The sequence below is a fragment of the Agrobacterium sp. MCAB5 genome, assembly GCF_052114365.1.
Lineage (GTDB): Bacteria > Pseudomonadota > Alphaproteobacteria > Rhizobiales > Rhizobiaceae > Agrobacterium > Agrobacterium tumefaciens.
The window spans coordinates 170894-393902 of record NZ_JBFREP010000003.1; the positions used below are offsets into that span (position 1 = coordinate 170894).

A 223009-nucleotide genomic window follows, 5' to 3' on the forward strand; every position below is an offset into this window, starting at 1 on the left:
TTACGGTTCCGGTTATTCCGGCGGCGGGCGCATGCTGTCGCAATTCATCTGCAATGGCAGCGCGGATTTCACCGCTGCCGGCTTCGTTGCATCGTTGCGCGCGGGTTATCCGTTGGAGACAGAGGGCAAATGGGGACCGGATGCGGCAAGCTGCAAGCCGGCGCGGCCAATGTCGATCATCGCCTTTGCGGGTCTGAAGGATCCGGCCAATCCCTATCAGGGTGGTGGCAAGTCCTACTGGCAATATGGCGGCGAGACGGCGCTGAAACGCTGGGCGGAAATGGACGGCTGCAAGGGCGGCGCGAAAACCAGACCGGGCGAGAGCTTCACCGTCAATTCCTATGACGTTTGCAAGGGCGGGGCACGTATCCAGTCCTACGTCATTGACAATTGGGACCATGCCTGGCCGCGCGCCACCATGAAGGCGGAAGTGCTGGCAGCGTCGGCGGTCCTTACCCGCAAGCCGGGTGGCGAGCAGACGCCGAAGGCGGAACCCGCCGTGGAGCGCAAGATGCCCACAGGCGAAGTGACGCGCACGGTTGATGCGGCGGAAAGAATGTGGGATTTCTTCCGCAACACGGAAGGACAGATGGTGGTGGATGCCGTCGTCAAAAAAGATTGCGGCGCCAAGGCCGGGTCCGCTTCCGCAACCGTTTCGGAGACCGCGTGCAGTCAGAACAGCAAGCCATCCGCCCTTCCGGTCTCGAAGACGGCGAACCTGCCCGGCAGCAGCGCGCCCGTGGCAGAGGACGCATTGTAACCAAGGCAGTCGAAGGGCGCAGCCGGCTGGACCAATTGTTCCAGGAAGGTTGCGCCAAGATCCGCCTGCCGGATACGTTTTCCAACGAGATCGAGGCCATCCTCATCAACTCCTCCGGCGGATTGACCGGCGGAGATGAAATGGAATGGCAGGCTGTTGCCGGGGCCGGCACCTCGCTGGTGGTGACGACGCAGGCCTGCGAGAAGGTCTACAAGGCATCCTCCGGAACCGCCACCGTCACCGCCCGCGTTTCCGCAGGGCCGGGCGCCCGGTTGCACTGGCTGCCGCAGGAAACCATTCTTTTCGACCGCGCGTCGCTGACCCGCAGGCTGGAAGCCGATCTCGACGCAACCTCCGAATTCATCGCCGTCGAAGCCGTGCTGCTCGGGCGTCAGGCCATGGGCGAAGCGATGCAGCATGGCCTGTTCCGGGATCGATGGCGCATTCGCCATGGCGGCCGGCTGGTACATGCCGAAGAGCTGTTGCTTGCGGGAGAAGTGGCGGAGCTGACTGCAAAACCGGCGGTGCTTGCCGGGCAGGTGGCCTTTGCCACGCTTCTTTATATCGGGCCTCTGGCCGAGGCGCTTTTGCCTAAAATCCGGGCTATTGCCGGTGAAAGCGGCGGCGCCAGCGAATGGCAGGGCAAGCTTGTCGTGCGCGTGTCCGCCGCCGACGGCTTCTCCCTTAGAAAAATACTTTTTCCGATCATTTCGCTCTTGCGAAACGGCGCGCCAGTGCCGAAAGTCTGGAATCTGTAAAGCTCCGGATCGCCCGCGACAGGCGACCTTCCGGGGTCTGTCAAACAAGTCGGATCAGCCCCCGAAACACTGTGTTTTGCGGGGCAGGTGCGAAAGCTGCGGGACGACGATGAACCTTACTCCGAGAGAAAAAGACAAGCTGCTGATTTCCATGGCCGCCATGGTGGCGCGCCGCCGGCTGGAGCGTGGCGTGAAGCTGAATTACCCGGAAGCGATTGCGCTGATTACCGATTTCGTTGTCGAGGGCGCCCGCGATGGTCGCGCGGTGGCCGACCTGATGGAAGCCGGCGCGCATGTCATTTCCCGCGATCAGGTTATGGAAGGCATCGCCGACATGATCCATGATGTGCAGGTGGAAGCAACATTTCCCGACGGCACCAAGCTTGTGACCGTTCACGAACCGATACGCTGAGGGGGACGATATGGCGCTGGAGCTTCGGCCCAATTGCGAATGCTGCGACCGTGATCTTGCCCCCGACAGTCGAGATGCGATGATCTGCTCGTTCGAATGCACCTTTTGCGCCGATTGCGCGACGGATGTGCTCAAAGGCGCCTGCCCGAATTGCGGCGGCGAGCTGGTTCGCAGGCCCATCCGCCCGGCGGCCAAACTCGTCAACAATCCGGCATCGACGACACGGGTGCTGAAGGCTGAAGGCTGCGCGGCAGCCACCGCTGCTTGAGAGAGACAAAGGGGAGCACCATGAAACCAGGCGAAATCATTGCCGCAGAGGGCACCATCGAACTCAATGCCGGCCAGCCGACGGTGACGATCGAGGTGGCCAATACCGGTGACCGGCCGGTTCAGGTGGGCAGCCATTACCATTTCTTCGAGACCAATGCGGGTCTTGTCTTCGACCGCGACAAGGTGCGCGGCATGCGTCTCGACATTCCGGCTGGTACTGCGGTTCGTTTTGAACCCGGCCAGAAACGGGAAGTGACGCTGGTGCCGCTTTCCGGCAAGCGTGAGGTTTACGGGTTTCGTCAACAGATCATGGGGAGGTTATGAGATGGCGACGGCGCATTATCACGGAAGTTGCCGATGCGGCGACGTGAGCTTCGAGGTCGATGCCGATCTCGACCACACGGTCGTGTGCAATTGCTCGCGCTGCAAGCGCTTGGGTTCGACGCTTGCCTTTGCGCCGCGCGAAAAATTCACCCTGCTTTCCGGCGACGACAAGCTGACGGAATATCTCTTCAACAAGCACAAGATCCATCATCTGTTCTGCTCCACCTGCGGCATTGAGAGTTTTGCCTATGCCGATGGGCCGGATGGGACGCCGATGGTGGCGGTGAATACCAATTGCCTTGATGGTGTCGATCCGCGTGCGCTGAAGCCGCAGGCTTTCGATGGCGCGGCTGCCTGAGTGATGGCCATGACTTTGAAAAAATTCTGTTTCGGTGCGGCTGTCCTGCTGTCTCTTGCGGCGTCTTCCGCATTTGCCGATGACGCGCCCGATTGCACCTCGCCGCAAACGCAGGCCGATATGACCATCTGCGCCGGCAAGGATTACGAAAAGGCCGACAAGCAGTTGAACGCCGCCTACCAGAAGGTTCGCAAGCAGCTTGCCGAGCGTGACAAGACGGCAGACGAAAGCGGCAAGGGTGCCGTTGATGCATTGGTTGCCGCCCAGCGTGCGTGGGTGGCGTTTCGCGATGCCAATTGTGATGCCTTCGGGTTTCAGGCGCGTGGCGGCACGATGGAGCCGATGCTGGTTTCCTCATGCCTGGCCGATATGAGCAACAAGCGCGCTGACGAACTGCGCCAGTTGTCCGAAGGTTTCTGAACGGTATGGGGCGGCGGATCATGATTGTCGGAAACGGAGAAATGCCGCAGGGCGTGGCTGATCTCATCGACCTTTCCGACATTGTCATCCGCTTCAACGATTGCCGTTCGCTGGGCGCTGGCGGCAGCCGCACGGATGTGGTGGCCGTTTGCAACACCGGCCGGCCCGGCCGCGAGATGAGCGAAGGGGCCGCGTGGCGCGACAATGAGGGGGTGCAGCAGGCTTCCGCCATCTGGTCGGTGCGCGATCCCGCGAAATTTTCGCAGATGGAGCCGGATATCCGCGCTCGCTGGCCCGAACTGACCGATTTTTGTGCCGATTATACCGCCGGTTTCGCAGCATTAGCCGAAGAGACCGGCAAGAGCCACCTCGTCATTCCGCGCGGGGTGCATGAGCGGCTTGATCACGCATTGCAGGTCTATGCGCCCGCCCCTTACGTCTGCCCGAGCACCGGGCTTCTTGCCATCGCCCATGTTCTGGAGACCGTGAGCGGCGGTGATGACGAGGTGGCGATTGCGGGCTTTGGTCATCACGGCTGGAACGGGCATCCGTTTGCCGCCGAAAAACAGCTTGTAGAGGCCCTCACACACGAGGGCCGGCTGACACGAATTTCTCCCATATCGATTTTCTCCGCGTCCGAAGGAGCCTGAACCCATGCCTTACAAGATTTCCCGCGCCGCCTATGCCGGCATGTTCGGCCCGACCGTCGGCGACAAGGTGCGTCTTGCCGATACCGAACTCTTCATCGAGATCGAGAAGGACTACACGACCTATGGCGAGGAAGTGAAATTCGGCGGTGGCAAGGTCATTCGCGACGGCATGGGCCAGAGCCAGGCGACGCGGGCCGAGGGCGCTGTCGATACCGTCATCACCAACGTCGTCATCGTCGACCATAGCGGCATCTACAAAGCGGATGTGGGCCTGAAGAACGGGCGCATCCACGCCATCGGCAAGGCGGGCAACCCCGATACGCAGCCGGGCGTGACAATCATTGTCGGCCCTTCGACAGAGGCGATTGCCGGCGAAGGCAAGATTCTGACTGCCGGCGGCATGGATGCACATATCCACTTCATCTGCCCGCAGCAGATCGAAGAAGCGCTGATGAGCGGCGTTACCTGCATGCTGGGCGGCGGTTCCGGCCCCGCGCATGGCACGCTTGCCACCACCTGCACCGGCGCGTGGCACATCGAGCGGATGATCGAGAGCTTCGATGCTTTCCCGATGAACCTCGCATTGGCGGGCAAGGGCAATGCTTCGTTGCCCGCGCCGCTGGAAGAGATGATCCTTGCCGGTGCCTCATCGCTGAAGTTGCACGAGGACTGGGGCACGACGCCCGCCGCCATCGACAATTGCCTGACGGTGGCTGACGAATATGACGTGCAGGTGATGATCCACACCGATACGCTGAACGAGAGCGGTTTCGTGGAAGACACGGTTGCCGCCATCAAGGGCCGCACCATCCATGCCTTCCACACCGAAGGGGCAGGCGGCGGCCATGCGCCTGATATCATCAAGGTCTGCGGCAATCCGAACGTCATCCCGTCTTCCACCAACCCGACGCGGCCCTACACCATCAATACACTGGCCGAACATCTGGATATGCTGATGGTGTGCCACCACCTGTCGTCGTCCATCCCTGAGGATATCGCCTTTGCCGAAAGCCGCATCCGCAAGGAAACCATCGCGGCGGAGGATATTCTCCACGATATCGGCGCGTTCTCGATCATTTCCTCCGACAGCCAGGCCATGGGCCGTGTCGGTGAAGTGGCGATCCGCACCTGGCAGACAGCTGACAAGATGAAGCGCCAGCGCGGCCGCCTGAAGGAAGAGACCGGCGAAAACGACAATTTCCGCGTCCGCCGTTACATCGCCAAATACACCATCAACCCGGCCATCGCGCAGGGCGTCAGCCATGAGATCGGCTCCATCGAAGTCGGCAAGCGTGCCGATCTGGTGTTGTGGAACCCGGCATTCTTCGGCGTGAAGCCTGAGATGGTGTTGCTCGGCGGTTCCATCGCCGCGGCACCGATGGGCGATCCGAATGCCTCCATTCCCACGCCGCAGCCGATGCATTACCGCCCCATGTTTGCCGCCTATGGCAAGCTGCGCACCAATTCCTCGGTTACATTTGTCAGTCAGGCGTCGTTGGATGCCGGCCTTGCAGGGCGTCTTGGTGTTGCCAAGAAGCTGATGGCGGTGAAGAACGTGCGCGGCGGCATTTCCAAGGCCTCGATGATCCACAATTCGCTGACCCCGCATATTGAGGTTGACCCGGAAACGTATGAGGTGCGCGCCGATGGCGAGCTTCTGACCTGTGAACCGGCGACGGTGCTGCCGATGGCGCAGCGTTATTTCCTGTTCTGACGGCGTTTCGTGGTGAGATTTATCACAAGGTGGATCGGCGGTGGCCTGCTGCTGATCATCCTGCTTCTTGTGCTCGGCACCGTCGTGCCGCGACCCTTTTTTGCCGATGAAACAAGCGGCGTGAGGGATCGCGAGATATTGCTGTTATCCAATCCGATCCATACCGATATCGCCCTGCCTGTTGATGACGATCTGCGGCGGGTCTTTTCCGAATTGCAGGAGGGCGGTATCGCGGTCAACCATCCGGCTGCTGCCTATCTGGTGTTCGGCTGGGGTGGCCGGTCGTTTTACATACAGACGCCGACATGGGCCGACCTGAAGCCGATGCCGGTCTTGCGCTCTCTGACACTCGACCAGTCGGTGATGCATGTGGATGTGACGGGGGATTTTCCCGCCGACCTTGCCGGGGTGAAGCGCCTTCGCATTTCCGAAGCGGGATATCAGCGACTTGTGGCGGGCATTCGTGCGAGCTTCCTGCGGGACAATGGCAAAGTTAAGCTTATACCCGGTGCTTCCTACAGCCTGACGGATGGATTTTTCGAGGCGAATGGCTGGTTCAATGCGCTGGCCGGCTGCAACACGTGGTCTGCCGCCATGCTGGGGCAAGCCGGCATTCGCACCGGCTGGTGGACACCGTTGCCGCCACTGTTGCGCTGGTCGGTAGCGCTGCACAATTGATCTTCCCGCGGTGCGACGTTTCGTTGATTTGACGTCTGGTAATCCGATTTTTATGCTGCACCGCAGCGCATCTTGCGCTAAAGAAACGGCAAAAGAATTCCGTGCGGATCGGTCCCAAGCGATCCGTGCGAAACGCCAGAAAATTGAAGACAGATCAGGAGACAAGACATGCTCGGCAAAAAAGTGCCCGCCGTTACCTTCCGCACGCGTGTTCGCGACGAGGCCGTTGGTGGCCCCAACCCTTTCCGTTGGCAGGACATGACCTCCGACGATTACTTCAAGGGCAAAAAGGTCGTTCTTTTCTCGTTGCCCGGCGCTTTCACGCCGACTTGCTCGACCTACCAGCTTCCCGATTTCGAAAAGCTCGCGGGCGAATTCCGCGCGCTCGGCGTCGATGAAATCTATTGCCTGTCGGTCAACGATGCCTTCGTGATGAACGCCTGGGCAAAAGGCCAGAACCTCGAAAACGTCAAGGTCATTCCTGACGGTTCGGGCGAGTTCACCCGCAAGATGGGCATGCTGGTCGCCAAGGACAATCTCGGTTTCGGCATGCGCTCCTGGCGTTACGCCGCCGTCATCAACGACGGTCTGGTGGAGCAGTGGTTCGAGGAAGAGGGCTATTGCGACAATAGCGATACCGACCCTTACGGCGTTTCCTCGCCGCAGAACATTCTGGAAAACCTGAAGAGCCGCGCTGCGGCCTGATTGCGGTTTGCTTTTTTTGACAAGGCCCGGCAGCGATGCCGGGCTTTTTCGTTTCCCGAGACGCGTTCGACCTGAAAACACGCCTTGAAATCGGCCGGGCTATCCGTCAACAATCGGAACCCCAAGACTGTTTCTGAAATGGATCATCCCATGCTGCGCGTCACGTCCTATCACCCCGCCGGAACTCCAGCCGACGAACCTTCAGGTTATGTCACTCTCGCGCATGACCAGCGACATCTGCGCCGCAAACTTCTGCATTTGCAGAATGACGAGATGGTGATGTTGGATTTGAAGGAAGCTGTACTGTTTGCCCATGGCGACCTGCTGGTGGTGGAGAACGGTGATCTGGTGGAGGTTCGCGCTGCGGACGAAAAGCTGTTCGAAATCAAGGCGAAGGACCGTCTTCACCTGATCGAGCTTGCCTGGCATCTGGGCAACCGGCACCTTTCGGCGCAGATCGAGGAGGAGCGTATTCTCATCCTGCGTGACCACGTGATCCGCGCCATGCTGGAAGGTCTTGGCGCAACAGTGCGTGATGTGGAAGAACCTTTCCAGCCGGCGCGCGGTGCTTACCACGCCCATGGCGGCCATTCCCACGGGCACGGGCACGGGCATGACCATGGTCACCATCACGACCATGGCTGAGGCATGAGCGAAGATCGCGGCGTTGCCGCGCTGCTGCGGCTCATGGCCTGGATGTCGCCGGCCTTTCCTGTCGGCGGCTTTTCCTATTCTGGCGGCCTTGAAAAGGCGGTGGAGGACCGGCGCGTCAGTGATGCCGCCGGCCTTTACGGCTGGGTGGAGGTGCTTCTGCGTTCCGGCAGTCTGTGGAACGATGCGGTATTTCTGGCTGATGCCTGGCGTAATCGAAAGGACGCCGTCGCCCTGAGCGAAGCGGCGGATCTGGCTCGCGCGCTCGCCGGTTCTGCGGAGCGCTACCGCGAGACGGTGCTCCTCGGCGATGCATTCGTTGCCGCCGCCGGCGCCTGGCCGCACGCGGTTCTTGAGCTGTTGCCGAAAGAGGTTCCTTATCCTGTTGCCATAGGTGCGGTGGCGGCAGGGCATGGCGTGCCGCTTCGGGAAACGGTTGCCGCATTCCTGCATGCCGGTGTCTCGCAGATCGTCTCCGCCGGTATCCGCCTCGGCGTCGCGGGGCAGAAGGACGGCGTTGCCATTCTCGCCGCAAGCGAGGCGACGATCGGCGAAATGGCGGCACGGGCCGTGCAATCCACGCTCAACGATCTCGGCAGCGCCACTGTTATCGCCGACACCGCGACCATGCGGCACGAGATGCAGGGAACGCGGCTTTTCCGCTCCTGAATATCTCGCCGCAATGCAGCATTGCCGCCCTTGAAGCGGTCGTGCGAAGCGTTATGGTGGGACAACATCAAAGCATATTGAAGGGAACATGGTTGTGACATCGGGCATGAAATCGGGCAACGGTCCGCTGCGCGTCGGCATTGGCGGGCCGGTCGGTTCCGGCAAGACCGCGCTGACGGAAAAGCTTTGCAAGGCGATGAGCGCCGATTACTCCGTCGCCGTCGTTACCAACGATATCTACACCAAGGAGGATGCGGAAGCGCTGGTGCGCATGCAGGCGCTGCCGTCCGAGCGTATCGTTGGAGTGGAGACGGGCGGATGTCCGCATACCGCCATCCGTGAGGATGCGACGATCAATCTGCAGGCGATTGCCGGTCTCAATGCGCGCTTTCCCGATCTCGATGTTGTCTTCATCGAATCCGGTGGCGACAATCTTGCGGCGACTTTCTCGCCCGATCTTGCCGATATCACCATCTATGTGATCTCCGTCTGTCAGGGCGAGGAAATTCCGCGCAAGGGCGGGCCGGGCATCACCCGCTCGGACCTGCTGGTCATCAACAAGAAAGACCTTGCCCCTTACGTCGGCGCTGATCTGACGGTGATGGACAGTGATGCCACCCGCATGCGCAATGCCATGCCTTTCGTCTTTACCGACATGAAGCGCGGCGAGGGTGTTGATCGCATCGTCGGTTTCCTGAAAGAGCAGGGCGGTCTCTGAGACATGACCACGCCCCTCCGTTTTGGTCCCTATGACGTTTCCCGTTTTGTCGATGGTGTCTACAAGGCGCCTCTCGGCCACCTCATCCACCGGCAGGGCGCGGATGCGCTGGCGGCGGCGCTTGCCGGGCATGAGGGCGAAACGGTGGATATGGACGTCAACTGTTTTGTGCTGTCAGGGCCTGATGGTATTTCGCTGATAGACACCGGTTGCGGCACGGCCTGGGGGCCGACCTACGGCCATGCCCGTGCGGGGATGATTGCCGCTGGGATTCAGCCTGATGATGTCAGCCGAGTTATCCTCACCCATATTCACGGCGACCATGCGCTGGGACTTATCGACGGCGACCGGCCTTATTTTCCCAATGCGGACATATGGGTGCCCGAGGCCGATCTTGCCTTTTTCACCAGCGAGGATGCACGCAAGACATTGCCGCCTGCGAGGCAGGGCGCCTTCGATATTGCCGCCCGGCTGCTCGACATTTGTGGTGCCATGCTGCGGCCAATCCCAACTGGCAGGATTGCCGAGGGTATGGAAGCCATCGCCATGCCCGGCCATACGCCTGGCCATACCGGCTATCTCATCGGTAATGGCGATGACCGGCTGTTATTGTGGGGCGATGTGCTGCATGTGAGCGCGTTGCAGGCGGACGATCCGGGTATCGGTTTTGTCTATGATATCGATTCCGAAACTGCCTATTCGACACGTCTCGATGCGCTGACCCAGGTTGCCGATCACGGCTGGCTGGTTTCCGGCGGCCATCTTGGCGGATTTTTCCGCGTCGAGCGAGAGGGCGATCGCTTCCGCTTCATGCCGCAGCCGGTCTGATATCCTGCTCGACAAAAAATTAGAGGACGGGATACCCGTAGGCGTCCCGTCCTCTTCCTCTCCCCGGTACTTCTTCAAATCTGCTTCAGCGCCGCGACATCATTGACTTGCACGATGCGGCCGCGAACGGTGACGCCCGCCTTTTTCAATGCGGAGAAAGCGCGCGACAGCGCTTCCGGCGCAAGGCCGAGCTTGCCGGCGAGCAGGCTTTTCTGGAACGGCAGACGCAGCGAAAAGGACGTAGCGTCGCGCGGTCCCTGATTGATCAGGTAATGGGCAACGCGTTGCGGCGCGGTTTGCAGCCGGTCGTTGGCAATGCAATCCATGGTGCCGAGCAGGCTGTTGGAGAGGCAGCGCATCACGGCCTTGGCGATTGCCGGTTCCTGATCCACAAGGCTGCGGATTCTTGCCAGTTCGAAACGCGCCACGGTGCAGCTTTCTGCCGCCTGCGCGCTGTAACGATAGCTGTCGCTGCCGAAGATCAGGCATTCGTTGAAGGTATCGCCCGGACCGCTGACACGCACATCCGCCTCGCGCCCGTGCCTGTCCAGCCGGTAAAGGCGGACATAGCCCGACAGCACACAGTAGAAATATTGCGCTGCCTCGCCTTCCTTGAAGAGTACATGGCGGGCATTGAGATTGGTGACGGTTGCCGCCTCCATCAATTTCAACGCCGCCGCTTCATCCGCAATCCCTATCAGGGGCACGCGCAGCAGAATGTTCCTGTCCCTGTTGCTCAGCTTTACGGTCTTGTTCACGTCCATCCGGCTCCCGCTCAAACCTTTTGCCGGGTTGTCCGAAGCGATACGAAACCGGGGATGTTCCTTTTCCCTCACGCCTATCTGAAAAGAGCTCATCGCATTATCCTTCGACCGGCAATTCCCGATGCGAGGGAGATTAGCAGTTCACCTGAAAAGCGAATTGATTTCGATCAAATGGGTTTGGCGTTGTTGTGCGGGGAACAGGGAAATGTGGAGCGAGCGGGTGCGGCCTATCTCTTCTCCCCGGCGTCGAGAAGAAGCCAGCCGCAACGCAGTCGCGACCAAGCAAACTCACCACAAAAGGAAACGCCGGGCACTGGACCCGGCGTCTCAACTTTCACTCGGCAGCGAGCGGCGGCAACCGCAATATATTGCTGCCCTTGTCACCGGATTTTTCACCGGAGCCTTTTTCCATGCCGGCAACGCGCGCTTCCAGCGAGGAGAGCGCCAGGCTGTTTTCGCGGGCGATCTCCGAGAGTTTTTCGTTGGAGAGCGACTCTTCCTCCTCTTCCTTCTTGCCGACAAAGCGGCCGAAGAGGTGGGCGAGCAGGCGCGACAGGTCATCCATGATCAGGAAGAAGGCGGGGACCACGATCAGGGACAGCACCGTGGAGACGATGATGCCACCGATCACCGCAATCGCCATCGGCGCGCGGAAGGAGCCGCCTTCGCCGACGCCAAGTGCCGAGGGCAACATGCCCGCCGACATGGCGATGGAGGTCATGATGATCGGGCGGGCGCGCTTGCGGCCGGCCTCGACCATGGCATGCACCCGTTCCATGCCGTGCCGGCGCATTTCAATGGCGAAGTCCACCAGAAGGATGGCGTTTTTCGTCACGATACCCATCAGCATCAGAATGCCGATGAGAACGGGCATGGAAAGCGCGTTCTGCGTGATGATGAGCGCCACGGCCACGCCGCCAATGGCGAGTGGCAGTGAGAACAGGATGGTGAAGGGCTGGATGATATCCTTGAACAGAAGGATAAGTACCACCAGCACCAGCAGCAGGCCGAGCAGCATGGCGTTGACGAAGCCCTGCTGCATTTCGCCCTGCACCTTGGCATCGCCGCTTTCGGCAAGGCGAACGCTTGCCGGCAGTTCGGTTTCCGAAACGATCCGCTTGAACTCCGCCGTCGATGTATCGAGCGCTGTGCCGAACGGTACATCGGAGCCGATGGAGACGACGCGGTTGCGGTCGTTGCGCTTGATCGAGCTTGGACCTTCCGAATAGTCGATATCGGCAACACTGTAGAGCGGCACCAGCGAACCGGATGCGGTCTTGACCTTCAGCGCGCGGATGGTGGCGAGGTCACGGCGGGTATCGATGGATGCCTGCACGCGGATCGGGATCTGCCGGTCGTCCAGCGAGATTTTCGTCAACTGTGCGTCGATGTCACCGATGGTGGCGACACGCACCGTCTGCGAAATCTGCTGCGGCGTGATTCCGAGGCGGGCGATCTCGTCCTTGCGCGGGCGGATCTGCAGTTCAGGACGGGGAAGCGCTCCCTCCGAGCTGACATTGGCAAGGATGGGCGAGGCGCGCAGGCGGCTTTCGAGAATGCCGACGGCGTCGTTCAGATCCTTCTCGTTGGACGAGAGGAAGTTGAAGCTCAGTTCGCGTTCCGCGCGGTCGTTCAGCTTGATGATGCGCACATCCGGAATGCTGTGGACCTTGGCGAAGATATCCCGCTCCACATCCCACTGCGGACGGACACGGCCCTTTTCCTCGATCTTCGGAAGATATTGGCCGACAAGCGGAAGCGAGCCGAGACCCTTGTTGACAAGGGTTTTCAGCAGCGAATGGTCGATATGCTGGAGAATGACGTTGACGGTGGCGCGGCGAAGCTCCAGATCGCCCTTGGGCGAGGCGCCGCCGAGGATGAAGACGCTTTCCACACCGTTGATATCGCGGATGGCGTGGAAGATTTCGGTCGTCGTCCGGTCTGTCTCGTCCAGCGTCGCATTGGGCGGCAGTTCCACCGAAAGCGTTACGCGCGAGGCGTCGTCCGGCGGCAGGAAGCTGCCCGGCACCTGGCTTAGAAGCATGACGGAAGCAATGAGGAAGCCGATGGCGCCGACCAGCGTCAGGTAACGCGCCCACCATTTGGAGGTGGTGGCGGAAACCATGCGCGTATAGGCTTTCATCAGCCAGCCGTCATTGTCGGCATGGTCATCCATCGCGTCTTCGGCGCGCATGAGATAGGCGGCCATCAAGGGCGTGATGAGACGGGCGACCGCCAGCGAGAAGAACACCGAGAAGGCGACCGTCAGACCGAACTGGATGAAGTACTGGCCGGGAATGCCGGGCATGAACGACACGGGCACGAAGACGGCGATGATGGTGAAGCTGGTGGCGATGACGGCAAGGCCGATTTCGTCTGCGGCTTCCAGCGAGGCGCGATACGGCGTCTTGCCCATCTTGATGTGGCGGGCGATGTTCTCGATTTCCACGATGGCGTCGTCCACGAGAATACCCGTGGCGAGCGTCAATGCGAGGAAGCTGACGAGGTTGAGCGAGAAGCCCATGATGTCCATGATCCAGAATGTCGGGATCGCGGAGAGCGGCAGGGCCACGGCGGCAATCAGGGTAGCGCGCCAGTTCCTGAGGAACAGCAGAACCACGATGACGGCGAGGACCGCGCCTTCGATCAGCGTATCGAGCGCTGCCGTATAGTTGCCGTAGGTGAAGTAGACGGCGTCATCGACCATCTGGATCGCGACGTCGGGATGGTCCTTGCGGACCTGATCGAGGCTTTCGGCCACGGTTTTTGCGACCGAAACCTCGCTGGCGCCCTTGGAGCGGAACACCGCAAAGGTAACGGCGGGGTTGCCGTTGAAGCGCGAGAAGGACTTCTGCTCCTCATAGGTGTCCGTGACGGTGCCAAGTTCGGCGAGCTTTACGAAACGGCCATTGGAGAGCGCGATGGTGGTGTTGGCAAGCTGGGTGACATCGCGGGTGTCGCCGAGCGTGCGGATCGTCTGTTCGTTGCCGCCAACCTGGCCGCGGCCGGAGCCAAGGTCGATATTGGTGCCGCGCAGCTGGCCGTTCACTTCGCTTGCGGTGATGCCGTAGGCGTCGAGCTTTTCGGGGCTGAGCGAAACGCGCACTTCGCGGTCGGCGCCGCCGTAACGGTCGACCTTGCCGATGCCGGACTTGCCCTGCAGCGAACGCTTGATGGTGTCATCCACGAACCAGGACAGTTCTTCCAGCGTCATGTTCGGCGAGGAGACGGCAAAGGTCTGGATTGCCTGGCCTTCCACGTCGATCTTGCTGACAACAGGCACTTCGATGTCGGATGGCAGATCGCTGCGGATCTTGTCGATAGCGTCCTTGACGTCCTGAACCGCCTCTTCCGTCGGCTTTTCGATGCGGAAGACGACGGTTGTCAGGGATTGTCCGTCGGTGACGGTCGACTGGATTTCGTCGACGCCGCTAATGGCGGCGACAGCGTCTTCGATCTCCTTCGTCACCTGCATTTCCAGCTCGGACGGCGAAGCGCCGCTCTGGGTCACGGTGACGGCAACGACGGGAACGTCGATATTCGGAAAACGGGTGATCGGCAGGGCGTTGAAGGCCTGGATGCCGAGGAACATCAAAAGCGCGAAGCCGAGAAGCGGCGCAATCGGGTTACGGATTGACCATGCGGAGAAGTTCATTTCATTCCCTCAGTCAGTTGGACGCAGCCGTCTGGGCTTCCACCGGTCTTATCCGGTCACCATCACGCACGAATGCTCCAGCTTTCTCGACAACCTTGTCACCAGCGGCAAGTCCGCTGACAATCTCGATGAAACCGCTGTCTTCAATGCCGGTCTCGATCTTCACCTGCTTGACGATGTCGCCTTCCACCTTGCGGGTGGTCGAGCCTTCACGCCCGGAGGTGACGGCCGAAAGCGGCAGGGCAAGCGCGTTCGTCTCTTTTACGATGATCTCCGCGCTGGCATACATGCCCGACCGTGCCGGGCTGTCCGTCGGCAGCACAACATGCACGGAACCAAGGCGCGTGGCCGGATCGACGGTCGGCGAAACGAGACGCACCTTGCCCTCAATTTTTTTGGCTCCGCCGGCAACCGTCAAGAAAGCTTTCTGGCCGGCCTTCACCCGCTGGATGTCAGTCTCGGAAAGATCGGCGACAAGCTCGATCGCGCCGTCCTTGATGATCGTGAAAAGCGGGTTTCCCGTGCCGCTGGCGATGGCGCCGACCTTGGCATTCTTGGCGGAAACGATGCCGGTGACGGGGGTTTTCACACCCGTGCGCGTCAGTTTCAGATTGATATCGTCAATCTGCGCGTCCACGACCTTGATGTCTGCCTCTCCGGCGGAAACGGTCTGCTTGGCTGCATCAAGGCGTGCCTGCGCAACCTGGGCAGCGGCCTCGGTTTTTTCCGTCTCGGAGACGGAACCGGAACCGCTCTGGCCGAGCTTGGCGGCGCGGTCGCGCTGGCGAAGGGCATCGGCCTTGTTGGCCTCAGCCTCCAGAACCTGCGCCTTGGATTGCGCAACGGCGGCCTGCGCCTTGGCCCTGTTGGCCTCAAGCTGGCTTTTTTGCAGGAGAAGACTGTCCGAGGAAAGCACGGCCAGAACCGCATTCGCTTCGACCCTGTCGCCGATATCGACGTTCAGTTCGTCGATCGACAGGCCGTCGACTAGCGGCTGTACATAAATTTCGTCCACGGGCCTGATGGTGCCGGTGGCGATGATGCGGTCCACGAGATCGCGTGTTGCGGCGTGTGCGACGATGATGGAAGGCAGGTTCTGCTGTTTGACCGGTTCCGGCACTTCTCCCTCGGCCACGGCCGAAAATGGCAGGGCCGTTGCGGAAAGAAGAAGGAAAACAAAGCGGTTAAACGTGACTTTATGCTGCATGTGTCTTGGCTCGCGCAATATTCGATCGCATGTCCTTCAGCCTGAAGGCGTGTTTTAAAAGGTCATGCGGCAACGAATGTGAAACAAGGGATCACAATACTTCCTTCTCGATCCTCCCGATTCAAACGCCCCTCAACGCGAATCTTAAGCACCTTTGCCTCGTGCTTTTTTACAAGATCAAATTCGGCAGTCTTGTTGGCGGGGACTCTAATTGTTGTTGCTATACAAATCAATCCGCATAGCCTCGAGGGTTGATATACATTTTTGTATATGGCCGAGTGTTGTAATTCATCAAACGGGTCACCAGCGCGCAAAAAAACGCGCGGTGATGGCCGCGCGTTTCCATGTTTTCGGCTTCGACGTGACTATTTCAGCGCCGCATCAGTGATTTCAGTGGTGTAGGCGCCTGTCGGCTCCTTGGTGATGACGGGATCGGAACCGCCGCCGAGCAGCGTCTTGACGGTGCGCTCGTAATCCGCCTTGTCCAGCGCGCCCTTCGAGCCTGCGGTCAGCTTGGCGACTTCGCCCATCATGCGCTTCTGGTGCTTTTCGGTCTGGGCGCCGGAGGCGTCATTTTCAAGAACGATACCTGCTGCATCGTCAGGGTGTTCTTCCGCCCACTTCCAGCCCTTCATGGAAGCGCGGACGAATTTCACCATGTCTTGCTTGAACTTGGCGTCCTTCAGCTTGTCTTCGAGAACGTAGAGCCCGTCCTCCAGCGTTGCGACGCCTTCGTCCTCATATTTGAAGGTGACGAGTTCCTCCGGCTTGATGCCGGCATCAATGACCTGCCAGTATTCATTATAGGTCATGGTGGAAATGCATGCGGCCTGCTTTTGCAGCAGCGGATCGACGTTGAAACCCTGCTTGAGGACGGTGACGCCATCCGCGCCGCCGGTGGTCGGGATTTTCAGGTGCGCCATCCACGACAGGAACGGATATTCATTGCCGAAGAACCAGACGCCGAGCGTCTTGCCCTTGAAATCTTCCGGCTTGGTAATGCCGGTTTCCTTGAGGCAGGTCAGCATCATGCCTGACGTTTTGAACGGCTGGGCGATGTTGACGAGCGGCACGCCCTTTTCGCGGGTGGCGAGTGCCGATGGCATCCAGTCGACGATCACATCCGCGCCACCGCCGGCCAGAACCTGCGCAGGCGCAATATCCGGTCCGCCCGGCTTGATATCGACATCGAGGCCTTCGGCTTCATAAAAGCCCTTGTCCTTGGCGACGTAATAACCGGCGAACTGCGCCTGGGTGACCCATTTCAGCTGCAGGGTGATCTTGTCGGCGGCCTGAGCCTCAAATGCGCTCAGAAGTGACGCGCTGGCAAGAAGAATGGAGGCAAGTTTCATTTTCATCGCTGTTCCCTTTTTCGTTATTTACGTTCGTCCCCCACGGACGGACGGATGCCAGAAGGTGACGGCGCGCTCGATGAGCGCCACCAGACCGTAAAATCCTGAGCCTGCGAGCGCCGCCACGGCAATTTCTGCCCAGACCATATCGACATTGCTGCGGCCCATTTCCGCCGAGATGCGGAAACCCATGCCGACGATGGGCGTGCCGAAGAATTCCGCGACGATGGCGCCGATCAGCGCTAGCGTGGAATTGATCTTCAGGGCGTTGAAGATGAAGGGCCAGGCGGCGGGCAGGCGCAGCTTCAGCAATGTCTGCCCCCAGCCTGCAGCATAGGTGCGCATCAGGTCGCGTTCCATGTGGCTGGAGGCGGCAAGCCCTTGAACCGTATTCACCAGCATCGGGAAAAACGTCATGATGACGACGACAGCCACTTTCGACTGCCAGTCGAAACCGAACCACATGACCATGATGGGAGCGATGCCGACGACCGGCAGGGCGGAGACGAAATTGCCGATGGGCAGAAGCCCGCGTTGCAGAAAAGGCGAGCGGTCGATGAGGATGGCGACGAGGAAACCTAGGCCGCAGCCGAGCACATAACCCGTCAGCACCGATTTGAGGAAGGTCTGGCGGAAATCCGCCCAGAGGATGGGTAGCGAGCCGAGAAGCCGGGCGAGGATGGCGCTCGGGGCAGGCAGCAGGATGGGCGGGACGGAGAATCCCCGCACCACACCTTCCCAAAGCGCGAGAATGGCCAGCCCGAAGAGAAGCGGTACGGCCATGCGGCTCATTCGCTTTGCCGACTGTGATGCGAAGGTGTGGCGCACCAGCCATTCGTTGCAGGCCCAGGCGGCAAGCCAGAACAGGATTGCGCCAATAAACCAGACGGGATTTGTCATGGCCGCGCTCCCATTCTCTTGAGGACGGCTGCGTGAGCGATGCCGATGATCGAGACCAGAATGGCGGCCACACCGGCGGCCATGAACAGCGCTGCCCATATCTGCACCGTCTGGCCGTAATAGGAGCCGGAGAGCAGACGCGCACCGAGGCCTGCGACAGCGCCCGTCGGCAATTCGCCGACGATGGCCCCGACCAGCGCAATCGCGATGGCGATCTTCAGCGAGGTGAAGAGATAGGGCAGGGCAGACGGCCAGCGCAGCTTCCAGAAGATTTGTGCGGGCGAGGCATTATAGGTGTGCATCAGGTCCAGCTGGATGGTTTCGGGGCTTCTGAGGCCCTTCACCATGCCGACGACAATCGGGAAGAACGAGAGATAGGTGGAAATCAGCGCCTTGGGCAACAGCCCGGAAATGCCGATGGAATTCAGGACGACGATGATCATCGGCGCGACGGCAAGGATGGGGATGGTCTGGCTGGCGATGATCCACGGCATGACCGAGCGGTCCATGGCCCGATTGTGGATGATGGCGACGGCAAGCAGGATGCCGAGCACCGCGCCGATGGCGAAACCGAGGAGCGTGGCCGAAAGCGTGACGCCCGCGTGATAAACGAGGCTGCGCTTGGAGGTGATCGCCTTGTTGACGGTGGTGTCCCACAGTTCCGCGATGATCTGGTGCGGGGCGGGGAGAACCGGGCGCTCCTGTGCGAAGGTTTGCGGCAGAAGCTCCATGAAGCTCGGCGTCTGGCCGGCGCGGTTTGCCTGATCGCGGACGAAGGGCATGTTGAGGTAGATGACGGAAAGGTGCCAGACGATGAGGATGGCGAGGAGGACGGTGAGGATGGGGAGGACGCGGTGGCGGAGGAGGGTCATTGCGGCGCCCTCGGTGGGTGGAGGGTATTGCTGGCGATGACGTCACCCCTCATAGCTATGCCCCGCCTTCAGCCCCTCACGCACGCGATGCGCAATTGCCAGAAATTCCGGAGTCTCCCTGATCTCGAGCGGCCTTTCCCTTGGCAGCGTGGATTCGATGATATCCGTTACCCGGCCGGGCCGTGGTGACATCACGACGATCTTGGTCGAGAGATAAACGGCTTCCGGGATGGAGTGGGTGACGAAGCAGATGGTCTTGCCGGTCGTATCCCACAGTTTCAGCAACTGTTCGTTCAGATGGTCGCGGACGATCTCGTCCAGCGCGCCGAAGGGTTCGTCCATCAACAGCAGGTCGGCATCGAAGGCGAGCGCGCGGGCGATGGAGGCGCGCTGCTGCATGCCGCCGGAAAGCTGCCATGGGTATTTCTTGCTGAAACCGCTGAGATTGACGAGATCGAGCGTGCGGTCGATGCGCTCCCTCTGTTCGGCCTTCGTATAGCCCATGATTTCGAGCGGCAGCGCAATGTTGTTTTCGATCGTCCGCCACGGATAGAGTGCGGCGGCCTGAAAGACATAGCCGTAGGACCGGTCCTTGCGGGCGTTTTCCGGCGTGGTGCCATTGACGGTGATATCGCCGGATGTGTGCTTTTCGAGATCGGCAATCACCCGCAGGAACGTGGTCTTACCGCAGCCGGAAGGGCCGATGAAGGAGACGAACTCGCCCTTGCCCACTTCCAGATCGACATTGGAAAGCGCGTGCACCGGGCCATCGCCTGTTTCGAAGGTGAGGCCAAGATTTCTGGCGGAAACGACGGAATAGGACGAGGCTTGGTTCATCGTGGCTTGTTTCCACTTTCCGTCAGGGCTGCGCGTGCCAGCGGCAGCATACGTGTTTCCGTGAGTTTGGCGATCGGCAGATTGGAGGCCGCATCCAGATCGAGCCAGCGCACCTCCTCTATCTCGGCCTGTGGGGTAACTTCGATATTCAGTTGGGCGACGAAGGCGTGGGCCACGACCTCCGCCCCTGTCTCATTGGCGGCCTCCTCCCGAAAGATGCCCTCATATCGCGCGGCATTTTCAGGAAGCGTGAGGCCGATTTCCTCGGCAAGTTCACGGTGAAGCGCCTGCTCAGGCGTTTCACCCGGATCGATCTTGCCGCCCGGCTGCATGAATTGCGTGGTGCCGCGCTTGCGCACGACAAGCATTTGCCGCCGCGCATTCAGGAGAACGGCGGCAGCGATGACGATTTCGCGTTTCGGATCGGTGCTCAAGGTCATACACCCGATGCCGGTATACCGCTGCGTTCCACCTTGCGTGGCGCGACGAGCTCTTTCCATGTGGACAGCGCCTTGCTGACGGCGGGATAGGGATCACGGGCGACGAACGTGCCGTGACCTTCCTGCGTCTTCACCGTGCTTTCCTCGATGCTGACGATGCCGCGCGACAGGGTGAAGCGCGGTAGGCCCTTCACCTTCTGTCCTTCGAATACGTTGTAATCTATGGCCGATTGCTGGTTTTCCGCGCGGATGGTCTTTTCCCGCGCCGGGTCCCAGACGACGAGATCGGCATCGCTGCCGACGAGGATCGCGCCCTTTTTCGGATAGATGTTGAGGATTTTCGCAATGTTGGTGGAGGTGACGGCGACGAATTCGTTCATCGTCAGCCGGCCGGTCGCCACGCCATGGGTCCAGAGCAGCGGCATGCGATCTTCCAGCCCGCCGGTGCCATTGGGGATCTTGCGGAAATCACCGAGGCCGAAGCGTTTCTGGTCGGTGGTGAAGGCGCAATGGTCGGTCGCCACGCATTGCAGCGAGCCGGAGGCGAGACCCGCCCAGAGGCTATCCTGATGCTGGCGGTTGCGGAAGGGTGGCGACATGACCCGGCGGGCAGCATGGTCCCAGTCGGCATTGGCATATTCGCTTTCGTCGAGGATGAGGTGCTGGATCAGCGGTTCGCCATAAACGCGCATGCCGTTCTGACGCGCACGGCGGATGGCTTCATGTGCCTGCTCGCAGGATGTATGAACGACATAAAGCGGCGCACCGGCCATATCGGCAATGATGATGGCGCGGTTGGTGGCCTCACCTTCGACGGAGGGCGGCCGGGAATAGGCATGCGCTTCCGGGCCGACATTGCCTTCCGCCATCAGCTTTTCCTGCATCTGCGCAACGATATCGCCGTTTTCCGCATGCACGAAGGGAATGGCGCCAAGCTCGGCGCAGCGCGAGAAGGAGGCGAACATCTCGTCGTCATTCACCATCAACGCGCCCTTGTAGGCCATGAAGTGCTTGAACGAATTGATGCCCTTTTCCTGAACCACAGTCTTCATCTCGTTGAAGACCTGCTCGCCCCACCAAGTAACGGCCATGTGGAAGGAATAATCGCAGTTGGCGCGCGTTGCCTTGTTGTCCCATCTTTGCAGGGCATCGAGCAGCGACTGGCCGGGATCGGGCAGACAAAAATCCACCACCATGGTCGTGCCGCCGGCAAGGGCGGCACGCGTGCCACTCTCGAAATCATCGGCGGAATATGTGCCCATGAAGGGCATTTCCAGATGCACATGCGGATCGATGCCGCCAGGCATGACGTAACATCCCGTGGCATCGAGCACTGTGCCGCCGGTCAGATCGGGTCCGATCCCTGTGATCTTGCCGCCTTCGATTTTAACATCGGCCTTGTAGGTCAGGTCGGCGGTGACGATGGTGCCGTTCTTGATGACTGTGCTCTTCATAGGGCTGTTCCCTGCTAGAATTCCGAGATCTGACAAGCGTTTATTGTAAAATTGCTATCGTGAACCATCCGGAAGCATGTTCCCGATCCTGCGCACTCCGCATCTATATCCTGTTTGGTTTTTTCGATTTTCTCGATTCGAATAGGAAGCGTGGCTGTTCTCTTGCAGTCGGCAAGAGAAGAGTTTTTGGCGTTGGACTGGGTGAGATAGATTTTCCCATTTATATTATCTGAATAATATTTCTCAAATTTTTCAACGTTCATTTTATACTGTACGTTTGTCTTGAAATAACCGATCACCGGGTTTTGCAGAATTTTTGAAACCGACATTAGGGCAGGTTGCTCGACGAAGTCCGGAATGTCCAATCCGATATGAAAATCACCGTCGATCCCGGCCAGTTCCTGTGTAAAGAAGAGATAATCGTCCCGCCCGAACTGTTTCGGGCATTCTCCGGCCATCGCGCAGTGGTTTCCTTCTTCGAGGTCGTAGGCGAATGTTCCTCGCTTTGAGCCTTCCTGCGTGACTTTTATTCTGCCTTTCTCCTTTACCAGTTCCGCGCTCGTAAACCCCATGTCTGCCGCGTCCAACCATAGTTTGCCGATTGGTCCATCATTCGCCGGGTTACGGAATATGATCAGGTTTTGCTCTCCGAGTGGGTGCGCTTGCCTGTCAGGAAAGTCTTCGCTTTTCTCGAAGACCGAGAAGGAGATATGTCCGCCGTCAAAAGGCTTTTCTATATCCAGATACTGTAGCTGAATGGTGGTTTGCGCTCGTCGGTTTTCAGTTTTGAGCGTTTCCGTCTCCCTCTTCGCCTGATCTGCCTGATAGGCCGATTCCCGGCTGATGAAGATGTTGACGCTACCGGTTACTATAATGAGCATAATCAGTAGAACGCCCACGCCACCAACTTTGTCTACCGCGCCATCCTTCTTGTAGAAGAACGCCAGAACGCCTGACAGAAGAGTCATTCCTGCGATTATGGTGCCCAGGTCCATCGTTATCCCACGATCTCCGCAGTTTCCAGCACCGCATGCAGCAGCACGTCGCAGCCCGCGGCGGCCCATTCGGAGGAGATGTCTTCGGCTTCATTGTGGGAAAGACCGTCCACGCAGGGGCAGAAGATCATGGTGGAGGGGGCAACCCTTGCCGTCCAGCAAGCATCATGGCCAGCGCCGGAAATGATGTCCATATGGCTGTAGCCCAGCTTTTCGGCAGCAGCGCGCACGCGGCCCACCAGCACCGGATCGAACGTGACGGGATCGAAATGGCCGATGGCCTCGATTGAGCAGCCGACGCCGAGTTCTTCGGCGATAACGGGCACCTCGCGTTCGAAAATGGCGCGCATGTTGTCGAGTTTTGCCTGCGAGGGGGTTCTGAGGTCGATGGTGAAAACCACCTTGCCGGGCAGCACATTGCGGGAATTGGGCGTGAAGATCATCTGGCCGACGCCGGCGACGGCGCCCGGCTGGTGGGCCATCGCCACTTCCTGCACCTTTTCGAGGATGCGGGCGGCGGCGAGGCCGGCATTGACGCGCATGGCCATCGGCGTCGAGCCGGTATGCGCTTCCTTGCCTGTCAGCGTCACTTCCAGCCACCACAGGCCCTGACCATGGGTAACGACGCCGATCTGCTTGCCTTCCGCCTCGAGGATAGGCCCCTGTTCGATATGATATTCGAAATAGGCGTGCATCTTGCGGGCGCCCACCTCTTCCTCACCCAGCCAGCCGATGCGCTTCAGCTCGTCGCCATAGGTCTTGCCGTCGGTATCGGTGCGGCTATAGGCGTAATCGAGATCGTGAATGCCGGCGAAGACGCCGGAAGCCAGCATGGCCGGAGCAAAGCGCGCGCCTTCCTCGTTGGACCAGTTGGTGACGACAACAGGGTGTTTCGTCTTTATGTTGAGATCGTTCAGGCTTCGCACGACTTCCAGTCCAGCCAGCACGCCGAGAACGCCATCGAACTTGCCGCCGGTCGGCTGGGTGTCGAGATGGCTGCCGATATAGACCGGCAGTGCATCCGGGTCCTCGCCGGGGCGGGTGGCGAACATCGTGCCCATCTTGTCGACGCCCATCGTGAGGCCGGCCGCTTCGCACCAGCTCTTGAACAGGCTGCGGCCTTCAGCATCTTCATCCGTCAGCGTGCGGCGATTATTGCCGCCGGCAATGCCGGGGCCGATTTTCGCCATGTCCATCAGACTGTCCCACAGACGGTCGCCATTGACCGTCAAGTTCTTACCCGCTGCCATGAAGTGTCGTCCTCACCTGTTTTGTTTTTATCGAAGCAAAGCTTGTGCCGTTCCCGTTTTTGCCGGTTAAGATAACAGCCATTGCCTTGTGATGGTGATGGTGGATAAATTGACCGGCTGGTAAACATTGCAAATTCGCCATGACGTCAGCAAGGGATTTTCGTGACGAATCGCACTAATTTTGCCTAAACTGTACGCGGCGATTATTTTTTAAGCATACTGTAGCGGCAATTGCATCGAAAAGAAACACAGAGAGCAGAGTATGGCCATACCGCGCGCAGCGAAAACACAGAAGCGGACCCGCATTCAGGAAGAAAAGCAGGAAGCGATTCTTGAGGCCGCGCTGAGTGTGTTTTCCACCAACGGCTTTCGCGGTTCCACCATCGACCAGATTGCCGAGGCCGCCGGCATGTCGAAACCGAACGTACTTTATTATTTCCGCACCAAGGAGGCGATGCATCGCGCGTTGATCGAGCGGGTGCTGGATACCTGGCTGGATCCGCTCAGGGCTTTTGATGCCGAGGGCAATCCTGAAAGCGAAATCCGCTCCTATATTCGCCGCAAGCTGGAAATGTCGCGCGATTTTCCGCGCGAGAGCCGCCTGTTTGCCAATGAAATCCTGCAGGGCGCGCCACATATCGAGGATGAGCTGAAGGGTCCGCTGAAGCAACTGGTGGATGAAAAGGCGGAGGTAATCCGCGTCTGGATCAAGGCCGGGCGGATGGCGAAATGCGATCCCTATCACCTGATTTTCTCTATCTGGTCGACCACGCAGCACTATGCGGATTTCGACGTGCAGGTGCGGGCAGTGCTGGGCGACAAGAACGGTGGTGAAGGCCGGTTTGAGGATGCAGCCCGGCACCTGGAGCAGCTTTTCATGGGTGGATTGAAGATCAACAACTGATCTGGTGAGGTTATCGCGAATATGTGATCGATTCTTTATGTCAAAACATGAGGAAAATTATCACCTTTATACTTTACTCCAAAACTCATCTTTATTATGGTGCCGGCATCCCGAACGTCGGGGCATGAAAAAATCAACCGGCAGGTGAGGGAATGGCACGCAAGGAAAAGAAGAAAGCCGAACGCGGCGGCAAGCAGGGCAAGGGCGCGCCTCAACCTGAAAAGGATGTGGCCGAACAGCAGCTTTCCGGTCCGAAGAGCTTTCTTTATGTTGGCGGCCGTGACTGTCAGGTTGCCCATCTTCGCCAGATCGCCAGCAATTTCGGCGCCGAGCTTATCCATCACGATGGCGGATTGCGTGAGGCGGTCTCGCGTATCGACACTGTTCTTCCGTCCGTCGACTGCGTTTTCTGCCCGATCGACTGTATCAGCCACGATGCGTGTCTGCGGGTGAAGTCCGGTTGCAAGAAATTCGGCAAGACGTTCATTCCGCTGCGCAATGGCAGCAAATCCAGTCTGGAGCGAGCGCTGCAGACGATGAATGAACGGACCTTAAACGATGAGCGACGAGCGCAATAATTTCAGGGATGCAGAGCAGGCGGTGGCTGAGGCCTGCCGCGTGGAGCTGCACAAGATGGCCGAGCAGGGCGCCGATCCGGCCCTGACGGAGATGTATGAAGTCGTCGGCGAACGCGAGCGGCGCAACCGCGCTGCAGCTGACGGCGGCAATGTGCTGGCTTTTCCCTATCTGCGCACCCGCCAGCCGGGCGAAAAACCGTTCTTCGAGATTGGTGACGCGGCTCAACGTGGCGGCAACATCCTGTCGTTTCGCTGGAAACGGCGTTGATGCCGATTTAGCCCCTCGGCTTCAAAAATGCACCGGCGCAAAGCACCAGCCATCCCGCGATCATGCCGAGGCCACCCAAGGGGGCCGCGTAGGGAAACAGGCTGTGACCGGAAAAATGTCTGGTGACGAGATCACCAACAAAAACCGCCGTGCCGAAGCCAAGAATCAGCCCTGCCGGAATGGCGGTTCTGATGCGGTCCGCGCCGATATGCAGTGCAACAAGCACTGGCGCATGGGCGAGCGCCATGGTCGAGGCGTTGCCAAGCATATAGGTTTCGCCGGTATGGGTGGCGGCGGCGGCAAGCATGACGCCGGCAGCACCCAAAAGGCTGCCCAGCAGCAAAATCAAGGCGCGCAATCTTTCCGTCGTCATGAGTTATTCGCTTCCTGATTTTGCATGTGAAAGGCCAGCCGTTCCACCGGTCCCCAGATGATGTCCCGGAGCTTTGCGTTCTCGATGGTCTCGTCCATCGCGCGGCGAAAGCAGAGCAGCCATTCGTCCCGCTCGGCGGGTCCGATAGGGGCCACGAAATGACGCCTGCGCAACATCGGGTGGCCGTGTTTTTCGACATAGACCGGCGGTCCGCCAAGATATCCGGTCAGATAATCGTAGAACTTGCTTTCGCTGCCGGAAAGATCGGCTGGATGGATGGCGCGGCAATGCGCCGCCTCTGGCAGGGTGTCCATCAATTCGTAGAAGCGCCGGGTCAGTGCTCTGACTGTGGCATCGCCGCCGATCGCTTCATAAAGGGTAATGGTCTCGCCGCTCACATCCCGCCTCCTTGAACCCTGCGGCCCTTATCGCTTTCCGGAGCGGGAAGAGCAACAGGCAAAGACGGGATGCGACATTTGCGACACTGGGACATTCATGGTAGCCGTCCGCTTCAAGCGTTCAGCGCCATCCACTCATCCAAAGTTGCGGATGAGATCGAGGCCCTTGCTTAGCAGCGTTTCGGCTTCGTCCTGATTGGCGGCCTCGACGTAGCAGCGCATTTCCGGAGCATTGCCGGAAGGGCGGAAATGGATGGTGCTGCCGTCTGTGAGCGCCACGCGCAGGCCGTCAATGTCGCTCAGCGCCTTGACCGTGCCCACGGGGGCGAGGAAGGTTTCGAGATTATCCCGCGAGGCGCGCAGATGCGTCATCAGGGCAGCGCTCTTTTCCTGTGCGAAGTTTTCCAGACGATCCGCAGCCGCGACCGGCAGGTTATAGGCGGCGGCAATCTGCGATAGCGGCTTTTTCTGCTCGGCGGAGAGAAGCAATACGGCGAGTATGGGCAGAAAGCTGTCCCGCGTCGGCAGGGGCGATAGCGGTTTGCCGTTCAATGTGAAGGTGGAGGCTGTCAGAAGGCCGCCATTGGCCTCGAAACCCATGACGCCGTTGTTTCCTTCGGCAAGGGCCTGTGCCATGCCGGCGATCACGAAAGGCGAACCGACCCTGGTGCGGATGACCTTGAACGAACCGCTCGCCTCAATGCCGGAATTGGAGGTGACGGGGGTGACGACCACGCCGGCATCGAGAAAATTCGCCGTGATCAATCCGATCAGGTCGCCGCGCAGCGGCACGCCGTTTTCATCGGCAAGCAGGGGCCGGTCGCCGTCACCATCGGCGGAAACGATGGCATCGAGGCCGTGTTCCGGCGCCCATTTTTTGAGAAGCTCCAGCGTTTCAGGGGAGACCGCCTCGGTATCGACCGGAATGAAGGTCTCGGAACGGCCGAGCGACACGACTTCGGCGCCATAGTGGGCGAGAACGTCGACGAAGAGATCGCGCGCCACCGTGCTGTGCTGGTAAACGCCGATTTTCAGGCCCAAAAGCGCCTTTTCCGGCAGGAGTGCGGCATTGCGCTCATAAAAGAGCTCGGCTGCAATTGCGGAATGGTCGTCCGCCGTTGCGGCCTCGTCGTTAATCCCTTCAGCCTCGACTTCGGCTGCGAGTGCGGCGATCGCCGTTTCGTCCTGTTTGTCGATTTCGCCGTCCGGGCGGTAGAATTTGATGCCGTTGCGGTCGGCCGGAATATGCGAACCGGTTATCATCAGCGCGCCGGCCTTGAGGGAAAGTCCGTAAAGCGCCAGTGCCGGTGTCGGCACGGTGCCGCAATCGAGCGGTGTGAGGCCGGCTTTTTTCAGCGCGGCGATACAGGTTGCGGAAACATTCGGGCTCGAATCGCGGAAATCGCGGGCCACGAGAATGGGGTCGCCCGCCTTTGCCTGACCCGATGTGAGAAGGTGCCTTGCAAATGCCGTTGCGTAGACGGCCGAGGCCTTTCCTTTCAGATCGACAGACAGGCCGCGAAGGCCGCTCGTTCCAAATTTCAGGCTCATGCCAAACTCCGTTTCGATAAAATCTTTGAGGTTCAAATGGATAATACAAAAATATAACGCCAGAAAGAACCGTATCGATCCATTCAAGTCAATCATCTCTTTCATGGACGCGGCGAATAGGTGATGATGGCGGGGATGATGCGGGTAACCTAAAATTCACCCGTTATATCTAGACTTGCCGGTTAATAGTGGTTCTGGCGACGATGAAAACCATCTGTTGCAGGCCTTTTTTGTGGTTCGTTCAAGTTGGATTGGCTGATGTACAGGCTTCAAAAGGCGGGACATAAGCAGGCACGTCCGCTGGATGAAAAAGCGGCGCCCGCCGCCAGACCCCACGGTTCCCTGCTGGACGATCTGGTGGATGAGGATGAGGTTTTCGAGCGCACGGTGCTGAAAGAGCATCTTGAGCCGAAGCCGGCGGCTGCCGTTGCCGAACCCGCTCCGGCTGAAAAGCCCACAAGGCCGGCCTCGCCAAGCAACAGTTTCGCGGCCACGCTGCCGGGCCTGAAATATATCGACCGGATCGGTGTGGACGAGGTACTCGGCTGGCTGCGTGCCGGGATCGTCTGGATTGTGCTTGCGATCATTCTCTGCGTCGCCGCTGCACTCGCCTATGCCTATATGACGCCGCCGCGTTACACCGCCTATACGGATATCGTCGTCAATCCCTCCAACCTGAATGTCGTCAATGACGGGGTGTTTTCGCCCAACCAGCAGCGCGACACCCAGATTCTCGAAGTGGAGAGCAAGCTGCGCACCGTCACGTCGCGCAACGTGCTGGCGCGGGTGGTGGACGAGCTGAAACTGGATGAGGACCCGGAATTCATATCCCCACCGCCTCTTGCGCGGCTGAAAGCATTTTTTTCACCCAAGCCGGAAGATGGTGACAACAAGGTCGGCGCGCTTCGTTCGCTGGGCGAACGGGTTGCGGCGGAACGGGATCCGCGTTCCTTCGTGGTGACGCTTGCGGTCTGGACCAATGATCCGGACAAATCCGTGACAGTCTCGAAGGCGATGGTGAAGGCTTTCGAAAGCGAGTTGTTCCAGACGACCTCCGACAGCAGCCTGCGTATTGTCGATGATCTCAAGAAGCGGCTTGAGGAAATGCGCCAGAACGTGACGGTTGCCGAAAAGCGCGTCGCCGACTTCCGCCGCGAAAACGGCCTGCAGGAGAATAACGGCCAGCTGGTCAGCAATCTGGCGTCCGGCGAGCTGAATGCGCAGGTTCTTGCCGCGCAGCAGCGCGTCATTCAGGAGGAGTCGCGCCTCAAGCAGATGCAGGCGGCGATTGCCCAGAACCGCACCCAGAGCGACGCGATCTTCGACAGCCAGACCATGAACACCATTCGTGCGCAATACAGCACCTTGCAGCAGCAGATTGGGGCGATGACGCTGACCTATGGCGCCCGCCATCCGCGTCTGGCGACTGCCGGGGCGGAACGCGACATGCTGGAACGCGGCATTGCGGATGAGGCGCAGCGGATTTTGCTGGCGGCCAAGACCAATGTCGCCGAGGCCCGCTCCTCGCTTGATGCCCTGCGGCTGAAGGCGGTTGCGGAACGCGCCAACGTCTTCACCGACAATGAGGCGCAGGTGCGGCTGCGCGATCTGGAGCGAGACGCCAACTCAGCTGCCGCGATCTACGAGACCTATCTCAACCGATCACGCCAGATCGCCGAGCAACAGACAATCGATTCCACCAATGTGCGGGTGATTTCGCAGCCAGTAGCGCCCAATTCCAGAAGCTGGCCGCCCGGCAAGCTGATCTTCCTGATCGCCGGTGGCGTGGGCGGTCTGTTCCTTGGTCTCGGAATTGCCATCGCACTGGGGCTTTTGGGTTTTCTGCGCCGGACAGACCACGCGGAACGCTACGCCTGAGGGCTGCGACCGCCGATTACTCCTCGGACATCAGGCCGTCATAGACCTCGAGCAGGGCGGCGGCGATGGCGGCACCAAGCGCATTACCCGCATCGCGAATGCCTGTCTCGTCGCCGTCACGGACCGAAACGGCAAGATCGGACGCCTCGTTGGCGACGATTTCTTTTGCCCGTTCGATGGCCCAAAGGCCGAAATCGCCGCGGTTGTCGATCGATATGGTTTCCATGGCCGGGACCTTTTCTATGGTGTGGTTTCGTCGTCCCTTAACCCATCAACCGCAAAACCGGAATAGGGGGAGGAGAGGTTTGGGTGGTCACTCAACCCCCGGGCGTATAATTGTTTGATTCAAGCGTCAGATTTATAAGAATATTAATGATAGTTATTCGTAGTGTTTGAAGCCTTATACCTTAATCCTATGCGTGAATATAACAGTGAAACGATGCCTATCTTGGACACCGGACAGAATATGACAGGGAGAGATGTCCCGCATGCGGAAGGGCCTGGCACACACTGGCCGGTTGTTCCGCTTGCGGCTTTGCCCATCACCGATGCGACCATCGAAGAGACGGCGGAGGATTTTATCCTGCGGGCGGAACGTGAACGCGCGGCCGGCGCAAAGCCGTTCTATTCGACATCGGCGAACGGTCAGGTCATCGCACTCTGTCACCAAGACAAGGAATTCGAAGCCCTGCTGCGGCAGGCGGACCAGATTCATGCCGACGGCATGTCGCTGGTGATCTTTTCCCGCCAGTTCTGCGTAAGAGCGCTGCGGGAACGTGTGGCGACGACGGATCTCGTTCATGCGGTGGCCCGGAGGGCTGAGGCGACCGGCACGCGGTTCTATTTTCTCGGCGGTTCCGAAGAGGTGAACCGCGCGGCAGTCGAGGAAATGCAAAAGCTCTATCCACGGCTTGTTTTTGCCGGTCGGCGCAATGGTTATTTCAGACCCGGAGACGAGGAGGCGATCCTTGCCGATATCGTCGCATCGCAGACCGATATTCTCTGGGTGGGCTTCGGCATACCGCTGGAGCAACGTTTCGTCGCGCGCAATCTCGACAGGCTTTCCGACATTGCGGTGATCAAGACCTGCGGCGGTCTGTTCGATTTTCTCGCGGGCAAGAACAGCAGGGCGCCACAATGGATGCAGGATATGGGGCTCGAATGGCTCTACAGGGCCATGCTTGAGCCGAGGCGTCTCGGCAAGCGCTACCTGCTGACCAATCCCATCGCCATATATTCGCTGCTGAAGCACCGCTACGGGTTCGGGGCCGGCAAGGTCTGAAATCTGCGCATTCTCATTGATTCTTTACGGAATAGCCCCTGACCGTCCGGCCGGTTCAGGATCGATATCATGTGAGCGGCATCTGCCGGCGCATGCAATCATCATATGGAGTCGCGCTATATGAGGTCGCTCTAACGTATCGGGGTGGAGGTGTCTTTCCGCCGAAAATCGTTGCAAGTGGGCGTAACGGCGGTACACTGAGCGGATATTACATATTTATTCGAATCAGAAATATATTGAGGACAGCGATGGTAATTACGTCCATTTCTCTTTTCGTATATGGGATTGGCACCGTTACTTCTCTTGCCATGACCTATATAGAAGGCGCCCGCCGCGACAAGGATTGGGACTTTTACCGGGTGACCGGTATCATCCTTTGTTTCTTCTGGCCGGTTCTTGTGCCGCTTCTCATTCTTGCAGCCGTTTTTTCGTCATTCGCTTCCCAGAAACGGCATGTGAATGGGATCTCTTTGCGCAGGGAAAAAACCCTGAGCTGAAAAGCTGAGATTAACTGCCGGACGAGCCCGTGTTCAGGCCTTTTTCGCCGGTGCCTTATAGGGCGTGAGCGTAATACCGAGGCTCGCCATGACGCGGCCGATGGACATCAGCGGTGGATGCGTGGCGGGCAGCAGCGCACCGGTTTTCAGGAATGCGGAAACGGCGCGGACCAGTGACAGGCACAGGCTGATGACGTTTTTGGCGGCAAGCAGCAGCCCGCCCTTCAGGCCGGGGCGTCGGGCGCGGTCGATGCTGTAATTGATGATCCCGGTTCGGAGCGAGCGCTCCATGATCCAGCGCGGCGCCATGCGGTTTTCCGGCACATATTCGATGATGAGAGCTTGAGCGTTCCAGGCGAATTTGAAACCCGCCTTTCGGCAACGGGTGAAGAAATCCATGTCGCCGCCGCCGAGGAAGTTGAACCGTACATCGAATTCCGGCTTTTCCAGCGTTTCGAAAACCCGCCTCGAGATCAGGCAATTGCCAGACCCATGGATTTGTTCGACTACGCCGGTGGGTGCCTCGATGGAACCGAACAGCGGGTGTGCCAGAACCGCCTTGGGTGCGGGCGCATCGAATTCGCGATCGACCGGCCCGCCGACGATATCGACGCCGAAGGATTTTGCGGCAGAGACCATTTCAGCGAGCCAGACGGGCGAGGCCGCTTCGTCGTCATCGATCATCAGAAACCACTGCGCGGATGGATAGCTCTGCCGCGCCGTGCGGAATGCCGTGTTGATGGCGTAACAATTGCCCTGCGTCGGCTCGACCAGCGTCTGGCCCATCATTCCGCTCTCGGCAAGAAAAGCGCGCGCGACGGCCAGCCCCGCCTGGCCCACCCCGTCATTATCAACGACGACGATGGCGAAGGGGAAATCGACCTTCTGGGCTGCCAGCGAGTTCAGCGTCTTCTGCAAACCTGCAGGCCTGCGGAAACTCGGAATGCACACCACCGCTTCCGGCATGATTTCGGACATGGACACTCCTAAATTCCGGCAAGGGCTGCGGCGGAAAACACGACGGCGCGCAGGCTTTGGCGCGGGCGATTGACAAATGTATCGGCAAGCGCCGAAAAGGCCTCGCGATAGCGCCGGGCGCGAAAGGCCTGCGCCACGGTATAGGCATTCATGTGATTTTCGGATTTGCGGCGAAGCCGGCGCAATTCCTGCGGCGCAATGGCGGCGACGATGGCGGGATCGGAAAACACCGCTTCGATCGCCGGTTCGCAATCCCGGAAGGTCAGAAGGCGGTTCATCATCACGCTTGTCCGGTGCACCCGGTAATCCAGCACGTGGCGGCCGGGCAGATAGGCGAAACGGCCGGAGGCAGCCAGCCGGCACCAGCCATACCAGTCTTCCGCATAACGCAATGTCTCGTCGAAACCGCCAAAATCCTGAAAGATGCGGGTTTTAACCAGCATGATGCCGCCATTGACGATGAAGTTTCCGCCCAAAAGCGGCTGGAGGATGAAACCATCAGGTTTTTCCCGCCGTCTGATGAGGTTGCGCCGTCCGATCTTGGCGCCATTCTCATCAATGCGCTCATAATCGCCGTAGACGGCAACGACATCCGGTCCGGAGATGCCGGCGCATAGGGCGGCGATCGCGCCTGGCTTCACGCGGTCGTCGGCATCGAGAAACATCGTCCATTCACCGCGCGCCTGCGACAGGCCGAAATTACGTACGGCGGAAACGCCCTGCCGTCCCTGCGGCCGGGCCAGCAGTTTTACGCGGGGATCGGCGAAACTTTGCACCTTTTGCGCCGTTGTGTCGGTGGAGCCGTCATCGACGACGAGCACTTCGCAAACGGTTTTCCCCTGAGACAACACGCTTTCGATCGCTTCCACGATGTAACGCTCGCCGTTGCGAACGGGAATGACAATCGAGACGGAAACCAATATTTTTACTCCATCAGGGGCGGGTCAACAATTCTCACACTGAAGTTACTACCGGATTAAGCCGGCTTGCGCCAATTGTGACGTGGTATAGCGTCAGTTAACCTTGCAAATCTTTAATATCCTTTTGGCATGATCAAGATGTTATGTTTTGAGAATTAGAGCGTCGTGCGGCCATTGGGACGCATCAATGACGTTCTGACAGTTGTGATATGCGCATCGTCCCTTTCGAAAATCGCTTTCGATTTTCAGGCCGATGCGCCGGGGTTGTGGAGGCGGGCGAATGCGGATCGGGCGGCGGAATTTTCTGGGTGGTGCTGCAAGCGCGGGCCTGTTGCATGCCATGGCCGGGCAAGGCGTTGCCGCGACCAGGAAAACGTCGACAAAGATTGCCCCTTACGGTGCGGCCATCTATCTGCCGGACCTTACCGCCGATAGCCGCATCGGCGAAGCGGTGGTCAAATATTGCTCGCGCATCACCCCAGTCACAGAGATGAAATGGGAGGTTATGCGGCCTTCGGCAGAGGTGTTCGATTTTGCCGCTGCCGATGCGCTTGCGAACTTCGCGCGCCAGAACAAACTCACCATGCATGGTCATCCGCTTATCTGGTACGCTTCCAACGCGCCCTGGCTTGCCAGCATCGGTAGCGGCGCGAAGGTCGAGAAGTTGATGGAAACCCACATCGTCAAGGTGATGGAACGGTACAAGGACGTGATACACAGCTGGGATGTGGTCAATGAGCCTATCCCCGACGTGCCCGGCAATGTGCGCTCGCGCCGCGACGCCTGGTATTATGGCGCAGGCCCGGACGCCATCAAAAAGGCCTTTGACATCGCCCATTCCGTCGATCCGAAGGCCCAGCTCGTCCTCAACGAATATGATGTGGAATTTGCGGTCGAGAAATCGCCGGCCAAGCGCGCGGCCTTCCGCAATCTCATTCTCGAGTTGCTCGAGAAAGGCGCTCCGATCAACGCTATCGGCCTGCAGGGGCATCTGCGGGGTGGCTGGCCCATTGCGAAAGACGAGCTTGCCGCCTTTACCAAGGAAATGCGCAGTTATGGTCTCGCCGTTCTAGTGACCGAACTGGATGCGATGGACCAGACGCTTCCCGCCCCGGAAGCCGAGCGCGACATGCTGATAAACGGTCAGGTCCGCGATTTTCTCGAAGCGGCGTGCGAAGGCGGCCCGCTTTCCTCCATCACCACATGGGGCATTTCGGACCAATATACCTGGATCCGCTGGGCCTATCCCCGCCGGGATGGCACCGCGAACCGGCCGCTGCCGCTCGACTGGAGCTTCAACGAAAAACCCATGATGGCCGTCATCAATGAATTCCGGAACCGTGGTGCATAATTATGACTGCTGAAATGCCGCTTCCTCCCGTACAAAAGGCGCTGCAAATCAATCTGCATCCCTTCGACGCACCGCATGCGGCCCTGACCGTTCCGCATCAGCTGCGGGTCTGGGGCGGGCAGGTGGACCGCATTCTCCTGACGGTGGATACCGGCCAGGTTGGAGCCGGCCGCTACAAAGGCAACGGTTTCGAGGCCGCCAGCAAACGCCTGTTTGACATGCTGGAGGAAATGCAGGCCAACTATCCGCATCTGCATGTGGATATTGCCGACTATAGCGATGCGGCGCGCAGTGCGGTGGCGGAGACGTTCTTTTCGCGCTCGCCGGTTCCTTATCCCGCCAAGGCTTTCGACGGCGGGCCTTTCCATGTTTATTTCCACGGGTTGAAACGTGCCAACGCCCGTTATGTGCTGCATATGGACAGCGACATGATGTTTGGCGGCGGCAGCCAGAGCTGGTTCAACGAAGCCATTGCGCTGCAGAAGGCCAACCCGGACGCGCTCTGCATCACGCCGTTTTCCGGGCCGCCCACCGTGCGCGGCGATCTCGATATCTCCCGCCATGTCGGCATGCCGGGGGTGAAGAACATTCCCGAACCGCGCAAGCTGCCGAGCCGCGTTCCCACATGGCGGTTCGCCACCGTTTCCACCCGCCTGTTCATGATCGACATGGACCGTTTCGCCAAGCGTATCGGCTCGCTCGAACTGCTGAGACCCGACGTCAAACGGCGCATCCGCTCCTATGCCTATAATCAGCAACCGGTCTCAATGCCTGCCGAAGAGGTGCTGAGCGACAATATGATGCGCATCGGCGTATACCGGCTTGATTTTCTCGGCACGGGCAAGGGCATGTATTCGCTGCATCCGCCCTATCGCTCGCCCGAGTTTTACGCGGCGCTGGGCTCCATCGTCGAGCGCATCGAAAAGGGTGACGTTCCCGAAGGCCAGCTCGGAGATTTCGATATCAACGGATCGATGGTGGACTGGTCGAGCGCCCTTGCGGCCAAGACGCGCTCCAAACGTTACGCGAAGGCGCTGCGTCACCTGATTTCAGCGAATGTCCAGCGCTTCACTGGGGCATAGAAGGCTCGGCATTTTCTTCACAACCGGCGCAAGTGCCTTAGAAATCTGTGATGAGCTTGCTCCAGCTTTCCGAGCTTAGCCCGCCAATATAGATATCGCCGGCAAGCGCCCGATCCCGGAGGGCTTCATCCCGGGTGGCCATGCAGAAATAACCGCGATGATGGAAGGTCACGTGGTTCTGACGGTAGAGCGCGTTCATGAGAAATGGTTGCGACATGCCGGTGACATGGGCATAGTTCTCATCATCGAAATGGCGGAACAGCGCACCGAGCACGTCGTTTTCGCGACCGGCATCGCAGACGAGGTTCAGCACATAGGCGGTCCGTCCCGCCTGTCCGAAAAACAGGGCAGCGCCGATGATGCGGCCTTCGGCATTTTCGATCGCCAGGCTGCTCAATTCACCAAGGGTGCCGTTGGTTTTACTCATTTCGATCAGCCAGTGGAATTCCTCGTGGGACCATTCCGGGCGGACGGAAAAACGCTCGATCATTGTCAGCGCGTTGCGTCGGAACGTCTCGAAATCCACCGGTCTGACCGTGGTGCCGGCAACTTCATTGGGCCTTATGCCCTTTTTCCACGATCGCAGGATACGGTCCACAAATCCAAGCGCCATAAGTCCGGGCCTGGATTTGACTACTTGCGAACGGCGCGGCATGCGCAGGGCAATCGCGCTGAAAGGCTTGAGCGCCTTGTGCCATTGCAGGCTTTCCATCGGCAACATGCTGCCGCCGATCGCAAGCCAATGATCGGCGCTGACGGGGGAGGCCGTGTCCGAAAACAGCATATCGTGTTTCGTCGCGCGCATGCCGCGGGACAGGCGCGCGGCGCCGAGTGCGCCGAGTTTTCCTTTCGACGCGAAAGCACATAACAACCTTGCGGTAATGGGTTTTCCGTTCGCAACAAACCGCATGGGGACGGCAAGGATAACGCTGGTAACCCCGCTCTCCCCAGCATCGTAGACAACGCTGCCATATTCGGGATCAAACACAGGACTGCTGAAAAACAATGTTTCGACGTAAGCGCCGAAGTCGAAGTTTCTATCAAGCCCGGTCTTTTTGAACGCGCTGTTGAGCACAACCTCGACAGCCGGAAGATCGTCCCTGCGCATGGGTCGAACGCCGGGCGCAGCTGGCTGAACCGGGCGTTGTGTCGCCCCTTCGTTGTTGCTATCGTCCATATTGGTGTGTATCGGAACGTCCACCGTCGGTTTCCAGCTATTTACGCGTTTATGAAATCAACAAGCCAAAGATATATCCAGAGTTGTTAATATACGTTAAACAGAATTTCGGATCATCACCCCAGTATATTCTTAACGTAGCGAAATATCTCTGTCTTAAAATAGATATAAGCAACCTTAACAAGGGCGTATGTCTAGCCAATAATAGGGAAATCAGCAACTTAAATTTGACAGATGAAGTTTGATATGGTCAAGATTCTACCCTTATCCATATGTTGACTTCGAAAATCAGGTTCCGTTTCATTTTTCCGGGTTTCATTCCTATATGATGGAATTACTATTCCTCCGTGTATTATGGATAACTAAAAAATAGGGTTTTGACGGGATATTCATTTTACCGAGACGAAGCATCGGGTACGATGTGAGAACGTATGGAAAAAGGTAGAGAAAATTACCTGATGGATGCAGCGCATGATGAGCAGGCGAGTGTCGCCTGGCGGAATGCACTGTTTTATGTGACGTTCTTTTATTTCACGGTCGGCTTCTCGCCCTATATCTCGCTTTCCTCGACCTATCTGGGGTCCGCCATGGCGGCCGGGTCCAACCTCCTCAACCAGCTCACCGCGATCATCCTGCTCATCAGTTTCGTGGCGTTCATGGCAAAGGAGCGGTCGTCTTCGATCGTCTTTACGCCGCGTTTGCTGATGCTCGCGATCTTCGGCTGGTATATCTTCACCTCGGTGGTGGGCGGCGCGCCGGTGTTTTCGCTGCGGCGGCTTGCCATGTGCGCCATCATCTGCGTGCTCGCCAGCTGCTTCCTGCAATTGCCGCGCACCGAGCGGCATTTCACCACGCTGCTTGCCACATGCGTGCTGATCATCCTGTTCCTCTGTTATTTCGGCGTTGCTGTCCTGCCGTCGCGGTCGATCCATCAGGCAAGCGATGCGCTGGAGCCGCTCCTTGCAGGCAACTGGCGCGGGGTCTTCCGTCACAAGAACGAGGCAGCCTCGATCATGGCGGTGCTGATGATCGTCGGGATTTATCTGTGCAAGCGCTGGTCCCTTATCGGCGGCCTCGCGGTTCTGTTGCTGTCGTTGATCTTTCTCGTCAAGTCGGGTGGCAAGACCGCGCTCGGCCTGATGCCGATTATCATCGCCACGGGCTGGTTCATCGTGGGCTGGCCCAGATGGCGTTACGCTGTTGTGACCGTGCTTCTGGGAACCTTCGCCGTGGTGATCGTCGGCACGACCGTTGATCCGGTCTTTTCACAGATGCTGACGAAACTGGGGATCGACGCCAGTTTCACCGGCAGAACCGATATCTGGACCGTCTCGATAGATTATATCCGCCAAAGCCCGATCGTCGGATACGGCTACCAGGCCTTCTGGCGCAGCGACACCCTGATGACGAGCTTCACCGAGAACAATACCTGGGCAACGACGGCGCCGGATTCCCACAATGGCTATTTCGACCTTGTGCTTGGCGGCGGCGTGCCAGGTCTTATTCTGGTGCTGACGTGGATTTGTCTGATGCCGCTTCGCGATCTCGGCAAGATGGATGAGGCCACGCGCAAAAGCCCGCTGACGAAGCTCTATGTCGGCGTCTGGCTTTATGTCCTGCTCTACGGCTTTCTGGAAACGATGTTCTTCCTCAGTACCGGTTTCGTCTGGTTTTTCCTCGTCGTTGCCGTGATGGGCCTGCGTTTGCAGGCAAATGCCAGCCTTGTCGAGGATGAGGCGCAGGCGGAACCGCAATTGGCCCTGACTGGCAGTAACGCGGCCAGCGTGGCGAGGCGCATCAGGGGCAAATCGCGCAGATCGTTGCTTGCGGATGATATTTTGAAATGATTTTTCGTTTCAAATGTGTAAAAGAGCCTGATATTGCGCGCGTTTGCAGCGGGTTTCGCTAAACATGCGTGGCTTAAGTCTTTGTTGTTATGCATGTCCTGTCGCAAAACCGCTCCGCATTTTGCTCGACACGCAATGAACCGGATCGGCAAGGTCAATAAATGGCAGATACAGGCGCCTGTGCGCTCGAAGCGGATGACATCCACAAGAGCTTCGGCACACACGAAGTTTTGAAGGGCGTTTCGCTGAAGGCCCACAAAGGCGATGTGATATCGATCATCGGCTCGTCCGGTTCCGGCAAGAGTACCTTCCTGCGCTGCATCAACTTTCTCGAAACGCCGGATCGCGGCCGGGTCATCGTCAATGGCGAGGAGATCGCCATGAAGATTGGCGGGGACGGCAAGGCTGTGCCGAAAAGCTGGCGGCAAGTGGAAAAGCTGCGGACAGGGCTTGGCATGGTGTTCCAGAATTTCAATCTCTGGGCCCACCGCACCGTTCTGGAAAATGTCATCGAAGCGCCTGTTCACGTTCTCGGCGTCAAGCGGCAGGAGGCGGTGGAAAAGGCCGAAGCCCTGCTGAACAAGGTTGGCCTTTACGACAAGAAAAATGCCTATCCGGCGTTCCTCTCCGGCGGGCAGCAGCAGCGCGCCGCGATTGCGCGCGCGCTCTGCGTGGAGCCGGCGGTGATGCTGTTCGACGAACCCACCTCGGCGCTCGATCCGGAACTTGTGGGCGAGGTGCTGAAGGTCATCCGCGATCTGGCCGAGGAAGGCCGCACCATGCTGCTCGTTACTCACGAGATGCGCTTTGCGCGCGATGTTTCCAGCGAGGTGATGTTTCTGCATCAGGGCCGTGTGGAAGAAGCGGGGCCACCGGCGCAGGTGTTCGGCAATCCCGTAAGCGCCCGTTGCAGGGAATTTACCGGCGCGCTGGCGTGATGGCCGTTTCGCTTCGCCGTTTGTTTTAACAGGAGAGACTTTAAATGAAATTCTTCGCCACGCTGCTTGCCGGAACGGCATTTGCGGTTTCCGCCTTCACCGCCAGCGCCGATGTCCGCTTCGGCATCATGAACGAATCCTACCCGCCTTTCTTCGCCAAGGATGCCAGCGGCAAGTGGCAGGGCTGGGAAATCGATCTCATGGACGCCGTCTGCGCGGAAATGAAGGAAAAATGCTCGATCGTCGAGCTTTCCTGGGATGGCCTCATCCCGGCGCTGCAGACGAAGAAGTTCGATGTTATCTGGTCGTCCATGTCCAACACGGAAGAGCGCGAGAAGGTCATCGATTTCACCAACAAATATTACAACACGCCGAGCAAGCTGATCGGCGCCAAGGATGGCAAGCCGGGTGCGGCGCCGGAAGACGTCAAGGGCAAGACCATCGGTATTCAGGTCGCGACCATCCAGTCCGAATATTACAAGAAATATTTCGCTGCTGTCGCAGACGAAAAGACCTATCAGACGCTGGACGAGGCGTTTCAGGATCTCGCAGCCGGCCGTATCGACTATGTGTTCGGCGACTCGCTCGTTCTCGATGCCTTCGTGAAGAGCGATGCCGGCAAGGATTGCTGCGCCGACATGGGCAACGTTGCGGATGACAAGGAAATCCTCGGCCTTGGCGTTTCCGGCGGCCTGCGCAAGGACGACACCGAACTCAAGAACAAGCTGAACGCTGCTCTCGCTGCCGTTCGCGCCAGCGGGAAGTATGACGAGATCACCAAGAAATACTTCAGCTTCGATATCTACGGTAAGTAATTTCTCCTGACCGGTCACATAAATGGCAAGCCTTGAAACCACGCTGCAACTGCTGTCACCCTATCCTCCGGGATGGGGCGGCACCCTTTTGAAGGGTGCGGCGTCGACGCTTGCCATTTCCGCCGGTGCCTATCTGATCGGCATCGTCATCGGGCTTGCCGGTGCACTTGGCAAGCTCTCCGGCAACAGGCCGCTTGGCCTTCTGCTCAATCTCTACACGACGGCAATCCGCGCCGTTCCCGAACTGATCCTCATCGTCGGGCTTTATTACGCCGGTACTGATGGCCTGAACCGGCTGCTACAACTGGCAGGCCTGCCGCCTTTGGAAGTCAACGGTTTCGTTGTTGCTGTTGCGGTTCTGGGTTTCGTGCAGGGTGCCTATATGACTGAGGTGCTGCGCGGTGCGATCCTTGCCATTCCGAACGGGCAGATCGAGGCGGCGCGCGCCTTCGGCATGTCGCCGGCCTTGCGTTTCCGCCGTGTGGTCTTGCCGGCACTGTTGCCGAACGCCCTGCCGGGCCTTGCCAATCTCTGGCTTGCGGTAACGAAGGATAGCGCGCTGGTGGCGGTTGTCGGTTATCAGGAACTGGCGCTTGCGACACGGCTGGCGGGGGCCAGCACCAAGCAATATTTCCTGTTCTTTCTTGCCGCAGCCCTCCTTTACCTTGCCATTACGCTGGTTTCCAACCTCGTCTTTTCGCTGCTGGAGCGCCGTGTGCGGCGCGGCCAGCCGGCGTTGGCATAAAGGGGAAGCTGCATGGATTTTTCATGGATCGCCAAATATTGGCCGCTGCTTCTGTCCGGTGCCTGGCAAACGCTTGCGCTGCTCGTCATCTCCGTCAGCATTGGTTTTCTTCTCGCTATCGGGCTTGCCTTCGCGCAGGTTAGCGGCGGGCGGGTGACAAAAATTCTGGCGCGCGCCTATTGCACCTTCTTTCGCGGCACACCGCTTCTGATCCAGCTCTGGCTGCTCTATTATGGCGTCGGCTCGTTTCTGCCGATGATCCCCGGCTTACGTCAGAGTTTCATGTGGCCGGTGCTGCGCGAGGGCTTCTTTTTCGCCGCCGTCAGCTTCACACTGAATTACGCGGCCTATGAGGCCGAGGTTCTGCGCGGCGCGTTGCTGGCTGTGCCAAAGGGTGAGCTGGAGGCGGGCCGGGCTTTCGGCATGGGCCGTTTCACCCTTATTCGCCGCATCTGGCTGCCGCGCGCCATCCGCATCGCGCTGCCGACAATTGCGGGCGAGGTGGTGATGCAGCTCAAAGCCACGCCGCTTGCCTTTACCGTGACGGTGATGGACCTCTATGCCGTGGCCTATAAGGTGCGGCAGGACACGCTGCTCGTCTATGAGCCGCTGATCGTCGTCACCGTCTTCTATCTCATTCTCACCGCCATAATTGCCCGCTGTTTCGGTCTCATCGAACAGCAGGTGCCGGTCCGGCGGTAAACCGTTCAAGGAGCATGAACATGGGCACTATCCGTATTCTCGACGGCGGCATGAGCCGCGAATTGCAGCGGCTCGGCGCCGAGCTGAAACAGCCGGAATGGTCGGCGCTGGCGCTCATCAATTCACCTGATATCGTGCGGCAGGTGCATCAGGAATTCATCGAGGCCGGTGCCGATGTCGTCACCACCAATTCCTATGCGCTGGTGCCGTTCCATATCGGCGAGGAGCGTTTCCAGAAGGATGGCGCATCGCTGATCGCCCTTTCCGGCAGGCTGGCACGCGAGGCTGCGGATGCCTCCGGCCGCGACGTGCTGGTGGCCGGTTCGCTGCCGCCGATCTTCGGCTCCTATGAGCCGCAGAATTTCGATGCCACGAGGGTGCAGGACTATCTGAAGGTGCTGGTCGACAATCTCGCTCCTTCTGTAGATGTCTGGCTGGGTGAGACGCTGAGCCTGATCGCCGAAGGCGAAGCGGTGCGGGAAGCCGTGGCCGCAACCGGCAAACCGTTCTGGATTTCCTTCACGTTGAACGACGATGCGGCTGCGACAGGCGGTGGCGAGCCTGCGCTGCGCTCTGGTGAAACGGTAAAGGCGGCGGCCGAATGGGCGGCGCAATCTGGTGCTGCCGCCCTTCTGTTCAATTGCAGCAAGCCGGAAATCATGAAAGCCGCCGTGGAAACGGCATCCGCTGTCTTTGCGGAAAAGGGCGTTTCGCTTGAGATCGGCGTTTATGCCAATGCCTTCGAAGGTGAACAGGGCGATTCCGCCGCCAATGAAGGTCTGCACGGCACGCGCACCGACCTGACCGACGATGTCTATTCGCGGTTCGCCTGCTCCTGGGCGGATGCCGGCGCAACCATGATCGGCGGCTGCTGCGGCATTGGCGCTGCCCATATCCACACCGTTGCAACGGCATTGCGGCGCGCGGCCGCCTGAAGTCTTCGACAGGCTCCCAGCGACATTGAGTTGAAAGCGGCAGGCTCAACGCCTGCCGCTTTTTTTCGTTGCGGCCATTGACCTCAACTATAGTTGAGGAATTATCAGGGAGTGGAACATTACTGAAGGACGTTCCATGAGCGATAATACACTCTCCATCCGAATCATTTTTGGCAGTGCCCGCAATCCGCGGTTCTGCGATGTCATTGGCAAATGGCTGCAGGAGCAACTCGGCGCATTGCCGGGGATCGAGTTTGCGGTGCTCGACCCGCGCGAACTTGATCTGCCGCAGGGCCACACGCCCGACCGCGCCTCCGTGCGGCAACTTCGTGAAAGCCTTGATGCCGCCGATGCCTTCATCGTCGTCACACCGGAATATAATCGCAGCTACCCCGGCGCGCTGAAGGTCCTGATCGATTCCGCCTATGACGAATGGGGCGCCAAGCCGGTGGCCTTCGTTTCCTATGGCGGGATTTCCGGCGGCCTGCGCGCTGTCGAGCAGCTTCGCCCCGTGTTTGCGGAACTGCATGCCACGACGATCCGCGATGTCGTCAGCTTTGCAAATCCCTGGGACCGTGTCGATGCCGCCGGGCAGTTCGACCCCGGAGCGCCAGCGGCAAGCGCGCTGGAAACGATGATGGGCAAGCTGGGCTGGTGGGCGCATGCGTTGAATAAGGCGCGTTCCGCAACACCCTACAAAGGGGCTTGAGAATGACTGACAATTCCCCGTCGCTGAAACTCACGCTTCTGTTCGTCGCCACACTCACCATCATGGCCGGAACCACGGTTGCGCCCTCGCTGCCCGCCATCGAACAGAGCTTCCTGTCGACGCCGAATGTCGAGATCATGAGCCGCATGGTGCTGACGTTACCATCGGTTTTCGTGGCTCTTTGCGCGCCGGTCGCCGGCGTGCTGGCGGATCGGTTCGGCCGCAAGCGGCTGCTGCTCGGCGCGATCCTGCTTTACAGCCTTTCCGGCATGTCCGGGCTTTTTGCCGATAGTCTTGCGGGCCTGCTCGTTGGCCGGGCCTTTCTGGGGTTTGCGATCGGCGGCATCATGACGATCGGCACGGCGCTGGTGGGCGATTATTTCGAAGGCCCGGCGCGGGAGCGTTATCTCGGCCTGCAACAGGCCTTCACCCAGCTTGGCGGTGTCGTTTTCGTGGTGGCGGGAGGCTTGCTGGCGGATGTTCACTGGCGCGCGCCCTTCGCGGTCTATGCCGTGGCGCTGCTCATTCTGCCGGCGGCACTGTTGTTTTTGCGGGAGCCGGCAAGAAACAATATCCACGTTAAAAACGGCGGCGAACAGGCTTTTGCGGTCAACTGGTTTCTGGTGGCCGTGCTGGCACTGGCGGTATTTCTCGTCAACGCCCTGTTTTACACCATCCCCTCGCAATTGCCGTTTTTCCTGCGGGAGCTTGGGCTGTTTTCCGGCAGCGTTGCCGGATACGCCATCGGCATCTTCAATCTGGCGGGCGCGCTGATGGCGCTCAACTTCGGTCGGTTGGGGGCGCGGATTGGCGTGACCGTTATTCTGGCGGTCGGGCTGGTGTTGATGGCAACGGGTTTTGCGCTGCTTGCCGCGGCATACGGGTTGGTTTCCATGCTTTCGGCGCTTGCGGTGGTGGGCCTTGGCCTCGGTGCTGTGATGCCGGCTATTATGTCCACGACGATCATGCTTGCGCCGCTGCGGTTGCGCGGGCGTATTGCCGGCGTCGTTACGGCATCGATGTTTCTCGGGCATTTCATATCGCCGCTGGCAAGCCAGCCTTGGATCGCCCGGTTCGGTTTTGCCGTGACCTATCGCGATATTTCCACGGCGTTCACCGTCATGGCCGGTCTTGCCGTCATGGCTTCCATAATTCAGCGATGGGCGACGGTGCGAAAGCCACGGTCTTTTGCCCGGGGTGGATGACACGCTCTCTTTGACGTTGTCACTGATCGATGGGGACGGGGGCAACAGCCCTCGTCAATGTTTTGCCGACTGACATTCCCTGTAGCCGGCATGAATATTGTAAGAAAACCAACGAAGCGCGGCTGTGAGACGATCAGCCGTTTTCCGTTCTTTTCCCTCGAAATGTGGCCCGGGGTTTCCGCTTGCTGGCGGACGTGTGCCGCCCGCATAATGGTGACCTGTGTGCATTTGCGCGTTAAATGCGTAAAATGGCGCACCCGACAGGATTCGAACCTGTGACCTTTGGAATCGGAATCCAACACTCTATCCAGCTGAGCTACGGGTGCAGCGGTCACGCTTGAATCGCGTGCAGCGGTTGGTTCATACCCCAGCTTTCTTTCCGCATCAATGTCTAAAAATCAAAGATTTACGAAATGGGGTCTGTTTTCCGGTGAGGGGGAGAGCGTGGGTTGCTGCGAGGGCTGCTGTCTGCATGTTTGCGATAGCAGGGCGGTATGTTGTTAGCGGTATTGCGTTTCTTCCTGATAAGACGTTTCCCTTTTAAGTAGTATTTTACGTCTGCATCCAGCGGCTGTCCTGGCACTTTTGTACACAGGCGGGTTGATTGTCGTATCGCCGTTCAAACAAGGCGGGGGAGATGGTTTTTGACCCTAAAAATCGGTGGGTAAATAATCATACTTTTCTTTTGCGCCCGATGGTGATTACGAGACAGGGGTTGTCGCAATGGGTATTAACTGTCAAATTATTATACAATATTAGTATCATCTACATTTATTTGGGATACAGTTTAGTCCTGTTGTCGGTTATCATTCCGGCAGGGTTAAGGAACGAATCAGGCGGGGGATCGGATGGCTTTGCAATTGGCACATAGCAACGGGCCACGTGCGGAAAAGGCCGAAAGCGGCGGCACGCAGGCGGAACATTTAAACGCTATCGACTATGGATTGTTGACGACCGCGATCGGTTATCATTTGAGGCACTCGCAACTTGCCGTGGCAAACGGCTTTTCCGACGTGCTGGCGGAGATGGGATTGCGGCCGGCCGATTTTTCCGTTCTCGTCATCGTCGGCGGCAATCCGGGCCTCAAGCAGAGCGATGTGGCCGAGGCACTTGGCATACAGCGTGCCAATTTCGTCGCGATCGTCGATAGCATGGAAAGCAAGGGATTGCTTGTCCGCCGCAGGTCGGAAGAGGACAGGCGCGTTCATTTCCTCGACATGACGGATGAGGGCAGCAGCCTTCTTGAGCGCCTTTCCGATGCATGGCGTGACCGCGAGGAAAAGCTGATCGACCGGATCGGCGGCAAAAAAGCCCGTGACCAGCTGCTGGCTCTGCTTGGGCGCCTGCGGGACTGAGCGGTATCGGTCAAGCCGGTCGGCAATCCCTCTGCCCCTGCCTCTCCCTTTCACGAGGGTCTGATTGGTAGCGGGTCGATTTGCGTTGCAATTTTCCTGCGAAACGGCCAAGACGCCTTGGACGTGCCGACGCCTTGGGCGTCGCGTCATGCCGCAACTGCGCAATGTTCTGGAAAGGCCCGAAACGGGAACGCCATGCTGATTATCGATACGAGCCATCCGCTTTATCGCCGCTTGTGGGTCAGATTGCTCATCGTCGGCTTTTGCGCCGCCTGGTCCGTCATCGAATTCGTCAATCGCGAATTTTTCTGGGGCACGGTTGTCGGCGGCGTGGCGGTCTATGCGGCCTATGAGTTGTTGCTGAAGTTCAAGCCCGCCAGCGAGGAGAACGCTGCAGGCAAGGCTGACGCGGCCAGGGACGATTCAGACGAGCCAGTGGAAAGTGCACCCACGGATAGAAACGACGCCGGCTGAGGCGAGCTTTCCGGGTGTAAAACCGCTACCTGCCTCTATTGGAAATGTTCACGAGTTCGCAGCATCCGGATCGCCTGGTCAATCAGGAGATTTGCCGCTGTCATGCGCAGCGTCGCATTGTGCCGGAATTCCGGTCTCACTCCGTCGGGATGATTGAGCCTTGCGAAGGCGCGGCGCTTTTCCGCAAGCGTTGCGGCGGTGTCGGTTTCATGGATGGCCAGTTCTGCTGAAACATCCGCGAGCGAGGTCTTTTCGAGATGGGCCGGCATGGGTTCGGGTTGGGGTTCCGGCTGGGGCTCGGCAAGCGCAACGGGCTCCGGCAGAAAGGCCAGATAGGCGTCGAGACTGGCGTTTCCCGGTTGCGGTGCATCCGGATAGGTATCCACGACGAAGCCAGAGCTAAAACCCACAATACGATGACCGGTGGGCGGCGTCGGCTCCGCGCTCTCGTCTTCTTTTTCCTGTCTCAGTCTTTCAACGACCGACTCGAAGACGGATTGTCCGAAAAGCATGCGGCTATTCCCTGGGCAAGTCCCGATAAATCCGGCCTCTATATACAATGAAGTTGGCGTCTGGCTTGCCTTCCTCAAAAGCCCGTCAGTTTGCGGCTTTCATCCAGAACCAGATCGTAGAGCAGCCGGGCGCTGGGCGGCAAAACGCGGCCTTTGGTGGTGATGATGCTGTAGGGCTTGACGACAAGCTCGAAATCCGTCGGCAGGATGCGGGTGCGGCCGATATCGGCCTGCTGGCCGGCCACGAACTCGGCCATGTCCTGCGCGATTGGCGCAATTGCATCCGTGTTGCAGATAAGGGCAAGCGTCAGCACCACGGATGGCGTGTTGATGACGTTGCGCGGCATGGCGACGCCGTGAGTGAGGAACACGTCTTCCATCGTTCTGCGCAAAAGCGCGCCGGGCGGCTGGAAGACCCAGTCGTAACCGGACAGATCCTGCAATGTCACGGGCTCGCCGTGGAGCAGGGGGTGGCCCTCGCGAACCACCAGACAGGCGCGCTCGATGCCAATTTCATGGATGGAGAACAGGCCGGGGTCGAAATCATCGGGGATGCGGCCGATGATGAAATCGTGACGTGCGGCCAGAAGTTCCCGCGCCAGCACGTTGCTACTTTCCACCTGCACGTTGATCTCGATACCGGGATAGGTGTCCATCGCCCGTCTTATGGCGGGCACGACCAGGCTGATGGCCGGTGCGGTGACGGCGCCGATATAAACCGATCCGCCGCTGCCGGATTTCATCTGGTTGAGTTCGCGGCTCGCCTCACGCAGCTCCAGCAATATGGTGCGGGCGCGCCGCGCCAGCGCCTCGCCGAACTTGGTCAGCACCACACCGCGCGACGCTCTCTGACAGAGCGGGCTTTTGACGATTGCTTCCATTTCCGAGAGCATGCGCGATGCCGCCGGCTGCGTCATGTTCATGGCGGCGGCGGCGGCGCTGACCTGCCCGTGCTCCTCGATCATGACCAGCATGCGCAGGTGGCTCATCTTCAAGCCGGCGCGCAGCAAAGGGTTGTCTTCGAAGACGAACAGCGCATCCGCTGTTTGCGTCTGCTCATACACTTTTTGGTTGCTCATTCGCCGGTTTATACCCCTCAATGGTTATTGTATCGATTTAATATATCATAATTGATATACGTAAACTGATTTATTCTATTTGACAGTTATATGGATTCAGAACAATTTGCGGAATGCCGGGGAGGAGCGGCATCTGTTCCATTTCGCAGTTGCGAGATCGGAACGGGCGCAATGCGGCTTCTTCCTCTGATGGCATGAATTTTATGGTGCAACGCAACAAGCGGGTACCAAAGAGGGTTCAAGGGAGAGAGTTAATGAAGTCCATTATTTCGCTGATGGCGGCTTGTGCCATCGGTGCTGCTTCCTTTGCAGCGCCGGCTTTCGCGCAGGACAAGGGTTCTGTCGGTATCGCCATGCCGACCAAGTCTTCCGCGCGCTGGATCGATGACGGCAACAATATCGTCAAGCAGCTGCAGGAAGCCGGTTACACGACCGATCTGCAATACGCCGACGACGATATTCCGAATCAGCTTTCCCAGATCGAAAACATGGTCACCAAGGGCGTTAAGGTCCTCGTGATTGCTTCGATCGACGGCACGACCCTGTCGGACGTTTTGAAGCAGGCTGGTCAGCAGGGCATCAAGGTCATCGCTTATGACCGTCTCATCCGCAACAGCGGCGACGTCAGCTACTACGCCACTTTCGACAACTTCCAGGTTGGCGTTCTGCAGGCAACTTCGATCGTCGACAAGCTTGGCCTGAAGGACGGCAAGGGTCCGTTCAACATCGAGCTGTTCGGCGGTTCTCCTGACGACAACAACGCCTTCTTCTTCTACGATGGCGCGATGTCGGTTCTGAAGCCTTACATCGACAGCGGCAAGCTGGTCGTAAAGTCGGGCCAGATGGGCATGGACAAGGTCGGTACGCTGCGTTGGGATCCGGCAACGGCCCAGGCTCGCATGGATAACCTCCTGTCGGCTTATTACACGGACGCAAAGGTTGACGCTGTTCTGTCGCCCTATGACGGTCTGTCCATCGGCATCATCTCCTCGCTGAAGGGCGTTGGTTATGGCACGAAGGACCAGCCGCTGCCGGTCGTTTCCGGTCAGGACGCTGAAGTTCCGTCGGTCAAGTCGATCATTGCTGGCGAACAGTATTCGACCATCTTCAAGGACACTCGCGAACTCGCGAAGGTTACTGTTGGCATGGTCAACGCCGTTCTGCAGGGCAAGGAGCCTGAGGTGAACGACACAAAGACCTATGAAAATGGCGTCAAGGTTGTTCCGTCCTACCTGCTCAAGCCGGTTGCCGTGACCAAGGACAACTACAAGCAGGTTCTCGTCGACGGTGGTTACTACACCGCAGACCAGCTGAAATAAGCCTGCAACACATGCGGGGATGGCTTGGCGCCGTCCCCGTTTTTCCATAAAAATAAAAACGCCTGAATTAATCGGGCGCTGGATTGCGATATGGCCAATACCATTCTCGAAATGCGGAACATCACCAAGACGTTTCCGGGCGTAAAAGCGCTTGAGAACGTTAACCTTAAGGTAAAGGAAGGTGAGATCCACGCGCTCGTTGGCGAGAACGGCGCTGGAAAGTCGACCTTGATGAAGGTCCTTTCCGGTGTTTATCCCGCTGGCACCTATGAGGGCGAGATCCACTATGAAGGTGCTGTGCGAAATTTTCGCGCCATCAACGACAGCGAAGATATTGGTATCATCATCATTCACCAGGAGCTTGCGCTTGTGCCGCTCCTGTCGATTGCCGAAAATATTTTCCTTGGCAACGAGGTCGCTTCGGGCGGCGTGATCAACTGGCAGCAGACCTTCAACCGTACCCGCGAACTTCTGAAGAAGGTGGGCCTGAAGGAATCGCCGGAGACGCTGATTACGGATATCGGCGTCGGCAAGCAGCAGCTGGTCGAAATCGCCAAGGCGTTGTCGAAGAGCGTGAAGCTTCTCATCCTTGATGAGCCGACCGCCTCGCTCAACGAGAGCGATTCCGAGGCTCTGCTCAACCTTTTGATCGAGTTCCGCAAGCAGGGCATGACGTCGATCATCATCACCCACAAGCTCAACGAAGTGCGCAAGGTGGCCGACCAGATCACCGTGCTGCGCGACGGCATGACGGTGAAGACGCTCGACTGTCATCAGGAAGAAATCAGCGAGGACGTCATCATTCGCAACATGGTGGGACGCGATCTAGAAGATCGTTATCCGCCGCGCGACGTGCCGATCGGCGAGACCATTCTCGAAGTGAAGAACTGGAACGCCTATCACCAGCAGCACCGCGACCGGAAGGTCCTGCACGACATCAACGTCACCGTGCGCAAGGGCGAAGTCGTCGGCATTGCCGGGCTGATGGGGGCAGGGCGCACGGAATTCGCCATGAGCGTGTTCGGCAAGTCCTACGGTCACAAGATCACCGGCGACGTTCTGATCGACGGCAAGCCCGTGGATGTCAGCACCGTGCGCAAGGCAATCGATGCCGGTCTTGCCTATGTGACCGAAGACCGCAAACATCTCGGTCTGGTGCTCAACGACAACATTCTGCACAACACCACGCTTGCCAATCTGGCCGGCGTGTCGAAGGCCAGCGTCATCGACGACATCAAGGAAATGAAGGTGGCGAGCGATTTCCGCACACGCCTTCGCATCCGCTCTTCGGGCATCTTTCAGGAAACGGTCAATCTTTCGGGCGGCAACCAGCAGAAGGTCGTGCTTTCCAAGTGGCTCTTCTCCAATCCTGATGTCCTGATCCTCGACGAGCCGACACGCGGTATCGACGTTGGCGCGAAATACGAAATCTACACCATCATCAACCAGCTCGCTGCCGACGGCAAAGGCGTTCTGATGATCTCATCGGAAATGCCTGAATTGCTCGGCAATTGCGACCGCATCTACGTCATGAACGAAGGCCGCATCGTCGCTGAATTGCCGAAGGGAGAGGCGAGCCAGGAAAGCATCATGCGCGCTATCATGCGCTCAGGGGAGAAGAACTCATGAGTTCGGCAAACACCACAAACGAAGAAAGCAACGTCATCTCGGTCGGGTCGTATATTCGCTCCAATATCCGCGAATACGGCATGCTGATCGCGCTCGTCGCTATCATGGTTTTCTTCCAGTTCTATACCGGCGGCATTCTGTTCCGGCCCGTGAACCTGACCAACCTCATCCTGCAGAACTCGTTCATCGTCATCATGGCGCTGGGCATGCTGCTGGTCATCGTGGCCGGACATATCGACCTTTCGGTCGGTTCCATCGTCGCCTTCGTCGGCGCGATTGCGGCCATATTGACCGTGCAGTGGGGCATGAACCCGTTTCTCGCGGCGCTGATTTGTCTTGTCATCGGCGGCATCATCGGTGCTGCCCAGGGTTACTGGATCGCCTATCATCGCATCCCGTCGTTCATCGTGACGCTGGCGGGCATGCTTGTGTTCCGCGGCCTCACGCTTTTTGTGCTCGGCGGCAAGAACATCGGCCCGTTCCCGACGGATTTCCAGATCATCAGCACCGGCTTCCTGCCTGATATCGGTGGCATCGAAGGTCTGAACACGACGTCGATGATCCTGACATTGGTGATTACGGTCGTGCTGTTCTATCTGGCGTGGCGCCGTCGCGTGGTGAACGTGAAGCACGGCATTGACGTGGAGCCGTTCGGTTTCTTCATTGTGCAGAACCTGCTCATCTCAGGCGCTATTCTGTTCCTTGGCTACCAGCTGTCCACCTATCGTGGCCTGCCGAACGTCCTGATCGTGATGCTGGTTCTGATTGCGCTTTACAGCTTCGTGACGCGCCGCACGACCATTGGCCGCCGCGTTTACGCCATGGGCGGCAACGAGAAGGCGACCAAGCTTTCCGGTATCAACACCGAACGCCTGAGCTTCCTAACCTTCGTCAACATGGGCGTACTGGCCGGTCTGGCCGGCATGATCATCGCGACACGCCTCAACTCGGCAACGCCGAAGGCAGGCGTTGGCTTCGAGCTTGATGTGATCGCGGCCTGCTTCATCGGCGGTGCTTCGGCCTCCGGCGGCGTTGGCAAGATCACCGGTGCTGTTATCGGTGCCTTCATCATGGGCGTCATGAACAACGGCATGTCGATCGTCGGCCTCGGCATCGACTTCCAGCAGATGGTCAAGGGCCTCGTGCTGCTCGCTGCCGTGTTCTTCGACGTCTACAACAAGAACAAGGGCTGATTGCCCAGCCAATATAGCAAGTCAAAAAAGTGGCCGGTTTCCGGCCACTTTCATAAGGTGAAGGCGCAACGCGCCGAAGAAGATAAGGCGCGTTGCGCCGCAGGAAGGAAATCCCGTGCTCATTTCACAGATCAAGGATGCCAGTGGCAAAATCACCGTCGCCGTTCGCGAAGAAGGCGGACAGGCGCACGCCGTCAACGGCGCTCAATCGGTTTACGCGCTGGCCATGGAAGCTGCCAATGGTGGCAAGAGCCTTGCCGATGTTGTGTCCGCCCATGGTCTCGGCGATGCCGTCGATCTTGAAAAGGCTTACGCTGAAGGTCGCTTTCTGCCGCCGATCACCCATCCCGATCCGGCGCATCTGCATCTGACAGGCACGGGCCTGACCCATCTCGGCTCTGCTGCTACCCGCGACAGCATGCACAAGAAGACCACGGAAGCCGCCGAGGAAAGCCTTACGGATTCCATGAAGATGTTCCGCATGGGTCTGGAAAATGGCAAGCCGAAGGCTGGCGAAAAGGGCGTTCAACCCGAGTGGTTCTACAAGGGCAACGGCTATGTCGCAGCGGCACCCGGTGCTGCTCTCACCTCTCCGTCCTTCGCGCTTGATGGCGGCGAAGAGCCGGAAATGGCCGGCATCTACGTGATCTCCGACAAGGGCGAACCCGTGCGCATCGGCTTTGCCGTGTCGAACGAATTTTCCGATCACGTCACCGAGCGGATCAACTATCTCTACCTCGCCCATTCGAAGTTGCGCCCGGCAAGCTTCGGCCCGGAAATCCGCGTCGGCGTTGCGCCGTCGGATATTCGCGGCACCTCGCGCATCCGTCGTGGCGACAAGGTCATTTTCGAAAAGCCGTTTGTTTCGGGTGAGGACAACATGTCCCACACCTTCGCGAACCTCGAATATCACCACTTCAAATACGGCCTGTTCCGCGCACCTGGTGACGTCCATGTGCACATGTTCGGCACCGCGACGCTCTCTTTTGCGGAGGGCATCAAGCCGGAAGCGGGTGACGTGTTCGAGATCGAGGCCGCCGGTTTCGGCCTGCCGCTGAGGAACCCGCTTGCGGTTAATGCGGAAGAAGAAATCACGGTTCGGCAGATCTGATCTACCGGGGCTGCACGTTAAACGGTTGAGGGAGGGGGTCGCTCAGCGTCCCCCTCTCGACGTCATCCCCGGCTTGTCTTCAGGTGGGACACATCCGCCAAAGCGATAACGCCGCGGTTTTGCCAGTAATCGTCTTGTCTTAGGTGCGTAATGCTGCCGGAAGACGCGGGAAAGCTGACATAACCGACGCTGTCGATCGGCATTTTGATCCATGTTGCGATGACGAAGGTAAGAGCGAAGCCATGGGTAACGATGATCTGCGTGGGGCAAGGACGCGATATAATCGTGTCCACGGCGCGGTACACTCTTTCGGCCAACTCTCGTCTCGTTTCGCCATCAGCAATTCCGCCACGATGATCCATCCGGTCGTGATGGGGGGCCGGTATCTGACGGGCGTCGAGCCATTCCTGCGGCATACCACCCGCCGAACCGTAGCTGATTTCCCGCAGGCCATCCGTGGTTTCAAAAGGGGACTTGAGGTGTTCAGCAATGATTGCCGCAGTCTGGGAGGCCCGCAGAAGATCGGAACTGAAGATTTCAACTGATGCGTTGCCGATCAAGGCCACAAGTTTCTCGGCCGTCGCCTGCGCATCGGCTTTTCCCTTGGGTGTCAGTTCGGTATCATACCAGCCACCAACCTTGTTCTCGACATGATGGACGGACTGGGTGTGCGTGACGACAAAAATGTTCTTCATAGTGTTCTTCCGGGTAGCTGGGGCTTACTCGAACCCCCACAGCCTGCCTTCGCCCACCTCCACGGAATTGCCGGCCGGGTCGCGGATGTAGACGGAATAGCTGTCATTCGGCCAGCGATGATAGTGTTCGATGGGAATTCCAAGCTCCTCGAAGCGGGCTTTCCATTCGTCCACTTCTGACTTGTCTTTCGCATAAAAACAGAAATGGCCTTGTCCGGTGGCGCCGTGGCGCGGAATCGGATTGTCGGGGGTGGCCGTGCGCGACTGTTGCGGATCGAAGACCAGCAGCATCTGCCGGCCACATTTGAAGAACACGAACTGGCCCGGCAGCCTGCGCACCACCTCCAGCCCGAAGACATCGCGATAAAAGGCCTCGGCGGCGTCGAGATCGTTGGCATAGATCGCCGTTTCCATAAGGGCGGCTGGCGGTTTCATGGTTCCTCCCCGATGTCCGGCAACGGATATAGCGGACAGTCTATGTTTTCGTGCTGTAGGTCAGCACTGTCAGGTCGTGCTTGCCAACGCCACGCTCCAGAACGGTCCAGCCGCAGTTCGTATAATAGGTTTCGAGACGGCGCTGGCAGCACAGGTAGCTGGTATCGTGACCAAGTTCGGCGGCCCGTTGTGTTGCGGCCTGCATCAGCGCCCGGGCGACACCTGAGCGTCTGCTGTTTTCCTCCACCCAAAGTGCGGCAACCCATGGCAGATATTGTGGCCGCTCCTCCAGATCGCAATGGATAAGAAAGGCGGAGCCGACGTAACCCTTGTCGTCATGGGCGACGAAGCCGGTCGGCAGGGCATGGGGGTTCACCATATCCTTCAGATGTTCAGCCAAACCGCCGACCTGGAGGCCACTATCCTGCCACCATGCCGTCCAGACCCGTTCCGCAATGATGGGTCCATGGGACTGGCAGTCGCGATAGTCGGAAATACTGTACAAAAAGCCCTCTCCCTGATCGGTTGCTGCGGCGATTTAACCGGTCACGGCGGGCTTTCGCAACCCACAGGTTGTTGAAAGCGGATCAGGGTTTCGTTGCCGTCACATGCAGCCAGTCGGTTGGCAGCTTGTCGTAACCGCTGCCGTGCCGTGCTTCTATCTCCACGCCTGCCCAGGCGAAATGCCCGTACAGGTCCTCAAGCCAGGTTTTCGAAGGATAGTTGTAATAGCGGCCGAACGTGTCGCGGCCTTCCGCTTCCCCGGCCTTGAAGCTGGCGTAAAAAACACCGCCCTGTTTCAGCGCCGTACGGATGCGGCGGATGATACCGGAAAGAGCGGGGCGGGGGACATGCAACAGGCAGGCATTGGCCCACACGCCGTCATAAGTCTCCACGTCGCCGATATCTTCGAACAGCAATGTCGCGACGGGAATGCCGAGCCGCGTTTCGGCCGCCTTGGCGATTTCGGGTGTGCCGTCCGTCGGGCGCACGTCGAAGCCTGCAGCGAGCATGAATTCACTGTCCTGCCCGCCACCGCACCCCAGTTCGAGGATGGTCGCGCCTTTGGGCAGGCGCGACAGGAATTTTTCCAAATGGGGAAGGTCCGCCGTTTGCCCTCTCGACGTATAGGCTCCGGCATTATGCGTATAAAAGCCGATCGTTTCGTCGTCTCTGCCGGCCATTGTCTCAGCTTTGCGATTGGCTCTGCGATTGCTGCACGGTCACCGAAACGTTCAGTGTTTCGCCGGCCGGGCCGATCCGCATGCCCGATATCGGCGCGCAGTCGCGGTAGCAGAGGCCAAGGGCAATGCGCACGTAGCGATCGTCAGGGCAGATATTATTGGCGGCGTCAAAGCCAACCCAGCCGAGCCCCTGCAGATGCACCTCGGCCCAGGCATGGGTTGCCGTCTGCTCCGCCACGTCTTCCATCATCAGATAACCGGAAACATAGCGGGCGGGCAGGCCCATCAGCCGGGCGGCGGAAATGAGGATATGGGCATGGTCCTGGCAGACGCCCTTGCCGGCTTCGAGTGCGAGTTCGGCGGTGGTTTCGGTGTCGGTCGAACCCGGCACATATTCCACCTTGCTGTTGATCTTCTCCATCAGGTCGTGCAGGCGCTCGAGCTCGCTGTTGCCGGTGCTGGCCTTCGCCAGTTCGCGCACGAGTTTGCCAGGCTTCGTCAGCGGCGTCTCGCGCAGGAAGAGCCATAGCGGCGCACTGCCGGTGTGGGGGCCGACCATGCCGGCCCTGTCTTCGGTTATGACGAGGCCACCAGCCACGACCTTGACCCTGCGTTGCGGGCCTTCGGTCTCGACCAGTGCGACACGGTTGCCGAAATGGTCGTCATAGCTTACTTCGACGGTGGCGCCGTCGACCGATACATCCCAGTCCTCCACCGTCTGGCACGGGCCGGTCTGTGGCGTCAGGCGCAGCCGCTGCAATGCATAGGGCATCGGCTCGTCATAGACATATTCGGTCGTATGGGTGATTTTCAGACGCATAAGCTGTCCCCGTCCACGCGCTTATAGATAAAAGCGGTAGCCTTCCATGATTTCCTGCCCCAGCTGCCCGTTCCGGTTGACAAATCTCTCCAGAAACTCGTGCAGGCCTTCATCCATGACGCGATCGATCGTCGTCTTGCGCAGACTGTCGCGAATGCTTTCCGCCGTTTCATGCGCCTTGTGCTTTTCACCGTAATCCTCAGCTATGTAATTGAGGTTGCTGGTGATCTTCTCATAGCAATAGGCGAGCGAGCGCGGCATGCGGCCGTTGAGAATGAGGAAGTCGGCGATGTTGGCCGGCTTGTATTCCGCATCATAGACCCAGCCATAGGAGCGGTGCGCCGAGACCGAGCGCAGGATGGATTCCCATTGGGCATTGTCGAGCGAGGAGCCGACATGCGCCACGGCCGGCAGCAGCACGTAATATTTTACGTCGAGAATGCGGGCGGTGTTGTCGGCGCGCTCGATGAAGGTGCCGATGCGGGAGAAATTATAGAGATCGTTGCGCAGCATCGAGCCGTGGAAGGCGCCGCGCACCAGACCGGCGCGATGCTTGATGACATCGATGGTCTGCGGCAGTTCGGCATGGCTGAGCTTGCGGCCGAGGATGTTCTTCAGCTCGATCCAGAATTCGTTGGTGGCTTCCCATGTCTCGCGCGTCAGCGCGGTGCGCACCATGCGGGCATTGTTGCGGCCTGCCTCGATGCAGGACATGACGCTCGAAGGGTTTGCCTTGTCCCGCAGGAGATAATCGATCGCATTGGCCGCCGTCACCTTCTCGCGCGTTTCGAGAAAGGCTTCGTGCACGCCGGCACTCTGCAACACGCCGTCCCAGTCCTCATCGCCGCTGCCGCTGCGCGTCAGGGAAACGCGCAGGCCCGCATCGATAAGCCGGGCGATGTTTTCAGCGCGCTCAATATACCGGAACATCCAGTAGAGCCCGTTTGCCGTTCTGCCCAGCATGGCTTAGTCCTCCAGTACCCATGTATCCTTGGTGCCGCCGCCCTGGCTGGAATTGACCACCAGCGAGCCCTGCTTGAGGGCAACACGGGTCAGTCCGCCGGGAATGATCTTCACCTTGTCTGAAACCAGCACATAAGGACGCAGATCGACATGGCGCGGCGCTATGCCGTTTTTCACCATGATCGGCACGGTGGAAAGCGACAGCGTGGGCTGCGCGATGTAGTTGGAGGGGCGGGCTTTCAGCTTTTCGGCAAAAAGCGCCCGTTCCTTTTTCGACGCGGTGGGGCCGACCAGCATGCCGTAACCGCCCGAACCGTGAACTTCCTTGACGACCAGTTCGGCAAGGTTGTCGAGAACGTATTTCAGGCTGTCCGGCTCCGAACAGCGCCATGTCGGCACGTTTTCCAGAAGCGGCTTGCGGCCGGTGTAGAACTCGACGATCTCAGGCATGTAGGAATAGATTGCCTTGTCGTCGGAAATGCCGGTGCCCGGCGCATTGGCGATGGTGATGTTGCCGGCGCGGTAGACATCCATGATGCCGGGTACGCCAAGCGCCGAATCCGGCCGGAAGGTGAGCGGATCAAGGAAGTCGTCGTCGACGCGGCGGTAAAGCACGTCGATGGCCTCGTAGCCACGGGTAGTGCGCATCTTGACCTTGCCGTCCATGACGCGCAGGTCGGACCCTTCCACCAGCTCCACACCCATCATGTCGGCCAGGAATGAATGTTCGTAATAGGCGGAATTGTAGATGCCGGGGGTCAGCACCGCGACGCGCGGCTTGCCGGTGCAGCCGGGGGGTGCAAGCGAGGCGAGCGATTGGCGCAGCTGATAGGGGTAATCCTCCACCCGCTGCACCCGGTTTTCATGGAAGAGTTCCGGGAACATCTGCATCATCGTTTCACGGTTTTCCAGCATGTAGCTGACACCTGAAGGCGTGCGGGCGTTGTCTTCCAGAACATAGAACTGGTCTTCGCCGGTGCGGACGATATCCGTGCCGACAATGTGGGTATAAACGCCGCCGGGTGGCGTGAAACCGATCATTTCCGGGAGGAATGCGACGTTCTTCTCAATAATTTCGCGAGGAATGCGCCCGGCGCGAATGATTTCCTGCTTGTGGTAGATATCGTCGAGGAAAGCGTTGAGAGCGAGAACGCGCTGTTCGATACCCTGGGCCAGTTTGCGCCACTCGCGCCCGGAAATGATGCGCGGAATGATATCGAAGGGGATCAGTTTTTCTGAACTGTCGGCGTGGCCGTAGACTGCGAAAGTAATGCCGGTTTTTCGAAAGATGTTTTCCGCGTCTTTAGACTTCTGGATCAGGTGTGCCCTGTCCTGCCGGCTGTACCACTCGTTATAGTTTTCATATGGGCTTCGCGGCGCGTTGTCCGCATTTATCATTTCGTCAAATGCCAACTTCGATGTCCCCTTTTTTGCCATATGAATACAACGACAAATGCAATGCAAGAACTATGCGGAGGCCTCCGTGAAGATTTTTTACCGCCCTAGAGTTTTAAAAAAGAAGCGTTTTTTCGCTTTCAGCCTATAAATGCGGCATTGGCAAATTGGTTGCAGGGCAAGGTGGGGCGGAACGGGGTGGTGGCACTGTGTGCGCCGTGGGCGAATGCACAAATTTTGTTCGTTCGCTTTCGGTTGATGGGTTTTGGGTGTGGCATCAGAAAATCTGAAAGATGCGATCACCAAAACACTTTTGACCTTTTGCGGGGATGGGGATACCGGCTAGCTTGGACGGCTGTGTTTCGCCAAGGGGTGCGCGCCGAGATCCGGCCGGGTAGTTCACCGGTTGCTTCAAGTCGTAAAAATGTCAATTCGCCGCATGCCTTTTGTCCCGGGCCCATGTCCGGTTGCGGGGCATCACGCGGCACAGGGGAAGTTCCCATGTCGCTCGACCGTCTGGCTCCGGCCATCTTCGTCTTCCTCTGGTCGACTGGCTGGGTCACCGCGAAATATGCCGTTTATTATACTGGTCCGCTGACCTTCCTCTGTCTGCGTTACCTGTTGGCGGGTGCCATATTGTGGGCGATCTGCCGGTTTTCCTCCATTCAATGGCCTGAACGGCGCATCGATGTTTTCCGGGCAATCTTGTCCGGCGTGTTCCTGCACGGCCTTTACCTTGGCATGATCTGGTGGGCGATAGGGCAGGGCGTGCCGGCGGCGATCGGCGGCATTATTGCCGGTTTGCAGCCGTTGATGACGGCGGTTGCCGCCCGTTACATGATCGGCGAAAAGATCTCTCCGGTGCAGCGTGCCGGCTTGCTTCTCGGCTTTGTCGGCATTGCCATCGCCGTGCTGCCGAAGGTCATGGCGTCAGGCGCGCTCGGCCTTTCCGTGCCGCTTTATGCCGTGGCGGTGAATGTGCTGGGCATGACGTCCGTGACCTATGGCACCCTCTACCAGAAGAAATACGTCCATGGCGGAAACATTATGGCGGTCGCCACGCTGCAATATGTCGGCGCCCTCATCGTCACCGTTCCCTTCGCGCTGTTGCTGGAGGATGGTCATGTGGACTGGAGCCTCGGGCTTGCCGCCACGCTCGTCTGGTCGGTAGGCGCGATCTCCATCGGTGCGGTGGCCCTGCTGCTCTATCTCATCCGGCGCGGGCAGGTCTCGCGCGCTGCCTCGCTGATCTATCTCGTGCCGCCGCTTGCCGCAGTGGAAGCGGCCCTGCTTTTCGGGGAAACGCTGACGCCGGCCATGATTGCCGGCACGGTCCTGGCGGTAACGGGGGTGTATCTGGCCAACCGCCGGCCCGCAGCGACGGTTGAGGCACGTTAATTCCTACAACCTCATATTAGAGATTTGTTAACCATAAAATTATACCTCTCGTTAATCTAGAGATTTGGCGGGGGTTACATGTCTATTTCACGTCGTGGTGTTCTGTTCGGATTGCCGCTGTTGCTGGCCGGCTGCGCAAGTTCCGGCATCGGGCAGCAAAGGCTTAATTATGCGGCGAAGCCGGACGAGAAGTTTCCGCTTCCGGAAATGCATCTCGACAAGGTGAAGCCCGAGCTGCGCCGGCAGGAAGTGGCATACGATACCGCGCATCCGGCCGGAACGGTGATTGTGGATACGCCCGCGCGGCGTCTTTACTACGTACTGGGCGATGGACGGGCAATGCGTTACGGCGTCGGCGTCGGTCGCCAGGGGCTTGCGCTGAAGGGCGACGCCTATATCGGCCGGAAGTCGGAATGGCCTTCCTGGACGCCGACCGCAAACATGATGCGCCGTGATCCGCGCAATCTGAAATACGCCGGCGGCATGGAGGGGGGGCCGAACAACCCGCTCGGCGCGCGAGCGCTCTACCTCTATCGCGGCGGCAACGACACCATGTTCCGTCTGCACGGCACCAACCAGCCGCAATCCATCGGCCACGCCATGTCAAGCGGCTGTATCCGGATGCTGAACCACGACATCATCGATCTTTACAGCCGCGTGCCGGTTGGCTCCAGGGTCGTGGTGCTGCAGGCCTGACGGAGAGGCGGATTTTTCCGCCTTTGCCACTCGAAAAAATGCCTGTATCCTTGGGTTGATTTTTTCCACATGAGCGCAGTTTTATGGTGGAAAATCAACCATGTGTAGAATGACTCCCTTTATGTATTTAAGGGAGTTCTGCTATATCGGAAATGTGATTTTCGGTGTTCGAGACGTGTATCCATAAAGGCATGATTGCGCTGTATCGAGCGTCGCACCACTTCAACGGGGACACATGAACATGGCAATTTTAGACAATCTCTCCCGCTATCGCCCGCAGGCACTCGGGGCGCTGCGCATCATGACGGCGCTGCTTTTCATTTCGCATGGAACGCAGAAGCTGTTCGGTTTCCCGGCATCGCAGATGGACGGCTCCCTGCCGACGATGCTGCTGGTGGCGGCGCTTCTGGAAGCCGTTGGCGGCATTCTCGTGCTGGTCGGCCTTTTCACGCGTCCGGTTGCCTTCATCCTGTCCGGCCAGATGGCTGTTGCCTATTTCATTGCGCACGGGCCTAAGAGCTTCTTCCCCGCTCTCAATGGGGGCGACGCCGCGATCCTGTTCTGCTTCATCTTCCTTTACCTCGTGTTTGCCGGTCCGGGCGCTTTCTCGGTGGATGAACGCCGGGCCTGATCGGCCGCTGCAATCACCGGTCTGTCATTGAAGCCCCGCATGGCTGGTACCGTGCGGGGCTTCATGCTTTTGAAGCGTTGGAAACTTCGGCCGTCACCGAAGCATAGATGCTTGTTTTTGAGTTAGGAACGGTTCATCCTGAACGCAGTTGGAAAATTGATCCGTGACCAGTCAAAACCCTATCGCCCGCGAATTGCTGCTGCTTGCCCTGTTGTCCACTCTGTGGGCCGCATCCTACACTTTCATCAAGATCGGGGTGGAGACCATACCACCGCTGACCTTCATTGCCGCAAGAACCCTGATTGCCGGTCTGTTGCTGCTGGCGGTCATTCGCCTGCGCGGGCTGCGGTTGCCGCGGGATTTCGCCACATGGCGGCTCTTCTTCGTTCAGGCCTGCATCAACAGCGTATTGCCTTTCACGCTGATCGCGTGGGCGGAGCAGAGCATCGATGCCGGTCTCGCCGTCATCCTCAATGCGACGACGCCGATCTTCACCTTTCTTCTCACCGCGCTGATCATCCGGCATGAACAGGTCAGCGGGCGCAAGCTGTTCGGCACTGTTGCGGGCATGACAGGTGTCTGTCTCATCATCGGTCTGGATGCGTTAAACGGGGCGGGTGAGGCGCTGTGGAGCCAGATTGCCGTGCTGACTGCAGCCTTTTCCTACGCCTGTGCCGCCATCTTCAGCAAAAACTTCAGGGGTCTCGATCCCGTCATGCCTGCCGCCGGCTCGCTGATCTGCGGCGCCGTGCTTCTGCTGCCGGTGAGCGTGATCGTTGACCGGCCCTGGACATTGTCGCCATCTCCGGCGTCGCTCACCGCACTTGTGTGCCTCAGCGTCTTTTCAACCGCGCTCGCCTTCATGGTCTATTTCCGGCTGATGCAGACGCTCGGTTCGGTCGGTACCACGTCGCAGGCGTATCTGCGGGTTCCGATCGGTGTCGCCATTGGCATGGTGTTTCTTGGAGAAGTGCCGACGCCTGCCATGTGGGTGGGTCTTGTCTGCGTGATTGCCGGGGTGCTGGCCATGACCCTGCCGTCGCGGCGCCGGTCGTTGGCGCAGGGCGGTTGAGAGCAAAAAGAAAACCCCGCAAGCCTGCGCTTGCGGGGTTTGAAGGTAGACACGCGATACCGGGGAATCGGCTCGCGCAGAGTTAAGTTACTTAGCGGTTACGGCCGCGATTGCCGTTTCCGTTGCCGGAAGCGCGCTTTTCCTGACCGTTGCCGCCAGCAGGAGCGTGACGGTTTCCACCGCTGCCGCCGGGCTTGCGGGCAGGGCGGCGCTGCTTGCGAGGGCCGGCCGGGCGACCTGCGTCACCTTCCGCCGTCTTCACGCGCTTGAAGTCTGACGTGACTTCCAGATCGTTGTCCGCATCACGCGGGGCGTGGTGACGCGAGGGACGGGGCTCGCCATTGTGGCGTCCGCCTTCGCGGGGTCCACGCGGCTGGCCGCCATTGTTGTTGCGACCACGGTTGTTGTTGTTCGGGCGCGTCGGGCTGGCAAGACCGGCCGGACGTTCACCGGATGCAACCGGGATATCGATCTTCATCAGCTTTTCGATATCGTGCAGCAAACGCGTTTCGTCCGGTGCGCAGAACGCGATGGCAATGCCGTCGCGGCCGGCACGGGCGGTACGGCCGATGCGGTGGACATAGGCGTCGGGCACTTCCGGCAGGTCATAGTTGAAGACGTGCGTCACGGCCGGAATATCGATGCCGCGGGCAGCAACGTCGGTTGCGACCAGGACCTTGATCTCACCGTCCTTGAAGCCCTTCAGTGCCCGCTCGCGCTGGCCCTGGCTCTTGTTGCCGTGGATGGAAGCGACCTTGAAGCCGATATGTTCCAGATGCTTGTAGAGCTTTTCCGCGCCGTGCTTGGTGCGCAGGAAAACGATAGAGCGGCCATCCGGGTTTTCGTTGAGCGACTTCTTCAGAAGGTCGGTCTTGTCGTTCTTGCCGGCGACGAAATGCACGTACTGCTCGACCTTGTCGGCGGCCTTGCCCGGAGGTGTTACCTCGACCTTGATCGGGTCCGTCAGGAAGTTGCTGGCAAGCTCGGAAATCGCCTTCGGCATCGTTGCCGAAAACAGCAGGGTCTGGCGCTTGGCCGGAACCATCTTGGAAATCTTGCGCAGATCGTGAATGAAGCCCAGATCGAGCATCTGGTCGGCTTCATCAAGCACCAGATAGGTGACCTTGGAAAGCGAGATCGCGTTGCGGGCGATGAGGTCCAGCAGGCGGCCGGGTGTCGCCACCAGGACGTCCGTGCCTTTTTCGAGCTGAAGCTGCTGCTTGTTGATCGACGCGCCGCCGACAACCTGGTTGATGCGCAGCGGCGTCTTCTTCACGAAGGAGCGCAGGTTTTCGCCGATCTGGTTCACCAGTTCGCGGGTCGGTGCGAGGATGAGGGTGCGGGTGGTGCGGTTTGCCGGGCGGTCGGCTTGCTTCATCAGCATTTCGATGATGGGCAGGCCGAATGCTGCCGTCTTGCCCGTGCCGGTCTGTGCGAGGCCGATGAGATCACGGCCTTCAAGCAGCAGCGGAATGGCCTTTGCCTGAATGGGGGTGGGGGTTGTGTAGCCGAGCTGGGTAACGCTGGCCACAATCTTTTCAGAGAGGCCGAGTTCGCTAAAACTGGTCAATAGTAATGCCTTTCGGGGCGCCAAAAACCAATCGTCCGGAGCAGTTGCTGCTGTCCGGCGGTTTCGGCGTCAAGAACCCCGCGTGAATTGGGAACTTGTGGGTTGGAATAACTTTCTGCGCATCAGTGCGGCAAAACGCCGTCTTCTGTATTCGTTGCGCTTTTCCTTCATGCGGGCCAAGTCATCTTGGTCATGTGCTGCAGCTCACGCGGCTGCCGAAGGTGAAAGCTTGACCGGCATGTGGGCGTTTTATGGCGTAAAGTCAAGCAATAGTTTTGTAACGCTGCCGTCCCGCGGCGCATGGCTGCCATGCAGAAGGCAGGCTGGCGATTGCCGGCGAGGCGCGGAGGCTTGCGAATAATTATGGTTAAAAAAGGGTAAAGCGACCATTCCGCACATAGCAAATAGCGGTTTTCTCACATAACGTTTTTGCAACGACGTCTGGAAATATTTGATTCGACAAGGATGGAACTGCACGGTGTGGAGTATCGCTTGACCCAAGGATGCGGGTTGCTGGAAAAAGCTTACGGGGCAATCGCCGCCCTGGATTTGCCCGCGTGCATCAAGGACAGCGAGCTTCGCTACCTCATGGTCAATGCAGCCTATGGCCGGGTCATGGGGCGTCCGCCCGCCGCGTTCACGGGCCACACCAGCCTTGCTCTTTCCGCCGATATTCGCGATGCCGAGCGCGAGGACAGGGAGCGCCGCTCGCTGGTCTTTGCCACGGACGAAGTGATTTCATGCCATGGTGCAGCGTCTTCAGGGCCTTACAAGCTGCGTTGCGAACGTTTCACCGGCGATGACGGCAGTCTGTTCCTGTTTGAGGTGTTCGAAGAAGTGCCCTCTGTCGTGAAGGGTGTTTCGGACGGCGGCAGCGCCGACCTGCTGTTCGACAGCGGCGTTATCGACCTCATCGATGCCGGTATCGTAATTTATGACCGTGAAAACCGGCTCGTCTATTGCAATGCGCGTTTCGTGGAATTCTACAGCGATTTCAACCTCCAGCTAAAGCCCGGCACCCGGCTTGAGACGCTGATGGAGGCGGTCTATTTCTCGAGCGGCTACCGCAGCGTGAAATCGGACGATCCGGATTACCAGGCATGGCTGCAGAAGCAGTTGCGGGATTTTTCCCTGCCCTATCTCGAAAGGGTGGAGCAGTTTGCCGATGGCCGGTGGGTGCGTATGGTCAACAAGCGGCTGGAAAACGGCATGCTGGTGGGGCTTCGCGTCGATGTGACGGAGTTCAAGGCGCATGAGACCCTGCTTAGCAAGCAGATCCGCGAGACCTGGCTGCTGCGCGCCGCGCTTGAGCAATTGCCCGTGGGCGTGTTCCTGCGGGATCAGGACAGGCGGCTGACCTTTGCCAATGCGGCCTTTGAGAAATTCCGGGGCGGCAGCCTCGCCGACTATTTGGGCAAGACCGAATGCGAGATGTTTCCGGAGGAGGGCGCAGAGTTCCAGCGGGAAAACGAGCATATCCTGCAAACCGGAGAGGCGATTGAAAAGACGGGAATCATTCCGCTTTCGGATGGCGGCGCCGTTCCGGTCATAACCCGGCTCGGCCGGGTCACGACGCCCGATGACGAATATTATCTGGTGGGTTCAGTCACAGATGTCAGCCTGCTGAAGGAGCGGGAAAATGCGCTGATCGCGGCGCAGGCGCAGGCCGAAGCGCTGCATCGCCAGTTCGAAACGGTTCTTCATGCCCTGCCGGTTGGCGTACTACTCCTCAACGCGGATCTCGTCATCGAATATGTCAATCCGTGCTTCGACACGTTATGGGGCGAAATCGGCGGCGAGAAGTCGCTTGTCGGCAAAAGCTATCGCGAATTCATGGAGGCGAATTTCGAAAGCGGCCTTTATGACTATGGCGATATACCCTTCGAGGAGCTCTACAACCAGCGCGCAGAACGGCTGCTCAACGACAAGGTCTTCACGCCGCGCGAGGTGCGCAGCAAAAGCGGCAAGGTCACCGTCATTTCCAAGACCCGCCTCGACGGCGGAAAAATCCTCAGCACCTATGCCGATGTGACCGACGTGCGCATGCGCGACGCCGAGATCAGTGAGGCAAAGGCCGAACTTGAGCGTGTCGGCGAATATATGCAGGGCGCCACGCGCGCCATGGCGCAGGGGCTGGTGCTGGTCGAGCAGGGAACCATCATCATGTCCAACGAGGCTGTGGCGCGAATGTTCGACGTGCCGCCGCAGCTGTTGGAAAAGGGCTGCAACTGGTCGGGGTTCTTTGCCCATTGTGCCGGGCGCGGAGATTTTGGCACCAAAGAGGAGGCGGCCGCGACGCTGACCGCCTGGAGAGAGCACATAGCCGCCAACAGGCCGTTCTCCTGGCTGATCCATATTGCCGGAAAGACGTGGCTCAATCTGGAAGCGACCAACAGTTCCGGCAATTACTGGCTCATCATCGTCACCGACGTCACCGAGATGAAGATGCGCGAGGAGGAGTTGCAACGGCTGCTTTCCCGCGCGGAAGCGGCAGATCGTGCCAAATCTGAATTCCTTGCCAATATGAGCCATGAAATCCGCACGCCGATGAATGGCGTGCTCGGCATGGCGGAACTTCTGGCCAAATCCAATCTGGATACGCGCCAGAAAACCTTCACCGATATCATCGTCAAATCCGGCAATGCGCTCCTGACGATCATCAACGACATTCTCGACTTCTCCAAGATCGAGGCCGGGCAGATGAAGCTGCGCAGCGTGCCTTTCGATCCGGCGGAAGCGGTGGAGGATGTCGTTTCCCTCCTGTCCTCAGCGGCGCTGGAAAAGAACATAGAACTTGTCGTCCGGATCGATCCATCGGTTTTCGGCAAGGTCATGGGGGACGCCGGGCGGTTCCGCCAGGTCGTCACCAATCTTGTTGGAAACGCCGTCAAGTTCACGGAAATGGGGCATGTGCTGATCGAACTTTCGGCGCAGTCGGCGGAAGCGTCGGAGACCATTCTGTCGCTGCGCGTCGAAGATAGCGGCATCGGCATTCCCGCAGACAAGCTCGAAACCATCTTCGACAAATTCAGCCAGGTCGACGGCTCAGCGACGCGGCGGCACGAGGGAACGGGATTGGGACTGGCGATCACGGTCGGTCTTGTCGGTCTTTTCGACGGTACGATCAATGTGGTGAGCGAAGTCGGCAAGGGATCGACCTTCGAGGTCAATATTCCGTTTCACGTTACGGAAAAACGGCGCGACGCTCCGCTTCTTGCCATGGCGATCGAGGATATACGCGTACTCGTCATCGACGATAACGACGTCAATCGCCGCATATTGGCGGAGCAACTGAAGACATGGGGAATCGACGGCCATGCTGTGCAGGACGGGCCATCAGGCATTGCCGTGCTGCAGGAGGCTGCGTCCCTCGGTTTTGCCATCGACGCCATCATTCTCGATTATCACATGCCTGTTATGAACGGGCTGGATGTGGTCGAGCGGATCAGGGCGGATAGCCGTTTCGACGATATCGCCATCGTGTTCCTGACGTCTATGGATGTCGTAGGTGACGAGAGCCTTTTCACCGATCTCAGCGTGCAGGCGCATCTGATGAAGCCGGCGCGGGCGCGTCTGTTGCGTTCCACCCTGTTCGATGTGGTGCGGGATGTGCGGCAGAAGCGCGCCCGGCAGGATTCGCAGGGGCTGGGGTCAGGCGGCAGCGATGCGCCGGTGCGGCCAGACAATGGCCCCACGGACAAGAAGCGGCGGGTTGTGTCACCTCCGACGATGGTTCCAGACCGACGCCGACCCTGCCTTGTGGATGTGCTGGTGGCCGAGGACAACGACGTCAACCAGATCGTCTTCACCCAGATATTGCAGCAGGCGGGTTTGCGGTTCCTGATCGTCGGCAATGGCAAGAAGGCCGTTCAGGCGTGGGAGGAGCACAATCCCGCCGTCATCCTTATGGATGTGTCGATGCCGGTGATGAACGGGCATCAGGCGACACTGGCAATCCGCGCCGCCGAACAGGCGGCTGCCGACGGCCGGCATGTTCCGATCATCGGCGTTACCGCGCATACACAGGACGCGGACCGCGAGCTCTGCATCGCAGCAGGCATGGATGATTATCTGTCGAAGCCCATCAGCCCCGAAATTCTCGAGGACAAGATCGCGCAATGGCTGGGAGACGCGATGCCACGCCGCGACGTGCCGACCGCCTGACAGTGAAGGCCGGTTGCTGCTGTGGGAGCCGCCTCAGCGGGATGGCTTGGTGCCGCACAGCATCTCACGCTTTCCGGCAAACCCTTTGCGGCGCTCCAGTTCAAAACCGGCGGCGATGAGGTTGCGGCGGACGAAGCCAGCGGCGGCATAGGTGGCGAATGTGCCCCCCGGTACCGTTTTGCCGAACAGCGTCTGCATGATTTCCAGCGACCACATGTCGGGATTGCGGGCAGGGGCGAAACCGTCCAGAAACCAGGCGTCGAAGCCTTCGCTTCTGCCGGAAATGCCGGTGAGCGCTTCGCCGCACACCACTGTCAGGCGCGTCTGGTCGTCCAGTTCGATATCGACCTCGCCTTTCGGGTCCGCCGGCCAGCGGGCGACCAGTGCCTTGCGTTCGGTATCAACTTCCGGCCAGCGGGAAAGCGCCCGGTCGATCTCGTCCGCCTTCATCGGGTAGAGTTCGAAGGACATGAAATGCAGCTTGGAGTGACCGTTGCGCACCTCTTTCCATTGACGCCAGGTCTCGCAGAGATTGAGACCGGTGCCGAAGCCAAGTTCGCCGATGCGGAAGATGCTCTCTCGCTCAAGCCAGCGCTGCGGTAGGCCGTTTCCGGACAGAAAGACATGGCCGCATTCCAGCCTGCCATCCGTCTGGCAATAAAAATGATCGTCAAAGGCCAGCGAATAGGGCATATCCCCCTCACGCCAGTCGAGCGCGGCGGGCGGATTGTCGGCCGCCGAACCGATATCTGCGGTGTTTTCCTTGGAATGTGTCATGACTAATGCCGATAGTCCCGCTTTCGAATCTGGTCAATCACCAAGATTGCGGGCGCCAAGATTGCCTGGCTCGGTGCCGCTCCTCATCGTCGGTGGCGGCATTATGGGGCTGTGGGCTGCCGTCAAGGCAGAGAGGATGGGCATAAACGCCCTGCTGCTGGAAGCGGGCCGTCTTGGAGATGGTGCAAGCGGCGGGCTGTTGGGCGCACTGATGCCGCATATGCCGGACCGCTGGTCGGACAAGAAGCAATTCCAGTTCGACGCTCTCGTTGCGCTGGAAAAACAGATCGCCGAGTTGGAAGCCGAGACCGGGCTTTCCGCCGGTTACCGGCGTTGCGGCCGGATCATTCCCCTGCCGAAACCACATTTGCGCAGCATTGCCGAACGGCACGAGCGGGATGCCGGGGAAAACTGGGTTTCAGACGGGCGCCGGTTCCACTGGCATGTCGGTGACAGCCCTTCCGTTGCCGGATGGGTGGACGATGCGGCGGGACAAGCGGGCTTCGTGCTGGATACGCTGGCTGCACGGGTTTCTCCCCGGGCGATGATCGCCCTTCTGTCGGCTTTCCTCCGCAACGCCCGGCATGTGCGGGTGGCGGAACAGTGCCGCGTCGTCTCGCTCGATCCGGATAAAGGGCGGGCGGTGCTGTCGTCGGGCGACGAGGTCGCCTTCGATCATGTCATCGTCGCCAACGGCCATGGTTCCTTCACGCTGATCCGCGATGCCATCGGTCTGGAACCCGGCATTGTGCTTGGACAGGCGGTGAAGGGGCAGGCCGCCCTTCTGGATGCTGCGGCCGATCCGGCCATGCCGGTCGTGTTTCTGAACGGCCTCTACATCGTGCCGCATGAGGATGGCACCGTCGCCATCGGCAGTACCAGCGAAGATTGTTTTTCCGATCCATTCAGCACCGACGAAAAGCTGGAAAAATTGCTCGCGGATGCATGCGCCGTGGTGCCGTCGCTTGGCCGTGCGCCGGTGCTCGAACGCTGGGCCGGGTTGCGGCCGAAGGCGGTTGGACGGGACCCGATGGTGGGTACACTTTCCGAATATCCGCGGCTCGTGGCGTTATCGGGCGGCTTCAAGGTCAGCTTCGGCCTTGCCCACTATCTTGCAGATGCTGCGTTGCAGGCCGTGTGTGGCCACACGCCGGACGTGCCTTCCGGTTTTCGCCTTCAAGAACACGTGAGTATTGCCGTCCGGACTTTAGAAACTTCTGATTAGTTTGGTCCACGTCGTTAATCTGTCACGCAAATCGCTTACTTGCTGGCCTGCAAAGAGCCCCGTTTGGCCGCATTTGCGGCGAGGTGATAGCGCATGCGATACGCCATCCATTTCACGCCTTCCCCCAACGACCCGTTGACGCAGGCGGCTGCCGCGTGGCTGGGACGCGATGCCTATTCAGGCCATGCGGTGGAGCCGCCGGGCACGATCGATCTCGGCATGCAGGAGATTTCCTACCATACCGCCCTGCCGCGCCGTTATGGTTTCCACGGCACCATAAAAGCCCCGTTCCGTCTTGCCGAAGGTCATTCCGAGGCCGCGTTGTTGCGCGACCTGATGTATTTTTCCGGCAGGCAGGACCCCTTCACGCTGCCGCAACTTATAGTAGCGCGGCATGACAATGTCTTCAGCCTCGTTCCCGAGCGCCCCTGCGAAGTGCTGAATTTTTTCGCAGCCCGTGTGGTGCAGGAATTCGACCGCTACCGCGCGCCGCTCTCCGAGGCGGAAATCGAGCGGGCGGATCCCGACCGGCTTTCGGCTTCGCAGCTGACCAATCTGCATCGCTGGGGCAGTCCGCATGTGATGGACGAGTTCCGTTTTCAGATGTCGCTGACGGGCGGTGTCGAGCCTTCCAGCAGCCAGAGGATCGAGCGTGCCGTGCGCAAGGTTTTCGAGCCGCTGCTCACCCGGCCTCTGTCATTTTCCAGCCTTGCGCTTTTCATCGAGGATGAACCCGGTGCGCCTTTCCGGGTGCACTCGCTGCACCCCATGGGTCGTGTTTCCGCCCGAAAGATCGCCTGAGAAACGCCCCGCAGAAATCGTACACAAAAAAGCATCGGAATGTCGGCAAAATTGCTCTCGACATTCCGAATGCGGATGCTACCGTCCGTGCATCGCATGTCTGAAGCGTGTCGTGTTTACCCGTTCCGGGCAGACACCTTCGGATGGTTGTTTTGCTCATGTCTTCCAGAAGCGGGTTCCGCGTCGGGAGAGGTGTTTTGGGTGGCTGAATGATTTCCGAGAATTACTCCCGCAATCTGGTGGGCTACGGCCGCAATAGTCCCGATCCGAAATGGCCGGGCGGCGCACGCATCGCCGTGCAATTCGTCATCAATTACGAAGAGGGCGGCGAAAGCTGCATTCTCGACAACGACAAGGCGTCGGAATCGCTGCTGTCGGAAATCGTCGGCGCGCAGCCGTGGCCGGGCCAGCGCAACCTGAACATGGAATCGATCTACGAATATGGCTCACGCGCCGGTTTCTGGCGGCTGTGGCGCATGTTCACCGATCTCGGCGTCACCACAACTGTTTATGGTGTGACCGCTGCCATGGCGCGCAACCCGCAAGCCGTTGCGGCAATGAAGGAAGCGGGTTGGGAAATCGCCAGCCACGGTTATCGCTGGCTGGAATACAAGGATTTTTCCGAGGAGGAAGAGCGCAAGCATATTGCCGAAGCCGTGCGCCTGCATACGGAGCTGACGGGCGAGCGCCCCTTTGGCATGTATCAGGGCAAGCCTTCCGACAATACGTTGCGTCTCGTCATGGAAGAGGGCGGTTTTCTGTATTCGTCCGATTCCTATGCCGACGATCTGCCCTATTGGGTGAAGGGATTGCAGGATGAACCGTTCCTGATCATTCCCTACACGCTCGACACCAATGATATGCGTTTCGCCACGCCGCAGGGTTTCAATTCCGGCGACCAGTTCTTCGCCTATCTGAAAGACGCTTTCGACGTTCTTTATCAGGAAGGCCTTGAAGGCGCGCCGAAGATGATGAGCGTCGGCCTGCATTGCCGTCTCGTCGGCCGTCCCGGCCGCGCCGCAGCCCTTCGCCGTTTCATTGAATATGTGCTGGGCCATGAAAAGGTGTGGATCCCGCAGCGTATCGAGATCGCTCGTCACTGGCATGAAAACCACAAGCCGGGAACGCTCTGATGCTGACGCGAGATGAATTTGTCAGCCGTTTCGGCGGTGTGTTCGAACATTCGCCTTTTATCGCCGAACGGGCCTATGATGTCGGAGGCGCAGGTCTGGAGTTAACGGCGAAGGCGGTTCATGGCGGATTATGCGCGCAGTTTCGTGCCGCCTCCGAAGCGGAACGGCTGGGTGTTTTGCGCGCGCATCCTGATCTTGCCGGCAAGCTCGCAATAGCAGGTGAGTTGACCGCCGATAGCCGAAATGAACAGGCAGGCGCAGGGCTTGACCGGCTTTCGCCCGAGGAGCATGCGCGCTTCACCGAGCTGAACTCCGCCTATACACAAAAATTCGGCTTTCCATTCATCATTGCAGTCAAGGGGCTGAACAGGCACGATATTCTCTCCGCCTTCGAGACGCGTATCGGCAGTGATGCGGCGACAGAATTTGCGACGGCGACGGCGCAGGTGGAAAAGATCGCCTGGCTGCGCCTTTCCTCGATGCTGCCCGAGGGTTGAATTGGCGAGCGGCGGTCGTTCCGCTATACTCGTGCTATCTGGAGATTGAGGCCATGAGACCCTCCGAGGTGCTGGAAAAGAACCGGGAAGCGATCCGCGAAGCGACGAAGCGCTTCAACGCGGCAAACCCGCGCGTGTTCGGTTCCGTCGCCCGTGGCGAAGACAGGCCGGACAGCGATCTGGATATTCTGGTGGATGCGTTGCCGGGGACCACTCTGTTCGATCTTGGCGGATTGCTGGAGGAACTGAAGACTATCCTCGGTGTCGAGGTTGACGTCGTCACCTCAGGCGGCCTGCACTCGGATATCCGGGCGCGTGTTCTGATGGAAGCCAAAGCAGTATGAGTACGGATCGGCTTCTGCTCTACCTGAAGGAGATGGACGTTGCCGCCTCCCGAATACGGGATTTCATTCAGGATATGGATGAGGCCACTTTTTCTTCCGATACGCGAACCCAGATGGCGGTGATGATGTGCCTTGCCCTGATTGGCGAGGCGGTCGCAAAACTGGACAAACATTACCCCGCGTTTTTACAGCAGCACCCGGAAATCCCCTGGATAAAGATGAAGGGTATGCGCAATTTGATCGTGCATGATTATTTCCGGGCAGAACTCTCGGTAGTCTGGAAAACGATAACGCAGAGCATTCCGGATTTGCAGGCGCGTCTCTCACTCCTCCGAAACTGGCATGCCCAAGGTGAATGACATTTGACTGATTTTCTCGAGATCAAGCCTCTCACCAAAGAGGCGTTCGCATCCTTCGGTGATGTGATCGAAATTACACCCTCTTCCATGCGCCACATCAATGGCGGCCAGACCGAGCGGCATCATGCGCTTGCGGCACCCGAGGCAGCGGGCGAGGGTGCGCGCATCATCCTCAATATTTTCCGCGGACAGCCGCGTACCTTTCCCCATACTATCGAGATGATGGAGCGGCATCCGCTCGGCAGCCAGAGTTTCTCGCCGCTGTCCGGCAGGCCTTTCCTTGTCGTCGTTGCCGAGGACGAGGGCGGTAAGCCTGGTCGGCCGCAGGCTTTTCTGGCGGGCGGCGATCAGGGCGTGAACTACCGCCGCAACGTCTGGCATTACCCGTTGATGCCGTTGCAGGCGATTTCGGATTTTCTGGTTGCCGATCGCGAGGGGCCGGGCAACAATCTGGAAGAGCATTTTTTCGATGCGCCCTACATGATCGCGGAGCCCAGCCTATGACCGGTTTGACCACTCACGTCCTCGATGCCGCGCATGGCACGCCCGCCGAGGGGCTGACGATCGAGCTTTACCGGCTCTCGGGTGATCGTCGCGAGAAGATTAAGACGGTTAAGACCAATAGCGATGGCCGCGTTGATGGCGGGCCGCTACTTGTGGGCGACAGTTTCAAGGCCGGGGAATACGAGCTGGTTTTCCATGCGGGCGATTATCTGCGTGGCAAGGGCGTCACCCTGGCGGAACCCGCCTTTCTCGACATCATCCCCATCCGTTTCGGCATTGCCGACGAGAGCGGCCATTACCATGTGCCGCTTCTGCTTTCGCCCTATAGTTACTCCACCTATCGAGGAAGCTGACCGCCATGATCTTTGCCGCCATTGCCGATATTCATGGAAACTGCGCCGCACTGGAGGCCGTGCTTGAGGATATCGCGAGGCTGGGCATCAAGGACATCGTCAATCTCGGCGATTGCTTCAGTGGTCCGCTGGAAGCGGGTTTTACCGGCGATGTGCTGGTTGGCAACTGGATACCCAGCGTTCTCGGCAATCATGATCGCGAATTGATCGAGCGCGCCCCGGAAGAGATGGGCAGCTGGGAGAGGCCGGCGCATGCGCAGCTGACCGCCGCGCATCTGGACTGGCTGCACACCCTGCCGTTCAGCATGGTGTTCAAGGACGTCGCCTATTGCTGCCACGGCTCGCCGCGCGGTGATCTGGAGTACTGGCTGGAGACGCTTTCGACGGAAGGGGTGCTGAAATTGCGACCGCTTTCCGAAATCGAGGCCATGGCTGATGGCATCACCCAGCCGCTGATGTTGTGCGGCCACACACATATCGCCCGCACCGTGCAGCTCTCCGATGGCCGCCTGATCGTCAATCCCGGCAGCGTCGGCTGCCCCGGCTGGAAGGATGACACGCCGTTTGACCATCATGTCGAGGTTGGTCATCCGCTTGCCAGCTACGCCGTGCTCGAAGAAACCGCACGCGGCTGGCAGGTCTATTTCCGGCAGATACGCTACGATAATCTTGCCATGGCCGAAATGGCGAAGGTCAACGGCATTCCGTATCTGGCCGATGCGTTGGAAAACGGTTGGCTCAAGCGGTAGAACTCACCCTTCGCTGTTCATGACAACGCAGGCATAAGACTGCGCCTTCAACTCCTTACAGGCGGAAACCGCCGAAGACTGGTCTTCAAAGCCGGTAAAGCGGGCGCGGTAGAGCGTTGCCGATCCGCTTTGCACCGCTTCGGTATAGGGCGCGATGCCGGAGTAGCTGCCGGCGATGTTGGAGCGGGCATTGGCGAGCAGCGAGCGGGCGGCAGCTTCGCTGTCGGTGGCGGCGATCTGCACTTCCCAGCGGCTGCGTTGGCCGGTCATTTGTGCAGCGGGTGCGGGTTTCGGAATGGCAGAGACCTGGATCATATCCGCCATCTGGCTGTTCGCCGTGGCGATCTGCATGGCGATCGGATCGGCGCGACGCTCGGCAAACATCGGCAATGGTACGGTTGCCGGAGGGACGGCTGCGGGCGGCACGTCGAAGGTGCGGCTGACATTGGCGCTTGCCACCAGCTGTTCGGTATTACGGTTTCTCGAGGCCTGCGGCATCGCCTTGTCCAGCAGAGCAGCCATCTGCGCATCGCGGCTGCGCGCGGTCTTGCCGCCCAGCACGACGCCAACGACACGGCGGCCATTGTGATTGATGGCGCTGACGAGGTTGAAGCCCGACGCATTGGTGTAACCGGTCTTGATGCCGTCCATGCCCTGATAGCGATACATCAGATTATTGTGGCCACGGATGCGCTTGCCCCGGAAGCTGAAGGATTCCATGGCAAAGAGGCCGTATTCTTTCGGAAAGTCGCGCTGCAGCGCAAGGCCGAGTTTTGCCATGTCGCGCGCCGTCGTCACCTGCGATTTGCTGGGCAGGCCGGAGGCGTTGCGGAAAACCGTCTTGGTCATGCCAAGCTGGCGGGCCTTACGGGTCATCATCTGCGCAAATTGTGCCTCGGACCCACCGAGATGGTCACCCATGCCTTCCGCCATGTCATTGGCGGATTTGACGATCATACCGTAGACGGCTTCGCGCACCGTAAACGTCTGGCCCTCACGCACATAAAGCTTCGAGGGGATGACGGCTGCGCCGTTCCTGGACATCCTTATCTTCTGGTCCCAGCGAATTCGGCCGGCGTGCAACGCCTCGAAGGTCATGTAGAGCGTCATCATCTTGGTCAGCGATGCCGGGTGGTTCAGCACATCGGCGTTCTGCGCGGCGAGGACCTTGCCGGTATTGGCATCCATGATGAAATGGGCATAACCGGCCTGCGCAGGCGATGCCTGCAATGAGAGGATCGCGCAAAAGAAGGCGAGTGCGAATACCCATGCGCCCGCCATTCCCCGTTTGATCGTTCCCGACATGGTCCACCCCTTTATGTTCGATCGCCGCGATGGGCGAAGTTTTACTGACACTTTCCGGCAACAAAACCGCTAAAACTTTAGAGATCGCTTTCATGCTTAATTAAGTATGAAATTCAAGTCGGCCGTCGCCCTCACAATTTCCTTGCAAAGAAACCAACCATCCGGTATGTTTGCGACCATGACAAATGCACATGAACGCAAAAAGCAGCCTGAGATCGTGCGCCGCAATCTTCTCGATTGCGCGGCGAAACTCGCTGCCGAGCAGGGGGTTGCGGCGCTTTCCGTGCAGGCAGTGGCCGATGCCGCCGGGGTGACGAAGGGTGGGTTGTTTCATCATTTTCCCTCCAAGCAGGTGCTGCTGGAAGCGGTGATGACTGACCTTCTGGCGGCTCTGGACACTGAGATCGACGACCTCATCTCACAGGATTGTGAAGCTTTTGGGAGCTTCACAAGGGCATATGTGAACGCGGTTTTCTCGGATCGGGGCAGGGATTCGGGCAGGCAATGGGCAGCGATCTCGGTTTCCATGGTCGGTGAACCGTCGCTTCGGCGCATGTGGAACAGCTGGATTGAGGGGCGCCTTGCCCGTCATAAAGAAACGGATGACGGGGTGGTCCTGGAGATGGTGCGGCTTGCGGCTGACGGCATCTGGTTTGCCGATCTACTGGCCGACGACGGTAAAGCGGGTGGCGACAGGGCGGCTCTGAGGGCCCGGATGATCGCCCAGACGAAAAAGGAAGTGGAACGATGAACGCGGCTGTTTTGACTTATGGGGCGCTTGTCGCGGCTATCGTCTGCGAGGTCATCGCAACTTCCTTTCTGCAGCAATCGCAGCAATTCACCAAGCTGTTGCCGACGGTGCTGATGGCTCTGTTTTACGGTGCGGCCTTTTATCTCCTGTCGTTCACGCTCCGGGCGCTGCCGGTCGGCGTTGCCTATGCGATCTGGAGCGGGCTTGGCATCGTACTCATTTCCAGCATTGGCTATTTCGTGTTCCGCCAGACGCTCGATATTGCTGCGGTGGTTGGTCTTGGGTTCATCGTGACCGGGGTGGTGATCGTCAATGTGTTTTCGAAGACGATTGGGCATTGAGCGGACTTCTCCACCTCATTCCTGTGCTTGTCACAGGAATCCAGCGGGCGCGCGTCTGCGCGACGAGAATAGTCATTTCAGCCCAAGGGCTTGGGCTCGCTGGATCCCTGTGACAAGCACAGAAATGAGGGAGGCGACGTAAAGGCGATATTCTTACCGAAGCATCGGCTTCGATCTTTACGTTGTATGCCGTGTCGTCACCATCACGCCAGAATGCTGCGGTCGACGTCCGTAATCAGCCGCTTCCCGCAAAGCGCCATGCTGATATCCATTTCCTTGCGGATGATCTCGAGCGCCGTCGTCACGCCCTGCTTGCCATCCGCGCCGAGGCCGTAGAGGAACGGGCGGCCGATGTAGGTTCCCTTGGCGCCGAGTGCTACCGCCTTCAGCACGTCCTGGCCGGAGCGAATGCCGCCGTCCATATGCACCTCCACCCTGTCGCCAACGGCATCGACGATCCTCGGCAGCATGGCGATCGAGGAATGCGCGCCGTCGAGCTGGCGACCGCCATGGTTGGAGACGATGATGGCGTCCGCGCCGGTATCGAGCGAGGCGCGCGCATCTTCCTCGTCAAGGATGCCCTTGAGTATGAGCTTGCCGCCCCAACGCTCCTTGATCCATTCGACATCCTTCCACGACAAGCGCGGATCGAATTGCTCGGCCGTCCAGGAGGAGAGCGACGAGAGGTCGGAGACGTTCTTGGCGTGGCCGACGATATTGCCGAAGCTGCGGCGTTGCGTGCGCAGCATGTCGAGGCACCATCTTGGCCGTGTCGCCATCTGCCAGATGTGTTTCGGGGTGAATTTCGGCGGGGCGGAGAGGCCGTTTCGCAGGTCCTTGTGGCGCTGGCCGAGAATTTGCAGGTCGAGCGTCAGCACCAGCGCCGAGCATCCCGCTGCCTTCGCCCGGTCGATCAGATTATTGACGAAATCCCGGTCCTTCATCACGTAAAGCTGGAACCAGAAAGGTTTGGAGGTGACGGAGGCGACATCCTCGATGGAGCAGATGCTCATGGTGGAAAGCGTGAAAGGGACGCCGAATTCTTCCGCCGCTTTTGCCGCCAGCATCTCGCCATCGGCATGCTGCATGCCGGTTAGTCCAGTGGGGGAGAGCGCCACCGGCATCGAAACCTTCTGGCCGATCATTTCGGTGGCGAGCGACCGGTCGGTCATATCCACCAGCACACGCTGGCGTAGCTTTATCTTGGAAAAATCCTCCTCATTGGCGCGGTAGGTGCCTTCCGTCCAGGCGCCGCTATCGGCATAGTCTAAAAACATCTTCGGCACACGGCGTTGAGCCTGTTTCTTCAGGTCCGCTATGGTGAGGATTTTGCCCATGGATAAAGCCTTCACATTTGAATGATGGCTTCATATATCACAATAGTGGCGCGTGCGACATCAAAATCTACGGGGTTTCAACCCCAGAATGCCCGCAAAAATAGCTCAGCCCCAAGCAATAGCAGGCAGATGAGGAACCAGCGCCTGAATGTCGCGGGAGTGACGATGCGGCGGATATTCTGACCAAGCCACATGCCGAAAAGCGCTGGCAGGACGGCGAGTGCGGAAAGCGACATGTGCTCGACGCGGAAGGCGTCCTGAGAGGCAAGGCCGGCGGCAAGCGCAACGGTGGAAACGGTGAAGGACAGGCCAAGCGCCTGCACGAGATCATCGCGGCTGAAGCCAAGCGACTGGATATAGGGCACGGCGGGGACCACGAAAATTCCGGTGCCGCCGGTCAGAAGGCCGGTCGCCAGCCCGACGGCCGGGGAGAGTTTCGGTTCCAGCCTTGCGGGAACGGCGAAGGGCTTTGCAAGAAGGCTGTAGGCTGCGTAGGCCGCGAGGCACAATCCGAGCGCCGAGGTGGTCCAGACGCCGGTGCCTGATGTCATCAGCCGGATGCCGAGAAGCGTGCCGACGGCAATGGCGATCATCATCGGCCATAGTCGCGAGACGATCGCCTTGAAATCGGGTCCGGCCAGCAATTGCCAGATATTGGTGATGAAGGAGGGCAGAATGAGCAGGCCAGCGGCAACGACCGGCGGCATGAAAAGGCCGAGAACGCCCATGGCAACGGTCGGCAGGCCCATGCCGGTGGCGCCCTTGACGACGCCCGCGACGATGAATGTCGCGACAATCATGAGCGTTGTGGTTGTCTCAAAATCCGGCACGGCACACTCCAGAGGTCATTCGCATTTCGGCTGACTTGGGCTGTCAGGCGATCATATGAAACGAGCGAGTGCGGCCTGTTTCTTTTCCCGGCGGGGAGAGAAAAACAGGCGACGCCCGCTCGTTTCAATATGTACTGATATAGATGAGGCCACGACCTGATGTTTCGGCCTAAACCGAACTATGCAAGCGCGCTTTTCATCGCCTTGCCGGCCACGTAGGTTTCGACGACGGTGCGGTCGTCGCCCATGGTCAGCATCAGGAACAGTTCTTCGGTCAGGCTTTTCACCACTTCCATCTTCAGCGCCATGGCGGGCGTGGAAGAGGCGTTGAGAACCGTGATGTCGGCATCCGTGCCGGCGTCCAGCGTGCCGATGCGGTCGACCATGGAAAGCGCTTCGGCGTTGCCGCGCGTCATCAGATACCAGCTTTCCAGCGGGTTCAGTCGTTCGCCCAGCAATTGCTGGATCTTGTAGCCCTCATCCATGGTGCGCAGCATGGAATAGCTCGATCCGCCGCCGATATCGGTAGCAACCGCAATACGAACAGGCTTTTCGCGCCGTTGCAGCTTTTTCATCGGGAAGAGGCCGGAGCCGATGAAGAGGTTCGATGTGGGGCAATGCACGGCGACTGCACCGGTTTCCGACAGCACGTCCGCCTCACGTTCCGAGAGGTGGATGGCGTGGCCGAGCAGGGTCTTGTTGCCCATCAGGCCGTAACGCACATAGATGTCGGTGTAATCGGTCGCTTCCGGGTAGAGCTCGCAGGTATATTTGATCTCGTCCAGATTTTCGGAAAGATGCGTCTGGATGAAGAGATCGGGAAATTCCTGCGCCAGCGCCTGGGCTGCTTCCATCTGTTTCGGCGTAGAGGTGATGGCGAAGCGAGGCGTGATGGCGACGTGGTTGCGGCCCTTGCCGTGCCAGTCGGCGATGACGGCCCGGGTCTCGTCATAGGAGGTTTCCGGCGTGTCCAGCAGGCCCTGCGGGGCGTTGCGGTCCATCATCACCTTGCCGCCCACCATCAGCATGCCGCGCTTCAGGGCCTCAGTGAAAAACGCATCGGCTGAGGTCTTGTGCACGGAGCAATAGGCGACAGCCGTGGTGGTGCCGTGGCGCAGAAGCTCATCGTAAAAATGTGTGGCGATGCGCTGGGCATGCGCGCTTTCGACGAAACGGCATTCTTCCGGGAAAGTATAGGTATTCAGCCATTCCAGAAGGTTGGCGGCATAGGAGCCGATGACCTGCATCTGCGGGAAATGCAGGTGCATGTCGATCAAGCCCGGCACGATGAGATGAGGGCGGTGGTCCTTCTCCTCAATGTCATCAGGTGCCTGCTTGCGAATATCGGCATAGTCGCCAACGGCGGCGATCTTGCCGTTTTCGATAAGCAGGCCGCCATCCTCGATGTAGAGATAGCTTTGCGTATCGTCGATTGCGAGCGGCGCGCGGCGGAAGCTTAACAGGCGGCCACGCAGCAGAACCATGCTCATTCGGTTTTTTCCTTGGCGTCTTTGCCCGCGGAAACGGCGCTTTCATACCATGCGGTCAGCACTTTGCGCTCCTGCGGGGTGATGGCGGTGATGTTGCCGGGAGGCATGGCATGGCTGCGGCCGGCTTGCAAATAGATTTCGCGGGCGTGTGCGGCGATTTGCGCGTCGGTTTCGAGCTTCACCGATTTCGGCGTGAAGGGCACGCCTTCCCACACCGGCTCGGCGGCGTGGCACATGGAACAGCGGCCCTGAACGACATCACGGGCGCTCGCGAAATGGGCGTCGCTGACGAATTGCTGCTGCATCGGCGAAAGCGTTGCCGCCTTCTGTTCTTCTTCGCCGGTCAGCACCTTCGGCACGGTGGAAAGCCACATGATGACGATGAAGATGAGCGCGGTCAGCAGCCAGGTCCATGTCGGCTTGCCCTTGCGGGCATGGGTGGTGTTGAACCAGTGGCGGATGGTGACGCCCATCAGGAAGACGAGTGCTGCGATGATCCAGTTGAACTCGGTCGCAAAGGCCAGCGGATAGTGGTTCGACAGCATGAAGAAGATGACGGGCAGCGTCAGGTAGTTGTTGTGCAATGAGCGCTGTTTGGCGATGCGGCCATATTTCGGGTCCGGCGTGCGCCCGGCGATCAGGTCGGCAACGACGATCTTCTGATTGGGAATGATGATGAAGAACACATTCGCCGACATGATGGTGGCGGTAAAAGCGCCGAGATGCAGGAAGGCGGCGCGGCCGGTGAAGACCTGCGTATAGCCCCACGCCATCGCCACCAGCGCGACGTAAAGCACCACCATCAGGCCCCAGGTGTTGTTGCCAAGCGGCGATTTGCAGAGGAAATCGTAAAACAGCCAGCCGACAGCAAGCGATGCCAGCGACAGACAGATGGCCTGGAACTGGGTGAGCGCCAGCACCGAATGGTCGATGAGGAAAAGGTCGGCGCCGCCGTAATAAACGATGCACAGCATGGCGAAGCCGGACAGCCAGGTGACGTAGCTTTCCCATTTGAACCATGTCAGGTGTTCGGGCATCTGGGCCGGGGCGACCAGATATTTCTGGATGTGGTAAAAGCCGCCGCCATGCACCTGCCACTCCTCGCCATATGCCCCCGGCGGCAGATGCGGCCGTTTGACCAGCCCAAGATCGAGCGCGATGAAATAGAAGGACGAGCCGATCCAGGCGATGGCGGTGATGACGTGGAGCCAGCGGACGGCAAAGGCCATCCATTCCCACGCAATGGCATATTCGTACATTCGGTTCCCCTGATCCTTGTGCAGCGCACCTTGCGAGAAATTTGACCGTTAGGAAAGGGAAAAGCAAACACCGCACGATGATTGTTCACAATCCCGTACGCTCGTGTCCACAACTTTGGCGCAGGCGCGGCGACGCCCCGCTTCCGGCCCCGCCCAATCGTCAAGGAGCCGTCCTGCCGCTGAGTTTGTGCTTAGCTGGCTAACGCGACTCAGCTATTATCCGTTGAGCAGTCTGCTGATGTGCAAAACGATTGGGCTGCGGGGCCTTGGAGCGACCTGCGTCCGAAAGGACGCTTCGAAGGGCACTCTGACACATTTATGTTGCGCATGTTCTTTCCGGTTTTCGGTCAGAGGCGCAGGGCTTCAATGACATGTTTTCGCTGGCGGTTCATTCCGAAAGCGGGTGCTGCGAACCCTGGGGGCGGGGGGCAGATCAGGGGCAGGTGTTGCAGTTCCCGGTGCCGTTGCGTCCGGGTATGCGTTGATGCTTGGATTTTGAATGAAGTGACGCAATGACCTTCCGGCAGCCGCCGTTGTTTTCAACGGAGACCGTGCCGATGCGCCTTGTTCTGACAGTTCTTTTCCTGCTGATGGCGTTTAACGCCACGGCGATTGCGCATGAATCCCACAAGGGGTTCAAATATGAAAGCTACTGCTGCAATGGCGACGCCGAAACCGGCGATTGCCAGATGATCCCTACGCGAAGTGTTCGTGTCACGCAGGATGGTTACGAGGTCTCGCTTGCGCCCGGCGATCATCGTCTGGTGACGCGGCGCCATGTCTTCAGCTGGTCGCAGCGTGAGGCAAGACGATCCGAGGATGGAGAATATCATCTCTGTCTGTTCCCGGACGAGGACACGCCGCGCTGCTTTTATGCGCCTGATATGGGGTATTGAGATGTTTGCGGCCGGTTTTCGTCGATCCGCTTCAGTATCCAGTCGCGAAACAGCCTTATCTTGCGAATGTTCCTGCGGTTTTCAGGGTAGACGAGCCAGTAGTTCTTACCTTCGTTGCTGAGGTGCTCGAAGGGCTGATAAAGGCGGCCGAGGGCAATCTCGTCCGCATAAAGTTCAGGGGTGAGCATGGCTACCCCCTGGCTGGCAATTGCCGCTGCGGCTTCGAAAGCCTGCACGCTGAGGCGGCTGCGCGGATAACGGTCGAGGCCCGGATTTTCGATGCCGACTTCCCGGAACCATTGGCTCCACCAGATGTCACCCGGATCGATGATGCGCAGGCGCAGAAGATCCTCCGGCTTATTCAATCCGCCGATGCTTTCGGCGAGGTTCGGATGCAGCATCGGCGTGTAAACACCCCGCAGCAACTGATGATAGATCAGTCCTTTGCCATCGTCGCTGCTCCAGCGGATGGCGACATCGCAATCGGACTGCGTAAAATCGATCAATGCGCTTGATGTGTCGAGCCGCACGGCGATCGAGGGATGTTCAAGCTGGAAAGCTCCCAGATGCCGCGAAAGCCAGCGCGATGCGAAAGTCGCGGTGGAGTGAATGGTCAGGGTGGTGTCAGAGGTGTCACGGACATTGTCGACGGCCTCCCGTAAAGTGTTGAAGGCTTCCGCAACTTTCGGCGCCAGTTTCTGCCCGGCCTCGGTCAGCACAACCTGCCGCGCCTTTCTGATGAAGAGCGGCTCGCCAACATTCTCTTCCAGCAGTTTCACCTGATAGCTGACCGCCGTCTGCGTCATGCCCAGTTCCTCACCGGCCTTGGTGAAGCTGAGATGCCGGGCGGCGGCTTCGAACACGCGCAGGGCATTCAGGGGGAACTGGCGGGACATTTTCATGGATAAGTTCTCTTTATGCCAACTGCCAAAGGTTTCATTGGTTTTTATCCTGAAAACAGAGCATTTTTAGCTCAATTCATCAACTGAGCTTCTGACATTTTTTAAATGGAGACGAACATGCGCACAGCACTCTTGCGCGCGTGGTCCCGCCTGCGCGCGGGTCTGCGGACCGCGGAACGGTTTTCCCTTGAAAGCCTTCGACCGGATAATCTGGTAGATGAAAGCCTGCCCGACGGGATCAGGCGTGATCTTGGTCTTGAGGATGGCCGCGCTGATTTTCGGTGCGACGGGTTTCGGCAGCGGAAAATGCTTGCAGCAACTCGGCTGCCACAAGGGCCGCTATGATTGCAGGGCGCTTGTCCCTGACGCTACTTCCACCGATCGGCAGGATGAGTTTTTGAAGGCGGGAAGGGGGTTCTCCCTCCCGCTCCAGCCAATGGGCGAAGGTGGCGCGTTTGGTTTTCGAGCCGATCATGCCAACATAAGCGAGATCGTCGCGGGCAAGCGCTTCCTTTGCAATCAGGAAATCGAGTGCGTGATCGTGGGTAACGATGATCGCAGCGCCGTTTGCGGGAATTTTCGCGATCAGCGCTTCCGGCATGGGGGTCAGCACGGATACGACACCGGCTGAAAGATCGCGCAACTCGTTTTCACGGGTTTCCACCACGGTGAGTGTCAAAGGCAGAAGCGACAGAGCATCTGTCAGCGCCTTGCCGACATGGCCCGCCCCGAAAATGAAGACGGCCTGCTGCTGCTCGGTTTCAGCCTTAAGCCTTGCCTCGAGTGCTGCCGCGATGTCCGGCGTTACCAGCCGGAAGCGGAGCAAGGTGCGGCCGCCGCAGCATTGACCGATTTCGGGGCCGAGCGGAATATCCATGCCGTCTTCGGTCGTACCATTCTTCAACATGGCACGGGCATGGTCTATCGCCATATATTCGAACTGCCCGCCGCCGATGGTCTCCCACAGCGCCTTCCGGCTTACCAGCATGAAGGTTCCCGCCTCGCGCGGCGATGACCCTTTCACGGCCTCGATTTCCACGAGGATTGCAGGTCCGGAGCTGGCGAGGAAGCGGGAGAGGGACGTCATTATGTCTCCCCTCACACCTTCTTCAACCGTTCCACCGCCATCAGCACCCGCTCGGGCGTTGCCGGCGCATCGAGGCGTGGGCAGACCTTGTAGTCGGCGATGGACGCGACGGCCATGGAGAGTGCTTCGAGAACCGAGATCGCCAGCATGAAAGGCGGTTCGCCCACGGCCTTGGAGCGGCCGATGGTGGGCTCGGCGTTTTCCGACCATTCCGCCAGTTGAACGTTGAAAATCTTCGGCCGGTCGGAGGCAAGCGGGATCTTGTAGGTGGAGGGAGCGTGGGTGCGCAGCCGCCCCTTGCCGTCCCACCATAATTCCTCCGTCGTCAGCCAGCCCATGCCCTGCACGAAGGCGCCTTCCACCTGGCCGATATCGATGGCCGGGTTCAGCGACTTGCCGACATCGTGGAGAATATCGGTGCGCTCCATCATGTATTCGCCGGTCAGTGTATCGATCGACACTTCCGAACAGGCCGCGCCATAGGCGAAATAATAAAACGGCGTGCCGCGGCCGGCGGCGCGATCCCAATGGATTTTCGGCGTCTTGTAAAAACCGGCGGCGGAAAGCTGGACGCGGGCGAAATAGGCTCGTTTGATGAAATCGTTGAAGGCGACTTCCTCAAGCCCGATGCGCACCCGGTTTGGCAGGAAGACAACCTCTTCTTCCGGCACGTTCCAGTTCTCGGCGGCGAATTTGATGAGCCTTTCACGGATCTGGCGGGCAGCGTCATAGGCCGCCATGCCATTGAGGTCCGTACCGGACGAGGCGGCCGTGGCCGACGTATTGGGCACCTTGCCCGTGGTCGTGGCGGTGATTTTCACCCGGCCAATATCCACCTGGAAGGCATCGGCCACCACCTGCGCCACCTTGGTGTAGAGGCCTTGGCCCATTTCGGTGCCGCCATGGTTCAGGTGGATCGAACCGTCATTATAGATATGCACCAGCGCGCCCGCCTGATTGAAGGCGGTCATGGTGAAGGAGATGCCGAATTTTACCGGGGTGAGCGCAATGCCCTTGCGGATGATCGGGCTGGTCTTGTTGAACTCGACAATTGCCTGCCTGCGCGCGCGGTATTCACTGGATGCTTCCAGTTCCTCAACGATGCGGGCGATGATGTTGTCCTCGACCTCTTGATGATAGGGGGTCGTGGTGCGGCCCGAACCGGTCTCGCCATAGAAATTGAGCTTGCGGACATCGAGAGGGTCCTTGCCGACGGCATAGGCGATTTCCTCGATGAAACGCTCAGCCCCGAGCATGCCCTGCGGGCCGCCGAAACCGCGAAAGGCGGTGTTGGAGACGGTATGGGTTTTGAGCGGCCGGGAGGTCAGATGCACATGCGGATAGAAATAGCTGGAATCGGCGTGAAACAGCGCGCGGTCGGTTACCGGGCCGGACAGGTCGGAAGAAAAGCCGCAGCGGGCCGCATAGGTGGCGTCGACGGCGTGGATGCGGCCTTCCTCATCGAAGCCTAGTTCGTAATCGACGCGGAAATCGTGGCGTTTGCCGGTGGCGGTCATGTCTTCGTCGCGGTCGGGGCGGATTTTCACGGCCCGGTTCAGCTTCTTGGCGGCAATGGCGCAAAGGGCTGCGAACTGGTTTCCCTGGGTTTCCTTGCCGCCGAAACCGCCGCCCATGCGCCGCACCTGCACCGTGACGGCATTGGACGGCACCTGAAGGATGTGGCTGACAATGTGCTGGATTTCGCTCGGATGCTGGGTGGAGCTCCACAGCGTCACCTCATCGTCCTCGCCCGGCACGGCCATGGCGATGTGGCTTTCAAGATAAAAATGCTCCTGCCCGCCGATCCGCATCGTGCCGGTCAGGCGGCGGGGTGCCACGTCCATTTCGAGCTTCGCATCGCCACGCTTCAGCGTCATCGGATCGATGACGAGCGCGCCGCCATTTTCAATCGCCGTGTCGATGTCGGTGAAATGCGGCAGGTCCTTGTAGACGATTTTCGCCTTGCGGGCGGCTTTGCGGGCAATATCGCGGCTTTCAGCGAAGACCGCGAAGATCGGCTGGCCGTGAAATTCAACCTTCGTTTCGGCCAGCAGCGGCTCGTCATGACGCCCGCCGGAGGAGACGTCGTTTTCGCCGGGCACGTCTTTGCCTGTCATCACCCATAACACGCCCGGCGTAGCTTCCACTTCGGAAAGGTCCATCGAGACGATTTCGGCATGGGCCCGGTCGGAAAGGCCAAGCGCGCCGTGAACGAGGCCGGCGGGTTCGGGAATATCGTCGATATATTCGGCGCTGCCCGTCACATGTTTATGGGCGGAATCGTGCCTGAGCGAGGCGTGTACAGGGCCGTCGATTTCGGTCTTGGTCTTGTCGAAGCTTGTCGTGTCCATGGTTCAAGCCTCCTCCAGCGAGAAGCGGGCAAGTTCCTGCTTTTCCCCTGATGTCTCGAGGAAAAACCGTGTCAGCAAATTCTTGGCCGTCAGTTGCCGATATTCGGCGGTCGCGCGCCAGTCGGTTAGCGGGGTGAAATCATCGTCCAGCGCATCGCGTGCCGCGTCGATCGTTTCCTGAGACCAGGGCTTGCCGAGAAGTGCCGCCTCAAGATGCGCGGCGCGTTTCGGCGTGCCGGCCATGCCGCCGAAGGCGATGCGGATGTTTTCGACTGCGCCATCGGCATCGAGCGTCAGATTGAAGGCGGCGCAGAGAGCGGAGATATCCTCGTCGCGCCGCTTTGAAATCTTGTAGACGGCATAGTGGCTTTCGGGTTTCTGGAATGGAATAAAGAGCTTTTCGACGAATTCGCCGCTCAGCCGGTCCTGTTTGCCATAATCGATGAAATAGCTTTCCAGCGGCAAGGTGCGGCTGCCGGGAGACGAGCGCAAGGTGAGCGTGGCGCCGAGCGCGATCAGGGCCGGGGGCGTGTCGCCGATGGGCGAACCGTTGGCGATGTTGCCGCCGATGGTTCCCATATTGCGCACCTGTTCGCCGCCAAGACGATCGAACAGCCGGGCAAGCGGCGGAAAATGTTCTGCAATGGTCTTGAAGGCTTGGCTGTAGGTGACACCGGCACCGAGCGTCACGCCGTTCTCATCCACGGCAATACCCTGCAGATCGCCGAGGTTGTTGATGAAGATGACAGGGTTAAGCGCCCGCATCTGCTTTGTCACCCACAGGCCGACATCGGTGGAACCGGCAACGATGGTAGCCTTCGGCTCGGCGGCATAGATATCGGTCAATTCAGCAAGCGTTGCCGGGATGATGGTCCGATCCTCGCCGCGGGTGACCGTAATTGTCTCATTGGCGCGGATCGCCCAGAGCCTTGCCATGATATCGGTGCGGTCCCGTTGCAGCGGGTCGAACAGCGCACTCGGGCGGGCGGCTGCAATCTTTTCGGCAGCCCGCACAATCGGCTCGTAACCCGTGCATCGACAGAGATTGCCTTGCAGCGCCTTTTCAATATCGGCGCGGGACGGGTTTTCGCTGGCAAGCCACAGGCCGTAGAGCGACATGATGAAGCCCGGCGTGCAGAAACCGCATTGGGAACCGTGGAAATCTACCATTGCCTGCTGCACGGGGTGAAGCGTGCCATCGCGGCCGGCCAGATGCTCCACCGTCACGATATGGGTTGCATGCAGCGAGCCCAAAAAGCGGATGCAGGCATTGACGCCTTCATAACGCAGCGAGCCATCAACAAGCCGCCCGACCAACACCGTGCAGGCGCCACAGTCACCTTCAGCACAGCCTTCTTTCGTCCCGGTCAGCCGTCTTTGAAGGCGGAGATAATCGAGAAGCGTGTCTGTTGGTCCGAAACCCTTAAGCGAAATGGTTTCGCTGTTGAGGATGAAGCTGATCGCGTCGTTCATGCACTGCCTTGCTTTTTGTCCGGTTGAGCCGGTTCCCAATCTGCTATCTATGCACGCCCGCGCGCGCATATCGATTTCCGTTTTGGCAATTCATTGTTTCCAAAACGGAAAGAGATGTCGTCGATTATTGCGCTGTCCAGCCGCCATCGACGGAAATATGCGTGCCGGTAATGTTGCTGGCGGCATCGCTTGCCAGAAACAGCGCCGCTGCCGCCACGTCATCGATGGTGACGAATTGCTTTGTCGCCTGCAATTCCAGCATCACGTCGTTCTTCACCGCCTCTTCGCTGATGCCGCGCACCTTGGCCATTTCCGGTATCTGCTTTTCGACGAGCGGCGTCAGCACATAACCGGGACAGATGGCGTTGACGGTGACGCCCGTCTGCGCAAGCTCTAGCGCCGCCGTCTTCGTCAGGCCCATGATGCCGTGCTTGGCTGCCACATAGGCCGATTTGAACGGCGAGGCGACGAGACCGTGGGCAGAGGCAACGTTGATGATACGGCCTTTGCCGGCCTTCTTCATCAGCGGTATCGCAACGCGCATCGTATGGAAGGAACTGGTCAGATTGATGGCGATGATCCAGTCCCACTTTTCGGTCGGAAACTCCTCGATCGGAGCGATGTGCTGAATGCCGGCATTGTTGACGAGCACATCGACCGAACCAAGCTTTTCATGCGCGGAATTGATGAGATCGGCAATCTCGTCCGGTTTCGTCATATCTGCCGGGTGGTAGAGCACACGCCCGCCACTTTCGGCTTCCAGCAAGAGGCGGAGTTTTTCAATTTCGTCTTCGTCGCCGAAGCCATTCAGCACGATATTCGCGCCCTCCCTCGCAAATCTCTGTGCGATGCCAAGGCCGATGCCACTTGTGGAGCCTGTCACGATAACTGTCCGATGCATGCTTTCCCCTTTTTGCATTACTTCGCACATATTTAAGCAGGTTATGCCCAAAGGGGGCGGGCTGGCAATCGCGATTTCGGGCGCGATTTCGGGGGAGGCCGGCATGGGGCATAATGCGCCGGCGCCCATCCACTTTTTCGAAGCTAAGCATCCAGATTTTACGCCAGATTTTGCATTTGTCTGAAGGGCCGTCCGTGCCTATCTCTCAGACAATCAAACAGAGGTATCGTCTATGGAACTCGGTCTTTACACTTTTGCGGATGTCAATCCCAACCCCGCCGATGGCCGTGGGCCGGAAGGTGCGCGCCGGCTGCGCGAACTGCTTGAGGAAATCGAGCTTGCCGATCAGGTTGGACTGGATGTGTTTGGGCTGGGTGAACATCACCGCCCGGACTATGTCGCCTCCTCACCCTCCACCGTGCTTGCGGCGGCGGCGGTGAAGACGAAGAATATCCGCCTGACGAGCGCTGTCTCGGTTCTGAGTTCGGATGATCCGGTCCGGGTCTTCCAGCAATTCTCCACCGTCGATCTCCTGTCGAACGGCCGAGCCGAAATCATGGCCGGGCGCGGTTCCTTCATCGAATCCTATCCGCTGTTCGGTTACGACCTCGAAGACTATGACGTGCTGTTTGCGGAAAAGCTCGATCTGCTCTTGGCGCTGCGCGAGAACGAAATCGTCACCTGGTCCGGCACCAAACACCCCGCCATCAATGGGCGCGGGGTCTATCCGCGTCCTCTTCAGGAGCGTCTGCCGGTCTGGATCGCGGTTGGCGGCACGCCGCAATCGGTGGCGCGGGCCGGCGCCATGGGGCTGCCGGTGGCGCTTGCCATCATCGGCGGCGAATATCGCCGCTTCGCGCCGCTGTTCGATCTCTATCACGAAGCTGCACGCCGGGCGGGGCAGGAAAAGACCAGGCTGCGCACCAGCATCAACGTGCACGGCTTCATTGCCGACACCACCGACAAGGCAGCGGACCAGTTTTACGGACCGCAGGCAGAGGTGATGAACCGCATCGGCCGCGAGCGCGGCTGGGGTCCGACAAACCGCGCGCATTTCGATGCGGCGCGTGGGCCGGAGGGCAACCTCTTCCTTGGCGAACCTGAGCTGGTGGCGGAAAAGATCATCAAGGCGCACGGCGTTTTCAAGAACGACCGTTTCCTGTTGCAGATGGCAATCGGCCTGATGCCGCATGACCAGATCATGCGCGGCATCGAGCTTTATGGTACGAAAGTCGCGCCTGTTGTCAGAAAAGAATTGACGGGGAGTGCCGATCCGGTGAAAGCCACGGCCTGATTATTACCAAGGCGGGCGTCTTCAGACTCGCCATTTAGAACGACGGACAGAAACATGGTCATCTCCACCGACGAAGAACTGGTTTTGCTAAAGGATATCGGTCGCATCTGCGCCGTGGCCATGCAGACCATGGCGGATGCGCTGGAACCCGGTATCACCACGGCCGAAATGGATGCGATCGGCCGAAAGGTACTGGAGGATAACGACGCGCAATCGGCGCCGGAGTTCTGCTACCAGTTTCCCGGCGCGACCTGCATCAGCGTCAACGAAGAGGTTGCGCATGGCATTCCCGGCCCGCGCATCATCAAGGCGGGCGATCTCGTCAATATCGATGTTTCGGCGGTGAAGAGCGGTTTCTTCGGCGATACGGGTTCGTCTTTCGCCGTGCCGCCGGTGAAAAAGGAGATCGAGCGGCTGTGCCGCGATGGCAAGCGCGCCATGTGGACGGGCTTGCAGCAGGTTAAAACCGGTCGGCCCTTTGCCGATATCGGCAATGCCATCGGCTCCTTTGCAAAAAAGAACCGCTACACGCTGATCACCAATCTGGCGAGCCACGGCATCGGCCGCTCCCTGCATGAGGAGCCGAAGGAACTGGCGACCTGGCCGGACAAGGGTGAGCGGCGCATCATGCAGGAGGGCATGGTCTTCACCGTTGAGCCCTTCCTGTCGACGGGTGCCTATTGGGCCGAAGATGGCGACGACGATCCGTGGACGCTTTATAGCGATCCGAGCGCGCCGACCGTGCAGTATGAACATACCGTGGTTGCTACGAAGAACGGCCCGCTGGTGCTGACGCTGGTTGAGTGAGGGGTGAAGACCGCCACTTTACGAGACACCAAGTTTCGTAGCTGAGTGCGCCAATTACGACGTTTGCCGCATTCGTTGACCTTTCTCCTCCCTCATCCCTGTGCCTGTCACAGGGATCCAGCCAGCCCAAGTCCTTGGGCTGAAAGGACTTCTCTCGCCGCGCGGACGCGCGTCGGCTGGATTCCTGTGACAAGCACAGGAATGAGGGTGGATAAGGATGCGCAGGCAACAAGGTCCTTGCATCTCGTACCAACAAAGACGGCTTATGCTGCCGATCAAAATAACTCGCTTGTTCCGTGACAGTGCGGTTGCGATAAGCCGTACATGAGCATCGACAAGCCACTTTCCCCCAAACATCTGACTGCACTCGGTTTCGCCGGCGCCTTGATGATGGCGTCCGCCATGGGCTTCGGCCGTTTTTCCTTTACCCCCATTCTTCCCGGCATGATGGCTGATGTTCCGCTATCGGCGGGGGATGCGGGGATTGTTGCGGCTGGAAATTTCGCCGGTTATCTCGCGGGGGCGGTTCTCGCCGCCTATTCATGGGGCTCGGGACGGGAACGGCTGGTCGCCCTTTGCGGCTTGGTTTCCACGGGCGCCTTGCTGCTTGCCATGGCCGCCTTCAACTCCGTTGCGGCCTTCACCCTGATCCGGTTTTTCGCCGGCGTTGCCAGTGCGATGACCATGATCTTCACGTCGCAGATCGTCATCGGCCACGCTATGAAAGCCGGCAAGGACCATATTCAGGCGCTGCATTATGGCGGCGTCGGTGCCGGCATCGCGATTTCCTCGCTTGTGGCCTATCTCATCGGCGTCGTTTTTGATGGCGGCGGTGCCTCCTGGCGGGAGGAGTGGATTGCCGGTGCCGTCTTTTCCTTCGCTACGTTTCTTCTCGTCTGGCGGGTGCTGCCCGCCGGGCCACCCCGGCATGCCTCTGCGCTGTCGGAGCCGCCACTCAAATGGACGAAGCCGCTCTTTCTGACGACGCTCGCCTATGGGCTGTTCGGCTTCGGTTACGTCATCACCGCCACCTTCATTGTTGCGATTGCCCGCATGGCTGCTGCTGGCGCTTTCGTGGAGTTTCTGGCCTGGTTCGTGACGGGATGTGCCGCCGCCATTTCGCTTTTCCTCTGGAAGCCGGTCTTGAAATCGCAGGGTCTGAAGCGCGCTTTCGTGATTGTTCTTGCTGTGGAAGCCGTCGGCGTCTTCGCTTCCGTCATGCTGCCACCCGTTCCGGGCGTGCTTGCCGGCGGTCTGCTTCTGGGGCTGACCTTCATGGTCATCACCGCCTATGGCCTTCAGCTCGGCCGGGAATTTGCAGGCCCAAGCCCACGCCGCGCCTTTGCCCTGATGACGGCAGCCTTCGGTACTGGACAGATCGTCGGACCACTCGCCGCCGGCTGGATTGCCGAGGTGACGGGAAGTTTTACTGCACCAAGTATTCTCGCCTCTGGCGTGCTTGTCGCCAGCATTCTCCTGATGCTACCGGTTCTCGCCACGGAGCAGCGGCGCTAAATCCGCCCGGGCATATTGCGCCTCACAAGGGGCGATTTCAGGGGTTCCTTGCGGGATCGATCCGCCGTTTGCGCCTTACATCTTGTTAAGGTCGTCGCTTCTTCGTTGCTGTGCACAAATTTCTGCCCTAGGTTCGGGCCATCTAGTGCTTCGCCAATAATGGCTGACTTCAAACGCGCGTGAGTTCGAAACGTGTTTCATTCTTTCTTTCCCAAACCTAAATTGTTCTTCACCTCCGCCATCGTCTGGGCTTTTGTCGCCATTCTTGGATGGTACTTCATCGTTGAAGGGCTAGGCAGGTCTTGGGGCTACGTGATGCCCGAGCAAGAACCTTACGATCTCAGCTATTTTCTGGTTCCCGCCAATCTGTTCTTCTACGCCTATCTGGCATTGTGCCTGGTGTTGTTCGGGGCTGTCTGGACCGTTCTCGCCAAGGATCACCCCTGGAAGTTCTGGTCCATATGGGGATCGCTGCTGATTATCGCGGTGACCTATTTCGGCGTTCAGATTTCCGTCGTCATCAACAATTTCCGGCGGCCTTTCGGCGATCTCCTGCAAAATGCGCTGTCAAAACAGCCGGGTATCGAAGTCTGGGATTTTTACAGTCTTCAGATTGTCTTCGCCAAGATCGCCTTTCTCAGCATGGCTGTGTCGATCCTCACGGATTTCTTCACCAGCCATTATATCTTCCGCTGGCGCACCGCGATGAACGACTTCTACATGTCAAAATGGGAAAAGCTGCGCCACATCGAAGGTGCCTCGCAGCGCGTTCAGGAAGATACGATGCGGTTCTCCTCCACGCTGGAGGGATTGGGTATTACCCTGATCAATTCGGTCATGACGCTTGTTGTGTTTCTGCCGATCCTGTTTGCGCTGTCGTCCTACGTCTCCGAATTGCCGATCCTTGGCGAAGTGCCGCACGCGCTGTTCTGGCTGGCGATTGTCTGGTCCGTGTTCGGCACCGTGCTTCTGGCGACGGTCGGCATCAAGCTGCCCGGCCTGAATTTCCGCAACCAGCGTGTCGAAGCGGCCTATCGCAAGGAACTGGTCTACGGTGAGGATCACGCCGACCGCGCCCAGCCGCCGACTGTCAAGGAGCTTTACTCCAATGTGCGGAAAAACTATTTCCGCATGTATTGGCACTACCTCTACTTCAACGTCGCGCGGTATTTCTACATTCAGGCCGATGCCGTGTTCTTGCTCCTGATGCTTGTTCCCACCATCGTGGCGGGCAAGATCACCTATGGTATCTACCAGCAGATCGCCACGGCTTTCGGTCAGGTCAGTAATTCGTTCCAGTATCTGGTCAATTCCTGGACCACGATCATCGAGCTGCTGTCCATCCACAAACGTCTTGTGGCTTTCGAGGCCGCGATCGATGACAAGCCACTGCCTGAAATCGACGAGCGTTATCTTCAGCGGGAAGCGGAAGCCGGAGAGCTGGCGGCCAACAAGCCCTGACGGAAAACAAAAAGGGCGGCCGACTGGCCGCCCTTTTGCATTATACCAGGGGAACCTTAGCCCTCGGTCTTCTGCTTCCTGCGCGCCTTGATGATCGGCATGGCCTCGGCGTAACTCACGCAAGCAACATCGTCGCTGCGGCAAACTTCGCGCAGCAGCCGCTCATAGGCGTTCCAATAGGCGCCGCCATTCATCTTCACGAAATGGAAGCCCATCTGCAGAGGGATGCGTTCGCCACTATACTGCTTGTCGAAAGCGGTGCGGAACGCCGCATAGGCGCGGTCCTCGAATTCCTGCGCGCGGTCCGGCGTCTCGACGCCGATGGAGTGGCGGATGAAGAGGTTGTAGTCCATGGCGATGATCGGGCGATTGCCGGGGCCTTCCGGAACCAGCGGCAGACCGAAATGTTCGATGCCGTCGCGCTCCACCGGCCATTCCGGTCCCTTGGTGATGCTGGTGGCGTCATAAACGAAGCCGTGTTTCTTCTGAGCCGCGGTCAGCGCCGGCCCCTGCGAAAGATAGGGCGCGCGGAAACCGTTGATGTTTTTCACCATGTCGCGCCAGCCTTCGGGTTCTTCACCCTTCTTGCCAATCATCTGCCAGGCATTTTCCAGCGTGCTGGTGAAGGTGGTGAACTCGCCGTCCCATTGCTCGGCCGTCCATTGGCCGCCATCGAAATGCCCGCAGGTGTGATTGCCGATTTCGTGACCTTCGCGATAGGCCGACCAGATGTTGCGCAGCCGCGTCTCCACCTCTTCCGGCGACTGGCCAAATCCGACATTGGAGCGCCCGGCCTTCTGGCCGGGGCCCTGATAGGTCTTGGCACTGGTCTTGCGGTCCATCACCAGCGTGCAGGCAAGGAAATAGGTGAAATGCGCGCCGACCTCCTTCGCCGTCGCACGACTTCTTTCCCACAGCGGATTGTCGCCCGCACCGTCGAAAGAAACGATGACGAGCTGCTTCGGCTTCTCCGCATTTTCGGCAAAAGCGGGAAGGGCAAGGCAGAGCGACAGGGAAAAAGCAGTCAATGGGCGAAACATCAGGCATCCGTCATGTGAAACACCGCTGCCTTTTGCGTGTGGAATAAGGCGAAGCTTTGAATAAACTGGCTTTTTTACGTCTTTCAGCCTAATTCCTTTTCTGCGTCGCGGTAATGAGGCCGCATTCCGTTCCACCGGGGGACCGTGTTCCATGCTTTTTCTCGTACTCTGTCTTGCGTTGTTTTTCCTGACGCATCTTTTGAAGGTGTTTGCGCCGCGATTTCGCGCGCAGATGATCGCGAAGATGGGAGAAGGACCGTTCAAGGGCGTCTATTCTCTCGCAAGCCTCATAACGCTCGGTCTCGTCATCTATGCGTTTGGCGAGGCGCGACAGGAAACCGGCGTTCTGTGGAACCCGCCGGTCTGGACGAGCCACCTCGCCGTGACCCTGATGCTGCCCGCGATGATCTGTCTTATCGCCAGCCTCATCCCGGCTGGCCACATCGCAACCAGAACCAAACATCCGCTCATTCTGGCGGTCAAGATCTGGGCGCTCGCCCATCTTCTGGCGAATGGAGAGACCTCTTCGATTCTTCTCTTTGCATCGTTCCTCGCCTGGGGCGTGGTGATGCGGATTTCGCTGAAGCGCCGGGAAAGAGCGGGTGAAAAAGTGGTCCGTCCCTTCGTCTCGGTCCGTTACGATCTGGTGGCCATCGTCGGCGGCATCGTTCTCTGGGGCGCTTTCATCCTGAAACTGCACGAATGGTTGATCGGCGTTCAGCCCATCGCCATGTAGGAAATCAACGTTTCCCCCTTACATATCAGGCAAAATAGGCTAGAAGGCCGACCATGACCCGTCGGCCGGACTTTTGCTGACCCGGGTAAGCGGCTTGGTATGTCTGCGAACGGATGGATCGGCGACGATCTCCGCGCGGGTAACGGAGAATTTGATGGCAAACGAAAATGATACCTTTATCCGCGAAGTGAACGAGCAGATCCGTTCCGAGCAGCTTTCCCGTTTCTGGGGCCGCTACGGTATCGTGGTCGTTGGCGCCGCCGTTCTCGTGGTTGTTGGCGCCGCCGGTGCCGGCATCTATGAATACTGGAACACCAGCCGCGCTTCCAACTCCGGCGACCAGTTCATTGCGGCGCTGAAGCTTGCTTCCGACAACAAGACGGACGAAGCGCTGAAGGCCTTTGCCGATCTTGAAACCTCCGGTCATGGCAATTATCCGGTACTGGCGAAGTTCCGTTCTGCGACGCTGCTTTCGCAGAAGGGCGATGCGGCCGGCGCCATCGCTGCCTTCACCGCGATCGGCAACGACACGTCTGCCCCGCAGGTCTTCCGCGATACGGCGAAGGTGCGCGCGGCGTGGCTGCTGGTTGACAACGGTACGTATGATCAGGTCGTTGCACTTGCGGAGCCGTTGAGCGGCGAAGGCCAGACCATGCGTGCATCGGCTCGCGAAGCCCTTGGTCTTGCCGCCTACAAGGCTGGCGATTTCACCAAGGCCAAACAATGGTTCGAGCAGATCGTCAGCGACGCGCAGGCGCCACGCAATGTGACGAACCGCGCGCAGATCATGCTCGACAATATCACTGCTTCGGGCAAAGCTGTCTAACACGGCTTTCCCACCTCCAAGGATTAACGATCAATGAGCTTCACCGTCGCCATAGTCGGGCGCCCCAATGTCGGCAAGTCCACGCTTTTCAACCGTCTGGTCGGAAAGAAGCTGGCGCTTGTCGACGATACGCCGGGCGTGACCCGTGACCGCCGCCCGGGCGACGCGAAGCTTGTCGACCTTCGTTTCACCATCATCGATACCGCCGGTCTGGAGCAATCCGGGCCGGAGACGCTTCAGGGCCGCATGTGGGCGCAGACCGAAGCGGCGATCGACGAAGCCGATGTGACGCTTTTTGTCGTTGACGCCAAGGCAGGCCTGACGCCCGCCGATGAAACGCTGGCCGAAATGCTGCGCCGTCGTGGCAAGCCGGTGGTTCTGGTGGCCAACAAGTCCGAGGCGCGCGGTTCCGATGCGGGCTTCTACGATGCCTTTACGCTTGGTCTTGGCGATCCGTGCGCCATCTCGGCCGAACATGGCCAGGGCATGATCGACCTGCGCGACGCCATCGTCGAGGCGATTGGCGAAGACGTCGCCTTCCCGCCTGAAGTGGATGAGGCGGAGACCGATATCGTTCTTCCGCGCACTGAGCCAGGCAGCGAGGAAGAGGAAGAAGAAGAGCCTGTTTATGACGAGACCAAGCCGCTGCGCGTCGCCATCATCGGCCGACCGAATGCGGGCAAGTCCACCCTCATAAACCGTTTCCTTGGTGAAGACCGCCTGCTAACCGGCCCGGAAGCGGGCATTACCCGCGACAGTATTTCCGTCGAGTGGGACTGGCGCGGCCGCACCATCAAGATGTTCGACACGGCCGGCATGCGCCGCAAGGCCAGGGTAACGGAAAAGCTGGAGAAGCTCTCGGTCGCGGATTCCCTGCGCTCCATTCGTTTCGCCGAAACGGTGGTGATCGTGTTCGACAGCACCATTCCGTTCGAAAAGCAGGACCTGCAGCTGGTCGATCTCGTTATCCGCGAAGGCCGCGCCGCCGTGCTTGCCTTCAACAAATGGGATCTGGTTGAAGATCCGCAGGCGTTTCTGGCCGATCTGCGTGAAAAGACCGAGCGGCTTCTGCCGCAGGCCCGCGGCATTCGCGCCGTGCCGATGTCCGGCCAGACGGGCTATGGCCTTGACCGGTTGATGCAGAACATCATCGATACCGACAAGATCTGGAACCGCCGCATCTCGACCGCCAAGCTCAACCGCTGGCTCGATGCGCAGACCACGCAGCATCCGCCGCCGGCCGTTTCCGGCCGCCGCCTCAAGCTGAAATATATGACGCAGGTAAAGGCGCGTCCGCCGGCCTTCATGATTTCCTGCACCCGACCGGAAGCCATTCCGGAGAGCTACACGCGCTACCTCGTGAACGGTCTGCGCAAGGATTTCGACATGCCGGGCGTGCCGATCCGTGTGCATTATCGTGGCTCCGATAATCCGTTCGAGAGCAAGGCGAAGAAGAGGCGGTAATCGGCTGCTGAAAACCTCTCCTCCGTTATTCTCGCGCTTGTCCCGAGAATCTGCAAACTTTCGATTTTGCGACTCGGGAGGTAGATCCTCGGGACAAGCCCGAGGATAACGTCGCGTGGGGCCGAGGTCTCACCAATATCGAGATCGACGGTGAACCGGTCTCTCCCGTTGCCTTCCGATAATCATAAAACCGGCGAGTAAAAAACCATGTTGATCAAGCAGACCGACTATCACCGGATTTACCGTGTCATCAACAGCCTGCTCGTCAACGACAATGCCGACCCGGCTACGGCCTGCATGTATTTCAGCACCTTCGGCGCCTTCATCCTTCAGCAGCATTACAAGGTGAAAGCTGTGCCGAAGGGCGGGCTTGCCGCTTATAATCTGGGCGGAACGGTCATGCTTTTTGCGGACCATCGTGACGATGGTTACGTAACGGGCGCTGGCGATAATTTCCATTGCTGGGTCGAAGCGGACGGATGGGCTATCGATTTCATGGCGCCCGCTTTTTCGCAGAGCGCACGCGAACTTTCCGTGCCCCCGAAGATGTTTCAGCGTCCGCTATCGGCCATGGCGGCTTCTATCAACGATCTCGATCATTCCGGCGATTTCTTCTACCGCTCCGAGCCGGAAGCCACCGCGCGGCGTTTTGCCGACTGGCATAAGCAGGCGATGATTGGCGATCTGGCGAGCGTCGCCGCAAACTGGTTCCGCAAGTCGCCGAAACAGATGTCCCCGTCGCTTTCGGTCACGGAGCGGAACGGCAAGGCGCGGACGGTGCCGCTTTCCGGCCAGGCGCTCGTCGGCGCGTGGTGATCTGAGACGGGATAAGTCTTTGTGAAATTAGGACGGCCAGCGTGATCTCGCGGCAGCCGCCTGACGTCAATCAGCAGCCCGACCCCGTTCTAAAGATAACGGCGGTCGCGTCCAGATCGTCTTGTGACACTCCTGCTTTGTTTCGTCCACCGTTCCCCGATAAAATGTCGGGGATCAATGTGTCTCCACGTCAGGCAAGTCGTGAGCGGGACAAAAGCGGCAGGGATTTTCCGGCGGCGTGAATGACGTTGTCGAGGAATTGCCGCGATGCCTTTTCCCAGCTGTAGCTTTTGGAAAGCGCCAAGGCCTCCTGCGACGAACAATGGAGCGCTGCAAGACACGCGTCGCGAAGATTGTCATTCAGCGCGCCTGCCGCGGGATTGCCGCCGAGAATATCGATCGGCCCGGTAACGGGGAAGGCGGCCACCGGCACACCGCTCGCCAGCGCTTCCAGAATGGTGTTGCCGAATGTGTCGGTCTTGGACGGGAAAACGAAGACATCGGCCTGCGCATAGGCAGCCGCGAGTTCTTCCCCGGTCTTGATGCCGGTAAACAGCACGTGCGGATATTTTTCCTGCAATTCATGGCGGGCCGGGCCGTCGCCGATCACGACCTTCGATCCGGGCAGCTCGAGGTCGAGGAATTCAGGCAGGTTCTTTTCCACCGCCACACGACCGACCGTCATGAAGATCGGTCTCGGCAGATCGAAAGGCAGCGACGTTTTCGGACGTGGATGGAAAAGTTCGGCATCGATGCCGCGGCTCCAGCGCTTCAAGTTGCGAACCCCGCGGGCCTCAAGCTCGGTCTCGAGGCTTGGCGTCGCCACCATGCAGGTGTTGCCGCCATTGTGAAACCAGCGCACGAAAGCGTAAAGCCAGCTTTCCGGGATGGGGAAGCGCGCCGCGACATATTCGGGAAAGCGGGTGTGATAGCTGGTGGAAAAACGCATCCTGTTCTTCACGCACCAGCGCCGCGCCATGAAACCCAGCGGGCCCTCGGTGGCGATGTGGACGAAGGAGGGCTGGCTTTTTTCAATCTCCGCCGCGACACGGCGATAGCCGGCGACTGACAGGCGGATTTCCGGATAGGTCGGGCAGGGGATGCTGTAGAAACTCTGCGGTGTCACCATGTGCACATCCACGCCCAGCCGCGCGAGTTCCGTATTGGTATTTTCGATGGAACGAACCACGCCGTTGACCTGCGGGTGCCAGGCATCTGTGACAATCGTGATTCTCGTCATGAAACACCGATCCTGCTCGACTGCGCGCGGGCGATTCCCCACCACCCGGCTTCCGCCCGTATATGCGGCGTGCGTGTTACAGGATCATGTCAGGGCGGATAAGGGTAGAGAAGTGTCCTTTGCACACACAAGCTTGCTTTGTCCGTAATGCGCTCTCCTGGTCATCCCTGTGACAAGCACAGGTATCAGGAAGCCGGTTCCGTCTGGCATCATCCGACCAGCGGAAGAAGCTCGGGGCTGATCAGCGCGCCGTGATGGCCGATGACGGTTGCCGCTGCCCGTGCGGCAAAGACGGCGGCGTCATGCGGCGAACTGCCGGTTACATATCGGGCGAGAAACGCGCCGTTGAAACTGTCGCCTGCACTTGTCGTATCCACCACATCCACGGCTTCTACCGCCGGAGCGTGGCTGCGTGCGCCGCTGAAATCGAGTGTCGCACCCTTTGCGCCATCCTTGACGACGATGTTGGCGACGCCGAGCGCACGGTAACGCTCGATTGTGGCCTCGACGGATGTGTCACCAAAATGGCTGGCTTCGTCATCGAAACTTGGCATTACCAGCGTTGCGGCGCGTGCGCCGTTGGTAATCGTCTCCAGCATCGTGTCCTTGTCGGACCAGAGGCGCGGGCGGATGTTCGGGTCGAAGACCACGGGCTTGCCCGCTGCCTTGGCGCGGCGCAGTTCCGCAAGGAAAGTATCTACATCGTGCGGCGAGGCGAGAATGGCGAGCGTGATGCCAGAAAAATAGATGACGTCGGCGCTTTCCACCGTCTTGCGCAGGTGGTCCGCATCTGCTGCGAGTTGCCTTGCTGCGGCGGCGTTGCGCCAATAGCTGAAGGTGCGCTCACCATCCTTGAGGTTGATGAGGTAAAGGCCGGGTGTGCCGCCCTTGATGCTGCGGATTTTTTCCGTGCCGATACCGGCATCTGCAATGAAGGCCAGCATGTCCTGCGAAAGAGGATCGTCGCCGAGTGCCGTGAAATAATCGACGGACCAGTCTTCTGGCAGACAGGCACGTGCATACCATGCCGTATTGAAGGTATCACCGGCAAAACCCTTGCGCAGCAGCCCGTTTCCGGCCTGCGACAGTTCCACCATACATTCGCCAATCGACAGAAACCGTCCGCCCACGCCGTCATCCTCCACTTGCTTTACCTTCGGGATTACGACGACAGGAGGTGCCTGACAAGCCCGCTTCGAGGTGATTTTGGGCATTTGCGAAGTTCCGGTTTACGCAGGGACAGCTGCTTTATATTCTCGGACCAACCCTCATTAGGAGATCGCTCATGCCGACAACCCATGCCCCGGTCCACAAATCCCAAGCGCAATCGGACTGGTGGAAGGGGGCGGTGATCTATCAGGTATATCCGCGATCCTTTCAGGATACGACCGGCGACGGTTACGGCGATCTTGCCGGGGTGACGAAGCGGCTGCCCTACATCGCCTCGCTCGGCGTCGATGCCATCTGGCTCTCGCCTTTCTTTACCTCCCCCATGGCCGATATGGGCTATGACGTATCCGATTATTGCAATGTCGATCCGATGTTCGGCACGCTTGCCGATTTCGATGCATTGATGGCCGAGGCGCACCGGCTGGGGCTGAAAGTTATCATCGACCAGGTGATTTCGCATACATCCGATAAGCATCCCTGGTTCGTGGACAGCCGTGCAAGCCGCATCAACAGCAAGGCGGACTGGTATGTTTGGGCCAATCCCAAACCGGATGGCACGGCGCCCACCAACTGGCTTTCGGTGTTCGGCGGGCCGGCATGGGAATGGGATGGCGTGCGCAAGCAATATTACATGCACAGCTTTCTCGCCTCGCAGCCGGATCTCAATTTTCACAATCCGGATGTTCAGGATGCGCTTCTGGAAACCGTACGGTTCTGGCTCGATCGCGGCGTGGACGGTTTTCGTCTCGATACCGTCAATCACTATTTCCACGACAAGCTGTTGCGCGACAACCCGCCGCTTTTGGACGACGAAAGCTTTGGTCTCGATGCGTCCGACGTCAATCCTTATGGCATGCAGGATCATCTCTACGACAAGACGCGGCCGGAAAACGTGGCCTTCCTCCAGCGCTTCCGCGCGCTTCTCGATGAATATGAGGGCCGCGCCACCGTGGGCGAGGTGGGGGACGGCGCACGCTCGCTGAAGACGGTCGCGGCCTACACATCCGGCAATGACAAACTCAACATGTGCTATACCTTCGATCTGCTTGGCCCGGATTTCAGCGCAAAACACCTGCGGGGCTCGGTCGAAACCTTCGGCAAGGTGGTGACGGATGGCTGGGTGTGCTGGGCTTTTTCCAACCACGATGTGGTGCGCCATCTGAGCCGGTTTTCCGAAGGCTCCGAGGAGCAGACGCGGGTTGCGAAGCTCGCCATCTGCGTTCTCGCCAGCCTGCGCGGCTCTATATGTCTGTATCAGGGTGAGGAGCTGGGCCTGACCGAGGCCGAACTGGCCTTCGAGGATTTGCGTGACCCCTACGGCATTCGCTTCTGGCCCGCCTTCAAGGGGCGTGACGGGTGCCGCACGCCGATGGTGTGGGAAACCGGCAAGCCGAATGCGGGTTTTTCAAGCGCGGAAAAGCCGTGGCTGCCGGTGCCCTATGTCCACGCCATGCAGGCGGCGGATGCGCAGGAGCGCAAGCCGGACTCGGTTCTTAACCACTACCGCGCGGTCTTGTCCTTCCGCAAAACCCATGGAGCATTGCGCGACAGCGATATGGACTTCATCAAGACCAATCTCGACGTGCTGGCCTTCACGCGCCACAAGGGTGACGAAAAGCTGCTGTTCGTTTTCAACCTGACCCGTGAGGCGGTGGAATTTCCTGTCCCGAAGGGTATGGAGGTCACGGATATCCTGCCGATGCCAAGTTTTGAGCCGCTGTTCGACGCCGGGATCGTGAAGCTTGAGGGGTTGGACGTGTTTTGCGGGGTCGTCGCTTGAGCCTGCAATTTTCCATCAGGCACGCCGCAGCATCTCTGGACGACTGGTCCCTTTTGCGCCACCGTTTATGGCCCGATGCCTCCGTTGCCGAACACAGGGCGGAATTGCAGAACCTCTCCGACAACGACGCCGGTTTCATTGCCTATGATCTGGTCGGAATGGCCATCGGTTTTGCCGACGTCAGCCTCCGGCGGGATTATGTCAACGGATGCGATACCTCGCCTGTTGCGTTTCTCGAAGGCGTTTATGTGGAAGAAGAATTCCGCGGTCAGGGCGTTGCCGCGGCATTGATCGCCGAGGTCACCCGCTGGGCGATCAGCAGGGGCGTGAGCGAGCTTGCCTCCGATGCCGATATTGCCAATGTCGATTCACACCGCATGCACGCGGCGCTGGGGTTTGAGGAGACCGAACGGGTGGTTTATTTCCGCAAGCTGCTGCCATCGCATTCATGACTTGCCGATGCTGTAAGTCAGCCGATTTAGCAATCCGTCCGTTTCGCCTTGTCTGAACCGGCATTTTCATGCGGACGTCGCTCGGCTCTTTTATGCTTATTCCGGGAACTTGCGCCGCGTTGGACTTGGTGACGCGATGCAAATTGCCCATAGGCGATAGTACTTATTTTCATACTAATTTATGTATTAATTTATTTAAAAATATGAAAATTTGAATTAATTTATGTAATTTATCATTTTTAATCTAAGAAAAACGAAATATTCTGTTCATTTTTATTTATTTCTTATGAATTTGGCGAGCTTTGCGCAAGTTTGGATTATTATTGACTGAATAATTATGTATTTTCGGATAATAACTATAAAGCGAAGTAGGGATTGTCATGTCCGTTTCGATCAAGAATTCGAGTCAACTTACCACCGCTAGTTCCGCATCCTCACGTTCCAAGGTTCAGACTGCCCCCGCGACATCCATCAGAAGCGTTTTCGCTTCCGGACAATCGTCAGTCCGCGCATCCACAACGAATGCAACGCCAAAAATGTCGTCAATCGAATATCTCGCGTCATCAGGCTTTATGCGAAATCTGAAGGTCAAGCTTTCGAAAGCGGGGGACGACCCGGCGCAATACCTGCGTTCCCAATCGATGATGAGTGCTTTTGCGGGCGGGCGCTTGCAGATCTCGGACCCCACGCAGGGCAAATCTATCAGCGCATGGGATCCGAGTCAGAAAAACGCCAGGTCGACAACTGCTACGGATATCGCCAAGACCAACTGGGCGGATTTCCTGAACTCGCAGCTCAAACGTAACGAAAGCGGCGTCCTTTCCAAGGATGCAAGTGGCAGCTATGTCGACAAGACGACGGGCAACCACGCCTATTTTGGCAGGGTCGCGGGCAAATATTATTACGTGACCTGGCCTGCAGAAACGAAAATCTGAGACGGCTCGCGCCGTCTCAGAAACGCGGCATAAGCAGATTACGCTGTTTCCGGCCGATAAACTCCATCGTCAGATCAGTGCAAACCGATCCACATCCACCATGCCCATGTCGGAAATCTTCAGGTGCGGGATGACGGGTAGCGGCAGGAAAGCCACCTGCAGGAAGGGCTCCTCGAGCGTCGTGCCGAGCGCATAGGCTGCCTTTCGCAGGGTGTGGAGCGTGTCTCGTACCGTTTCGTAAGGTTCAAGGCTCATCAACCCGGCAACCGGGAGCGCAATCTCGCCCGTCACCTTGCCGTCTTCGACCACCACGAAACCGCCCTTGATTTCGCCGAGCCGGTTGGCGGCCAGCGCCATGTCGTCCTCGTTAACGCCGACAACGCAGATATTGTGGCTGTCATGACCGACAGTGGAGGCGATGGCGCCCTTCTTCAGCCCGAAGCCCTGCACGAAGCCGTTGGCGTGGTTGCCGTTCTTGCCATGGCGCTCGATGACGGCGACCTTGATGATGTCGTTTGCGAGATCGACAGTCGTCTGGTTGCCGTCCGTCGGCAGCGTGTAGCGGCGATGTTCGGTGATGATCTTGCCGGGGAGAACGCCCATCACCGGGGTCTCGCCTTGCGCGACCGGCACGCCGAAATGGGCGGCGAGCACGGGTCTTGCCTTGACGCTGTCAAGACCGACGGGCGCGACCGGCTTGCGGGTGGCAAACAGCGCGTCATCGACGATACGGCCGCCGGAGAAGACCATGCCGGCCTTGCAGTTCTGCAAGGTGTCGATCACCACGAGGTCGGCGCGCCAGCCCGGTGCGATAAGACCGCGATCGCGCAGGCCGAAGGCCTTTGCGGCGGAAATCGAGGCGGCGCGGTAGATGGCGAGCGGTTCCACGCCGTTGGCGATTGCCGTGCGGATCATATAATCGAGATGACCCTGTTCGGCGATGTCGAGTGGGTTGCGATCATCGGTGCAAAGCGCAAGATAAGGCGACAGACGCTCGGTGATAACAGGCATCAGGGCGTGCAGGTCTTTTGAGACCGAGCCTTCGCGCACGAGAATATGCATGCCCTTGCGGATCTTTTCCAAAGCCTCGGCAGCACTGGTGCACTCATGTTCGGTGCGGATGCCGGCTGCCAGATATCCGTTCAGCGCCGTTCCCGACAGAAGCGGCGCGTGTCCGTCGATATGCTGTCCCTGAAAGGCTTCGAGTTTTGCCATGCATACCGGGTCTTTGTGGATGACACCCGGAAAATTCATGAATTCGGCAAGGCCGATAACCTTCGGATGATCACGGAACGGCAGCAGTTTTTCGATCGGCAGATCGGCGCCCGAGGTTTCCAGATGGGTTGCGGGCACGCAGGACGAGAGCTGCACGCGGATGTCCATGATGGTTTCCATGGAACTGTCCAGGAAGAACCGAAGCCCCTCCGCGCCCAGAACATTGGCGATCTCATGCGGGTCGCAGATGGCGGTGGTAACGCCGTAGGGCAGAACGCAGCGGTCGAATTCGTGCGGCGTGACCAGCGATGATTCGATGTGGAGATGGGTATCGATGAAACCTGGAACGACGATTTTCCCCGAAATGTCGATTTCCCTGCGACCCTTGTAGCTTTCGCAAGTTCCAACGATGGTATCGCCGCATATGGCGATGTCGGAGGCAACAAGTTCTCCAGTTACGAGGTCGAAGAATCGTCCGCCCTTGAGAACTATATCTGCCGGTTCACGGCCCGTACCCTGATCGATGCGCGTTTCAAGTTTCGAATTCATGCGGCTTTTCTTCGGCTCCTGGTTTACGTCGTTCGCGAGAATTTTCAGTATTTACATTCTTAGGTTGTTTCTTGGCTTAATCGAATTGATTCTTTGCGTTTTAAATATATCCAGAGTAAAAAATTTTCATATTCGTGCTATCTTATGTTTAAGTTCCAAAATTGAACAATGTTAGGAATGCGTAACTTACCCTTGGAGGAATACCGGTTGGTCCCGGTCTTTTCAGCAATTGCCAGCGGAGGTTACCATTCCCGGGAAGGAAAATAAAAGCGTCTGATGCTCAAACGAATTTCTACCCAGCAATTGACGGTTGGCATGTTTATCGAAGCGGTCGAGGGAGCGCTTTCGAACAGCGAATTTTTGCAGCGATATCGATTTCTTCTGCGCCATGAAGAGTTGATGCGTCAATTGAAATTGAGCGGCGCTGAAAGCATCATCATCAATACGGCCAGGGGAAACGATGTCGAGGGTAGGCCGTACTCTGGAACTGTCCCGCCGCGATTAAACAATGGCCCCGAAACCATGGCTGCCATCACCCATGCCGTGCGCTCTGCCGCCGATGCCATTGCCGAGACATTTGCCGTTGCCGAAGCCGGTGGCTGCGTGTCCCTCAAGGGCATGACAGCGGCGGCCGGCAAGATTTCCGATGCGGTCCAGTCGAACCCGGCGATTTTCATCGGCGTTACCCGGTTGAAGTCGAAGGACGAGACGACCTTCGTGCATTCGGTTTCCGTCAGCGGGTTGATGATCCATTTTGGCAATTATCTCGGGCTGGACAAGGAAACGGTCGATCTGCTCGGCATCAGCGGCCTGCTGCACGATATCGGCAAGGTGGAAATTCCTTCGTCGATCCTCAACAAGGCGGAAGGGTTAAGCGCCACCGAGCGGGAAATCATCAATCTTCATCCAACGTTTGGCCGGGATATCTTGTCTCGCAACGAGCAGATGCCGGCCATGGTTCTGGATGTCTGCTTCAATCATCACGAGCGCATTGATGGCGGCGGTTATCCCAGCGGCTGCGCCGGAAACGAGATCAGTCTTTACGCGCGCATTGCGGCGATCTGCGATGTCTATGACGCCGTAACCTCGGTTCGGCCCTACAAGAAGCCGTGGACGGCAAACGAAGCGCTGACGTGGATGTTGCGCCGGGAAGGCCACTTCGACATGCAACTTTTGAAGAAATTCGCGCTGTGCATTTCCACATCGCTGCCGCGTAGCTAGGCAGCAGGCGATCTCGAAGTCGCGCTGTTTGAGGCTTGCCCGGCGGCGCCGAAGTGACGCCGCCGATGCAGGATGTTTACGCTGCCTTGGTTTTCGCCTTGCGGGTGAGATGCACCACGACGTTCTCGATCATGCGCATGCCGGCATCCTGGCCGAGAGTCATGATCGATTCCGGGTGGAACTGAACGGCGGCTACCGGTTCCTTGGCGTGTTCGATGCCCATGATCGTGCCGTCTTCACTTTCAGCGGTGATGATGAAATCACGCGGAAGGGTGGAAGGGTCGGCGAAGATCGAATGGTAGCGACCGACGGTCACTTCCTTGCCGAGACCGGAGAAGACCAGGCCTGGCTCCAGCACGCGGATGCGTGAGGGCTTGCCGTGCATTGGTACCGCAAGTTGGCGAAGTTCGCCGCCATAGGCTTCCGCCAGCGCCTGAAGACCGAGGCACACGCCGAAGATCGGCAACTCGCGGGCGCGGGCGGCCTTGATCGTCGCCTTGCAGTCGAAATCCGTCGGGCTGCCCGGTCCGGGCGAAAGCACGACGAGATCGGGCTGGAAGCGGTCGAAGACTTCCGCTGCGACCGGCGTTCTGACGGTGGAAACCGTGGCGCCCGTCTGGCGGAAATAATTCGCCAGCGTGTGCACGAAACTGTCTTCGTGATCGACCAGCAGGATCTTGACGCCGGTGCCCACCTTGGCGGCATCGCGCTTGGTGGCGGCCGAGTTTGTGGCTTTTGCATCGCGAATGGCCGCGATCATGGCGGATGCCTTCAGTTCGGTTTCGGCTTCTTCTTCCTGCGGATTGGAATCATTGAGAAGCGTCGCACCGGCGCGGACTTCCGCGATGCCATCCTTGATACGGATGGTGCGCAGCGTAAGCCCGGTATTCATGTCGCCGTTGAAACCGACCATGCCGATTGCACCGCCATACCAGGCGCGCGGGCTCTTCTCATGGCTTTCAATGAAGCGCATGGCCCAGAGCTTCGGTGCGCCAGTGACGGTGACGGCCCAGGCGTGGCTGAGGAAGCCATCGAAGGCATCCATGTCGTCGCGCAGACGGCCCTCGATGTGGTCGACCGTGTGGATGAGGCGCGAATACATCTCGATCTGGCGGCGGCCGATGACCTTCACCGAACCCGGCTCGCAGACGCGGCTCTTGTCGTTGCGGTCCACATCCGAGCACATGGTCAGTTCGGACTCGTCCTTCTTCGAATTCAGCAGCTTCAGGATCTGCTCGCTGTCGGCAATCGGGTCGTCGCCACGCTTGATGGTGCCTGAAATCGGGCAGGTCTCAATGCGACGGCCGGAGACTCGCACGAACATTTCCGGCGAAGCACCGACCAGATATTCCTGATGACCGAGATTGATGAAGAAGGAATAGGGCGAGGGGTTGATCGCCTTCAGGCGGCGGGAGATCGCCGATGGATTGCTTTCGCAGCGCTCCATGAACTTCTGGCCGGGAACGACCTCGAACAGATCGCCGCGTCGGAAGCTTTCCTTGGCCTTCACCACCAGCTCGGAATATTCGCCGGGACGGTGATCGCCCTTGAGCGGGATCGTGTCGGTGGTCTTGAAGGGATCGGGCGCGATCTCTGAGGACTTGCCGTCCGTCGTTACACCGTCCTTCTCGAAATCGTAACGGTCGATCCAGGCCTTGGCGGAATAATGGTCCACGACGAGAATTTCGTCGGGCAGATACAGCACCATGTCGCGCTGGTCTTCCGGGCGCGCGAGCGAAAGCTTGATCGCGTCGAACTGGAAAGCGAGATCGTAACCGAAGGCGCCGAACAGGCCGATGGCCGAATCCGCATTCGAATAGAACAGGTCGACGATGGCGCGCAGCGCCGTGAAGACGGTCGGGATTTTCGAGCGTTCTTCTTCTGTAAAGACGCGGTCCGGCTCGTTGACCGTGAGGTCGAGACGGCGGACGGAGGATGCGCCAAGCGTCAGATCGGGCGTCGCCTTCAGCTTTTCGGTGATGAAGTCGAGCAGTACTTCGCCGCGACCGTTATATGCTTCGATCCACATCTGGCGACCGAAGCAGGAAATGCCGAGCGGCGGATCGATGATGGCCGTATCCCAGCGCGTGTAGCGGCCCGGATATTCGTAGTTGGACGAGAAAACCGCGCCGCGATGGGCATCGAGCTTTTCGATGTAGTTGTCGATGGCGCTGGCATATTCGGCGGCGCGACGCTTTCGGCTGACCTTTATGCCGCCTTTCGTCTCGTAGGTTTCCGCTCCGTCATCCTGAATGATCGTTACCATTTCTTTCGCACTTCCCGTTTTTCAGGCCCGATGACAGGCGGCAGAATAACAAAAAAGCCGCCTGAAAATTCGGGCGGCTTGGACTTTGTCTGAAGACATGACTGGTCAAGGCCGCGTAAAGCTGCTCCACCACCAGTTAGCAATGTTCATAGACACGATGTTCATGGGAAAATTGTTAGCCTGCACAATTCGCCTTGGCAAGCGGATTCCGGCGACGGAATGAACCTTACCGGCGCGAGTTGCGTTCCTGTCCTGCCGAAACAGTCAGGAGTGCCCCGGAAAATGCTTCATCGCCTGTGTCTTCTGATGACGAGTCTCGCTCTTATTTCCGCTTCCGAACCGCCGCCACAGGTGCCGGTGCCACAGCCGAAGCCTGGCGAACAGCGAGCACCCGCCACAACGGAAAAGCCGGCCGATAAGGGCGCGCAGACGCCCGAAGACACACCGAAGCCGACCCCCAAGCCGCAACCGCCTGAAGAAGGAAAATCCGACGCGGAAGGGAAGGGTGCCGAGGACAAGAAGAAAGACGACAAGGGGCAAAACGGCGGTGAGACGGTAGCTCCGGCTGTCGAAGCAACGAAACCCGAGGAAAAACCGCCGGAGCCTGTGAAGCCGGAAGACCCGGCAGAGCTTCAGGCCTGCCTTGGCGCATTGAAGGAAATCGGCGCGGAATTCAAAGAGCTCGAGCCGATCCGCGACGAAGAGCAGGGGTGCGGTATCGAAGCGCCGATCGAGCTTTCCGTGGTGCTGCCGGGCATCAAGCTTGAACCGTCTGGCACCATGCGCTGCGAAACGGCCCTTGCGCTATCGCGCTGGACAAAGGAGATGATGCTGCCGGCTGCGGCTCTCGCCCTGCCGGACAAAAAGGTAACGGCGATTGCAAATGCCTCGACCTATATTTGCCGCAACCGCAACAGTGCCGAAACCGGCAAGATTTCCGAACATGCCAAGGGCAATGCTGTCGACATTTCCACCATTTCCTTTGACAAGGGCGATCCGCTGGTGATGAAGCCGCGCGGCGAGGATGGAACGATGGAAGGTGCCTTCCAGCGGACGTTCACAGCCGCCGCCTGCCTGTTCTTCCGAACCGTTCTTTCCCCCGGCAGCGACGCGACCCATCAGGATCACCTGCATCTCGACGTGCTGGAGCGAAAGGGAGGTTATCTCTACTGCCGCTGATAAAAAGGGGGCGACCCGAAGGCCGCCCCGACTGGAGATGATGTTCCGACCGGGTTTAGAATTTCTGGGTCAGAGAGATTTTGAAGGTGCGTCCCGCTTCCGTATAGAAGTCGACAGGCTGGTTGACGGTGCTGACGGCATTCGGGTTGACGTCACGAACGCCGACGGCGTTCCAGTATTGCTTGTCGAACAGGTTGTAGACGCCGGCCTGAATACGCAGGCCCTTGGTCTGTTCCGGTTCCCACCAGCCGGTCAGGTTGAAGATGCCGTAACCGGGTGCGTCGTAGGTTGTGGCCACCTTGTCGTCACGCATATGCGAGGAGAAGATGCCGGTGAATTCCGTGCCCCATGTCTCCTGTGCGTAGCCGACGCCGAGGACGGACTTGAACGGCGCCACCGTGCGGATGAATTCGTTGCTGTCTGTGTCTTTGCCATAAGCATAAGCAAGCGACGCATGGGCGAAGAAGCCGTTTGCGAGTTCCTTGCGGACCTTGGCTTCCACGCCGGAGATTTCAACATTGTTGCGGTTGCGATAGGTGAAGAGCGATCCGTTGCCCCTGCCGCCGAAGCCGGGGAACAGCGTCGTCGAGGTCGTGTATTGCTCGATGAAGTTCTTGTACTTGTTGTGGAACAGCGTCAGGCTCCCCGTCAGATCGCCGGATGCGTAATTGGCGCCGATTTCAAAGCCGTTGCTGGTTTCGGGGTTGAGTGCGGAGTTGCCGACCACGGCATAACCGGAGCTGATATTCGAGAAGTTCAGATAAAGCTCGTTGATGGTCGGAGCGCGATAGGCCATCGACCATTGTGCGAAGAGCTGCAATTCCGGCGTCACGTCGTATGTCGCGAGCAGCTTCGGCGAGAAGCGCGAACCGCTATTGCCGCTTGGCAGGCCGAAGGTGTTGTAACCGCTGTTGCTGGATACCGAGCCATCCGGATCGTAATCGTAGGAATCGAAGCGCAGGCCGGGGGTGAGCCGGAAACCGTTTCCAAACGCGATTTCGTCATCGAGATAGAGGCCAAGGCTCTTGCCGCTCACGTCAGGCATGTCCGACTGTGACGATGAGGTCACTCCGCCTGTGTTGGCATAAAGTGCCTGGCTGAAATCGGTTGTCATGGCGTTGCCGCCGAAGCGCACGGTGTGCTGCACGCCGCCGAGTTCGAAGCCGGATTCAAGGCCGCCGACGATGCCGAAAGCGCTGTTGCGCATGCTGTCTTCGCGGATATAGAGCGAGTTGTTGGTCAGCCGGTTGCCAGCGCCGGATTCCTTGGAGAGGCGCGTCCAGTAGAGCGACAGATTGGCTGCATCGATCAGGCTGTCTGTCGACGGCGCTTCATATTCGTAATCGAGCGATACGCGGTCGCGCTCCGTATCCTCGTAGCCGCTGTAGTCGCCAATACGGTAAGTCGATCCCGATACGCTGACGCCTTGCAGGGTTCGCATGTCGCTGCGATCTCTCAATGAATAACGCTCGGCCGTAAGTCCGATGCGGTGGCCGCCTTCCAGATCCTGGCGGATTTTGAACATCAGGTTGCTTTCGTAGGTATCTGCCGGGTTGGGCTTGGTGCGGCGGGTTCCGTAGATATCGGCGAAGCCCTTATTGTCCGTTTCGTTGCCGCGCTTGTAGGAGCCCTGGAACAGAACCGAGGTGTTTTCGATCTTCTTTGCAACGGCGAGCGATCCGCCGACGCTTCTGTCCTCGCTGTCATAGGTGGTCTTGGCAACACCGCCCCAGTCCTTGCCTTCACCGATCAGGTCTTCCGGCTCAAGCGTGCGCAGAACGAGTGCGCCGCCAAGGGGGCCGGAACCGATGCGGCTGGAATCGGCGCCGCGTACAACGTCAACCGTGGAAAGCGATGAAAAATCAAAGCTCGAACTGGTATCACTCAGGGTCGTCGTGGCCTGTCCCTGACGGGCGAAATTGTTGAAGAAGGGAACGGGAATATTGTCGATCAGGGTCACGACACGGGCGCCGCCCAGACCGCGAATGAACAGGCCGCCGGGCCTGCCGGGCTTGGCATCCACATAATCGACGCCCGGCTCGGTGGAGTTTCCGAGGTCCTTGATGCTGCCGATGTCTTTCTTCCTGATGTCTTCCGCCGTCGTCTGGCTTGCAAGCGGTGTGTCGGCGGCTGCATTCGCGCTTTTGACGCGCTTGCCTTTGACCACGATCTTCTCCAGCGTGGTGGTGTCGTTCGTCTGCGACGCGGCATCCTGCGATTGCGCAGGTCCGGCAAAGGGCAGAAGAGACATGGCAGTGCACAAAAACAGCGCCGAATGTGTGCGCGAGATGGACATTAAATACCCCCGGATAGGCGCGCGCAGAAGCTATGGCGCGCAAAAACGCGCCGCGCTTGCTGTCGCGGCTGAAACTGTTTTGATTTGTTACGGGCAAGCCGATTGCTGAGGACTAAAAAACATGATCATAACTGTCAACATATTATATATGACTTTTATCATCATGTTTTAAAGCATAACGGTGCGTGGCAAAAATGTGACGCTCCGTGAGACTGCATTCGGACCGGTGGAGAGGCCCGAAAATGCCGGGTTCCGGCCAAAGTCCCGACATTGACGCTTGCTAGGATATTCGCAGCCAGTTTAGATGGCGGAAGAATGCATGCTCCAACAATATACAAAAAAGTAATCGGATACGGAAATGAAGTCACTTGAACTGCTCGTCGAGCGGATCATTCTCTCCAGCCGCTGGCTGCTCGTCGTGTTTTATCTCGGGCTCGTCGCGGCGCTGGCGGTTTATGCATTTTCCTTCGCGCTGAAGTTCCTGAAGGTCGCCAAAAACGTTTTCACTTACGACGAATCGGACATGATCCTCGCCATGCTCGGGCTGATCGATGCGGCGCTGGTCGCGAGCCTTATCGTCATGGTGATGATCTCCGGCTATGAGAATTTCGTCAGCCGTTTCGATGAGGCGGATGACGAGGTTTCATTTCTGGGCAAGCTTGATGCCGGCAGCCTGAAAATCAAGGTCGCATCGTCGATTGTGGCGATTTCGTCGATCCACCTGCTACAGATATTCCTCAACGCCAGTCAGTATACGGACAGCCAGTTGATGTGGTTCACCATCATCCATCTGGCCTTTGTCGTCTCGGCGGTCATGCTCGGTTTCCTGGAGAAATTGATGGCCAAGCCGAAGGATAAACCCGAAAAACCGGCACTTTAGTCAAGGTGGTCCGCCCGATATGAAGGTTGCAACACTGTTTGCCCATGCCGCCTGGTCGTCGCTTCTGGGTGTCCTGCGCCCACCGCCGGGTGGCGCCTGAATGCCAAAGACGGAGCGCCAGGCCAGACTTTGCCGCGACCTTTCGGCTGCCATTGACAGACCCCAATGGCTGGCGGCGCTGCAGCAGGTGATGCAGGCGTTCAGTTATTCCTACGTGACGTTGCTGAAGCTGCCGAGCATTCGCAATGCCTATGCCCTGCCGATAGTGGTGGAAAGCAGCCTGCCGGTGTGGGTGGTGAATGCGATGACCCGGGACGGTGAACTTGCAGATTGCCCCGTCATAAAGCGCGGCGCTTCATCGATGATGCCGCAATACTGGTCTCTTGACGATAAGGACATCAACTCCGGCTCGCTGTTGGAAGTCTCAACCCTGCTGCGCGGCATGGGCATCACTTCCGGTCTTCTGGTGCCGGTGAACGGCATGGACGGAAACCGGCATCTGATGAATTTCGCGGGCGATTGCGATGTCCTGTCGCAGGGTTCGCTGAACGAGCTGTGCATGATCGCCCTTCACGCCCTGGAGGCCTATGACCGGCTTTGTCGCGCAGGCTCAAAACTCCCCTCACCACTGACGAAGCGGGAACTCGACGTGGTTCGCTGGACTGCGCAGGGCAAGACCTCCGTGGAGATTGCCGAGCTTCTGTCCATCTCGGAGCACACCGTCAATACCTATATGAACAACGCCATTCGCAAGCTGGATTGCGTCAACCGCGCGCAGCTGGTGGCCAAGACGATACGCCTTGGCCTGATAAGCTGATTTTCATGCCGGTCCAAGCTGTTGCCTTACCTGTCGAGAACGGAGCGAAGCTCGACGAGGTTGGAGCGAACGCGCAGAACGTAAAATCCCATGGTGGCAAGGTGCGAGGGCATGATCCAACCGCTTTCGTCGCCGTTGGAAATGATTGCCGGCTGGATGCGTAGCGCCGCACGGGTCTGCCCCAGAGTGTCATTCCACAGATTGGTCAGATTGCGTTCGCGAATAACCTGCGCGAAGTCCGATCCGGCTGCCGACAGCACGCCGTAATAACCATAGAGCTGGCCATAGGCGAACCAGAAACGGTCGTCGGCGCGAGTGTCGAACCAGCCGCCATTATAGTTTTCCGAACGCTCGCGCAGAATGGCCGATGTCGAACCGATATCGCCGGCAATGCGGTCGATGAACTGGATGAGGTTATCGGCGCGGGTATCGAAGACGGCCTTGCAGGCGGTGAGTTCACCGTTAAATGCCTGGAAGCTGCGGATGGCGGCGCGATAGTAGCTCGGTGTCGGTGTTTTGGGGCCAAACGGATCGAGGCCGAAATACCAGGAATATTCGCTGAACTGCATGTTCCCGCGCGCTTCCTGGAGATTGTTGTTGATACCGGAGGTTCCGCGAACGCGACCGAGCGTATCCACCAGTTCCACCGCGGTGCGGCGCACCGCCTGATTCACGCCGCGCTGGAAGGACGCCTTGTTGTCCAGAAATGGCGTGCTGTCCCAGTCCACGCCGAAAAGGCCGAGACGATAGAGCAGCATGGAGGAAATCCATGCATTCTGATTGACGTTGAAATCGGTAAGATCGGCGGCAGCATCGACGATAGCCGAGCGCTGGCATACCGGTGCGGAGGTGTTTGCGGCAGCACCGGTGGCGCCGGCGGTGGCCGTGGGTGTTGCAGCCGGCAATTCCTGCCCGGGCGGCACCGTGCGTTCGGCAAGCTTGTAACGGGAAATATAATCCGGGTCGAAATTCGTCCAGACCTGCGTTTGCCAGAAGAAGTATCCGTAAAAGCCGGCCAGAAGGATGAGCACCAGAGCGATCGGACCCTTGATGATCCAGTTGCGGTCGCGATACCAGCCGTGGGCGGCCATGAAAGGCCACAGAAGCCAGGCGACGACGAGACCGGCGGCCTTGCCGATGGCGTTGAAGGCTGCCTGAATCAAAGCGGTTATCCGGTCGATCATGTCGTCATAGTCTCCTCTGCCCGTGGGGCTGAACGCCGGAAGGAACAACCGCGGTTCGGCCATGCGCCTTTTGGCGCTTCGCAACAACCGCGGTCGTTTACTGTCTTCCAGATATGTCCCTACCCACCGGGATACAACATGATTGCGAAACTTTTCTCAACCTGCGGTCCGCGCGGGTCGTTCCCGTGTTCCGGAACTACGCGTGGAGCATGTATCGCCTTAACAAGGTGACAGGCGGTTACAGACCGAGCTTGGCAATTTCGGCGTCCAGCCGCTCCCGCGCCTTTTTCGGCAGCTTGCCGGTCTTTATGGCATCCAGATTGGCCGGTGCGGCATCGCCGACCACAACGAGGGCGACCATGCCCATGCCGAGATGCGGCGTGCATTTGACGACGTATGCGCCGTCCTTCTCGACGGTCAGTTTCACCGTCTCGTTCATCTTGCCCTTGAAGTCCGCAACGCCCTCGGGAAGCATTTCCTTGACTGCAGCCGCATCATGACCCTTGTCGACGGGCACGAAGGAAATGACGTCGCCGACAGCTGCCTTGACGGTTGCCGGTTCAAAGACCATCGCCTGGCCATCGCTGCCCTTGTTGAGCATCTTCACCTCGATTTCGGCCGACAGGGCGGGAAAGGCAAGGAGGGCAGCAGCGATGGCAAGGCTGGCGACGGTGGCAGTTTTGTTGTGCATATCTTTTGCTCCTGAGAGAAAGCACATCCACGCGAATGTGTCCGCATGGTCTTAGCGCAGGAGCAGGGGAGCCATCCTTGCGAAAAATCAAATGCGGCAACCGGCCGCAGACGGTCAGTCGCCCTTGACCGTTTCGACCCAGTGGCGGCGGCAGAAGGAGACGTATTTTTCGTTGCCGCCGACATCGATCTGCGCGCCTTCCTTGACCACATTTCCTTCATTGTCGAAACGGGCGACCATCGTCGCCTTGCGGCCGCAATGGCAGATGGTGCGGATTTCGCGAAGCTCGTCGGCAATGGCGAGCAGTTCCCTGGAGGCCGGGAAAAGCTTGCCCTGAAAATCCGTGCGCAGGCCGTAGGCCATCACCGGAATGTTCAACCGGTCGGCAATACCGGCAAGCTGCCAGACATGGTGTTCGGACAGGAAGTTGGCTTCATCGATAAAAACGCAGGCAACGGGCGCTTCGGCATGCAGGGCCTCCACTTCGGAGAAGATATCGGTGTTTGCGTCGAAGGTCCGTGCGTCGGACGACAGGCCGATGCGTGACGCGACCCGGCCGAAGCCGGCCCGGTTGTCAAAGGCGGCCGTGAAAATCAACGTGCGCATGCCGCGCTCGTGATAATTATAGGATGCCTGTAACAACATGGTCGACTTGCCGGCGTTCATCGCCGCATAATTGAAATAGAGTTTTGCCATCGTCCACTCCCTGTACACCTTCGCGTCTTTTGACGGCGAAGGGTCGGGTTGAAAAGTGCCGCAACGGGAAAAACACAGATTTCCGCATGCCGCAGCTGTCCGTATCGCGGACTAAATGGCCGGAGATTTTCATCGTCGTGTCGCAAACGGCGGGCCAAAGCACGCAAATGCACGCGAGTTGATTGTATCCGGCAGATATTGATAATGGCAAGGGAACGAAAAAAAGGGAGCAAGCGATGTTTGCAAATAGAAGTCGCTGTCTGGCTTTGGCCGCAGCAATCTCCGTCATGACGTTCAATGCAGCCGGCGCTGCGGAGCCGGCAAGTTGTGGCAAGGTTCGTTTTTCCGATGTGGGCTGGACCGACATCACTGCCACCACAGCGACTGCCACGGTGCTGCTGAAGAGCCTCGGTTATGAAACCGACGTCAAGCTTCTCTCGGTGCCCGTTACCTATACATCCCTGAAAAACAAGGACATCGACGTCTTCCTCGGCAACTGGATGCCGACCATGGAAGGCGATATCGCGCCTTACCGCGACGACAAGTCGGTTGAAACGCTGCGTGAAAACCTGACCGGCGCCAAATACACGCTCGCGACCAATGCCAAGGGTGCTGAACTCGGCATCAAGGATTTCAAGGATATCGCGGCCCATAGCGGCGATCTCGGCGGCAAGATCTACGGCATCGAGCCCGGCAATGACGGCAACCGCCTGATCCTCGACATGGTCGCCAAGGACACCTTCGGGCTGAAGAGTTTCGAGGTGGTCGAATCCTCCGAACAGGGCATGCTGTCGCAGGTTGCCCGCGCGGGGAAATCCGGCGAACCGATCGTGTTCCTCGGCTGGGAACCGCATCCCATGAATACGAATTTCAAGCTGACCTATCTGACCGGCGGTGACGAGGTTTTCGGCCCCAATCTCGGCGGTGCGACGATCTACACCAATGTCCGCAAGGGTTACACCGAGGAATGCCCGAATGTTGGCGTCTTTCTCAAGAACCTGGAATTCTCCCTGCCCATGGAAAACGAGATCATGGGCAAGATCCTGAATGATGGCCTCGAGGGCGAAGCGGCGGCGACTGCCTGGCTGAAGGCCAACCCGGCCGCGATCGAACCCTGGCTTGCCAACGTCAAGACCAAGGATGGCAGCGCTGACGCCTTGCCCGCCGTCAAGAAGGCCTTGGGCCTCTAGGTTGCAGACAACGCATGTATCCGGCCTAACCTTTTAAACAGGCCGGATACTGCAGGAAATTACGATGTCCTTTGCATGATCTCGGTCCGCGAATTTTTCTCGCATCCGGGGTCACGCGCGATCCCGGTGTCCGGCAATGCTGTTGCCGGCCGTCGTTTCTGCATTAGCGGCATTTCCGGTGAAACGGGATCACCTTCAATGCCTGTTCTTCTTATTTTTTTGCAATTCCGGGCCCAAAACCGTTACGCATTTTTACTGGAATTGCTCTGGTTCACGAAAGGTCTTGTCTTACCGTGGAATGGCTCAGCGCTCCTGAAAACCGCCTGCCCGTCGGCCGATATGCCAAGGAGGCCATTGACTGGCTGACCGGCAATCTCGCTTTTTTCTTCGATTGGCTTTCTTTCATTTTCCAAAGCGTCATTAACGCCCTGCTTTACGTTTTGCAGGCGCCGCATCCGCTGGTCATCGTCGCGATTGTGACGGCTCTTTCAGCCTGGACGAGGCGGTCGGTCGGTATGCCGGTCTTTACGGCGCTTGGTCTGCTGTTCATCATCAATCTGGGGTACTGGAAGGCGACGACGGAAACGCTGGCGCTCGTTCTCGCCTCCAGCGCCGTCTGCATGATCATCGGCATACCGCTTGGAATACTGGCGGCGCGGCGCAAGTGGATCTATGCCGGCATGCGCCCGGTGCTGGATTTGATGCAGACCATTCCGACCTTCGTCTATCTCATTCCGGCGCTAGTGCTGTTCGGCCTCGGCATGGTTCCTGGGCTTATCGCCACCGTCATCTTCGCAATTCCCGCGCCCGTGCGACTGACCCGTCTCGGCATCGTTTCGACGCCGCCGGCGCTGGTGGAAGCGGCCATCGCCTTCGGTGCCACGCCATCGCAGGTTCTGCGCAAGGTGGAGCTTCCCTTCGCTGCGCCGCAGATCATGGCGGGTCTTACCCAGACGATCATGCTTTCGCTCTCGATGGTGGTCATTTCCGCCCTCGTCGGAGCCAACGGCCTGGGGGTGCCGGTGGTACGCGCATTGAACACCGTCAACATCGCCATGGGTTTCGAAGCTGGGTTGTGCATCGTCATATTGGCGATCGTTCTCGACCGACTTTTCCGCCTTCCCGGTACGGAGCATGATCTATGAGTGATGCAATCATCTTCGGAAATGTCGATATCGTCTTCGGCGACCGGCCCGAGGCGGCGCTGGCGCTGATCGACAAGGGCAGCACGCGTGACGAGATCAACGAGCAGACCGGACTGGTCCTCGGCGTTGCGAATGCCTCGCTTTCGGTAAATGAGGGCGAGATACTCGTGCTCATGGGGCTTTCGGGCTCCGGTAAATCGACGCTGCTCAGGGCCGTTAACGGCCTGGCGCCTGTGGTGCGCGGCAATGTCAGCGTGAAGACGGCGTCCGGTTTTGTCGATCCCTATCGGGCGACGGCGAAGGCGCTGCGCGATCTGCGCATGCATACGGTTTCGATGGTCTTCCAGCAATTCGGCCTGCTGCCCTGGCGAAACGTTGCCGACAATGTCGGTTTCGGGCTGGAGCTTTCCGGGACGCCGGAAGCCGAGCGCAAGCGCATGGTGGCCGAGCAGCTTGAGCTGGTGAACCTGTCCGCCTGGGCTGACCGCAAGGTGGGGGAGCTTTCCGGCGGCATGCAGCAGCGCGTGGGGCTGGCGCGCGCCTTCGCGACCGGAGCGCCCATTCTCTTGATGGACGAGCCGTTCTCGGCGCTCGACCCGCTCATCAGAAGCCGCCTTCAGGACGAACTTCTGGAGTTCCAGAGCCGGTTGAAGAAAACCATCCTCTTCGTCAGTCACGATCTAGACGAGGCATTCCGCATCGGCAACCGCATCGCCATGATGGAGGGCGGGCGTATCATCCAGTGCGGCACGCCGCAGCAGATCGTCAAGCAACCGGCTACGCAATATGTCGCGGATTTCGTGCAGAACATGAACCCGATCTCCATGCTGACCGCCGCGGACGTGATGAAGCCAGGCGTGGACGAACAAAACGGCCGGTTGAACGTGGCCGCCACCGCCCGTCCGACATCGCCGCTTATCGATATCCTCGATGCGCTCTCGAAACATTCCGGCGCGATCGGTGTTGTCGATAATGGCGCAATTATAGGCACGATTTCCGCAGACGAAATTGTGACAGGCCTCACTCGCCACCGCAAGAAATGAGAAACACTCGCATTGGTCGAGAAAACGAAAGTCCTTCCTCCCCGGAAGGCCTTTTTGTATTACCTAATGCTGGTATAAAGAAAAAGAATACCGAAGACATTATAAGTTATGCATTAAAATAATTACGAATAAAAAGCATATTGCAAACTTTGAGAAAATTGCGCAAAGTAAAACTAGATTCTGTACCTCCTTGCTAAATTTAAGGTGGTGTAAGGTAGTGGTCACGAAGCCAGACATTGGAAGACAAGATTTGTGTGCTCAATTTTTGATTGTTTTTTGCTCCAAATACTACTGAGAATGTAGCAGTTTGTTGCTAAAATGACGAAAAACAGGCGAAAGTCTGAAAATTTGATCAAGATGTCCAGGTAAATGATCAATGAAGAATAGTCTTGGAGGGGGACACGATATAAGCAAGATTTAGGTATATACAACGTATCGACTGAATTATAAAAAACACCTTTTGGACCACCTATAATAGCCACCATGACGGTCTTTCCGACTGTCATCAGGAGACTTGAGCGTATGGATAACCAATCTCTGTCGGAACATAGCATCGCCGCTGCAGACTTGCTCTCAGCGATGGCAAATCCCAAGCGCCTGATGATCTTGTGCACGCTGGTGGATACGGAAGTGCCGGTCGGTGTTCTCGCCTCCCAAGTTGGTCTCAGCCAGTCCGCGCTCTCGCAACATCTTTCGAAATTGCGTGCCCAGCGGCTGGTGAAAACAAGACGGGATGCTCAGACCATCTATTATTCCAGCAATTCCGAATCCGTCAAAAAAATCCTCGCTTCCCTCGAGGAGATTTATTGCCAGGTGCAGAAGAGCAGCAAGACTGCTGCCGCTTGATCTAACGGCCATCCCACGGCCCGGCGGTGCCATTCCGTTGAAACCGGCGCATGACGCCGGTTTTTTCTTTTTTTGGCGTCTGGCTCGCATGTAATGCGGTGAAAAGTCGCCCGCGCCACTCAGGGTGAAGACGCAGCCTGTATCTGTTGCTTTAGGCGGCTTGCCGCAGCCGCATATCCACCGTCGGCACCATCGACGAAATGCATATGGTCCTTCGAAAGCGGGGAGGGCACGATACAGGTCATCAATGCGGCGTCCTGCTCGTGCAGGCCGAAATAGCAGGTGCCGGAGAGGCGCCCCAGCTCCAGCCGCGCACGGATCTTTTCGAGCCTCTCGGCGTCGATATCAACCGTCATTTTCAGGCCATCGTCGAATTTCCTGAAATCGGTGTTGCTGGCAACCGAGCGCCGATAGCGATCCGCATTAAACCGTCCGAGCGACAATCCCGTCATGGCTAGGAAATTCACGAGGAAGCTCTCGCCGAGAATGCGCAGCGAACGGCGCACCTTGCCCCAGCTATCGTGATAGGCCGCACCTGCCCTGGCTTCCAGACCGAGGCCTTCCCGCACGAAGCCCAGTTTCGGCCCATCCTCCGGCACGGGGTGGCCTTGTCTTGCGTCCTGCGTGGCCAGATCGACGAGATCGATGACCAGCTGGCGGAATGCCGGCATATCCAGTGAGGGTCCCGGCATGGCGATGATCGACACCACCTTGCCATGGGTTGCCGGAATGGGGTTCCAGCGGCATGAAAGGCCGGTCAGGTCCGGCCGACCGCCTGTCGCAACCGTAGGCAGGGCATATTGCCCCTCCTTCATCCGCGCCTCGGCCCAGCTGTTGCCGCCGCCCGAAAACATGGCGTAGGAAACATCCTCGCTTGCCTGAAAGCGCGCGACGCGCACATCGAAGCCGTTGTTGCGTATGTCCTCTACCGGAACAAGCGCCACACGCATCGAAAGGTCGAGATCGTCCTTCACCCAGCGCTGCACGTTCGAAAGGGCGGTGCGCGCAAGGGATATCCCGTTCGGTGGCACCGCAACGGCGGCTCCATCGCCACCGAACACGAAGGGCAGGTCGTGACGCCCGAGGCTGTTCGATATGCCTGAGATGACCGCAGCGCCCGCCATGTTGACGGACTTATATCTGCCGGTGCCGATCGCCCCTGTCGAATCGATGATATCGGCAATGGCCAGCGCCCATCCCGGCGGCAGGGCGCGATAAAGCGCCGGGTCGGCCACGTCCTCGAAATGTCGGAAGACGGGCAGACCCGTCAGAAATTCGTCATCTGCTGATATCATGCCGCCATTATCCTCCTGCGGCGACCAAACGCCAAGCGTTTACGCCGTTGCGCTTGCCCGTTTCGATGACACGATCGAGGCTGGCCTGACGATAGATTTACCGCGAATAGACCTTATCCAGCAAAGGTGACTTGCATAAGCCATCAAACCTTCCGTATGAGTTGAAATGAAGGCTCGGAATTCAAAAATGGAACGGGTTTTCGCCGGGAGGCGTCCGCGAAGTTTCATTCGGTCGGCGCCCAAGGCGCTCATCGGGGCTGAGACCCCATTTCCAAGGAGACACCAGGATGAAACTGAAGACATTGACCAGCGTGACGCTTGCAGCGTCCTTCGCATTCGCACCGCTTGCCCATGCCGAAATCGTCATCGGCCTGATTGCGCCGCTTACCGGTCCCGTCGCCGCCTATGGCGACCAGGTCAAGAACGGCGCCCAGACGGCAGTCAATGAAATCAACAAGAAGGGCGGCATTCTCGGAGAGCAGGTCGTTCTGAAGCTCGCAGACGATGGTGGCGAGCCGAAGCAGGGTGTGTCGGCCGCAAACCAGCTGGTTGCCGAGGGCATCCATTTCGTCGTCGGTCCGGTCACGTCAGGCGTTGCCATTCCGGCATCGGACGTGTTTGCTGAAAACGGTGTCCTGATGATTACCCCCACGGCGACCTCGCCGGGCCTGACGAACCGTGGCCTTGCCAATGTTTTCCGCACTTGCGGTCGGGACGACCAGCAGGCAGAAGTTGCGGCGAAATACGTTCTTGCCAAGCTTAAGGACAAGAAGGTCGCCATCATTCACGACAAGGGCGCTTACGGTAAGGGTCTGGCGGATGCCTTCAAGACCACGCTGAATGCCGGTGGCGTTACCGAAGTTCTCTATGACGCGCTGACACCAGGCGAAAAGGATCTCGGCGCGCTGACGGCCCGCCTCAAGTCTGAAAATGTCGATATCGTCTATTTCGGCGGTTACCATCCGGAGGCCGGTCTTCTGGTGCGTCAGTTGAACGATATCGGCGCCAAGGCTGCCGTCATCGGCGGTGACGGCCTGTCTAACAGCGAGTTCTGGAACATCGGTGCCAAGGCTGGTGAAGGCACGATCTTCACCAACGCCTCCGACGCCCTGAAGAACGAAGATTCCAAGGCTGCTGCCGAAGCTCTAAAGGCCGCCAACATTCCTGCGGAAGCCTTTACCCTTAACGCTTACGCTGCCGTCGAAGTGCTGAAGGCCGGCATCGAGAAGGCTGGAAGCGCAAAGGATTCCGAAGCGGTAATCACGGCTCTGAAGAGCGGTGACGCTTTCGCCACGGCGATCGGCAAGGTCACCTATGGCGAGAGTGGCGACCTGTCATCGCAGGCTTTCTCGCTCTACAAGTGGCAGGACGGCAAGATCGTCGCAGCCGAATAAGGATCAGGCGTACCGGCCGCATCCGTTGCGGCCGGTACCATCTCCGTTGCGTGACTAGGGGCAAGCAGAATGGGCAGTGACGTGGACGCCCGGGATGCAAGCGCGGCGGGTGGGGAAAACCTTCCTCACATTGGCTTTGCGCGGATATTCCCGATTCTCAGAATTTTCGATGAGGCCAAGGCGCGGGAATTCTATGTTGATTTTCTCGGTTTCAAGGTCGACTGGGAACACCGCTTCGGCGAAAACTTCCCGCTCTACATGCAGGTTTCGCGGGCTGGAATGGGGCTTCACCTCAGCGGCCATCATGGCGACGCGACGCCGGGCTCCAATATCTTCGCCACCATGCACGGCGTGCATGCCTTCCAAAAAGAGCTGGCGGGCAAAGACTACCGCTTCCTGAAGCCTGGTGTCGAGGAACTGCCCTGGGGCGATGTCATGGAAGTCATCGATCCATTCGGCAACCGTATCCGTTTCTGTGAGCAGAAAAGCGAGGGGTGACGTCTTCGACGTGACCTCATGGGTCTTGACCTCGGCTGCGGTTTGAACGATAGGAAGCGCAAATAACGAACCGCGTGCACGGAGACCCCGTGCGCGCGGTTCGTGCGTTTTGGCGGTCAGTTCTGCAATTCGTTCGCATCCGCACGGGGGCAAAAAATGAACACTGAAGGCAATGCACTGGTAAGGAAGCTCGCATTCTGGGGCATTCCACTTTCTTTCGGCGTGCTTGGCCTCAAGCTCGTGGCTTGGTGGGTCACAGGGTCGGTAGCGCTGCTGTCGGACGGTCTGGAATCGACCGTCAACGTTGTTGCGGCCTTCATTGCCTATTTCGTCATCCGTTATGCGCAGAAGCCCGCAGATGACGATCACCAGTTCGGCCATCACAAGGCGGAATATATCTCGGCTGTCGTCGAGGGCGTGCTGATCGTCGTCGCCGCACTTCTGATCGTGCAGGAAGCCTGGGGTGGTCTCTTCAACCCGAAGCTGCCGGAAGCGCCGGTTCTCGGTCTTGCCATCAACGCGTCAGCGGGCGTCATCAACGCCGTCTGGGCGACAATTCTTATCCGCGTCGGCCGGAAATACGCTTCACCAGCCCTCAAGGCTGATGGTCATCATATCATGTCGGATGTCGTAACGTCGGCAGGCGTGCTGGTCGGCCTGGTTCTGGCGCTTCTGACGGGTTACGCCATTCTCGATCCGTTGCTCGCCATTCTGGTGGCCATCAACATCCTGTTCCAGGGATCGAAGGTCATTTTGCATTCGCTCGGCGGGTTGATGGACCGGGCGGTGGAACCGGAAGAAGACGAGGCGATCAAGAAGGCGATCGCCGAAAATTCCGTCGGCATCATCGGCGTGCATGATCTTAGAACCCGCCGCGCCGGTTCGGCCGCCTTCATCGATTTCCACGTCGTTGTTCCCGCCCCGATGACGGTGCGGGAGGCGCACGATATTTGCGACCGCCTTGAAGATGCCATAAGGGAAGTCATACCGGGTGCCAGCCTTGCCATTCACGTTGAGCCGGAAGGCGAAAAGGCGCATGGCGTCAAAGTGATCGTTTGAATAAGCAGGAGTTTTCCATGTCCGTGACGGATGTTTCCAGCCTGTCGCAGCTGGGCGCGAAGGTCGATACGCCCGAGAGCCCGGAAAAGGCCATTCTCGAAAAGGTGCCGAACGGCAATGCCGGTACCGATTACGTGGTGCGGTTCACAGCACCCGAATTCACCTCGCTTTGCCCGATGACCGGACAGCCGGATTTCGCCCATATCGTCATCGACTATATTGCCGGTGATTTTCTGGTGGAATCGAAGTCGCTGAAGCTGTTCCTGCAATCCTTCCGCAACCACGGCGCATTTCACGAGGATTGCTCGGTCTATATCGCCAGGCGGCTGGTGGAACTGTTGCAGCCGAAATGGCTGCGCATCGGCGCTTACTGGTATCCACGCGGCGGTATTCCGATTGACGTTTTCTGGCAGACCGGACCGGTGCCCGAGGGCGTGTGGTTGCCGGATCAGGGTGTGCCGACCTATCGCGGCCGCGGCTGATCCGGCTTTTCACGGTTGAAAACGTTCAGGCGAACGACCCGTCGTCGCCTTGATCGAAATCGTCATCGGCGCTGTCGTCGTAGTCGGCCTGCTGGACATCGTTACTATTGTCCGGCTGGGAGGAACTGTCGCCGTAGTAGTTGTTGATGACGGTTTCTTCGACCGGTGCATTGTTGCCCAGCGGATTGCCGCCGCCGAATGGCGAGCCAATGCCGAGCGACGATGCGTGGTTGCCGAAAATACCGCTCAGCGAATTGGCGAGCAGCATGCCGCCGGCAACACCTGCAGCAGCGCCGAGCGCACCTTGCAGGAAACCGCCGCCGGACCGTCCGGCTCCTGCGGGTTGCTGGCTCCAGAGGCCACCGGGCTGCTGATCAGGTGCGCGGCCTGCTGGTGAGCCCCAGGGACCGGCTGTCTGGCCTGCGGTATCGTTGCGCCATGATGTCTGGGGCGGTGGCGAGACGGGCGCCGGAGCAGGTGATTGCTGTTGGCCGGTGCCGAAGATCGAACTCAGAAAACCACCCTGTGCGGCTGCTTGCGGGGCCGCATTACCGCTTTCCAGCGCATGGATGCGGTCTTCGAGCTGTTGGATGTGTGCTGCTGCCGCTTCCAGACCCTTTTCCTGAACAATCACCGCCTGGGCGAGATAATAGGGGGCTGCGGGCTGATCGCGCACGGCATCTGCGATCAATATTTCCGCCTCGCGGTCGCGCGGAGTGGCGGATGCGGCTTTTGTCCTGTCGAACAGGGCCTTGAGAAGTTGGCTTTCTTCCGGTGACATATGATGCCTCCTTACCGTGAAGCGGAAATCAACGATAAGGAGGTAGGTCCAAATTCAGGCTTTTCAAAGCGGCCGAAACTTTAAATTTCGGTAATGATCGTCACCCGCCGAAGGCAAGCGAAAGGCCCGCTATTGCCGTCAGCGCGCCGGCGGTACGGCTTGCGGCCGAGCCGAAACGGGCAATTCGCAGGCCAAGCACGATGCCCGCGAGATGCAGGATCGCGGTTGCTATCATGAAACCGATGCCGAATTGCAGGGCGCCGGCGCTGCCGAGTTCACCGCCATGGGCATGGCCGTGGAAAAGGGCAAAAGCGCCGACCACGGCCGCAGCGGCTGCCGTCGGCAGCTTTGCAGCAATCGTGACCAGCAGGCCGAGGCCGATGACGGAGGCCAGGATGGCCGGTTCGACAAACGGAAGGCCGATGCCATAAACGGCCATCAGGAAACCAATGGCCATGGTGCCGACGAAGGCGGCAGGCACGATCCACAGCGCCTTGCGGTCATTCTGCGCCATGGCGATCTGCGATGCCCAGAGACCGACGGCAACCATTGCAAGAATATGATCCGCACCGAAGAAGGGGTGGGAGACGCCAGCCATGAAGGAGCCGTGTTCTTCGGGGTTCAAATGGGCGAAAGCGGGCAGGGCGGTGGCGCCGAGCGCTGCGGCAGCAAGGCTTAGTCTTTTCAGCATGATTCCCTCTTTTGATTATCGCCGCCAGCAAGGGGATCTTGGGATTCCCGCAATCGGCGGCACTGCAATGAGGACCTGACGATACCGCGAACCCGGAGAGGCTGTCCATGCGTCATCTGCCGGGGGCGATGTTTATTGTTGGGGCGCAAACCTTGCCTTTTTTGCTCATTGCCTTACGTAACAAGTCGCACTATGTCCGAAGGGCATGCATGAATTACGCTGGAGAGCCGCTGATGAACGAAGACGAAGACGACAAGAGCAAGGAACTGCCGATCGGCAAGGAAACGGAAGCGAATCTTTTCAAGTCGCGTTCGATCTTCATCTATGGTGGCATCACGCAGGAACTGGCGCAGAAGGTCTGCACGCAGCTCGTGGCACTTGCCGCCGCCAGCGACGACGACATTCGCGTTTACGTCAATTCGCCGGGCGGCCATGTCGAATCGGGTGATTCGATCCATGACATGATCAAGTTCATCAAGCCGAAGGTTTATATCATCGGTACGGGCTGGGTCGCTTCCGCTGGCGCGCTGATCTATGTTTCGGTGCCGAAGGAACGTCGCCTTTGCCTGCCGAACACCCGCTTCCTGCTGCACCAGCCCTCCGGCGGCACGCGCGGCATGGCATCCGACATCGAAATCCAGGCCCGCGAAATCATCAAGATGAACCAGCGCCTGATCAAGATCTTCGCCAAGGCCACCGGCCAGAGCGAAGAAAAGATCGCCAAGGACATCGATCGCGATTACTGGCTCGGCGCTGAAGAAGCCAAGGGCTACGGCCTCGTCGGCAAGATCGTCGAGAGCCAGTCGGAAGTTTAAGGTTTTGATTTTTAGTTGAGAGAGCCCGTGCCGGTGGAAACCGGCACTGGCTTTTTTCATTCAGGCCGGATGATACGTACCGCTCCCGGTCATGTGCATTGAATGTTCGGCCGGCATCACTTCATCGTGTTGCAGGTCTTCATCATGTCGGCTTTTTTCATCTTGTTCATTTCCATGTCAGCCTTGTGCATGCAGTCCTTTTTGGATGCCATGGACATGTCGCCTTTTTTCATCGTCTGCGTCTTCATGGTGTCGTTGTGCATTTTCGTCATATCGGTCTTCATGCCGTCGGCATGGGCGATGCCTGCGAAAGAAAGAACAGACAGCATGGAAGCGGTGGCGATGGCGGTGAAAATGCGGGTCATGAAAGATCTCCTCTGGACGTCATTAAATGTCCGCCGGCGTTGCACCGGGGCTCACGATTGTCCATTCGGTGGGGGCCCGTGTGTCGTTACACGCTCACGCGTTTGTGACATCATATTCGGGCGAGATTCTTTTCACGCCATTATGTAACAATATCCCGCCGATTGCGAATAACCCGATAGTGACGATGACAGGCAGCCTTTCGGAAGAGACATTAAAAATGCTGATGCTGCGTTCCCTCGATGGGGACGAGGGCGCTTACAGGCATTTGCTCCATGCCCTACGCAGGCTGCTGACAGCCTATTTCGACCGGCGCATGAGGGCCGCTTCACGGGGGGATGTGGAAGATCTCGTTCAGGAAACCCTGTTGTCGCTTCACGCCAAACGCGAGACCTATGATCGAGCAAGGCCGTTTACCGCCTGGTTCTTTTCGATAGCGCGCTACAAACTCATCGATCACTACAGGGGCAGGGGTGCGCGCCAGCTTTCGGAAGTGGAACTTGATGAGACGCTGGAAGCGGGATCGTCCGTCGATCAGGTCACGGCACGTATGGATGTGGAACGGTTGCTCGACGAGTTGCCGCAGCGGCAACGCGACCTCATTCGCAGGGTGAAACTCGAGGGTCAGTCAATCGCCGAAGCGGCCCAAAAATCCGGCCAGACCGAGCTTGCGGCGAGGGTCGGCATTCACAGGACGCTTAAAATGCTGGCGGCAAAGTTGCGAGGCGAAACGTGAGGAAGACGGAAGACATCATTGAACAACTGGCAAGCGGCCTCAAGCCCGTGCCTGCCTTGTCACTGGAGCGCCGGCTGGCGCTGGCCGTCCTGCCCGGCCTTGGCGTTTCGCTGTTGCTGATGCTTGCAATTCTCGGGCCGCGGGTCGACATGCACGACGCCTTGACCGAGCTGGGTTTCTGGATCAAGTCCGCCTATAACGCCCTGCTGGCCCTGACTGCGTTTTTCGCCGTCGGCCGCCTTACCCGCCCCGAGGGGAACACCGGCTGCCTTTTCGTTTGGCTTGCGGTGATTTTCGTTGTGATGGCGGCGATAGCGCTCGTACAGCTGGGGTTTGCCTTTCCGGACAATTACAGGACGCTTGTTCTGGGGTCGTCCGCACTGCATTGCCCGTTTTTGATCGTCGCTTTCGCGCTTCCGGTATTCCTGGCGAATTTTTCAGTTCTCAAACGCTCAGCCCCGGCTGATCCAGCCCTGGCAGGTTTTGTGGCTGGCATTGCGGCGGGTGCAGCCGGAGCCTGGGTTTATTCCTGGTTCTGCACCGAAAACGGCATGGCTTTCGTGCTGATCTGGTATTCACTTGGCATTGTCCTCACCGGCCTGATCGGCGCTTTTGCCGGTTCGCGTTTTCTGCGCTGGTAAAAGGCGTACCTGTTCAGCCTGCGGGCATCTTGCCAGCGGTTGGGTTTTTTGATCTTCAAGGGAAAGAGAAGATCCGGGAACCGCCATGTTGATGAAAGATTTTTCCGTACAAAGCCTGTTCATGGGGTGCCTGACCGCCTTTGTCGGCTTTGCCAGTTCTTTCGCCGTGGTGTTGCAGGGCCTGAAGGCTGTCGGTGCGACGGATTTCGAGGCGGCGTCTGGGCTGATGGCGCTTTCGGTGGCGATGGGGGTTTGCGCGATAGCGCTTTCAGTCGCGACGCGGATGCCTGTCAGCATCGCATGGTCGACACCTGGTGCAGCCTTGCTGGCGACCACGGGCGTGATCGAGGGCGGTTTTCCGGCCGCCGTGGGCGGGTTCATCATCTGCGCCATATTGATTATCATTGCCGGCCTGTTCCGGCCGCTCGGAAAGGCGGTGGCCTCCATTCCAGCGCCACTTGCCAACGCCATGCTCTCCGGGGTCATCATCGGCCTGTGTTTTGCGCCGATCAAGGCGATCGGCTTTAACCCGGCGCTCGGATTGCCGATCATTCTTGCCTGGATCGTGGTGGGAGCCTTTAAACGACTTTTCGCCGTGCCTGCGGCACTCGCCGCTTTCGTGCTGGTGATGATCTTCGGTGTCGATATTCCGGCGGGGGCGCTTGACCGTGTGGCGCAATCGCTGACGCCTCCGATGGAGTGGGTAACGCCCGTCTTCAGCCTGCACGCCGTCATTTCCATCGCGCTGCCGCTCTTCATAGTCACCATGGCGTCGCAGAATATTCCCGGTATCGCAGTGTTGAAGGTCAATCACTACGATCCGCAGCCCGGACCGCTTTTCGCGGCGACCGGCTTCTTCTCACTGCTTTCCGCACCCTTTGGCGGTCATGCGGTCAATCTTGCCGCGATTACGGCGGCGATGTGCGCTGGCGAGGACGCCCATCCTGATCCGAAACGGCGCTATTGGGCGGCGATCATCGGCGGTGTGGGCTACATCGTCTTCGGCCTGCTGGCGGGCGCGGTCACGGCTTTCGTGGCACTGGCGCCGCCTGTCCTCATTCAGGCGGTGGCGGGGCTTGCACTGGTGGGCGCCTTTTCCGGCTCTGCAGTTGCGGCTTTCAAGGATCCGGAAACACGCGAGGCAGCGGCGATCACCTTCCTCATCACCGCCTCCGGCCTTTCCTTCGCCGGTGTCTCCGGTGCCTTCTGGGGGCTGATCGGTGGCGGGTTGATGATGGCTTTGACCGGTTTCGTAAAAGGATTGAAGAGACAATAGCCCTTGCATCCAAATATTTCGCCGATTATAAGCTTGCCCATGAGCAACAGCATCGCAACCATTTCCGGCATGAGCGCGCAGATTTCTGCGATTGCCTCTCCGTGCGGTGCACTCTCGCTTCTTAGCCTCGACCTTACACGCGGTTGCCGGGTCCAGTGAGGAGCGCCCGGCGGCCGAAAGCCCGCTGGCGCAAACGCTCCTCATCTCGAAATCTCATTTTATACTGGATTTAGGCCCTTGAGGGCCGCGCATCCGCCGATGGCTCGAGAAGCCCGCGGAATGCGCAAGGAGGAAGCGAAATGGACGGAAAGATCACCAATATTTCCAAAGGCATGTCGGACGCGAACGTCAAGTATCGCCCTTACCCGACCATCAATATTCCTGACCGCACGTGGCCGGGCAAGACCATCACCAAGGCACCGATCTGGTGTTCGGTGGACCTGCGTGACGGCAACCAGTCGCTGGTCAACCCCATGGGCCACGACCGCAAGGCCCGCATGTTCAAGCTGCTGCTCGAAATGGGCTTCAAGGAAATCGAGATCGGTTTCCCTTCCGCTTCGCAGACGGACTTCGATTTTGCCCGCTGGTGCGTGGAGCAGGGCAATGTGCCTGAGGATGTTTCCCTGCAGGTGCTGGTGCAGTGCCGTCCAGAACTGATCACCCGCACCTTCGAAGCGCTGGAAGGCGCCAACAAGCCGATCATCCACTTCTACAACTCCACCTCGGAATTGCAGCGCCGCGTGGTATTCGGCAAGGATGTACACGGCATCAAGCAGATTGCTGTCGATGCCGCCAAGATGATCACCGACATGGCGGCCAAGGCCGGCGGCGGTTTCCGCTTCGAATATTCTCCGGAAAGCTTTACCGGCACCGAGCTGGAAGTGGCGCTGGAAATCTGCAATGCCGTGGTCGAGGTGGTGAAGCCGACGGCGGATAACAAGCTGATCCTGAACCTGCCTTCCACAGTCGAAATGGCCACGCCGAACATCTATGCCGACCAGATCGAATGGATGTGCCGCAATATCGACAATCGCGAAAACGTCATCATTTCGCTGCATCCGCACAATGACCGCGGCACTGGCATCGCTGCGACGGAGCTCGCTCTGATGGCCGGTGCGGACCGCGTCGAGGGCACGCTGTTCGGCAATGGCGAGCGCACCGGCAATGTCGACGTCGTGACGCTGGCGCTGAACATGTATACGCAGGGCGTCGATCCTGAGCTGGATTGCCGCGATATTGAGCGCATCAAGGCGGTCTACGAATATTCGAACGAGATGACGATCCCCGAGCGCCACCCTTATGTCGGCGAACTGGTCTATACGGCGTTTTCCGGCTCGCATCAGGATGCGATCAACAAGGGTATGAAGGCGATCAAGGTTGCCAATCACCCGGTATGGGAAGTGCCCTATCTGCCGATCGATCCGAAGGATGTCGGCCGCTCCTACGAAGCGATCATCCGCATCAATTCGCAGTCCGGCAAGGGCGGAATCGCCTATATTCTCCAGCAGGATTACGGCATCAACCTGCCGCGCAACCTGCAGGTGGAGTTCCGCGAAGATATCCAGCGCATCACCGATGAAGAGGGTGTGGAACTGCCGGCCAAGCGCATCTACGAGCGCTTCATTGAGCGTTACGTGACGCAGCCGAATGCGCGCATCAAGTTCGTCGATCACCACACCTATCCGGCGGGCGATTTCAAGGGCGTACGCATTGTCGCCGCCGAAATCACCGATAACGGTGAGGTGAAGCGCATCGAGGGCAAGGGCACCGGTCCTATCGACGGGTTCATCAATGCGCTGTCGGTCTATCTCGGCATCGATCTGTCGGTGAATGACTATTCCGAGCATTCGCTGCAACATGGGTCCAATGCTTCCGCCATTGCCTATGTTGAGATGGAGCATCCGGGCGGAAAATTGTTCGGCGCCGGGGTGAATACGAATATTGTTGGCGCTTCGCTGGAAGCGATTGTTTCGGCGGCCAATCGGGTGCTGGAAGAGCGGGTTAAGTAAAGTTGGCGTTTGGGGGTGGGGCTACCCCCTCTGCCCTGCCGGGCATCTCCCCCGAAAGGGAGAGATCGACCTGAGGCACGGTCTCGCCCATCTCAACGCTCAGAATGAATTGACGAAAGAGCGTCTTGCGGATCTCCCCCCTTGTGGGGGAGATGCCCGGCAGGGCAGAGGGGTGAGCCACAGACTCTAACCTCAACACTCCGGAGTTTATCCCTCCAGCCGCGAAAACCCCAACGGCCTACCATTCTCATAAAATACCCTGATATCTTCAAGCCCGATACCGGTTCCGGTGTCGTTGAGACTGTGGCGTTCACAGGCGACGTTCCAGGTGCCGGGGCCACCGGAAATATGGAAGAGATTATAGGCCGCGCGCGGTTTTTCGCCGCCCGGTCCCTGGCTGGCGGAGGCGATGCCGACGACCGGGATGTGCTCTTGCCCGTGGTGAGTGTTCAGCCAGTATACGGTGTTCAAATGGGTGTGGCCATGCAGTACGAGCTCGGCGCCGCCGACGCCAAGCGCTGCCGCGAAACGGCGAATGCCGAACATGCGCTTGTGCGCAGCCGCCGCACCGCGGATCGGTGGGTGATGGATCATCACCACGCGGAACAGGCCCTGTTCACCGGCTTTTTTTAAGAGTTCCGCGGTTGCGCGTGCTTGACGGTTGCCGAAATAGCCGGTGGCCGAGAAGGGCGGCGTTGCAATCGAGGTGGAGCAGCCGATCAGTGCGACGGGACCGCGCACGCGCATATAGGGGAAAATCTTGCGGTCATCGTCCCATTCCGCCGGGTCGCCATCGCCCCGCACATAAGGATACCAGGCGCGCATGGCCTTGTCGTGCGCGCCGGAAACATAGGCGTCATGATTGCCGGGAACGACCGAGATCTTTTCAGGGTCGCCGACTTCTTCCAGCCAGTCGGCGGCGGCACGAATTTCAATGCCTGTCGCAAGATTGACGAGATCGCCGGTAATAGCCAGATGATCCGGCGATTTGGCTTCGAGATCATCGAGCAGCTTTTCCAGCGTGTCGGTGAAAAGGTGCTTGCGGCGGTTGCGGTGCCAGTTGACGAAACCGGTGATACGCTTGGATGCAAGTTCCCGGAAAGTGAGTTTTGGCAATGGCCCGAGATGGACGTCTGAAATATGCGCAAGTTTGAACATGGCGGCAGAGATAACCTATGATATGCGGCACGTCCAATAAAAGCCTGCCGGCAAGGAGAAACCAGGGTGAATGACGAGAGAACCGAGCGGCAGGCCCGTCCGTTCCACACGCGTATCCTTATCCGCCTGCTTCATTTCGTTTTTCTGTTCACACGCGGTGCCACCCTCGGTGTACGTGCGCTCTGCTTCGATGATGCGGGACGGATTTTTCTGGTGCGGCATACTTATCTGCCCGGCTGGTATCTGCCCGGCGGCGGGGTGGAACGCGGTGAAACGCTGCTGATGGCGCTCAACAAGGAAATCCGCGAGGAAGGCAATCTCGAGGCTGCGTCGATCCCCGAGCTTGTCCATGTCTACCTCAATCTGGAAGGCAGCAACCGCGATCATGTGGCGCTCTACCGGCTTCAGGTCACCCAGACCACGCCAAAAAAACCGGATCATGAAATCACCGAAAGCGGTTTTTTCGATCTCTCGGACCTGCCGGAAAATGTGACGCCCGCCACCCGCCGCCGCCTTGCCGAACTTTCCGGCAAAGCGGCGATTGCCGATTACTGGTAGCGGCGGCGTCTCTGCCGTCAGGCAAGCGTCTCACGGCCATGGGCCATGGTAAGGTCCAGTTCCGGGCCAACGGGCACGATACCTGTCGGGTTGATGGTGAGGTGGCTGCGGTAATAATGTTCCTTGATGTGGCGGATATCGACTGTGTCCGGCACGCCTGGTGTCTGGTAGAGGTCGCGGAGGTAACCCGTGAGATGCGGGTAATCGTGAATGCGGCGGATGTTGCACTTGAAATGGCCGACATAAACAGGGTCGAATCGCACCAGCGTGGTGAATAGACGCCAGTCTGCTTCCGTCTGTTCAGCACCGAACAGGAAACGGCGGTCCTCCAGCCGGTCTTCCAGCATATCGAGCGTTTCAAACACCTTCACGGCATTTTGCTGATAAGCATCCTGGGTGGTGGCGAAACCGGCCTTGTAGACGCCGTTGTTGACGGTGTCGTAGATAACGTCGTTCAGCGCATCGATGTCGGCGCGCAGTGCTTCGGGATAATAATCCGCCGCCGATCCGGTGAGGTCGTTGAAGGCCACGTTGAACATGCGGATGATTTCGGCCGATTCATTGGAGACGATGGTGCCGCGTTCTTTGTCCCACAGTACCGGCACGGTCACCCGTCCCGAATAGTTGGCATCCGCTTTGGTATAGACCTGCCAAAGTGTGGAGAAGCCGAAGAGGTGGTCCTCGGTTGCACCCGGAGTGCGTTCGCCTTCCGGTTTGAACTCCCAGCCGTTTTCCAGCATCAGCGGATCGACGACAGAGACGGAAATCAGGTCTTCGAGCTTTTTCAGTTTACGGAAAATCAGGGTGCGATGCGCCCAGGGACAGGCGAGCGACACATAGAGGTGGTAGCGATCCTTCTCGGCCTTGAAGCCACCTTCGCCGGAAGGTCCGGGCGCGCCATCCACCGTTACCCAGTTGCGAAATTGCGAGGCGCTGCGCTTGAAGTGCCCCTTGGTTTCCTTGGTGTCGTACCAGACGTCTTTCCATAGGCCTTCCACCAGCATGCCCATGACGATCTCCTTGATTGTTTCCTTAACCGCAATCCTAACCGTTTAGCGCGGTGCCGCGAACCCGTGGCGCATTGAACAATGCGTTTCCGGTCTCGCATGGGCTGAATGGGATAGTGCCGAGATTTGTTCTGGACGGGTGGGAATTTTCCTGATAATTGCGATTTTCACAAATCTGAGGAAATCGTAGATTATGATCGAAACACGGATGCTCCGACGACGCTGACGCTCCTGAACGCCTTTACCGGCGCAGCCGTCATCTATTGTCGCATCCGCATTTTGGAAGTTTCGGTCTCTTCATGTCCAAGCACGATCTTGTCTACCTCACCGAGGACGCGTCGCACGACGCCATCATCGAAATCATCAACGAAGAAGCATTCGGTCCCGGTCGGCACACCCGTGCCGCCGCGCGCATTCGCGAGCAGGGTCCGCATGACCGGTCGCTGTCCTTCGTCTGCGCCGATGATGGCGAGACGATCGCTTCGGTACGCATGACACCGGTTCTGGCCGGTGGGGTGAAAGGCCATATGCTCGGCCCGCTTGCCGTGCGGCCTTCGCACAAGAACATGGGCATCGGTCGTGAACTCGTCCGGATTGCCATCGCTGCCGCCCGGCGGAAGGGTTCGGAGGCCGTCATTCTGATTGGCGATCCGCCCTATTACATGCCGCTCGGTTTCGAAAAGGTCGCCTACGCCGCGCTTGATTTTCCAGGCCCGGTGGATCCGAACCGGGTGCTGGTCGTGCCTGTTGGTGACGACGTGCACCAGCGGCTGAAGGGCAAGATCGGCTGGCGCAAATGCGATGCCGCCATGCCTGCAGCCCAGGCGGAAGACGACGGCTTCGAAGAGCCTCTTCGGGTTTACGGCTGACGGATTTTCGTTACGTCGGATTTCCCGCCCCTCACCAGTGCGTCCTTTTCCCTCATTCCTGTGACAGGCACAGAAATGAGGGACGGGGCGTTGAGTCGCCCATATACTGGCCGGTTATTTCGCTAAAGACGACGGGATGGTGTTCTGCCTTGAAACCATGCATCGTACTTCGCAAAATTCAATTCCGTTTCTTTCCCCTATGCGATAGCACTCGATAGTCGATTTCGGCACGGGGGCGAGCATATGACGGCAATCACCATGAACGATGCGCTGGAACGCGCAGGTGCGGGCGCCTATCAGCGGCGGTTGATGGGTATTTTCGGCCTCGTCTGGGCAGCGGATGCCATGCAGGTGCTTGCGGTCGGCTTCACTGCCGCCTCGATTGCCCTAACGTTTGGCCTGACTGTTCCGCAGGCCCTTCAAACCGGAACGGCCTTCTTCTTTGGCATGCTTTTAGGTGCTGCCGGTTTCGGGCGTCTGGCGGACCGTTACGGTCGCCGCCGTGTGTTGATCGTCACCGTGGCCTGTGATGCCGTGTTCGGTGTGCTTTCCGTCTTTGCGCCGAACTTTGCCATTCTTCTTGTCCTGCGTTTTTTGACGGGTGCGGCTGTCGGCGGCACCCTGCCGGTGGATTATGCGATGATGGCGGAATTCCTGCCCGCAAAAAACCGGGGGCGCTGGCTGGTCATGCTGGAAGGCTTCTGGGCCATCGGAACCCTGATCGTGGCGCTTGCAGCGTGGGGCGCAAGCCTTGCCGGTGTTGTCGATGCCTGGCGTTATATTTTCGCGGTTACGGCTTTCCCAGCCGTTGTGGGTCTGGGTTTACGGTTCATGGTGCCCGAATCGCCGCTTTACCTCGTGCGAAGAGGCCGATCGGACGAAGCCAAGGTCATCGTCAACCGTATGCTGGTGGTAAACGGCCGCGCGCCACTTGATGCCGGGACAGGGCTTTTTCAGCCGGAGGTTTCAAAAGGGCAGGGGATATTTTCGCCGGCGCTCAGACAGCGCAGCATCATGATCCTTGCCATCTGGTTCCTTGTCTCCGTTTCCTATTATGGCGTCTTCACCTGGATGCCGGCAAAACTGGCGGGAGACGGTTTCGGCTTCGTGCGCGGTTATGGTTTCCTCGTGCTGGTGGCACTGGCGCAGATCCCCGGTTATGCGCTTGCCGCCTATGGCGTTGAAAAATGGGGCCGCAAGCCGACGCTGATCGGTTTCTGCCTGCTGTCCGCCCTCGGTTGCCTGCTCTTCACGCTCGCTACAGGCGGCGCAATGATCGCCACGTCGCTTCTGATCATGAGCTTTGCGCTGCTTGGCACCTGGGGTGCGCTTTATGCCTTCACGCCCGAATTGTACCCGACGGAATCGCGTGCGACCGGCATGGGGGCTGCGGGCGCCATGGCAAGGCTGGGCGGCCTTCTGGCGCCGTCGTTGCTGGGTTATGCCATCGCGCAGGGCTTCGGTTTCGCCATCGGCATTTTCGCTGGGCTGCTGGTGCTGGCTGCGATTGCCGCAACGATGATCAACGCGGAAACGCGGCGGGTGGCGCTCTCCTGACACTGCTGCGCCAACCGCTTTCTTTCGAACGGATTAGAACCGCTTTTCAAGCCATGTGATCGCCTGGCCGCTGGAGAGCGGGGCAAGCGAGCCGATCTTGGTGAAACCGCAGCGCTCATAAAGCCTCAGCGCATCCGGGTTCATCGTGTCGATATAAGCGCCCATGCAGCCGCGCTTTTTCGCTTCCTCTTCCGCCATGCCGAGAAGCTTCGCGCCTGTGCCTTGACCGCGTAAGGTCTCGGGGATGAAGAGAAGCTGCACATAAAGCCAGCCGCGGCCGGTATAGCCGACAAGACCGCCGATGACGGTGTCCTCATCGTCGCGGATGGTGATGATGAGTTCGCGTTTGTCGCTTTCGCCAAAACGGGCGAGATTATAGGCCACCAGGGGATCGCGGATGGCCTTTTCAGCTTCTGCATCCGCGATGTCGCTCAAAACGAAATTCATGATTATCTTTCCCAGGTCGCCGAGCGGCGGCCGTTTCTCGTTTGCACTGCGAGACGTGAAAGCGCCTGAGCTTCCACCGGAAAGTTCCTACCGGCCCTCACGCCACCAGAGCGCGGAGAAAGCAAGGAGCAGGGCGGCAAGCCCGGCAAAACCGGCAAACAGCGGTAGGGTGTTGACACCTTTCAGCACCGTCTCGTCGGTCATGCGTATCAGCATGCGATCCTCATCGGCAACCCTGATATCGCCTCTGACAGGCAGGATATCGGGTAGTGCCACGCGGCCCGAATTGTCGGCGACACGGTGCACGCTGCCCTTGGTGGCGTCGGCAAGCGGCTTCAGCGTTTCGGTTGTCGAAATCATTGCCTTGAATTCCGGCGCATCCACCGCGCCGACATGGACGAGCGTAGTGAAATCGCCGTTCTTGATTTCGAACAGGCCGGTCTCGTCCATGCGACGCTCGATCTTGTAAAGACCGGGCTCGGTGTTGTTGAAGGCCATGTTTTCGGTTTTGCCCGAGGGGAAATGCACGCTTGCCTGACCGGGGTCGTCGCCGATGGTCTGGCGGGTAATTTGCAATGTGCGGCCGTTGGCGCGCGCCGTCAGCGCCTCTTCCTCAAGCTCCGGTTCCTTCATCAGCCAGTGGGCGATGCGCCGGTAAAGTGCCACATGCGGGCCGCCGCCTTCGTAGCCACGCGCCCAAAGCCAGCCTTGATCGGAAAGCAGCATGGCGACACGGCCTTCACCCTGGCGGTTCAGCACCAGCAGCGGGTCCTGCCCGTCACCCAGCATCACGGTCTGGCCCTGCGGCGGCTCGACGCTGACGGTGCGGAACCAGCGGCCCCAATGCGGCGGCTCATCGCCCGACCCTTCCAGCCCACGGGTAACGGGGTGTTTCTTGCCCGCTTCCGAGAGGCGGGGATAAAAGGCGGACTGATGCACCTGGCCTGTCGGCTGGGCCGGCAGCACGGATGCAAGCGGCGTCATGGCGATCGAATCCTGACCGGCATGTTCCGGGCCGGCTGCGATCAATAGCGCGCCGCCCTTTTCGACATATTGCGCGATGTAATCGTAATAGAGGATCGGCAGCACGCCGCGATGCTGGTAGCGGTCAAAGATAATGAGGTCGAAATCCTCGATCTTTTCCACGAACAATTCGCGTGTGGGGAAGGCGATCAGCGACAGTTCGTTGATCGGCGTACCGTCCTGTTTTTCCGGCGGCCGCAGAATGGTGAAATGCACCAGATCAACCGAGGCGTCGGATTTCAGGAGGTTGCGCCAGGCGCGCTCGCCCGCATGCGGCTCGCCGGAGACCAGCAGCACGCGCAGGTTCTGGCGGATACCTTCTATCAGGTGAACCGCACGGTTGTTCGCGGCCGTCACTTCGCCGGGAAGCTCGGCGACGGAAAATTCCATGACATTGTTGCCGCCGCGCGGAACCTTGAAAGTGAAGGGTGTCGGCTGGCCGGGTGTGGCCTGCAAGGTGGCGATTTCTTCGCCGTTCATCTTCACGGTTACTTCCGCCGAACCACCGCCTGCGGCTGCACGGCCATCATCGAAGACGCGCAGCGTCAGTTGCTGTTCCTCGTTGACGATGCCAAAGCGCGGCGCGCGGACAATCTCGATACGACGGTCGAATTCATCGGCCTTGCCGGTGATCAGCCCGTGGAGTGGAGCGCGGAAACCAAGCGCCTGTTCGGCATTGGGCAGAGCATTCGGAATATCATGGATCTGGCCATCGCTGAGGAAAATCGCACCGCCGACGCGGGAGGGTGAAACATCCGAGACGGCGGAGGAGAGGGCCGAGAAAAGCTGCGTCGAAGGTGAATCGCTCTCACCATCATCACGCACTTCCACGATGCGCGGTTCGATGCGCGGGAAGCGCGACAGCCGGTCTTTCAGCGCGGCAAGCGCCGTATCCGTCATCTGCGGTCGGTCCTGCACGTCCTGGCTCTGCGATCGATCGACGACTACGGGGACGATTGTGGAGAGAGGCTCGCGTTCCTCCTGCGTCAAAAGCGGATTGGCGATGGCGGCAAGCAGGGCGACAAGCGCCAGCCCGCGCAGCCATGCGCCGCGCACGCCGCGCCACAGGCCGATGAAGGAGAGGAGAAGGGCGGCGACGGCCAGAACGGCAATCACGATCCACGGCAGGAAGGGGGCGAATGTCAATGTCATGTCACTGCCCCAACCGTTCGAGAAGTGCGGGAACGTGTACCTGATCGGCCTTGTAGTTGCCGGTCAGCATATACATCATGATGTTGACGCCAGAGCGAAACGCATGTTCGCGCTGCAACTCGTCCGGCGGCACAGTGGGCAGCACCGGTGCGCCCTGCGCATCGACGGCCCATGCGCCGGCAAAATCATTGCCTGTTATCATGATCGGCGTCACGCCATCGCCGGAGGAGGAGAGGCCGGATGTCGTCTTCGCCGCCCCTTGGCGCGATTCCACCCAGAGCGGCGAGCCGTTGTAACGGCCGGGGAAATTGGTGAGCAGGTAGAAAGACCGCGTCAGGACGTGGTCTTCCGGCACGGGCTCCAGCGGCGGAATATCGATATTGGCGAGGATCGCCTGCAAACGTTCGCCATTGGGGCTGGTCGCGCCAGTGTCGAGCGACGAAAACTGATCGCGCGTGTCGAACAGAACGGTGCCACCGGCGCGCATATAGGCATCGATGCGCGATATGGCAGCGCTCGACGGCATGGGGGCGGAGGCCGACACCGGCCAGTAGATGATCGGGTAAAAGGATAATTCGTCCTTGGATATATCAAGGCCGACCGGCTGGCCGGGCTCCAGCGTCGTGCGCCAGGTCAGGAATTCGCTCAATCCCTGTAAACCCTGCTCGGAAATGCGGTCGACATCGTCCTCGCCGGTGCGGACATAGGCGAGATGCGTCGTGTCCAGCCGCTCGAAAATCTGCTCGTCACCGGGTTTGGGGTCGTCGGCGCGCGCATCGCTCGGGGACATCGCGGCGAAGGCGCCAATGGCCAGCAGCACGGTGGCAGCTGTGGCGCTGCGGGCTTTCGGCAAGCGTGCGAAGGCGCCGTTCATAAAGAGCACGATGAGACTGTCGGCAATCAACATCAGGAAGGCGGCGATGAACAAGGCCGGGCGCAGCGATTTCGCCGTTTCGCCGATCAGTGCTTCGCTGGTGGTGTTGACACCGGCGAGCGAGGTATCGAGCGGGCGAAGCGTGGCGCCAGCCGGTAGAAGATTGAGAGCCACGAAACCATCCTCTGTGCCATAAAGGCCGGGGGGATTGTCGAAACCGGTGCGGGGAGCCTGACCGGGGCGCATTTCCAACGGCCGGGCGGAGCCGACATCGGCTGACAAAGCACCTTCGGCCGTCAGTAGCCGGAAGGGCGGTAATGCTGCGGCCGGGGCATTCGCGGAGGTGGAAGCACCGCCTGCCTTGGACAATTGCACGATACGGCGCAACATATCGACGAAGTGGCCTGATATCGGCAGGTCGGACCAGCTTGCCTCGGCGCTGACATGGAACAGCACGATGCGGCCCGCTTCGACATTGCGGGTGGTGACGAGTGGCGTGCCGTCGGCAAGGCTCGCCCAGGTGCGCTCGGCAAGGTCGGGTGTCGGTTCGGCCAGAACCTGCCGTTTTACGAGCACGCCATCGGCCTTCGGCATTCCGGCAAAGGCGCCGAAATTCGGGAAATCGGCAAGCGGCTGTGGCTCTGCCCATGAGAGCGCGCCGCCAAGTGCGCGTTCACCCTGCCGCAACGTCACCGGCACCAGCGGATCATTGGTGGGGGCTGCGGCAAGGCGCGGTCCGGCAAAACGGATCAGCGTGCCGCCGGCGGCAAGCCAGCGCTGCATCGGCTCATAGGTCTCTTGCGGCAGACGTCCGATATCGGCCATGACGATGACGGAAGGATTGGATTGCAGGATTTCCGGGATTGCCTGCGCAAGATCTGCCTGTCGTTGCGGGATGAGATCGACAAAAGGCTGAAGGGCGCGGCTGATGTAATAAAGCGGCTGCAGAAGCGGCTGGAAATCATTGCCGGTTTCACCGGCCAGCAGCGCCACGCGGCGGCGGCGGAAACCGTCATCCAGAAGATGCACCGCGCCCGCCGTCGAAACTGCCTCGATGGAGAGGCGGGCGAAGTCGTTGCGCAATTCGAAAGGCGCTTCCACCGTCGCCGTCGTTTCCGCTTCGCCGGGGGCGAAACTGGCGGTGCCAGTGGCAAGGATGCGGCCCTGGCTGTCCTGCGCATTGACGGTCAACCGGCTGGGGGAGGCCGTGTCGAGCCGCGATAGCGTGACGCTCATCGCATCGGCATTGTTGGCGGCGCCGGTAATGGCGGCGATGGATTTCCCATCACCCGTGACGATGCGGAACTCGTCAGCTGAGAGGCCGGCCAGCGTTTTGAGTGCGCTTTCATCCTGCGCGGTGGCAACGCCGTCGGCAATATAGGCGAGCGTGCCGGGGGAGGTGCCGTTGAGCGCCTCGGTAATGGCTTCCGCCGTGCGCAAGCGGTCCGGCGCAAGAGGCTTCGGCTTGGCGGCGGCGAGCTTGTCCAGCGCCACCGCCGTGGTGGCCGGCACGGCGTCGTGTTCGGCATCTGCGGTGAAGCTGATGGAAACGGGGCGATCAGCCCTTTCCGCGTCGCCGATCAGGGCCTGAGCGGTTTCGACGCGTCTCTGCCAATCAGTTGCGGAGGCCCAGCTATTATCGACCAAAAGCACCAGGGGACCAGTGCCGGCAATGCTGTTGTTGCGTGGGTTCACCACGGGATCAGCCAGCGCGAAAATCACGGCGGCGGCGAGCGCGATGCGCAGCAATGTCAGCCACCACGGGCTTTTCGAGGGCGTTTCCTCGCGCTTCAGCACGGTGGCCAGAATTTTCAGCGGCGGAAAAACCTCTGCCTTGGGGCGCGGAGGGGTGAGCCGCAACAGCCACCAGATGGCTGGAAGCGCCAGAAGGCCGAAGAGAATATAGGGGCTGGTGAAGACGAAGGGCAATGCGCTCATCGGTTGCCACCGCCTTGCGCGGGCGCACCGGATAAATACATGTGAACAGCCACAAGCGCCTCGGAGGCGAGATGATCGGTGCGGTGAAACACGAAATTCCAGCCTAGACGGCGCAGCGAAGAAGACAGCGCTTCGCGGCGGGCGAGATAGGCGCGGGTATAATCCTCGCGAATGGTTTCCGCGCGGCCGGAGACGAGTTTTTCACCGGTTTCCGGGTCGGTAAATTCGGTGCGGCCCGAATAGGGGAAGGTTTCTTCGGCCGGATCGGCGATTTCCACCACATGGCCGCGCAAGCCGCGCCGCGCGAGTGGCGAAATCCGCTCCATGACGTTTTTCGCATCGTCGAGAAAATCGCCTATGAGGACGATGTCGCTTGCACCGCGGATCATGCCCGTTTCCGGCATGCCTGTGGTGAGCGGCGCGTGCATGATGGCGGCAGCCAGACGTTCGGCGGCGTTTCTGGCCGAGATGGGCTCCATGATACCGGGGCAACCTATGCGCTCGCCCGAGCGGGCGAGGATTTCCGCCAGCGCCAGCATCAGCACCAATGCGCGGCTTTCCTTGGAAACGGAGCCGAGGGTGGATTTGAACATCATCGACGGCGACATGTCGGCCCACAGCCAGATGGTGTGGGCAGCTTCCCATTCCCTATCGCGCACATAGGTGTGGTCGTCGCGGGCCGAGCGTCGCCAGTCGATGCGCGACAGGCTCTCGCCTTCGGCATAGGGGCGGAACTGCCAGAAATTCTCGCCGATGCCACGCTTGCGGCGGCCGTGCCAGCCGGCGGTGACGGTGTTGGCGATGCGCTTGGCTTCGACCATGCAGTCCGGCACCAGTGCGGCACGCTGGCGCGCGCGCGCCAGGACTTCGCTACCCGGTGTCTTATCTACGATCTGGCCGATGGATGCCACAGGCACTCCTTTCGAGAAAGCTTAGGCAGATGTCAGAGCGGCGGGCCGCTCCGAGTTTTTGTCGAGCATCGGATTTTCCGAAAACAGCGTCACACTTTTCGGTCCGATGCCTTAGTTCTTCTCCTGCTCCACAAGGGCTGCGATGACATCGCGCACCGACATGCCTTCGGCGCGGGCGGCGAATGTCAGCGCCATGCGGTGCTCCAGCACCGGTTCGGCCAACGCATAGACATCGTCCAGCGACGGCGCGAGCCTGCCTTCGTAAAGCGCACGGGCGCGTGCCGTCAGCATCAGGGACTGGCCGGCGCGGGGACCCGGGCCCCAGACAACGTGTTTGTCGGTCAATTTGTTGCCGTGGCCGGGGCGGGCGGAGCGGACAAGCGAAAGGATCGCGTCCACCACCTTGTCGCTGACCGGCATCTGGCGGATGAGCGCCTGGATTTCCATCATGCGTTCGGCGTCGATAACCTTGCGTGCCTCGCCCGATGCGGTGCCTGTCGTGTCGAGCAATATCTGGCGTTCGGCGGCAAGCTCGGGATAGCCGACATCCACCTGCAGCAGGAAGCGGTCGAGCTGCGCTTCAGGCAGTGGATAGGTGCCTTCCTGTTCCAGCGGGTTCTGGGTTGCGAGAACGTGGAAGGGTTTCGGCAGGTCGTAACGCTGGCCGGCCATGGTAATGTGATATTCCTGCATGGCCTGCAGCAGTGCGGACTGCGTGCGCGGGCTGGCGCGGTTGATTTCATCCGCCATCAGCAATTGCGCAAACACCGGACCTTTTATGAAGCGGAAGGAGCGCCGCCCGTTTTCATCCTGATCCATGACTTCGGAGCCGAGAATATCCGACGGCATGAGGTCCGGTGTGAACTGGATGCGGTTGGCATCGAGCCCGAGAACCGTTCCGAGCGTGGTGACGAGCTTGGTCTTGGCAAGCCCGGGAACGCCGACGAGCAACGCGTGGCCGCCCGAGAGTATGGCGAGAAGCGTGTTCTGCACCACTTTTTCCTGGCCGAAGATGACCTTGGATACCTCCGCGCGGATCGCGGCAATATCCGAAAGCGCCTTTTCGGCCGAGGCGACGATGGCTTTTTCGTCGAGGGTTTCGCCGGTATTCATCACGCCCATGTCGCTCTCCTCATACCTTTGCCGCCGACCCATTCCTGCCCCGATCTTGATGGCCATTGGCCGGGGCGGATTTCGCGCTGCAACTAGCTTATTGCTCTCTTGGCCGCTGACAAGCGCCATTCGAATGACTATGTCGTGACTTAGTATTTCCTTATCGGCAAAGCGAGACTCGAATATGGCAGCGGAGACGATAAATTCGGCAAGCGATGCAGCAGGGCTGGCGGCGATGATTTCCCGCGCCGCCGAGCAGACCGGCGACGCCAAACGTGGACCTGCCCCGGTGGAGCGCTGGAATCCCCCCTTTTGCGGCGATCTCGACATGGAAATCCGCGCAGACGGCACCTGGTTCTATATGGGTACGCCCATTGGCCGGGCGCCGCTGGTGCGGCTGTTTTCCACGGTCCTGCGCAAGGATGACGACGGCAAGACCTATCTTGTAACTCCTGTGGAAAAAGTCGGCATCCGCGTGGTGGATGCTCCTTTCGTGGCCGTCGAGATGAAGGTGACGGCGGGCGAGAAGGATGGCGGGCCGCTGCTGACCTTCCGCACCAATGTCGGCGATGTGGTGGAGGCCGGGCCGGAGCATCCGCTACGCTTTACGATTTTCGGAGAAAACCGCGAACTGAAACCCTACATTCTGGTGCGCGGCAGGCTGGAGGCGCTCGTCTCGCGGGCGGTGATGTATGATCTCGTGGCGCTCGGCGAGGTGATCGATGTGGACGGTGTCGAGATGTTTGCCGTGCGCTCGGGCGGGGTTGTCTTTCCCGTGATGCCCGCCAAAGAACTGGAACGGCTTTCGCAATGACAATAACGACAACCCGCCTTGAAACTTTTACCGCCGCCGATTTCCGCCGCCGGGTGCTGGAGGAAGGCGAGGGCGTGGCGGAACGCGAGAATGGCGATCATCTGCTCAATCCGGGCGTGGTGCTTTCGGGAAACGGCATAAGGCTGAAGGACGCCGCCGTGCTGGTGCCTGTCATCGACGACGGCAACGAAGCGCGGGTGATCTTCACCCAGCGCACCGCAACCCTGCGCAAACATTCCGGCCAGATTTCCTTTCCGGGCGGTGGCATCGATGCCGGGGACCGCACACCGGAAGAGGCGGCCCTGCGCGAGACGGAAGAGGAGATCGGCCTCTCGCGATCTTTCGTGGAAACGGTCGGGCGTCTGCCGGATTATATTTCCGGTACCGGTTTTCGCATCAAGCCGGTGCTGTCGGTCGTTCGTCCCGGCTTTGACCTGACGCTCAATCCCACGGAAGTGGATGAGGTTTTCGAGGTGCCGCTGTCTTTCCTGATGGACCCAGCCAATCACGGGCGCGGCAGCCGCATCTTTCAGGGGAAGGAGCGGTTTTTCTACGAAATGCCCTATGGCGAGCGCTACATTTGGGGCATTACGGCGGGCATCGTGCGGACGATTTACGAGAGGTTTTATTCATGAGCAGCCTTGCCGGGCGGGACTGGTTTGAAAAGCCGGCGCTGAAGCGCATCTTCGCGCTGTTGAACGCCGATGGCGGCGAGGTGCGGATCGTCGGCGGCGCCGTGCGCAATGCGCTGATGGAACAACCGGTCGTCGATGTCGATATGGCGACGACGCTTACCCCCGATGTGGTGGTTGAGCGCGCCAAGGCGGTGGGCATCAAGACGGTACCGACCGGCATTGAACACGGCACGGTGACGCTGGTGATCGACGGCGAAGGTTTCGAGGTGACGACGCTGCGCCGCGATGTCGAGACCAATGGCCGCCATGCGCAGGTCGCTTTTGGCACAGATTGGCAGATCGATGCCGAGCGGCGCGATCTCACCATCAACGCACTTTACGCTGACGACAAGGGCGAGATCATCGACCTCATCGATGGCCTTCCCGACATTGAAACCGGCACGGTGCGTTTCATCGGCGATGCGGCAATGCGGATTTCGGAAGATTATCTGCGGATTCTTCGGTTCTTCCGCTTTTTTGCCCACTATGGCTCCGGTCGTCCTGATGCCGATGGCTTGCGCGCCAGTGCGCGGGCCAAGGACAAGCTTGGGACACTCTCGGCCGAGCGGGTGTGGAGCGAGCTGAAAAAGCTGCTTTCCGCGCGCGATCCCTCCCGCGCCTTGCTGTGGATGCGGCAATCCGGCGTGTTGGCGGAAATTCTTCCCGAAACGGAAAAATGGGGTATCGACGCCATTCACGGGCTGGTGGCAACCGAACAGGCGCTTGGCTGGACAGTTGACCCGATGCTGCGGCTTGCTGCCATAGTGCCGCCCGACAGGGAGAGGCTAACGGCGCTTGCTGGGCGGCTGCGGCTGTCGAAGGCTGAAGCTGCATATCTCGCCCACTGGGCTTCCGCGCCGGTGATCGATCCGGAGATGAAGGAGACGGCGCTCGACCGGCTGCTTTACCGGCAGGGCGTTGACGGTGTGAAGACGCGGCTGAAACTGGCGCTTGCCTCGGCCCGCGCCGACCTTTCGGGCGGTGAGGCGGCGATGCAGAAAGTCGCGCGGCTTTCGACGCTGCTGACGAGAGCGAACAAGTTCCACAAGCCCGGCTTTCCGTTAAGCGGCGCTGATGTGATGGCCGCGGGCGTGGAATCCGGTCCGAAGGTAGGCGAGGTGCTGAAAAGCCTCGAAGAAAAGTGGATCGACGTCAATTTCTCGCTAGACCGGGCAGCGCTGACCGCCCGGCTGAAGGATATGCTGGAGAATTGAGATCGCAGTGCCGGAGGCGTTGCGGCTCAGGCCGCATTTGCCTCGTCGCGGATGCGGGATTTGATGTTTTCGATCATGTTTTCGCGAATGATGGTTTCGCCGTGGGCCGATCGCATATGTTCCACGGTGCGGCGCACGACTTCCGCGTCGTCATCCGCGCGGGTGTGCCAGGCACAGCCGGGCACGAGCGTTCCACATTCAAACAGTCTCATGGTCTTGCCTCCCTGTTTTAGACAGAGGGACAGCCTGCAAATGCCTGCTGTCCCTCTGACAAGAAACGAACGGTCGCCGCTAATGTTCCAGAGCGGCGTCCGCTGACCCTGTTCAGGCCCTATTCGGGCATCGCCCAGCACTGGAAAACAGAGGATGTGCCGGCTGCCGGGATTTTTGTACGAGGCATTTCGTCATTGTCGGCCCGCGTCACCGCTTTTCCGGCAAGCGTGCGTTTTACCTGTTCGACATAAAAGGAATGCGGCAGTTCGCGATCGCCGGTGGCACGCATTTCCGCTGCCATGCGGTCGATCAAATCAGGGGTATCGATGGAATGCGAGGCTCCCTCAGCGGAAGCGGATATAGGCATGCTGTTCGAAGTAATCATGACGATAGCTCCTCCAGTACGTCTGCACGCAGGAGATTATCATTGCCTTTATTTTTCCATAAGTCCTAATTTGCGCGATTTGCGCCCAAATTCCTGACGGGCGTCAAATTTACGTGAGTATTTCAGGGCCAGCGGACCACGGGCGGCAGGGAAGACAGAATCGATTCGACATTGCCGCCGGTCTTGAGGCCGAAGATCGTGCCGCGGTCGTAAAGCAGGTTGAATTCCACATAGCGGCCACGGCGAATAAGCTGCTCGTCGCGGTCCTCTTCGGTCCAGGACTGGTTGAAATTGGACCGCACGATTTTTGGGTAGACCAGGTTGAAGGCGCGGCCAACATCCTGCACGAAGGCGAAATTGGCGTCCCAGCCGCCCTTTTCCTCTTCCGGGTGCAGCCAGTCGAAAAAGATGCCGCCGGTGCCGCGCGGCTCGTTGCGGTGCTTGAGGAAGAAGTACTCGTCGCACCACGACTTGTAGCGCGGATAGTCGGCCACGGGATGGCGGTTACAGGTGATCTCGAAGCCGCGGTGGAAAAGCTGGGTGTCCGGGTCCTGTTCCGTCCGCCGGCGTCCAAGCACGGGCGTCAGGTCCGCGCCGCCGCCGAACCAGTGGCTGGTGGTGACGACCATGCGGGTATTCATATGAACAGCCGGCACATTGGGATTGACCGGATGGGCGATCAGCGAAATGCCCGAGGCCCAGAAGCTGGGGTCTTCTTCCGCGCCCGGTATCTGCTGGCGGAATTCCGGCGAGAACTCACCATAGACGGTGGAGGTGTGGACGCCGACCTTTTCGAAGACGCGGCCCTCCATCATCGACATCTTGCCGCCGCCGCCCGCGCCATTGTCGCGCAGCCAGTCCTTCTGCACGAAGCGTCCCGGTTCCTGATCGGCGAGCGGGCCGCTCAGCTCGTCTTCAAGGGTTTCGAAGGAGGTAACGATGGTGTCGCGCAGATGCTGGAACCAGGCCTGGGCGGCGGCCTTCTTGTCTTCTATGTCCTCGGGCAAGCCCTTCGGCAAAGATGGCCGTTCCATGCATGTTCTCCTTTGGTGAAGTCGATTCCCTGTCGCATCTAGCAGGTGCTGGCCTTGCGCACAAATTCGACTCGCCAAGTTCACATGCGGGCACTATCTTTAGCGATGTAGGTGCCAGAGGTGAATATCATGACGAAATTTGCCGGACCGCCGCCCCTGGACGGGCTGAAGCGCAGGATCGCCAATCACCGCAAGGCGCGTGAAAGTGACGGCGGCGATCCGATGCGCAACGGTATGTTCGTGCGGCAGACCTTTTGTCTCGACCGTGAAGAAGCCCGTGCCAAGGCGCGCGAGTGGTTCGACAGTTTTCCGAAGGCCGCCTATTGGACCGAAGTGGAAAGCTGGCGGCAGCTGGAAGGCGACCGCATCGAATTCACCATGCGGCGGCTTCCTTCGGCAGACTAAGCTTTAAGCACGCGGTTCGGCGTAACGCAGGCGGCTTTCAATCAGCACGCCGCTTTCATCCAGAATGGGATGCGCCACAGACACGATATGGGCGTTTATGCGCTTCAGGTCGCGCAGCATGTCGAGATGCAGTGAACTCGTCTGCATGCTTTCCGTCAGCCCATCGCGCAGCCGCTCCAGATGGCGGTTGGACGACTGTTTTTCGAGGCGGCGTATATCCACCTTGCTTTCCATCAGCCGGCGAGCGAGATCGAAATCGCCGGTCACCAGAATGCTCTGGGCGGCCCGCAGATTTTCGATTGTCATGTCGAACAGCGTCTTCAGCTCCTCATAACCGTCGTCGGAAAATTTGAAGCTGTTCAGCACCTTCTTACGGATCTGCTCGCAAATGCCTTTTTCGATGATGTCGCCGATATGTTCGAGATTGATCGCGTAATCGATGATGGCGATCGAACGGCGCGCTTCGTCGTCTGCAAGCCCTTTGCGCCCCAGTTGGGAAAGATAGACCTTCACCTCCTGCTGACGGCGATCGACCTTCTTTTCGAGCAGGGACACTTCCTGAAGGGGTGCCAGATCATTATGCTTGAAGGCGTTTTCGGCGCGGATCAGCATGCGCTCGATAGCATCGCCGACGCTCAAGACCTCACGCGTGGCATTGGCGAGCGCCACAACAGGCGTATCCAGCGCCTGCTGATCGAGGAAATTCGGGCCATCTTCGGCTTTCGGATCGCCCGGCACCAGCTTTGCCATCAGGTCGGATATGAGGGCTGAGAACGGCCAGGCAACCGCTGCCAGAATGACATTGAAGATGAGATGCGCATCAACAGGCAATTTGGTGGGCGAAAGCGGCAATTGCTGCAAAAGCGTTGCGCCATAGGATGCGAGTGGCATGGCGATGAGGCAGCCGATGGTGCGCACCACAAGGTTGCCGATGGTGATGCGCCGCGCCGAGGCCGGGCCGGAGAGCGTGGCGATGACCGGCGGAATGGCGCCGCCGAGATTGGCGCCGAGAATGAGAACGATGATGAGACCGGCGGACAGCGTGCCGGTGGCAGCAAGCGACAGGATAAGCACCACGACAGCGAGGCTGGAGGAGGAGACGAAGGCCAGCACGGCGGAGAAGATCAGCGCGACGGGCCATGCGCCATCAAGCAGACCGATGAAGACGCCAAGGGCTGGCGAGGCACGCATCGGTTCGGTCGCGCCGCTCAACAGATGCAATGACAGAAGCATCAGGCCGATGCCGATGACAGCGGTTCCGCCACCTTGTCGGGCGTTTGAGCTACCCTTTTTGAGCACGATACCGGAGAGGATCAGCAGCGGCGACAGCCACTCCACACCGGCCGCGACAATCCAGGCGGTGACGGCGGTGCCGACATTGGCGCCGAGCAGCACGACCTGCGCCATGCGCGGCTTTATGAGATCGCGTTCTGCGAAGGAGGCGACGGTAAGCGCGGTTGCCGTCGAGCTTTGCAGCGCGACAGTGGCGAAAAAGCCGGAAAAGAAGGAGCGCGGGCCGCTCTGGGTGCCGGTCGCCAATACACTTCGCAGTTTCATGCCGAAGGCACGGGTAACCCCATCCTTGACCTGGGCAAGACCAAAGAGCAGCAGCGCGACTGCGCCGAGAAGGTTGACGATGACAATGGTGGATTGCATGCGACGTCTCCTCACACCCGCCGGCGGATGGCTGCGGCGAGGGCGATTTTTGTTGTCCGGCTAATAAGTATAGGAGCCTGAACGCCTTCGGTACAGGCCGGGTTGCGACAGTTTTGAAGCAAAAACGGTCAATTTTTGTATTTGCACGAAAAAATGGCGCTAAAAAAGGCGCTTAAGACCATGCGGTCTGGCGCAAAGCCTCGCCGGTGATCATCGCGGCGGACATTGCGACGTTGATGGAGCGCTGCCCCTCGACCATCGGGATGATGATTCGCTCCTGCGCCTTCTCATGCACGTGGTCTGGCACACCAGCACTTTCACGGCCGAAAAGCAGGATATCGTCGTGGCGATAGGCGATTTTCGTATAGGGCAGGGCGGCCTTGGTGGAGGCGAGAACGAGGCGGCGGCCGGTGGTTGCGCGCCACTCCTCAAACCGGTCCCAGCTGACGTGGCGCGTCAGCGCCGCCGCTGCGATATAATCCATGCCTGCCCTTTTCAGGTTTCGGTCGGAAATATCGAAACCGGCCGGCTCGATGATATCGACGCCGAGGCCGAGACAGGCCGCCAGCCGCAGGATCGTGCCGGTATTGCCGGGAATATCCGGCTGGTAGAGGGCAATCCTGATTTCGGGTCTGATATCGCTCATGGTCTTCTCACCGCGTTTGGAATGCCGGAGCGCTTATCACGGGCGGCGGGTTTGTGACAGATGCAGCCCGAGAAGACCGTTTCGAAGAGTGCCGTATTCATTCGCGTGACACACAGTCGGGCTACCCATTAACCAACGTGTCGTCAGGCCGATCCGGCATATCCGGTTGCGTCGGATCGGCGTTGTTTCGATCCGGGTTCCGCGCAGCAAAAACAGGAAGATATCATGTCCGAACGGGTGAATTTCGTCCATTTGACCGATCTGCATGTGGGCAATCTGCAGGTGCAGGATGATGATCTTTATTCCGACACCTCGGCCACGCTGGCCGATACTCTGGCGCAGATCAAGGCGCTCGGGCAGGCGCAGGACGCCGCCGAGTAAGCTGCGCATCCAGGCCTTACAACGGGCGGAGACCCTCGCGGGTCATCTCCGCCCGTTCGGCAGAATTGGTCGCAATCGAGAGCTTTTCTGACGCGTTCGGCATCTTTGCGGCTGGTCAACGATTAATTTTTGCGCTACAAGGCGACATCTTCAACACCAGCTAGGGAGGTTCTGATGCAAAATGACATTCGTATTCGCCTCCCGGCCCCAGTAGTGCTGCTGCTGGCCTAGGTGTTACCCCCCCGCGGTTCGACCGCGTTTCCCATAGTTTGATTCGTCATGTGGCTGTTGCGGCCATATCCAATACTTTTCTGTTCCGTCGTGAGCCATATTTGCGTTTGCTCACGTTTCACGATGGGGCGATTGCTTGCCGGAGCTTGGCCTATGTTTGGCTGGTTTGAAAAACGCCTTGATCCTTTTCCCTCTTCGGCGCCGTCTGTGCCGCCGAAGAAGCTTTTGCCGTTCGTGTGGCATTATGTGCAGCCCGCATGGCCGTGGCTCCTGCTGCTTGGCCTGATGTCCATGGGCATCGCCGTTGCGGAGGCCATGCTCTACAAATTCCTCGGCAGCATCGTTGACTGGCTTTCCACGGCCAATCGCGAGACGTTTTTTGCCGATGAGGGCTGGCATCTGATGGTCATGGCTGGGCTGGTGCTCTTCCTGCTGCCACTGATGGGCGCGATCCACACCATGACGATGCACCAGACGCTTGCCGGCAATTTCGGCATGATCGCGCGCTGGAAGATGCATCGTTTCCTGCTGCGCCACTCCATGAACTTTTTCGCCAACGAATTTGCAGGCCGGGTTTCGACCAAGGTGATGCAGACTGCACTGGCGATCCGCGAAGTGGCGCTGAAGGTGATCGACGTGTTCGTCTACGCTATCAGCTTCGTCGTCTCGATGCTGTTCATGGTTGCTGCCGCAGACTGGCGGCTGGTCATTCCGTTGCTGGTGTGGCTCGGCATCTACATGGGTATCCTCACCTATTTCGTGCCGAAACTCGGCCGGCTCGCACAGGAGCAGGCTGATGCGCGCTCGATGATGACGGGGCGTATCGTCGACAGCTATACAAACATCTCGACGATCAAGCTGTTTTCGCATGCGGGCCGCGAGGAAAGATATGCGCGTGAGGGCATGAACGTGTTTCTCGGAACCGTTCATCGCCAGATGCGCAAGATTTCCGGCTTCAACATCCTGATCGACCTCAACAATGCGGTCGTGCTGTTTTCCACGGCCTCGCTCGGTCTTTATTTCTGGATGCAGGGTTCGGTCACGGCCGGCTCGGTTGCCATTGCCATAAGCCTTGCCATGCGCGTCAACGGCATGTCGCAATGGATCATGTGGGAAGTCACCTCGCTGTTCGAAAACATCGGCACCGTCTATGACGGCATGTCGATGATGACGAAGCCGCACGATATCGTCGATGCTCCGAAGGCGCCGCAGCTTGCGGCACCGCAGGGCGCGATCCGTTATGATAACGTCCGCTTCCACTACGGCAAGAACAAGGGCGTGATCGACGGGCTGACGCTGGATATCAAGTCGGGCGAGAAGGTCGGTTTGGTCGGGCGTTCCGGTGCGGGCAAGACGACGCTGATGAACCTGCTCCTGCGTTTCTACGATCTGGAAGCGGGCAAGATCACCATCGACGGGCAGGACATCTCCAAGGTGTCGCAGGACAGCCTGCGCGAGCTGATCGGTGTGGTGACGCAGGATACTTCGCTGCTGCACCGTTCGATCCGCGACAACATCGCCTATGGCCATCCCGAGGCCACCGACGAGCAGGTGATCGCGGCGGCAAAGCGGGCGAATGCCTGGGACTTCGTGGAAACGCTTGTCGATATGCATGGCCGTCAGGGTCTCGATGCCCAGGTGGGCGAACGCGGTGTAAAGCTGTCCGGTGGCCAGCGTCAGCGTATCGCCATTGCTCGCGTGTTCCTCAAGAACGCGCCGATCCTGGTGCTTGATGAAGCGACCTCGGCGCTCGACTCGGAAGTCGAGGCGGCGATTCAGGAAAACCTGTTCTCGCTGATGGAAGGCAAGACGGTGATCGCGATCGCGCACCGCCTGTCGACGCTGACCGAAATGGACCGGCTCATCATCCTCGACAAGGGCCAGATCGTGGAATCGGGCAGCCATGCTGAACTGGCGGCGATGGGCGGTATCTACGCCGATCTATGGCGGCGCCAGTCCGGCGGCTTCATCGCCGACCACGAGGCGGAAGTGGCTGCCGAGTAGGGAGAGCTCGAAGGGCGGGAAGCATGGTTTCCCGCCCTTTCGTTGCGGTTCGCGTTTATCTATGTAGGCGAGTTAAACCTCTCCTGTCATGCCGGCCTTGAGCCGGTTTACAGCCACGGCGCGTCTGCGCCGTGAAAGGAGTCTCCCGCGATCAAAGACTTGAATCGCGCCTGACCCCGGATCTAGTCCTTGGTGACGGACTGAGGATGCTGCGAGTGCGCGAAATCCAGGTGGATCTATCCAGAGCCCGGTGGAACATTCTTCGCCCTTTTTCATTTCCCGAACGTTACCGAAATATAATCTCTTCCCGAACGCTCTGCGGCTGTTCCCGCTCCGGGAATCCGCCTATATCCGGATCATGGTCATTACCCGCATCTTCGAGTTTTTCGAGAACTGGATAAAGCCCTTCGCCCGCAAGGACGATTTGCGGCCGCCGGAAAAGACGTCCGGTTTCATCTGGTTCTATGTCTCGCAGGCCAAGGCGCCGTTTCTTGCCATGCTGGTGCTGGGCGGGTTGACGGCTGCCATTGAGGCTGCGCTTTTCTGGTTCGTCGGGCGGCTGGTCGACATTCTCTCGACCGTCAAGCCGGAAGAGGGCTGGTCTGGACTGCTGGCAGCCCATGGCGGCGAACTCGTCGGCATGCTGGTGTTGATCGGCATCGTGCGTTTTATCGTCACCATGGTGACCGCGCTGGTGGACCAACAGATCATCACGCCCGGCTTTTACAATCTGGTGCGCTGGCAATCCTATATGCATGTGGCGCGGCAATCGCTGACCTTTTTCCAGAATGATTTTTCCGGCCGAATCGTCACCAAGGTCTGGTCGGGCGGGCAGGCGGCAGGCGATCTTGTCACGTCGCTGATGGAAAGCGTCTGGTTCGTCGGCATCTACTCCGTCTCGATGCTGCTGCTGATCGGCGGGCTGGACTGGCGGCTTGCCGTCGTCGTCCTCGTCTGGGTGCTGATCTTCTCGCTGCTGGCGCGTTATTTCGTGCCGCGTATCCGCTCCCATTCGAAAGAAACGGCGGAGGCAGCCTCCATGCTTTCCGGCCGGATGGTGGATGCGTACAGCAATATCCAGACGCTCAGGCTGTTCGGGCGCGACGATGCCAATGACCGCTACATGCGGCAGGGCTTCGATATCTTCCAGAACGCCACGATGACGTTCACGCGGTTCATCACCGGTGTGCGCGCCTCCATGGCGCTGCTGTCGGGTGTGATGATCACGTCGATGGCGGCGCTGTGTATCGACCTTTGGCTGTCCGGCAAGATCAGTTCCGGCGCTGTCGCCTTCACGCTGGCACTGGTTCTGCGCCTCAACTTCCTGCTCGGGCGATTGATGACGCAGTTCAACGGCATCATGCGCAATTTCGGCACGGTGCAGAATGCGGCGGAGCTGATTTCGCAGCCGATCGGCCTTGTGGACGCGCCGGATGCGACAGTGCTGGACGTGAAAAGTCCAAGTATCCGCTTCGAAAACGTCAGCTTCCATTATGGGCGGGCGAACGGGGTCATCGACAATCTTAATCTCGATATCAAGGCGGGGGAGAAGGTCGGCATCGTCGGACGCTCCGGCGCGGGCAAATCCACCCTCGTCAATCTGCTGCTGCGGTTTTACGATGTCGAGAAAGGCCGCATCCTCATTGATGGGCAGGATATAGCCAAGGTCACCCAGGAATCACTGCGCGCCCATATCGGCATGGTCACGCAGGATACGTCGCTGCTGCACCGTTCTATCAGAGACAACATCATGTTCGGGCGCACGGATGCCACCGAAGCGCAATTGCTGGAGGCGACGCGCCGGGCCAAGGCGGATGAGTTCATTGCACGGCTGGAAGACCAGCGCGGCCGCACGGGTTTCGACGCGCATGTCGGCGAACGCGGCGTGAAATTGTCGGGCGGCCAGCGCCAGCGCATCGCCATTGCCCGCGTGATGCTGAAGGATGCGCCGATCCTCGTCCTCGACGAGGCGACGTCTGCGCTTGATTCGGAAGTAGAAGCGGCGATCCAGAGCAATCTGGATGAGTTGATGCAGGGCAAGACAGTGCTGGCCATCGCCCACCGTCTTTCAACGATTGCTGCTCTCGACCGGCTGATCGTCATGGATCAGGGCCGTATCGTCGAGCAGGGCAGCCATTCAGATCTCGTCTCGCAGGGCAGACTTTATTCGGAACTTTGGGCGCGACAGTCCGGAGGCTTCCTTGCTGTGGACGAAACGGTCTGAGATCAGACTGTTTTTTATTATTCAATAAATTAAAAAATTAATAGTTGCTAAAATTATTATTACTTGAACTTATGAATTTTTATACAGGTATAAACTTACGATATATCGGTAATCTATTATTTATACATGCGTGTAAAAAAAGCGGCGGGAAATCGCTCTCATTTTTTGAGGATCGTAAACAATGCTTTTTTTCAGAATTCGCGTTCTTTTGCCGGCATTGTTCGGCATGACAGTTCTCTTCTCCATCGTCCAAGGCGTTGCCAGCACGCGCTCTGTTGGGGAAATGGAGCGACATGCCAGCAACATCGTTCGCCGGATGGAGCGATCGATGATGATCGCCGATATGAACGATAAGCTTAATGAAATTCGTCGCAACTATCTGGCAGTCTTGACGGCGGCAACGCCAGAGGCGAGGAACGCCCAGTTCCAGGGCATCCTCAAATCCCAGCAGGAGCGTGCCGAAGCATTCAACGCCTACGCTGCGGATTTGCAGTTGCCTCAGTCGATTGAAAAATTTCAGCGCCTGAATGCAATGGTCGCAAATTTCGAAGCCATGGGTGCAGAGCTTAAAAGAATAGTCATCGCTGGTGAAGCCGATGCCGGGCAGGCGCAGGTCTTCAGCATGACGCCGGTGGGCAACGCCGCTGGCGCGTTGATGAAAGAGATGATCGAGGATAACCGTGAGCGCGGTCTGGCCGACAAGCGGTCGGCGCAGGCCGCTGGTGATTTCGCTTTCAGGATGTCGCTTGGCGGCATGCTTGTCGCCGCCACTGTGGCGCTTGTCGCCGCACTCTTCAGTTTTCTGCGTATTTCGCGACCGATCAACGACATTACCCACGCCATGAACGCGTTGGCGGCAGGCGACAATGCGCGGGCCATTCCGCATTCCGGCCGCAAGGACGAGATCGGCGAAATGGCTGCGGCCGTCGCCGTGTTCCGCGACAACGCCGTCGAGCGCGAACGGCTGGAGCGTGAAACCGAGGTCAATCGCAGCCTCAGCGAACAGGAGCGGATCGAGCACGAGGCATTGAAGGCGCGCGAGGCGGAGGAGGTTCGTTTCGCCGTCGAAAACCTTGGCGCCGGGCTGAAGAGACTGTCGCAGGGCGATATGACCTGCCGTGTGGAAACCGTCTTTGCCGAACGGCTGGATGGCCTGCGCGGCGACTTCAACGAATCCGTCGCCACGCTGGAGGCGGCGCTGCGCTCGGTCGGTGAAAACGCCCGGGTCATTGATGCGGGTGCAAGCGAAATTCTGGCGGCGGCAGGCGATCTTTCCCGTCGCACGGAACAGCAGGCGTCTTCCGTCGAAGAAACTGCTGCGGCTCTCGAAGAGGTGACGACGGCGGTGAAGGATTCGGCCCATCGCGCCGCCGAGGCCGGCCGGCTTGTGGACCAGGCCCGCGAAAGTGCCGAAATGTCCGGCGAGATCGTCACGCGCACGGTGCTTGCGGTGCAGGATATCGAAAAATCCGCCAACGAGATCAGCAGCATCATCAGCGTCATCGATGAGATTGCCTTCCAGACCAATCTTCTTGCCTTGAATGCGGGTGTCGAGGCCGCCCGTGCGGGTGATGCCGGCAAGGGCTTTGCCGTCGTGGCACAGGAGGTGCGTGAACTGGCGCAGCGATCTGCCAGCGCTGCCAAGGAAATCAAGATACTCATCAACCGTTCCGGAGAACAGGTCCGCGAGGGTGTCTCGCTTGTCGGCAAGACCGGCGAGGTGCTTGCGGGGATTGTAGGCGAAGTGCGGGAGATCAACACCCACGTTGCATCCATCGTCGTCTCCACGCGCGAACAATCGACCGGGCTTTCGGAAATCAGCGCCGCTGTGAACCTGATGGATCAGGGGACCCAGAAGAATGCGGCCATGGTGGAGGAGACGACTGCAGCGAGCGACAGCCTTGCTTCACAGGCACGCGCCCTGAACGCGCTGCTTTCGCAATTTAGATTGCAGGAGGCCGGTGCTGTTGCTGCTGTTTTGGCGGGTCCGGCTTCGGTTCCGCAGCCTTCGCCGGCGCGCGCCATGGGGCAAAAAATTGCCGCCGCCTTCGGGGGCCGACGGCAGGCAGCATCGGGCCAGGAGTGGTCGGAGTTTTAAGCCACTTCCTGCCAGAGGCAGGAAACACGGACGGCGGCTTTCGGGTCGCCGTTTTCGCATGGCGGAGCGTGTGGCCTCACCGGCCGATCATGAAATCCGCCATCAGGCCGAAATGATTGGAACCGAGGCTGTCGGGCAGACGGGTGGTTTTCAAGAGCGTGGCCGGTTCGCGGGCGAAGATATGGTCGATGGCGATGCCGAAGCGACCTGCCTTCGTCGGCCATGTGGCGGGTTCCCATGCCGCTTTTTTCAGGTCGTTGGCGGCGAGGAAGTCGCGCATGTCGGGAGCGATGCTGGCCGAATTGAAATCTCCGGCCAGAATGAGCGGCCCGGTGACACGAAAGAGAATTTCGCTGACTTCGTCCAGCTCGTCCCGGTGATAGTCGTCGAAATAGGGTTTGGTGATGTGACCTGCAGCGAGCGTCAGCTTCGTGCCGTCGAAATCGATGCTGGCGATGGCGAAACGGTCGCGGCGCAGATCGCTGAGGCTATGGAAACGGCCCTCCAGCAGCGGCCGCTTCGACAGGATCAAAAGATCACAGGTCGGTGTTCCGGCATAACAACCGAGCCTGTGGGGGTAGGTTTGCTGCAGACGCGGCAGAACCGATTCCAGCGCAGCCGCCTCGAACAGATAGACAGCATCCGCGTCTGATTCGAGAATCCTGTCGGCAATCGCATCCGCATTGGCGGCGTTATCCATCAATACGTTGAAGGACAATAGCCGGAAGGGTCTGGCGCCAGGTGCCGTATTGGCGCTTGTCGAGAATTCCATGAGCATGGCGACGGCGTGGATGGCGAGTGCAAGCGACCAGATGATGAGGAAAGCGGAAATCGCGTCACGCGTCAGCCAAAATACCAGGCATGACAGCAGGATACAGACGAAGGCGATGTGAAGCTGGAAACTTGTGACGAAGGCTAAAAGCCAGAAATCCGTCACATAACGCAGGCTGGCGATGAAAAGTACGGCAGCCACGACCGTGGAGACCATGCACGAGAGCTTCGCCGTCATCCGAATCCCTGCTTTCCAAGCTCTCCCTTGATGTCTCGTAACATGCCGCAAGGGTGGGCACAATGTTGCCCGCTTGCCGGGGCTTAGGAAAAAATGAGAAACAAATCCGCCCCTTCTGGCAGAATTACGGCAGCTTTGTGTGCTTTGCTCTTGCCAAGTCAGTCAATATTTTGCGATCAAACAGAATGACGCGGTTTCTCAAACGCCGCGAGGATGACCGAGACGGTGGGACGGAGATTGTCTTGGATCAAATCATAGCGGGAGGACTCATGCGATTTACGGCAAAAACAGCGCAGAGGATGGTGTAGCGGTGAGCGAGCACGTAACCAATCACGACGCCTCGGGTGAACCGACCCGTCGCGATTTTCTTTATCTAGTAACCGGAATGACGGGCGCCGTTGGTGCCGCCGCAGTGGCATGGCCCTTTATCGACCAGATGCGTCCAGACGCATCGACGCTGGCGCTTGCCTCCATCGAGGTGAATGTCGCGGCGGTCGAGCCGGGCATGTCGCTGACCGTGAAGTGGCGCGGCAAGCCGATTTTCATCCGTAACCGCACGGAAAAGGAAATCGGCGAAGCCAATGCGGTCGCTCTTGCCGATCTCAAGGATCCGGTGGCGCGCAACGCCAACATTGCCCCCGACGCGCAGGCGACGGACATTGACCGTTCCGCCGGTCAGGGCAAGGAGAACTGGATCGTCATGATCGGTTCCTGCACCCATCTCGGTTGCGTTCCGCTCGGCCAGGCCGGCGATTTCGGCGGTTGGTTCTGTCCCTGCCATGGCTCGCATTACGATACGGCGGGCCGCATACGTAAGGGTCCGGCGCCGCAGAACCTCGCCATCCCGACATTTGCATTCACATCCGATACCGTGATCAAGATCGGATAAGGGGACAGATATTTATGAGTGGTCATTCCAGTTATCAGCCGTCCACCGGCATCGAGAGGTGGATCGATTCGCGGCTTCCCTTGCCGCGCATGATCTATGACAGCTTCGTTGCCTATCCTGTCCCGCGTAATCTGAACTACGCCTACACGTTCGGCGCGATGCTGGCTGTCATGCTGATCGTGCAGATCCTCACCGGCGTCGTGCTTGCCATGCATTACGCCGCTGAAACGACGGTTGCCTTCAATTCCGTCGAAAAGATCATGCGCGACGTCAACCACGGCTGGCTGTTGCGCTACATGCACGCCAACGGTGCGTCGTTCTTCTTCATCGCGGTTTACCTGCACATCGCCCGTGGACTTTATTACGGCTCCTACAAGGCGCCGCGCGAAATCCTCTGGATTCTCGGCTGTGTGATCTATCTCTTGATGATGGCGACGGGCTTCATGGGCTACGTGCTTCCCTGGGGTCAGATGTCCTTCTGGGGTGCAACTGTTATCACCGGCTTTTTCACGGCTTTCCCGGGCATAGGTGAGTGGATCCAGCAGTTCCTGCTCGGCGGCTTTGCGGTGGACAATCCGACGCTCAACCGCTTCTTCGCGCTCCACTACCTGCTTCCGTTCATGATTGCGGGTGTCGTCATCCTGCATATCTGGGCGCTGCATGTGACCGGCCAGACCAATCCGACCGGTGTGGAAGTGAAGAGCAAGACCGATACGGTGCCCTTCACGCCCTATGCGACGCTGAAGGATGCGCTCGGTGTTTCGGTGTTCCTCATCGCTTATGCGTGGTTCGTCTTCTACATGCCGAACTTCCTCGGCCACCCTGATAACTACATCATGGCGGATCCTTTGAAGACACCGGCGCATATCGTGCCCGAATGGTACTATCTGCCGTTCTACGCGATGCTGCGCGCCATCACCTTCAACATCGGGCCGATCGATTCCAAGCTCGGTGGCGTTCTCGTCATGTTCGGCGCGATCATCGTGCTGTTCTTCCTGCCCTGGCTCGATACCTCGAAGGTTCGCTCCGCCGTCTATCGTCCCTGGTACAAGCTGTTCTTCTGGCTGTTCGTGGTCAACGCCATCCTGCTTGGCTGGCTGGGTTCGCGTCCGGCGGAAGGCCTTTATGTCATCATGTCGCAGATCGGCACGCTTTATTACTTCGGTTTCTTCCTCGTCATCATGCCGATCCTCGGTCTGGTCGAAACGCCGCGGCGTATTCCGAATTCGATTACCGAGGCCGTTCTGGAAAAGAACGCCGCCAAGAAGACTGCCGCGCCTGCGGCCGCCCAAGTCTGAGCGCGAAGGAAGGATGACGACAATGAAGAAGCTTGTAACGAGCATCGCGCTTATCGCTGCCATCGGCTGTTCCGCCGCCGCTTTTGCGGCGGAGGAGAGCCACGATCTCGCCACCAAGACCGAGCATGCGATCGCCGGCGGTCACTTCCCGGTCATCAAGCCCGAGGAGCAGAGCTGGTCTTTTGCCGGACCTTTCGGCAAATACGACAAGGGCCAGCTGCAGCGCGGCCTGAAGGTCTACAAGGAAGTCTGCTCTGCCTGCCATTCGATGAGCCTCGTTTCCTTCCGCACCCTGGGCGATCTCGGTTATTCGGAAGAGCAGGTGAAGGCCTTTGCTGCGGAATATGAAGTGCAGGACGGGCCGAATGCCGACGGCGAAATGTATAATCGCAAGGCTGTGCCTTCCGACCATTTCCCCTCGCCATTCCCGAACCATGAAGCGGCTGCTGCTGCCAATGGTGGAGCTGCACCACCGGACATGTCGCTGCTTGCCAAGGCGCGCGGCGTGGAGCGTGGCTTCCCGCAATTCGTCATCGACATGATTCCGATCATCGGCGGTTATCAGGAAGGCGGCCCGGACTACATCCATGCGCTGCTGACCGGATACCAGGACGCGCCTGCAGGCGTTGAAGTGTCGGAAGGCACGCATTTCAACCCGTATTTCGCCAGCGCCGTGGCGCTGAAGATGGCGCCGCCGATCAGCGCCGATCAGGTGACTTACGACGACGGTGCGCCGCAGACGGTGGATCAATATTCCAAGGACGTGTCCGCTTTCCTGATGTGGGCCGCAGAACCGCATCTGGAAGCACGCAAGCGCACCGGCTTCATGGTCATGGTGTTCCTGTTCATCTTCACGGCGCTGATCTATCTCACCAAGAAATCGGTCTACGCCAACAAGGAACATTGACCGGCTCCAAATGCCCGCAATCATTGGCCCCCATGGTCTTGCCCTGGGGGCCTTTTCATGTGTCGAAGGAGGATGAGAAATGGCGAAAGTCCGGAGCGGTGGCTGCCTGTGCGGTTCCGTCCGTTTCGAGGCCACGGGTGAACCCGACAATCCGCACAGCTGCTCCTGCGATATCTGCCAGCGGCATTCCGGCGCTTCCAGCCTTGCCTGGGTGGAGTTTGCGAGCGATGCAGTGGTCTGGACGGGAGAGGGCGGTGCGCCCATGGTTTTCCGGTCTTCCGATTATTCCAGCCGCGCGTTTTGCGCGGTCTGCGGCAGCACGCTCGGCGCCATCGACGATGTACCGACTGTCGCCCTCGTTTCCGGCTCTTTTGACGACAGAAATGACGAGGCGCTACGGCCTCTGTCGCATTCCTTCGCGGATGTATGCCCGGTCTGGGCGCGGATCGAGGGAATGTCGGGGCAGGAATGAGCGGCGGTCCTTTTTAGTTGGTCCGCAGCCACCAAGTTGATAGGGTGGCCCGAACCTTCTGATCCATTTCCCAATCTAACTGGAAATACCATGACCGTTATCGCTTCGGAGCTTTCCGCTGCCATCCGTTCCATTCCCGACTATCCGAAGCCGGGCATCATCTTCAGGGACATTACGACTCTGCTTGGCAATCCGCGCGCTTTCCGCCGTGCCGTGGACGAGCTTGTGCAGCCCTATGCGGGAACGAAGATCGACAAGATCGCCGGCATGGAAGCGCGTGGCTTCATTCTGGGCGGAGCGGTGGCGCACCAGCTTTCCGCCGGTTTCGTGCCTATCCGCAAGAAAGGCAAGCTGCCGCACACCACCGTGCGCGTGGCCTACAGCCTTGAATACGGCGTTGACGAGATGGAAATGCATGTGGACGCCGTGCAGCCGGGCGAAAAAGTCATTCTGGTCGACGACCTGATCGCGACTGGCGGCACCGCCGAAGGTGCGGTGAAACTCTTGCGGCAGATGGGCGCGGAAATCGTTTCGGCCTGCTTCGTCATCGATCTGCCCGATCTCGGCGGCCGCAGGAAGCTGGAAGACCTCGGTGTGGAAGTGCGGACACTGGTGGAGTTTTCAGGCCATTGAGGCGTGTGGGCGCGCTACCCCCCGCTCTGCCCTCCCAGGAGAGGGGGTAGCGCCCCGCACGCCTCAGAGCGTTTTCGATTTTTTTGAATCGGAAAAACGCTCTGGCGCCGGTCCGGGGCCATTTTGCCCCGGTGGGTTTATTCGAACTCCAGAACCCCGCTCTGGAAGGTCATCACGGTTTCTCCGGACTGGTTCACGCCCTCGTTGAAGGTGGTGTTCAGCCAAACCCCGGCTCTTGATTCCAGCGGTCGAGCATCGAGCAAGGTGACGAAATAGGTCACGTCGTCTCCGGCGAAAACCGGCTTTTTCCATTTGAGTTCACGAAAGCCGGGGGAGGGGCCGAGTTTCGGCGGCTCAAGGCCAAGTTGTTTCAGCCTCTTCACTTCCTTGCCCCAATGGGAAAGGAAACATTTCATCCAGCCAGCGCCGGTGTGCCAACCGGAAGCGCAGAGCGCTCCGAAGACGCTGTTTTTCGCAGCTTCGGCATCGAGATGAAAGGGCTGCGGATCGAAATCGCGGGCGAAACGGACAATGTCTTCGGCGGAAAAATGCAATGTGTCGAGGGTGACCCGTTCGCCGATCGGGGAAAGTTCTGCCAGTCTCATGCCGCAAGGCCTCCGTCCGCACGCATCAGGAACATCACGGTGTTTTCGCCGTGCGATACCAGAATGCCGCGCTGGTTATAAAGCTCATGGCGAAACTTCACGAGGCCGATGCCGGGGCGTGAGCTGGAGGTGCGCTGTTCCAGAACAATGGATTTTCCCGAAAGCGTATCGCCAGCCAGAACCGGCTTTTTCCAGTCGACATAATCGATGCCGGGGCTGCCTTGCGATGTCGAATCGCTGATATAGCTCTCCGCCATCATTCGCATCAGCAGGGCGCAGGTGTGCCAGCCGGATGCCGCCAGCCCGCCGAGAATGCTCTGGCGGCCAGCCTCTTCAGACAGATGCATGGGCTGAGGATCGAACTCGCTGGCGAATTCGATGATTTGTGCTGCAGAAATCGATTGCGGTCCCAGGGGAAATTCCCGTCCAACGGAAAAATCCTCATAGGCATATGTCGCGACCGGCGCCATGGCTTCCTCCCTTGCCTAGTCGATGTCACCGGCATCTAAAATGATTTTTCCCTTTACGTAAAGGTCAAATCGAGAGTGCGTTTGCGGCATAGGGAGATGCTGTTGAGAGAGCGAGTGCGGCATGCTGCCTTCTCCCAGTGGAGGAGAAGGCCGCGATAGCGGAATGAGGGGCAAGGGTCGTGATATTCGCCAACCTTGCCTCCTCATCCGATCCTCCGGGCTATCTTCCCCCGCCGGGAGAAGAAACAAGCCACAGGTCTGTGTCACTTCGGTCAGCGCGTCAAAAGACGCGATGTGACCGCCGCCGCGCTCAAGACCAGATCAGGTATTAAAGCGGAAGTGGATGACGTCGCCGTCCTGGACGACATATTCCTTGCCTTCGTCGCGTCCCTTGCCGGCTTCCTTGGCACCAACTTCGCCCTTGTAGGCGATGTAGTCATCATAGGCGATGGTAAAGGCGCGGATGAAGCCGCGTTCGAAATCGGTATGGATGACGCCGGCGGCAGCGGGCGCTTTGGTGCCGCGCACGATCGTCCAGGCGCGCGTTTCCTTCGGGCCGACGGTGAAATAGGTGATGAGGTCGAGCAGGTGATAGCCGGCGCGGATCAACCGGTCGAGACCGGCTTCGGTGAGCCCGAGGGCCGAGAGGAATTCTTCGGCTTCATCGGCCGGAAGCTGCGCGACTTCGGCCTCGATCGCCGCCGAGATGATCACGCATTCGGCGCCCTGTTGCTTTGCCATCTCCGCGACAGCCGCGGTGTGCTCGTTGCCGGTGGATGCGTCGGCTTCAGAGACGTTGCAGACATAAAGCACCGGGTGCGACGTCAGGAGATTGAGGCCCTTGAGGATTTCGATTTCCTCGTCCGCCAGTGTCTTCAAAAGCAGACGTGCCGGTTTTCCGTCGTTTAGCAGAGCAATTACGGCTTCCATCACCGGCAGTTGGGCCAAGGATTCCTTGTCCTTGCTGGTGGCGCGCTTGCGCGTCTGCTCGACACGGCGTTCCAGGCTTTCGAGGTCGGCGAGCATCAGTTCCGTCTCGATCGTGTCGGCATCGCCAACCGGATTGATGCGGCCTTCCACATGGGTGATGTCGTCGTCCTCGAAGCAGCGCAGCACATGCACGACGGCATCGACTTCGCGGATATTAGCGAGGAACTTGTTGCCGAGACCTTCACCCTTCGATGCGCCGCGCACCAGGCCGGCAATGTCCACGAAGGAAATGCGGGTCGGAATGATTTCCTTCGATCCGGCAATGGCCGCGAGCTGCTGCATGCGGGGGTCCGGCACGGCAACTTCGCCGGTGTTGGGCTCGATGGTGCAGAAGGGATAGTTGGCGGCCTGCGCGGCCGCCGTTTTCGTCAGCGCGTTGAAGAGGGTGGACTTGCCGACATTCGGCAGCCCGACGATACCGCATTTGAAGCCCATGGCTTGAAACCTGTCCGTTTGAAAGAATTCGTTGAGGAGCCTTTTGCGGAAAGGGCAGGGCAAGGTCAAGCCCGGGGGCCGATTTGGGCGGGCAAAGCCCCGCGAATGGCGCGGAATTCTGCGCGAGTGCGGGGCCGGGGTTGTCGATGCTGCGGTTGCGGCGCAATATGCGCCGGTCGAGCAACCGATCTTTCGTCATCAACGGGGATTTTCCCCATGGGCTACAATTGAGTGACAATCACGGGCGACAATGATGAGTGACAGTCCTGTTGATCTCAAACCGAAACCGAAAGTCAAACCGAAGCTGGAGCGGCCTAAGCTCTACAAGGTCATTCTGCTGAATGACGACTATACGCCGCGCGACTTCGTCACCCTGGTGTTGAAGGTCGTCTTCCACATGGGCGAGGACACCGGCCACCGGGTGATGATGACGGCGCATCGCTTCGGGAGCGCGGTCGTCGTTGTCTGCGAGCGCGACATTGCCGAGACCAAGGCCAAGGAGGCGAACGATCTTGGCAAGGAGGCCGGGTTTCCGCTGATGTTCACCACCGAGCCGGAGGAGTGACGGCTTTATGCTCAATCCCGCCGGATCTGGAAACCCGTCTTGTTCTGAATGAAACCGCAGCTTTCGTAGAAGGCATGCACCTCAGGACGCTGCCGGCCGGTCAGCAGCATCACCTTGTAGCAATTTGCGGCAAAGGCGGTCTCGATGGCGTGGCGCACGACTGCGCGGCCATATCCCCGGCCGCGACGAGTTTCCAGCGTCACCACATTTTCGATGAAGGCATAGGGACGGGCAGCGCGCGTCAGGTTCGGGATGACGAGAAGCGTGGCGGTTGCAACGGGTTCCTGGTCTTCCATGGCAAAGAACACGGTGAGGCCGGGTTGGCCGATCATGGCGGCGAAAACCGTGCTTGCCTCTTGCGTCGTCAGTTGCGGGTCGGACGGGTTCAGCGCCTGGTAAAGTTCGAGCAGTTTCGGCAGATCGTCCGGGCCAGCTTTGCGAAGGCTCATGGTCTCTGAAGACATCTGCGCTCAATCCTTCTTGCCGAACATCCGCTTCAGCATCTCCGCCATCGGCCCGGTTTCCGGCAGTTTTTTCGGTTGGGCGTTGTTGCGCGCCTGATGGATGTGGGATTGCGCGGCGGGCTTGGCCGCCTTGGCCGGTTTTTCCGTTTCCGGCTTGCTGCCGGTGGCAAGCGCCAGCTTGTTCATCAGCTGCGAATCCTCTGATTTCACCAGCATGGCGGCATTGTCGGCAATGGCGTCCAGCAGCGGATCGAGCCAGACCCGGTCGGTCTTGGCGAAATCACCGAGAACGTGGCCATGCACCCGCTCCTTGTCGCCGGGATGGCCGATGCCGAGGCGCAGGCGGCGGTATTCCTTGCCGCAATGGGCGTCGATCGATTTCAGGCCATTATGGCCGCCATGGCCGCCGCCGGTCTTGATGCGCGCGCGGCCTGCAAGCAAATCGAGTTCATCATGGATGACGATAATGTCTGCCGGTGCAAGCTTGAAGAAACGCATGGCCTCGCCGACGGATTCACCCGACAGGTTCATGTAGGTGAGGGGCTTCATCAGCAGAACCTTCTCACCGCCTATTTCGCCTTCGGAAATCTCCGCCTTGAATTTCCGCGCCCAGGGCGAGAAGGAAGGCAGGCGTTGCAGCGCATCCACGGCCATGAAGCCGATGTTGTGACGGTTTCCCGCATATTGGGCGCCGGGGTTACCAAGGCCTGCGATGATCTTCATGGGGCATGTCCGCTTTTTTGCCTGACGATGCTGTTGTCACCACCCCGAAATGTTCCGGCTGTCAATCTTTTTATGGATTTTTTGATGTCGCGAGCGGGCGCTCAAGGGCTGACGAGTTTGTAGCGGTCGAATATGCTCTGTTGCGTTCCATCGGCGATCAGCCTGTCCAGCCGCGCCTGCAATTTTGCAATGACCTCGTCTGGAACGCTTTTGTTGCAGGCAAGACCTAGCTGTTGCCGCGCCAGCGTTATCACTTCCCTGAACGTGCCTGGGGGTTGGCTTTTGAAAGTACTTTCCGACATGGGCATCAGGTCGATGCGGCCTGCGTTCAGCTTGTGAAGCGTGATCTGGAAATCAGCACCGACATCCACATGCTCGAAACCGAGGTTGCCAAGAAGGACCTCGGTGTAGTCGCCACGCTGGGTGCCGACCCGGTATTTTCTCGCGTCTTCCAGACTGGAGACGTTGATATCCGCATTCTGGCGCGCCACGAGGATGTTGCGGTCGCTATGGATCGGTGAGACCCATTTGAAAAGCTTTTCCCGTTCGGGCGTTCTCGCCGTGGCAAAGACGCAATGCATGGCCTTCGTTGTGGCCAATGCGATCGCCCGCGCCCAGGGCATGACGGCAACCTCGTAATCGGTGCCGGTATCCTCAAGTACGATCTTGAGCTGGTCGATATAAACGCCCGCCACGCTGCCGTCGTCGTTTTGCAGATTATAAGGTGGGTAAACCTCGGTGGTCAGGAAAAGCTTGGCTGCGCTGGCCGGGCCGGCAAGAGCAAGAAAGATCAGACAAAAGCGGATCAATCCCATGGTTGCTCCCACCCGTTTACGCCTGTCGCGCCGCGGCGCGGTCTGCGCCGTTATCCGCATTCAATGCAGCGATCAGCCGTTCGATGGGCTGCGGTCGCGCAAAATAATAGCCCTGTCCGTAATCCGCGCCTATCACTGTCAGAAGCTCCTTCTGCTCTTCCGTCTCGACGCCTTCGGCGATGACGGAGCAATTCATCTTGTGTGAGATTGCGGCGATACCCTCGACCAGCATGCGGCTGCGCTGCCTTATCTCCACCGTGTCGTCGCAGATCGAGCGCGTAAAGGACTGATCGATCTTGACGATGTCGACCGGAAAGCGGCTGAGATAGCTTAGCGACGAATAACCCGTGCCGAAATCGTCCAGCGCGATGCGGCAGCCCAGCTGGTGAATGGCATTGAGGATCGCCCGGATTTGCGGATCGTCCTTCATGATGACCGCCTCGGTTATCTCGATAATCAGCCGCTTGGGAAGAATGCCGTAGCGGTGAAGGACGCCGGCGATACGGGTCGGCAATCCCGGTTCGAACTGCAGCGGCGAAAAATTCACCGCCACATAGGATTGCTCCATGCCGGGCAGGTGCGACAGTCTGGCCAGATTGGCGATTGACTGGTCGAGGATGACATTACCGATGCGATGGATGGTGCCGTTTTCTTCCGCAAGGCTGATGATCGTGGCGGGAGAAAGCAATCCCTTGTCCGGATGGTTGAGACGCAACAGTGCCTCGAAACCCGCCGTCTGGCCCGTTGCGAGATCTTGAATCGGCTGGAAATAAGCCTCGAACCAATTGTCGGAAAGCGCCTGCGCGATATCCCGTTCCAGTTCCGCATGTTCGCGCGCCCGGTCCATGATCGAGCTGTCGAAGATCTGAGAGCCATTCTTGCCCGTTCTCTTGCGGGTATACATGGCCATGTCGGCATTCTGCAAAAGTTCGGACGCGCTTGCGGCATGCAGCGGGTAGATCGCCATGCCGATGCTGGCGCTGAGACGGATGCTGTTGCCTTCGATCTCGAAGGGCGTGTCCAGCATGGTGCAAATCCGCTCGCAGAACAGCTGGGCGCGCTCCTCCACCTTGTCGCCTGCAAGCAGAATGGCGAACTCGTCGCCGCCCAGACGCGATGCGCTGTCCAGCGGTGTCAGCAGTGGTTCGATTTTCAGCGTGAATTCCCGCAGAACCGCATCGCCCGCCGCATGGCCGAGATTGTCGTTGATGGCCTTGAACCGGTCGAGGTCTATGAAAAGGCATGCCAGTTCGCTGCCGTTCCTGTCGGCGTCACGGATCTGTACGTCGAGAATGGCCTCGAAACCCTGGCGATTGAAGAGGCCGGTCAAATGGTCGGAAATAGCCTGCTGGCGGTTGCGCTTTTCCGACTGGCGCAACTCCGTCACATCAGTCATGACGCAGAGATATGTGCCCTGATGTGCGTTGCCGGAATCAAGGGCTTTTTCAAGGATGAGGGCGTCCATAACGCTGCCATCCATGCAATGAAAACGCACCGTGATACCCGCATGTGCGGCGTCGGGCGAATGTTGCGCCGCCTTGCGCTGCAGGAAAAGGGACCGGTCATCCGGGTGGATGAGGTCGGCGAAATTCAGGCCGAGTATTCTGGCCCGATCATAACCGGTCGCCTGCACCCAATAGTCGCTGACCGCGGCAATCCTGTCGTATCTGTCAAGCGAGAACAGCATGGCGGGTGTGCGATTGTAGATTTCCGTCTTCCGCTCATGGGCATGCTTGATTTCCAGCTCTTCCTTTTCAAGCTGGGTCTGCATTTCGTTGAAGCTTTTTGCCAGCCTGCCGATCTCGTCCTTCGAGCGCCAGTCGACATGGTGGCGGGATCCGACGCGGCGTGTCGCTTCTATCGCTGCCGCCAGCCGCATCAGCGGACGGATGACCATGAAGCGGTTGCCGGCGATGGCCGCAAGAACGGTGGTGAGAATGGCGAGAATGAAAATTGTGATGAACGCCAGTTCGGTGCGGCTGAGAGAGGTCAGAAGACCGATATCGTCGTAATAGACTGTCAGTTGCCCGACGGTGACGACACCGTTTGTGGTTTTGTAGGTCACTTCGCGGGTCGTGGAGGCTGCATCCTGAATGATGTCGCTGCCGGCCGTCTGGATGATGTCTAGCTGGCCAGAGGTATCCTTGACCTCGACCATGCGGATCACGGGGTCGGAAACGAGGGTGCCGGTAATCTGATTTATGGTGTCGTCGTCGAGATCCCATAGCGGGCGGGCAAGCGCCTGCGCATTGGTTGACAGCAGAATCTCAAGGTGATTGCGCTGGCTACGGATAGCCTCGTGATAGGAGAGGGTCAGCAAAAGGGTGAAAAGCGGGGCGACCACTGTGAGAAGTGCACCGGAAACAATCGCGATAAAGCGACTTTCGACGGAATGAGCCATGTTCTATTGCAGTACCCTCTACCCCAGATAACTGCGCCCCGTTTCCGCCCCGTCCGGAGAGACATCCTTGAGGTTTTCGGCAACGGCCTTGTATCCTCACTGTATTTCTTCAACCCGTCCGGTGTTTTCACGATAACGCAATGGGCATCGTTTCATGGAATTGTTAATTCACGCTGAAACGGGACCGGCATCCTGCACGCGGCGAGAGGTTTTTGCTTTTAAAGTTCATAAAAACTAAAAGGCCCGTTCCGAAAAACGGAACGGGCCTTTTAGCTCAAATCTATCTGGCCTTATGGCCGCAGATTATTATTCAGAAGCTTCGCCGGCTTCTTCTTCTTCTTCAGCAACGCCGCCAGCCGGAGCAACGATCGTTGCGATCGTGAAGTCACGGTCGGCGATTACAGGCGAGATGTTCTTCGGCAGCTTCACATTCGAAATGTGAACGCTGTCGCCGATCTTCAGACCGGAGAGATCAACCGTGATGAATTCCGGAATGTCGTTGGCCGGGCAGTGGAATTCCACCGTGTGGCGAACGATGTTCAGAACGCCGCCGATCTTGATCTCCGACTTTTCTTCGTTTTCGAAGTGAACCGGAACTTCAACGTTGACGAGCGTGTTGCCCGAAACGCGCAGGAAGTCGACGTGCATGGTGAAGTCGCGGACCGGATCAAGCTGGTAGTCCTTCGGCAGGACCTTGATCTTCTTGCCGTCGACGTCGATTACCGCCACAGTCGTCATGAAGCCGCCAGCGTGGATACGCTTGGTTACTTCGTTGGTCGACAGAGCGATGGAAATGGGGGCCTGCTTGTCACCATAAATGACAGCGGGAATCAAACCGTTGCGGCGAAGTTCACGAGAGGACCCCTTACCAACTCGTTCGCGCGCCTCGGCCTTGAGCTCATACGATTCTTTGCTCATGGCAATTCCTTTCGAGGTTATATGGAGAGTTCATGCCCGCGGGCGCTGAACTGGAGAGGCTAAAAGCCATCTCGCCCGCGTTGCCTCCAAGGGTGTCTACACGGGTGCGGGCGCTATAATACAAACGGAAGACAAAGACAAGAGCGGCCGTTTTCCACGGATGCTATGCTTTGATTTTATTAGACTTGTCTAATTCACTCGTGCATTGCAACTTTTAATATATGCTTATCCATTCATATAAACCGGCTGCAAACTTGGCAAGTGATAAGGCTGCCTGGAATTCCAATTGCGTAGATGACAATGCTTAAAGTTCTCCAGTGCCTTACCGTCGATCATGACTTCCGATACACCACAGCAGCGGTCCTCGTCTGCATGCTGGGGAGCTTCGTCACGATGCGTCTTTTCTCGAGGGCGCGTCAGGCGAGGGGTTGGCAAAAGGTCAACTGGCTGTTTCTGGCTGGGGTCAATGGTGGTTCGGCGATATGGACCACCCATTTCGTGGCGATGCTGGGTTATGTCGCTGCCGGGGAGGTGGGTTACGATCCCTATCTGACCGGGCTTTCGCTTCTCATCGCCATTGCCACAACGACAACCGGCTTTGCCATTTCCGCCTATGGCGGACGCACAGCCCTGGTGGAAGCGGGTGGTGCGACAGTCGGTCTCGGTATTGCGGCCATGCATTATACCGGCATGGCTGCCTATCAGATACAGGGCATGATTTTCTGGAACCAGACCTACGTCATCGCTTCGCTGGTGCTCGGGGCTGTATTCGGTGCGCTCGCGGTCAATCGCATCGCGCGCCCAGTCAACCGGTTTTGCCAATATAGCTCGGTTGCGTTCCTGATCCTGGCCATCGCCTCCATGCATTACACCGGCATGGCCTCGATGTTGTTCGAGTTCGATCCGCGCATCGTCATTTCGGAAAGTCTGCTGCCGCCCGCCATCATGGGTGGGGGCGCCATCGCCGTGACGCTTCTCCTGCTGGCGCTCGGGCTTTCCACCTATGTCATCGACGCCCAGTCCACCCAGCAGGCGGTCGCCCGCTATCGTCATCTTTCGTTGCACGATCCGCTGACGGGCATTCCGAACCGCGCGGCATTTATCGAACATCTCAACCGCCGCACGCGCCATCTCTCCATGGGCGCGCACACGGCGCTTTTGTCCATCGATCTCAACCGCTTCAAGGAAATCAACGACGTTCACGGCCATGCGGCGGGCGATGCCGTGCTGCGCGCCATTGCCGACCGCGCAAGTTCCGTTCTGAAAGCCGGGGAGTTTCTGGCGCGTATGGGCGGGGATGAATTCGTGGCGATGACCCATTCCTATTATACCCGCGCCGATGGTGCGGAATTCGCCCAGCGGCTGATCGAGCAGATCAGCAGGCCGGTCGAATGGAACGGGCAGACATTTTCGGTCGGCGCGAGTGTAGGCATATCGGTGCGCAATACCGGCGCCATCGACGCCGACACGCTGATGGCGCAGGCCGATGTCGCCATGTATCGGGCAAAAGGCGGGAATTCCGACACGATCTGCTTTTACGACAAGTCCATGGATGAAGCCGCACGCGAACGCAACGCGCTTGCCGTGGCCATGCGCAGCGGTCTCGCCAACAGCGAGTTCGAGCTTTATTACCAGCAGCAGAATGATACCAAGAGCGGCAGCATCGTCGGTTTCGAGGCGCTGTTGCGCTGGAAACATCCGGAACGCGGTATGATCTCGCCCGTCGAATTCATTCCGATCGCGGAGCAGACCGGCTTTATCGTCGAATTGGGCGAATGGGTTCTGCGCGAAGCCTGCGCGCAGGCGGCTCTCTGGAAAAAATCGCTCTCCATCGCTGTCAATGTCGCCCCGCAGCAGCTTGCGGACAATGATTTCCCCGAGAAGGTCGAGAAGATTCTTAGGGAGACGGCGCTTGCGCCTGAGAGGCTTGAGCTTGAAATCACCGAAGGCAGCATCATCGCCGACCACCGCCACGCGCTGATTACGATCCGCAAACTCAAGGCGCTCGGCGTCAAGATCGCCATGGACGATTACGGCACGGGCTATTCCTCCCTGTCGACCCTGCAGAGCTTTCCCTTCGACAAGATCAAGATCGACCGGGCCTTTATCGATGGCCTGTCGACCAATGTGCAGTCGGAGGCGATCGTTCGCTCCACGCTCATTCTGGCGCATAGCCTCAATATTCCGGTGCTTGCGGAAGGTGTCGAGACGAAGGCCCATATCGAGTTCCTTCGCCGCGAAGGCTGCCTGCAGGTGCAGGGCTTCTTCTTCGGCAGGCCCGGTCCCTTGACCTCCATCGCCAATCTCGTCGACGACACGTTCCTCTCGACGGAGGACGAGCCGGAGGTCACCACCACCGGCCAACGCTATTTCAAGGCGGTATGATATCAGGCGCAGCCCGCGGTTGCGCTGACGGATGCAGGTCGCAAAGTTTTTAGTTGAAACGTGAACGCTTCCAGCGCACCATTGCCGAAAAGCTTTGGGAGGAGCGAATGCCGACAGACATCGCCCATGCGGACCGCGTGTATGAAACAGCGCGCCAACGTTCCGCAGCCGCAAGTTCTCCGATCATCGCCTCATGGCGCCGTTGCATGGTCACGCACCGTCTTGCGCCGGAGGAAAACCGCAAGCCGATCTTTCTTACCGACGTCGAATTCCGCCGCGCACGCGAAAGTGCGGCGGGCCTAATTGCCGAAAGCACGGATGAACTCGACCGCATTTTTCACAGTGTCGGCAAATCCGGCTGCTGCCTGCTTTTGACCGACGCCCAGGGCGTCGCGCTGGAGCGCCGGGGTGCTGCCGGCGACGATCATGATTTCCGGGCGCTCGGTCTCTGGTCCGGCGCCGTCTGGAGCGAAGCGAGCGTCGGAACCAACGGTATTGGAACGGCACTTGCCGACGAGCGTTCGGTGGTGGTCTATCGCGATCAGCATTTCTTCACATCGAACACGGAACTGTGCTGCACCACGGCCCCGATCCGCGACCATACCGGCCGGGTGACGGGCGCTCTCGATATTTCCACGTGCCGCGACGACATCAACGAAATGACGTTTTCTTTCGTCACGCAGGCGGTGCGGGATGCGGCGCAGCGTATCGAGGGCAATCTCTTCCGCCGGGCCTTTCCCGGCGCGCGCATCGTCGTGGTGCCTACGGGTTTCAGTCCGGCACTTTCGTTGCTTGCCGTCGATCAGGACGATCTCGTGCTTGGGGCGACGCGCGCGGCGCGCCTTGCGCTGAAGCTCGATGACCATCGCATTGCGCAGGGGCTGCCCGCCGCCGATGTGTTGCAGGAACAGCGTCACGACGGCGGTTCCGATCTTGAGGAGGCGGAACGTTCGGCTTTGCGCCGGGTTCTGTCGCGCACCAATGGCAATGTCACGCAGGCCGCGTCCCTGCTCGGCATCAGCCGCGCCACGCTTCATCGCAAGATGAAGAAATTCGACGTGCATTGAGGCTATCCGAGACGATACCCGCTCAATTCAGCGGGATCGGAGCGGGTTTGTCGCAGATGTGAGACAATGTGCGCTGCGGAACCGCGCGGTGCCACTACCCGCCACGATCATCTAGGCCCACCTTCCTGTCATGCGGTCCGTCGCGGATCGTTTTCATCAGGGAGGATGAAATCATGAATATTCAGGTTCAGCACAAAGCTGGCGAAGCGCCCTTCAAGCTGAAATACGGAAATTTCATCGGCGGCAAATGGGTGGAGCCGAAATCCGGCCGCTACATGGACAATCTGTCGCCGGTAACGGGTCACAAGATTTGTGAGGTTCCGCGCTCCGATGCGGCCGATATCGAACTCGCACTGGATGCCGCCCACCAGGCGCGGGAGAAGTGGGGCAAGACGAGCGTTACCGAACGTTCCAACATCCTGCTCAAGATCGCCCAGCGCATCGAGGACAATCTGGATCTCATCGCACGGGCCGAAACCTGGGATAACGGCAAGCCGCTACGCGAGACCACCAATGCGGATATTCCGCTGACGATCGACCATTTCCGCTATTTCGCGGGCTGCATCCGCGCGCAGGAAGGCACGATCGGTGAAATCGACAATGACACGGTCGCTTATCATTTCCATGAGCCTCTCGGCGTCGTCGGCCAGATTATTCCGTGGAACTTCCCGATCCTGATGGCCGCATGGAAACTTGCACCGGCACTCGCCGCTGGCAACTGCGTGGTACTGAAGCCGGCGGAACAGACGCCTGCTTCTATTCTGGTGGTGATGGAGCTTATCGAAGACCTGCTGCCGCCGGGCGTGCTCAACATCGTCAACGGCACTGGTGTTGAAGCGGGCAAGCCGCTGGCGCAGAGCAAGCGCATCGCCAAGATCGCCTTCACCGGCTCCACTCCGGTCGGCAAGGAAATCATGCGTTATGCGGCCGACAATGTCACAAACATCACGCTGGAACTGGGCGGCAAGTCGCCGAACATCTTCTTTGCCGATGTGATGAATGAAGACGACGCCTTCCTTGACAAGGCGCTTGAAGGTTTCGCCTTCTTCGCGCTTAACCAGGGCGAAGTCTGCACATGCCCGTCGCGTGCGCTGGTGCATGAATCGATCTACGACCGCTTTATGGAAAAGGCGATCAAGCGCGTTCAGGCCATCAGCCAGGACGACCCGCTCAATCCGTCGACCATGCTGGGTGCGCAGGCCTCGCAGGAACAGTTCGACAAGATCATGCGCTATCTGGATATCGGCAAGAAGGAAGGCGCAAAGGTCCTGACCGGCGGTGACCGCAAGACGCTCACGGGCGATCTTAAGGACGGTTATTACATTCAGCCGACGGTCTTCGAAGGCAACAACAAGATGCGGGTTTTCCAGGAGGAAATCTTCGGTCCTGTCGTTTCGGTCACCACCTTCAAGACGGTGGAAGAAGCGCTCGAAATCGCCAATGACACGGTTTACGGTCTTGGCGCTGGCGTCTGGAGCCGTGATACCAATATCGCCTATCGTGCTGGCCGTGGCATCGAAGCGGGCCGCGTGTGGACCAATTGCTACCACGTCTATCCGGCCGGTGCCGCCTTTGGCGGTTACAAGCAGTCAGGCATTGGTCGCGAGACCCACAAGATGATGCTCGATCACTACCAGCAGACCAAGAACCTGCTCGTATCCTACAGCCCGAACAAGGTTGGCTTCTTCTGAGTTCCTCCCCGGAAGCCGGCGACGGATCGTCCTGATTTCCGGCCGCCGGCGAGTTCCCAGGGGCTTCGGTCCCTGGGAACCCGGATGAAGTTCAGCAAAATAAAAGGCCGGAGGTTTTGCCTCCGGCCTTTTTTTACTGCGGACTATGCCGCGTAACGCTGGTCGCGGTTTCGGGTGGCGCCTACGGAGAACTGGCCCACCTGTTCGGTCAGGCCATCAGCTTCGCTTGCGAGCGAGAAGGCCGCAGCCGTCGTTTCCTCCACCATCGCCGCATTCTGCTGCGTCACATGGTCGAGTTCGTTGACAGAGGCGTTGATTTCGCCGAGGCGGCCGGATTGTTCGCGCGAAGCTGTGGCGATTTCACCGATCTGTTCGTTGACCGACTGGATGCGTTTCTGGATCTGCTCGAGGCTTTCTCCGGTTTTCAGCACCAGTGCCACGCCGCTTTCCACATCGCCCGCAGAGGTGGCGATGAGCGTCGTGATATCCCGTGCGGCAGCCGCCGATTTCTGCGCGAGTTCCCGCACTTCCTGTGCCACGACCGCAAAGCCCTTTCCGGCCTCACCGGCGCGGGCGGCCTCAACCCCGGCGTTCAGCGCCAGGAGATTGGTCTGGAAGGCGATCTGGTCGATGACGTCGATGATCTGGCGGATCTTGGACGACGACGTCTCGATACGCTCCATGGCGACGATTGCTTCTTTGACGACAGCGGTTGATTTATGGGCATCCTGCATGGTTTCCGCCGTCGTTCCGACTGCGACGTCGCAGCGGGAGAGGGAAACGTTGACGGCCTGCGTCATGTCTCCAAGTGCGGCGGCTGCTTCTTCGAGGGCGGCCGCCTGGCGTTCCGTGCGCCGCGACAGATCTTCCGATGCACTTTTCAGCTCGCCGGAGCCGGAGCGGATGGCATTGGCGCTTTCGCCGATGCTGGAGATAGTCGCATCCAGCCCCGCTATGGAGTTGTTGAAATCGACGCGCAGATGGTCGAGCGACGGCACGAAAGGTTTTTCAATGCGAAGATCGAGCCTGCCCGCAGCAAGATTGGCAAGGCCGGTCGCAAGCGCATCGACTGCTTCTTCCAGCTCCTTTGCACTTCTCGCCTTTTCCATCTCACGCTGGGCACGTTCCTCGTCCAGTTCCTCGCTTTTGCGATGGGACTCGGTTTCCATGCGCTGCTTGTCGAGAATGCCCTGGCGGAAGGATTCCAGGGCGCGCGCCATGGTGCCGATTTCGTCGCCACGGGAAACGGCCTTGATCTCAATATTATGGTCACCACCGTTCAGACGTTCCATCAACCCGGCAAGGCCGGTCAGCGGCTTGGTCAGGCTGGCGGAAACGAAAATGCCGATGAGTGTCATGACGGCAAGCACCGCAAGTGTTGCAAGCGTTGCCCAGAAGGCGAGATCATTGGCCGCTGCCAGCACCTTGCTCTCCTGCTGGCCGATGGCTAGAAGATGCTTCTGTCCGAAAACGGAGACCGGACGATAGGCGTAGAAGATGCTGCCCGCAGGGGTCTTCGCCATGACCGTTCCGGCTTCGCTGGCACCTGTAAGTGCCGCGAGGCTTTCGGAAACGGCGACACCAGCTCCACCGGAGAGCACGCCCGCGCGAAGTTTGCCTTCAGCGCTCAGAAGAACGGCGTCGTCGATGGACTTGCCGGTTTCCTCAGGTGTTACCACCGCACCGATACGGTCTGCGGAAATGCGCATGATGACGGCGCCCTTGCGCTGCAACTGGCCCCAGTTCGAGACCGCAAGCGGCATGCCGATCAGGGCCGAGTCATTGGTGCCGCCATCGCTAAACCCAGTTGTGCTGATGACACCGTCCTTGCCGGCCTCGATGCGGTCGAACAATTCCTTGATCGCGCTGTTTTGCGGTTCCGTCACATTGGTCAGGAAGTTCTTGCCCTTGGTCACGGAATAGATAATGAGGCCTGCCTTGTCGATGACGTAGATGTCGCTGACCCGGGTGTTGCGCCAGACGCTGGCGATGGCCGCGTTGATCGTGGCGTGGCGAATGGCATAGAGCAGCCGCAAGCCTTCACCGTTGAAGGAGGCGCGCTCCTCCTCGGATACGCCCTCGCGGCGGAATGCCTGAATGATCGCATCCTTTTCCGTCGGTACGACCGTGGTCATGGTTTCCAGCGCCTGAGCGATCGCAGCGTTCTGCGACAGCTCGGAAATGCTTTGTTCGACGCGCAGCGTATAGGCATCAAGCTGTTTGGACTGGTTTCCCGCAACCGTCTCGAGCCTGATCTTGCTGGCGTCGATCAGGCCGGACTTGCCCATTTCGTATGACAGCAACCCAACGGCCAGGCACGAAACCAGCGTCGCGCCCGTGACGAGCGCTGCGAATTTGGCCTTGATTGACAATGATTTAGCTTTGACAGCAGTCGGATTTGCACCCGGCATCCTGTTTCCTCCCCCCAAAAGAACGTTGCGGTACCGTCGCAACAATTGTTTACGGTCGCGTTAAGCTTGGCGGGGAATTGTATGATTATTTCCCGCATACCGTGAAAAAATCCAAGGCCCTGGCCGGCCATTCTCCGTAATAAAACTGCAATGGAACGGGCGCATACCGTGCGAAGTTCAACGGCTGTTCATATTCATGCAAGCTTTTCGCGCTCCTGCTCTTGCCACTATCGACGATGTTTGCGGAACACCCGCGGCTGGATATGACGGAGCCCCTTTGAGATCGATCCCGGATTTCGCGGTTATCGTACCCATGCACAATGAGGAAGCGAGCGTTGAAACGCTTGTTGCTGAGATCGTTGCTGCCTGCCAGCCGGTCGGTCCGTTCGAGATTATCGTGGTGGACGACGCATCTTCCGATCGCACGGCGGATGTGGCGCTTTCGCTTGCCGGGCGTTATCCGATGTTGCGGCTGGTGCGGCATGACCGGCAGGGCGGGCAATCGGCTGCGATCCACAGCGGTGTGCAGGCAGCGCGCGCGCCGGTTGTCTGTATGCTTGACGGAGACGGGCAGAACCCGCCGGACAATCTGCCGGCGCTTCTTGCGCCGCTTCTTGCCTCGAACGCGCCGAGCCGGCTTGCGCTTGTGGCCGGGCAGCGCGTCGGCCGGCGCGATACGCTTGCAAAACGTCTTTCCTCCCGCTTCGCCAATGGCTTGCGGGCGCGGATATTGAAGGACGGCACGCGGGATACCGGCTGCGGCCTCAAGGCTTTCCGTCGCGACGCCTATCTCGCCTTGCCCTATTTCGATCACCACCACCGCTATTTTCCGGCGCTCTTCAATCGCGACGGCTGGCAGGTTGCCCATGTCGACGTCACGCACCGGGCGCGCCTTCATGGCAATTCCCATTATACCAATATCGGCCGCGCGCTTGTCGGCATCCACGACCTGATCGGGGTTGCCTGGCTGTTGCGGCGGCGCAAGCGGGCAAGTTGGGCCGAAACCTTCAAAACGGAGACATCGCCGTGAACGCACCGGCCTTATGGTCCATGCTGCATGTGAACAGCTGGAAGGAATTTCTCTGGGTCTGCACCGGCTTTATGGGCCAGATGCTGTTCACCATGCGTTTTCTGGTTCAATGGATTTCGTCGGAACGGGCGAACCGCTCGGTCATTCCGGTAGCCTTCTGGTATTTCTCCATCGTCGGCGGCCTTGTGCTGCTGTTATACGCGATCTGGCGTCGCGATCCGGTTTTCATTCTGGGACAGGCCTCCGGCCTGTTCATTTATGCCCGAAATCTCTGGTTGATCCATGCAGAACGCCGCCAGCATGCATGAGGCCGCAGCTCTGCCTTACGCGCAGGCGAATGAGCAGCGCCAATGGATGACGTTTGCGCTTGCGGCAATCGTGCTCGTCACCGTGCTGCGCGTCCTCGGGCTTGCTTTGAACCGCACCGATCTTTTCGTTGATGAGGCGCAATATTGGCTGTGGGGCCGGGAGATGGCGTTCGGCGCCTATTCCAAGCCACCGCTGATCGGCTGGATCATTCGCGCCGCCACCACTCTGAGCGGCGGCGAGAGCACCTTCGACGTGCGGCTCGCCGCGCCGGTCATCCATGGCATAGCGGCCGCGGCGATCCTTGCGCTCGGGCGCATGATCTATGATGCGACGCTCGCCTCGCTGGCTGCCGTCATCTATCTGACGCTGCCTGCCGTGACGCTCGGCAGTCTGCTGATCTCGACCGATACGCCGATGATGCTGTTCATCGTGCTGTCGATGATCTGCGTGCGCAAGCTTGCGGAAGCACGCGCTGCCGGTGTGTCCGCGATGCTCTGGAGCATTGCGCTCGGTCTAAGCTTCGGCCTCGGGCTGATGTCTAAATATGCGATGATCTATTTTCTGCCCTGCTTCATCGCTGCCGGCTGGCTGTGCATGGGCTGGCGCATCCGTTGGCGTGACGCCGGTATTGCTGTAGTTGTCTGCGCCGCCGTCATCGCTCCCAATCTTTGGTGGAATGCTGCGCATGATTTCATGACCGCGCGCCACACGGCGGACAATGCCAACTGGCATGGCGTTAAGCTGAAAATCGGTCCGGCGCTCGAGTTCTTCTTCTCGCAGGCGGGTGTTGTCGGGCCGTTCGTCTTCATCGGCATGATCGTCGCGACGTTCAGGGCGAAAACCGCTGAAACCCGGGCGCTTGTTGCCCTTTCGATACCGATCGTGCTTCTGATCACGGCACAGGGGCTGATGTCGCGGGCGCTCGCCAACTGGGCGGTGGGGGCTTATGCCGCGGGCGTGCTTCTGGCGGTGCCTGTCCTGGCATCCCGGCGCTGGCTTACCGTCTCCACCCTTGTGCTCGGCGGCATCGTTGCCATCGCACTGCCGTTGATGACGATCGCCGGAACGGAATTGCGCTTGCCGAATGGCGACCTGGCGATGAAGCGCTATCTCGGCAGCTCGGAGCTTGTGTCGACCGGCCTTTCAAGGGCGCGAGAGGCGGGAGCGGATGCAATCGTCGCTGCAGATCGCTCCATTCTGGCCGAGCTCTTTTATCAGCTGCGGGACGAAAAGCTGCTCATGCCGCGCGCTCTGCCTGAAACCGGCGTTCCTTCCAGCCACTACGCGCTTCTTTACCCGCTGAAAGCCGGAGAGGCGACAAATCCCGTCTATCTTGCGAGGGCGGACAGCCTGCCGGGCTGTCTCAATGGCGAGGCGCCGCTGTCGACATGGGTTGCCGGGCCGGGCTCGTTCGAGGGCAAGGAAATCGGTCTCTGGCGTCTGCCGCCACAATGCATCCCGAGGGTTACCGATGGACAATGATCTTTCGCATATGCGGATCACGATCTGGGTTACGTTCGCCACATTGGCGCTCGTCATCCTGTTCGCGACCTTCCCGTCCATCGACCTCGAGTTTTCTTCCCTGTTTTTCTCGCCCGAAGCGCGCCTGTGGGCTGGAAGCCTGCCGGTTCCGGAATGGTTTCGCGATACGTTGCGGGAGTTAACGGGACTGGCCGCACTTCTTGCCTTCATCGTTCTGGTCGGCAACATCAGGCTGGGCGCGATGCAGCGCACCGGCTGGCGCGTCTGGGCCTTTCTCTGCGGGCCTGTGGTGCTCTGCGCCGGGCTTCTGGTAAACGGGGTGCTGAAGGCCAATATCGGCCGCGCCCGCCCGTTCAGCGTCAGCGATTTCGGTGGACATCAGCTTTTTACGCCGCCTTTCCAGTTCAGCACGCAATGTTATTCAAACTGCTCGTTTTCCTCCGGGGAAACGGCGCTCATAGCGAGCTTTTTCCTGCCGCTCTGCGCGCTTGTCTGGAACCGCCTGCAATGGGGCGGGCGTCTTTTCATGGGCAGCACTGCCGCCGGCGCCATCATCCTCATGTCCGGTCTGCGTATTGCAGCTGGCGGGCATTTTCTCAGCGATGTGGTGATGTCCGTGCTGTTTTCCGCACTGACGACGCTGTTCCTTTACCGGGCGCTGGCAATTGCCCGTCATCGTCATCTATTTACCGGCGATGCCGTTACGGCCGATGCCATCAGCCTTTGGCGCAATGGCAGCCATGCTGTTCGCACCCGCGCTCGGCGCTGGTGGCCGAAAATCAAGGCCGCCGCCACGCGGCTGCAACGACCGCCGGATGCGGGCACGGCATCTTCCTGAGTGGTGCAGATGGAGTGCTGCGATCTCTGCGGATGCTGAGATAGCTGGCAAAATTGATAAGCTTTCTTCTCATCATGCCAAACTTTAACCAGCATCCAGCCACGGCGCGGACGCGCCGTAAGAAAGGGTCTTACGCGATTAAAGACTTGATCGCACTGGACCCCGGACTAAATCCGGGGTGACAGTATGCGGATGCAGTGATTTTGCAGATGTACGAGAGAAACGATTGCTTCAGTCGAACAGGCCGGAAACCGACTGTTCCTGCGCGGTGCGGTTGATCGCTTCGCCCAGAAGGCCCGCAGTGCTGATCACGCGGATATTGTGCGCGGACTGGACGCTGGTGGTCGGCTGGATGCTGTCGGTGATGACGAGTTCGCGCAGCTTCGATGAGGCCACGCGGGCAACGGCGCCGCCGGAAAGCACGCCGTGCGTGATATAGGCGGTGACGCTGGTTGCGCCCTTTTTCAACAGCGCTTCGGCAGCATTGCAGAGCGTGCCGCCGGAATCGATGATATCGTCGATCAGGATGCAGTCCTTGCCGGATACGTCGCCGATGACGTTCATGACTTCGGATTCACCCGGACGGTCACGGCGTTTGTCGACGATGGCCAGCAGACAGTCCAGACGCTTCGACAGGGCACGGGCGCGCACCACACCGCCAACGTCAGGCGAAACGACCATGACGTTGTTGGTGTCGTAGTGGTCCTTGATATCGCGGGCCAGAATGGGCGCTGCGAAGAGGTTGTCGGTCGGAATATCGAAAAAGCCCTGGATCTGGCCGGCGTGAAGATCGAGCGTCAGAACGCGGTCGGCGCCGGCTTCGGTGATCAGGTTGGCGACGAGCTTGGCGGAAATCGGTGTGCGGGGGCCGGCTTTGCGATCCTGGCGGGCGTAACCGAAATAGGGAAGTACTGCCGTGATGCGTTTTGCCGAGGAGCGGCGCATGGCATCGATCATGATGAGCAGTTCCATCAGATGATCGTTTGCCGGAAACGAAGTGGACTGGACGAGAAAAACGTCCTCCCCGCGTACGTTTTCACTGATTTCTACGAAAATTTCCTGGTCAGCAAACCGCTTTACGGTGGCATTTCCCAAGGGAACGTTGAGATACTTGCAGATCGCTTCGGCAAGGTGCCGGTTCGAATTGCCTGCGAAAACCTTCATTGCGCCCGCCTGTTTCCATGCAATCGCCTTGCGCCACGGGAAAGTGTCTGCCGTAACCAAGCGTCGTTCAAGGGGAGGAACATCCGGCTGAAAAGCCTTTGCCGGATACGCCTTGTTGCCATGCGCGCCTTAATAGCGTTGTTGCTTCCGATTGCAAGAGGACTCCGTGCTTTCGCAATGATTTTCATGAAATCTCTGTGACTTCTCCCGCCGTTTCATCTCATCCCCTTTGAGACTGCTTCCATGACGAATACTCGTTGAGCGTTTTTGCGGCGATATCCTGCATGACCCTGTCGGTCGCGGCGGCCCAGGGATCGCTGCCCTTGGCTGCCACCGTTTCCTGCCCCTGCAGGCGATGGAGCCTGACACCATTGGCATCCAGAACGTCCCAGACGTAGATGATGTTGACCTTGCTGCCATCGGCGAAGGCGGAGAAATATCCCTTGAGGATGTTCTCTGCCGAATTGTCGTTGGAGGCGCGGATTGTCAGCCCCTTTGCCCGCGCCTCGGCGCCCAGTTGCCGCGAAAGCGGCGTAACAGCCTGAACGGGCGCGCCGATGATCGGCAGGAAGCGGATGGTGTTGCCGGAAGCGGCGGGGGCAAGTGCGGCCGTCTGCTGTGGAGGCTGCGGCTGGGTGCTGGCGGGTGAGTGGCCTGCAGATTGTGCGGTAGACTGGGTCTGACCAAGAGGTTCGCCGTACTCATTGCCGTTGGAAAGCGCCTGTGCCTGCGCCTGCAGGGAGTTCTGCGGTGCGTAAGCGGGCACGGAAGAGGCGGTTGCCGGTGCGCCTGCGGGCGCGCGGTCGGCGGCGGCAGCCATCTGGTCGAGATCGCCCTGCGTCACCGGTGTCGATTGCGAGCTATTGTGGCCGACATTCACCTGCGGCGTCAGCGCCTCCGTGGTGTTGCAGGCCGACAGGGTCAGCGCCAGCGCCGGAATGACGAGGACCGAAACGACAAACGTCTGGAAAGGGCGGGTAAACCCTGTCCGGCTCATGCGACGTTTCCTCTCATGTTCCGCTCCTTCTTGCCCAAGGTGGCGGCAATGTAGGGCCGGTTTTCCCGCTCTGTCAAACCCGGTGCAGATTTAAGCTGTGAGAAGATCGAGGCTATGGCGCGAGAGCGGTTCCGGCGCGCCTTCCGTGGTGAGGTAGGTCTGGCCGAGGGTCATGGCGGTGCCGGAATCGGAATCCATCACGATCATGTGCACGAACAGGGTCATGTCGCTGGCGATTTCCTGCGAGTTGCCGGCATGGAACATCTGATGCTCCATCCATGACGGTGAGAAACGCGCGCCCAGCGAATAACCGCAGGAGTTCAGGCGATGGCGGGTCAGTCCACGCTCGTCCATGACGCGGGCGTGCACGTCGAAGACATCGCCGAAGGTCTTGCCGGGCCGCAGCACTTCTTCGATGTCGGTGAGGTTTTGCAGGCAGGCGCTGTAAAGCTCCTTCTGGCGGAAGTCCTGTTCGCCGATCACCACCGTGCGCATCATGGCGGCGTGGTAATGGGCGCTGACCCCCGCCCATTCCAGCGTCAGCTGATCCTTGTCATCGAGCCTGCGGCGCCCGGCCTTGTAACGGCACAGCAGCGCGTCCGCGCCGGAGCCGATGATGAATTCATTGGCGGGATAGTCACCGCCGCCGGCCAGAACCGCTCCCTGCATTGCCGAGAGGATCGCGGCTTCGTCCGCACCGGGCTTGATGAGCTCCAGTGCAGCGTCCAGAGCCTCGTCCGCAAGTCTGCCTGCCTTCCTCGCATAGGCGATCTCGGCTGGGCTCTTGATGAGCCGCAAGCTGCTGACCAGATAGGAGGCGTCGATCATCTGGCAGAAGCTGGCAAGCTGGTTGTCCAGCAGGCGGGCGACGCGCCCGGTCATGCCGTGGGTGTCGTATTCCACGCCGATCTTGGCGCCAAGGAGATCGAGATCGCTGAGGAGGTTCTTAAGATCGAGCGTCGGGTCGGCATTGGGCCGGTCGACCCAGACGAGAATATTTTCGATCGTCGAAGTATTTCGGGCCTGCCGCATATCCGCCGAACGGGTCAGAAGCATCATGGAGCCGTCCGACTTAACCACCAGCGTCTGGAAGAAGCAGTAGCCGAAGGTGTCATAGCCGGTCAGCCAGTACATGCTTTCCTGGGCGAAAAGCAGAATGGCGTCCAGCTTCTCTTCCGCCATCTTCGCAATCAGCCGTTCGCGGCGGGCATCGAATTCCGAGAGCTCGAAGTGCAGGGCCATTTAGTCCTCCAGAATTGCGATTGCGGAAATCTGCCGCCCGTAGTCGGGCTCGGCACGGTGGGTCGTGCGTCGGTAGGAATAGAAGCGTTCTTCATCGGGATAGGTGCAGAGGCCGAGGTTTTCCGCTCTCACGCCCGCATTGACCAGCCGGTCCACCGTAAATTGCTTGAGGTCGAATAGCGCATGGCCGCCTTTGTCCGAAGCGGTGAAATAGGCCGCATAGGCGGGATCGAAATCGGTGAAGCGCGCCACATATTCAGGCCCGACCTCATAATTGGCCTGGCTGATGGAGGGGCCGAGGGAGGCGGAGATGCGCTCGCGGCTGGCGCCCAGCTTCCTCATGGTCTCGATCGTGTTTTCGAGCACGCCGAACAATGCACCCTTCCAGCCGGCATGGGCGGCACCCACAACGCCCGCTTCAGCATCAGCAAAAAGGATCGGGCCGCAATCGGCGCTCAGAACGCCGAGCACGAAACCCGGTGTCGCCGTTACCATCGCATCGGCCTGCGGGCGGCTGCCGTCATAGCTTTCATCGACCACAAGGACATCAGGAGAATGGACCTGATGCACGGTGGCGAGACGTTCCGGAGACAAGCCGAACCATTGCGTGACGCGCCGGCGGTTTTCCTGCACCAGTTCCGGCTCGTCATTCGAACCGAGGCCGACATTGAGGCCCTGATAAAGCCCCTCGGAGACACCGCCTTGCCGGGTGAAGAAACCGTGACGGACACGGTTTTCACTCAAGGCGGCAAGCAGGGGGCTCTGGATGGGGAGCGGCAGCGTTTCGTTCTGCATGGTGCGGGAGTTCCTTGGAGAATGTCGCTGTTGGCCAGTGGGATGCGTTAAGCGAGATGTTTCCTGTTGCCGCGGCGTTGCGCGGCGTTTGTCTGGTGCAGTGTGTCTGCGTTCGCTTGCTTCGTTCTGGGCCGATGTTGGCCCAGAGGTGATTGCACTGTCAATCCACCGCGCGAAACGGCATGAGATGGAGCGCGGGACTTGAAACGGCGATGACCTTGAAAAGTTCCCCCATCCTGCCAGCCCCTTCGCCAGCGAGACGGTTGACCGCTTCGGCGATTTCAAGCGTCTGATCGGGTGTAGCTTTCGCGGCAAGGGCGGTTGCCCGTTCCTTCAGGCCAAGACCATAAAGAAAGTCGCCCTGCCTGATGCCGCCGTTGACATGAACGCCGTTTGCCTCAGCCGTCCTGATAAGGCTTTCGAAATCGACATGGCTGGTCAGATCGGCTTGCCCGGGATGAGAAAGCGGCGGGTCGAAGGCATGGTTGCGCATGGCCTGCAATGTGTCGCCATATCCGGCGACCAGATGGCCGTAGTCGATAGCGAGTGCGGTGCCGCCATATGCGGACAGGCGTTGGCAGATTGCGGTCATTACGGCTTCGCGGGCGGGTGAGATTTCGAATATGCTGCCAATTGGCTGCCGTTCCGGGCCGGGCGGCAGCAGCGTCGGGTCGATGCCGGCAAGCCCAGTCGAGAAGACCAGTTCACCATCGGTACCAAGACTGACCACCCGTTCGCGGAAACCCTGCGGCGTCTTCACGAATTGCCGGATTGGGATGGCGTCGAAAAGCTCGTTGGCGACGAGGAGCAGGAAACCTTCCGGCACCGCATCGAAACTGTCATGCCATGTCAGCCGTTCGGCATGCGCAGCGAGCGTCTCTTTCTGGATGGCGCAAAGGCGAGGGCTGGTCTCCACCAGATGCACCCGCATCGTCTCGTAAAGCGGTGGGGCGATGCGGCGGATGACGCGCAGCATGTCAGACATCATGGTGCCTCGGCCGGGGCCGATTTCCACCAGACGAATATCTGCGGGTGCGCCATGGCGCTGCCAGGCGTGAACCACGAAAACGCCGAGCATTTCGCCGAACAGCTGACTGACTTCCGGAGCGGTGATGAAATCACCCGATCGGCCAAAAGGCTCGCGGCTCCGGTAATAACCGTGTTCAGGATCGGCCAGGCAAAGCGAGAAGAAATCGGTGACGCTGAGCGGGCCGTTCAGGCGGATGAGGGATTTGATGCGTTGCGCAAGCGGTGTCGTCATGGTAGGCCATTCCGCTTAAGCGCGTATTTTCGCGCGCCGCGCACGCAAGACGGCCCAGAGGCCAAGAAGGAACATCGGCGTGGAGAGTACCATGCCCATGGTCAGCCAGTTGCCCGCGAGATAACCGATCTGGGCGTCCGGCTCGCGGAAGAATTCCACGAAGATGCGCGACAGCGCGTAACCGCAAACAAAGATGCCGGTTACGATACCAGGTGTCTTGAGCGCCCTGAAAACGTAGATGGTGACCGCCAGAATGACGAGGAGAACGAGGCCTTCAAGTCCCGCTTCGTAAAGCTGGCTGGGGTGACGCGCAAACGGCCCGCCGGTCGGGAACACGACGGCCCAGGGAACGTCGGCGATACGTCCCCACAATTCGCCATTGATGAAATTGGCGATGCGTCCGAACAGCAGGCCGACAGGTGCGACGGCTGCGATGATATCGAACATGCTCCAGACAGGGATGCCGTTCTTGCGGGCGAAGAGGATCATGGCGATGGTCGTGCCGATCAGGCCGCCATGGAACGACATGCCGCCGTTCCATATCTCAAGTGCTCTTATAGGGTTTGCGGCGACGGCGCCAAGATCGTAAAACAGGATGTAGCCGATGCGCCCGCCAAGCACGATGCCGCCGGCTGCCCACAGGATGAAGTCGTCAAGATGCTGCGCCGAGATCGGCGATGTATCGTTTGGCCACAGGCGAGGCGTAAGCGCAAGGCGGCGGGCATAAAACCAGCCGAGCATGATGCCGGCGACATAGGCAATGCCGTACCAATGGATCGCCAGAGGCCCGAGAGACAGGGCAACCGGATCGATATTCGGAAATGGCATGATGGCAAGTTGGGTGGGAGCGGCTAACAATCCGTATATTCCGTCATCGTTGCTGGGCGGACAACAGAATGACCCATTGCCTCAAGGAGCCGGGCGATGATGCTCTCCGGTCTCTTTACGCGAGGAAAATGGCGATTGCCGCAGCGCCGGTCAAGATTATTCTTCAAGGGAGGCTTTGCGATGCCGAAGGCCATTGCAGGCCATGTGGATTTTTCGATTTTGCTTGCAAGGCGGCTGTCGAGTGCCTACCTGAAAGGCATCAACAACAGGGAACGGAACGCTCCCTGAACCGACGAAGGAACAGGGCCATGAGCACGACAGGCACCAATCGTTTTCTGGATGAATTCGCCAAGCTGATGACCGATGCGGCGGGCGCTGCGCAGGGAATGCGCAAGGAGGCCGAGGCTGCCTTGCACGCACAGGCGGATCGCTGGCTGAACAGCCTCGACGTGGTCAAGCGCGAGGAATTCGACGCGGTGCGCGAGATGGCGATCAAGGCGCGCGATGAAAACGATGCGTTTCGCGCTCGCATCGAGGCTCTGGAAGCAAAGCTTTCTGCTGCCAAGGATTGATTCTTTTCGCGCTTTTTCATCAAGAGGTCCCGGATCGCCTGCGATTCCGGGACTTTTTGTTTGCGGGCCATGCAACCCGAAATTACTCCCTGTCGATCCGGACCTGCCTCCATCGTTAATTTTTTGAGGCCTGTGGACACTTCCAAAAAACGCAATTGCCAGAGTCGCTTATGTATCTCGCCTGAGGTGATGGGGGAGAAGATATCCACTGTTCAAAAAGTAAAAATGCTGCCCGAGGGGTGGCAGCAGGACTCGGCCATTATACACTGATTTTAAATGATGATTCGAAACGAACCTGGTAAGCTCCACACAGGGTGAATGTGTAACTCTGTTGGTGTCGGGCAATCGTCTCAAGTGTTGAATCCGGTTTGTGTGTGCGTTTTGTGCCCGGCGTTCAAAACAGAACATCCATACCGGATGAGAAGGTGCCGCATGAGCCTGATAGAATTTGAAATTGAGCGCCAGTCCAATCCCGTGGACATGATCGAGATTGTCGCCGCCTCGAACGACTGGTCGTTCGAACGTTCCGGCGAAGACGAGATCGCCATGACGGTGGCGGGCCACTGGGCCGATTATCACGTCTCCTTTTCCTGGATGGAAGATTTCGAGGCACTGCATCTGGCCTGCGCCTTCGACATCAAGGTGCCCGATCAGCGCGTCAACGAAGTCATTCGCCTGTTGTCTCAGGTCAACGGCCAGGTACTGATGGGTCATTTCGATCTGTGGCGGCAGGAAGATGTTGTGATCTTCCGCCAGTCGCTGCTTCTGGCTGGCGGTGCGGAGCCTAACAACCAGCAGGTGGAAGTGCTGCTTTCCAGCGCGCTTGAGGCATGCGAACAATATTATCAGGCATTCCAGTTCGTCGTATGGTCGGGGCTGGATGCGAAAAGTGCAATTGAAGCGGTCATGTTCGAGACCGTCGGAGAAGCGTGAAAATGGTCTACAGGGCTTCCGGTCCTCTCGTCCTCGTTGGGGCGGGCAATATGGGCGGCGCTTTGCTTTCGGGCTGGCTGAAAAAGGGCGTGCCGGGTTCGCAGGTTATCGTCATCGATCCGCGCCCCTCCGACGCCATGCGCACGACAATTGCGGAAGCGGGCGCCACGCATAGCGAAAGCGTGCCTGACGGCGTGAAGGCGGGCATTCTGTTTGTCGCGGTAAAACCGCAGATGATGGAAGCAGTGCTACCCTCCCTCAAGCCCTTGCTCGGACCCGAGACCGTGGTGGTTTCGATTGCGGCCGGCACCACCATCGGCACTTTCGTTTCGCATTTCGGCTCGGTCGCCGCCGTGCGGGCCATGCCGAACACGCCGGCCATGGTTGGCCGTGGCGTGACGGGCGCCTATGCCAACGAATTGGTGACGCCGGCGCTAAAGGCAGTGGTGGATGGATTGCTGAAGGTCAGCGGTCCGGTCGAATGGGTGGAAACCGAAAGCGATATCGACGCGGTCACCGCGGTTTCGGGAAGCGGTCCGGCCTATGTCTTCTATCTGGTTGAATGCATGGCGGAAGCCGGTCGCAAGGCCGGTCTGCCGGCGGATATAGCCATGCGGCTGGCGCGTGAAACCGTGGCCGGTGCTGGCGAACTCCTGCATCAGTCTTCTGACGAGGCGGCGCGCCTGCGCCAGAACGTTACCTCGCCGGGCGGTACAACGGCCGCCGCACTTTCGGTGCTGATGGCCGAAGACGGCATGCAGCCCCTGTTTGACAAGGCGATCGCTGCGGCGAAAAATCGCGCCGAAGAACTGGCTGGTTGAAGACGAGCAGGCTGGCGGGAGCATGGCATGAGCAGTGAAATTTCCTATGCCGATTTCGAAAAGGTCGATATCCGTGTCGGCACGATCGTTGAGGCAGAGCCTTTTCCGGAAGCACGCAAGCCGGCGATCAAGGTGAAGATCGATTTCGGCCCCGAGATCGGCATCAAGAAATCCTCGGCGCAAATCACGGTGCATTATACCCCGGAAAGTCTGATCGGCCGGCAGGTGCTGGGTGTGGTGAATTTTCCACCGCGCCAGATTGGCCCGTTCCGCTCCGAAGTTCTGACATTGGGGTTTGCCGATGGCAACGGCGACATCGTGCTTGCCGCGGTGGAGCGGCCGGTGCCGAACGGCGAGAAAATGTGCTGAGAACGCACAACAACACGCAACCAGAAGATTGCGCAGGCTGAACATTCTTTCTCCGTCGTTCCGGTTCAAGGCTGGAATGACGCAAGCGGGCGAGCCGCGTCACATTTTTCTCTCCGCTGCTCTACGCCGGAATTTTGACGATTACCCGCAATCCGCCCATCGGGCTGTCGTCCAGCGATACGTCACCGCCATGGCTGCGGGCGATGTCGCGGACGATGGAGAGGCCGAGCCCGGTGCCAGAGGCGTTGAGGTTGCGTGCCTCGTCCAGCCGGAAGAACGGCTTGAAGACATCCTCCCTTGACGCTTCCGGAATACCCGGCCCGTCATCATCAAACGTCATGATGATGGAGCGTGGAGCCTTGCGGATGTCGATATGGAGCTTGCTGGCATAGCGCCGGGCATTCTCCGCGAGATTGGCGACGAGGCGGGAGAGGGCATTCGGGCGCGCGATGATCTGGTCGATATTATATAGCTCGTAGCTGAATTTCTTGCCGTGCAGCTCGAAATCATAGTCGATTTTTTCCAGAAGTGCCGGAAGCTCCAGCGTGCCGACATCCTCCTCGACATCGGTGCGGGCAAAGGTGAGGTAGGCCTCCAGCATCGACTGCATGTCCTCGACATCCTTGTCCAACCCTTCCAGATCAGGATTGTCGCCGGCAAGCGCGAGTTGCAGCTTGAAACGGGTGAGGATGGTGCGCAGGTCGTGGCTGACACCGTTCAGCATGGCAGTGCGCTGTTCCATCTGCCGCTCGATACGTTCGCGCATCAATATGAAGGCAAGTCCCGCCCGCCGCACCTCGTCCGCGCCGCGTGGGGAATAGGCGCTGATCTTCTGGCCCCTGCCGAAATTTTCGGCCGCCTTGGCAAGCGCTTCGATAGGCTTGATCTGCCCGCGCAGGAACAGGATGGAAATGGCGATCAGGACCAGCGATGCACCGACCATCCAGACAAGGAAGATATGCGTGTTGGAGGCATAGGCGGCGCTGCGACTGGTAAAGACGCGGAGCGTCTTGTCTTCGAGCTGGACACGTATTTCCACCAGGGAACCGTTGCCATAAGTATCGATCCAGAATGGCCGGCCGATTTGCTGGGTCAGCTGATTGGCGAGGATCGTATCCAGAATGGAAAACAACGGTTCTGGTCTCGGGGCCGGCAAATCGGCCTTCGGCTCGATGTAGATGCTGAGGCCCAGCTTCTCGCGAGCGATGCGGATGACGCGCTGATAGTCGTCTTCTTCCTCATCAGTTTGCAGAAGCTCGATGATCGCTGCGATATCGCGCGTTACGGCGGAGGAAAGGCGCTCGGTAACCAGCTGCCAGTGACGCTCCATGAAAACGGCCGCGACAACGCCCTGAAGCAGGATCATCGGCAGGATGATGATCAGCAGCGAGCGTGTATAAAGCCCGGTGGGCAGCCAGTGGCGAAGCCATCTGGTAAATGCGCGCCAGGTCTTTGCTACGCCGCTATTCCTGACAGTGATTAGAAAATCGAGGCTCGCCATGGCTGTGCGCCCGCCTTTCGTTTGTCCTTGTCAATCCACGCTCAGGCGGTAGCCGATGCCACGCACCGTTTGCAGGTAGACCGGGTTGGCAGGGTCGTCCTCGATCTTGCGGCGAAGGCGGTTGATCTGCACGTCGATTGTTCTTTCGCCCACTTCGGATTCCGCCTCGACCAGCTCGTGCCGTGGAATGGTATCGCCGGCGCGAAGCGCAAAGAGCAGCATGATCTCCTGTTCGCGATCCGTCAGGCGGATCGTTTCAGGGCCGCGCCGCAATTCCTTCCTGGGGATAGAGAAGCTGTAGGGGCCGAACATGATCTGTTCGATCTTGGGCGTATCCGGCGAAGTGTTGCGTCGCAGGATGTTGTTGATACGAAGGACAAGTTCGCGCGGATCGAAAGGCTTCGCGAGATAATCATCCGCGCCGGCTTCCAGCCCAGCAATTCGCGAATCCGCCTCCGAGCGGGCGGTCAGGAGAATGACCGGCACGGATTTGTTCTCATTCAGCGAGCGGGTGAGCGAAAGCCCGTTTTCCCCCGGCATCATCACGTCGAGAATGAGAAGGTCGAAACGGATGCCGACCATCTTGCGCCGGGCTTCTGCCGCATCGGCTGCGACGGAGATGCGGTATCCCTTGTCGCCGAGGAAACGTTGCAGAAGATTGCGAATGCGGGCGTCGTCATCGACGATCAGAAGGTGGGCCGCATCGTCATCGGCGGGGGGGAGTTTTGTCGTTGCCGTCGCCATCGTCAGTCGCCTTCCCCCGGTGTCGGGCTACGCATCTGCGCCAGAAACTTGCGAACGCAGGCGCGAGCGTCGGGTCCAAGCCCTTCCAGCGCACGGTCGATCCGGCGCGACTGCGGCTCGCTCAGCGCCAGGGCCAGTTCGCGCCCTGTCAGCGTCGGATAGAGCCTGCGCTGGCGGCGGTCTTCCGGGCCAGCCATCTGGCGGATATAACCGTCGTCGATCAATTGCTTGAGCACGCGGGCAAGGCTCTGCTTGGTGATCTGCAGGGTGTCGAGCAGATCCGCCACCGTCATGCCGGGCTGCCTGCTGACGAAATAGACTACCCGGTGATGCGCGCGCCCATATTCCAGTTTCGAAAGAATGACATCTGGATCGGAGACGAAATCGCGATACGCGAAGAACAGCGCCTCTATCGTATCGAAGTCGATCTTGCCGTCGTCAACCTTCGGGAGTGCCGGTGTCTGCCTGGCGGCTGCGGTTTTGAGCGATTGCGGTGGCACTGCGGTTCCTTCATATTCTGCGGCTGACATACGTCGATGCGCCAATATTCTGTAAACATAGCCGAAAATGCGTCCGCTCGGGAGGATGCCGCGATCATTTTCTGTTGCGGTGGATAATATGCTGCGGGTGCCGGTGCAACTGGAATCCTGACTGGCCTTTACCGGAAATAGAAAAGAGCGCGGAAAGCCCGCGCTCTTCATTGGTTTCATGCTGCCGGTATCGAGTTCGCGTCTACTGGTAGACGTAGACAATCCGGCGCGTCGATGGCTCCACCAGAACAGGCACGTCGTTCACCTGAACGTAGCGATACTGGTAATCAGGGATTTCCACGAGCCGGGTATCGGAGGGCAGGGTGCTGCCGACCGCTACCTCGCCATCAAAGGTGACAGTGTCCGCAGGGTGCTCGTCAATATAGGAGATGACTGTTTCGGGCGGATTGACTTCACCGACGCGGCCAAGGTTCGGATCGCCGGGGTTGGGTTCTGCCTGTACGCTCGAGGTCTTCTCGTAAGTCACGACCGGCACGCTGATATCGGAGCGGCGCTGTTCGAGAATGACGGGAGAGCCCTCATACATGACATTCAGATAATCCGCATGTGCCCAGCCGCGCAGGCCGTTGACTTCGATGCGGCACCAGCTGCTTCCGTCCATGCAACCATCAAGAACCGCATTGCTGCCACGGGTGGCAAGGCCAAGCTCGGGATAATCCTCGCCTGGGCCCGAACGAACGGAAACGTCCGATGCTGTTGTGGCGACCATGGCGGCGTTTGCGTAACCGGCCATCAGGGCGAATGCGCCGCCAGCCATGAGCATTTTAAGCGTCTTGTCCATGTGTCTCACTCCTTTTAAGACTGGACCTACAACGTCGCAGCCTTCAGGGCGTTCCACATTTTTCACAGATACCTCCCGTCTCGGGCGGGAACATTTCCGATATCTATTTGAATTAGCTAATAGTTTTTGGAAGTGGCAAGGTCACCGGAAACCGTTGCTTTTTCCTCCGCCATTGTGCCGGAACCGGCCGCAGGCTATAGGAGGCGGGATTTGTCAGACAGGGAGACACGGGATATGGGAAAGTTGCAGGCGGGCATTATTCCGGTCACGCCGTTCGAGCAGAACTGCACCATTCTCTTCGATGAGGATACGAAGGAAGGCGTTATAGTCGATCCCGGTGGGGATGTGGATGTCATTCTTCAGGTGGTTTCCGAAAACGGCATCGCGCTCAAGGAAATCTGGCTGACGCACGGCCATCTCGACCATGCCGGCGGCGCCAAGGAACTGCGGGAGAAGCTTTCCCTGCCGGTGATCGGCCCGCATGAGGACGATCGGCCGCTGCTCGAGAGGATCGAGACCCAGGCCGAGAAATACGGCATAAGCGGTCTTCAGAACGTTTTGCCGGACAGGTGGCTGAATGAGGGCGACACGGTATCGTTCGGGGATCATGTCTTTGAAGTCTATCATTGCCCGGGTCACGCTCCAGGTCACGTCATCTATTATAATCGCGACCAGCAATTCGCCCATGTCGGCGATGTGCTGTTTGCGGGGTCGGTGGGGCGTACCGACCTGCCGGGCGGAAACCACGAGCAATTGATGGCGTCCATTCGCGACAAGCTGCTGCCGCTGGGTGATGATGTCGGATTTATCTGCGGCCATGGCCCCGGCGGGCGGCTTGGCGAGGAGCGGCGCACCAACCCCTATCTCAAGGGGATCTGAGTTTCCGGGCGCGTATTGGCGCCTCCGGATTGGGCATAAAAAAACCCGGCATTCCTGCCGGGCTTCAACTAGAAATGAAAGCCGTTTTAGGGTTAGCCAGCAATCTGCAGATTGACTGCCTTCGGGCCCTTGCCGCGACGATCCGGTTCCGTGTCGAAGCTCACTTTCTGATTTTCTGAAAGTCCGGACAGGCCGGAAGCCTGTACGGCAGAGATATGAACAAAGATATCAGCGCCACCATTGTCTGGCTTGATGAAGCCGAAGCCTTTGTCTGTGTTGAAGAATTTTACGGTGCCAGTTTCGGCCATGCATCAGGTCCTTTTCGCTCTGCCCGCGTTCAGCTACAGGCAGCATTACAGTTTTGCCCCGCGAGGGCGTTGGCAGGCAGCTCTTGACTATTGAGAAAAAGGACCTTCACAGCGGGAAGTAATGGCGTTCTCATCCAACGTTTTTCGTCCCACCGCCCGAGGTTTATAGCGTCCCCAGTGCGCAAATTTATAGGCCTTCCCATGCTCGCAAATTGCCCGAACCGCAGTAGATTGCTGCGTTTATGGAAAATTGGCAAGCAAAAGTTTTCACGGGCTTTTTGTCGGATAAAAACCTGCGGTAGAATTCCTGCGCGTAGTCGCACATTTTTTCCGCATATTTGATAATTGATGAAATAATTGCCGGTTGCCTTCGGTTTCCGGGCAAAATTTTGAATGCGGCGGTACGATTTTTTCTCGAAACAGAAAAATCAGTTCTTTCTGCCTCAGGCCGTTCCAACGACGGTTTTTTGCCGTTTACGCGTCAGTTCCGGCACCAGTTCGACGATCAATATAGCGGCGAAAATGATCACGCAGCCGATATAACCGGCGTTGGAAATGGTTTCCTTCAGGAAAATCGACGCCAGCAAGGCACCGAAAAGCGCCTCTGAAGAGAGAAATATCGCAGCCTGCGGCGCGGTCGTATACCGCTGGGCGACGACCTGCAAAACGAAGGCGAGGCCGGAGGATACGAGGCCGACGTATAGAATTTCCGCCAGCGACCCTTCTATGGACGCCATGCTGATGGGTTCTACCGCAAGGCCGATCATGCAACTCAAGAGAGAGCAAATCGCAAACTGAGTGCATGAGAGCGCAAGCGGCCGTCCGCTTTCGGAAACGAAACGTCCTGCAAGCGTAATCTGGATTGCCCAGAAGAAGGCGCAGATGATGCTGAGAATATCGCCCTGCGTCAGCGCCTCGAATGCGCCGCCCGAGAGCAGGAATATTCCGCCCAGCATCATCAGGGCGCCGGGCCAGACGATCCAGTGGGGATGGCGCCGGTAAAGAATGACGGCGATCACGGGCACGAAGATGACGTAAAGTCCCGTCAGGAAGCTGGAATTGGTGACGGTTGTAGTCAAAAGCCCGACCTGCTGCGTCGTCGCGCCGCCGAACAGGGCGAGGCCCACAAGGATGAAGCCGCCAATTTCCCTGCGACGTGGCGGCGATTTTTTCGAGCGGTTTTCCATCAGGGCGAATGGCAGCACGGCGATGGCGGCAATGGCGAAGCGCAGACCGACGAACCAGAATGGCCCGATCGAGGCCATGGCGGATGATTGTGCGACGAAACCGCCTCCCCAGATCGCCGCGGCGAGCAGAAGCAGCATGTTGGCCTGAATACGCGTCATTGATGGCACCAGCACAGCAGGGGCCCGAAGATCATTCCGTCGCGGCCTTGGCATTTCGGGGATTTTTGAAACGTCGTTCTGACGACTTCCCCTGTGCTTTAGCAGCAACACGCCGATGCCGCAAGTCGAGGAGAGGGCGGCTTACTTGTGGCGGCGGGCCTCGTCCTTCAGGCTTCGCCGGGTAAGCGCGAGGCCGCCTATGCCGAGGCTGATGAAGGCTGCGGCCGAGAAGATAACCAGCAACAGGTGGCCGCCCGCCCGCGCGGTTGCCGTCACCTGCGGAATAGAGGATGTCTGCAGGGTGTCGACTGCCTGAGGGGCTGCATTGGCCGAGGTTGCGATCCCGGCGGCCATGGTGACGACGACAAGAAAGGCGGCAATGGCCATCCAGAGCGAAAACAGCGTTCTCTGCGCCCTTAACCGTTCAACTGATGTCCTGTCGTTGGTAAACATGGCGATCGCCTCTTGTCCCTGTTCTCAAAGGATAAAAGAGGCTTCGAAATGGACGGCTTGGAGACCGAATTCAGGCGTTCCGCAGTATTTATTGTGGCAATATCGTGGCAAAGCCGATTTCGGGACAATTTCGCTGTCAACCGCCTCAAAGGCCGCGTTTTCCGAAGGTTCTGGTCTGGCGCAGGGTATGCGGCTCGGCGAGGCGGTCTTCACGCGGGAATGCCGGTGTCGCAGTACTTCTATCCGACCTTGGCGAGGGTGAAAAATATCCGCTGCCGAGTTCGGGAAAGCGCGCATCGAAGCTCGTCGGTGCTAGTTCGGGTTTTGCCAACACGTATCCCTGCATCAGCAGGACGCCGAGGTCCTCGCAGATATCCACCTGCCTGCCGGTTTCCAGTCCTTCGAACACCGGCTCTATCCCATCGTCGCGAAACTGGCTGACGATGACGCGCAGAAGGGCGGCCCCTGCCGAATTCTGCATGAAATCACGCACCCAGCCTGCCTCGAATTTCACATAGTCCGGCTTGATGAGTTTCACCCGGTCAATGTCGGAATCGCCCGCGCCATAATCGTCCAGCGCCACGCGAAAACCGATGTCATGCATATGATAGGCGAAGTCGGCGACCATCTGCGTATCGGAGACTTTTTTCTCGGAGATTTCGCAGACGATGCGGTCTGCCGTCATGCCGGCCTCGTGGGCGGTAAGGCGCATGCGCTCCACTTCCTGACGCATCTTGGCCGGGGTCTGGAACAGGCCCGGATGGAAGTTGACGAAAACGCGGGCGCGCGAACGATTGAGCCTGCCGGTATTGAGAATGTGGATCGTGCGCAGAATACTGTCGATATTCTCTATATCTTCTGGCGCCACCAGCGAGAAGAATTCACCGGGTGTCACAGGTTCGCCGTTGCGATGGGGACGCACCAGGCCCTCGAAGGAATCGATGTCGAGAGCGCCGTTCATCGTTCGGCGAAAAATGGGCTGCAGGGCTGATTTCAAGTTGAAGGTGCCATAGGCCGTGGACCATGTGCCATCGACCTCGCGGACAAGACTGGAAAAGATGCTTTTGGGCGCCATTTTTCAACCAGCTACAGAGACACGACCTCTAGCCGGAGAATATAGCGCATCAAGCGTTACTTCCGGGTTAAGGAAGGTTTAAATTCTTCCCCGTGTCACATATGCTGCTTTTGACCTTGAAAGAGCGCCTGTCTTTCGACATAGAAAATGCCGCAGAAGACAGGATTTTCCGCCTCTGCCGATGTCAACCACAACAGGACCGATTAAAAATGGCCTTCCTTGCCGACATTCTCTCCCGCGTAAAGCCATCCGCCACCATCGCTGTTACCCAGAAAGCCCGTGAGCTTAAAGCGAAGGGCCGCGATGTGATCAGCCTTGGCGCCGGCGAGCCGGATTTCGATACGCCCGAAAACATCAAGGAAGCCGCCATTGACGCCATTAAGCGCGGCGAAACGAAATACACGCCCGTTTCAGGTATTCCTGAACTGCGCAAGGCGATCGCCGACAAGTTCAAGCGCGAAAACGGTCTGGACTACAAGCCGGAGCAGACCATCGTCGGCACCGGTGGCAAGCAGATCCTTTTCAACGCCTTCATGGCCACCCTCAACCCGGGTGACGAAGTCGTCATTCCTGCACCTTACTGGGTCAGCTATCCGGAAATGGTGGCGATCTGCGGCGGTACGCCTGTCTTCGTCGACACGACGCTCGAAGACAATTTCAAGCTGAAGCCGGAAGCGCTGGAAAAGGCGATCACGCCGAAGACCAAGTGGTTCGTTTTCAACTCGCCGTCCAACCCTTCGGGCGCTGCCTATTCGCATGACGAGCTGAAGGCATTGACGGACGTGCTGGTCAAGCATCCGCACGTCTGGGTGCTGACTGATGACATGTACGAACACCTGACCTATGGCGACTTCAAATTCGTCACGCCGGTTGAGGTGGAGCCTTCGCTCTATGACCGCACGCTTACGATGAACGGCGTCTCCAAGGCCTATGCCATGACCGGCTGGCGTATCGGCTATGCAGCCGGCCCGCTGCCGCTCATCAAGGCCATGGATATGATCCAGGGCCAGCAGACCTCGGGCGCCAGCTCGATTGCTCAGTGGGCGGCTGTCGAAGCGCTGAACGGCACGCAGGATTTCATTCCGGCCAACAAGAAGATTTTTGAAGGCCGCCGCGATCTCGTCGTCTCCATGCTCAACCAGGCGAAAGGCATCAATTGCCCGGCTCCGGAAGGCGCATTCTACGTCTATCCGTCCTGCGCCGGCATGATCGGCAAGACCGCGCCGTCCGGCAAGGTTATCGAGTCGGATGTGGATTTCGTCTCCGAGCTTCTGGAAGCCGAAGGTGTTGCCGTCGTGCAGGGATCGGCGTTTGGCCTCGGCCCGAACTTCCGCATTTCCTACGCCACGTCGGAAGCACTGCTGGAAGAGGCCTGCAAGCGCATCCAGCGCTTCTGCGCCGATTGCCGCTGATCGGTCTAGGATATTGAATAACAAAGCCCGGCAGCGATGCCGGGCTTTTTTTGTTGCGGCTAAAGCCCGAGAAACAACAGCATGATGAACGTGGCGAAGAGGATGAAATGCGTCATTCCCTCGATCGCGTTGGTTTCACCGTCATTGAGGTTGATGGCGGCGGCGATGAGGGTGATGAAGACCATGACCGTCTGAACCGGCGTCATCGCCATGATGAACGGCTGACCGGTGTAGAGTGCGATGCCCTCCATCACAGGGACGGTGAGGATGACCGTCGAAAGCGATGCGCCCATGGCGATATTGACCACGGCCTGCATGCGGTTGCGCAATGCGGACCTGAGCGCGGTCAGGATTTCCGGTGATGCTGAGATCGTCGCGACCACGACGGCCATCAGTGCCGGTGGCGCGCTTGTGCCCTCGAGGCTCTGGCTTAGGAAGGCCGCCATGAATTCCGCCAGCACGCCGATCAGCACGACGCCCGCGACGATGAGACCGATGGAGAGGGACACGCTGCCCTCATCCTCGTCCTCCGTGTGATCGCCGGATGGATGACCGCTGGGATGAGCCTTGCGGGGATAGGCGTAGCTGAAGAAATAGCTGTGCGGACCAACCTGCATTTTCAGGAACAGCGCATAAAGCGCGATCATTGCGACGATGGTGAAGGCGGAATAGACGTGCCAGCTTTCCTTGGGGATGAATTCCGGCACGATCATCGAGATGCCCATGGCAGTCAGGATCATGACGCCGTAGGTCTTGCCTGAATCGTCATTGTAGGGCTGCTCGCCGTGGCGAAGGCCTCCCAGCAGGGCGGCCAGTCCCAGAATGCCGTTGATGTCGATCATCACGGCGGAATAGATCGTGTCACGCACGAGCGTCGGCGAATTGGATTCGCTCATGATGATGGCAAGGATCAACACTTCCACCGCCACGGCAGACAGCGTCAGGATCATCGTGCCATAGGGGTCTCCGACCTTGGCGGCGAGGATTTCGGCGTGGTGGGCAACCCGCATCGACACCAGAACGATCATCCCGATCAGGGCGATCGCGGCAATCAGCGACGCCGTTTTGCCGGCCTCGAATATCGCATGTTCGGCCATATAGGCGACGACTGCCACCGGTATTGCCAGCAGCAACATGCGCTCCTGCTTTAAAATAGAACCCGCCATCGATTTCCCTTCCCCTGAGAGTGTGAGGCTGTGACGTATCGTCGTTAAGATCAAGCAGGATTTGCGCTTGAGTGCTTTTGGTAGGATAGTGTTACGGTCAAGGACATGCTGCTCATGCCGTGTTGTCCCCCGTCGGGTGCAATGCTTGAAGCGCGGTTGTGGTTGCGATGTCGCCTACTGAAACAGGAGGAACATGCATGACAAAAGTGGTATATGAAGTCGTGGAACATGACGGTGGCTTCGCCTACCGCATGAACGGCGCTTATTCCGAAACATTTCCTACCTATGCCGATGCGGTCGAGGCCGCGCGCATCGTTGCTGCCGAACAGCAGGTGGGCGGCGATGATGAGGAAATCAGCTATCAGGACGAACGCGGCCAGTGGCATGAGGAATACAGCCAGGGCGGCGACCGGCCGGAGGCGGAAGTGGTCGACAAGATTTCACCGCCGGCCAGACCGTTTTGATGGAGTGCGTCAACATTTCCGGTGAGAACAGCATCACCCTCCATGCTTCGCCGGTCTGTCTTGCGGATTTGCGGGCGCAAGGCCGTGCGGCATCGATGCTGTAATGGCGCTAGCGTCGTTGCGGCGGGGCGCCCGGATCGGTTTCCTTCAGGTGGGCCTTCAGGCCGTCGACAAGGGCGCTGAACACGGCACGGCATCGCGGCGAGGTCTTGAGATTTTCATGCATCGCGACCCATGCGTGCAGCGGGATGTCGGTTTTCGGAAGGACCTGGACAAGCCGCGGATCCTTGCGCGCCAGGCCGATCTGACAGACGCCGATGCCTGCGCTGGCGCGGATCATGGCAAGCTGGGCGAGGTTGCTGTCGGCGCGAATTTCGAAGGAAATTTCTTCGATATCGGGTATTTCCGGATCAAGCGAGCGCATGCGCTGGATCGCCGCCCTGATGAAAGGCGTCTTGCGGTCGAAACCGATCATACGGTGGTTGTTCAGTTCTTCCATGTTTTTCGGGATGCCGGCTCTTGCCAGATAATCGCGTGTGGCATGAAATCCCAGACGGAAATTGCCGATATAGCGCATGACGATGGCATCCTGCTGCGGTTCGGTCATGCGGATGGCGATATCAGCCTCGCGCCGCAAAAGGTCTTCCAGCGTGTCGGATAGTGAAAGTTCTATTTCAAGCCGGGGATGAATCTCCCGCATGGCAGCGATGATCGGCGGCAGCATTTCAACGCCGATGATGTCCGATGCGCTGATACGCACGGTTCCTTCGATCTTGCCGACCTCGCCGGAGGCCGCCCGCATAAGGGCTGCGGCCGTCGCCGCCAGATTTTCCGCATAGGGCCGGAGCGCCAGCGCCGCTTCCGTCGGCATCAGCCCGTGCGGCGAGCGGATGAACAGCGGAAAGCCGATGGCCTCTTCCAGCGCTCCGATATGGCGCCCAGCTGTCGGTTGGGTAATGCCGAGTTCGCGGGCGGCGGCGGAAAGCGAGCCGTCGCGCAGCACGCTGAGGAAGGTGCGGTAAAAATCCCAGCTGACATCGCGGCTTCTGATTATAAGATTTTGTATAGCGGCTCCACTCATTTGGACAATTTCGTATATCGCCTGATGGCCCGATACTCCAGCCCAGAAGAAGGAGTAATGGCAATGATATATGAAATCCACGCAAATACAGCAGAGAATAACCGGCCTCTGGCGCTGATTGTTGGGGCGAATGGTGGCGTCGGCAGCCATGTCTCAAAGATGTTGTTGCAGCGCGGCTGGCGGGTGCGGGCGATGACTCGCCGATCGGCACCAGTTGATGCCGTCGATGGCATCGAGCGCGTGACCGGCGATGCCATGAACAGGGAGGATGTGGTGAAGGCGGCAAAAGGCGCCGGGCTCATCGTCCATGCGGTCAATCCTCCGGGATATCGCAACTGGGACAGCCAAGTGCTGCCGATGCTCGACAATACCATTGCCGCTGCCGAGGCCTGCGGGGCAAGGATCGTGTTTCCAGGCAGCATCTATAATTTTGGCCCGGATGCCTTTCCGCTTCTGACGGAGGACAGTCCGCAAAAGCCTTTCACCCGCAAGGGCGGCTTGCGCGTTGAAATGGAGCGGCGTTTGAAAATGGCGTCGATGCGCGGCGTGCCGGTCCTGATCGTCCGCACCGGTGATTTCTTTGGTCCTGACGCGAAGAACAACTGGTTTTCGCAGATGCTGGTGCGACCGGGCAAGCCGGTTCGCAGTGTTCAGAATCCAGCAGTACCGAATGCCGGGCATCAATGGGCCTATCTGCCGGATGTTGCGGAGATAATCGGACGGCTGCTCGATCGCTCGGACGAGCTTCAGACGTTTGCCGTCTACCACATGGAGGGTGTCTGGGATTTCGACGGGCTGCAACTGGTTGGGGCAATCGAGCGGGCCGTCGGCCATCCGGTCAAGATGCGGCGGCTTTCGTGGTTAGCCGTCGGGCTGGCTGCACCGTTCGTTCCCCTGTTCCGCGAAGTCATGGAAATGAAATATCTCTGGCAGATGCCGATCCGGATGAGCAACCGCAAGCTTGTCGAATTCCTCGGCGCGGAACCGCGAACGCCGATCGATGCGGCAGTATCGGAAACACTGGCGAGCCTTGGGTGTCTCGCCGAGGTGCAGCAACCGGCGGGCCTTCATCATGCGACCGATGCCGGGGGTAGGGTGTGATGGTTACAGTGGCTAATGGATTTTCCCGGCGGCGCCGTATGTTCGCCGTGATTTCGGCAGGCCTGCCGGTGTTGATTTTCGCGCAGGTGCTGCTGGCCGGGCTGTCGATCTATTATGACGGATCGCTGCTTGTGGTTCACAAAGGGCTTGGCATGCTGATCGCCGTTCCCATTGTATCTCTAGTCGTGCTCGCCCTTCGTCATGATGACCTCCGGCCAAACCTTGGGCGCGCGCTCGTGCTGCTCGCTCTCTACTGCCTTCAGGTGGCGTTGATGAGCATCGGTCGGGAAACGGGCAGTGGCTTTCTGCAGGCGCTGCATGTGGCCAACGCCTTCGTAATGGGCGCATTTTCAGACTTTGCTGCGCGGCAGGCGCGAGGCCTGTCCTGAAACGGCAAAAGGCCGCACCGCTGTGGAGCGGTGCGGCGTTTCAAGTTTAGCACTGATCAGCCAAGAGCCGGGTAGTCGGTATAGCCTTCAGCCCCGCCACCATAGAAGGTCGGCTGGTTCGGCTCGTTCAGCGGCGCGTTGTCCTTGAGACGGCGCACCAGATCCGGGTTGGCGATGAAGGCCTTGCCGAAGGCCACGGCATCAACCTTGCCGCTTTCCACCGCCTCGATGGCGCTCTCACGGTCGTAGCCATTGTTGGCGATCCACAGGCCCTTGCCGCCCGCATTGCGATAGGCGGCCTTGAAGGCTGCGTAATCGAAGGGCTTGTCGCCCTGCTTGAAGTCGCGCGGACCACCGGTCGCACCTTCAACAACATGGATGAAGGCGAGATTGCGTTTGCCGAGTTCTTCCGCAACGTAATTATAGAGTGGCTGCGGGTCGGCCTCGAAAATGTCGTTGGCGGGTGTGACGGGTGACAGGCGAATGCCGGTGCGGCCTGCGCCAATCTCTTCCGCAACCGCATCGACGACTTCGAGAAGGAAGCGGGCGCGGTTTTCGATCGAGCCGCCATATTCGTCGGTGCGCTGGTTGGTGCTGGATTTCAGGAACTGCTCGATCAGATAACCGTTGGCGGCATGGATTTCGACACCGTCGAAACCGGCCTCAAGTGCGGCGCGCGCGCCGGTCCGGTAATCTTCAAGGATAAGACCGATATCGTCGATGGTCAGTGCGCGGGGCTCGGAGGTTTCCGCAAACGCGCCGGTGCCGTCATCATTGATGATATAGGTCTTGGACTTGGCGATAATCGCGGAAGGGGCGACCGGCTGTCCGCCATGCGGCTGGAGCGAGGTGTGGGAAATGCGTCCCACGTGCCAAATCTGCGCGACGATCTTGCCGCCGGCGACATGCACGCCATCCGTGATCTTTTTCCAGCCCTCAACCGCTTCCTTCTTGTAGAGGCCCGGAACATCCGCGTAACCCTGACCTTGCTGGGAAATCGGCGTGCCTTCGGTCACGATCAGCCCGGCTGTTGCGCGCTGCTCGTAATAGGTGGCGTTGAGATTGTTGGGAATTGCCCCCGGCGAGCGGTTGCGGGTGAGGGGAGCCATGACGATACGGTTGGCGAGTGCGATATCGCCGGCCTGTGCCGGTTCGAAAAGACTTGTCATGCGACTTCACTTTCTGGTCGGTTGGCGAAATTGCGCGGCTGGCGCGCTTTCCTAATGTATGGGCATCGGAGAGAAAACCGCCTTGCAGTTTCCGGTCCGACGCCCCGGTCTTATAAGCTTGGGAGGCTCAAAGATTGGCTTGCAGATAATTGCGGAAGGCGTCGATGGTTTCCTCGTTGCGTTCGAAAAACACCCATTGCCCAACTTTCTTTGACCTTATCAGGCCAGCTGCCTGCAAAACCGCCAGATGTGAGGAGACCGTCGATTGCGACAGGCCGCTGATCTGGAACTGATTGGCGCATACGCCCATGCTGAGCGGATGGTCCTGACAGAAGTGACTTTCAGGGCTCTTCAGCCACTCGAGGAACTTCAGCCTTGCGGGGTGTGAAAGGGCTTTGAGGATTTCCTCCGGGTTCATCTGAGTTTTTCTAATATCTGACATGTCCGATATTTATATCGATATTTTTCGATATACAATTCACGTCTCTGTGAGGTAGTCACCCGGGCCGAGAACAGCGCGCAAAAAAATGGCCGCCGGATTTCTCCGCGGCCAATGAGTTTGAAGGTTAAAACCTCCAGAGGGGAACAGCTGTCGCGTGCATAGGCAGGCGTGACAGCTGATTGAAATATGGGAGTGGCAAGAATGCAAAACAAGGTTGCATCATGCGATATTTCGCCAAATTGGAGAAAATTCTTGCGGGTAAAAAAAGAGGGCCGCCGGATAAATCCAGGGCCCTTTAAGTGTGAAGGTCAAAAACCTCCAGAGGGGAACAGCTGATGCGGTGGAACTGGGAGGAAAAGCCACCGTGTGCATCAACTGAGAGCGATATGGTGCTTTTTTGTGCACGAAACAACTCTTTTTTGTGCAGGTCAGGCATGCGTACGATGCAGGTCTAGATATTTCCGGTATAATTTATGTGCAAAGCTGAAGTGCGGCGCGTCTGGCGCGCCGCCATCTTGGGACGGCCAACCCCATGAATTAGTATGATATTTTGTGGCGCTGGCCTATTTAAACGTCAGAAGTTCCAGTTCCGTGCCTTGGCAACGACGAAGTCGCGGAAGGCTTTCAGTTTTGCAGCGTTTTTCATCTCGTCCGGGTAACAGAAGTAGGTGTCGAACGAGGGAATATCGGCGGCAAGCGACAACTGAATCAATCCCGGATCGCGCCCGACGATGTAATCCGGCAAACAGGCGATACCAATTCCCAGCAGGCAGGCGCGCTTGATCGAGGTCTGGCTGTTGATCTGAAGATGCGGAATTCGGGTGTTGTCCGACGAGCGTCCCGCATTTTCCAGCCAGTTGACATCAAGCAGATAGTTGGGTGCCGGTTCGCCGAAGGAGATGATGCGGTGGTTGTCCAGATCCTCGATCGACTGCGGCTCGCCGTGGCGGTTGATGTAGGACGGCGCCGCATAGACGTGCATGTGCACCGTGAACAGCTTGCGCTGGATAAGGTCGGACTGTTGCGGCTGGCGCAGGCGGATGGCGCAATCGGCGTGGCGCATGTTCACATCCAGCTCCTCATTGTCGAGGATGAGCTGGATCGACATTTCCGGATAGAGCTGCAGGAATTCCTGCACCTTGTCCGTGAGCCAGCCCTGGCCGAGACCAACCGTCGTCGTCACGCGCAGCTTACCGCTCGGCTTCTCCGTCGTTTCGGTCAGTTGCATCTTGACGGTTTCGAGCTTCAGCAACACGTCATGGGCGGTGCGATACAGCAGCTCGCCCTGCTCGGTGAGGATAAGACCTCTGGCGTGGCGGTGAAACAGCTTCACGCCAACATCCTGTTCCAGCGCGCTGACCTGGCGGCTGATGGCCGACTGGGACAAATGCAGCTTGTCGGCAGCGTGGGTAAAAGACCCCGCTTCGGCTGCGGCATGAAAAATGCGCAGTTTATCCCAGTCCAATGGCATTGCCATGCCTATCCTGCCTTTCGGTTATTCGGCTGCTACCGCAAGCGGCTGCTGCGCGGTGAGGTACCGTTCTGCTTCAAGGGCGGCCATACAGCCCATACCGGCGGCGGTGATGGCCTGACGGTATATGTCGTCGGTAACGTCGCCGGCGGCGAAAATACCTTCCACGTCGGTAGCGGTGGAATCGGGCGCGGTCCACATGTAGCCATTGTCCTTGAGCTTCACCTTGCCCTTGAACAGTTCGACGGCCGGCGCGTGGCCGATGGCGACGAAGACGCCGTCGATGGGCGTATCGCTGATCACACCGGTCTTGGTGTCACGCAGTCGCACACCCGAAACAGAGGGTGGCATTGGCGGCTTGGCGGGAGCGCCGGTGATTTCGGCGATTTCCGTGTTCCACAGGATCTTGACGTTTTCCTTGGCGAAGAGCCGTTCCTGAAGGATTTTCTCCGAGCGGAAACTGTCGCGGCGGTGCACGACGGTTACGGACTTGGCGATATGGGCGAGATAGAGCGCTTCCTCCACGGCAGAGTTGCCGCCGCCGACCACGATCACATCCTTGTTGCGATAGAAGAAACCGTCGCAGGTGGCGCAGGCGGAAACGCCGAAGCCCTGAAAGTGCTGCTCACTCTCTATACCGAGCCACTTGGCCTTTGCGCCTGTTGCGATGATCAGCGTGTCGGCGGTCCAGACCTGACCGGAATCGGTCTTGACCACGAAGGGGCGCGTGTTGGTTTCGACTTCGGTCACGAGGTCGCTGACGATTTCCGCACCCACATGCGTCGCCTGCTTCAGCATCTGGTCCATCAGCCAGGGGCCCTGGATCGGATCGGCAAAGCCCGGATAGTTTTCGACATCGGTGGTGATCATCAGCTGGCCACCCTGTTCCATGCCGGCAATCAGCACGGGTTTCAGCATTGCGCGGGCCGCGTAGATCGCCGCGGTATAACCGGCGGGACCAGAGCCAATGATCAATACCTTGGTATGGCGGGCAGACATGGAAACAATCCTTTTCAAAGTAGCGGGGCCTTTCGGCAGCAGAACATTCCAGCCGCAGCACGGTGGACAGGCCGCAACCCCTTCGTTGCCCGGTATTTAAGGTTGTCTAGTGCCTTTATTCAAGGGCAGCCTTGCGTTACCAACAAGGCAGTTGTGGATGCGCGCGCAATTTTGTGACCGGCCGGCGGCATATTGTTGCGAATCCTGCGCCTGGTAGTACAAGGAAGTTCTCCGGCTTAACGAGGAACCTCTCCGTGACCAGCGTCGAACTCGATGCCATCGATCTGAAAATCCTGCGCGAATTGCAGCGCGACGGGCGCATGACCAACGTGGAGCTGGCCGAACGGGTCGGTATTTCCGCGCCGCCGTGCCTCAGGCGCGTCCGCAAGCTGGAAGAAGCCGACGTGATCGAGGGTTATCACGCCATGTTGAACGCGCCGAAGCTCGGTTTCGATCTGGTTGCCTTCTGCATGGTCGGCCTCAAGCGCCAGTCGGACAGCAATCTGAAAGCCTTTGCAGCGGCGACGGCCGGATGGTCGCTGGTGCGCCAGGCCTGGATGGTATCCGGCGAAAGCGATTTCCTTCTGCATTGCATCGCCAGAAACCTGACCGAGTTTCAGGATTTCGTCATCGAGGTTCTGACAGCGGACGAAAACGTCGACACCGTGCGCACCATGCTCACCATCCGTCAGGTCAAACGCGTCGGTCTGGTGGAAATCTGATCGGCGGACCTTTGAGTGATTGCGCCGGCGCTTACCCGCGCCGCAACGCGTCATAGATCGCGCCGAGGCTTGTCGCCTCTTTTTCCAGCGGAAATGCAGTGCGCACATGCGAAAGTCCGGCACGGGCATGGTCCCTGGCGAGAGCAGGATCGGCAAGATAGGTTTTAATGGCATCCCGCAGGGACGCGTAGTCGCCGGCCTCAACGACCATGCCGGTCTCGCCCTTGACGATCATTTCCTCATAGGCGCCGGCATTGCTGGCAACGACAGCCGTCTCGGACGCCATGGCTTCCAGTGGCGTCAGGCCAAAGCCCTCGTTGCGTGACGGTGCGACATAGAGGGTTAGCCGCCGATACCAGGGCTTGATGTCGTCCACCTCGCCCTGAAACGCGATGCGGTCCGCAAGACCGGCTGTTGCGACATCGGCCACGAGCTTGTCGGCGAAGGCCTTGTGCTCTGCGGTCACGCGGCCGGAGATGACGGCTGTCCATTCGGGATAGTCGGGCAGAAGTTCGATCATGGCGCGCACGAAAAGGTCTGTTCCCTTCTGGTGGCGCACCCGTCCGAAACATCCGATGAGAAATTGCCCCGGCAGGCCGGTCGAAGCGATCGTATCCTCCGGGCCGGTTGCGGGATGAAACAGCTCGGTATCGACGCCATGCATGACGACGCTGTGTGGTACTTCCAGAAACGAGCCTGAGCGGCCGCTTGTCGCGACGACCGCATCCATTTTTGAAATCAGAAAGCGGGTATAGGCGGAATGTCGCCTTTGCGCCGCCGAGGTGAACATCAGCTTCACCTTCATGCGCAGCACGTCACGCATGAGAATGCCCGGCAACATTTCGAGATTGCGGCGGGCGTGCCAGATGCGCGGACCGCTGAGCGGGCCGTTTTGCCAGAGCCGCCACAGATCACGGAAGCGCACATGTGGCAGATGCTGCGGCAGGCCCGGGCCGATGACGGCCACTTTCTGACCCAGCCGGTTTTGTACCGGAATAAGCTGCACGATGGTGGAGGTAACGCCGGAGAGCCTGCGCTTGAAGTTCGGCGCAAGCACCTGCACATCTTTCAGACTGGCGTGGGACAAGATGGGCTTCCGTCTTTGCGGCTAAGGCAGGATGTTCAGTTCAGGATATCAATGCAATGCGCCCGAGGGGCGCATTGCATGAAAGGGCAGATCAGCCCCACTGTACGGCGAGAATCTCGTAACCCTTGGCGCCGCCCGGTGCGTTGACTTCGATGCTGTCACCGACTTCCTTGCCGATGAGGGCGCGGGCGATGGGCGAGGAAATGGAAATGCGTCCAGCCTTCACATCGGCTTCCTGGTCGCCAACGATCTGATAGATTCTCTCCTCGTCGCTCTCCTCGTCGATAAGCTTGACGGTGGCGCCGAACTTGATCTTGGAACCGGACATCTTGGAAAGGTCGATGACTTCCGCGCGTGCGGTCAAGTCTTCGAGTTCAGTGATGCGGCCTTCGTTATGGCTCTGGGCTTCCTTGGCAGCGTGGTATTCGGCATTTTCCGAAAGGTCGCCATGGGCGCGCGCCTCCGCAATTGCCTCGATGATACGGGGACGCTCCTCCTGCTGGCGAAAGCGCAGCTCCTCCTGCAGCTTGATGAATCCACCGTGCGTCATCGGTACTTTTTCTACCATTTTTTTATCCTTCGCAGTCCTGTCGCTTTACTTGCAGACACAAAAAGAAACAGGTTCCGGAGGGGAACTCCGGAACCATGCCAAAATCATAACTAAGCCGACTATATCAGAAGACGACAACGAAATGCCAGCAAATTTGAGACGGGCATTTTCTTGCATTCGTTCAGGGCTTTAACAGATGAGATTGACATTTTTCAATAGAACATATAGTGAACATAACCATGAAGAAGTCAATCAGGCAACGGCTGGCCATTCTTTCCGATGCGGCCAAATACGATGCGTCCTGTGCCTCCAGCGGCACGACGAAACGCAGCTCTGCTGCATCCGGCGGACTTGGCTCCACGGAGGGGTCGGGCATATGCCATGCCTATGCGCCGGACGGGCGCTGCATTTCGCTCCTGAAGATTTTGCTCACCAATTTCTGTATCTATGATTGCGCCTATTGCATCAATCGTTCTTCGAGCAATGTCGAGCGGGCGCGGTTTACTGCCGAGGAGGTGGTGTGGCTGACGCTGGAGTTCTATCGGCGCAACTATATCGAGGGGCTGTTTCTCTCTTCCGGTATTATCCGCTCGTCCGATCATACGATGGAAGAGATGGTGCGGGTGGCGCGGGAACTGCGCGTCACGCATGGCTTTCGCGGCTACATCCATCTGAAATCCATTCCCGAAGCATCGCCAAAGCTTATTGAGGAAGCGGGGCTTTACGCCGACCGGCTGTCGATCAACATCGAATTGCCGACTGATAGCGGCGTCAGCCGTTTTGCGCCGGAAAAGCAGCCCGCCAATATTCGCCGCTCGATGGCTGATATCCGCCTGAAGATCGAGGAGGCGGGGGAGCCGACCGTCAGGACGCGAAAGACCAAACGTTTTGCGCCTGCCGGACAGAGCACGCAGATGATCGTTGGGGCGGATGGGGCTGATGACAGCACCATTCTGTCCACCAGCGCCCGGCTTTATGGCAGCTATGGTTTGCGGCGCGTCTATTATTCGGCTTTCAGCCCCATTCCGGATTCGTCGAAGAACCTGCCGCTCATCAAGCCGCCTTTGATGCGGGAACACAGGCTTTATCAGGCCGACTGGCTTTATCGCTTTTATGGGTTCGACATTGGTGAAATAACCGCGATCGGCGGTAATGGCATGCTCGATCTCGATATAGATCCGAAGCTTGCCTGGGCGCTGAAAAATCGCGACCGTTTTCCAGTGGACGTGAACGTGGCGGATCGCGAAATATTGCTGCGCGTGCCCGGCTTCGGTACCAAGACGGTCGCCTCGATCCTGTCTTCACGCCGGTTTCGCCGGTTGCGGCTGGAGGATATTGCCCGCTTCGGCGTTTCCCTGAAAAAGGTGAAGGCCTTCATCGTTGCTGACGGCTGGACGCCGGGCAAGCTGACTGAACGGCCGGATTTGCGAGCGATGTTTGCTCCGCAGCCCGAACAATTATCGCTGCTGTGATGTACGGCCCGGTTCTGGAAGGGCGGGGCGATTTCGGCGAGTGGCGTGATGCGGCGCGCGCGGCTCTCGCCGCCAATGTGCCGCCGGAGGCGATTGACTGGCGGTTGCGGGATGAGAAAGTCGGGCTTCTCGATTTTGCCGGAGAGCCTTTGCCGGCGGCCCGTGCGGATGACGTGCAGGTGTCCGTTCCAGCCTCCTTCGTGACGTTGGCGCAAGCGATTATCTGTCATAGCGATCCGGGTCGTTTCGCACTGCTTTACCGGTTGCTGTGGCGGCTGAAGCGGGATCGCGCCCTGTTGCAGTTCAAGTCCGATGCAGATGTTTCCGAAGCCCGGCAGCTTGAAAAATCGGTCCGCCGCGATTGTCACAAGATGACGGCCTTTGTTCGCTTCAAGGAATTATCCTTGCCGCAGGGGCATGGCGGGCGGCGGCGCTTCGTCGCATGGTTCGAGCCGGATCACTTCATCGTCGAGCGCACGGCCCCGTTTTTCCAGCGGCGGTTCACGGATATGGACTGGCTGATCGCGACACCGAACGGCTCCGCGCGGTGGGACGGAAACGTGCTGGAGACATCGCGGCAGGCCGCGTCCAAGCCTGAGCTGACGGATGAAACGGACGAGCTGTGGCGAACTTATTATGCCAATATATTCAATCCGGCGCGTCTGAAGATAAAAGCGATGACGGCAGAGATGCCAAAGAAATACTGGAAAAATTTGCCGGAAGCCGAGCTTATTCCAGGTCTCGTTCTCGGTGCCGAGGCGCGGGTGCTGGAGATGGCGGCAAAGGCTGCTAGCCAGCCGCAACCATTCCATCACCGCCTGCAGGCCGCGGCCTCGGCGCGTGAAGAGCCGCCACCGGCGCCAGACGGTACGCTCGCTTCATTGGCGCGGGAGGCTGGCCAATGCACACGCTGCGCCCTGCATTGCAAGGCAACGCAGACAGTGTTCGGCATGGGACCTGAAAATGCGAAAGTGATGATCGTCGGGGAACAGCCGGGAGATCACGAGGATCTTGCCGGAAAACCTTTCGTCGGTCCCGCTGGTCAGCTGTTCGACCGGACGTTGGTTGAAGCCGGTATTGACCGCAAAAAGCTTTATGTCACCAACGCCGTCAAACACTTCAAATACGAGGCTCGCGGCAAGCGGCGCATCCACCAGCGACCGGATGCGGGCGAGGTGCAGCAATGCCGCTGGTGGCTTAACAAGGAAATCGAGCTGGTACGGCCGAAGCTTATCGTTGCCATGGGTGCAACTGCGCTTTATGCGCTGACAGGCGGAAAGGAAAAGGTCTCCGAGGTTCGGGGTCGCCCGATACCGATGCAAGAGGAGCGGACGCTTTTTGTCACGGTGCACCCTTCCTATCTTCTTCGCCTTCCCGACTCGCAGCAGAAGAAGGAGGAAATGCAGAATTTCAGGAATGAAATTGATTTTATAAGATTATTCTAATATACTGTTTTGTGTCTTGCTATGCTATATTGGATGATCATCGATGTCTTCATCTATATGATTAAATTTTTGCCTTTTGCTTATTTTTATTGAAATTTTATACTTGATACCATAATTCCGATATTTATATTTATTCATTGCGTGGATGTATGATGCTCGGCGAGCTAGATCTTGCAACAGTGATACTGATGCAAAAGTGTTCTTACATTGTTGGAATGCTGAGTTTTATATATCTGAAGCTCACAAATCGTGGTTTGCACGGCCCGACAGCTCTTGCAGCAGGCTTCGCAGCCATGGCTGCCGGCTCCACGCTCGCTGGGTACGGCGAATGGGGAATAATGTCTCCGGCCTTGTGGCAATTCGGCAGCATCGTCTTCGGTATCGTGGGTTATGCGCTGATCTGGCTTGGCCTGAAAATCGTGAGCGATGGACGTGCTGCCAGCAGGGGGACAGTATCAGCTGTCTGTTTGATTGCCTTGCTGGCAATTGTCCTTGCACAGCAGGTGGCTGACAATAACGCTTATCGTGCGGCCCTGTTCAACGTCTGTGCGGCTGTGGCCTATCTTGCTGGAGCTGGCGGGCTTTTCGCGCGGTGGCGCAAGGAGCCACTCCTGTCCCGCTTCGCGTTGGGCGCGATTGCGGGTATTTCCGGCCTGATTTCGTTGTCGGTGGCAAAGAGCGTGCTTTTGCCCCAATACGCCGCCATCGATCTGGTCAATGCGTTTTTCCTGATCATCATGTTGAACTTCGCCATTGCGCTGTTCGTGATGATGCTGGTAGCCGAGCGGTCAGAGCGGAAATTGCTGGTTCTCGCCAACACCGATCCTTTGACGGGCGTCAAGAACCGTCGTTTTTTCTTCCAGGCCATGCCGGCGGTGCCAGGTCCCAACGATGCGGCGATGCTGCTCGATATCGACCACTTCAAATCAATCAACGACCGCTTCGGCCACGCCGTCGGCGACAGCGTTCTTCAGGAAGTGGCGAAGCGTATCGGCGGCAGCATACGCGGTGGTGACGTGCTGGCGCGTTACGGTGGCGAGGAGTTTATCATCTTCCTGCCGGGTGCCGGTGTTCAAAAGGCTTGCATGATCGGAGAACGCATTCGCGATGCGATTGCGATAACCGAAGTCGATTGCGGCGGTTTGCGTGTCGGTGTGACGATCAGCATCGGCGTCGCAACCAGCGGCGATATGCGCTGCGATCTTCAGACCCTGGCGGAAATGGCGGACCGCGCCCTTTACCGCGCCAAGACGGATGGGCGCAATTGCGTGCGCGAAGCCCTGGCGGCGTGAGGCTTTTGAGCTTTTTGTGAGACAATGCAAAACGCCGCGGGCATGACCCGCGGCGTTTCCATGATCTTCGTTGTCGGCTGATTTTACAGGAAGTAGCTCTGCAAGGGCTTCACTTCCAGATTGCCGGCCTTAAGCGCCTTGATGGCAAGGGCTGCTGCTTCCGCACCGGCCATCGTCGTGTAGTAGGGCACCTTCTGCATCAGCGTTGCGCGGCGCAGCGACTTCGAGTCGGAAATCGCCTTGTTGCTGTCGGTGGTGTTGATGACCAGCTGGACCTGACGGTTGCGGATGGCGTCTTCGATATGCGGACGACCTTCCTGCACCTTGTTGATCTTCTCGGCGTTGATGCCCTGTTCAGCAAGGAAACGCTGGGTGCCGCCGGTTGCCAGTACCCTGAAGCCACTCTCGACCAGAATACGGATTGCGGGCAATACACGGTCCTTGTCGTCGTCGCGCACCGAGACGAAGACGGTGCCGGAGCGCGGCAGGTCGACGCCGGCGCCGAGCTGGCTCTTGGCGAAGGCGAGGGCGAAATCGGTGTCGAGGCCGATGACTTCGCCGGTCGAGCGCATTTCCGGTCCGAGCAGAATGTCGACGCCGGGGAAGCGGGCGAACGGGAAAACGGCTTCCTTGACGGCGATGTGCTTCAGGTTGCGCGGATCGGGTTTCTTGCCGTAAGCGGCAATCGCCGCATCAAGCTTTTCGCCGGCCATGACGCGGGCAGCGATCTTGGCGATCGGCGCACCGATGGTTTTTGCAACGAAGGGCACCGTGCGGGAGGCGCGCGGGTTGACTTCGAGAACGTAGATCGTGCCGTCCTTGATAGCGTACTGAACGTTCATCAGGCCACCGACGTTGAGCGCCTTTGCAAGCGCCGTCGTCTGGCGTTCGAGCTCGTCGAGGGTTTCCTTGCTCAGCGAACGGGACGGCAGCGAGCAGGCCGAGTCGCCCGAGTGGATACCGGCTTCTTCGATGTGCTCCATGATGCCCGACACGAAGACGTTTTCGCCGTCGCAAAGTGCATCGACGTCGACTTCTACGGCGTTGGTCAGGTAGCTGTCGAACAGAAGCGGGTTCTTGCCGAGCAGGGTGTTGATCTGGCCGGTCTTGTCGTTCGGGTAACGCTGCTTGATGTCCTCTGGCACGAGGCCCGGGACCGTGTCGAGCAGATAGGTCTGGAGCTGGCCTTCCGAATGGATGATCTGCATGGCGCGGCCACCCAGAACATAGGACGGACGCACGACCAGCGGGAAGCCGATTTCCGAAGCGACGAGGCGCGCCTGTTCAACCGAATAGGCGATGCCGTTGTTCGGCTGGGCGAGGTCGAGCTTCATCAGCAGCTTCTGGAAGCGGTCGCGGTCTTCGGCAAGGTCGATCATGTCAGGCGCGGTGCCGAGGATCGGAATACCGTTCTTTTCCAGCGCTTCGGCCAGCTTCAGCGGCGTCTGGCCGCCGAACTGCACGATGACGCCGACCAGTTCGCCCTTTTCCTGCTCGGCGCGCATGATCTCGATCACGTCTTCGGCCGTCAGCGGTTCGAAATAGAGGCGGTCGGAGGTGTCGTAGTCGGTCGAAACCGTTTCCGGGTTGCAGTTGATCATGATCGCTTCGAAGCCTGCATCCTTCAGCGCGAAGGCGGCATGGCAGCAGCAATAGTCGAACTCGATGCCCTGGCCGATACGGTTCGGACCGCCGCCGAGGATGACGACCTTCTTGCGGTCGGAAACCTGCGCTTCAGAGCGGGCGGCGCCGACGAAGGGGATTTCATAGGTCGAATACATGTAGGCGGTGGGTGAGGCGAATTCTGCCGCGCAGGTGTCGATGCGCTTGAAGACCGGGCGAACATTGAGGCTGTTGCGCAGCTCGGCCACTTCCTTTGGGCGCTTGCCCGTCAGAATTGCCAGGCGGGCGTCGGAAAAGCCCATGGCTTTGAGCATGCGCAGGTTCTCTGCGTCCTGCGGCAGGCCTTGCTCACGGACACGGGCTTCCATGTCCACAATTGCCTTGAACTGGGCGATGAACCAGGGGTCGATCTTCGAGTTTTCGTGGACTTCTTCCTCCGTCATTCCCATGCGCAGCGCCTGGGCGACCATGCGCAGGCGATCCGGCGTCGGTGTGCCAATGGCGGCGCGGATGGCGTTCTTCGAGCCTTCGCCCTCTTCAAAGCCGGGGATTTCGATTTCATCGAGACCGGTGAGGCCGGTTTCCATGCCGCGCAGCGCCTTCTGCAGCGATTCTGCGAAGGTGCGGCCGATGGCCATGACTTCACCGACGGACTTCATGGCCGTTGTGAGGATCGGCGAGGCGCCCGGGAACTTCTCGAAGGCGAAACGCGGGATCTTGGTGACGACGTAGTCGATCGACGGTTCGAACGAGGCAGGCGTCGCGCCGCCGGTGATATCGTTTTCCAGCTCGTCGAGCGTATAGCCGATGGCGAGCTTGGCGGCGATCTTGGCGATCGGGAAGCCGGTCGCCTTGGAGGCGAGAGCAGACGAGCGCGAAACGCGCGGGTTCATTTCGATGACGACGAGGCGGCCGTCTTTCGGGTTGACGGCGAACTGCACGTTCGAGCCGCCGGTTTCCACGCCGATCTCACGCAGCACCGCAATCGAGGCGTTGCGCATGATCTGGTATTCCTTGTCGGTCAGCGTCAGTGCTGGCGCAACCGTGATCGAGTCGCCCGTGTGGACGCCCATCGGATCGATGTTTTCGATGGAGCAGATGATGATGCAATTGTCCGCGGTGTCGCGGACCACTTCCATTTCATATTCCTTCCAGCCGAGAACAGATTCTTCGACCAGCACCTCGGTGGTCGGCGAAGCGTCGAGGCCGCCCGAGACGATGTCGAAGAATTCGGAGCGGTTATAGGCAATGCCGCCGCCGGTGCCGCCGAGCGTGAAGGACGGGCGGATGATGGCGGGCAGGCCGACATGGTCGATCGCCTGGGCGGCGATTGCAATCGCATGCGCCATGTAACGCTGCTTGCGGTCGGTCTCGCCAAGGTTCCACTGGTTTTCCAGATCGTCCAGCGCCTTGTCCAGTTCCGCACCGGAAAGCTTCGCCTTGAGTTCGGCGCGGGCAGCTTCGTGCTTCTTGCGGTCGGCGTCCTTGATTTCAGTGGCGTTGGCCAGCATGGACTTCGGCGTTTCGAGGCCGATGCGAGCCATGGCCTCGCGGAAGAGGGCGCGGTCTTCGGCCATGTCGATGGCTTCGGGCTTGGCGCCGATCATTTCCACATTGTAGCGGTCGAGAACGCCCATGCGCTTCAGGGACAGCGCGGTGTTGAGCGCGGTCTGGCCGCCCATGGTGGGCAGCAGCGCGTCCGGGCGTTCCTTCGCGATGATCTTGGCAACGACTTCCGGGGTGATCGGCTCGACATAGGTTGCGTCGGCAAGGCCCGGATCGGTCATGATGGTGGCCGGGTTGGAGTTCACCAGAATGACCCGGTAACCCTCTTCCTTCAGCGCCTTGCAGGCCTGGGTGCCGGAATAGTCGAATTCACATGCTTGGCCGATGACGATCGGTCCTGCGCCAATGATGAGGATGGACTTGATATCTTGGCGCTTCGGCATGGCTCTCTCGTTCCGCGTTTTGGTTGCGCAAAACACCAGCCAGGGTGAAAGATCACCGGCCGGGGCGCGCAATTCAAAGTTTTCAGGCTAGAAGCGGCTTATAGGCAAATGTTTTTGAGAACGGAACCCCATAAATTCCGGAATCGACAGAAACTCTTAACCCGCCGGTGTATGCGCGGCGAAACGGGCCTGCACGGCCGCGCTATGGGAGCGGCTGACGGGTATTTCCGAGCC

The 223009-nt window shown here is 59.0% G+C and carries 217 protein-coding genes, 1 tRNA gene and 1 pseudogene (2 of these 219 cut by a window edge); 120 read left to right on the forward strand and 99 right to left on the reverse strand.

The window, feature by feature from the left end:
- The 15 genes from AB4Z23_RS08535 to aidB all read left to right on the forward strand — a co-directional run.
- Nucleotides 1–760 carry the 3' portion of an alpha/beta hydrolase family esterase gene (locus tag AB4Z23_RS08535; RefSeq protein ID WP_019565111.1) on the forward strand. The gene continues 494 nt to the left of window position 1, outside the view, so 760 of the gene's 1254 nt are visible here — the last part of the coding sequence; its start codon lies off the left edge, out of view; it ends in the stop codon at nucleotides 758–760.
- Nucleotides 667–1518 (forward strand): urease accessory protein UreD, encoded by an 852-nt coding sequence (locus tag AB4Z23_RS08540; RefSeq protein WP_013636715.1) that lies wholly within the window; start codon nucleotides 667–669, stop codon nucleotides 1516–1518. The genes AB4Z23_RS08535 and AB4Z23_RS08540 overlap by 94 nt, the downstream gene beginning before the upstream one ends.
- A gap of 109 nt (nucleotides 1519–1627) precedes the next feature.
- Nucleotides 1628–1930, forward strand: coding sequence for an urease subunit gamma (locus tag AB4Z23_RS08545; protein WP_003513909.1), 303 nt, complete (start codon nucleotides 1628–1630; stop codon nucleotides 1928–1930).
- Nucleotides 1931–1940: 10 nt separating this feature from the next.
- Complete coding sequence (locus tag AB4Z23_RS08550; RefSeq protein ID WP_013636714.1) at nucleotides 1941–2198, forward strand: DUF1272 domain-containing protein; 258 nt, start codon at nucleotides 1941–1943, stop codon at nucleotides 2196–2198.
- 20 nt (nucleotides 2199–2218) lie between these two features.
- Nucleotides 2219–2524, forward strand: coding sequence for an urease subunit beta (locus tag AB4Z23_RS08555; protein WP_003491734.1), 306 nt, complete (start codon nucleotides 2219–2221; stop codon nucleotides 2522–2524).
- 1 nt (nucleotide 2525) lies between these two features.
- A complete protein-coding gene (locus AB4Z23_RS08560; protein WP_421477369.1) occupies nucleotides 2526–2882 on the forward strand; it encodes a GFA family protein in 357 nt (118 codons plus the stop codon).
- Nucleotides 2883–2891: 9 nt separating this feature from the next.
- On the forward strand, nucleotides 2892–3302 hold the full coding sequence (locus AB4Z23_RS08565) for a lysozyme inhibitor LprI family protein (RefSeq protein WP_003513903.1): 411 nt from the start codon (nucleotides 2892–2894) through the stop codon (nucleotides 3300–3302).
- Nucleotides 3303–3307: 5 nt separating this feature from the next.
- Nucleotides 3308–3952: a Urease operon accessory protein gene (locus AB4Z23_RS08570; RefSeq protein WP_421477367.1), complete on the forward strand. Its 645-nt coding sequence runs from the start codon at nucleotides 3308–3310 to the stop codon at nucleotides 3950–3952.
- 4 nt (nucleotides 3953–3956) lie between these two features.
- Nucleotides 3957–5666 carry an urease subunit alpha gene (gene ureC, locus AB4Z23_RS08575; protein ID WP_013636712.1) on the forward strand — a complete coding sequence of 570 codons (1710 nt, stop codon included), beginning with the start codon at nucleotides 3957–3959 and terminating at the stop codon, nucleotides 5664–5666.
- Between the two features lie 9 nt (nucleotides 5667–5675).
- Nucleotides 5676–6344: a TIGR02117 family protein gene (locus tag AB4Z23_RS08580; protein WP_421477365.1), complete on the forward strand. Its 669-nt coding sequence runs from the start codon at nucleotides 5676–5678 to the stop codon at nucleotides 6342–6344.
- A gap of 168 nt (nucleotides 6345–6512) precedes the next feature.
- Nucleotides 6513–7049, forward strand: coding sequence for a peroxiredoxin (locus tag AB4Z23_RS08585; protein WP_013636710.1), 537 nt, complete (start codon nucleotides 6513–6515; stop codon nucleotides 7047–7049).
- 150 nt (nucleotides 7050–7199) lie between these two features.
- Nucleotides 7200–7694 (forward strand): urease accessory protein UreE, encoded by a 495-nt coding sequence (ureE, locus tag AB4Z23_RS08590; RefSeq protein ID WP_038492924.1) that lies wholly within the window; start codon nucleotides 7200–7202, stop codon nucleotides 7692–7694.
- Between the two features lie 3 nt (nucleotides 7695–7697).
- On the forward strand, nucleotides 7698–8369 hold the full coding sequence (locus tag AB4Z23_RS08595; RefSeq protein ID WP_421477363.1) for an urease accessory protein UreF: 672 nt from the start codon (nucleotides 7698–7700) through the stop codon (nucleotides 8367–8369).
- Nucleotides 8370–8475: 106 nt separating this feature from the next.
- Nucleotides 8476–9087: an urease accessory protein UreG gene (gene ureG / locus AB4Z23_RS08600; protein ID WP_013636707.1), complete on the forward strand. Its 612-nt coding sequence runs from the start codon at nucleotides 8476–8478 to the stop codon at nucleotides 9085–9087.
- 3 nt (nucleotides 9088–9090) lie between these two features.
- Nucleotides 9091–9915, forward strand: coding sequence for an AidB family quorum-quenching N-acyl homoserine lactonase (gene aidB / locus AB4Z23_RS08605; RefSeq protein WP_421477361.1), 825 nt, complete (start codon nucleotides 9091–9093; stop codon nucleotides 9913–9915).
- Between the two features lie 74 nt (nucleotides 9916–9989).
- Here the strand turns inward: aidB and AB4Z23_RS08610 are convergent, their stop codons facing one another.
- The 11 genes from AB4Z23_RS08610 to AB4Z23_RS08660 all read right to left on the reverse strand — a co-directional run bounded on the left by AB4Z23_RS08610 (nucleotide 9990) and on the right by AB4Z23_RS08660 (nucleotide 23641).
- On the reverse strand, nucleotides 9990–10679 hold the full coding sequence (locus AB4Z23_RS08610) for a Crp/Fnr family transcriptional regulator (RefSeq protein WP_019565122.1): 690 nt from the start codon (nucleotides 10677–10679) through the stop codon (nucleotides 9990–9992).
- A gap of 334 nt (nucleotides 10680–11013) precedes the next feature.
- Nucleotides 11014–14334 carry an efflux RND transporter permease subunit gene (locus AB4Z23_RS08615; RefSeq protein ID WP_038491998.1) on the reverse strand — a complete coding sequence of 1107 codons (3321 nt, stop codon included), beginning with the start codon at nucleotides 14332–14334 and terminating at the stop codon, nucleotides 11014–11016.
- 13 nt (nucleotides 14335–14347) lie between these two features.
- The gene (locus tag AB4Z23_RS08620) at nucleotides 14348–15541 is read right to left on the reverse strand and encodes an efflux RND transporter periplasmic adaptor subunit (RefSeq protein WP_421477359.1); all 1194 of its coding nucleotides are present in this window, start codon (nucleotides 15539–15541) and stop codon (nucleotides 14348–14350) included.
- A 365-nt stretch (nucleotides 15542–15906) separates the two neighbouring features.
- Nucleotides 15907–16899, reverse strand: coding sequence for an ABC transporter substrate-binding protein (locus AB4Z23_RS08625; protein ID WP_421477357.1), 993 nt, complete (start codon nucleotides 16897–16899; stop codon nucleotides 15907–15909).
- A gap of 21 nt (nucleotides 16900–16920) precedes the next feature.
- Nucleotides 16921–17793, reverse strand: a complete 873-nt coding sequence (locus AB4Z23_RS08630) for an ABC transporter permease (RefSeq protein WP_065658678.1) — start codon at nucleotides 17791–17793, stop codon at nucleotides 16921–16923.
- A complete protein-coding gene (locus tag AB4Z23_RS08635) occupies nucleotides 17790–18665 on the reverse strand; it encodes an ABC transporter permease (protein WP_038491990.1) in 876 nt (291 codons plus the stop codon). Before AB4Z23_RS08635 ends, AB4Z23_RS08630 begins: the two co-directional genes overlap by 4 nt.
- A 42-nt stretch (nucleotides 18666–18707) precedes the next feature.
- Complete coding sequence (locus tag AB4Z23_RS08640) at nucleotides 18708–19502, reverse strand: ABC transporter ATP-binding protein (RefSeq protein WP_013636702.1); 795 nt, start codon at nucleotides 19500–19502, stop codon at nucleotides 18708–18710.
- Complete coding sequence (locus AB4Z23_RS08645) at nucleotides 19499–19942, reverse strand: NUDIX hydrolase (protein WP_162632995.1); 444 nt, start codon at nucleotides 19940–19942, stop codon at nucleotides 19499–19501. Before AB4Z23_RS08645 ends, AB4Z23_RS08640 begins: the two co-directional genes overlap by 4 nt.
- Nucleotides 19939–21396, reverse strand: coding sequence for a dihydropyrimidinase (hydA, locus tag AB4Z23_RS08650; RefSeq protein WP_441360059.1), 1458 nt, complete (start codon nucleotides 21394–21396; stop codon nucleotides 19939–19941). The genes AB4Z23_RS08645 and hydA overlap by 4 nt, the downstream gene beginning before the upstream one ends.
- A gap of 14 nt (nucleotides 21397–21410) precedes the next feature.
- Nucleotides 21411–22391 (reverse strand): hypothetical protein, encoded by a 981-nt coding sequence (locus tag AB4Z23_RS08655; protein ID WP_065687529.1) that lies wholly within the window; start codon nucleotides 22389–22391, stop codon nucleotides 21411–21413.
- Nucleotides 22392–22393: 2 nt separating this feature from the next.
- Nucleotides 22394–23641, reverse strand: a complete 1248-nt coding sequence (locus tag AB4Z23_RS08660; protein ID WP_065687530.1) for a Zn-dependent hydrolase — start codon at nucleotides 23639–23641, stop codon at nucleotides 22394–22396.
- Nucleotides 23642–23903: 262 nt separating this feature from the next.
- Between AB4Z23_RS08660 and AB4Z23_RS08665 the strand changes: the two genes are divergently transcribed.
- From AB4Z23_RS08665 to AB4Z23_RS08675, 3 genes and pseudogenes are all read left to right on the forward strand, one after another.
- Entirely contained in the window at nucleotides 23904–24545 is a 642-nt protein-coding gene (locus AB4Z23_RS08665; RefSeq protein ID WP_003513869.1) for a TetR family transcriptional regulator C-terminal domain-containing protein, read from the forward strand.
- Between the two features lie 254 nt (nucleotides 24546–24799).
- A pseudogene (locus AB4Z23_RS08670) lies at nucleotides 24800–25123 on the forward strand (DUF2325 domain-containing protein); the annotation flags it as partial.
- Complete coding sequence (locus AB4Z23_RS08675) at nucleotides 25104–25391, forward strand: hypothetical protein (RefSeq protein WP_421477354.1); 288 nt, start codon at nucleotides 25104–25106, stop codon at nucleotides 25389–25391. The pseudogene AB4Z23_RS08670 and the gene AB4Z23_RS08675, both read left to right, overlap by 20 nt.
- 7 nt (nucleotides 25392–25398) lie before the next feature.
- On the opposite strand, the gene AB4Z23_RS08680 is transcribed toward AB4Z23_RS08675, so the two are convergent.
- The 3 genes from AB4Z23_RS08680 to uppO form a co-directional block, all read right to left on the reverse strand.
- Complete coding sequence (locus tag AB4Z23_RS08680; protein ID WP_019565130.1) at nucleotides 25399–25764, reverse strand: DUF423 domain-containing protein; 366 nt, start codon at nucleotides 25762–25764, stop codon at nucleotides 25399–25401.
- Nucleotides 25761–26162 carry a group II truncated hemoglobin gene (locus AB4Z23_RS08685; RefSeq protein WP_441360060.1) on the reverse strand — a complete coding sequence of 134 codons (402 nt, stop codon included), beginning with the start codon at nucleotides 26160–26162 and terminating at the stop codon, nucleotides 25761–25763. The genes AB4Z23_RS08680 and AB4Z23_RS08685 overlap by 4 nt, the downstream gene beginning before the upstream one ends.
- Before the next feature lie 135 nt (nucleotides 26163–26297).
- On the reverse strand, nucleotides 26298–27713 hold the full coding sequence (uppO, locus tag AB4Z23_RS08690; RefSeq protein ID WP_421477350.1) for a polysaccharide biosynthesis phosphomannomutase UppO: 1416 nt from the start codon (nucleotides 27711–27713) through the stop codon (nucleotides 26298–26300).
- A 258-nt stretch (nucleotides 27714–27971) separates the two neighbouring features.
- Between uppO and uppM the strand changes: the two genes are divergently transcribed.
- A complete protein-coding gene (gene uppM, locus AB4Z23_RS08695; RefSeq protein ID WP_025594305.1) occupies nucleotides 27972–29591 on the forward strand; it encodes a polysaccharide biosynthesis protein UppM in 1620 nt (539 codons plus the stop codon).
- A 16-nt stretch (nucleotides 29592–29607) separates the two neighbouring features.
- Here the strand turns inward: uppM and AB4Z23_RS08700 are convergent, their stop codons facing one another.
- The gene (locus AB4Z23_RS08700; protein ID WP_003513853.1) at nucleotides 29608–29817 is read right to left on the reverse strand and encodes a hypothetical protein; all 210 of its coding nucleotides are present in this window, start codon (nucleotides 29815–29817) and stop codon (nucleotides 29608–29610) included.
- A gap of 240 nt (nucleotides 29818–30057) precedes the next feature.
- Between AB4Z23_RS08700 and uppL the strand changes: the two genes are divergently transcribed.
- Together uppL and AB4Z23_RS08710 are read left to right on the forward strand one after the other, a co-directional pair.
- A complete protein-coding gene (uppL, locus tag AB4Z23_RS08705; RefSeq protein ID WP_035198987.1) occupies nucleotides 30058–30873 on the forward strand; it encodes a polysaccharide biosynthesis UDP-hexose transferase UppL in 816 nt (271 codons plus the stop codon).
- 71 nt (nucleotides 30874–30944) lie between these two features.
- Nucleotides 30945–31370 (forward strand): hypothetical protein, encoded by a 426-nt coding sequence (locus AB4Z23_RS08710; RefSeq protein ID WP_236742489.1) that lies wholly within the window; start codon nucleotides 30945–30947, stop codon nucleotides 31368–31370.
- 33 nt (nucleotides 31371–31403) lie between these two features.
- Here AB4Z23_RS08710 and uppJ read toward each other — a convergent pair whose 3' ends face one another.
- Nucleotides 31404–32348 (reverse strand): polysaccharide biosynthesis UDP-hexose transferase UppJ, encoded by a 945-nt coding sequence (gene uppJ / locus AB4Z23_RS08715; protein ID WP_421477348.1) that lies wholly within the window; start codon nucleotides 32346–32348, stop codon nucleotides 31404–31406.
- 8 nt (nucleotides 32349–32356) lie between these two features.
- On the reverse strand, nucleotides 32357–33268 hold the full coding sequence (gene uppH, locus AB4Z23_RS08720; protein WP_013636689.1) for a polysaccharide biosynthesis endo-1,4-beta-xylanase UppH: 912 nt from the start codon (nucleotides 33266–33268) through the stop codon (nucleotides 32357–32359).
- A 280-nt stretch (nucleotides 33269–33548) separates the two neighbouring features.
- On the opposite strand from uppH, the gene uppI reads away from it, so the two are divergent.
- A complete protein-coding gene (gene uppI / locus AB4Z23_RS08725; protein WP_025594299.1) occupies nucleotides 33549–34619 on the forward strand; it encodes a polysaccharide biosynthesis UDP-hexose transferase UppI in 1071 nt (356 codons plus the stop codon).
- 2 nt (nucleotides 34620–34621) lie between these two features.
- Nucleotides 34622–35701 (forward strand): polysaccharide biosynthesis glycosyltransferase UppG, encoded by a 1080-nt coding sequence (gene uppG, locus AB4Z23_RS08730; protein ID WP_065702628.1) that lies wholly within the window; start codon nucleotides 34622–34624, stop codon nucleotides 35699–35701.
- A gap of 37 nt (nucleotides 35702–35738) precedes the next feature.
- On the opposite strand, the gene AB4Z23_RS08735 is transcribed toward uppG, so the two are convergent.
- The gene (locus AB4Z23_RS08735) at nucleotides 35739–36809 is read right to left on the reverse strand and encodes a hypothetical protein (RefSeq protein ID WP_026330759.1); all 1071 of its coding nucleotides are present in this window, start codon (nucleotides 36807–36809) and stop codon (nucleotides 35739–35741) included.
- Between the two features lie 500 nt (nucleotides 36810–37309).
- On the opposite strand from AB4Z23_RS08735, the gene uppW reads away from it, so the two are divergent.
- The 8 genes from uppW (at nucleotide 37310) to AB4Z23_RS08775 (ending at nucleotide 44774) form a co-directional block, all read left to right on the forward strand.
- Nucleotides 37310–38725 carry a Wzy-type polysaccharide biosynthesis protein UppW gene (gene uppW, locus AB4Z23_RS08740; RefSeq protein ID WP_019565136.1) on the forward strand — a complete coding sequence of 472 codons (1416 nt, stop codon included), beginning with the start codon at nucleotides 37310–37312 and terminating at the stop codon, nucleotides 38723–38725.
- Between the two features lie 161 nt (nucleotides 38726–38886).
- Nucleotides 38887–39663, forward strand: coding sequence for an ABC transporter ATP-binding protein (locus AB4Z23_RS08745; protein WP_065658682.1), 777 nt, complete (start codon nucleotides 38887–38889; stop codon nucleotides 39661–39663).
- 44 nt (nucleotides 39664–39707) lie between these two features.
- The gene (locus AB4Z23_RS08750; protein WP_003513835.1) at nucleotides 39708–40478 is read left to right on the forward strand and encodes a transporter substrate-binding domain-containing protein; all 771 of its coding nucleotides are present in this window, start codon (nucleotides 39708–39710) and stop codon (nucleotides 40476–40478) included.
- 22 nt (nucleotides 40479–40500) lie between these two features.
- Nucleotides 40501–41223, forward strand: a complete 723-nt coding sequence (locus tag AB4Z23_RS08755) for an ABC transporter permease (RefSeq protein WP_421477346.1) — start codon at nucleotides 40501–40503, stop codon at nucleotides 41221–41223.
- A gap of 12 nt (nucleotides 41224–41235) precedes the next feature.
- A complete protein-coding gene (locus AB4Z23_RS08760) occupies nucleotides 41236–41925 on the forward strand; it encodes an ABC transporter permease (RefSeq protein ID WP_013636681.1) in 690 nt (229 codons plus the stop codon).
- Nucleotides 41926–41945: 20 nt separating this feature from the next.
- Nucleotides 41946–42860: a homocysteine S-methyltransferase family protein gene (locus AB4Z23_RS08765; protein ID WP_080797879.1), complete on the forward strand. Its 915-nt coding sequence runs from the start codon at nucleotides 41946–41948 to the stop codon at nucleotides 42858–42860.
- Nucleotides 42861–42996: 136 nt separating this feature from the next.
- Nucleotides 42997–43569 (forward strand): NADPH-dependent FMN reductase, encoded by a 573-nt coding sequence (locus AB4Z23_RS08770; protein ID WP_003513816.1) that lies wholly within the window; start codon nucleotides 42997–42999, stop codon nucleotides 43567–43569.
- A gap of 2 nt (nucleotides 43570–43571) precedes the next feature.
- The gene (locus AB4Z23_RS08775; RefSeq protein WP_174060995.1) at nucleotides 43572–44774 is read left to right on the forward strand and encodes an MFS transporter; all 1203 of its coding nucleotides are present in this window, start codon (nucleotides 43572–43574) and stop codon (nucleotides 44772–44774) included.
- Between the two features lie 249 nt (nucleotides 44775–45023).
- Here AB4Z23_RS08775 and AB4Z23_RS08780 read toward each other — a convergent pair.
- Nucleotides 45024–45100 (reverse strand) — tRNA-Arg (locus tag AB4Z23_RS08780).
- A gap of 522 nt (nucleotides 45101–45622) precedes the next feature.
- On the opposite strand from AB4Z23_RS08780, the gene AB4Z23_RS08785 reads away from it, so the two are divergent.
- Entirely contained in the window at nucleotides 45623–46129 is a 507-nt protein-coding gene (locus tag AB4Z23_RS08785) for a MarR family winged helix-turn-helix transcriptional regulator (RefSeq protein ID WP_003513721.1), read from the forward strand.
- 195 nt (nucleotides 46130–46324) lie between these two features.
- Nucleotides 46325–46603, forward strand: coding sequence for a hypothetical protein (locus tag AB4Z23_RS08790; RefSeq protein WP_111783630.1), 279 nt, complete (start codon nucleotides 46325–46327; stop codon nucleotides 46601–46603).
- 35 nt (nucleotides 46604–46638) lie between these two features.
- Here the strand turns inward: AB4Z23_RS08790 and AB4Z23_RS08795 are convergent, their stop codons facing one another.
- Entirely contained in the window at nucleotides 46639–47115 is a 477-nt protein-coding gene (locus AB4Z23_RS08795; RefSeq protein WP_111798817.1) for a hypothetical protein, read from the reverse strand.
- A gap of 74 nt (nucleotides 47116–47189) precedes the next feature.
- Nucleotides 47190–48194 (reverse strand): LysR family transcriptional regulator, encoded by a 1005-nt coding sequence (locus AB4Z23_RS08800; RefSeq protein ID WP_003513718.1) that lies wholly within the window; start codon nucleotides 48192–48194, stop codon nucleotides 47190–47192.
- Nucleotides 48195–48448: 254 nt separating this feature from the next.
- On the opposite strand from AB4Z23_RS08800, the gene chvE reads away from it, so the two are divergent.
- The 4 genes from chvE (at nucleotide 48449) to araD1 (ending at nucleotide 53446) form a co-directional block, all read left to right on the forward strand.
- Complete coding sequence (chvE, locus tag AB4Z23_RS08805) at nucleotides 48449–49513, forward strand: sugar ABC transporter substrate-binding protein ChvE (RefSeq protein ID WP_003513717.1); 1065 nt, start codon at nucleotides 48449–48451, stop codon at nucleotides 49511–49513.
- A gap of 90 nt (nucleotides 49514–49603) precedes the next feature.
- Nucleotides 49604–51142 carry a sugar ABC transporter ATP-binding protein GguA gene (gene gguA / locus AB4Z23_RS08810; RefSeq protein WP_003513716.1) on the forward strand — a complete coding sequence of 513 codons (1539 nt, stop codon included), beginning with the start codon at nucleotides 49604–49606 and terminating at the stop codon, nucleotides 51140–51142.
- Nucleotides 51139–52335, forward strand: a complete 1197-nt coding sequence (gene gguB, locus AB4Z23_RS08815; RefSeq protein ID WP_003513714.1) for a sugar ABC transporter permease GguB — start codon at nucleotides 51139–51141, stop codon at nucleotides 52333–52335. Before gguA ends, gguB begins: the two co-directional genes overlap by 4 nt.
- A 115-nt stretch (nucleotides 52336–52450) precedes the next feature.
- Nucleotides 52451–53446 (forward strand): 2-keto-3-deoxy-L-arabinonate dehydratase AraD1, encoded by a 996-nt coding sequence (gene araD1 / locus AB4Z23_RS08820; RefSeq protein ID WP_013636674.1) that lies wholly within the window; start codon nucleotides 52451–52453, stop codon nucleotides 53444–53446.
- Nucleotides 53447–53508: 62 nt separating this feature from the next.
- Here araD1 and AB4Z23_RS08825 read toward each other — a convergent pair whose 3' ends face one another.
- From AB4Z23_RS08825 to AB4Z23_RS08855, 7 genes are all read right to left on the reverse strand, one after another.
- A complete protein-coding gene (locus AB4Z23_RS08825; protein ID WP_421477343.1) occupies nucleotides 53509–54141 on the reverse strand; it encodes a histidine phosphatase family protein in 633 nt (210 codons plus the stop codon).
- Between the two features lie 24 nt (nucleotides 54142–54165).
- Nucleotides 54166–54576, reverse strand: coding sequence for a VOC family protein (locus AB4Z23_RS08830; RefSeq protein WP_121556751.1), 411 nt, complete (start codon nucleotides 54574–54576; stop codon nucleotides 54166–54168).
- Between the two features lie 40 nt (nucleotides 54577–54616).
- Nucleotides 54617–55081, reverse strand: coding sequence for a GNAT family N-acetyltransferase (locus AB4Z23_RS08835; protein ID WP_441360062.1), 465 nt, complete (start codon nucleotides 55079–55081; stop codon nucleotides 54617–54619).
- Between the two features lie 82 nt (nucleotides 55082–55163).
- Nucleotides 55164–55760: a class I SAM-dependent methyltransferase gene (locus AB4Z23_RS08840; protein ID WP_025594244.1), complete on the reverse strand. Its 597-nt coding sequence runs from the start codon at nucleotides 55758–55760 to the stop codon at nucleotides 55164–55166.
- Nucleotides 55761–55764: 4 nt separating this feature from the next.
- Complete coding sequence (locus AB4Z23_RS08845; protein ID WP_003513702.1) at nucleotides 55765–56580, reverse strand: transglutaminase family protein; 816 nt, start codon at nucleotides 56578–56580, stop codon at nucleotides 55765–55767.
- 21 nt (nucleotides 56581–56601) lie between these two features.
- Complete coding sequence (locus AB4Z23_RS08850; RefSeq protein ID WP_003513700.1) at nucleotides 56602–57543, reverse strand: alpha-E domain-containing protein; 942 nt, start codon at nucleotides 57541–57543, stop codon at nucleotides 56602–56604.
- A gap of 3 nt (nucleotides 57544–57546) precedes the next feature.
- The gene (locus AB4Z23_RS08855; protein ID WP_003513699.1) at nucleotides 57547–58956 is read right to left on the reverse strand and encodes a circularly permuted type 2 ATP-grasp protein; all 1410 of its coding nucleotides are present in this window, start codon (nucleotides 58954–58956) and stop codon (nucleotides 57547–57549) included.
- Nucleotides 58957–59439: 483 nt separating this feature from the next.
- On the opposite strand from AB4Z23_RS08855, the gene AB4Z23_RS08860 reads away from it, so the two are divergent.
- The 4 genes from AB4Z23_RS08860 to AB4Z23_RS08875 all read left to right on the forward strand — a co-directional run bounded on the left by AB4Z23_RS08860 (nucleotide 59440) and on the right by AB4Z23_RS08875 (nucleotide 62735).
- Nucleotides 59440–60336: a DMT family transporter gene (locus tag AB4Z23_RS08860; RefSeq protein WP_376940602.1), complete on the forward strand. Its 897-nt coding sequence runs from the start codon at nucleotides 59440–59442 to the stop codon at nucleotides 60334–60336.
- Between the two features lie 78 nt (nucleotides 60337–60414).
- Nucleotides 60415–61032: a L,D-transpeptidase gene (locus AB4Z23_RS08865; protein ID WP_003513696.1), complete on the forward strand. Its 618-nt coding sequence runs from the start codon at nucleotides 60415–60417 to the stop codon at nucleotides 61030–61032.
- Between the two features lie 235 nt (nucleotides 61033–61267).
- On the forward strand, nucleotides 61268–61663 hold the full coding sequence (locus AB4Z23_RS08870) for a DoxX family protein (protein ID WP_019565150.1): 396 nt from the start codon (nucleotides 61268–61270) through the stop codon (nucleotides 61661–61663).
- A 163-nt stretch (nucleotides 61664–61826) separates the two neighbouring features.
- Entirely contained in the window at nucleotides 61827–62735 is a 909-nt protein-coding gene (locus tag AB4Z23_RS08875; protein WP_013636669.1) for a DMT family transporter, read from the forward strand.
- A gap of 91 nt (nucleotides 62736–62826) precedes the next feature.
- On the opposite strand, the gene AB4Z23_RS08880 is transcribed toward AB4Z23_RS08875, so the two are convergent.
- Nucleotides 62827–64305 (reverse strand): DEAD/DEAH box helicase, encoded by a 1479-nt coding sequence (locus tag AB4Z23_RS08880; RefSeq protein ID WP_003513690.1) that lies wholly within the window; start codon nucleotides 64303–64305, stop codon nucleotides 62827–62829.
- Between the two features lie 465 nt (nucleotides 64306–64770).
- On the opposite strand from AB4Z23_RS08880, the gene AB4Z23_RS08885 reads away from it, so the two are divergent.
- Nucleotides 64771–68469, forward strand: coding sequence for a response regulator (locus AB4Z23_RS08885; RefSeq protein ID WP_421477339.1), 3699 nt, complete (start codon nucleotides 64771–64773; stop codon nucleotides 68467–68469).
- A 33-nt stretch (nucleotides 68470–68502) separates the two neighbouring features.
- Here AB4Z23_RS08885 and mnmD read toward each other — a convergent pair whose 3' ends face one another.
- Nucleotides 68503–69246 (reverse strand): tRNA (5-methylaminomethyl-2-thiouridine)(34)-methyltransferase MnmD, encoded by a 744-nt coding sequence (gene mnmD / locus AB4Z23_RS08890; RefSeq protein ID WP_013636666.1) that lies wholly within the window; start codon nucleotides 69244–69246, stop codon nucleotides 68503–68505.
- On the opposite strand from mnmD, the gene AB4Z23_RS08895 reads away from it, so the two are divergent.
- From AB4Z23_RS08895 to AB4Z23_RS08935, 9 genes are all read left to right on the forward strand, one after another.
- On the forward strand, nucleotides 69245–70471 hold the full coding sequence (locus AB4Z23_RS08895; protein WP_421477337.1) for an NAD(P)/FAD-dependent oxidoreductase: 1227 nt from the start codon (nucleotides 69245–69247) through the stop codon (nucleotides 70469–70471). The two genes, mnmD and AB4Z23_RS08895, sit on opposite strands and share 2 nt — an antisense overlap.
- 93 nt (nucleotides 70472–70564) lie before the next feature.
- Nucleotides 70565–71272, forward strand: coding sequence for a DUF1045 domain-containing protein (locus AB4Z23_RS08900; RefSeq protein ID WP_003513684.1), 708 nt, complete (start codon nucleotides 70565–70567; stop codon nucleotides 71270–71272).
- A gap of 209 nt (nucleotides 71273–71481) precedes the next feature.
- Nucleotides 71482–72405, forward strand: a complete 924-nt coding sequence (gene puuE / locus AB4Z23_RS08905) for an allantoinase PuuE (RefSeq protein ID WP_003513682.1) — start codon at nucleotides 71482–71484, stop codon at nucleotides 72403–72405.
- Complete coding sequence (gene uraD, locus AB4Z23_RS08910) at nucleotides 72405–72902, forward strand: 2-oxo-4-hydroxy-4-carboxy-5-ureidoimidazoline decarboxylase (RefSeq protein ID WP_421477335.1); 498 nt, start codon at nucleotides 72405–72407, stop codon at nucleotides 72900–72902. The genes puuE and uraD overlap by 1 nt, the downstream gene beginning before the upstream one ends.
- 53 nt (nucleotides 72903–72955) lie before the next feature.
- Nucleotides 72956–73246 carry a nucleotidyltransferase family protein gene (locus tag AB4Z23_RS08915; protein ID WP_003513679.1) on the forward strand — a complete coding sequence of 97 codons (291 nt, stop codon included), beginning with the start codon at nucleotides 72956–72958 and terminating at the stop codon, nucleotides 73244–73246.
- The gene (locus AB4Z23_RS08920; protein WP_003513677.1) at nucleotides 73243–73605 is read left to right on the forward strand and encodes a HepT-like ribonuclease domain-containing protein; all 363 of its coding nucleotides are present in this window, start codon (nucleotides 73243–73245) and stop codon (nucleotides 73603–73605) included. Before AB4Z23_RS08915 ends, AB4Z23_RS08920 begins: the two co-directional genes overlap by 4 nt.
- 3 nt (nucleotides 73606–73608) lie before the next feature.
- Nucleotides 73609–74109 carry an ureidoglycolate lyase gene (locus AB4Z23_RS08925; RefSeq protein ID WP_019565157.1) on the forward strand — a complete coding sequence of 167 codons (501 nt, stop codon included), beginning with the start codon at nucleotides 73609–73611 and terminating at the stop codon, nucleotides 74107–74109.
- Nucleotides 74106–74462 carry a hydroxyisourate hydrolase gene (gene uraH, locus AB4Z23_RS08930; protein WP_003513673.1) on the forward strand — a complete coding sequence of 119 codons (357 nt, stop codon included), beginning with the start codon at nucleotides 74106–74108 and terminating at the stop codon, nucleotides 74460–74462. The genes AB4Z23_RS08925 and uraH overlap by 4 nt, the downstream gene beginning before the upstream one ends.
- A gap of 5 nt (nucleotides 74463–74467) precedes the next feature.
- Entirely contained in the window at nucleotides 74468–75211 is a 744-nt protein-coding gene (locus AB4Z23_RS08935) for a metallophosphoesterase family protein (RefSeq protein WP_065662187.1), read from the forward strand.
- 3 nt (nucleotides 75212–75214) lie between these two features.
- Here AB4Z23_RS08935 and AB4Z23_RS08940 read toward each other — a convergent pair whose 3' ends face one another.
- On the reverse strand, nucleotides 75215–76492 hold the full coding sequence (locus AB4Z23_RS08940; protein ID WP_019565159.1) for a D-alanyl-D-alanine carboxypeptidase: 1278 nt from the start codon (nucleotides 76490–76492) through the stop codon (nucleotides 75215–75217).
- 190 nt (nucleotides 76493–76682) lie between these two features.
- On the opposite strand from AB4Z23_RS08940, the gene AB4Z23_RS08945 reads away from it, so the two are divergent.
- Together AB4Z23_RS08945 and AB4Z23_RS08950 are read left to right on the forward strand one after the other, a co-directional pair.
- Entirely contained in the window at nucleotides 76683–77267 is a 585-nt protein-coding gene (locus AB4Z23_RS08945; protein ID WP_019565160.1) for a TetR/AcrR family transcriptional regulator, read from the forward strand.
- Complete coding sequence (locus tag AB4Z23_RS08950) at nucleotides 77264–77608, forward strand: DMT family transporter (protein ID WP_019565161.1); 345 nt, start codon at nucleotides 77264–77266, stop codon at nucleotides 77606–77608. Before AB4Z23_RS08945 ends, AB4Z23_RS08950 begins: the two co-directional genes overlap by 4 nt.
- 203 nt (nucleotides 77609–77811) lie before the next feature.
- On the opposite strand, the gene AB4Z23_RS08955 is transcribed toward AB4Z23_RS08950, so the two are convergent.
- The 4 genes from AB4Z23_RS08955 to puuD form a co-directional block, all read right to left on the reverse strand.
- A complete protein-coding gene (locus AB4Z23_RS08955) occupies nucleotides 77812–78945 on the reverse strand; it encodes an alpha-hydroxy acid oxidase (protein WP_441360063.1) in 1134 nt (377 codons plus the stop codon).
- A 77-nt stretch (nucleotides 78946–79022) separates the two neighbouring features.
- Nucleotides 79023–79745 carry a sulfite exporter TauE/SafE family protein gene (locus AB4Z23_RS08960; protein ID WP_421477418.1) on the reverse strand — a complete coding sequence of 241 codons (723 nt, stop codon included), beginning with the start codon at nucleotides 79743–79745 and terminating at the stop codon, nucleotides 79023–79025.
- A gap of 209 nt (nucleotides 79746–79954) precedes the next feature.
- On the reverse strand, nucleotides 79955–81265 hold the full coding sequence (gene guaD / locus AB4Z23_RS08965) for a guanine deaminase (protein ID WP_080797937.1): 1311 nt from the start codon (nucleotides 81263–81265) through the stop codon (nucleotides 79955–79957).
- Nucleotides 81262–82524: a urate hydroxylase PuuD gene (gene puuD, locus AB4Z23_RS08970; RefSeq protein WP_025594222.1), complete on the reverse strand. Its 1263-nt coding sequence runs from the start codon at nucleotides 82522–82524 to the stop codon at nucleotides 81262–81264. The genes guaD and puuD overlap by 4 nt, the downstream gene beginning before the upstream one ends.
- Before the next feature lie 557 nt (nucleotides 82525–83081).
- Here puuD and AB4Z23_RS08975 point away from each other — a divergent pair.
- Complete coding sequence (locus AB4Z23_RS08975; RefSeq protein ID WP_162691982.1) at nucleotides 83082–83420, forward strand: hypothetical protein; 339 nt, start codon at nucleotides 83082–83084, stop codon at nucleotides 83418–83420.
- Here the strand turns inward: AB4Z23_RS08975 and AB4Z23_RS08980 are convergent.
- From AB4Z23_RS08980 to AB4Z23_RS09000, 5 genes are all read right to left on the reverse strand, one after another.
- Nucleotides 83396–84322 (reverse strand): LysR substrate-binding domain-containing protein, encoded by a 927-nt coding sequence (locus AB4Z23_RS08980; RefSeq protein ID WP_013636655.1) that lies wholly within the window; start codon nucleotides 84320–84322, stop codon nucleotides 83396–83398. The two genes, AB4Z23_RS08975 and AB4Z23_RS08980, sit on opposite strands and share 25 nt — an antisense overlap.
- 238 nt (nucleotides 84323–84560) lie before the next feature.
- Nucleotides 84561–85409 (reverse strand): xanthine dehydrogenase accessory protein XdhC, encoded by an 849-nt coding sequence (gene xdhC / locus AB4Z23_RS08985; protein ID WP_111798803.1) that lies wholly within the window; start codon nucleotides 85407–85409, stop codon nucleotides 84561–84563.
- Nucleotides 85410–85420: 11 nt separating this feature from the next.
- The gene (gene xdhB / locus AB4Z23_RS08990) at nucleotides 85421–87760 is read right to left on the reverse strand and encodes a xanthine dehydrogenase molybdopterin binding subunit (RefSeq protein WP_162711142.1); all 2340 of its coding nucleotides are present in this window, start codon (nucleotides 87758–87760) and stop codon (nucleotides 85421–85423) included.
- 3 nt (nucleotides 87761–87763) lie between these two features.
- Entirely contained in the window at nucleotides 87764–89233 is a 1470-nt protein-coding gene (xdhA, locus tag AB4Z23_RS08995) for a xanthine dehydrogenase small subunit (RefSeq protein WP_421477328.1), read from the reverse strand.
- A 124-nt stretch (nucleotides 89234–89357) separates the two neighbouring features.
- Nucleotides 89358–90134 carry a 3-hydroxybutyrate dehydrogenase gene (locus tag AB4Z23_RS09000; RefSeq protein ID WP_421477326.1) on the reverse strand — a complete coding sequence of 259 codons (777 nt, stop codon included), beginning with the start codon at nucleotides 90132–90134 and terminating at the stop codon, nucleotides 89358–89360.
- Nucleotides 90135–90366: 232 nt separating this feature from the next.
- Between AB4Z23_RS09000 and AB4Z23_RS09005 the strand changes: the two genes are divergently transcribed.
- The 4 genes from AB4Z23_RS09005 (at nucleotide 90367) to sbmA (ending at nucleotide 95211) form a co-directional block, all read left to right on the forward strand.
- Nucleotides 90367–91428: an LLM class flavin-dependent oxidoreductase gene (locus AB4Z23_RS09005; RefSeq protein WP_003513642.1), complete on the forward strand. Its 1062-nt coding sequence runs from the start codon at nucleotides 90367–90369 to the stop codon at nucleotides 91426–91428.
- A gap of 54 nt (nucleotides 91429–91482) precedes the next feature.
- On the forward strand, nucleotides 91483–92235 hold the full coding sequence (gene map / locus AB4Z23_RS09010; protein ID WP_421477324.1) for a type I methionyl aminopeptidase: 753 nt from the start codon (nucleotides 91483–91485) through the stop codon (nucleotides 92233–92235).
- 324 nt (nucleotides 92236–92559) lie between these two features.
- The gene (locus tag AB4Z23_RS09015) at nucleotides 92560–93750 is read left to right on the forward strand and encodes an MFS transporter (protein WP_441360064.1); all 1191 of its coding nucleotides are present in this window, start codon (nucleotides 92560–92562) and stop codon (nucleotides 93748–93750) included.
- A 192-nt stretch (nucleotides 93751–93942) separates the two neighbouring features.
- Nucleotides 93943–95211: a peptide antibiotic transporter SbmA gene (sbmA, locus tag AB4Z23_RS09020; protein WP_003513636.1), complete on the forward strand. Its 1269-nt coding sequence runs from the start codon at nucleotides 93943–93945 to the stop codon at nucleotides 95209–95211.
- A gap of 56 nt (nucleotides 95212–95267) precedes the next feature.
- On the opposite strand, the gene AB4Z23_RS09025 is transcribed toward sbmA, so the two are convergent.
- Nucleotides 95268–96251 (reverse strand): polysaccharide deacetylase family protein, encoded by a 984-nt coding sequence (locus AB4Z23_RS09025; protein WP_421477320.1) that lies wholly within the window; start codon nucleotides 96249–96251, stop codon nucleotides 95268–95270.
- A 151-nt stretch (nucleotides 96252–96402) separates the two neighbouring features.
- On the opposite strand from AB4Z23_RS09025, the gene AB4Z23_RS09030 reads away from it, so the two are divergent.
- The 4 genes from AB4Z23_RS09030 to AB4Z23_RS09045 all read left to right on the forward strand — a co-directional run bounded on the left by AB4Z23_RS09030 (nucleotide 96403) and on the right by AB4Z23_RS09045 (nucleotide 100093).
- Nucleotides 96403–96987, forward strand: coding sequence for an NnrU family protein (locus AB4Z23_RS09030; protein WP_421477318.1), 585 nt, complete (start codon nucleotides 96403–96405; stop codon nucleotides 96985–96987).
- A 154-nt stretch (nucleotides 96988–97141) separates the two neighbouring features.
- The gene (locus AB4Z23_RS09035; protein WP_013636645.1) at nucleotides 97142–97813 is read left to right on the forward strand and encodes a tetratricopeptide repeat protein; all 672 of its coding nucleotides are present in this window, start codon (nucleotides 97142–97144) and stop codon (nucleotides 97811–97813) included.
- A 33-nt stretch (nucleotides 97814–97846) separates the two neighbouring features.
- Nucleotides 97847–99277, forward strand: coding sequence for a ribosome biogenesis GTPase Der (der, locus tag AB4Z23_RS09040; protein WP_003513631.1), 1431 nt, complete (start codon nucleotides 97847–97849; stop codon nucleotides 99275–99277).
- Nucleotides 99278–99484: 207 nt separating this feature from the next.
- The gene (locus tag AB4Z23_RS09045; RefSeq protein ID WP_080797952.1) at nucleotides 99485–100093 is read left to right on the forward strand and encodes a DUF2026 family protein; all 609 of its coding nucleotides are present in this window, start codon (nucleotides 99485–99487) and stop codon (nucleotides 100091–100093) included.
- 190 nt (nucleotides 100094–100283) lie between these two features.
- Here the strand turns inward: AB4Z23_RS09045 and AB4Z23_RS09050 are convergent, their stop codons facing one another.
- On the reverse strand, nucleotides 100284–101333 hold the full coding sequence (locus AB4Z23_RS09050) for a bifunctional monoglucosyl/glucuronosyl diacylglycerol synthase (protein ID WP_421477314.1): 1050 nt from the start codon (nucleotides 101331–101333) through the stop codon (nucleotides 100284–100286).
- A gap of 209 nt (nucleotides 101334–101542) precedes the next feature.
- Nucleotides 101543–102463 (reverse strand): sugar kinase, encoded by a 921-nt coding sequence (locus AB4Z23_RS09055; protein ID WP_421477416.1) that lies wholly within the window; start codon nucleotides 102461–102463, stop codon nucleotides 101543–101545.
- Nucleotides 102464–102618: 155 nt separating this feature from the next.
- Between AB4Z23_RS09055 and bglA the strand changes: the two genes are divergently transcribed.
- The 3 genes from bglA (at nucleotide 102619) to AB4Z23_RS09070 (ending at nucleotide 105670) form a co-directional block, all read left to right on the forward strand.
- Nucleotides 102619–104283 carry a beta-galactosidase BglA gene (gene bglA, locus AB4Z23_RS09060; RefSeq protein WP_421477312.1) on the forward strand — a complete coding sequence of 555 codons (1665 nt, stop codon included), beginning with the start codon at nucleotides 102619–102621 and terminating at the stop codon, nucleotides 104281–104283.
- A complete protein-coding gene (gene aac(6'), locus AB4Z23_RS09065; protein WP_112752057.1) occupies nucleotides 104280–104735 on the forward strand; it encodes an aminoglycoside 6'-N-acetyltransferase in 456 nt (151 codons plus the stop codon). Before bglA ends, aac(6') begins: the two co-directional genes overlap by 4 nt.
- Nucleotides 104736–105271: 536 nt before the next feature.
- Complete coding sequence (locus AB4Z23_RS09070) at nucleotides 105272–105670, forward strand: hypothetical protein (RefSeq protein ID WP_441360065.1); 399 nt, start codon at nucleotides 105272–105274, stop codon at nucleotides 105668–105670.
- Between the two features lie 69 nt (nucleotides 105671–105739).
- On the opposite strand, the gene ade is transcribed toward AB4Z23_RS09070, so the two are convergent.
- A complete protein-coding gene (gene ade, locus AB4Z23_RS09075; protein ID WP_019565181.1) occupies nucleotides 105740–107434 on the reverse strand; it encodes an adenine deaminase in 1695 nt (564 codons plus the stop codon).
- Nucleotides 107435–107710: 276 nt separating this feature from the next.
- Between ade and AB4Z23_RS09080 the strand changes: the two genes are divergently transcribed.
- Nucleotides 107711–108655, forward strand: coding sequence for an HD-GYP domain-containing protein (locus tag AB4Z23_RS09080; RefSeq protein ID WP_421477308.1), 945 nt, complete (start codon nucleotides 107711–107713; stop codon nucleotides 108653–108655).
- Nucleotides 108656–108731: 76 nt separating this feature from the next.
- Here the strand turns inward: AB4Z23_RS09080 and AB4Z23_RS09085 are convergent, their stop codons facing one another.
- Nucleotides 108732–110921, reverse strand: coding sequence for an anthranilate synthase (locus tag AB4Z23_RS09085; RefSeq protein ID WP_421477306.1), 2190 nt, complete (start codon nucleotides 110919–110921; stop codon nucleotides 108732–108734).
- 282 nt (nucleotides 110922–111203) lie between these two features.
- Here AB4Z23_RS09085 and AB4Z23_RS09090 point away from each other — a divergent pair, with 282 nt between their 5' ends.
- Nucleotides 111204–112100, forward strand: coding sequence for an extensin-like domain-containing protein (locus AB4Z23_RS09090; RefSeq protein ID WP_441360066.1), 897 nt, complete (start codon nucleotides 111204–111206; stop codon nucleotides 112098–112100).
- Nucleotides 112101–112155: 55 nt separating this feature from the next.
- Here the strand turns inward: AB4Z23_RS09090 and AB4Z23_RS09095 are convergent, their stop codons facing one another.
- A complete protein-coding gene (locus tag AB4Z23_RS09095) occupies nucleotides 112156–114396 on the reverse strand; it encodes a TonB-dependent hemoglobin/transferrin/lactoferrin family receptor (RefSeq protein ID WP_441360067.1) in 2241 nt (746 codons plus the stop codon).
- On the opposite strand from AB4Z23_RS09095, the gene AB4Z23_RS09100 reads away from it, so the two are divergent.
- The 3 genes from AB4Z23_RS09100 to AB4Z23_RS09110 all read left to right on the forward strand — a co-directional run bounded on the left by AB4Z23_RS09100 (nucleotide 114350) and on the right by AB4Z23_RS09110 (nucleotide 116093).
- Entirely contained in the window at nucleotides 114350–114505 is a 156-nt protein-coding gene (locus AB4Z23_RS09100) for a hypothetical protein (RefSeq protein WP_162486086.1), read from the forward strand. The two genes, AB4Z23_RS09095 and AB4Z23_RS09100, sit on opposite strands and share 47 nt — an antisense overlap.
- Nucleotides 114506–114754: 249 nt before the next feature.
- Entirely contained in the window at nucleotides 114755–115276 is a 522-nt protein-coding gene (locus AB4Z23_RS09105) for a TIGR00645 family protein (protein WP_421477300.1), read from the forward strand.
- Between the two features lie 100 nt (nucleotides 115277–115376).
- Nucleotides 115377–116093, forward strand: coding sequence for a helix-turn-helix transcriptional regulator (locus AB4Z23_RS09110; RefSeq protein WP_003513606.1), 717 nt, complete (start codon nucleotides 115377–115379; stop codon nucleotides 116091–116093).
- A 26-nt stretch (nucleotides 116094–116119) separates the two neighbouring features.
- Here AB4Z23_RS09110 and AB4Z23_RS09115 read toward each other — a convergent pair whose 3' ends face one another.
- The 3 genes from AB4Z23_RS09115 to AB4Z23_RS09125 form a co-directional block, all read right to left on the reverse strand.
- On the reverse strand, nucleotides 116120–117277 hold the full coding sequence (locus tag AB4Z23_RS09115; protein ID WP_421477298.1) for a DUF2333 family protein: 1158 nt from the start codon (nucleotides 117275–117277) through the stop codon (nucleotides 116120–116122).
- Between the two features lie 238 nt (nucleotides 117278–117515).
- Nucleotides 117516–117968, reverse strand: a complete 453-nt coding sequence (locus AB4Z23_RS09120; RefSeq protein WP_003513601.1) for a pseudoazurin — start codon at nucleotides 117966–117968, stop codon at nucleotides 117516–117518.
- Between the two features lie 114 nt (nucleotides 117969–118082).
- Nucleotides 118083–118664, reverse strand: coding sequence for a thymidine kinase (locus AB4Z23_RS09125; protein WP_111798790.1), 582 nt, complete (start codon nucleotides 118662–118664; stop codon nucleotides 118083–118085).
- Between the two features lie 287 nt (nucleotides 118665–118951).
- Here AB4Z23_RS09125 and AB4Z23_RS09130 point away from each other — a divergent pair, with 287 nt between their 5' ends.
- The 4 genes from AB4Z23_RS09130 (at nucleotide 118952) to AB4Z23_RS09145 (ending at nucleotide 122888) form a co-directional block, all read left to right on the forward strand.
- Nucleotides 118952–119854 carry a choline ABC transporter substrate-binding protein gene (locus AB4Z23_RS09130; RefSeq protein WP_233283658.1) on the forward strand — a complete coding sequence of 301 codons (903 nt, stop codon included), beginning with the start codon at nucleotides 118952–118954 and terminating at the stop codon, nucleotides 119852–119854.
- 293 nt (nucleotides 119855–120147) lie between these two features.
- The gene (choW, locus tag AB4Z23_RS09135) at nucleotides 120148–120999 is read left to right on the forward strand and encodes a choline ABC transporter permease subunit (RefSeq protein ID WP_003513593.1); all 852 of its coding nucleotides are present in this window, start codon (nucleotides 120148–120150) and stop codon (nucleotides 120997–120999) included.
- Entirely contained in the window at nucleotides 120996–122042 is a 1047-nt protein-coding gene (gene choV, locus AB4Z23_RS09140) for a choline ABC transporter ATP-binding protein (RefSeq protein ID WP_003513591.1), read from the forward strand. Before choW ends, choV begins: the two co-directional genes overlap by 4 nt.
- 522 nt (nucleotides 122043–122564) lie before the next feature.
- Nucleotides 122565–122888, forward strand: a complete 324-nt coding sequence (locus AB4Z23_RS09145) for an ArsR/SmtB family transcription factor (RefSeq protein ID WP_003513586.1) — start codon at nucleotides 122565–122567, stop codon at nucleotides 122886–122888.
- Nucleotides 122889–123007: 119 nt separating this feature from the next.
- On the opposite strand, the gene AB4Z23_RS09150 is transcribed toward AB4Z23_RS09145, so the two are convergent.
- A complete protein-coding gene (locus tag AB4Z23_RS09150) occupies nucleotides 123008–124183 on the reverse strand; it encodes a DUF3095 domain-containing protein (RefSeq protein ID WP_441360068.1) in 1176 nt (391 codons plus the stop codon).
- Nucleotides 124184–124470: 287 nt separating this feature from the next.
- Here AB4Z23_RS09150 and AB4Z23_RS09155 point away from each other — a divergent pair, with 287 nt between their 5' ends.
- The 4 genes from AB4Z23_RS09155 to queF all read left to right on the forward strand — a co-directional run bounded on the left by AB4Z23_RS09155 (nucleotide 124471) and on the right by queF (nucleotide 127616).
- Entirely contained in the window at nucleotides 124471–125577 is a 1107-nt protein-coding gene (locus AB4Z23_RS09155; protein WP_065662206.1) for a branched-chain amino acid ABC transporter substrate-binding protein, read from the forward strand.
- 69 nt (nucleotides 125578–125646) lie between these two features.
- A complete protein-coding gene (locus tag AB4Z23_RS09160) occupies nucleotides 125647–126075 on the forward strand; it encodes a glyoxalase superfamily protein (RefSeq protein WP_013636628.1) in 429 nt (142 codons plus the stop codon).
- Nucleotides 126076–126231: 156 nt separating this feature from the next.
- Nucleotides 126232–127134: a cation diffusion facilitator family transporter gene (locus tag AB4Z23_RS09165; protein ID WP_003513576.1), complete on the forward strand. Its 903-nt coding sequence runs from the start codon at nucleotides 126232–126234 to the stop codon at nucleotides 127132–127134.
- A gap of 17 nt (nucleotides 127135–127151) precedes the next feature.
- Entirely contained in the window at nucleotides 127152–127616 is a 465-nt protein-coding gene (queF, locus tag AB4Z23_RS09170; protein ID WP_013636627.1) for a preQ(1) synthase, read from the forward strand.
- Nucleotides 127617–127641: 25 nt separating this feature from the next.
- Here queF and AB4Z23_RS09175 read toward each other — a convergent pair whose 3' ends face one another.
- Together AB4Z23_RS09175 and AB4Z23_RS09180 are read right to left on the reverse strand one after the other, a co-directional pair.
- Nucleotides 127642–128397 carry a DUF2076 domain-containing protein gene (locus AB4Z23_RS09175; protein ID WP_113292397.1) on the reverse strand — a complete coding sequence of 252 codons (756 nt, stop codon included), beginning with the start codon at nucleotides 128395–128397 and terminating at the stop codon, nucleotides 127642–127644.
- A 100-nt stretch (nucleotides 128398–128497) separates the two neighbouring features.
- Nucleotides 128498–129088, reverse strand: a complete 591-nt coding sequence (locus AB4Z23_RS09180; protein ID WP_003513569.1) for a HupE/UreJ family protein — start codon at nucleotides 129086–129088, stop codon at nucleotides 128498–128500.
- A gap of 233 nt (nucleotides 129089–129321) precedes the next feature.
- On the opposite strand from AB4Z23_RS09180, the gene AB4Z23_RS09185 reads away from it, so the two are divergent.
- Nucleotides 129322–129903, forward strand: coding sequence for an ATP-dependent Clp protease proteolytic subunit (locus AB4Z23_RS09185; RefSeq protein WP_003513567.1), 582 nt, complete (start codon nucleotides 129322–129324; stop codon nucleotides 129901–129903).
- Between the two features lie 116 nt (nucleotides 129904–130019).
- On the opposite strand, the gene AB4Z23_RS09190 is transcribed toward AB4Z23_RS09185, so the two are convergent.
- The gene (locus AB4Z23_RS09190) at nucleotides 130020–130268 is read right to left on the reverse strand and encodes a pentapeptide MXKDX repeat protein (RefSeq protein WP_421477294.1); all 249 of its coding nucleotides are present in this window, start codon (nucleotides 130266–130268) and stop codon (nucleotides 130020–130022) included.
- 218 nt (nucleotides 130269–130486) lie between these two features.
- Between AB4Z23_RS09190 and AB4Z23_RS09195 the strand changes: the two genes are divergently transcribed.
- From AB4Z23_RS09195 to leuA, 4 genes are all read left to right on the forward strand, one after another.
- Nucleotides 130487–131002 carry a sigma-70 family RNA polymerase sigma factor gene (locus AB4Z23_RS09195; RefSeq protein ID WP_003513560.1) on the forward strand — a complete coding sequence of 172 codons (516 nt, stop codon included), beginning with the start codon at nucleotides 130487–130489 and terminating at the stop codon, nucleotides 131000–131002.
- Nucleotides 130999–131643: an NrsF family protein gene (locus AB4Z23_RS09200; protein WP_421477292.1), complete on the forward strand. Its 645-nt coding sequence runs from the start codon at nucleotides 130999–131001 to the stop codon at nucleotides 131641–131643. The genes AB4Z23_RS09195 and AB4Z23_RS09200 overlap by 4 nt, the downstream gene beginning before the upstream one ends.
- Before the next feature lie 88 nt (nucleotides 131644–131731).
- On the forward strand, nucleotides 131732–132919 hold the full coding sequence (locus AB4Z23_RS09205) for a benzoate/H(+) symporter BenE family transporter (RefSeq protein ID WP_065659345.1): 1188 nt from the start codon (nucleotides 131732–131734) through the stop codon (nucleotides 132917–132919).
- A 299-nt stretch (nucleotides 132920–133218) separates the two neighbouring features.
- Nucleotides 133219–134928 carry a 2-isopropylmalate synthase gene (gene leuA, locus AB4Z23_RS09210; RefSeq protein WP_421477290.1) on the forward strand — a complete coding sequence of 570 codons (1710 nt, stop codon included), beginning with the start codon at nucleotides 133219–133221 and terminating at the stop codon, nucleotides 134926–134928.
- Nucleotides 134929–135135: 207 nt separating this feature from the next.
- On the opposite strand, the gene AB4Z23_RS09215 is transcribed toward leuA, so the two are convergent.
- Entirely contained in the window at nucleotides 135136–136086 is a 951-nt protein-coding gene (locus tag AB4Z23_RS09215; protein ID WP_421477288.1) for a metallophosphoesterase family protein, read from the reverse strand.
- Nucleotides 136087–136152: 66 nt separating this feature from the next.
- On the opposite strand from AB4Z23_RS09215, the gene AB4Z23_RS09220 reads away from it, so the two are divergent.
- Nucleotides 136153–136644 carry an NUDIX domain-containing protein gene (locus AB4Z23_RS09220; protein ID WP_019565194.1) on the forward strand — a complete coding sequence of 164 codons (492 nt, stop codon included), beginning with the start codon at nucleotides 136153–136155 and terminating at the stop codon, nucleotides 136642–136644.
- Nucleotides 136645–136661: 17 nt separating this feature from the next.
- Here the strand turns inward: AB4Z23_RS09220 and AB4Z23_RS09225 are convergent, their stop codons facing one another.
- On the reverse strand, nucleotides 136662–137654 hold the full coding sequence (locus AB4Z23_RS09225) for a glutathione S-transferase family protein (protein WP_421477286.1): 993 nt from the start codon (nucleotides 137652–137654) through the stop codon (nucleotides 136662–136664).
- Nucleotides 137655–137950: 296 nt separating this feature from the next.
- Between AB4Z23_RS09225 and AB4Z23_RS09230 the strand changes: the two genes are divergently transcribed.
- A complete protein-coding gene (locus tag AB4Z23_RS09230) occupies nucleotides 137951–138520 on the forward strand; it encodes a GNAT family N-acetyltransferase (RefSeq protein ID WP_112290404.1) in 570 nt (189 codons plus the stop codon).
- 243 nt (nucleotides 138521–138763) lie between these two features.
- On the forward strand, nucleotides 138764–140077 hold the full coding sequence (locus AB4Z23_RS09235) for an MFS transporter (RefSeq protein WP_013636616.1): 1314 nt from the start codon (nucleotides 138764–138766) through the stop codon (nucleotides 140075–140077).
- A 33-nt stretch (nucleotides 140078–140110) separates the two neighbouring features.
- Here AB4Z23_RS09235 and AB4Z23_RS09240 read toward each other — a convergent pair whose 3' ends face one another.
- From AB4Z23_RS09240 to AB4Z23_RS09260, 5 genes are all read right to left on the reverse strand, one after another.
- Nucleotides 140111–140524 carry a GNAT family N-acetyltransferase gene (locus tag AB4Z23_RS09240; protein WP_065659144.1) on the reverse strand — a complete coding sequence of 138 codons (414 nt, stop codon included), beginning with the start codon at nucleotides 140522–140524 and terminating at the stop codon, nucleotides 140111–140113.
- Between the two features lie 87 nt (nucleotides 140525–140611).
- Nucleotides 140612–142699 carry a hypothetical protein gene (locus AB4Z23_RS09245; RefSeq protein WP_065659145.1) on the reverse strand — a complete coding sequence of 696 codons (2088 nt, stop codon included), beginning with the start codon at nucleotides 142697–142699 and terminating at the stop codon, nucleotides 140612–140614.
- Between the two features lies 1 nt (nucleotide 142700).
- Complete coding sequence (locus tag AB4Z23_RS09250) at nucleotides 142701–145511, reverse strand: DUF4159 domain-containing protein (RefSeq protein WP_421477283.1); 2811 nt, start codon at nucleotides 145509–145511, stop codon at nucleotides 142701–142703.
- Nucleotides 145508–146422, reverse strand: coding sequence for a DUF58 domain-containing protein (locus AB4Z23_RS09255; RefSeq protein ID WP_003513542.1), 915 nt, complete (start codon nucleotides 146420–146422; stop codon nucleotides 145508–145510). Before AB4Z23_RS09255 ends, AB4Z23_RS09250 begins: the two co-directional genes overlap by 4 nt.
- Before the next feature lie 111 nt (nucleotides 146423–146533).
- Entirely contained in the window at nucleotides 146534–147544 is a 1011-nt protein-coding gene (locus tag AB4Z23_RS09260; RefSeq protein ID WP_112959317.1) for an AAA family ATPase, read from the reverse strand.
- Between the two features lie 175 nt (nucleotides 147545–147719).
- Between AB4Z23_RS09260 and AB4Z23_RS09265 the strand changes: the two genes are divergently transcribed.
- Genes AB4Z23_RS09265 through AB4Z23_RS09275 form a run of 3 tightly spaced genes read left to right on the forward strand, consistent with a single transcriptional unit; the run spans nucleotide 147720 to nucleotide 150237 of the window.
- Nucleotides 147720–148349 (forward strand): DUF1285 domain-containing protein, encoded by a 630-nt coding sequence (locus tag AB4Z23_RS09265; RefSeq protein WP_025594170.1) that lies wholly within the window; start codon nucleotides 147720–147722, stop codon nucleotides 148347–148349.
- Nucleotides 148346–148984, forward strand: a complete 639-nt coding sequence (locus AB4Z23_RS09270) for an NUDIX hydrolase (protein WP_065702302.1) — start codon at nucleotides 148346–148348, stop codon at nucleotides 148982–148984. The genes AB4Z23_RS09265 and AB4Z23_RS09270 overlap by 4 nt, the downstream gene beginning before the upstream one ends.
- Nucleotides 148981–150237, forward strand: coding sequence for a CCA tRNA nucleotidyltransferase (locus AB4Z23_RS09275; protein ID WP_112959318.1), 1257 nt, complete (start codon nucleotides 148981–148983; stop codon nucleotides 150235–150237). The genes AB4Z23_RS09270 and AB4Z23_RS09275 overlap by 4 nt, the downstream gene beginning before the upstream one ends.
- Nucleotides 150238–150263: 26 nt before the next feature.
- On the opposite strand, the gene AB4Z23_RS09280 is transcribed toward AB4Z23_RS09275, so the two are convergent.
- From AB4Z23_RS09280 to hemF, 3 genes are all read right to left on the reverse strand, one after another.
- On the reverse strand, nucleotides 150264–150449 hold the full coding sequence (locus AB4Z23_RS09280; protein WP_003513537.1) for a DUF1059 domain-containing protein: 186 nt from the start codon (nucleotides 150447–150449) through the stop codon (nucleotides 150264–150266).
- Between the two features lie 119 nt (nucleotides 150450–150568).
- Nucleotides 150569–150835, reverse strand: a complete 267-nt coding sequence (locus AB4Z23_RS09285; protein ID WP_003513532.1) for a hypothetical protein — start codon at nucleotides 150833–150835, stop codon at nucleotides 150569–150571.
- A gap of 122 nt (nucleotides 150836–150957) precedes the next feature.
- Complete coding sequence (hemF, locus tag AB4Z23_RS09290; protein WP_013636609.1) at nucleotides 150958–151869, reverse strand: oxygen-dependent coproporphyrinogen oxidase; 912 nt, start codon at nucleotides 151867–151869, stop codon at nucleotides 150958–150960.
- Between the two features lie 129 nt (nucleotides 151870–151998).
- Here hemF and AB4Z23_RS09295 point away from each other — a divergent pair, with 129 nt between their 5' ends.
- Nucleotides 151999–152274 (forward strand): hypothetical protein, encoded by a 276-nt coding sequence (locus AB4Z23_RS09295; protein ID WP_013636608.1) that lies wholly within the window; start codon nucleotides 151999–152001, stop codon nucleotides 152272–152274.
- 3 nt (nucleotides 152275–152277) lie between these two features.
- Here AB4Z23_RS09295 and AB4Z23_RS09300 read toward each other — a convergent pair whose 3' ends face one another.
- Nucleotides 152278–153930, reverse strand: a complete 1653-nt coding sequence (locus AB4Z23_RS09300) for a Na/Pi cotransporter family protein (RefSeq protein WP_421477279.1) — start codon at nucleotides 153928–153930, stop codon at nucleotides 152278–152280.
- A 172-nt stretch (nucleotides 153931–154102) separates the two neighbouring features.
- Complete coding sequence (locus tag AB4Z23_RS09305; RefSeq protein WP_003513525.1) at nucleotides 154103–154576, reverse strand: tRNA (cytidine(34)-2'-O)-methyltransferase; 474 nt, start codon at nucleotides 154574–154576, stop codon at nucleotides 154103–154105.
- Between the two features lie 225 nt (nucleotides 154577–154801).
- Between AB4Z23_RS09305 and AB4Z23_RS09310 the strand changes: the two genes are divergently transcribed.
- From AB4Z23_RS09310 to AB4Z23_RS09325, 4 genes are all read left to right on the forward strand, one after another.
- Nucleotides 154802–154957, forward strand: coding sequence for a hypothetical protein (locus AB4Z23_RS09310; protein WP_421477277.1), 156 nt, complete (start codon nucleotides 154802–154804; stop codon nucleotides 154955–154957).
- Nucleotides 154958–155341: 384 nt separating this feature from the next.
- The gene (locus tag AB4Z23_RS09315) at nucleotides 155342–157192 is read left to right on the forward strand and encodes an ABC transporter ATP-binding protein (protein WP_003513520.1); all 1851 of its coding nucleotides are present in this window, start codon (nucleotides 155342–155344) and stop codon (nucleotides 157190–157192) included.
- Between the two features lie 250 nt (nucleotides 157193–157442).
- Entirely contained in the window at nucleotides 157443–159416 is a 1974-nt protein-coding gene (locus AB4Z23_RS09320) for an ABC transporter ATP-binding protein (RefSeq protein ID WP_421477275.1), read from the forward strand.
- Nucleotides 159417–159597: 181 nt separating this feature from the next.
- On the forward strand, nucleotides 159598–161514 hold the full coding sequence (locus AB4Z23_RS09325) for a methyl-accepting chemotaxis protein (protein WP_441360069.1): 1917 nt from the start codon (nucleotides 159598–159600) through the stop codon (nucleotides 161512–161514).
- 76 nt (nucleotides 161515–161590) lie between these two features.
- Here the strand turns inward: AB4Z23_RS09325 and AB4Z23_RS09330 are convergent, their stop codons facing one another.
- Entirely contained in the window at nucleotides 161591–162523 is a 933-nt protein-coding gene (locus AB4Z23_RS09330) for an endonuclease/exonuclease/phosphatase family protein (RefSeq protein ID WP_421477271.1), read from the reverse strand.
- Between the two features lie 310 nt (nucleotides 162524–162833).
- On the opposite strand from AB4Z23_RS09330, the gene petA reads away from it, so the two are divergent.
- The 5 genes from petA (at nucleotide 162834) to AB4Z23_RS09355 (ending at nucleotide 166722) form a co-directional block, all read left to right on the forward strand.
- Complete coding sequence (gene petA, locus AB4Z23_RS09335; RefSeq protein ID WP_003513514.1) at nucleotides 162834–163412, forward strand: ubiquinol-cytochrome c reductase iron-sulfur subunit; 579 nt, start codon at nucleotides 162834–162836, stop codon at nucleotides 163410–163412.
- A 14-nt stretch (nucleotides 163413–163426) separates the two neighbouring features.
- Entirely contained in the window at nucleotides 163427–164710 is a 1284-nt protein-coding gene (locus AB4Z23_RS09340) for a cytochrome b (RefSeq protein ID WP_421477269.1), read from the forward strand.
- A 22-nt stretch (nucleotides 164711–164732) separates the two neighbouring features.
- Entirely contained in the window at nucleotides 164733–165617 is an 885-nt protein-coding gene (locus AB4Z23_RS09345) for a cytochrome c1 (RefSeq protein WP_003513510.1), read from the forward strand.
- 79 nt (nucleotides 165618–165696) lie between these two features.
- Nucleotides 165697–166089, forward strand: coding sequence for a GFA family protein (locus AB4Z23_RS09350; RefSeq protein WP_065662222.1), 393 nt, complete (start codon nucleotides 165697–165699; stop codon nucleotides 166087–166089).
- A gap of 90 nt (nucleotides 166090–166179) precedes the next feature.
- On the forward strand, nucleotides 166180–166722 hold the full coding sequence (locus AB4Z23_RS09355) for an adenine phosphoribosyltransferase (protein ID WP_019565208.1): 543 nt from the start codon (nucleotides 166180–166182) through the stop codon (nucleotides 166720–166722).
- A 137-nt stretch (nucleotides 166723–166859) separates the two neighbouring features.
- Here the strand turns inward: AB4Z23_RS09355 and AB4Z23_RS09360 are convergent, their stop codons facing one another.
- From AB4Z23_RS09360 to ychF, 3 genes are all read right to left on the reverse strand, one after another.
- Nucleotides 166860–167327 carry a MaoC family dehydratase gene (locus tag AB4Z23_RS09360; RefSeq protein ID WP_003513502.1) on the reverse strand — a complete coding sequence of 156 codons (468 nt, stop codon included), beginning with the start codon at nucleotides 167325–167327 and terminating at the stop codon, nucleotides 166860–166862.
- Complete coding sequence (locus tag AB4Z23_RS09365) at nucleotides 167324–167797, reverse strand: MaoC family dehydratase (RefSeq protein WP_038491782.1); 474 nt, start codon at nucleotides 167795–167797, stop codon at nucleotides 167324–167326. The genes AB4Z23_RS09360 and AB4Z23_RS09365 overlap by 4 nt, the downstream gene beginning before the upstream one ends.
- Before the next feature lie 321 nt (nucleotides 167798–168118).
- Entirely contained in the window at nucleotides 168119–169222 is a 1104-nt protein-coding gene (gene ychF / locus AB4Z23_RS09370; RefSeq protein WP_003513497.1) for a redox-regulated ATPase YchF, read from the reverse strand.
- A 253-nt stretch (nucleotides 169223–169475) separates the two neighbouring features.
- On the opposite strand from ychF, the gene clpS reads away from it, so the two are divergent.
- Complete coding sequence (gene clpS / locus AB4Z23_RS09375) at nucleotides 169476–169787, forward strand: ATP-dependent Clp protease adapter ClpS (protein ID WP_003513495.1); 312 nt, start codon at nucleotides 169476–169478, stop codon at nucleotides 169785–169787.
- An 11-nt stretch (nucleotides 169788–169798) separates the two neighbouring features.
- Here clpS and AB4Z23_RS09380 read toward each other — a convergent pair whose 3' ends face one another.
- From AB4Z23_RS09380 to AB4Z23_RS09400, 5 genes are all read right to left on the reverse strand, one after another.
- On the reverse strand, nucleotides 169799–170251 hold the full coding sequence (locus AB4Z23_RS09380) for a GNAT family N-acetyltransferase (RefSeq protein WP_421416413.1): 453 nt from the start codon (nucleotides 170249–170251) through the stop codon (nucleotides 169799–169801).
- Nucleotides 170252–170257: 6 nt separating this feature from the next.
- Nucleotides 170258–170974 carry an aminoacyl-tRNA hydrolase gene (gene pth / locus AB4Z23_RS09385; protein ID WP_003513491.1) on the reverse strand — a complete coding sequence of 239 codons (717 nt, stop codon included), beginning with the start codon at nucleotides 170972–170974 and terminating at the stop codon, nucleotides 170258–170260.
- Nucleotides 170975–171075: 101 nt separating this feature from the next.
- A complete protein-coding gene (locus AB4Z23_RS09390; RefSeq protein ID WP_421477265.1) occupies nucleotides 171076–171789 on the reverse strand; it encodes a substrate-binding periplasmic protein in 714 nt (237 codons plus the stop codon).
- Between the two features lie 16 nt (nucleotides 171790–171805).
- Nucleotides 171806–174190 (reverse strand): bifunctional diguanylate cyclase/phosphodiesterase, encoded by a 2385-nt coding sequence (locus AB4Z23_RS09395; protein ID WP_003513486.1) that lies wholly within the window; start codon nucleotides 174188–174190, stop codon nucleotides 171806–171808.
- Between the two features lie 306 nt (nucleotides 174191–174496).
- On the reverse strand, nucleotides 174497–175108 hold the full coding sequence (locus AB4Z23_RS09400) for a 50S ribosomal protein L25/general stress protein Ctc (RefSeq protein ID WP_013636594.1): 612 nt from the start codon (nucleotides 175106–175108) through the stop codon (nucleotides 174497–174499).
- A gap of 300 nt (nucleotides 175109–175408) precedes the next feature.
- On the opposite strand from AB4Z23_RS09400, the gene AB4Z23_RS09405 reads away from it, so the two are divergent.
- The 3 genes from AB4Z23_RS09405 to adh all read left to right on the forward strand — a co-directional run bounded on the left by AB4Z23_RS09405 (nucleotide 175409) and on the right by adh (nucleotide 180251).
- Nucleotides 175409–177493 (forward strand): putative bifunctional diguanylate cyclase/phosphodiesterase, encoded by a 2085-nt coding sequence (locus AB4Z23_RS09405; RefSeq protein ID WP_026330768.1) that lies wholly within the window; start codon nucleotides 175409–175411, stop codon nucleotides 177491–177493.
- A 107-nt stretch (nucleotides 177494–177600) separates the two neighbouring features.
- Nucleotides 177601–178560, forward strand: coding sequence for a helix-turn-helix domain-containing protein (locus AB4Z23_RS09410; RefSeq protein WP_421477261.1), 960 nt, complete (start codon nucleotides 177601–177603; stop codon nucleotides 178558–178560).
- A 173-nt stretch (nucleotides 178561–178733) separates the two neighbouring features.
- Nucleotides 178734–180251: an aldehyde dehydrogenase gene (gene adh, locus AB4Z23_RS09415; RefSeq protein ID WP_003513477.1), complete on the forward strand. Its 1518-nt coding sequence runs from the start codon at nucleotides 178734–178736 to the stop codon at nucleotides 180249–180251.
- 143 nt (nucleotides 180252–180394) lie between these two features.
- On the opposite strand, the gene AB4Z23_RS09420 is transcribed toward adh, so the two are convergent.
- Nucleotides 180395–182662 carry a methyl-accepting chemotaxis protein gene (locus tag AB4Z23_RS09420; RefSeq protein ID WP_421477259.1) on the reverse strand — a complete coding sequence of 756 codons (2268 nt, stop codon included), beginning with the start codon at nucleotides 182660–182662 and terminating at the stop codon, nucleotides 180395–180397.
- 190 nt (nucleotides 182663–182852) lie between these two features.
- Between AB4Z23_RS09420 and AB4Z23_RS09425 the strand changes: the two genes are divergently transcribed.
- From AB4Z23_RS09425 to AB4Z23_RS09440, 4 genes are read left to right on the forward strand one after another with little or no spacing between them, the layout of a single operon-like run.
- The gene (locus AB4Z23_RS09425) at nucleotides 182853–183692 is read left to right on the forward strand and encodes a glycosyltransferase family 2 protein (RefSeq protein ID WP_035251843.1); all 840 of its coding nucleotides are present in this window, start codon (nucleotides 182853–182855) and stop codon (nucleotides 183690–183692) included.
- A gap of 20 nt (nucleotides 183693–183712) precedes the next feature.
- Nucleotides 183713–184000 (forward strand): lipid-A-disaccharide synthase N-terminal domain-containing protein, encoded by a 288-nt coding sequence (locus tag AB4Z23_RS09430; RefSeq protein ID WP_019565216.1) that lies wholly within the window; start codon nucleotides 183713–183715, stop codon nucleotides 183998–184000.
- On the forward strand, nucleotides 183975–185483 hold the full coding sequence (locus tag AB4Z23_RS09435) for an ArnT family glycosyltransferase (RefSeq protein ID WP_421477257.1): 1509 nt from the start codon (nucleotides 183975–183977) through the stop codon (nucleotides 185481–185483). Before AB4Z23_RS09430 ends, AB4Z23_RS09435 begins: the two co-directional genes overlap by 26 nt.
- Nucleotides 185473–186321: a phosphatase PAP2 family protein gene (locus tag AB4Z23_RS09440; RefSeq protein WP_441360070.1), complete on the forward strand. Its 849-nt coding sequence runs from the start codon at nucleotides 185473–185475 to the stop codon at nucleotides 186319–186321. The genes AB4Z23_RS09435 and AB4Z23_RS09440 overlap by 11 nt, the downstream gene beginning before the upstream one ends.
- Nucleotides 186322–186552: 231 nt before the next feature.
- On the opposite strand, the gene AB4Z23_RS09445 is transcribed toward AB4Z23_RS09440, so the two are convergent.
- From AB4Z23_RS09445 to lgt, 6 genes are all read right to left on the reverse strand, one after another.
- A complete protein-coding gene (locus tag AB4Z23_RS09445; RefSeq protein WP_003513466.1) occupies nucleotides 186553–187485 on the reverse strand; it encodes a ribose-phosphate pyrophosphokinase in 933 nt (310 codons plus the stop codon).
- A 220-nt stretch (nucleotides 187486–187705) separates the two neighbouring features.
- Nucleotides 187706–188482 carry a hypothetical protein gene (locus AB4Z23_RS09450; protein ID WP_112673533.1) on the reverse strand — a complete coding sequence of 259 codons (777 nt, stop codon included), beginning with the start codon at nucleotides 188480–188482 and terminating at the stop codon, nucleotides 187706–187708.
- 90 nt (nucleotides 188483–188572) lie between these two features.
- Complete coding sequence (locus AB4Z23_RS09455) at nucleotides 188573–189724, reverse strand: M24 family metallopeptidase (RefSeq protein WP_025594132.1); 1152 nt, start codon at nucleotides 189722–189724, stop codon at nucleotides 188573–188575.
- The gene (gene pgeF / locus AB4Z23_RS09460) at nucleotides 189725–190519 is read right to left on the reverse strand and encodes a peptidoglycan editing factor PgeF (protein ID WP_019565220.1); all 795 of its coding nucleotides are present in this window, start codon (nucleotides 190517–190519) and stop codon (nucleotides 189725–189727) included.
- 160 nt (nucleotides 190520–190679) lie between these two features.
- Entirely contained in the window at nucleotides 190680–191780 is a 1101-nt protein-coding gene (locus AB4Z23_RS09465; protein ID WP_019565221.1) for a class I SAM-dependent methyltransferase, read from the reverse strand.
- A 15-nt stretch (nucleotides 191781–191795) separates the two neighbouring features.
- A complete protein-coding gene (gene lgt / locus AB4Z23_RS09470; protein ID WP_029658791.1) occupies nucleotides 191796–192608 on the reverse strand; it encodes a prolipoprotein diacylglyceryl transferase in 813 nt (270 codons plus the stop codon).
- 308 nt (nucleotides 192609–192916) lie between these two features.
- On the opposite strand from lgt, the gene AB4Z23_RS09475 reads away from it, so the two are divergent.
- The 4 genes from AB4Z23_RS09475 (at nucleotide 192917) to AB4Z23_RS09490 (ending at nucleotide 195303) form a co-directional block, all read left to right on the forward strand.
- Nucleotides 192917–193180 (forward strand): accessory factor UbiK family protein, encoded by a 264-nt coding sequence (locus AB4Z23_RS09475; RefSeq protein ID WP_421477253.1) that lies wholly within the window; start codon nucleotides 192917–192919, stop codon nucleotides 193178–193180.
- A 432-nt stretch (nucleotides 193181–193612) separates the two neighbouring features.
- Nucleotides 193613–194113, forward strand: a complete 501-nt coding sequence (locus tag AB4Z23_RS09480; protein ID WP_006311131.1) for a YbjN domain-containing protein — start codon at nucleotides 193613–193615, stop codon at nucleotides 194111–194113.
- A 2-nt stretch (nucleotides 194114–194115) separates the two neighbouring features.
- A complete protein-coding gene (gene proC, locus AB4Z23_RS09485; protein ID WP_013636581.1) occupies nucleotides 194116–194934 on the forward strand; it encodes a pyrroline-5-carboxylate reductase in 819 nt (272 codons plus the stop codon).
- Between the two features lie 27 nt (nucleotides 194935–194961).
- Nucleotides 194962–195303 carry a tRNA-binding protein gene (locus AB4Z23_RS09490; protein WP_003513443.1) on the forward strand — a complete coding sequence of 114 codons (342 nt, stop codon included), beginning with the start codon at nucleotides 194962–194964 and terminating at the stop codon, nucleotides 195301–195303.
- Nucleotides 195304–195424: 121 nt separating this feature from the next.
- Here the strand turns inward: AB4Z23_RS09490 and AB4Z23_RS09495 are convergent, their stop codons facing one another.
- The 4 genes from AB4Z23_RS09495 to AB4Z23_RS09510 form a co-directional block, all read right to left on the reverse strand.
- Nucleotides 195425–196804, reverse strand: a complete 1380-nt coding sequence (locus tag AB4Z23_RS09495; RefSeq protein WP_003513442.1) for an ATP-binding protein — start codon at nucleotides 196802–196804, stop codon at nucleotides 195425–195427.
- 30 nt (nucleotides 196805–196834) lie between these two features.
- A complete protein-coding gene (locus AB4Z23_RS09500) occupies nucleotides 196835–197548 on the reverse strand; it encodes a response regulator (protein ID WP_019565223.1) in 714 nt (237 codons plus the stop codon).
- Between the two features lie 2 nt (nucleotides 197549–197550).
- Entirely contained in the window at nucleotides 197551–198078 is a 528-nt protein-coding gene (locus tag AB4Z23_RS09505) for a MarR family winged helix-turn-helix transcriptional regulator (protein ID WP_003513440.1), read from the reverse strand.
- 202 nt (nucleotides 198079–198280) lie between these two features.
- Nucleotides 198281–198880, reverse strand: a complete 600-nt coding sequence (locus AB4Z23_RS09510) for a DUF1236 domain-containing protein (RefSeq protein WP_003513439.1) — start codon at nucleotides 198878–198880, stop codon at nucleotides 198281–198283.
- Nucleotides 198881–199114: 234 nt separating this feature from the next.
- Between AB4Z23_RS09510 and AB4Z23_RS09515 the strand changes: the two genes are divergently transcribed.
- Nucleotides 199115–199759 carry an MBL fold metallo-hydrolase gene (locus AB4Z23_RS09515; protein WP_112290443.1) on the forward strand — a complete coding sequence of 215 codons (645 nt, stop codon included), beginning with the start codon at nucleotides 199115–199117 and terminating at the stop codon, nucleotides 199757–199759.
- Nucleotides 199760–199851: 92 nt separating this feature from the next.
- Here the strand turns inward: AB4Z23_RS09515 and AB4Z23_RS09520 are convergent, their stop codons facing one another.
- From AB4Z23_RS09520 to AB4Z23_RS09535, 4 genes are all read right to left on the reverse strand, one after another.
- Nucleotides 199852–200067 carry a cold-shock protein gene (locus AB4Z23_RS09520; RefSeq protein ID WP_003494703.1) on the reverse strand — a complete coding sequence of 72 codons (216 nt, stop codon included), beginning with the start codon at nucleotides 200065–200067 and terminating at the stop codon, nucleotides 199852–199854.
- A gap of 443 nt (nucleotides 200068–200510) precedes the next feature.
- The gene (locus AB4Z23_RS09525) at nucleotides 200511–201413 is read right to left on the reverse strand and encodes a DMT family transporter (RefSeq protein ID WP_025594121.1); all 903 of its coding nucleotides are present in this window, start codon (nucleotides 201411–201413) and stop codon (nucleotides 200511–200513) included.
- Between the two features lie 141 nt (nucleotides 201414–201554).
- A complete protein-coding gene (locus AB4Z23_RS09530) occupies nucleotides 201555–201866 on the reverse strand; it encodes a hypothetical protein (RefSeq protein WP_075807739.1) in 312 nt (103 codons plus the stop codon).
- Nucleotides 201867–202011: 145 nt separating this feature from the next.
- The gene (locus AB4Z23_RS09535; protein WP_035198647.1) at nucleotides 202012–202941 is read right to left on the reverse strand and encodes an EAL domain-containing protein; all 930 of its coding nucleotides are present in this window, start codon (nucleotides 202939–202941) and stop codon (nucleotides 202012–202014) included.
- A 209-nt stretch (nucleotides 202942–203150) separates the two neighbouring features.
- Between AB4Z23_RS09535 and AB4Z23_RS09540 the strand changes: the two genes are divergently transcribed.
- Complete coding sequence (locus AB4Z23_RS09540) at nucleotides 203151–204353, forward strand: pyridoxal phosphate-dependent aminotransferase (protein ID WP_003513431.1); 1203 nt, start codon at nucleotides 203151–203153, stop codon at nucleotides 204351–204353.
- A 59-nt stretch (nucleotides 204354–204412) separates the two neighbouring features.
- Here AB4Z23_RS09540 and AB4Z23_RS09545 read toward each other — a convergent pair whose 3' ends face one another.
- Entirely contained in the window at nucleotides 204413–205519 is a 1107-nt protein-coding gene (locus tag AB4Z23_RS09545) for a calcium:proton antiporter (protein WP_025594117.1), read from the reverse strand.
- Between the two features lie 197 nt (nucleotides 205520–205716).
- On the opposite strand from AB4Z23_RS09545, the gene AB4Z23_RS09550 reads away from it, so the two are divergent.
- Entirely contained in the window at nucleotides 205717–205983 is a 267-nt protein-coding gene (locus AB4Z23_RS09550; protein ID WP_003513427.1) for a DUF2188 domain-containing protein, read from the forward strand.
- A gap of 109 nt (nucleotides 205984–206092) precedes the next feature.
- Here the strand turns inward: AB4Z23_RS09550 and AB4Z23_RS09555 are convergent, their stop codons facing one another.
- Complete coding sequence (locus tag AB4Z23_RS09555) at nucleotides 206093–207064, reverse strand: LysR family transcriptional regulator (RefSeq protein WP_162995197.1); 972 nt, start codon at nucleotides 207062–207064, stop codon at nucleotides 206093–206095.
- Between the two features lie 63 nt (nucleotides 207065–207127).
- Here AB4Z23_RS09555 and AB4Z23_RS09560 point away from each other — a divergent pair, with 63 nt between their 5' ends.
- Both AB4Z23_RS09560 and AB4Z23_RS09565 read left to right on the forward strand, forming a co-directional pair.
- Entirely contained in the window at nucleotides 207128–208165 is a 1038-nt protein-coding gene (locus AB4Z23_RS09560) for an NAD-dependent epimerase/dehydratase family protein (RefSeq protein ID WP_421477412.1), read from the forward strand.
- On the forward strand, nucleotides 208165–208554 hold the full coding sequence (locus AB4Z23_RS09565; protein ID WP_421477249.1) for a DUF6220 domain-containing protein: 390 nt from the start codon (nucleotides 208165–208167) through the stop codon (nucleotides 208552–208554). The genes AB4Z23_RS09560 and AB4Z23_RS09565 overlap by 1 nt, the downstream gene beginning before the upstream one ends.
- 56 nt (nucleotides 208555–208610) lie before the next feature.
- On the opposite strand, the gene AB4Z23_RS09570 is transcribed toward AB4Z23_RS09565, so the two are convergent.
- The 4 genes from AB4Z23_RS09570 to trxB form a co-directional block, all read right to left on the reverse strand.
- On the reverse strand, nucleotides 208611–209723 hold the full coding sequence (locus AB4Z23_RS09570) for an alkene reductase (protein ID WP_003513410.1): 1113 nt from the start codon (nucleotides 209721–209723) through the stop codon (nucleotides 208611–208613).
- A gap of 127 nt (nucleotides 209724–209850) precedes the next feature.
- Nucleotides 209851–210141: an ArsR/SmtB family transcription factor gene (locus tag AB4Z23_RS09575; RefSeq protein ID WP_003513408.1), complete on the reverse strand. Its 291-nt coding sequence runs from the start codon at nucleotides 210139–210141 to the stop codon at nucleotides 209851–209853.
- A 598-nt stretch (nucleotides 210142–210739) separates the two neighbouring features.
- Nucleotides 210740–211636: a LysR family transcriptional regulator VtlR gene (locus AB4Z23_RS09580; RefSeq protein ID WP_003513405.1), complete on the reverse strand. Its 897-nt coding sequence runs from the start codon at nucleotides 211634–211636 to the stop codon at nucleotides 210740–210742.
- Nucleotides 211637–211660: 24 nt separating this feature from the next.
- Nucleotides 211661–212635: a thioredoxin-disulfide reductase gene (gene trxB, locus AB4Z23_RS09585; RefSeq protein ID WP_003513403.1), complete on the reverse strand. Its 975-nt coding sequence runs from the start codon at nucleotides 212633–212635 to the stop codon at nucleotides 211661–211663.
- A 254-nt stretch (nucleotides 212636–212889) separates the two neighbouring features.
- On the opposite strand from trxB, the gene AB4Z23_RS09590 reads away from it, so the two are divergent.
- On the forward strand, nucleotides 212890–213357 hold the full coding sequence (locus AB4Z23_RS09590) for an Lrp/AsnC family transcriptional regulator (protein ID WP_003513401.1): 468 nt from the start codon (nucleotides 212890–212892) through the stop codon (nucleotides 213355–213357).
- A gap of 31 nt (nucleotides 213358–213388) precedes the next feature.
- On the opposite strand, the gene AB4Z23_RS09595 is transcribed toward AB4Z23_RS09590, so the two are convergent.
- Nucleotides 213389–214444, reverse strand: coding sequence for a glycosyltransferase family 4 protein (locus AB4Z23_RS09595; protein WP_421477247.1), 1056 nt, complete (start codon nucleotides 214442–214444; stop codon nucleotides 213389–213391).
- A gap of 91 nt (nucleotides 214445–214535) precedes the next feature.
- The gene (gene greA / locus AB4Z23_RS09600; RefSeq protein ID WP_441360071.1) at nucleotides 214536–215012 is read right to left on the reverse strand and encodes a transcription elongation factor GreA; all 477 of its coding nucleotides are present in this window, start codon (nucleotides 215010–215012) and stop codon (nucleotides 214536–214538) included.
- A 221-nt stretch (nucleotides 215013–215233) separates the two neighbouring features.
- On the opposite strand from greA, the gene AB4Z23_RS09605 reads away from it, so the two are divergent.
- From AB4Z23_RS09605 to AB4Z23_RS09615, 3 genes are all read left to right on the forward strand, one after another.
- Nucleotides 215234–216466: a putative DNA modification/repair radical SAM protein gene (locus AB4Z23_RS09605; protein WP_065702322.1), complete on the forward strand. Its 1233-nt coding sequence runs from the start codon at nucleotides 215234–215236 to the stop codon at nucleotides 216464–216466.
- Complete coding sequence (locus tag AB4Z23_RS09610; protein WP_421477245.1) at nucleotides 216466–217911, forward strand: UdgX family uracil-DNA binding protein; 1446 nt, start codon at nucleotides 216466–216468, stop codon at nucleotides 217909–217911. The genes AB4Z23_RS09605 and AB4Z23_RS09610 overlap by 1 nt, the downstream gene beginning before the upstream one ends.
- A 152-nt stretch (nucleotides 217912–218063) precedes the next feature.
- On the forward strand, nucleotides 218064–219203 hold the full coding sequence (locus AB4Z23_RS09615) for a GGDEF domain-containing protein (protein ID WP_441360072.1): 1140 nt from the start codon (nucleotides 218064–218066) through the stop codon (nucleotides 219201–219203).
- Nucleotides 219204–219286: 83 nt separating this feature from the next.
- Here AB4Z23_RS09615 and carB read toward each other — a convergent pair whose 3' ends face one another.
- Together carB and AB4Z23_RS09625 are read right to left on the reverse strand one after the other, a co-directional pair.
- Nucleotides 219287–222775, reverse strand: coding sequence for a carbamoyl-phosphate synthase large subunit (gene carB, locus AB4Z23_RS09620; protein ID WP_003513392.1), 3489 nt, complete (start codon nucleotides 222773–222775; stop codon nucleotides 219287–219289).
- Nucleotides 222776–222931: 156 nt separating this feature from the next.
- Nucleotides 222932–223009 carry the end of a LytTR family DNA-binding domain-containing protein gene (locus tag AB4Z23_RS09625; protein WP_065687156.1) on the reverse strand. Its footprint extends 789 nt past the window's final position, so only the last 78 of its 867 coding nucleotides appear in the window; the start codon falls outside the window, past its right edge; the stop codon is at nucleotides 222932–222934.

Bases quoted from the DNA above. Each gene is read 5' to 3' on its own strand.
- AB4Z23_RS09615 (WP_441360072.1), top strand. From the start codon at position 218,064: ATGCTCGGCGAGCTAGATCTTGCAACAGTGATACTGATGCAAAAGTGT.
- AB4Z23_RS09330 (WP_421477271.1), bottom strand. From the start codon at position 162,523: ATGACGGCGAAGCTCTCGTGCATGGTCTCCACGGTCGTGGCTGCCGTA.
- choV (WP_003513591.1), top strand. From the start codon at position 120,996: ATGAGTGATGCAATCATCTTCGGAAATGTCGATATCGTCTTCGGCGAC.
- uppO (WP_421477350.1), bottom strand. From the start codon at position 27,713: ATGAGCCTGAAATTTGGAACGAGCGGCCTTCGCGGCCTGTCTGTCGAT.
- AB4Z23_RS09490 (WP_003513443.1), top strand. From the start codon at position 194,962: ATGAGCAGTGAAATTTCCTATGCCGATTTCGAAAAGGTCGATATCCGT.
- AB4Z23_RS09430 (WP_019565216.1), top strand. From the start codon at position 183,713: ATGCTGCATGTGAACAGCTGGAAGGAATTTCTCTGGGTCTGCACCGGC.
- AB4Z23_RS08610 (WP_019565122.1), bottom strand. From the start codon at position 10,679: ATGGACGTGAACAAGACCGTAAAGCTGAGCAACAGGGACAGGAACATT.
- AB4Z23_RS08630 (WP_065658678.1), bottom strand. From the start codon at position 17,793: ATGACAAATCCCGTCTGGTTTATTGGCGCAATCCTGTTCTGGCTTGCC.
- AB4Z23_RS08920 (WP_003513677.1), top strand. From the start codon at position 73,243: ATGAGTACGGATCGGCTTCTGCTCTACCTGAAGGAGATGGACGTTGCC.
- AB4Z23_RS08935 (WP_065662187.1), top strand. From the start codon at position 74,468: ATGATCTTTGCCGCCATTGCCGATATTCATGGAAACTGCGCCGCACTG.
- AB4Z23_RS08675 (WP_421477354.1), top strand. From the start codon at position 25,104: ATGAGCGACGAGCGCAATAATTTCAGGGATGCAGAGCAGGCGGTGGCT.
- uppM (WP_025594305.1), top strand. From the start codon at position 27,972: ATGTACAGGCTTCAAAAGGCGGGACATAAGCAGGCACGTCCGCTGGAT.
- lgt (WP_029658791.1), bottom strand. From the start codon at position 192,608: ATGCCATTTCCGAATATCGATCCGGTTGCCCTGTCTCTCGGGCCTCTG.
- puuE (WP_003513682.1), top strand. From the start codon at position 71,482: ATGATTTCCGAGAATTACTCCCGCAATCTGGTGGGCTACGGCCGCAAT.
- proC (WP_013636581.1), top strand. From the start codon at position 194,116: ATGGTCTACAGGGCTTCCGGTCCTCTCGTCCTCGTTGGGGCGGGCAAT.
- AB4Z23_RS09560 (WP_421477412.1), top strand. From the start codon at position 207,128: ATGATATATGAAATCCACGCAAATACAGCAGAGAATAACCGGCCTCTG.
- AB4Z23_RS09070 (WP_441360065.1), top strand. From the start codon at position 105,272: ATGTCGTCAATCGAATATCTCGCGTCATCAGGCTTTATGCGAAATCTG.
- ureC (WP_013636712.1), top strand. From the start codon at position 3,957: ATGCCTTACAAGATTTCCCGCGCCGCCTATGCCGGCATGTTCGGCCCG.
- AB4Z23_RS08625 (WP_421477357.1), bottom strand. From the start codon at position 16,899: ATGAAAATGAAACTTGCCTCCATTCTTCTTGCCAGCGCGTCACTTCTG.
- AB4Z23_RS09455 (WP_025594132.1), bottom strand. From the start codon at position 189,724: ATGGCCCTGCACTTCGAGCTCTCGGAATTCGATGCCCGCCGCGAACGG.
- AB4Z23_RS09325 (WP_441360069.1), top strand. From the start codon at position 159,598: ATGCTTTTTTTCAGAATTCGCGTTCTTTTGCCGGCATTGTTCGGCATG.
- AB4Z23_RS08655 (WP_065687529.1), bottom strand. From the start codon at position 22,391: ATGGACCTGGGCACCATAATCGCAGGAATGACTCTTCTGTCAGGCGTT.
- AB4Z23_RS08570 (WP_421477367.1), top strand. From the start codon at position 3,308: ATGGGGCGGCGGATCATGATTGTCGGAAACGGAGAAATGCCGCAGGGC.
- AB4Z23_RS09475 (WP_421477253.1), top strand. From the start codon at position 192,917: ATGAGCACGACAGGCACCAATCGTTTTCTGGATGAATTCGCCAAGCTG.
- AB4Z23_RS09185 (WP_003513567.1), top strand. From the start codon at position 129,322: ATGAACGAAGACGAAGACGACAAGAGCAAGGAACTGCCGATCGGCAAG.
- AB4Z23_RS08545 (WP_003513909.1), top strand. From the start codon at position 1,628: ATGAACCTTACTCCGAGAGAAAAAGACAAGCTGCTGATTTCCATGGCC.
- xdhC (WP_111798803.1), bottom strand. From the start codon at position 85,409: ATGACGTCCCTCTCCCGCTTCCTCGCCAGCTCCGGACCTGCAATCCTC.
- puuD (WP_025594222.1), bottom strand. From the start codon at position 82,524: ATGTACGAATATGCCATTGCGTGGGAATGGATGGCCTTTGCCGTCCGC.
- AB4Z23_RS08830 (WP_121556751.1), bottom strand. From the start codon at position 54,576: ATGAAACCGCCAGCCGCCCTTATGGAAACGGCGATCTATGCCAACGAT.
- AB4Z23_RS09280 (WP_003513537.1), bottom strand. From the start codon at position 150,449: ATGAGACTGTTTGAATGTGGAACGCTCGTGCCCGGCTGTGCCTGGCAC.
- AB4Z23_RS08555 (WP_003491734.1), top strand. From the start codon at position 2,219: ATGAAACCAGGCGAAATCATTGCCGCAGAGGGCACCATCGAACTCAAT.
- AB4Z23_RS09300 (WP_421477279.1), bottom strand. From the start codon at position 153,930: ATGCAATCCACCATTGTCATCGTCAACCTTCTCGGCGCAGTCGCGCTG.
- AB4Z23_RS08950 (WP_019565161.1), top strand. From the start codon at position 77,264: ATGAACGCGGCTGTTTTGACTTATGGGGCGCTTGTCGCGGCTATCGTC.
- ade (WP_019565181.1), bottom strand. From the start codon at position 107,434: ATGAATTCGAAACTTGAAACGCGCATCGATCAGGGTACGGGCCGTGAA.
- pth (WP_003513491.1), bottom strand. From the start codon at position 170,974: ATGAAGATCATCGCAGGCCTTGGTAACCCCGGCGCCCAATATGCGGGA.
- AB4Z23_RS09400 (WP_013636594.1), bottom strand. From the start codon at position 175,108: ATGAGCAAAGAATCGTATGAGCTCAAGGCCGAGGCGCGCGAACGAGTT.
- adh (WP_003513477.1), top strand. From the start codon at position 178,734: ATGAATATTCAGGTTCAGCACAAAGCTGGCGAAGCGCCCTTCAAGCTG.
- aidB (WP_421477361.1), top strand. From the start codon at position 9,091: ATGACCACGCCCCTCCGTTTTGGTCCCTATGACGTTTCCCGTTTTGTC.
- mnmD (WP_013636666.1), bottom strand. From the start codon at position 69,246: ATGACACATTCCAAGGAAAACACCGCAGATATCGGTTCGGCGGCCGAC.
- AB4Z23_RS08760 (WP_013636681.1), top strand. From the start codon at position 41,236: ATGGATTTTTCATGGATCGCCAAATATTGGCCGCTGCTTCTGTCCGGT.
- uraH (WP_003513673.1), top strand. From the start codon at position 74,106: ATGACCGGTTTGACCACTCACGTCCTCGATGCCGCGCATGGCACGCCC.
- AB4Z23_RS08850 (WP_003513700.1), bottom strand. From the start codon at position 57,543: ATGCTGGGCAGAACGGCAAACGGGCTCTACTGGATGTTCCGGTATATT.
- AB4Z23_RS09030 (WP_421477318.1), top strand. From the start codon at position 96,403: ATGCTTTTTCTCGTACTCTGTCTTGCGTTGTTTTTCCTGACGCATCTT.
- AB4Z23_RS09130 (WP_233283658.1), top strand. From the start codon at position 118,952: ATGACGTTCAATGCAGCCGGCGCTGCGGAGCCGGCAAGTTGTGGCAAG.
- AB4Z23_RS09115 (WP_421477298.1), bottom strand. From the start codon at position 117,277: ATGATCGACCGGATAACCGCTTTGATTCAGGCAGCCTTCAACGCCATC.
- AB4Z23_RS09515 (WP_112290443.1), top strand. From the start codon at position 199,115: ATGGGAAAGTTGCAGGCGGGCATTATTCCGGTCACGCCGTTCGAGCAG.
- AB4Z23_RS09495 (WP_003513442.1), bottom strand. From the start codon at position 196,804: ATGGCGAGCCTCGATTTTCTAATCACTGTCAGGAATAGCGGCGTAGCA.
- AB4Z23_RS09150 (WP_441360068.1), bottom strand. From the start codon at position 124,183: ATGATATCAGCAGATGACGAATTTCTGACGGGTCTGCCCGTCTTCCGA.
- AB4Z23_RS09235 (WP_013636616.1), top strand. From the start codon at position 138,764: ATGACGGCAATCACCATGAACGATGCGCTGGAACGCGCAGGTGCGGGC.
- AB4Z23_RS09550 (WP_003513427.1), top strand. From the start codon at position 205,717: ATGACAAAAGTGGTATATGAAGTCGTGGAACATGACGGTGGCTTCGCC.
- AB4Z23_RS08795 (WP_111798817.1), bottom strand. From the start codon at position 47,115: ATGCTTTTCGGACAATCCGTCTTCGAGTCGGTCGTTGAAAGACTGAGA.
- AB4Z23_RS09175 (WP_113292397.1), bottom strand. From the start codon at position 128,397: ATGTCACCGGAAGAAAGCCAACTTCTCAAGGCCCTGTTCGACAGGACA.
- AB4Z23_RS08665 (WP_003513869.1), top strand. From the start codon at position 23,904: ATGGCCATACCGCGCGCAGCGAAAACACAGAAGCGGACCCGCATTCAG.
- AB4Z23_RS08640 (WP_013636702.1), bottom strand. From the start codon at position 19,502: ATGAACCAAGCCTCGTCCTATTCCGTCGTTTCCGCCAGAAATCTTGGC.
- AB4Z23_RS09530 (WP_075807739.1), bottom strand. From the start codon at position 201,866: ATGTTTACCAACGACAGGACATCAGTTGAACGGTTAAGGGCGCAGAGA.
- carB (WP_003513392.1), bottom strand. From the start codon at position 222,775: ATGCCGAAGCGCCAAGATATCAAGTCCATCCTCATCATTGGCGCAGGA.
- AB4Z23_RS08700 (WP_003513853.1), bottom strand. From the start codon at position 29,817: ATGGAAACCATATCGATCGACAACCGCGGCGATTTCGGCCTTTGGGCC.
- AB4Z23_RS09215 (WP_421477288.1), bottom strand. From the start codon at position 136,086: ATGTTCAAACTTGCGCATATTTCAGACGTCCATCTCGGGCCATTGCCA.
- AB4Z23_RS09250 (WP_421477283.1), bottom strand. From the start codon at position 145,511: ATGAGCGCATTGCCCTTCGTCTTCACCAGCCCCTATATTCTCTTCGGC.
- AB4Z23_RS09100 (WP_162486086.1), top strand. From the start codon at position 114,350: ATGGCAGTGCACAAAAACAGCGCCGAATGTGTGCGCGAGATGGACATT.
- AB4Z23_RS09270 (WP_065702302.1), top strand. From the start codon at position 148,346: ATGACAATAACGACAACCCGCCTTGAAACTTTTACCGCCGCCGATTTC.
- AB4Z23_RS09445 (WP_003513466.1), bottom strand. From the start codon at position 187,485: ATGAAGGTTTTCGCAGGCAATTCGAACCGGCACCTTGCCGAAGCGATC.
- AB4Z23_RS09450 (WP_112673533.1), bottom strand. From the start codon at position 188,482: ATGAGCCGGACAGGGTTTACCCGCCCTTTCCAGACGTTTGTCGTTTCG.
- ychF (WP_003513497.1), bottom strand. From the start codon at position 169,222: ATGGGCTTCAAATGCGGTATCGTCGGGCTGCCGAATGTCGGCAAGTCC.
- AB4Z23_RS09395 (WP_003513486.1), bottom strand. From the start codon at position 174,190: ATGGCTCATTCCGTCGAAAGTCGCTTTATCGCGATTGTTTCCGGTGCA.
- AB4Z23_RS09535 (WP_035198647.1), bottom strand. From the start codon at position 202,941: ATGGCGCCCAAAAGCATCTTTTCCAGTCTTGTCCGCGAGGTCGATGGC.
- hydA (WP_441360059.1), bottom strand. From the start codon at position 21,396: ATGAAGAGCACAGTCATCAAGAACGGCACCATCGTCACCGCCGACCTG.
- AB4Z23_RS09225 (WP_421477286.1), bottom strand. From the start codon at position 137,654: ATGGGCATGCTGGTGGAAGGCCTATGGAAAGACGTCTGGTACGACACC.
- AB4Z23_RS09575 (WP_003513408.1), bottom strand. From the start codon at position 210,141: ATGAACCCGGAGGAAATCCTCAAAGCCCTTTCACACCCCGCAAGGCTG.
- AB4Z23_RS08560 (WP_421477369.1), top strand. From the start codon at position 2,526: ATGGCGACGGCGCATTATCACGGAAGTTGCCGATGCGGCGACGTGAGC.
- AB4Z23_RS09465 (WP_019565221.1), bottom strand. From the start codon at position 191,780: ATGACGACACCGCTTGCGCAACGCATCAAATCCCTCATCCGCCTGAAC.
- ureE (WP_038492924.1), top strand. From the start codon at position 7,200: ATGCTGCGCGTCACGTCCTATCACCCCGCCGGAACTCCAGCCGACGAA.
- AB4Z23_RS08860 (WP_376940602.1), top strand. From the start codon at position 59,440: ATGTCGCTCGACCGTCTGGCTCCGGCCATCTTCGTCTTCCTCTGGTCG.
- AB4Z23_RS09345 (WP_003513510.1), top strand. From the start codon at position 164,733: ATGAAGAAGCTTGTAACGAGCATCGCGCTTATCGCTGCCATCGGCTGT.
- trxB (WP_003513403.1), bottom strand. From the start codon at position 212,635: ATGTCTGCCCGCCATACCAAGGTATTGATCATTGGCTCTGGTCCCGCC.
- AB4Z23_RS08765 (WP_080797879.1), top strand. From the start codon at position 41,946: ATGGGCACTATCCGTATTCTCGACGGCGGCATGAGCCGCGAATTGCAG.
- AB4Z23_RS09525 (WP_025594121.1), bottom strand. From the start codon at position 201,413: ATGACGCGTATTCAGGCCAACATGCTGCTTCTGCTCGCCGCGGCGATC.
- AB4Z23_RS09195 (WP_003513560.1), top strand. From the start codon at position 130,487: ATGCTGATGCTGCGTTCCCTCGATGGGGACGAGGGCGCTTACAGGCAT.
- AB4Z23_RS08870 (WP_019565150.1), top strand. From the start codon at position 61,268: ATGAACATGGCAATTTTAGACAATCTCTCCCGCTATCGCCCGCAGGCA.
- AB4Z23_RS09315 (WP_003513520.1), top strand. From the start codon at position 155,342: ATGTTTGGCTGGTTTGAAAAACGCCTTGATCCTTTTCCCTCTTCGGCG.
- AB4Z23_RS08645 (WP_162632995.1), bottom strand. From the start codon at position 19,942: ATGACCTTGAGCACCGATCCGAAACGCGAAATCGTCATCGCTGCCGCC.
- AB4Z23_RS09095 (WP_441360067.1), bottom strand. From the start codon at position 114,396: ATGTCCATCTCGCGCACACATTCGGCGCTGTTTTTGTGCACTGCCATG.
- AB4Z23_RS08940 (WP_019565159.1), bottom strand. From the start codon at position 76,492: ATGGCGGGCGCATGGGTATTCGCACTCGCCTTCTTTTGCGCGATCCTC.
- guaD (WP_080797937.1), bottom strand. From the start codon at position 81,265: ATGAGCATGGTTCTGCTGCGTGGCCGCCTGTTAAGCTTCCGCCGCGCG.
- clpS (WP_003513495.1), top strand. From the start codon at position 169,476: ATGAGTGACAGTCCTGTTGATCTCAAACCGAAACCGAAAGTCAAACCG.
- AB4Z23_RS09285 (WP_003513532.1), bottom strand. From the start codon at position 150,835: ATGATTACTTCGAACAGCATGCCTATATCCGCTTCCGCTGAGGGAGCC.
- AB4Z23_RS09110 (WP_003513606.1), top strand. From the start codon at position 115,377: ATGCCAAAGACGGAGCGCCAGGCCAGACTTTGCCGCGACCTTTCGGCT.
- AB4Z23_RS09050 (WP_421477314.1), bottom strand. From the start codon at position 101,333: ATGACGAGAATCACGATTGTCACAGATGCCTGGCACCCGCAGGTCAAC.
- AB4Z23_RS08955 (WP_441360063.1), bottom strand. From the start codon at position 78,945: ATGGGCAAAATCCTCACCATAGCGGACCTGAAGAAACAGGCTCAACGC.
- AB4Z23_RS09540 (WP_003513431.1), top strand. From the start codon at position 203,151: ATGGCCTTCCTTGCCGACATTCTCTCCCGCGTAAAGCCATCCGCCACC.
- AB4Z23_RS08595 (WP_421477363.1), top strand. From the start codon at position 7,698: ATGAGCGAAGATCGCGGCGTTGCCGCGCTGCTGCGGCTCATGGCCTGG.
- AB4Z23_RS08900 (WP_003513684.1), top strand. From the start codon at position 70,565: ATGCGATACGCCATCCATTTCACGCCTTCCCCCAACGACCCGTTGACG.
- AB4Z23_RS09275 (WP_112959318.1), top strand. From the start codon at position 148,981: ATGAGCAGCCTTGCCGGGCGGGACTGGTTTGAAAAGCCGGCGCTGAAG.
- AB4Z23_RS09610 (WP_421477245.1), top strand. From the start codon at position 216,466: ATGTACGGCCCGGTTCTGGAAGGGCGGGGCGATTTCGGCGAGTGGCGT.
- AB4Z23_RS08750 (WP_003513835.1), top strand. From the start codon at position 39,708: ATGAAATTCTTCGCCACGCTGCTTGCCGGAACGGCATTTGCGGTTTCC.
- AB4Z23_RS09025 (WP_421477320.1), bottom strand. From the start codon at position 96,251: ATGTTTCGCCCATTGACTGCTTTTTCCCTGTCGCTCTGCCTTGCCCTT.
- AB4Z23_RS09435 (WP_421477257.1), top strand. From the start codon at position 183,975: ATGCAGAACGCCGCCAGCATGCATGAGGCCGCAGCTCTGCCTTACGCG.
- AB4Z23_RS09405 (WP_026330768.1), top strand. From the start codon at position 175,409: ATGCTTAAAGTTCTCCAGTGCCTTACCGTCGATCATGACTTCCGATAC.
- AB4Z23_RS08775 (WP_174060995.1), top strand. From the start codon at position 43,572: ATGACTGACAATTCCCCGTCGCTGAAACTCACGCTTCTGTTCGTCGCC.
- AB4Z23_RS09265 (WP_025594170.1), top strand. From the start codon at position 147,720: ATGGCAGCGGAGACGATAAATTCGGCAAGCGATGCAGCAGGGCTGGCG.
- hemF (WP_013636609.1), bottom strand. From the start codon at position 151,869: ATGGAACGGCCATCTTTGCCGAAGGGCTTGCCCGAGGACATAGAAGAC.
- AB4Z23_RS09120 (WP_003513601.1), bottom strand. From the start codon at position 117,968: ATGCACAACAAAACTGCCACCGTCGCCAGCCTTGCCATCGCTGCTGCC.
- AB4Z23_RS08980 (WP_013636655.1), bottom strand. From the start codon at position 84,322: ATGAAAATGTCCCGCCAGTTCCCCCTGAATGCCCTGCGCGTGTTCGAA.
- uppG (WP_065702628.1), top strand. From the start codon at position 34,622: ATGACTGCTGAAATGCCGCTTCCTCCCGTACAAAAGGCGCTGCAAATC.
- AB4Z23_RS08620 (WP_421477359.1), bottom strand. From the start codon at position 15,541: ATGCAGCATAAAGTCACGTTTAACCGCTTTGTTTTCCTTCTTCTTTCC.
- AB4Z23_RS09295 (WP_013636608.1), top strand. From the start codon at position 151,999: ATGACGAAATTTGCCGGACCGCCGCCCCTGGACGGGCTGAAGCGCAGG.
- AB4Z23_RS09390 (WP_421477265.1), bottom strand. From the start codon at position 171,789: ATGGGATTGATCCGCTTTTGTCTGATCTTTCTTGCTCTTGCCGGCCCG.
- AB4Z23_RS09580 (WP_003513405.1), bottom strand. From the start codon at position 211,636: ATGCCATTGGACTGGGATAAACTGCGCATTTTTCATGCCGCAGCCGAA.
- AB4Z23_RS08745 (WP_065658682.1), top strand. From the start codon at position 38,887: ATGGCAGATACAGGCGCCTGTGCGCTCGAAGCGGATGACATCCACAAG.
- AB4Z23_RS09305 (WP_003513525.1), bottom strand. From the start codon at position 154,576: ATGAGCGATATCAGACCCGAAATCAGGATTGCCCTCTACCAGCCGGAT.
- xdhB (WP_162711142.1), bottom strand. From the start codon at position 87,760: ATGGACACGACAAGCTTCGACAAGACCAAGACCGAAATCGACGGCCCT.
- AB4Z23_RS09545 (WP_025594117.1), bottom strand. From the start codon at position 205,519: ATGGCGGGTTCTATTTTAAAGCAGGAGCGCATGTTGCTGCTGGCAATA.
- AB4Z23_RS09165 (WP_003513576.1), top strand. From the start codon at position 126,232: ATGAACACTGAAGGCAATGCACTGGTAAGGAAGCTCGCATTCTGGGGC.
- xdhA (WP_421477328.1), bottom strand. From the start codon at position 89,233: ATGAACGACGCGATCAGCTTCATCCTCAACAGCGAAACCATTTCGCTT.
- AB4Z23_RS09230 (WP_112290404.1), top strand. From the start codon at position 137,951: ATGTCCAAGCACGATCTTGTCTACCTCACCGAGGACGCGTCGCACGAC.
- AB4Z23_RS09035 (WP_013636645.1), top strand. From the start codon at position 97,142: ATGGCAAACGAAAATGATACCTTTATCCGCGAAGTGAACGAGCAGATC.
- AB4Z23_RS08845 (WP_003513702.1), bottom strand. From the start codon at position 56,580: ATGCGTCTGAAAATCACCCATACGACCGAATATGTCTATGACGAGCCG.
- uppJ (WP_421477348.1), bottom strand. From the start codon at position 32,348: ATGTCCGAAATCATGCCGGAAGCGGTGGTGTGCATTCCGAGTTTCCGC.
- AB4Z23_RS09380 (WP_421416413.1), bottom strand. From the start codon at position 170,251: ATGTCTTCAGAGACCATGAGCCTTCGCAAAGCTGGCCCGGACGATCTG.
- AB4Z23_RS09160 (WP_013636628.1), top strand. From the start codon at position 125,647: ATGGGCAGTGACGTGGACGCCCGGGATGCAAGCGCGGCGGGTGGGGAA.
- AB4Z23_RS09240 (WP_065659144.1), bottom strand. From the start codon at position 140,524: ATGAATTTCGTTTTGAGCGACATCGCGGATGCAGAAGCTGAAAAGGCC.
- greA (WP_441360071.1), bottom strand. From the start codon at position 215,012: ATGGTAGAAAAAGTACCGATGACGCACGGTGGATTCATCAAGCTGCAG.
- AB4Z23_RS09555 (WP_162995197.1), bottom strand. From the start codon at position 207,064: ATGAGTGGAGCCGCTATACAAAATCTTATAATCAGAAGCCGCGATGTC.
- queF (WP_013636627.1), top strand. From the start codon at position 127,152: ATGTCCGTGACGGATGTTTCCAGCCTGTCGCAGCTGGGCGCGAAGGTC.
- uppI (WP_025594299.1), top strand. From the start codon at position 33,549: ATGCGGATCGGGCGGCGGAATTTTCTGGGTGGTGCTGCAAGCGCGGGC.
- AB4Z23_RS09000 (WP_421477326.1), bottom strand. From the start codon at position 90,134: ATGCATCGGACAGTTATCGTGACAGGCTCCACAAGTGGCATCGGCCTT.
- map (WP_421477324.1), top strand. From the start codon at position 91,483: ATGGTCATCTCCACCGACGAAGAACTGGTTTTGCTAAAGGATATCGGT.
- AB4Z23_RS08885 (WP_421477339.1), top strand. From the start codon at position 64,771: ATGGAACTGCACGGTGTGGAGTATCGCTTGACCCAAGGATGCGGGTTG.
- AB4Z23_RS09045 (WP_080797952.1), top strand. From the start codon at position 99,485: ATGTTGATCAAGCAGACCGACTATCACCGGATTTACCGTGTCATCAAC.
- AB4Z23_RS09005 (WP_003513642.1), top strand. From the start codon at position 90,367: ATGGAACTCGGTCTTTACACTTTTGCGGATGTCAATCCCAACCCCGCC.
- AB4Z23_RS08785 (WP_003513721.1), top strand. From the start codon at position 45,623: ATGGCTTTGCAATTGGCACATAGCAACGGGCCACGTGCGGAAAAGGCC.
- AB4Z23_RS08615 (WP_038491998.1), bottom strand. From the start codon at position 14,334: ATGAACTTCTCCGCATGGTCAATCCGTAACCCGATTGCGCCGCTTCTC.
- AB4Z23_RS08800 (WP_003513718.1), bottom strand. From the start codon at position 48,194: ATGAGCAACCAAAAAGTGTATGAGCAGACGCAAACAGCGGATGCGCTG.
- AB4Z23_RS08755 (WP_421477346.1), top strand. From the start codon at position 40,501: ATGGCAAGCCTTGAAACCACGCTGCAACTGCTGTCACCCTATCCTCCG.
- AB4Z23_RS09260 (WP_112959317.1), bottom strand. From the start codon at position 147,544: ATGGGCGTGATGAATACCGGCGAAACCCTCGACGAAAAAGCCATCGTC.
- ureG (WP_013636707.1), top strand. From the start codon at position 8,476: ATGAAATCGGGCAACGGTCCGCTGCGCGTCGGCATTGGCGGGCCGGTC.
- AB4Z23_RS09155 (WP_065662206.1), top strand. From the start codon at position 124,471: ATGAAACTGAAGACATTGACCAGCGTGACGCTTGCAGCGTCCTTCGCA.
- AB4Z23_RS08635 (WP_038491990.1), bottom strand. From the start codon at position 18,665: ATGACCCTCCTCCGCCACCGCGTCCTCCCCATCCTCACCGTCCTCCTC.
- uppW (WP_019565136.1), top strand. From the start codon at position 37,310: ATGGAAAAAGGTAGAGAAAATTACCTGATGGATGCAGCGCATGATGAG.
- gguA (WP_003513716.1), top strand. From the start codon at position 49,604: ATGGCCAATACCATTCTCGAAATGCGGAACATCACCAAGACGTTTCCG.
- AB4Z23_RS09145 (WP_003513586.1), top strand. From the start codon at position 122,565: ATGGATAACCAATCTCTGTCGGAACATAGCATCGCCGCTGCAGACTTG.
- AB4Z23_RS09505 (WP_003513440.1), bottom strand. From the start codon at position 198,078: ATGTCAGCCGCAGAATATGAAGGAACCGCAGTGCCACCGCAATCGCTC.
- AB4Z23_RS08680 (WP_019565130.1), bottom strand. From the start codon at position 25,764: ATGACGACGGAAAGATTGCGCGCCTTGATTTTGCTGCTGGGCAGCCTT.
- AB4Z23_RS09420 (WP_421477259.1), bottom strand. From the start codon at position 182,662: ATGCCGGGTGCAAATCCGACTGCTGTCAAAGCTAAATCATTGTCAATC.
- AB4Z23_RS08865 (WP_003513696.1), top strand. From the start codon at position 60,415: ATGTCTATTTCACGTCGTGGTGTTCTGTTCGGATTGCCGCTGTTGCTG.
- leuA (WP_421477290.1), top strand. From the start codon at position 133,219: ATGGACGGAAAGATCACCAATATTTCCAAAGGCATGTCGGACGCGAAC.
- pgeF (WP_019565220.1), bottom strand. From the start codon at position 190,519: ATGCAGAACGAAACGCTGCCGCTCCCCATCCAGAGCCCCCTGCTTGCC.
- AB4Z23_RS09360 (WP_003513502.1), bottom strand. From the start codon at position 167,327: ATGAGACTGGCAGAACTTTCCCCGATCGGCGAACGGGTCACCCTCGAC.
- AB4Z23_RS08960 (WP_421477418.1), bottom strand. From the start codon at position 79,745: ATGATTGTCGCGACATTCATCGTCGCGGGCGTCGTCAAGGGCGCCACC.
- AB4Z23_RS09605 (WP_065702322.1), top strand. From the start codon at position 215,234: ATGAAGAAGTCAATCAGGCAACGGCTGGCCATTCTTTCCGATGCGGCC.
- AB4Z23_RS08825 (WP_421477343.1), bottom strand. From the start codon at position 54,141: ATGAAGAACATTTTTGTCGTCACGCACACCCAGTCCGTCCATCATGTC.
- AB4Z23_RS09480 (WP_006311131.1), top strand. From the start codon at position 193,613: ATGAGCCTGATAGAATTTGAAATTGAGCGCCAGTCCAATCCCGTGGAC.
- AB4Z23_RS08790 (WP_111783630.1), top strand. From the start codon at position 46,325: ATGCTGATTATCGATACGAGCCATCCGCTTTATCGCCGCTTGTGGGTC.
- AB4Z23_RS08840 (WP_025594244.1), bottom strand. From the start codon at position 55,760: ATGGCCGGCAGAGACGACGAAACGATCGGCTTTTATACGCATAATGCC.
- AB4Z23_RS09355 (WP_019565208.1), top strand. From the start codon at position 166,180: ATGACCGTTATCGCTTCGGAGCTTTCCGCTGCCATCCGTTCCATTCCC.
- AB4Z23_RS08735 (WP_026330759.1), bottom strand. From the start codon at position 36,809: ATGCGCAGGGACGATCTTCCGGCTGTCGAGGTTGTGCTCAACAGCGCG.
- AB4Z23_RS09570 (WP_003513410.1), bottom strand. From the start codon at position 209,723: ATGACAAGTCTTTTCGAACCGGCACAGGCCGGCGATATCGCACTCGCC.
- AB4Z23_RS08895 (WP_421477337.1), top strand. From the start codon at position 69,245: ATGACTAATGCCGATAGTCCCGCTTTCGAATCTGGTCAATCACCAAGA.
- der (WP_003513631.1), top strand. From the start codon at position 97,847: ATGAGCTTCACCGTCGCCATAGTCGGGCGCCCCAATGTCGGCAAGTCC.
- AB4Z23_RS09565 (WP_421477249.1), top strand. From the start codon at position 208,165: ATGGTTACAGTGGCTAATGGATTTTCCCGGCGGCGCCGTATGTTCGCC.
- AB4Z23_RS08565 (WP_003513903.1), top strand. From the start codon at position 2,892: ATGACTTTGAAAAAATTCTGTTTCGGTGCGGCTGTCCTGCTGTCTCTT.
- AB4Z23_RS08945 (WP_019565160.1), top strand. From the start codon at position 76,683: ATGTTTGCGACCATGACAAATGCACATGAACGCAAAAAGCAGCCTGAG.
- AB4Z23_RS09180 (WP_003513569.1), bottom strand. From the start codon at position 129,088: ATGCTGAAAAGACTAAGCCTTGCTGCCGCAGCGCTCGGCGCCACCGCC.
- uraD (WP_421477335.1), top strand. From the start codon at position 72,405: ATGCTGACGCGAGATGAATTTGTCAGCCGTTTCGGCGGTGTGTTCGAA.
- AB4Z23_RS09500 (WP_019565223.1), bottom strand. From the start codon at position 197,548: ATGGCGACGGCAACGACAAAACTCCCCCCCGCCGATGACGATGCGGCC.
- chvE (WP_003513717.1), top strand. From the start codon at position 48,449: ATGAAGTCCATTATTTCGCTGATGGCGGCTTGTGCCATCGGTGCTGCT.
- gguB (WP_003513714.1), top strand. From the start codon at position 51,139: ATGAGTTCGGCAAACACCACAAACGAAGAAAGCAACGTCATCTCGGTC.
- AB4Z23_RS09190 (WP_421477294.1), bottom strand. From the start codon at position 130,268: ATGACCCGCATTTTCACCGCCATCGCCACCGCTTCCATGCTGTCTGTT.
- AB4Z23_RS09310 (WP_421477277.1), top strand. From the start codon at position 154,802: ATGTCCGAACGGGTGAATTTCGTCCATTTGACCGATCTGCATGTGGGC.
- AB4Z23_RS09125 (WP_111798790.1), bottom strand. From the start codon at position 118,664: ATGGCAAAACTCTATTTCAATTATGCGGCGATGAACGCCGGCAAGTCG.
- AB4Z23_RS09410 (WP_421477261.1), top strand. From the start codon at position 177,601: ATGCCGACAGACATCGCCCATGCGGACCGCGTGTATGAAACAGCGCGC.
- AB4Z23_RS08585 (WP_013636710.1), top strand. From the start codon at position 6,513: ATGCTCGGCAAAAAAGTGCCCGCCGTTACCTTCCGCACGCGTGTTCGC.
- AB4Z23_RS08915 (WP_003513679.1), top strand. From the start codon at position 72,956: ATGAGACCCTCCGAGGTGCTGGAAAAGAACCGGGAAGCGATCCGCGAA.
- AB4Z23_RS09105 (WP_421477300.1), top strand. From the start codon at position 114,755: ATGAAGTCACTTGAACTGCTCGTCGAGCGGATCATTCTCTCCAGCCGC.
- AB4Z23_RS09015 (WP_441360064.1), top strand. From the start codon at position 92,560: ATGAGCATCGACAAGCCACTTTCCCCCAAACATCTGACTGCACTCGGT.
- AB4Z23_RS08660 (WP_065687530.1), bottom strand. From the start codon at position 23,641: ATGGCAGCGGGTAAGAACTTGACGGTCAATGGCGACCGTCTGTGGGAC.
- AB4Z23_RS09340 (WP_421477269.1), top strand. From the start codon at position 163,427: ATGAGTGGTCATTCCAGTTATCAGCCGTCCACCGGCATCGAGAGGTGG.
- AB4Z23_RS09350 (WP_065662222.1), top strand. From the start codon at position 165,697: ATGGCGAAAGTCCGGAGCGGTGGCTGCCTGTGCGGTTCCGTCCGTTTC.
- AB4Z23_RS08975 (WP_162691982.1), top strand. From the start codon at position 83,082: ATGCGCCTTGTTCTGACAGTTCTTTTCCTGCTGATGGCGTTTAACGCC.
- AB4Z23_RS09365 (WP_038491782.1), bottom strand. From the start codon at position 167,797: ATGGCGCCGGTCGCGACATATGCCTATGAGGATTTTTCCGTTGGACGG.
- AB4Z23_RS09080 (WP_421477308.1), top strand. From the start codon at position 107,711: ATGCTCAAACGAATTTCTACCCAGCAATTGACGGTTGGCATGTTTATC.
- bglA (WP_421477312.1), top strand. From the start codon at position 102,619: ATGCCGACAACCCATGCCCCGGTCCACAAATCCCAAGCGCAATCGGAC.
- AB4Z23_RS09245 (WP_065659145.1), bottom strand. From the start codon at position 142,699: ATGACATTGACATTCGCCCCCTTCCTGCCGTGGATCGTGATTGCCGTT.
- AB4Z23_RS08550 (WP_013636714.1), top strand. From the start codon at position 1,941: ATGGCGCTGGAGCTTCGGCCCAATTGCGAATGCTGCGACCGTGATCTT.
- AB4Z23_RS09510 (WP_003513439.1), bottom strand. From the start codon at position 198,880: ATGGACAAGACGCTTAAAATGCTCATGGCTGGCGGCGCATTCGCCCTG.
- AB4Z23_RS09085 (WP_421477306.1), bottom strand. From the start codon at position 110,921: ATGGTAACGATCATTCAGGATGACGGAGCGGAAACCTACGAGACGAAA.
- uppL (WP_035198987.1), top strand. From the start codon at position 30,058: ATGACAGGGAGAGATGTCCCGCATGCGGAAGGGCCTGGCACACACTGG.
- AB4Z23_RS09090 (WP_441360066.1), top strand. From the start codon at position 111,204: ATGCTTCATCGCCTGTGTCTTCTGATGACGAGTCTCGCTCTTATTTCC.
- AB4Z23_RS09440 (WP_441360070.1), top strand. From the start codon at position 185,473: ATGGACAATGATCTTTCGCATATGCGGATCACGATCTGGGTTACGTTC.
- AB4Z23_RS08770 (WP_003513816.1), top strand. From the start codon at position 42,997: ATGAGCGATAATACACTCTCCATCCGAATCATTTTTGGCAGTGCCCGC.
- AB4Z23_RS09520 (WP_003494703.1), bottom strand. From the start codon at position 200,067: ATGGCCGAAACTGGCACCGTAAAATTCTTCAACACAGACAAAGGCTTC.